Annotated in this window: 202 protein-coding genes, 5 tRNA genes and 1 pseudogene (2 of these 208 cut by a window edge); 163 read left to right on the plus strand and 45 right to left on the minus strand. The window is 72.9% G+C overall.

What is annotated here, in order from left to right:
- On the plus strand, positions 1-473 hold the 3' portion of the coding sequence (locus tag ACFU9E_RS04695) for a L,D-transpeptidase family protein (protein ID WP_380714773.1). It extends 712 nt beyond the left edge of the window; 473 of the gene's 1,185 nt are visible here — the last part of the coding sequence; its start codon lies off the left edge, out of view; it ends in the stop codon at positions 471-473.
- A gap of 182 nt (positions 474-655) precedes the next feature.
- Positions 656-1,600, plus strand: a complete 945-nt coding sequence (locus ACFU9E_RS04700) for a beta-ketoacyl-ACP synthase III (protein WP_380690181.1) — start codon at positions 656-658, stop codon at positions 1,598-1,600.
- A 187-nt stretch (positions 1,601-1,787) separates the two neighbouring features.
- On the opposite strand, the gene ACFU9E_RS04705 is transcribed toward ACFU9E_RS04700, so the two are convergent.
- A complete protein-coding gene (locus tag ACFU9E_RS04705; protein WP_355358105.1) occupies positions 1,788-2,435 on the minus strand; it encodes a TetR family transcriptional regulator in 648 nt (215 codons plus the stop codon).
- Positions 2,436-2,893: 458 nt separating this feature from the next.
- On the opposite strand from ACFU9E_RS04705, the gene ACFU9E_RS04710 reads away from it, so the two are divergent.
- Positions 2,894-5,269: a PQQ-binding-like beta-propeller repeat protein gene (locus ACFU9E_RS04710; protein WP_380685901.1), complete on the plus strand. Its 2,376-nt coding sequence runs from the start codon at positions 2,894-2,896 to the stop codon at positions 5,267-5,269.
- A 78-nt stretch (positions 5,270-5,347) separates the two neighbouring features.
- On the opposite strand, the gene galE is transcribed toward ACFU9E_RS04710, so the two are convergent.
- On the minus strand, positions 5,348-6,331 hold the full coding sequence (galE, locus tag ACFU9E_RS04715) for a UDP-glucose 4-epimerase GalE (protein ID WP_380685903.1): 984 nt from the start codon (positions 6,329-6,331) through the stop codon (positions 5,348-5,350).
- Positions 6,332-6,409: 78 nt separating this feature from the next.
- Between galE and ACFU9E_RS04720 the strand changes: the two genes are divergently transcribed.
- A complete protein-coding gene (locus ACFU9E_RS04720) occupies positions 6,410-7,591 on the plus strand; it encodes a S1C family serine protease (RefSeq protein WP_380714775.1) in 1,182 nt (393 codons plus the stop codon).
- A gap of 95 nt (positions 7,592-7,686) precedes the next feature.
- Here ACFU9E_RS04720 and ACFU9E_RS04725 read toward each other — a convergent pair whose 3' ends face one another.
- Entirely contained in the window at positions 7,687-8,826 is a 1,140-nt protein-coding gene (locus ACFU9E_RS04725) for a sensor histidine kinase (protein WP_380685911.1), read from the minus strand.
- A 372-nt stretch (positions 8,827-9,198) separates the two neighbouring features.
- Here ACFU9E_RS04725 and ACFU9E_RS04730 point away from each other — a divergent pair, with 372 nt between their 5' ends.
- The 11 genes from ACFU9E_RS04730 (at position 9,199) to htpX (ending at position 20,283) form a co-directional block, all read left to right on the plus strand.
- Positions 9,199-9,615, plus strand: a complete 417-nt coding sequence (locus ACFU9E_RS04730) for an NADH-quinone oxidoreductase subunit A (protein WP_355358117.1) — start codon at positions 9,199-9,201, stop codon at positions 9,613-9,615.
- Complete coding sequence (locus ACFU9E_RS04735) at positions 9,606-10,304, plus strand: NADH-quinone oxidoreductase subunit B (protein WP_380685905.1); 699 nt, start codon at positions 9,606-9,608, stop codon at positions 10,302-10,304. The genes ACFU9E_RS04730 and ACFU9E_RS04735 overlap by 10 nt, the downstream gene beginning before the upstream one ends.
- Entirely contained in the window at positions 10,301-11,398 is a 1,098-nt protein-coding gene (locus ACFU9E_RS04740) for an NADH-quinone oxidoreductase subunit C (protein WP_380714777.1), read from the plus strand. The genes ACFU9E_RS04735 and ACFU9E_RS04740 overlap by 4 nt, the downstream gene beginning before the upstream one ends.
- Positions 11,395-12,354 carry an NADH-quinone oxidoreductase subunit NuoH gene (gene nuoH / locus ACFU9E_RS04745; protein WP_380683577.1) on the plus strand — a complete coding sequence of 320 codons (960 nt, stop codon included), beginning with the start codon at positions 11,395-11,397 and terminating at the stop codon, positions 12,352-12,354. The genes ACFU9E_RS04740 and nuoH overlap by 4 nt, the downstream gene beginning before the upstream one ends.
- The gene (locus ACFU9E_RS04750) at positions 12,351-12,923 is read left to right on the plus strand and encodes a NuoI/complex I 23 kDa subunit family protein (RefSeq protein ID WP_380683579.1); all 573 of its coding nucleotides are present in this window, start codon (positions 12,351-12,353) and stop codon (positions 12,921-12,923) included. The genes nuoH and ACFU9E_RS04750 overlap by 4 nt, the downstream gene beginning before the upstream one ends.
- Positions 12,920-13,645, plus strand: a complete 726-nt coding sequence (locus tag ACFU9E_RS04755) for an NADH-quinone oxidoreductase subunit J (protein ID WP_380683580.1) — start codon at positions 12,920-12,922, stop codon at positions 13,643-13,645. Before ACFU9E_RS04750 ends, ACFU9E_RS04755 begins: the two co-directional genes overlap by 4 nt.
- Positions 13,645-14,022 carry an NADH-quinone oxidoreductase subunit NuoK gene (nuoK, locus tag ACFU9E_RS04760; RefSeq protein ID WP_380683581.1) on the plus strand — a complete coding sequence of 126 codons (378 nt, stop codon included), beginning with the start codon at positions 13,645-13,647 and terminating at the stop codon, positions 14,020-14,022. The genes ACFU9E_RS04755 and nuoK overlap by 1 nt, the downstream gene beginning before the upstream one ends.
- Positions 14,019-16,040 carry an NADH-quinone oxidoreductase subunit L gene (locus ACFU9E_RS04765; RefSeq protein ID WP_380683582.1) on the plus strand — a complete coding sequence of 674 codons (2,022 nt, stop codon included), beginning with the start codon at positions 14,019-14,021 and terminating at the stop codon, positions 16,038-16,040. The genes nuoK and ACFU9E_RS04765 overlap by 4 nt, the downstream gene beginning before the upstream one ends.
- A 56-nt stretch (positions 16,041-16,096) precedes the next feature.
- Positions 16,097-17,653 (plus strand): NuoM family protein, encoded by a 1,557-nt coding sequence (locus ACFU9E_RS04770; protein ID WP_380683583.1) that lies wholly within the window; start codon positions 16,097-16,099, stop codon positions 17,651-17,653.
- Positions 17,654-17,655: 2 nt separating this feature from the next.
- Positions 17,656-19,245, plus strand: coding sequence for an NADH-quinone oxidoreductase subunit N (locus ACFU9E_RS04775; protein WP_380683584.1), 1,590 nt, complete (start codon positions 17,656-17,658; stop codon positions 19,243-19,245).
- A 174-nt stretch (positions 19,246-19,419) separates the two neighbouring features.
- The gene (gene htpX, locus ACFU9E_RS04780) at positions 19,420-20,283 is read left to right on the plus strand and encodes a zinc metalloprotease HtpX (RefSeq protein ID WP_380683585.1); all 864 of its coding nucleotides are present in this window, start codon (positions 19,420-19,422) and stop codon (positions 20,281-20,283) included.
- A 30-nt stretch (positions 20,284-20,313) separates the two neighbouring features.
- On the opposite strand, the gene ACFU9E_RS04785 is transcribed toward htpX, so the two are convergent.
- Positions 20,314-21,768 (minus strand): PLP-dependent aminotransferase family protein, encoded by a 1,455-nt coding sequence (locus ACFU9E_RS04785; protein WP_380683586.1) that lies wholly within the window; start codon positions 21,766-21,768, stop codon positions 20,314-20,316.
- A 96-nt stretch (positions 21,769-21,864) separates the two neighbouring features.
- On the opposite strand from ACFU9E_RS04785, the gene ACFU9E_RS04790 reads away from it, so the two are divergent.
- Complete coding sequence (locus tag ACFU9E_RS04790; RefSeq protein WP_380683591.1) at positions 21,865-22,710, plus strand: DMT family transporter; 846 nt, start codon at positions 21,865-21,867, stop codon at positions 22,708-22,710.
- A 69-nt stretch (positions 22,711-22,779) separates the two neighbouring features.
- Here ACFU9E_RS04790 and ACFU9E_RS04795 read toward each other — a convergent pair whose 3' ends face one another.
- Positions 22,780-23,313: a hypothetical protein gene (locus tag ACFU9E_RS04795; protein ID WP_380683587.1), complete on the minus strand. Its 534-nt coding sequence runs from the start codon at positions 23,311-23,313 to the stop codon at positions 22,780-22,782.
- A gap of 346 nt (positions 23,314-23,659) precedes the next feature.
- On the opposite strand from ACFU9E_RS04795, the gene ctaD reads away from it, so the two are divergent.
- The 4 genes from ctaD (at position 23,660) to ACFU9E_RS04815 (ending at position 27,252) form a co-directional block, all read left to right on the plus strand.
- Positions 23,660-25,273 (plus strand): cytochrome c oxidase subunit I, encoded by a 1,614-nt coding sequence (gene ctaD / locus ACFU9E_RS04800; protein ID WP_380683592.1) that lies wholly within the window; start codon positions 23,660-23,662, stop codon positions 25,271-25,273.
- Positions 25,274-25,309: 36 nt separating this feature from the next.
- Positions 25,310-25,729, plus strand: a complete 420-nt coding sequence (locus tag ACFU9E_RS04805; protein ID WP_380683588.1) for a BlaI/MecI/CopY family transcriptional regulator — start codon at positions 25,310-25,312, stop codon at positions 25,727-25,729.
- Between the two features lie 10 nt (positions 25,730-25,739).
- Entirely contained in the window at positions 25,740-26,690 is a 951-nt protein-coding gene (locus ACFU9E_RS04810) for a M48 family metalloprotease (RefSeq protein WP_380683589.1), read from the plus strand.
- A 160-nt stretch (positions 26,691-26,850) separates the two neighbouring features.
- A complete protein-coding gene (locus ACFU9E_RS04815; protein ID WP_380683590.1) occupies positions 26,851-27,252 on the plus strand; it encodes a YccF domain-containing protein in 402 nt (133 codons plus the stop codon).
- Positions 27,253-27,302: 50 nt separating this feature from the next.
- Here the strand turns inward: ACFU9E_RS04815 and ACFU9E_RS04820 are convergent, their stop codons facing one another.
- Complete coding sequence (locus tag ACFU9E_RS04820) at positions 27,303-27,971, minus strand: FMN-dependent NADH-azoreductase (protein WP_380682225.1); 669 nt, start codon at positions 27,969-27,971, stop codon at positions 27,303-27,305.
- A gap of 75 nt (positions 27,972-28,046) precedes the next feature.
- Here ACFU9E_RS04820 and ACFU9E_RS04825 point away from each other — a divergent pair, with 75 nt between their 5' ends.
- Positions 28,047-28,895, plus strand: coding sequence for a sigma-70 family RNA polymerase sigma factor (locus ACFU9E_RS04825; protein WP_380682226.1), 849 nt, complete (start codon positions 28,047-28,049; stop codon positions 28,893-28,895).
- Here ACFU9E_RS04825 and ACFU9E_RS04830 read toward each other — a convergent pair.
- Complete coding sequence (locus ACFU9E_RS04830) at positions 28,892-29,908, minus strand: NADP-dependent oxidoreductase (RefSeq protein WP_380682227.1); 1,017 nt, start codon at positions 29,906-29,908, stop codon at positions 28,892-28,894. The genes ACFU9E_RS04825 and ACFU9E_RS04830 overlap by 4 nt on opposite strands.
- Positions 29,909-30,046: 138 nt before the next feature.
- Between ACFU9E_RS04830 and ACFU9E_RS04835 the strand changes: the two genes are divergently transcribed.
- On the plus strand, positions 30,047-30,961 hold the full coding sequence (locus ACFU9E_RS04835; RefSeq protein WP_380682228.1) for a LysR family transcriptional regulator: 915 nt from the start codon (positions 30,047-30,049) through the stop codon (positions 30,959-30,961).
- 33 nt (positions 30,962-30,994) lie between these two features.
- Here the strand turns inward: ACFU9E_RS04835 and ACFU9E_RS04840 are convergent, their stop codons facing one another.
- Complete coding sequence (locus ACFU9E_RS04840) at positions 30,995-32,914, minus strand: FtsX-like permease family protein (RefSeq protein WP_380682229.1); 1,920 nt, start codon at positions 32,912-32,914, stop codon at positions 30,995-30,997.
- Between the two features lie 127 nt (positions 32,915-33,041).
- Between ACFU9E_RS04840 and ACFU9E_RS04845 the strand changes: the two genes are divergently transcribed.
- Both ACFU9E_RS04845 and ACFU9E_RS04850 read left to right on the plus strand, forming a co-directional pair.
- Entirely contained in the window at positions 33,042-34,328 is a 1,287-nt protein-coding gene (locus tag ACFU9E_RS04845) for a sensor histidine kinase (protein WP_380682230.1), read from the plus strand.
- Between the two features lie 74 nt (positions 34,329-34,402).
- Positions 34,403-35,035 (plus strand): response regulator, encoded by a 633-nt coding sequence (locus tag ACFU9E_RS04850; RefSeq protein ID WP_380682243.1) that lies wholly within the window; start codon positions 34,403-34,405, stop codon positions 35,033-35,035.
- Here ACFU9E_RS04850 and mug read toward each other — a convergent pair.
- From mug to ACFU9E_RS04885, 7 genes are all read right to left on the minus strand, one after another.
- Entirely contained in the window at positions 35,032-35,598 is a 567-nt protein-coding gene (gene mug / locus ACFU9E_RS04855) for a G/U mismatch-specific DNA glycosylase (RefSeq protein WP_380682231.1), read from the minus strand. The two genes, ACFU9E_RS04850 and mug, sit on opposite strands and share 4 nt — an antisense overlap.
- Positions 35,595-36,710, minus strand: coding sequence for a phosphatase PAP2 family protein (locus ACFU9E_RS04860; RefSeq protein WP_380682232.1), 1,116 nt, complete (start codon positions 36,708-36,710; stop codon positions 35,595-35,597). Before ACFU9E_RS04860 ends, mug begins: the two co-directional genes overlap by 4 nt.
- Before the next feature lie 124 nt (positions 36,711-36,834).
- Positions 36,835-37,953 (minus strand): aminopeptidase P family protein, encoded by a 1,119-nt coding sequence (locus ACFU9E_RS04865; protein ID WP_380682233.1) that lies wholly within the window; start codon positions 37,951-37,953, stop codon positions 36,835-36,837.
- 125 nt (positions 37,954-38,078) lie between these two features.
- On the minus strand, positions 38,079-39,431 hold the full coding sequence (locus ACFU9E_RS04870; RefSeq protein WP_380682234.1) for a dipeptidase: 1,353 nt from the start codon (positions 39,429-39,431) through the stop codon (positions 38,079-38,081).
- Positions 39,432-39,459: 28 nt separating this feature from the next.
- Complete coding sequence (locus tag ACFU9E_RS04875; protein WP_380682235.1) at positions 39,460-39,897, minus strand: hypothetical protein; 438 nt, start codon at positions 39,895-39,897, stop codon at positions 39,460-39,462.
- Positions 39,894-41,357 (minus strand): APC family permease, encoded by a 1,464-nt coding sequence (locus ACFU9E_RS04880; protein WP_380682236.1) that lies wholly within the window; start codon positions 41,355-41,357, stop codon positions 39,894-39,896. Before ACFU9E_RS04880 ends, ACFU9E_RS04875 begins: the two co-directional genes overlap by 4 nt.
- Positions 41,358-41,705: 348 nt before the next feature.
- Complete coding sequence (locus ACFU9E_RS04885; RefSeq protein ID WP_380682237.1) at positions 41,706-43,028, minus strand: MFS transporter; 1,323 nt, start codon at positions 43,026-43,028, stop codon at positions 41,706-41,708.
- Positions 43,029-43,215: 187 nt separating this feature from the next.
- Here ACFU9E_RS04885 and ACFU9E_RS04890 point away from each other — a divergent pair, with 187 nt between their 5' ends.
- Entirely contained in the window at positions 43,216-43,896 is a 681-nt protein-coding gene (locus tag ACFU9E_RS04890; RefSeq protein WP_380682238.1) for an ArsR/SmtB family transcription factor, read from the plus strand.
- Between the two features lie 41 nt (positions 43,897-43,937).
- The gene (locus tag ACFU9E_RS04895) at positions 43,938-44,435 is read left to right on the plus strand and encodes a hypothetical protein (protein ID WP_380682239.1); all 498 of its coding nucleotides are present in this window, start codon (positions 43,938-43,940) and stop codon (positions 44,433-44,435) included.
- 83 nt (positions 44,436-44,518) lie between these two features.
- Here the strand turns inward: ACFU9E_RS04895 and ACFU9E_RS04900 are convergent, their stop codons facing one another.
- Positions 44,519-45,007, minus strand: a complete 489-nt coding sequence (locus tag ACFU9E_RS04900) for a YajQ family cyclic di-GMP-binding protein (RefSeq protein ID WP_380682240.1) — start codon at positions 45,005-45,007, stop codon at positions 44,519-44,521.
- 217 nt (positions 45,008-45,224) lie between these two features.
- Between ACFU9E_RS04900 and ACFU9E_RS04905 the strand changes: the two genes are divergently transcribed.
- A tRNA-Tyr gene (locus ACFU9E_RS04905) sits at positions 45,225-45,305 on the plus strand.
- A gap of 66 nt (positions 45,306-45,371) precedes the next feature.
- Here the strand turns inward: ACFU9E_RS04905 and ACFU9E_RS04910 are convergent.
- A complete protein-coding gene (locus ACFU9E_RS04910) occupies positions 45,372-46,067 on the minus strand; it encodes an HAD family hydrolase (RefSeq protein ID WP_380682241.1) in 696 nt (231 codons plus the stop codon).
- A gap of 313 nt (positions 46,068-46,380) precedes the next feature.
- Here ACFU9E_RS04910 and ACFU9E_RS04915 point away from each other — a divergent pair, with 313 nt between their 5' ends.
- The 8 genes from ACFU9E_RS04915 to ACFU9E_RS04950 all read left to right on the plus strand — a co-directional run bounded on the left by ACFU9E_RS04915 (position 46,381) and on the right by ACFU9E_RS04950 (position 58,926).
- A complete protein-coding gene (locus tag ACFU9E_RS04915; RefSeq protein ID WP_380682242.1) occupies positions 46,381-48,225 on the plus strand; it encodes an APC family permease in 1,845 nt (614 codons plus the stop codon).
- A gap of 405 nt (positions 48,226-48,630) precedes the next feature.
- Positions 48,631-50,634: an APC family permease gene (locus tag ACFU9E_RS04920; RefSeq protein WP_380682244.1), complete on the plus strand. Its 2,004-nt coding sequence runs from the start codon at positions 48,631-48,633 to the stop codon at positions 50,632-50,634.
- Between the two features lie 343 nt (positions 50,635-50,977).
- A complete protein-coding gene (kdpF, locus tag ACFU9E_RS04925; protein WP_380688612.1) occupies positions 50,978-51,067 on the plus strand; it encodes a K(+)-transporting ATPase subunit F in 90 nt (29 codons plus the stop codon).
- A 1-nt stretch (position 51,068) separates the two neighbouring features.
- Positions 51,069-52,730, plus strand: a complete 1,662-nt coding sequence (gene kdpA, locus ACFU9E_RS04930; RefSeq protein WP_380688614.1) for a potassium-transporting ATPase subunit KdpA — start codon at positions 51,069-51,071, stop codon at positions 52,728-52,730.
- Positions 52,730-54,868 carry a potassium-transporting ATPase subunit KdpB gene (gene kdpB, locus ACFU9E_RS04935; protein ID WP_380688616.1) on the plus strand — a complete coding sequence of 713 codons (2,139 nt, stop codon included), beginning with the start codon at positions 52,730-52,732 and terminating at the stop codon, positions 54,866-54,868. The genes kdpA and kdpB overlap by 1 nt, the downstream gene beginning before the upstream one ends.
- Before the next feature lie 19 nt (positions 54,869-54,887).
- The gene (gene kdpC / locus ACFU9E_RS04940; protein ID WP_380688618.1) at positions 54,888-55,511 is read left to right on the plus strand and encodes a potassium-transporting ATPase subunit KdpC; all 624 of its coding nucleotides are present in this window, start codon (positions 54,888-54,890) and stop codon (positions 55,509-55,511) included.
- 125 nt (positions 55,512-55,636) lie between these two features.
- Positions 55,637-58,249 carry an ATP-binding protein gene (locus ACFU9E_RS04945; protein ID WP_380689484.1) on the plus strand — a complete coding sequence of 871 codons (2,613 nt, stop codon included), beginning with the start codon at positions 55,637-55,639 and terminating at the stop codon, positions 58,247-58,249.
- On the plus strand, positions 58,246-58,926 hold the full coding sequence (locus ACFU9E_RS04950) for a response regulator (protein WP_380689486.1): 681 nt from the start codon (positions 58,246-58,248) through the stop codon (positions 58,924-58,926). The genes ACFU9E_RS04945 and ACFU9E_RS04950 overlap by 4 nt, the downstream gene beginning before the upstream one ends.
- Before the next feature lie 206 nt (positions 58,927-59,132).
- Here ACFU9E_RS04950 and ACFU9E_RS04955 read toward each other — a convergent pair whose 3' ends face one another.
- Positions 59,133-60,416, minus strand: coding sequence for a hydrolase (locus ACFU9E_RS04955; protein ID WP_380686415.1), 1,284 nt, complete (start codon positions 60,414-60,416; stop codon positions 59,133-59,135).
- 239 nt (positions 60,417-60,655) lie between these two features.
- On the opposite strand from ACFU9E_RS04955, the gene ACFU9E_RS04960 reads away from it, so the two are divergent.
- From ACFU9E_RS04960 to ACFU9E_RS04985, 6 genes are all read left to right on the plus strand, one after another.
- Positions 60,656-60,728 (plus strand) — tRNA-Thr (locus tag ACFU9E_RS04960).
- Between the two features lie 43 nt (positions 60,729-60,771).
- Positions 60,772-60,844: transfer RNA gene (locus ACFU9E_RS04965), tRNA-Met, on the plus strand.
- 84 nt (positions 60,845-60,928) lie between these two features.
- On the plus strand, positions 60,929-61,093 hold the full coding sequence (gene rpmG, locus ACFU9E_RS04970) for a 50S ribosomal protein L33 (protein ID WP_006604855.1): 165 nt from the start codon (positions 60,929-60,931) through the stop codon (positions 61,091-61,093).
- Between the two features lie 118 nt (positions 61,094-61,211).
- Positions 61,212-61,673, plus strand: a complete 462-nt coding sequence (locus ACFU9E_RS04975; RefSeq protein ID WP_380686413.1) for a MaoC family dehydratase N-terminal domain-containing protein — start codon at positions 61,212-61,214, stop codon at positions 61,671-61,673.
- 5 nt (positions 61,674-61,678) lie between these two features.
- Entirely contained in the window at positions 61,679-62,101 is a 423-nt protein-coding gene (locus tag ACFU9E_RS04980) for a MaoC family dehydratase (RefSeq protein ID WP_355358240.1), read from the plus strand.
- A gap of 53 nt (positions 62,102-62,154) precedes the next feature.
- Complete coding sequence (locus ACFU9E_RS04985; protein WP_380714780.1) at positions 62,155-63,201, plus strand: UDP-N-acetylmuramate dehydrogenase; 1,047 nt, start codon at positions 62,155-62,157, stop codon at positions 63,199-63,201.
- A 17-nt stretch (positions 63,202-63,218) separates the two neighbouring features.
- On the opposite strand, the gene ACFU9E_RS04990 is transcribed toward ACFU9E_RS04985, so the two are convergent.
- Positions 63,219-64,247 (minus strand): adenosine deaminase, encoded by a 1,029-nt coding sequence (locus ACFU9E_RS04990; protein ID WP_380686409.1) that lies wholly within the window; start codon positions 64,245-64,247, stop codon positions 63,219-63,221.
- A gap of 114 nt (positions 64,248-64,361) precedes the next feature.
- Positions 64,362-65,609, minus strand: a complete 1,248-nt coding sequence (locus ACFU9E_RS04995) for a pyridoxal phosphate-dependent aminotransferase (protein WP_380686407.1) — start codon at positions 65,607-65,609, stop codon at positions 64,362-64,364.
- Positions 65,610-65,867: 258 nt separating this feature from the next.
- Here ACFU9E_RS04995 and ACFU9E_RS05000 point away from each other — a divergent pair.
- From ACFU9E_RS05000 to ACFU9E_RS05120, 25 genes are all read left to right on the plus strand, one after another.
- A tRNA-Trp gene (locus tag ACFU9E_RS05000) sits at positions 65,868-65,940 on the plus strand.
- A gap of 149 nt (positions 65,941-66,089) precedes the next feature.
- Positions 66,090-66,422, plus strand: a complete 333-nt coding sequence (secE, locus tag ACFU9E_RS05005) for a preprotein translocase subunit SecE (protein WP_380686405.1) — start codon at positions 66,090-66,092, stop codon at positions 66,420-66,422.
- Between the two features lie 210 nt (positions 66,423-66,632).
- Positions 66,633-67,511 (plus strand): transcription termination/antitermination protein NusG, encoded by an 879-nt coding sequence (nusG, locus tag ACFU9E_RS05010; RefSeq protein WP_380686403.1) that lies wholly within the window; start codon positions 66,633-66,635, stop codon positions 67,509-67,511.
- Between the two features lie 166 nt (positions 67,512-67,677).
- Positions 67,678-68,112, plus strand: a complete 435-nt coding sequence (gene rplK, locus ACFU9E_RS05015; RefSeq protein WP_224278191.1) for a 50S ribosomal protein L11 — start codon at positions 67,678-67,680, stop codon at positions 68,110-68,112.
- A 79-nt stretch (positions 68,113-68,191) separates the two neighbouring features.
- A complete protein-coding gene (gene rplA, locus ACFU9E_RS05020) occupies positions 68,192-68,914 on the plus strand; it encodes a 50S ribosomal protein L1 (RefSeq protein WP_355358252.1) in 723 nt (240 codons plus the stop codon).
- A gap of 179 nt (positions 68,915-69,093) precedes the next feature.
- Entirely contained in the window at positions 69,094-69,912 is an 819-nt protein-coding gene (locus ACFU9E_RS05025) for a hypothetical protein (protein WP_380689551.1), read from the plus strand.
- Between the two features lie 139 nt (positions 69,913-70,051).
- Entirely contained in the window at positions 70,052-70,930 is an 879-nt protein-coding gene (locus tag ACFU9E_RS05030; RefSeq protein ID WP_380689549.1) for a hypothetical protein, read from the plus strand.
- Between the two features lie 404 nt (positions 70,931-71,334).
- Entirely contained in the window at positions 71,335-71,898 is a 564-nt protein-coding gene (gene rplJ / locus ACFU9E_RS05035; protein ID WP_344342466.1) for a 50S ribosomal protein L10, read from the plus strand.
- 90 nt (positions 71,899-71,988) lie between these two features.
- Positions 71,989-72,375 (plus strand): 50S ribosomal protein L7/L12, encoded by a 387-nt coding sequence (gene rplL, locus ACFU9E_RS05040; RefSeq protein ID WP_380689547.1) that lies wholly within the window; start codon positions 71,989-71,991, stop codon positions 72,373-72,375.
- A 720-nt stretch (positions 72,376-73,095) separates the two neighbouring features.
- On the plus strand, positions 73,096-76,572 hold the full coding sequence (rpoB, locus tag ACFU9E_RS05045; protein ID WP_380686468.1) for a DNA-directed RNA polymerase subunit beta: 3,477 nt from the start codon (positions 73,096-73,098) through the stop codon (positions 76,570-76,572).
- Positions 76,573-76,673: 101 nt separating this feature from the next.
- On the plus strand, positions 76,674-80,567 hold the full coding sequence (locus ACFU9E_RS05050) for a DNA-directed RNA polymerase subunit beta' (RefSeq protein ID WP_380686467.1): 3,894 nt from the start codon (positions 76,674-76,676) through the stop codon (positions 80,565-80,567).
- Positions 80,568-80,691: 124 nt separating this feature from the next.
- Positions 80,692-80,765: transfer RNA gene (locus tag ACFU9E_RS05055), tRNA-Met, on the plus strand.
- Positions 80,766-80,934: 169 nt separating this feature from the next.
- Positions 80,935-81,633: a hypothetical protein gene (locus ACFU9E_RS05060; protein ID WP_380690356.1), complete on the plus strand. Its 699-nt coding sequence runs from the start codon at positions 80,935-80,937 to the stop codon at positions 81,631-81,633.
- A gap of 91 nt (positions 81,634-81,724) precedes the next feature.
- On the plus strand, positions 81,725-82,918 hold the full coding sequence (locus tag ACFU9E_RS05065; RefSeq protein ID WP_380714782.1) for a sensor histidine kinase: 1,194 nt from the start codon (positions 81,725-81,727) through the stop codon (positions 82,916-82,918).
- A complete protein-coding gene (locus ACFU9E_RS05070) occupies positions 82,915-83,595 on the plus strand; it encodes a response regulator transcription factor (protein ID WP_355358277.1) in 681 nt (226 codons plus the stop codon). Before ACFU9E_RS05065 ends, ACFU9E_RS05070 begins: the two co-directional genes overlap by 4 nt.
- A gap of 118 nt (positions 83,596-83,713) precedes the next feature.
- Positions 83,714-84,298, plus strand: coding sequence for a hypothetical protein (locus ACFU9E_RS05075; protein ID WP_380687838.1), 585 nt, complete (start codon positions 83,714-83,716; stop codon positions 84,296-84,298).
- Positions 84,299-84,419: 121 nt separating this feature from the next.
- A complete protein-coding gene (locus ACFU9E_RS05080; protein WP_380687836.1) occupies positions 84,420-85,160 on the plus strand; it encodes an NAD-dependent deacetylase in 741 nt (246 codons plus the stop codon).
- Positions 85,161-85,372: 212 nt separating this feature from the next.
- Positions 85,373-86,761 (plus strand): methyl-accepting chemotaxis protein, encoded by a 1,389-nt coding sequence (locus ACFU9E_RS05085; protein ID WP_380687834.1) that lies wholly within the window; start codon positions 85,373-85,375, stop codon positions 86,759-86,761.
- Positions 86,758-87,276, plus strand: coding sequence for a hypothetical protein (locus ACFU9E_RS05090; protein WP_380687832.1), 519 nt, complete (start codon positions 86,758-86,760; stop codon positions 87,274-87,276). The genes ACFU9E_RS05085 and ACFU9E_RS05090 overlap by 4 nt, the downstream gene beginning before the upstream one ends.
- A 34-nt stretch (positions 87,277-87,310) precedes the next feature.
- A complete protein-coding gene (locus ACFU9E_RS05095) occupies positions 87,311-87,970 on the plus strand; it encodes a VWA domain-containing protein (protein ID WP_355358291.1) in 660 nt (219 codons plus the stop codon).
- A gap of 14 nt (positions 87,971-87,984) precedes the next feature.
- Positions 87,985-89,253 carry a protein phosphatase 2C domain-containing protein gene (locus ACFU9E_RS05100; protein WP_380714784.1) on the plus strand — a complete coding sequence of 423 codons (1,269 nt, stop codon included), beginning with the start codon at positions 87,985-87,987 and terminating at the stop codon, positions 89,251-89,253.
- Complete coding sequence (locus tag ACFU9E_RS05105; RefSeq protein WP_380686251.1) at positions 89,250-90,236, plus strand: hypothetical protein; 987 nt, start codon at positions 89,250-89,252, stop codon at positions 90,234-90,236. The genes ACFU9E_RS05100 and ACFU9E_RS05105 overlap by 4 nt, the downstream gene beginning before the upstream one ends.
- Before the next feature lie 133 nt (positions 90,237-90,369).
- Positions 90,370-91,584 (plus strand): cytochrome P450, encoded by a 1,215-nt coding sequence (locus tag ACFU9E_RS05110; RefSeq protein WP_380686249.1) that lies wholly within the window; start codon positions 90,370-90,372, stop codon positions 91,582-91,584.
- Positions 91,585-91,627: 43 nt separating this feature from the next.
- Positions 91,628-92,605 carry an ADP-ribosylglycohydrolase family protein gene (locus tag ACFU9E_RS05115; RefSeq protein ID WP_380686257.1) on the plus strand — a complete coding sequence of 326 codons (978 nt, stop codon included), beginning with the start codon at positions 91,628-91,630 and terminating at the stop codon, positions 92,603-92,605.
- Positions 92,606-92,723: 118 nt separating this feature from the next.
- On the plus strand, positions 92,724-94,043 hold the full coding sequence (locus tag ACFU9E_RS05120) for a serpin family protein (protein ID WP_380686247.1): 1,320 nt from the start codon (positions 92,724-92,726) through the stop codon (positions 94,041-94,043).
- Between the two features lie 37 nt (positions 94,044-94,080).
- On the opposite strand, the gene ACFU9E_RS05125 is transcribed toward ACFU9E_RS05120, so the two are convergent.
- The 4 genes from ACFU9E_RS05125 to ACFU9E_RS05140 all read right to left on the minus strand — a co-directional run bounded on the left by ACFU9E_RS05125 (position 94,081) and on the right by ACFU9E_RS05140 (position 99,778).
- A complete protein-coding gene (locus ACFU9E_RS05125; RefSeq protein ID WP_380686245.1) occupies positions 94,081-95,184 on the minus strand; it encodes an ADP-ribosylglycohydrolase family protein in 1,104 nt (367 codons plus the stop codon).
- A 148-nt stretch (positions 95,185-95,332) separates the two neighbouring features.
- Positions 95,333-96,583: a DUF2786 domain-containing protein gene (locus ACFU9E_RS05130; RefSeq protein WP_380686255.1), complete on the minus strand. Its 1,251-nt coding sequence runs from the start codon at positions 96,581-96,583 to the stop codon at positions 95,333-95,335.
- 694 nt (positions 96,584-97,277) lie between these two features.
- On the minus strand, positions 97,278-98,960 hold the full coding sequence (locus ACFU9E_RS05135) for a transporter (RefSeq protein WP_380684323.1): 1,683 nt from the start codon (positions 98,958-98,960) through the stop codon (positions 97,278-97,280).
- Positions 98,957-99,778, minus strand: coding sequence for an ABC transporter ATP-binding protein (locus tag ACFU9E_RS05140; protein ID WP_380684324.1), 822 nt, complete (start codon positions 99,776-99,778; stop codon positions 98,957-98,959). The genes ACFU9E_RS05135 and ACFU9E_RS05140 overlap by 4 nt, the downstream gene beginning before the upstream one ends.
- A gap of 313 nt (positions 99,779-100,091) precedes the next feature.
- Between ACFU9E_RS05140 and ACFU9E_RS05145 the strand changes: the two genes are divergently transcribed.
- The 10 genes from ACFU9E_RS05145 to ACFU9E_RS05190 all read left to right on the plus strand — a co-directional run bounded on the left by ACFU9E_RS05145 (position 100,092) and on the right by ACFU9E_RS05190 (position 113,162).
- A complete protein-coding gene (locus ACFU9E_RS05145) occupies positions 100,092-100,721 on the plus strand; it encodes a DUF1707 and DUF4190 domain-containing protein (protein WP_380684325.1) in 630 nt (209 codons plus the stop codon).
- 424 nt (positions 100,722-101,145) lie between these two features.
- Entirely contained in the window at positions 101,146-101,517 is a 372-nt protein-coding gene (rpsL, locus tag ACFU9E_RS05150; protein ID WP_014144289.1) for a 30S ribosomal protein S12, read from the plus strand.
- 2 nt (positions 101,518-101,519) lie between these two features.
- Complete coding sequence (gene rpsG / locus ACFU9E_RS05155; RefSeq protein WP_030055803.1) at positions 101,520-101,990, plus strand: 30S ribosomal protein S7; 471 nt, start codon at positions 101,520-101,522, stop codon at positions 101,988-101,990.
- 39 nt (positions 101,991-102,029) lie between these two features.
- Positions 102,030-104,135: an elongation factor G gene (fusA, locus tag ACFU9E_RS05160; protein WP_380684326.1), complete on the plus strand. Its 2,106-nt coding sequence runs from the start codon at positions 102,030-102,032 to the stop codon at positions 104,133-104,135.
- Between the two features lie 199 nt (positions 104,136-104,334).
- Positions 104,335-105,528, plus strand: coding sequence for an elongation factor Tu (gene tuf / locus ACFU9E_RS05165; RefSeq protein WP_030280743.1), 1,194 nt, complete (start codon positions 104,335-104,337; stop codon positions 105,526-105,528).
- A gap of 184 nt (positions 105,529-105,712) precedes the next feature.
- Entirely contained in the window at positions 105,713-107,782 is a 2,070-nt protein-coding gene (locus tag ACFU9E_RS05170) for a hypothetical protein (RefSeq protein ID WP_380684327.1), read from the plus strand.
- Positions 107,783-107,905: 123 nt separating this feature from the next.
- Positions 107,906-109,111 carry an acyltransferase family protein gene (locus ACFU9E_RS05175; RefSeq protein ID WP_380684328.1) on the plus strand — a complete coding sequence of 402 codons (1,206 nt, stop codon included), beginning with the start codon at positions 107,906-107,908 and terminating at the stop codon, positions 109,109-109,111.
- 59 nt (positions 109,112-109,170) lie between these two features.
- Positions 109,171-110,184 carry a glycosyltransferase gene (locus ACFU9E_RS05180; protein WP_380684329.1) on the plus strand — a complete coding sequence of 338 codons (1,014 nt, stop codon included), beginning with the start codon at positions 109,171-109,173 and terminating at the stop codon, positions 110,182-110,184.
- Between the two features lie 96 nt (positions 110,185-110,280).
- On the plus strand, positions 110,281-112,644 hold the full coding sequence (locus tag ACFU9E_RS05185; RefSeq protein WP_380682135.1) for a hypothetical protein: 2,364 nt from the start codon (positions 110,281-110,283) through the stop codon (positions 112,642-112,644).
- Between the two features lie 41 nt (positions 112,645-112,685).
- The gene (locus ACFU9E_RS05190) at positions 112,686-113,162 is read left to right on the plus strand and encodes a GtrA family protein (protein ID WP_380682134.1); all 477 of its coding nucleotides are present in this window, start codon (positions 112,686-112,688) and stop codon (positions 113,160-113,162) included.
- 114 nt (positions 113,163-113,276) lie between these two features.
- On the opposite strand, the gene ACFU9E_RS05195 is transcribed toward ACFU9E_RS05190, so the two are convergent.
- From ACFU9E_RS05195 to rfbA, 4 genes are read right to left on the minus strand one after another with little or no spacing between them, the layout of a single operon-like run.
- Positions 113,277-114,242 (minus strand): NAD-dependent epimerase/dehydratase family protein, encoded by a 966-nt coding sequence (locus tag ACFU9E_RS05195; RefSeq protein ID WP_380682133.1) that lies wholly within the window; start codon positions 114,240-114,242, stop codon positions 113,277-113,279.
- 48 nt (positions 114,243-114,290) lie between these two features.
- On the minus strand, positions 114,291-115,187 hold the full coding sequence (locus ACFU9E_RS05200) for a glycosyltransferase family 2 protein (RefSeq protein WP_380682132.1): 897 nt from the start codon (positions 115,185-115,187) through the stop codon (positions 114,291-114,293).
- A gap of 47 nt (positions 115,188-115,234) precedes the next feature.
- Complete coding sequence (locus ACFU9E_RS05205) at positions 115,235-115,834, minus strand: dTDP-4-dehydrorhamnose 3,5-epimerase family protein (protein WP_380682131.1); 600 nt, start codon at positions 115,832-115,834, stop codon at positions 115,235-115,237.
- Positions 115,831-116,706 (minus strand): glucose-1-phosphate thymidylyltransferase RfbA, encoded by an 876-nt coding sequence (gene rfbA, locus ACFU9E_RS05210; RefSeq protein ID WP_355358351.1) that lies wholly within the window; start codon positions 116,704-116,706, stop codon positions 115,831-115,833. The genes ACFU9E_RS05205 and rfbA overlap by 4 nt, the downstream gene beginning before the upstream one ends.
- Before the next feature lie 118 nt (positions 116,707-116,824).
- On the opposite strand from rfbA, the gene rfbB reads away from it, so the two are divergent.
- The 41 genes from rfbB (at position 116,825) to glmM (ending at position 145,109) form a co-directional block, all read left to right on the plus strand.
- On the plus strand, positions 116,825-117,802 hold the full coding sequence (rfbB, locus tag ACFU9E_RS05215) for a dTDP-glucose 4,6-dehydratase (protein WP_355358354.1): 978 nt from the start codon (positions 116,825-116,827) through the stop codon (positions 117,800-117,802).
- On the plus strand, positions 117,799-119,148 hold the full coding sequence (locus ACFU9E_RS05220) for a lipopolysaccharide biosynthesis protein (RefSeq protein ID WP_380682130.1): 1,350 nt from the start codon (positions 117,799-117,801) through the stop codon (positions 119,146-119,148). Before rfbB ends, ACFU9E_RS05220 begins: the two co-directional genes overlap by 4 nt.
- 72 nt (positions 119,149-119,220) lie before the next feature.
- Positions 119,221-119,910 carry a glycosyltransferase family 2 protein gene (locus ACFU9E_RS05225; protein WP_350561908.1) on the plus strand — a complete coding sequence of 230 codons (690 nt, stop codon included), beginning with the start codon at positions 119,221-119,223 and terminating at the stop codon, positions 119,908-119,910.
- On the plus strand, positions 119,907-120,299 hold the full coding sequence (locus ACFU9E_RS05230) for a DUF2304 domain-containing protein (protein ID WP_380682129.1): 393 nt from the start codon (positions 119,907-119,909) through the stop codon (positions 120,297-120,299). Before ACFU9E_RS05225 ends, ACFU9E_RS05230 begins: the two co-directional genes overlap by 4 nt.
- 57 nt (positions 120,300-120,356) lie before the next feature.
- A complete protein-coding gene (locus ACFU9E_RS05235; RefSeq protein WP_380682128.1) occupies positions 120,357-122,162 on the plus strand; it encodes a hypothetical protein in 1,806 nt (601 codons plus the stop codon).
- A 389-nt stretch (positions 122,163-122,551) separates the two neighbouring features.
- Positions 122,552-122,860, plus strand: coding sequence for a 30S ribosomal protein S10 (gene rpsJ, locus ACFU9E_RS05240; protein WP_012785157.1), 309 nt, complete (start codon positions 122,552-122,554; stop codon positions 122,858-122,860).
- A 14-nt stretch (positions 122,861-122,874) separates the two neighbouring features.
- Complete coding sequence (gene rplC, locus ACFU9E_RS05245; protein WP_189916064.1) at positions 122,875-123,522, plus strand: 50S ribosomal protein L3; 648 nt, start codon at positions 122,875-122,877, stop codon at positions 123,520-123,522.
- Positions 123,523-123,527: 5 nt separating this feature from the next.
- Complete coding sequence (rplD, locus tag ACFU9E_RS05250; protein ID WP_380682127.1) at positions 123,528-124,205, plus strand: 50S ribosomal protein L4; 678 nt, start codon at positions 123,528-123,530, stop codon at positions 124,203-124,205.
- On the plus strand, positions 124,205-124,522 hold the full coding sequence (gene rplW, locus ACFU9E_RS05255) for a 50S ribosomal protein L23 (RefSeq protein ID WP_355358367.1): 318 nt from the start codon (positions 124,205-124,207) through the stop codon (positions 124,520-124,522). Before rplD ends, rplW begins: the two co-directional genes overlap by 1 nt.
- Positions 124,523-124,558: 36 nt before the next feature.
- Positions 124,559-125,395, plus strand: coding sequence for a 50S ribosomal protein L2 (rplB, locus tag ACFU9E_RS05260; RefSeq protein ID WP_355358370.1), 837 nt, complete (start codon positions 124,559-124,561; stop codon positions 125,393-125,395).
- A gap of 11 nt (positions 125,396-125,406) precedes the next feature.
- Complete coding sequence (rpsS, locus tag ACFU9E_RS05265) at positions 125,407-125,688, plus strand: 30S ribosomal protein S19 (RefSeq protein WP_030055821.1); 282 nt, start codon at positions 125,407-125,409, stop codon at positions 125,686-125,688.
- A gap of 50 nt (positions 125,689-125,738) precedes the next feature.
- Entirely contained in the window at positions 125,739-126,086 is a 348-nt protein-coding gene (gene rplV / locus ACFU9E_RS05270) for a 50S ribosomal protein L22 (RefSeq protein WP_045304593.1), read from the plus strand.
- Positions 126,086-126,910, plus strand: coding sequence for a 30S ribosomal protein S3 (rpsC, locus tag ACFU9E_RS05275; protein WP_380682126.1), 825 nt, complete (start codon positions 126,086-126,088; stop codon positions 126,908-126,910). Before rplV ends, rpsC begins: the two co-directional genes overlap by 1 nt.
- Before the next feature lie 5 nt (positions 126,911-126,915).
- Positions 126,916-127,335 (plus strand): 50S ribosomal protein L16, encoded by a 420-nt coding sequence (gene rplP / locus ACFU9E_RS05280; protein WP_030232476.1) that lies wholly within the window; start codon positions 126,916-126,918, stop codon positions 127,333-127,335.
- Positions 127,335-127,559, plus strand: coding sequence for a 50S ribosomal protein L29 (gene rpmC, locus ACFU9E_RS05285; RefSeq protein ID WP_030300387.1), 225 nt, complete (start codon positions 127,335-127,337; stop codon positions 127,557-127,559). Before rplP ends, rpmC begins: the two co-directional genes overlap by 1 nt.
- Positions 127,559-127,831: a 30S ribosomal protein S17 gene (rpsQ, locus tag ACFU9E_RS05290; RefSeq protein WP_030055826.1), complete on the plus strand. Its 273-nt coding sequence runs from the start codon at positions 127,559-127,561 to the stop codon at positions 127,829-127,831. Before rpmC ends, rpsQ begins: the two co-directional genes overlap by 1 nt.
- Before the next feature lie 102 nt (positions 127,832-127,933).
- The gene (gene rplN, locus ACFU9E_RS05295; protein ID WP_030393301.1) at positions 127,934-128,305 is read left to right on the plus strand and encodes a 50S ribosomal protein L14; all 372 of its coding nucleotides are present in this window, start codon (positions 127,934-127,936) and stop codon (positions 128,303-128,305) included.
- A gap of 15 nt (positions 128,306-128,320) precedes the next feature.
- The gene (rplX, locus tag ACFU9E_RS05300; RefSeq protein WP_100892787.1) at positions 128,321-128,632 is read left to right on the plus strand and encodes a 50S ribosomal protein L24; all 312 of its coding nucleotides are present in this window, start codon (positions 128,321-128,323) and stop codon (positions 128,630-128,632) included.
- Entirely contained in the window at positions 128,632-129,201 is a 570-nt protein-coding gene (gene rplE, locus ACFU9E_RS05305; RefSeq protein WP_030300393.1) for a 50S ribosomal protein L5, read from the plus strand. Before rplX ends, rplE begins: the two co-directional genes overlap by 1 nt.
- A gap of 4 nt (positions 129,202-129,205) precedes the next feature.
- Positions 129,206-129,391: a type Z 30S ribosomal protein S14 gene (locus ACFU9E_RS05310; RefSeq protein WP_030393303.1), complete on the plus strand. Its 186-nt coding sequence runs from the start codon at positions 129,206-129,208 to the stop codon at positions 129,389-129,391.
- A 268-nt stretch (positions 129,392-129,659) separates the two neighbouring features.
- On the plus strand, positions 129,660-130,067 hold the full coding sequence (gene rpsH, locus ACFU9E_RS05315; RefSeq protein WP_355358379.1) for a 30S ribosomal protein S8: 408 nt from the start codon (positions 129,660-129,662) through the stop codon (positions 130,065-130,067).
- Between the two features lie 22 nt (positions 130,068-130,089).
- Positions 130,090-130,629 (plus strand): 50S ribosomal protein L6, encoded by a 540-nt coding sequence (gene rplF, locus ACFU9E_RS05320; protein WP_030393304.1) that lies wholly within the window; start codon positions 130,090-130,092, stop codon positions 130,627-130,629.
- Positions 130,630-130,632: 3 nt separating this feature from the next.
- The gene (rplR, locus tag ACFU9E_RS05325; protein WP_344338019.1) at positions 130,633-131,016 is read left to right on the plus strand and encodes a 50S ribosomal protein L18; all 384 of its coding nucleotides are present in this window, start codon (positions 130,633-130,635) and stop codon (positions 131,014-131,016) included.
- Between the two features lie 48 nt (positions 131,017-131,064).
- Positions 131,065-131,688, plus strand: coding sequence for a 30S ribosomal protein S5 (gene rpsE, locus ACFU9E_RS05330; protein ID WP_344338017.1), 624 nt, complete (start codon positions 131,065-131,067; stop codon positions 131,686-131,688).
- The gene (gene rpmD / locus ACFU9E_RS05335; protein WP_030251557.1) at positions 131,688-131,870 is read left to right on the plus strand and encodes a 50S ribosomal protein L30; all 183 of its coding nucleotides are present in this window, start codon (positions 131,688-131,690) and stop codon (positions 131,868-131,870) included. The genes rpsE and rpmD overlap by 1 nt, the downstream gene beginning before the upstream one ends.
- A gap of 2 nt (positions 131,871-131,872) precedes the next feature.
- Positions 131,873-132,325: a 50S ribosomal protein L15 gene (gene rplO, locus ACFU9E_RS05340; protein WP_376086152.1), complete on the plus strand. Its 453-nt coding sequence runs from the start codon at positions 131,873-131,875 to the stop codon at positions 132,323-132,325.
- A gap of 326 nt (positions 132,326-132,651) precedes the next feature.
- Positions 132,652-133,962 carry a preprotein translocase subunit SecY gene (gene secY, locus ACFU9E_RS05345; RefSeq protein WP_355358385.1) on the plus strand — a complete coding sequence of 437 codons (1,311 nt, stop codon included), beginning with the start codon at positions 132,652-132,654 and terminating at the stop codon, positions 133,960-133,962.
- Positions 133,962-134,615, plus strand: a complete 654-nt coding sequence (locus tag ACFU9E_RS05350) for an adenylate kinase (protein WP_380278775.1) — start codon at positions 133,962-133,964, stop codon at positions 134,613-134,615. The genes secY and ACFU9E_RS05350 overlap by 1 nt, the downstream gene beginning before the upstream one ends.
- 130 nt (positions 134,616-134,745) lie before the next feature.
- Positions 134,746-135,585 (plus strand): type I methionyl aminopeptidase, encoded by an 840-nt coding sequence (map, locus tag ACFU9E_RS05355; RefSeq protein WP_380681611.1) that lies wholly within the window; start codon positions 134,746-134,748, stop codon positions 135,583-135,585.
- 131 nt (positions 135,586-135,716) lie between these two features.
- A complete protein-coding gene (gene mscL, locus ACFU9E_RS05360) occupies positions 135,717-136,142 on the plus strand; it encodes a large conductance mechanosensitive channel protein MscL (protein WP_355358394.1) in 426 nt (141 codons plus the stop codon).
- A gap of 172 nt (positions 136,143-136,314) precedes the next feature.
- Positions 136,315-136,536, plus strand: coding sequence for a translation initiation factor IF-1 (gene infA / locus ACFU9E_RS05365; protein WP_003956442.1), 222 nt, complete (start codon positions 136,315-136,317; stop codon positions 136,534-136,536).
- A 32-nt stretch (positions 136,537-136,568) separates the two neighbouring features.
- Positions 136,569-136,682 (plus strand): 50S ribosomal protein L36, encoded by a 114-nt coding sequence (gene rpmJ / locus ACFU9E_RS05370; protein ID WP_003956441.1) that lies wholly within the window; start codon positions 136,569-136,571, stop codon positions 136,680-136,682.
- Positions 136,683-136,855: 173 nt separating this feature from the next.
- On the plus strand, positions 136,856-137,236 hold the full coding sequence (gene rpsM, locus ACFU9E_RS05375) for a 30S ribosomal protein S13 (RefSeq protein WP_380681609.1): 381 nt from the start codon (positions 136,856-136,858) through the stop codon (positions 137,234-137,236).
- Between the two features lie 72 nt (positions 137,237-137,308).
- Positions 137,309-137,716 (plus strand): 30S ribosomal protein S11, encoded by a 408-nt coding sequence (gene rpsK / locus ACFU9E_RS05380; RefSeq protein WP_014136257.1) that lies wholly within the window; start codon positions 137,309-137,311, stop codon positions 137,714-137,716.
- A gap of 246 nt (positions 137,717-137,962) precedes the next feature.
- Positions 137,963-138,985, plus strand: coding sequence for a DNA-directed RNA polymerase subunit alpha (locus ACFU9E_RS05385; RefSeq protein WP_030055844.1), 1,023 nt, complete (start codon positions 137,963-137,965; stop codon positions 138,983-138,985).
- Between the two features lie 127 nt (positions 138,986-139,112).
- Positions 139,113-139,595 (plus strand): 50S ribosomal protein L17, encoded by a 483-nt coding sequence (gene rplQ, locus ACFU9E_RS05390; protein ID WP_344338005.1) that lies wholly within the window; start codon positions 139,113-139,115, stop codon positions 139,593-139,595.
- 81 nt (positions 139,596-139,676) lie between these two features.
- Complete coding sequence (gene truA / locus ACFU9E_RS05395; protein ID WP_380681607.1) at positions 139,677-140,612, plus strand: tRNA pseudouridine(38-40) synthase TruA; 936 nt, start codon at positions 139,677-139,679, stop codon at positions 140,610-140,612.
- 41 nt (positions 140,613-140,653) lie between these two features.
- Positions 140,654-142,330: an ABC-F family ATP-binding cassette domain-containing protein gene (locus tag ACFU9E_RS05400; protein WP_380681605.1), complete on the plus strand. Its 1,677-nt coding sequence runs from the start codon at positions 140,654-140,656 to the stop codon at positions 142,328-142,330.
- Between the two features lie 249 nt (positions 142,331-142,579).
- Positions 142,580-143,023: a 50S ribosomal protein L13 gene (rplM, locus tag ACFU9E_RS05405; RefSeq protein WP_030055846.1), complete on the plus strand. Its 444-nt coding sequence runs from the start codon at positions 142,580-142,582 to the stop codon at positions 143,021-143,023.
- Positions 143,024-143,069: 46 nt separating this feature from the next.
- Positions 143,070-143,573 carry a 30S ribosomal protein S9 gene (gene rpsI / locus ACFU9E_RS05410; RefSeq protein WP_350542287.1) on the plus strand — a complete coding sequence of 168 codons (504 nt, stop codon included), beginning with the start codon at positions 143,070-143,072 and terminating at the stop codon, positions 143,571-143,573.
- Positions 143,574-143,744: 171 nt separating this feature from the next.
- A complete protein-coding gene (glmM, locus tag ACFU9E_RS05415) occupies positions 143,745-145,109 on the plus strand; it encodes a phosphoglucosamine mutase (protein ID WP_380681602.1) in 1,365 nt (454 codons plus the stop codon).
- A gap of 85 nt (positions 145,110-145,194) precedes the next feature.
- On the opposite strand, the gene coaA is transcribed toward glmM, so the two are convergent.
- Positions 145,195-146,190, minus strand: a complete 996-nt coding sequence (gene coaA / locus ACFU9E_RS05420) for a type I pantothenate kinase (protein ID WP_380681600.1) — start codon at positions 146,188-146,190, stop codon at positions 145,195-145,197.
- Between the two features lie 99 nt (positions 146,191-146,289).
- Here coaA and glmS point away from each other — a divergent pair, with 99 nt between their 5' ends.
- Positions 146,290-148,146, plus strand: coding sequence for a glutamine--fructose-6-phosphate transaminase (isomerizing) (gene glmS / locus ACFU9E_RS05425; protein ID WP_380681598.1), 1,857 nt, complete (start codon positions 146,290-146,292; stop codon positions 148,144-148,146).
- A gap of 31 nt (positions 148,147-148,177) precedes the next feature.
- Here glmS and ACFU9E_RS05430 read toward each other — a convergent pair whose 3' ends face one another.
- Positions 148,178-148,735, minus strand: a complete 558-nt coding sequence (locus ACFU9E_RS05430; protein WP_380681596.1) for a Uma2 family endonuclease — start codon at positions 148,733-148,735, stop codon at positions 148,178-148,180.
- Between the two features lie 171 nt (positions 148,736-148,906).
- Between ACFU9E_RS05430 and ACFU9E_RS05435 the strand changes: the two genes are divergently transcribed.
- The 5 genes from ACFU9E_RS05435 (at position 148,907) to ACFU9E_RS05455 (ending at position 154,016) form a co-directional block, all read left to right on the plus strand.
- Entirely contained in the window at positions 148,907-150,496 is a 1,590-nt protein-coding gene (locus ACFU9E_RS05435) for an NAD(P)H-hydrate dehydratase (RefSeq protein ID WP_380681594.1), read from the plus strand.
- 174 nt (positions 150,497-150,670) lie between these two features.
- A complete protein-coding gene (gene alr / locus ACFU9E_RS05440; protein ID WP_380681592.1) occupies positions 150,671-151,843 on the plus strand; it encodes an alanine racemase in 1,173 nt (390 codons plus the stop codon).
- The gene (locus ACFU9E_RS05445; RefSeq protein WP_380681590.1) at positions 151,840-153,039 is read left to right on the plus strand and encodes an alpha/beta fold hydrolase; all 1,200 of its coding nucleotides are present in this window, start codon (positions 151,840-151,842) and stop codon (positions 153,037-153,039) included. Before alr ends, ACFU9E_RS05445 begins: the two co-directional genes overlap by 4 nt.
- Before the next feature lie 143 nt (positions 153,040-153,182).
- Entirely contained in the window at positions 153,183-153,680 is a 498-nt protein-coding gene (tsaE, locus tag ACFU9E_RS05450; RefSeq protein WP_380681588.1) for a tRNA (adenosine(37)-N6)-threonylcarbamoyltransferase complex ATPase subunit type 1 TsaE, read from the plus strand.
- 117 nt (positions 153,681-153,797) lie between these two features.
- Positions 153,798-154,016 carry a hypothetical protein gene (locus ACFU9E_RS05455; protein ID WP_380681586.1) on the plus strand — a complete coding sequence of 73 codons (219 nt, stop codon included), beginning with the start codon at positions 153,798-153,800 and terminating at the stop codon, positions 154,014-154,016.
- Positions 154,017-154,028: 12 nt separating this feature from the next.
- Here the strand turns inward: ACFU9E_RS05455 and ACFU9E_RS05460 are convergent, their stop codons facing one another.
- Complete coding sequence (locus ACFU9E_RS05460; protein ID WP_380681615.1) at positions 154,029-154,670, minus strand: hypothetical protein; 642 nt, start codon at positions 154,668-154,670, stop codon at positions 154,029-154,031.
- A gap of 227 nt (positions 154,671-154,897) precedes the next feature.
- On the opposite strand from ACFU9E_RS05460, the gene tsaB reads away from it, so the two are divergent.
- The 5 genes from tsaB to ACFU9E_RS05485 all read left to right on the plus strand — a co-directional run bounded on the left by tsaB (position 154,898) and on the right by ACFU9E_RS05485 (position 158,522).
- Entirely contained in the window at positions 154,898-155,554 is a 657-nt protein-coding gene (tsaB, locus tag ACFU9E_RS05465) for a tRNA (adenosine(37)-N6)-threonylcarbamoyltransferase complex dimerization subunit type 1 TsaB (RefSeq protein ID WP_380681584.1), read from the plus strand.
- 59 nt (positions 155,555-155,613) lie between these two features.
- Positions 155,614-156,147: a ribosomal protein S18-alanine N-acetyltransferase gene (rimI, locus tag ACFU9E_RS05470; protein ID WP_380681613.1), complete on the plus strand. Its 534-nt coding sequence runs from the start codon at positions 155,614-155,616 to the stop codon at positions 156,145-156,147.
- Positions 156,140-157,228, plus strand: coding sequence for a tRNA (adenosine(37)-N6)-threonylcarbamoyltransferase complex transferase subunit TsaD (tsaD, locus tag ACFU9E_RS05475; protein ID WP_380681582.1), 1,089 nt, complete (start codon positions 156,140-156,142; stop codon positions 157,226-157,228). Before rimI ends, tsaD begins: the two co-directional genes overlap by 8 nt.
- Positions 157,225-157,488: a hypothetical protein gene (locus ACFU9E_RS05480; protein WP_380681580.1), complete on the plus strand. Its 264-nt coding sequence runs from the start codon at positions 157,225-157,227 to the stop codon at positions 157,486-157,488. Before tsaD ends, ACFU9E_RS05480 begins: the two co-directional genes overlap by 4 nt.
- A 113-nt stretch (positions 157,489-157,601) precedes the next feature.
- A complete protein-coding gene (locus tag ACFU9E_RS05485) occupies positions 157,602-158,522 on the plus strand; it encodes a polysaccharide deacetylase family protein (protein ID WP_380681578.1) in 921 nt (306 codons plus the stop codon).
- On the opposite strand, the gene ACFU9E_RS05490 is transcribed toward ACFU9E_RS05485, so the two are convergent.
- A complete protein-coding gene (locus ACFU9E_RS05490; RefSeq protein WP_380681576.1) occupies positions 158,498-159,706 on the minus strand; it encodes a methyltransferase domain-containing protein in 1,209 nt (402 codons plus the stop codon). The two genes, ACFU9E_RS05485 and ACFU9E_RS05490, sit on opposite strands and share 25 nt — an antisense overlap.
- Positions 159,707-160,009: 303 nt before the next feature.
- On the opposite strand from ACFU9E_RS05490, the gene groES reads away from it, so the two are divergent.
- From groES to ACFU9E_RS05505, 3 genes are all read left to right on the plus strand, one after another.
- Entirely contained in the window at positions 160,010-160,315 is a 306-nt protein-coding gene (gene groES, locus ACFU9E_RS05495) for a co-chaperone GroES (protein WP_014136232.1), read from the plus strand.
- Positions 160,316-160,432: 117 nt separating this feature from the next.
- A complete protein-coding gene (groL, locus tag ACFU9E_RS05500) occupies positions 160,433-162,061 on the plus strand; it encodes a chaperonin GroEL (protein ID WP_355358448.1) in 1,629 nt (542 codons plus the stop codon).
- 167 nt (positions 162,062-162,228) lie between these two features.
- Entirely contained in the window at positions 162,229-163,245 is a 1,017-nt protein-coding gene (locus tag ACFU9E_RS05505) for a LysR family transcriptional regulator (RefSeq protein WP_380681574.1), read from the plus strand.
- 98 nt (positions 163,246-163,343) lie between these two features.
- On the opposite strand, the gene ACFU9E_RS05510 is transcribed toward ACFU9E_RS05505, so the two are convergent.
- Complete coding sequence (locus ACFU9E_RS05510) at positions 163,344-163,670, minus strand: WhiB family transcriptional regulator (protein WP_380681572.1); 327 nt, start codon at positions 163,668-163,670, stop codon at positions 163,344-163,346.
- 570 nt (positions 163,671-164,240) lie between these two features.
- Between ACFU9E_RS05510 and ACFU9E_RS05515 the strand changes: the two genes are divergently transcribed.
- From ACFU9E_RS05515 to ACFU9E_RS05530, 4 genes are all read left to right on the plus strand, one after another.
- A complete protein-coding gene (locus ACFU9E_RS05515; RefSeq protein ID WP_014136228.1) occupies positions 164,241-164,852 on the plus strand; it encodes a response regulator transcription factor in 612 nt (203 codons plus the stop codon).
- Positions 164,853-165,169: 317 nt separating this feature from the next.
- Positions 165,170-165,838, plus strand: a complete 669-nt coding sequence (shbA, locus tag ACFU9E_RS05520; protein WP_380681570.1) for an RNA polymerase sigma factor ShbA — start codon at positions 165,170-165,172, stop codon at positions 165,836-165,838.
- A 249-nt stretch (positions 165,839-166,087) separates the two neighbouring features.
- Entirely contained in the window at positions 166,088-167,593 is a 1,506-nt protein-coding gene (gene guaB, locus ACFU9E_RS05525; RefSeq protein ID WP_380681568.1) for an IMP dehydrogenase, read from the plus strand.
- Positions 167,594-167,775: 182 nt separating this feature from the next.
- On the plus strand, positions 167,776-168,903 hold the full coding sequence (locus tag ACFU9E_RS05530) for a GuaB3 family IMP dehydrogenase-related protein (protein ID WP_355358463.1): 1,128 nt from the start codon (positions 167,776-167,778) through the stop codon (positions 168,901-168,903).
- 64 nt (positions 168,904-168,967) lie between these two features.
- Here the strand turns inward: ACFU9E_RS05530 and ACFU9E_RS05535 are convergent, their stop codons facing one another.
- Positions 168,968-169,579: a hypothetical protein gene (locus tag ACFU9E_RS05535; RefSeq protein ID WP_380684252.1), complete on the minus strand. Its 612-nt coding sequence runs from the start codon at positions 169,577-169,579 to the stop codon at positions 168,968-168,970.
- Between the two features lie 253 nt (positions 169,580-169,832).
- On the opposite strand from ACFU9E_RS05535, the gene ACFU9E_RS05540 reads away from it, so the two are divergent.
- A complete protein-coding gene (locus ACFU9E_RS05540) occupies positions 169,833-171,728 on the plus strand; it encodes a serine/threonine-protein kinase (RefSeq protein ID WP_380684251.1) in 1,896 nt (631 codons plus the stop codon).
- A gap of 54 nt (positions 171,729-171,782) precedes the next feature.
- On the opposite strand, the gene ACFU9E_RS05545 is transcribed toward ACFU9E_RS05540, so the two are convergent.
- Positions 171,783-172,319, minus strand: coding sequence for an SHOCT domain-containing protein (locus ACFU9E_RS05545; protein ID WP_380684250.1), 537 nt, complete (start codon positions 172,317-172,319; stop codon positions 171,783-171,785).
- 86 nt (positions 172,320-172,405) lie between these two features.
- Here ACFU9E_RS05545 and ACFU9E_RS05550 point away from each other — a divergent pair, with 86 nt between their 5' ends.
- The 8 genes and pseudogenes from ACFU9E_RS05550 to ACFU9E_RS05585 all read left to right on the plus strand — a co-directional run bounded on the left by ACFU9E_RS05550 (position 172,406) and on the right by ACFU9E_RS05585 (position 184,884).
- Positions 172,406-173,545 (plus strand): protein kinase, encoded by a 1,140-nt coding sequence (locus tag ACFU9E_RS05550; protein ID WP_380684249.1) that lies wholly within the window; start codon positions 172,406-172,408, stop codon positions 173,543-173,545.
- 173 nt (positions 173,546-173,718) lie between these two features.
- Positions 173,719-175,530 (plus strand): protein kinase, encoded by a 1,812-nt coding sequence (locus ACFU9E_RS05555; RefSeq protein WP_380684248.1) that lies wholly within the window; start codon positions 173,719-173,721, stop codon positions 175,528-175,530.
- 120 nt (positions 175,531-175,650) lie between these two features.
- The gene (locus ACFU9E_RS05560) at positions 175,651-177,294 is read left to right on the plus strand and encodes a succinic semialdehyde dehydrogenase (RefSeq protein WP_380684247.1); all 1,644 of its coding nucleotides are present in this window, start codon (positions 175,651-175,653) and stop codon (positions 177,292-177,294) included.
- Between the two features lie 60 nt (positions 177,295-177,354).
- Positions 177,355-179,145, plus strand: coding sequence for a GMC oxidoreductase (locus ACFU9E_RS05565; RefSeq protein ID WP_380684246.1), 1,791 nt, complete (start codon positions 177,355-177,357; stop codon positions 179,143-179,145).
- Positions 179,146-179,543: 398 nt separating this feature from the next.
- The gene (locus ACFU9E_RS05570) at positions 179,544-180,977 is read left to right on the plus strand and encodes a hypothetical protein (protein ID WP_380684245.1); all 1,434 of its coding nucleotides are present in this window, start codon (positions 179,544-179,546) and stop codon (positions 180,975-180,977) included.
- A gap of 1,041 nt (positions 180,978-182,018) precedes the next feature.
- Positions 182,019-183,614, plus strand: a complete 1,596-nt coding sequence (guaA, locus tag ACFU9E_RS05575) for a glutamine-hydrolyzing GMP synthase (protein ID WP_355358489.1) — start codon at positions 182,019-182,021, stop codon at positions 183,612-183,614.
- 208 nt (positions 183,615-183,822) lie between these two features.
- Positions 183,823-184,395 (plus strand): annotated as a pseudogene (locus ACFU9E_RS05580) (DoxX family protein); the annotation flags it as partial.
- 48 nt (positions 184,396-184,443) lie between these two features.
- Positions 184,444-184,884, plus strand: coding sequence for a ubiquinol-cytochrome c reductase iron-sulfur subunit (locus tag ACFU9E_RS05585; protein ID WP_380685644.1), 441 nt, complete (start codon positions 184,444-184,446; stop codon positions 184,882-184,884).
- Here ACFU9E_RS05585 and ACFU9E_RS05590 read toward each other — a convergent pair.
- Both ACFU9E_RS05590 and ACFU9E_RS05595 read right to left on the minus strand, forming a co-directional pair.
- On the minus strand, positions 184,881-185,123 hold the full coding sequence (locus ACFU9E_RS05590) for a hypothetical protein (RefSeq protein WP_380685639.1): 243 nt from the start codon (positions 185,121-185,123) through the stop codon (positions 184,881-184,883). The genes ACFU9E_RS05585 and ACFU9E_RS05590 overlap by 4 nt on opposite strands.
- On the minus strand, positions 185,120-186,661 hold the full coding sequence (locus ACFU9E_RS05595) for a PspC domain-containing protein (RefSeq protein WP_380685637.1): 1,542 nt from the start codon (positions 186,659-186,661) through the stop codon (positions 185,120-185,122). The genes ACFU9E_RS05590 and ACFU9E_RS05595 overlap by 4 nt, the downstream gene beginning before the upstream one ends.
- 274 nt (positions 186,662-186,935) lie before the next feature.
- Here ACFU9E_RS05595 and ACFU9E_RS05600 point away from each other — a divergent pair, with 274 nt between their 5' ends.
- From ACFU9E_RS05600 to pcrA, 3 genes are all read left to right on the plus strand, one after another.
- The gene (locus ACFU9E_RS05600; RefSeq protein WP_380685641.1) at positions 186,936-188,276 is read left to right on the plus strand and encodes a PspC domain-containing protein; all 1,341 of its coding nucleotides are present in this window, start codon (positions 186,936-186,938) and stop codon (positions 188,274-188,276) included.
- Positions 188,269-188,946, plus strand: a complete 678-nt coding sequence (locus tag ACFU9E_RS05605) for a response regulator transcription factor (RefSeq protein ID WP_355358501.1) — start codon at positions 188,269-188,271, stop codon at positions 188,944-188,946. Before ACFU9E_RS05600 ends, ACFU9E_RS05605 begins: the two co-directional genes overlap by 8 nt.
- Positions 188,947-189,027: 81 nt before the next feature.
- On the plus strand, positions 189,028-191,727 hold the full coding sequence (pcrA, locus tag ACFU9E_RS05610) for a DNA helicase PcrA (protein ID WP_380685635.1): 2,700 nt from the start codon (positions 189,028-189,030) through the stop codon (positions 191,725-191,727).
- Positions 191,728-191,765: 38 nt separating this feature from the next.
- Here the strand turns inward: pcrA and ACFU9E_RS05615 are convergent, their stop codons facing one another.
- Positions 191,766-192,635: a M23 family metallopeptidase gene (locus ACFU9E_RS05615; protein ID WP_380685633.1), complete on the minus strand. Its 870-nt coding sequence runs from the start codon at positions 192,633-192,635 to the stop codon at positions 191,766-191,768.
- A 302-nt stretch (positions 192,636-192,937) separates the two neighbouring features.
- On the opposite strand from ACFU9E_RS05615, the gene ACFU9E_RS05620 reads away from it, so the two are divergent.
- Positions 192,938-193,345 (plus strand): cobalamin B12-binding domain-containing protein, encoded by a 408-nt coding sequence (locus ACFU9E_RS05620; protein ID WP_355358936.1) that lies wholly within the window; start codon positions 192,938-192,940, stop codon positions 193,343-193,345.
- Between the two features lie 99 nt (positions 193,346-193,444).
- Here ACFU9E_RS05620 and ACFU9E_RS05625 read toward each other — a convergent pair whose 3' ends face one another.
- Positions 193,445-195,061 (minus strand): DUF5691 domain-containing protein, encoded by a 1,617-nt coding sequence (locus ACFU9E_RS05625; protein WP_380714786.1) that lies wholly within the window; start codon positions 195,059-195,061, stop codon positions 193,445-193,447.
- Between the two features lie 112 nt (positions 195,062-195,173).
- Positions 195,174-196,499, minus strand: coding sequence for an SWIM zinc finger family protein (locus ACFU9E_RS05630; protein ID WP_380685958.1), 1,326 nt, complete (start codon positions 196,497-196,499; stop codon positions 195,174-195,176).
- A 189-nt stretch (positions 196,500-196,688) separates the two neighbouring features.
- On the opposite strand from ACFU9E_RS05630, the gene ACFU9E_RS05635 reads away from it, so the two are divergent.
- From ACFU9E_RS05635 to sucD, 5 genes are all read left to right on the plus strand, one after another.
- Positions 196,689-197,783, plus strand: a complete 1,095-nt coding sequence (locus ACFU9E_RS05635) for an AAA family ATPase (RefSeq protein ID WP_380685956.1) — start codon at positions 196,689-196,691, stop codon at positions 197,781-197,783.
- A 73-nt stretch (positions 197,784-197,856) separates the two neighbouring features.
- A complete protein-coding gene (locus ACFU9E_RS05640) occupies positions 197,857-200,196 on the plus strand; it encodes a DUF5682 family protein (protein WP_380685954.1) in 2,340 nt (779 codons plus the stop codon).
- Between the two features lie 49 nt (positions 200,197-200,245).
- Positions 200,246-201,451 carry a VWA domain-containing protein gene (locus tag ACFU9E_RS05645; protein WP_380685952.1) on the plus strand — a complete coding sequence of 402 codons (1,206 nt, stop codon included), beginning with the start codon at positions 200,246-200,248 and terminating at the stop codon, positions 201,449-201,451.
- A gap of 353 nt (positions 201,452-201,804) precedes the next feature.
- Positions 201,805-202,977, plus strand: coding sequence for an ADP-forming succinate--CoA ligase subunit beta (gene sucC, locus ACFU9E_RS05650; protein ID WP_380685949.1), 1,173 nt, complete (start codon positions 201,805-201,807; stop codon positions 202,975-202,977).
- A 19-nt stretch (positions 202,978-202,996) separates the two neighbouring features.
- A complete protein-coding gene (gene sucD, locus ACFU9E_RS05655) occupies positions 202,997-203,881 on the plus strand; it encodes a succinate--CoA ligase subunit alpha (RefSeq protein WP_355358528.1) in 885 nt (294 codons plus the stop codon).
- A 92-nt stretch (positions 203,882-203,973) separates the two neighbouring features.
- On the opposite strand, the gene ACFU9E_RS05660 is transcribed toward sucD, so the two are convergent.
- Complete coding sequence (locus ACFU9E_RS05660; RefSeq protein ID WP_380685407.1) at positions 203,974-206,154, minus strand: LuxR C-terminal-related transcriptional regulator; 2,181 nt, start codon at positions 206,152-206,154, stop codon at positions 203,974-203,976.
- A 135-nt stretch (positions 206,155-206,289) separates the two neighbouring features.
- Between ACFU9E_RS05660 and ACFU9E_RS05665 the strand changes: the two genes are divergently transcribed.
- The gene (locus ACFU9E_RS05665; protein WP_380685409.1) at positions 206,290-207,798 is read left to right on the plus strand and encodes a DUF6350 family protein; all 1,509 of its coding nucleotides are present in this window, start codon (positions 206,290-206,292) and stop codon (positions 207,796-207,798) included.
- Between the two features lie 6 nt (positions 207,799-207,804).
- Here ACFU9E_RS05665 and ACFU9E_RS05670 read toward each other — a convergent pair whose 3' ends face one another.
- Positions 207,805-208,479 (minus strand): hypothetical protein, encoded by a 675-nt coding sequence (locus tag ACFU9E_RS05670; protein ID WP_380685411.1) that lies wholly within the window; start codon positions 208,477-208,479, stop codon positions 207,805-207,807.
- A 390-nt stretch (positions 208,480-208,869) separates the two neighbouring features.
- Here ACFU9E_RS05670 and purN point away from each other — a divergent pair, with 390 nt between their 5' ends.
- A complete protein-coding gene (gene purN / locus ACFU9E_RS05675; RefSeq protein WP_380685413.1) occupies positions 208,870-209,529 on the plus strand; it encodes a phosphoribosylglycinamide formyltransferase in 660 nt (219 codons plus the stop codon).
- Positions 209,526-211,106, plus strand: a complete 1,581-nt coding sequence (gene purH / locus ACFU9E_RS05680; protein ID WP_380685415.1) for a bifunctional phosphoribosylaminoimidazolecarboxamide formyltransferase/IMP cyclohydrolase — start codon at positions 209,526-209,528, stop codon at positions 211,104-211,106. Before purN ends, purH begins: the two co-directional genes overlap by 4 nt.
- 80 nt (positions 211,107-211,186) lie before the next feature.
- Here the strand turns inward: purH and ACFU9E_RS05685 are convergent, their stop codons facing one another.
- Positions 211,187-211,942 carry an RDD family protein gene (locus ACFU9E_RS05685; protein WP_380685417.1) on the minus strand — a complete coding sequence of 252 codons (756 nt, stop codon included), beginning with the start codon at positions 211,940-211,942 and terminating at the stop codon, positions 211,187-211,189.
- Positions 211,943-212,537: 595 nt separating this feature from the next.
- On the opposite strand from ACFU9E_RS05685, the gene ACFU9E_RS05690 reads away from it, so the two are divergent.
- The 6 genes from ACFU9E_RS05690 to ACFU9E_RS05715 all read left to right on the plus strand — a co-directional run bounded on the left by ACFU9E_RS05690 (position 212,538) and on the right by ACFU9E_RS05715 (position 218,077).
- Positions 212,538-213,392, plus strand: a complete 855-nt coding sequence (locus ACFU9E_RS05690; protein ID WP_355358548.1) for a bifunctional methylenetetrahydrofolate dehydrogenase/methenyltetrahydrofolate cyclohydrolase — start codon at positions 212,538-212,540, stop codon at positions 213,390-213,392.
- Between the two features lie 43 nt (positions 213,393-213,435).
- Positions 213,436-213,855 carry a DUF3017 domain-containing protein gene (locus tag ACFU9E_RS05695; RefSeq protein WP_380685419.1) on the plus strand — a complete coding sequence of 140 codons (420 nt, stop codon included), beginning with the start codon at positions 213,436-213,438 and terminating at the stop codon, positions 213,853-213,855.
- 203 nt (positions 213,856-214,058) lie between these two features.
- Positions 214,059-215,051, plus strand: coding sequence for a malate dehydrogenase (locus ACFU9E_RS05700; protein ID WP_380687462.1), 993 nt, complete (start codon positions 214,059-214,061; stop codon positions 215,049-215,051).
- A gap of 81 nt (positions 215,052-215,132) precedes the next feature.
- Positions 215,133-216,458, plus strand: a complete 1,326-nt coding sequence (locus tag ACFU9E_RS05705; RefSeq protein ID WP_380687464.1) for a hemolysin family protein — start codon at positions 215,133-215,135, stop codon at positions 216,456-216,458.
- Positions 216,459-216,488: 30 nt separating this feature from the next.
- Positions 216,489-217,529, plus strand: coding sequence for a tryptophan--tRNA ligase (gene trpS, locus ACFU9E_RS05710; RefSeq protein WP_380687466.1), 1,041 nt, complete (start codon positions 216,489-216,491; stop codon positions 217,527-217,529).
- Between the two features lie 56 nt (positions 217,530-217,585).
- Complete coding sequence (locus ACFU9E_RS05715) at positions 217,586-218,077, plus strand: 2'-5' RNA ligase family protein (RefSeq protein ID WP_355358563.1); 492 nt, start codon at positions 217,586-217,588, stop codon at positions 218,075-218,077.
- Here ACFU9E_RS05715 and ACFU9E_RS05720 read toward each other — a convergent pair.
- Positions 218,065-220,602 carry a CDP-glycerol glycerophosphotransferase family protein gene (locus tag ACFU9E_RS05720; RefSeq protein ID WP_380687468.1) on the minus strand — a complete coding sequence of 846 codons (2,538 nt, stop codon included), beginning with the start codon at positions 220,600-220,602 and terminating at the stop codon, positions 218,065-218,067. The two genes, ACFU9E_RS05715 and ACFU9E_RS05720, sit on opposite strands and share 13 nt — an antisense overlap.
- A gap of 200 nt (positions 220,603-220,802) precedes the next feature.
- The gene (locus ACFU9E_RS05725) at positions 220,803-224,378 is read right to left on the minus strand and encodes a CDP-glycerol glycerophosphotransferase family protein (RefSeq protein ID WP_380687119.1); all 3,576 of its coding nucleotides are present in this window, start codon (positions 224,376-224,378) and stop codon (positions 220,803-220,805) included.
- A gap of 150 nt (positions 224,379-224,528) precedes the next feature.
- Here ACFU9E_RS05725 and ACFU9E_RS05730 point away from each other — a divergent pair, with 150 nt between their 5' ends.
- Positions 224,529-225,351 carry the 5' portion of a glycosyltransferase family 2 protein gene (locus ACFU9E_RS05730; RefSeq protein WP_380687121.1) on the plus strand. The gene runs 176 nt beyond the window's last position, so 823 of the gene's 999 nt are visible here — the first part of the coding sequence; its start codon is at positions 224,529-224,531; the stop codon falls past the right edge of the window.

The raw sequence follows: 225,351 nt of genomic DNA on the forward strand, positions 1-225,351 counted from the left end.
GGAGCCGCACCGCCGAGGGCCGCTGGCTGGGCGGCGAGAACTGGCAGGGCCACAACGCCTTCAAGGGCTGGACCACCGACCACAACGAGGGCGACCTGCGCAGCCCGATCGGCGTCTTCTCGCTCACCGACGCCGGCGGCCGCAAGGCCGACCCGGGCAGCAGGCTGCCCTACGACAAGGACCCGAACTTCGTGGTCTCCGGCACGGGCTTCGCCGGCGAGCAGCTGGCCGGCTCCTTCGACTACGTCGTCGCGATCAACTACAACCGGGTGCCCGGCAACTCCCCGCTCGACCCGCGCCGCCCGAGCGGCTCGACCAAGGGCGGCGGGATCTGGATCCACGTCGACCACGGCGGTCCGACGCACGGCTGCGTCTCCATACCGGAGGAGAAGATGACGCAGCTGATCCGCACCCTCGACCCGGCCGCCCGGCCGGTGATCGTGATGGGCGACGCCGCCTCGCTGGCGGTCTGAGCGGCGGTTTCCGGCCGTTCCCGGCGGTTCCCGGCCGAATCCGCCGCCCCGCGCCGCGCGTGCGCGGGGCCCGCCGCCCGTCTGCCGCAACGGTCCTTGTCGGCCTCCTACACTTTCCCGGCGCGGATCCTGTAGCCGGTCGCGCCCCGCTGACCAGTGGGTAACCGGGTTGAGTGGGCAGTATGAGCGGTTCGCGCATCGTGGCACTCGGCCACTACCAGCCCCCCAAGGTCCTCACCAACGACGACCTGGCCAAGCTGGTCGACACCGACGACGAGTGGATCCGCAGCCGGGTGGGCATCCGGACGCGGCACATCGCGGAGGGCGAGACCGTCGTCGACCTCGCCACCGAGGCGGCGCAGAAGGCGCTGGCCAACAGCGGCCGGTCGGCGTCCGAGGTCGACCTGGTCGTGGTCGCCACCTGCACCGCGGTGGAGCGCAGCCCCAACACGGCCGCCGCCGTCGCCGCCCGGCTGGGGGTGCGCGCGCCGGCCGCCTACGACATCAACACGGTCTGCTCGGGCTTCTCCTACGCGCTGGCCACCGCCGACCACGCGATCCGCGCCGGGGCGGCCCGGACGGCCCTGGTGATCGGCGCGGAGCGGATGTCGGACACCCTCGACTGGACCGACCGCTCCACCTGCGTGATCTTCGGCGACGGCGCCGGCGCGGCGCTGGTCGAGGCCCAGGAGGAGGGCGCCGAGCCGGGGATCGGCCCGGTGGTCTGGGGCTCGGAGCCGGAGAAGGGCGACGCCGTGGTGATCACCGGCTGGGACCCGGTGATCAGCCAGCAGGGCCAGTCGGTGTTCCGCTGGGCGACCACCCAGATCGCCCCGCTGGCCCGGCAGGCCTGCGAGCGGGCCGGGATCGACCCCTCCGAGCTGAAGGGCTTCGTGCCGCACCAGGCCAACCTGCGGATCATCGACGCCATCGCCAACCGGCTCGGGGTCACCGACGCCGTGGTGGCCCGGGACGTGGTGGAGTCCGGCAACACCTCGGCGGCCTCCGTCCCGCTGGCCTTCTCCAAGCTGGTCGAGCGCGGCGAGCTGTCGCCCGGCGACCCGGTGCTGCTGTTCGGCTTCGGCGGCGGCCTCGCCTACGCGGGGCAGGTCGTCCGCTGCCCCTGAGGCCGCTCCGGCAGCCGCTGACACGCCTGTGGGCGGTCACCCGTCCAGGGTGACCGCCCACAGGCGTGTCGTGGCGCGCTGCGGACCGCCGGCGGACCTCCCCCGAGGACACGGCCGCCGTCCGTCGTACCCCGGACAGGAGGCCGGGGCGCGCGCGAAGCGGAAGGTGGGGTCGAGACGGATCGGTCTACTTGGGCGCCTTCTTGCCGGTGACGCCCAGGTACACCAGGGGAGCGAGGTTGGGCTTGAGGTCCTTGACCTTGACGCCCCACGAGGTGAAGGCCTTCTGGTGCTCGGCCGCCGAGGCGAGCAGCGAGACCAGCGATCCGGCGACGGCGGCCGGGTCCAACGACTTGTCGGACTGCCCCTTCGCCTGGAGTTCCTTGACGGCCTCCGTGAGCGGCTTGGCGACCGCGTTGAGGACGGTCATGCGGATCTTGAAGAACCGCTTGTCCCCTTCGGCGGCACCGAGCGTGACCACTCGGAGAATGGCGTCGTTCTTGCGCCAGAAGGCGAGGAATCCGTCGACCAGTTCTTCCGAAGTGGCCGTGCCGGACTTCCCTGCCCAGGACTTTCCGGCCACCAGCTCTTTGAGCGTGTCGGCGTCCTTGGCCATTTCCTCGGCGATTTCGAGGACGGCGCCCTCGACATCCGGGAAGTACTGGTAGAAGGTCGCGGGGGAGGTACCCGCCATACGGGCGACGTCGATGACCTTGACGTCCCGATAGGGCGACGTGCTGAGCATCTCGCGGAGGCAGTCGAGCAGCTTCTGCCGCGTCTCCTGTCCGCGTCGCCCGGCGACGCGACCGTCGACGGTGCGAACTTGTCCTGTCATGCCGTCAGCTTACCGTGGCCCGATCTTGGCGCGATTCGGTGATGTGACAATTACTCCGCACGGGGGTTGGTATAGCCGCTCGGAGCCCTTCGGACGGATATTCATCGCCCTCCGTGGCCCTCCTTGACGCCCCCCCGTGCACCGGCGACGCCGCAGGGTGACGAACCCTTCGCTGAGGGGTTATCGAGTAACGCAGAGTGACGATCAGATCGGCGATGTGACCTGCCCCTCGCCACACTCCCGGGCGTGTCGGGTGCAAGCCGATGCCGGAGCGGACGTCAGGATCCGGCCGTTTCGAAGTCGCTGACCGGGCGGTGGGGCCTCCCGGTGGCCGCACGGCGCTCTGGGCGGGGGAGGTTGGAGATGGGCCGGGCGGCATTGGAGAATCGGGACCGGCACCACGCGGCGGGTGCTCGGCACCACGCGGGCGGTGCTACAAGACGGGGAGGTGGCAGCGGGTGGACCAGCTGACGGCGCACGATCCGAGGCGGATCGGGCCCTTCGAGGTGCTGGGGCGGCTCGGGGCGGGCGGCATGGGCCTGGTCTACCTGGCGCGGTCGGCGTCCGGCCGGCGGGTGGCGATCAAGACCGTCCGGGGGGAGCTGGCCGAGGACGAGCTGTTCCGGGTCCGCTTCGCCCGGGAGATCGCGGCCGCCAAGACGGTGGGCGGCTTCTACACGGCGGCCGTGGTCGACGCCGACGCGGACGCCCGGGTGCCCTGGCTGGCCACCGCGTACGTCCCGGCGCCGTCCCTGGAGGACCTGGTCACCGACTGCGGGCCGCTGCCGGTCGGGGCGGTGCGCTGGCTGGTGGCCGGCATCGCCGAGGCCCTGCAGTCCATCCACGCCGCCGGGCTGGTCCACCGCGACCTCAAGCCGTCCAACGTGCTGGTCGTCGAGGACGGTCCCCGGGTGATCGACTTCGGCATCGCCGCCGGGGTCTCCAGCACCCGGCTCACCATGACCAACGTCGCGGTCGGCACCCCGGCGTACATGTCGCCGGAGCAGGCCCGGGACAGCCGGGGCGTCACCGGCGCCAGCGATGTCTTCTCGCTCGGCTCGCTGCTGGTCTTCTGTGCCACCGGCCACCCGCCGTACCGGGGCGCCAACCCGGTGGAGACGGTCTTCCAGCTGCTGCGCGACCAGCCCGACCTCTCCGGCCTGCCGGTGGAGCTGGTGGACCTGGTGCGCGCCTGCATGCGCCCGGCCCCCGAGCACCGGCCGACCCCGGAGCAGATCCAGGCCGAGCTGGCCCCGCACCTGTTCTCCCGGGACGACGCCTCCGGCGAGGCCGGGGACTGGCTGCCGCCCGACGCGCTCGCCCTGATCGAGCACAAGCGGGGCCGCCGCACACCGCCGCCGGCCGTCGCGCCGCAGCAGGCCCCGCACCAGCCGCCGCACCCGGCCGCGCCGCCGTCGCTGCCGGCGCAGCCCCCGGCGTCGCACCCGGGCCAGGAGGACCCCCGCACCCGGGCGGTCGCCGGGCACGCGGGGCCGCACGCGGGGCCGCCCGCCGGGCCGGTGCGCAGCGGGCCGCCCGGGCCGGACACCGAGGCCGCCACCGAGAAGCTGGCCGCCCCCAGCCGGCACCGCCGGCCGGCCGCCGCGGAGGGCGACGAGGTGCGGCTGCCCGGTGCCTCGGTCCGGATAGGGCCGGGGCCGCGCGCCGAGCAGGCCGGCCCCGGCGCGCCGCCCGCCGAGACCGACTGGGTCCGCCGGATCACCCCGCCCCCGGCCCGCGCCGCCCGCTGGCGCCCCTGGCGGTTCCGGATGTCCAACGAGGTCTGGGGCACCCCTGTGGTGGCCGACGGCACCCTGTTCGTCTCCAGCTTCGAGGTGCACGCCCTGGACATCGCGTCCGGCCAGCGCCGCTACAAGACCCGGGACGTCGCCTGGGCGCTCGCCGTGGACGCCGGGCGGGTGCACGCGGCCGACGGCCCGCACCTGTACACGGTCGACGTCACGGACGGCACCGAGCGCTGGCGGCACTCGCTGGACGGCTGGGTGTACTCGCTGGACGCGGCCGAGGGCGTGCTCTGCTGCGGCGTACGGGGCGGGGGCGTCCAGCTGCGCTCGGCGGCCACCGGCGCCGAGCTGTGGCGCGCCGACGACGCCCAGCAGGACTTCGAGAACCCGCAGTCCGGCCCGGCCCTGGTGGGCGGCTCGGCGTACTACTACGGGGGCGGGCGGCTGCGCTGCGTGGATCCGCGCGGTTCGGGCCTGCGCTGGTCGGTCCCGGTCGGCGAGGACGTGCCCTCCCGCCCGGTCGAGCGCTCCGGCGTGCTGTACGTGACGGCCGGCACCCGGGTGTACGCGCTGGACGCGGCGAGCGGCGCCGAGCGCTGGCGGTTCGAGGCCCCGGTGGTGCTGTTCACCCCGCCGGCGCTGGACGCCGACGCGGTCTACGTCGCGGACTACCTGGGCACCGTGTACGCGCTGGACGCGGCCACCGGCCGGGACCGCTGGCGCGCGGTCACCGGCACCCGGCAGGGCGCCGAGCCGGTGGTGGTCGGGGAGGGCATGGTGCTGGTCGGCAGCGGCGAGGTGCTCTACGCCTTCGAGGCGGGCAGCGGCCGGGAGCGCTGGCGGTACACCGCGCGCGGCGAGATCGTCGGCTCGCCGGCGGTCGCGGACGGGCTGGTCCACCTCGGCAGCCGGGACCACTCGCTGCACACCGTGGACCTGGCCAGCGGCCAGCTGCGCTGGGAGCTGGGCACCAAGGGGGAGCTGACCGGCTCGCCGGTGGCGATCGGGGGCAGGGTCTTCGTCGGCAGCAAGGACCGCTGCGTCTACGCGCTGGACGCCTTCTACGGCACGGCAGTGCCCTCGCACTGACGCGGGGGCGCGCCGCCCGGGGCGTACGGTCCCGGGGCGCGGGACGGCGGGAGCCCTCGGGCCCCCGCCGTGGCTGCGCTACTTCCGGGCCTCCGGGTGGCGGCTGCACCAGCCTTCCCAGGCCGAGGCGACCATGGACTCGACCCCGTGCCCGGCGGTCCAGCCCAGCTCGCGCCGGATCAGCTCGGCCGAGGCGACCACCCGGGCCGGGTCGCCGGCGCGACGCGGGGTGATCTCGGGGGTGGTGTCGTACCCGGTGACCTTGCCGATCACGTCCAGCATCTCGCGGACGCTGACGCCCTCGCCGCGTCCGATGTTGAGGACCAGCGCGGTCTCCCCGGCCGGGTCGGCCGCCAGCCGCTTCGCCGCCGCCACGTGGGCCGAGGCGATGTCGGAGACGTGGATGAAGTCACGGACGCAGGTGCCGTCCGGGGTGGGGTAGTCGGCGCCGAAGACCCGGGGGGCCTGACCGGCGGTGAGGCGCTCGAAGACCATCGGGATCAGGTTGAACACACCGGCGTCGGAGAGCTCCGGCGAGGCGGCGCCGGCCACGTTGAAGTAGCGCAGCGCGACGGTGGACATCCCGTACGCCTTGCCGGCCGCGGCCACCAGCCACTCGCCGGCGAGCTTGGTCTCGCCGTACGGGCTCATCGGCGCGCAGGGGGTCGACTCGGTCACCAGGTCGACGTCCGGCATGCCGTAGACGGCGGCGGAGGAGGAGAACAGGAAGCGCTTGACGCCGCCCTCGGCCGCGGCCTCCAGGACGGTCTGCAGGCCGATCATGTTCTCGCGGTAGTACAGGAAGGGCTGCTCGACCGACTCGCCGACCTGCTTCTTGGCGGCGAAGTGGAGGATGCCCTCCACCTGGTGCTCGCGGATGGCCGCGTCCAGGGCGGTCCGGTCCAGGGTCGACCCCTCGACCAGGGCGACCCCCTCGGGCAGCCGGGTCCGGTCGCCGGTGCTGAGGTCGTCCAGGACGGCCACGCGCTCGCCCGCGTCGAGGAGCTGCTGCACGACGTGCCCGCCGATGTATCCGGCGCCGCCGGTGATCAACCAAGTCATGGCCGAATCCTAGGGCGTGAGGATTTCGCGACGGTGCTGTGGGCGCGTCGGAGCCGGAGATTCGGACATTTCGCTGAAATGCTGACAAAGATCTCTGTCACGCCGAGGAGTCCGGAGGCCGTCACGGTGAACCGCAAGAAGGAGCCCACCCGTCCGATTCCCGCCGGACCCCGTCCGGCCGGGCCCGGGGCCTTCGCGGCGCTGACCGCGCTCGCGCTGGCGCTGGCGGGGTGCAGCAGCGGCACGTCCTCGGACGCCTCCTCCCCGCCGGAGAGCGGCTCCCCGAGTGTCACCGCCGGGGCCACCGGCAGCGCCCAGCCGGGCGGCGCCAACCAGCTCCAGACCGACTACCAGCGGGTGATCAAGGACGTGCTGCCCTCGGTGGTGCAGATCACCACCGGGAGCGGCCTCGGCTCCGGGATCGTCTACGACGACAAGGGCGACATCGTCACCAACGCCCACGTGGTCGGCACCGCCACCACCTTCGCCGTCACCCTGGCCGGCAGCACCAAGCCGCTGGACGCCACGCTGGTCGCCAGCTACCCGGACTCCGACCTCGCGGTGATCAAGCTGAGCAGCCCGCCGGGCGGTCTCAAGCCGGCCTCCTTCGGGGACTCCACCAAGGTCGAGCTGGGCCAGATCACCCTCGCCATGGGCAGCCCGCTCGGACTCTCCAGCAGCGTCACCCAGGGCATCGTCTCGGCCACCGGCCGCACCGTCTCCGAGCCGTCCAGCGCGGGCTCTCCGGGCGCCGTCATCGGCAACATGGTGCAGACCTCGGCCGCGATCAATCCCGGCAACAGCGGCGGCGCGCTGGTCAACCTGGACAGCCAGGTGATCGGCATCAACACGCTCGCCGCCACCGAGCCGGAGTCCAACGGGGCCGCCGCCCCGGGCATCGGCTTCGCCATCCCGGCGTCCACCGTGACCAGCATCGCCGACCAGCTGATCAAGGAGGGCAAGGTCACCAACTCCGGGCGGGCCGCCCTCGGCATCACCGCCCGGACCTTCTTCGACCAGAACTTCCGCCCGGCCGGCGCCGTGGTGGTCGCCGTCGCGCCGAACGGCCCGGCCGACTCCGCGGGCCTCCAGGTCGGCGACGTGATCACCAGGATCGGCGACACCGCGGTGGACTCGCTCACCTCGCTCACCACCGCACTGGCCTCGCTGGCGCCGGACACCAAGGTGACCGTCACCTACACCCGGGACGGCCAGAGCAAGACCGCCGAGGTCACCCTCGGCACCCTGCCGACGCCCTAGGGCGTCCCGACAGCCCCCGGACGGCGGCGGCCCGCACGACCGCGCAAGGGTTCCGCGCGGCCGTCCGCCGTCCGGGCCGAGGGCTGTCGCTCCGGTCAGCGGCGGACGGTGCGGGTCCGCCAGGGGAGTTCGACGGTCACCGTGGTCGGTCCGCCGTCCGGGCTCTCCACCAGGAACACGCCGTCCACCGCGCGGATCCGCTCGGCCAGTCCGGCCAGGCCGCTGCCGGGGTAGGGGGCCGCGCCGCCCTTGCCGTCGTCCTGGACCAGCACCATCAGCTGGTCGTCGGCCCGCCAGACGTCCACCGTGGCGGAGCGGGCACCGGAGTGCTTGGAGATGTTGGTCAGCAGCTCGCTGACCGTGAAGTAGGCGATGCCCTCCACCGCCGAGTCCGGCCGCTCGGTGCCGCCGTCCCGGGCCTTCAGGTCGACGTTCACCCGGACGCCCCCCGGCACCGTGCAGCGTGCCGCCACCGAGGAGAGCGCCGCGTCCAGACCGCGGTCGGTGAGCACCGCCGGGTGGATGCCCCGGGCCAGGTCGCGCAGCTCCTGCAGGGCCAGCTTCACCTCGCCGTGGGCGTTGTCCACCATCTTCGCGGCGGCCGCCACGTCGTCCGGCGTCTCGGTCTCCCGCAGCCGCTCCTTGGCCATGCCGAGGTCCATCGCCAGCGCCACCAGGCGGGCCTGGGCGCCGTCGTGCAGGTCGCGCTCGATCCGGCGCAGGTCGGCGGCGGCGGTGTCGACCACGGTGCCGCGGTCGTCCTCCAGCTCGCGGACCCGCTCGGAGAGGGCGCCGGGGTAGAGCAGGGTCTCCACCAGCATCCGGTCCACCGCCGACTGGGCGCGGATCGCCCACGGCAGGGCCGGCCAGCCGACCAGGACGAAGACCAGGGTCAGCGCGAAGCTCAGCACGCCCCAGGGCAGCATCAGCACGTTGTAGAGGGCCGAGCGCCAGGAGAGGCCGTCGGTGAGGTGGGCGATGGCGTAGCCGGTGATGCCCGGCCGGCGGCGCGGCACCGGCTCCGGTTCGTGCACCTCGGAGCCGTACAGCGCCCGGGCCCGGCGGCGGGCGAAGCCGCTCATCGAGCGGCAGCCGGCCAGTCCGGCGGCGAGCAGCGGCAGGCCGATCACGGTGACCGACAGGGCCAGGCCGACCGACAGCGTCACGATCGTGAAGACGAAGCCGCCGATCCCCAGCGGCAGGTTCAGCAGCAGCCGCCCGACCTGCCGCCACATCCGCGCGCCGTACAGCGGGGTGCGCTCGGTGCCGGCCGGCGGCTCCTGGCCGAAGACCTCGGCCGTGCCGTCCATTCGCTTCATCTCGGTCTACCGTCCTTTTCCGGTCGAGCTGTGCCCCTAGCTTGGCCGGTCGGGGGTAGGTGGTGCCATGGGGGTGATACGTCTCCCGGGACGGGGGTTATCCCCACCCCGGCGGTGGGCGCACGGGGTGTCCACCGGTTGTCCATCGGGTGTCTTGCGGATCGGGCAGGGTGCGGGGTACCCGTGCCGTGCACTTAGACTCACGCACTGGCGATGGTTATGAGCGTGTAAAGGAACGTCGTAGAACCGCCCCGAGGGCGGGTTCCGCGGCCGATGTGGAGGCGAGGCATGGTGGGGCAGCGGGCGGCTTCGGTCGCGGCCGACCCGGCGGCCGGCGGCGGCTACTTCGACGCGTACGCCGCGATCGGCCTGCTCGCCGTCGTCGGCGTGGTCTTCGTGACGGTGGCGTTCACCGCCAACCGCCTGCTGCGGCCGGTGGTGTACTCGCCGGAGAAGCTGCTCGCCTACGAGTGCGGTGTGGACCCGGTGGGGGAGGACTGGGCGCACACCCAGATCCGCTACTACGTCTACGCCTTCCTGTACGTGATCTTCGCGGTCGACGCGATCTACCTGTTCCCGTGGGCGACCGTCTTCGCCTCCGCCGGATACGGCGCCGGGACGCTGGTCGAGATGTTCGTCTTCATCGGCTTCCTCGCGGTCGGACTGCTCTACGCCTGGAAGAAGGGCGTTCTGGAATGGACGTGACGCACACCCACTCGCACGGGCACGACGCCTCCGGCGGCCCGGTTCCGCTGGGCGTGCCGGACCCGTCGCGCCCCGGTGGCACCGTCGAGCGGCGGTCCATCGGCCCGCTGGCCCGGCTGGCTCCGGACCCGGTGAAGGTCGTCCTCAACTGGGGACGGCGCTACAGCCTCTGGTGCTTCAACTTCGGTCTGGCCTGCTGCGCGATCGAGTTCATCGCGGCCTCGATGGCCAAACACGACTTCATCCGGATGGGCGTCATCCCGTTCGCGCCGGGCCCCCGGCAGGCCGATCTGATGATCGTCTCGGGGACGGTGACCGACAAGATGGCGCCCGCCGTCAAGCGGCTCTACGAGCAGATGCCCGAGCCGAAGTACGTCATCTCCTTCGGCGCCTGCTCCAACTCCGGCGGGCCCTACTGGGACTCCTACTCGGTGACCAAGGGCGTCGACCAGATCATCCCGGTCGACGTCTACGTGCCCGGGTGCCCGCCCCGGCCGGAGGCGCTGCTCCAGGGCATTCTCAAGCTCCAGGAGAAGATCGCCGCCGAGTCGCTGCCCGGCCGCTACACCGCGCCCGCGCCCGCGGCGGCGCTGCGGCGTCCGCCGGTGGCCGGGCCCGGTGCCGCCGGTGCCGGGGCGGCCGGTGCCGGGGCGGCCGGTTCGGGTTCCGCTGAGGGAGGGGTCTCGTGACCACGGCCGAGCAGTACGCGGCGTCGGTCGGGGAGTGGGCGACCGGCGCCGAGGCGTACGGGCTGATCACCGTCGACGTGCCGGCCGAGCACTGGATCGAGGCGCTCACCGCCGCCCGGGACACCCTGGGCCTCGGCTTCTTCGACTGGCTCAGCGCCGTCGACGAGCTCGCCGAGGGCTTCTCGGTGGTCGCCCACCTCGCCGCCGTCGACGCCCCGGGCGTGCGCCACCTGGCGCTGCGCACCCGGGTGCCGCGCGACGCGGCCGCGCTGCCGACCGCCGTCCCGGTGTACGCCGGGGCCGCCTGGCACGAGCGCGAGACGCACGAGATGTTCGGCATCGACTTCCCCGGGCACCCCCATCTGATCACCCTGCTGCTGCCGGACGGCTTCGAGGGGCACCCGCTGCGCAAGGAGTTCGTGCTCGCGGCCCGGGTCGCCAAGGCCTGGCCGGGCGCCAAGGAGCCGGGCGAGTCCGACCACGGCGACGGGCCGGCGCGGCGCAAGATGCAGCCGGCCGGTGTGCCGGACCCGAACGAGTGGGGCCCGCTCAAGGGCACCTTGCCGCCGGTCGCCGAGCGGCCGGCGCGCGGTGCCCGGGCGGCCGGTGCGGCCCGGACGCCGCGTGCGGCGGCGGGTGCCGCGGGCGCCGAGGGCGCCGAGGGCGCCGCCGCGGTGCGGGCCGACCGGCCGCGGCGCACGCGTTCGGTCTCCGAGGGGTCGGCGAGCCAGACGGTCGGCGAGGCCCCTGCCACGCAGGAGGCACCCCCGCCCCCGGTGCGGGCGGACCGGCCGCGGCGCACGCGTTCGGTCTCCGACGGATCGGTGAGCCAGGCGCCCGCCGGCCCGGCCGAGGCCGCCGCGCCGCCGCCCGCCCGGACGCAGTCCTCCGACGCGCCGTGGCACAACCCGGTGCCGGCGCACGACGAGCCCGGGAAGCCGGCCGCCGGGGAACCCGCCGGCGAGGCGAAGGCGGCGGACGCCGGGAACGGTGCGGACGCCGGGAACGGTGCGGACGCCGAGAACGTCGAGAGCGCGGAGAAGACGAAGAAGCCGCCGGTCGAGTCGGCCGGCCAGGACGGAGACGGCGCGTGAACCTGTTCGACACGGTGCTGCGCTGCGTCGCCACGCTGGTCGTCTTCCTCGTCCTGCCCCTGGTCATCGGCCAGACCGAGCACAAGGTGATGGCGCACATGCAGGGCCGGCTCGGCCCGATGTACGCCGGCGGTTTCCACGGCTGGGCGCAGCTGATCGCGGACGGTGTGAAGTTCGCCCAGAAGGAGGACATCGTCCCCTCCGGCGCCGACCGGCGGATCTTCCAGCTGGCGCCCGCCGTCTCGCTGCTGCCGTACCTGCTGGTGCTGCTGGTGATCCCGGTCGGACCTGGCGGCTTCGTCGGGCAGGCGGTGGACGCCGGTCTGTTCTTCGTGCTCGCCGTCATGGGCGTCGGCGTGATCGGCAAGCTGATGGCCGGCTGGGCCTCGGCCAACAAGTTCTCGCTGCTCGGCGGTCTGCGGACGGCCGCGCAGCTGATGTCCTACGAGCTGCCGATGGTGCTCGCCGCCGCCTCCGTGGCGATGGCCGCCGGGACGCTCTCGCTGCCCGGGATCATGGACGCCTGGGAGTGGTACTGGATCCCGTGGCAGCTGATCGGCGGCTTCGTGTTCTTCACGGCCGGTCTGGCCGAGCTGCAGCGTCCGCCCTTCGACATGCCGGTCGCCGACTCCGAGATCATCTTCGGCGCGTACACCGAGTACACCGGTCTGCGCTTCGCGCTGTTCCTGCTCTCCGAGTACGCGGGCATCCTGGTGGTCTCCGCGCTGACCGCGGTGCTCTTCCTGGGCGGCTGGCACGGCCCGCTGCCGGACCAGCTCGGCTGGCTGTGGACCCTGCTGAAGACCTTCGCGCTGGCCTTCGTGGTGATCTGGCTCCGGGTCACCTACCCCCGGCTGCGCGAGGACCAGCTGATGCGCTTCGCGTGGACGGTGCTGATCCCGCTCGCCCTCGTCCAGCTGGCCCTCACCGGCATCATCAAGGTGGCGATCTCATGAGTTTCCCCGGTGCGGGCCTGGCCAAGGGCCTGGCCGTCACCCTGCGGACGATGACGAAGAAGAGCATCACCGCGCAGTACCCGGACGTGCAGCCGGTCCTTCCGCCGCGCTCGCGCGGCGTGATCGCCCTGCTGGAGGAGAACTGCACGGTCTGCATGCTCTGCGCCCGTGAGTGCCCGGACTGGTGCATCTACATCGACTCCCACAAGGAGACGCTGCCGGCCGCCGACCCGAACGCGCGCGCCCGCACCCGCAACGTGCTGGACCGCTTCGCCATCGACTTCTCGCTCTGCATGTACTGCGGGATCTGCATCGAGGTGTGCCCCTTCGACGCGCTGTTCTGGTCGCCCGAGTTCGAGTACGCGGAGACCGACATCCTGGAGCTGACCCACGAGCGGGACCGGCTGCGGGAGTGGATGTGGACGGTGCCGGTGCCGCCGGCGCTGGATCCGGCGGCCGAGGAGCCCAAGGAGATCGCCACCGCGCGCAAGGCCGCCAACAAGCTGGCGGCGGCCGCCGCCAAGGCGGCGGAGGAAGCGGAGACGGCGCAGGACGGTGGTGACGCGTGATCGGGGCCGCCACCCTGCTCGCCGCGACCGGGTCGCTGGACCCGGCCGCGCGCTCGTTCCTCTCCCCGACCGGGGCGGAGATCGTCTTCCTGCTGGTCGGCATCGCCGTGCTCGGCTCGGCCCTGGTCGCCGTCACCACCAAGCAGCTGGTGCACGCCGCGCTCTGGCTGGTGGCCGCGCTCGGCGGACTGGCCGTGGAGTTCCTGCTGCTCACCGCCGAGTTCATCGCCTGGGTGCAGGTGCTGATCTACCTCGGCTCGGTGGTCGTCCTGGTGCTGTTCGGGCTGATGCTCACCAAGGCGCCGATCGGACGCTCGCCGGACGCCGACTCCAAGAACCGCTGGGTCGCCCTGGTGGTCGCGCTGGCCTCGGCCGGGACGCTGGTGACGCTGGTCGTGGACGCCTTCCGGACGTCCTGGATCGACCTCGGCGCGGGTGGCGGCTCGACGACGGTGACCGGCGCGAGCCTGTTCCGGACCTGGGTGCTGCCCTTCGAGGCGCTCTCGGTGCTGCTGCTGGCCGCGCTGGTCGGCGCGATCGTGCTGTCGCGCGGCAACGGCCGGCGGGTGCCGGCGCCCCGGGCCGGGCGGATCCGGGCCGGCCGGCCGGTGGGCTCCAACGGGCCGGTCGCGAGGACCGCGCCCGCGCCCTCGGTCGAGCCCGTGCCTGCGTCCGAGGTTTCGGCGGAGCCCGCGCCGACCACCACCGAGCAGGAGGGCTGATGCACCTCGCCTACCCCGTCGTCCTCGCCGCGCTGCTGTTCAGCATCGGCGTCTACGGCGTGCTCGCCCGGCGCAACGTCATCCTGGTGCTGATGTCCGTCGAGCTGATGCTCAACGCCGTCAACCTCAACCTCGTCGCCTTCGACGCCTGGCTGCGCGACTCGCTGCACGCCGGGCAGGCGCTGACCCTGTTCACCATCACCGTCGCCGCCGCCGAGATCGGCCTCGGGCTCGCCATCGTCCTGCTGCTGTTCCGGGCCCGGGGCACCGCGGACATCGACCGGGCCACCGCGCTCGGCGACCCGGCCGAGTCCACCGCCGACGTCGACGGGGCGACGGCCGGAGCCGAGGCGCTGAAGGGCCGGGCCGCCGCATGAACCTCGCCCTGCCCGCCCTCGTCCCCGCGCTGCCCGCGCTCGGTGCGGCGGCCACCCTGGCCGTCGGCAAGCGCGCGCCCGGCCTCGCCCGGCCGCTGGCGATCGTGCCGGTCGCCGTCTCGGCGGTGCTCGCGCTGGTCGTCGCGCTCCAGCTCGGCAGCGGCCAGGTGCTGGACGCCGGCACCCGGCTCACCCCGACCGGCGGACCGGACATCGCGCTCGCGATCCACCTGGACGGCTTCAGCTCGCTGATCTCGGTGCTGGTCGGCCTGGTCGCCACCTGTGTGCAGGTCTACTCGACCGCGTACCTCAAGGACGACCCGCGCTACCCCTCCTACGCGGCGCTGGTCTCGCTGTTCACGGCGGCGATGTTCCTGGTCGTCTACTCCGGCGACCTGGTCGTGCTGCTGGTCGGCTGGGAGGTCATGGGCATCTGCTCGTACTTCCTGATCGGCCACCACTGGGAGACCGAGGACGCCCGCTCCGCCTCGCTCAAGGCCTTCCTGGTCACCAAGCTCGGCGACGTGCCGTTCCTGTTCGGCATCTTCCTGCTCGGCGCCGACGCCGGGAGCTTCCGGATCGAGGACGTGCTGCGGGCCGCCACCGAGGGGCGGCTCGGCCACCCGACGCTGGTCGCGCTGCTGCTGCTGGCCGGGGTGGCCGGCAAGAGCGCGCAGTTCCCGCTGCACACCTGGCTCCCGGACGCGATGGCCGGCCCGACGCCGGTCTCCGCGCTGATCCACGCCGCCACCATGGTCGCGGCCGGCATCTACCTGGTGGCCCGGCTGCTGCCGGTCTTCCTGCTCTCCGGCGCGGCGCTGGTCGTGCTGGCGGTGATGGCCGCCGTGACGATGATCGGCTCGGCGCTCAGCGCGCTCGCCCAGGACGACCTCAAACGGGTGCTCGCCTACTCGACCGTGGGCCAGCTCGGCTACATGGCCGGCGCGCTGGCCAGCGGCGACCGCCAGGCCTCGGTGTTCCACCTGGTCAGCCACGGCGCGTTCAAGGCACTGCTGTTCCTCGCGGCCGGTGTGGTGATCCACGCCGCGCACACCAACTCGATCTCCGCGATGTCCCGGATCCCCGGGCTGCGCAAGCGCGTCCCGGACGCCTACTGGACGATGGGCATCGCGCTGGTCGCCCTGGTCGGCCTGCCGCCGTTCGCCGGCTTCTTCAGCAAGGAGGCGGTGCTGACCGCCGCCGAGCACGCCGCCAACGGCGAGGCGCTGACCAACGGCCTCGGCCCCGCCTCGGCGGTGCCGCAGGCGGCCGGCTGGATCGTGCTGATCTCGGCCGGACTCACCGCGCTGCTCACGGCGGCCTACGCGGCCCGGCTGTTCCTGGTCGCCTTCCACAGCCCGGTCGGCGCGGCCGCGGCGGCGCCCGCGGTGCTGCCCGCCGCCGACCGGGGCACGGTCGTCGGCGACCACGAGGCCGGCGCGCCGTACTCGCCCGAGCTCGACGAGGCCGACCCGGCCGTCGCCGAGCCGCCCGCGATGCGCTGGCCGCTCTGGGTGCTCGCCGTGCCGACCATGGGCTTCGGCGTCGCCGGCCTGCGCTCGGACTGGCTGCCCGCGCTGCTGGACGGCGGCTCGCTGCGGCCCTCCGCGGTCACCGCCGTGATCGGCACCGGCCTCGCCGTGGTCGGCGCGCTGCTGGCCTACGGGGCCTGGCGCTCGGCCACCGCCCGGGTGCCCGAGCAGGACGGAGCCCCGGCCGCCGACGTGGTCGTCGCCGACCCCGGGCGCGCCCTGCTCGGCCCGCTGTTCGGCCCGGCCCGGCACGGCTTCGGCGTCGACCGGCTCTACAGCGCGCTGTTCGTCCGCCCGGTCGAGGCCGCCGCCCGGCTCGTCCGCTTCCTCGACCGCGAGGTCGTGGAGACGTACGTGCGCGGCGCCGGCGCCGGGGCGGGCCTGCTCGGCCGCGCCGTGCGGCTCGCCCAGACCGGCAACGCGCAGACCTACCTCAGCGCGCTGCTCGCCGGCGTCGTCCTGCTGGCCGTCCTGGTGGCGGTGTAGCCGATGCCGTACCTCCCTTCCCCGTCCGCCGTCGTGGTTGTTGCTAGGAGCCCCCGATGAACGCGGTCCTCATCGCCCTCCTGGTGCTGCCGCTGCTCGGCGCCGCGCTCACCCTGGCCCCGGCGTTCGGCGCGGACCCGGCCGCCGCCGACCGCCGCGCGCTGCGCTTCAGCACCGTGGTGACCGGCGCCGTCCTGGTGCTCACCGTCGTCCTGGCGGCCGGCTTCGACCACGACGAGCCCGCCCGGATGCAGGCCACCACCGACGTGTCCTGGATCCCGGCCATCGGCGTGCGCTTCCACCTCGGCGTGGACGGCGTCTCGCTGCCGCTGATCGTCCTGACCTCGCTGCTCACCTTCCTCTGCGCGCTGTACTCGGAGCGGCGGCTGCCCTCCGGGGAGGGAGTCCCGTCCGCGCGGGCCTTCGTCGGGCTGTTCCTCCTCCTCGAAGTCGGCATGCTCGCCACCTTCGCGGTGCTGGACCTCCTGCTCTTCTTCCTGGCCTTCGAGATCGTGCTGATCCCGATGTACTTCCTGATCGCCCGCTGGGGCAGCGGGGCGAAGGTGCCGGCCGCCAACCGCTTCATCCTGTACACGCTGCTCGGCTCGGCCGTGATGCTGCTCGGCTTCCTGCTGGTCGGCGGCAAGGCGGGCACCTTCGACATGCAGGCCCTCGCCGCCGCCCACGGCTCCGGCCTGAGCCACTCCACCCAGGTGATCGCCGCGCTGGCGATCATGGTCGGGCTCGCGGTCAAGGCCCCCGCCTGGCCGCTGCACAGCTGGCTCCCGGACGCGCACACGGCGGCCCCGACCGTCGGCTCCGTGCTGCTCGCCGGCGTGCTGCTGAAGATGGGCACCTACGGCCTGGTCCGCGTCCTCCTCCCGGTCGTCCCCGACGGCACCACGACGCTCGCCCCCTACCTGGGCGCGTTCGCCGCCGTCGGCATCGTCTACGGCTCGCTGGCCTGCCTCGCGCTCGCGCGGCGCGGGGCCAAGGGCGACCTCAAGCGCCTGATCGCCTATTCCTCCGTCGGTCACATGGGCTTCGTCCTGCTGGGCATCGCCTCCCTCACCCCGGTCGGCGTCAACGGCGCGCTGTTCGCCAACATCGCGCACGGTCTGATCACCGGCCTGCTGTTCTTCGTCGTCGGGGCGCTCAAGGACCGCTACGGCACGGCGGACCTCGACACCCTCTCCGGCACCACCGGCGCCGCCCTCTACGGACGGGCGCCCCGGCTGGGCGCGCTGCTCGCCTTCGCCGCCGTCGCCAGCCTCGGCCTGCCCGGGCTGGCCGGCTTCTGGGGCGAGCTGCTCGCGATGTTCGGCGCGTTCGACCCGGCCGACGGCCTCTCGCGCCCCGCGTTCGTCACTTACATGGTCCTGGCCGGTCTCGGCACCCTCCTCACCGCCGCGTACCTGCTGATCGTGGTCAGGCGCGTCTGCATGGGCGACCCGAAGCAGCCCGCCCCGGTGGCCGAGCTCGCCGATCTGCGCCCGTACGAGGCCGTCAGCTGGACTCCGCTGGCCGCCCTCACCCTGCTCGCCGGTCTCTGGCCCGCGCTGCTGCTCGGCCTCTCCGACCCCGCCGTCAAACACCTCCTCGGGGGTGGCTGATCATGCTCGGCACCGCACTCGGACCTCACTCCACGGGGCAGACCACTGTGACCTCCCTCGCCGTCGCCAACCCGGGCAGCCTGATCCAGTCCGTGGACTGGGTGGCGATCGCGCCCCCGCTGATCGCCGCCGCGGCCGCCCTCGCCGTACTGGTCACCGACCTCTTCCTGCCCGCGCGGCACAAGAAGTGGCTGGGCCGGCTCACCGCCGCCGGACTCGCCCTCGCGCTCATCTCGCTCCTCCCGCTCACCGGGGGATCACCCCGGGCCACGTTCTGTGCACAGAACGTAACAGGAGCCACTGACAACGCCGGCTGCTCCTACGTCGCCGACCACTTCGCGCTGGTCTTCCAGCTGCTCGCGCTCGGCGGCGCGTTGATCGCCGCGCTGCTGTCCGCGCACACCGTGGAGGACGAGAAGCTGCCCGGCGGCGAGTACTGGTTCCTGCTGCTCTCCAGCGCCACCGGTGCCGCCCTGCTGCCCGCCTCCCGCGACCTCGCCACCCTGGTGATCGCCCTGGAGGTCGCCTCGCTGCCCGCCTTCGCCCTGGTCGCGCTGCGCCGGGACGGCCGGGGTGCCGAGGCCGCGCTGAAGTTCTTCGTCTCCTCCGTCACCGCGACCGCCGTGATGCTGCTCGGCGTCGGCTTCGTCTACGCGGCGAGCGGCAGCCTGCACCTGGGCGCCGTCGCCACCGGCCTGGAGCAGGCGCCCGCGCAGCTGAAGCCGCTGGCCGAGGCGGGCGCCGTGCTCACCCTGGTCGGCTTCGCCTTCAAGGTTGCCGCCGTCCCGTTCCACTTCTGGGTCCCGGACACCTACACCGGCGCCCCGCTGCCGGTGGCCGGCTACCTCTCGGTGGTCGGCAAGGCGGCCGGTCTGGCCGGTCTGGCGCTGGCCACCACGATCGCCTTCCGCCCCTACGCCCACACCTGGGGCCTGACGCTCGCGGTGCTGGCCGCCGTCACCATGACGGTCGGCAACGTGGGCGCGCTGCGCCAGCGCTTCGACACCCGTCACAGCGCGGTCCGGCTGCTCGCCTGGTCCTCGGTGGGCCAGGCCGGCTACCTGCTGGTGCCGCTGGCCGCGGCCGGCTACGCGCCCACCGTGACCGACCCGCTGGGCGCCACCGCCGCGTACGCGCTGATCTACGGCGTGGTCAACCTCGGCGCCTTCGGCGTGGTGGCGGCGGTCGGCCGCAGGGCCGGGACCAGCGTGGACGACTTCCGCGGTCTGTTCGCCCGCAACCGCTGGACGGCACTGGCGCTGGCCTTCTTCCTGCTCTGCCTGGCCGGACTGCCCCCGGGCGTGATCGGCCTGTTCGGCAAGGTGGTGGTGTTCCGCGCCGCCGTCGACGCCGGGCTGGGCTGGCTGGCCGTGGTGATGGCCGTCAATGTGGTCGTCGCCCTGTACTACTACCTGCTCTGGACCGCCCGGCTGTTCGCCCCGGCGGAGGGGGCCGCGGTCGGGACCCCGGCCCACGAGCGACGCCTGCCGGTGTCGCTGAGCGCCACCCTGGGGCTCACCGCCTCGGCGGCCGTGGTGCTCTCGGTGGCCCCGCAACTGGTGCTCCAGGTGGTGGGCGGCTCGCTGTTCTGACCCCCCTCCCGCCCCCCGCCCCGGACGTGTGCCGAGGTGGCGGGCGGTGCGGGTGCGTCACCCGGTCGGGTGTCGCGCTGGTCACAAGGGAACAAGGCCCCCGGCCCCGCCCGTTGAGCGGGCAGGAGGGACGAGGCAGAAAGGGCTTCCCCACGCACCATTGGAGGGCCGGCCGTGCACCGCCCGCACAACGGACTGAGGACCGCCGCCCTGCTCGGCGGCCTCTCGGCGCTGATCCTGGTGATCGGCAGCTTCTTCGGCCGCACGGGCTTCGTGATCGCCCTGCTGGTCGCCCTCGGCACCAACGCCTACGCCTACTGGAACAGCGACAAGCTCGCGCTGCGCGCCATGCGCGCCCGCCCGGTGAGCGAGATCGAGGCCCCGCAGCTCTACCGGATCGTCCGCGAGCTCTCGACCGCGGCCCGCCAGCCGATGCCCCGGCTCTACATCTCGCCGACCCCGGCCCCGAACGCCTTCGCCACCGGCCGCAACCCGCGCAACGCCGCGGTCTGCTGTACCGACGGCATCCTGCAGCTGCTCGACGAGCGGGAGCTGCGCGGCGTCCTGGGCCACGAGCTGAGCCACGTCTACAACCGCGACATCCTGATCTCCTCGGTGGCGGGGGCGCTCGCCTCGGTGGTGATGTTCCTGGTCAACTTCGCCTGGCTGATCCCGTTCGGCCGCAGCGAGGACGACGACGGCCCCGGCCTGTTCGGGATGCTCGCGATCATGATCCTCGGCCCGGTCGCTGCCTCGCTGATCCAGCTGGCCGTCAGCCGCTCCCGCGAGTACCAGGCCGACGCCGACGGCGCCCGGATCACCGGCGACCCGCTCGCCCTGGCGAGCGCGCTGCGCAAGCTGGACGCCGGCACCCGGCAGCTGCCGCTGCCGCCGGAGCCGCAGATCCAGACCGCCAGCCACATGATGATCGCCAGCCCGTTCCGGCCGGGCGAGGCCGGTACGAAGCTCTTCTCCACCCATCCGCCGATGGCCGAGCGGATCGCCCGGCTGGAGCGGATGGCCGGTTACCGGGGTTAGGCCCCGCCCCTGGGAGCGCGGGGCCCGTCGTCAGCCCGCGACCTCCTCGAAGGCCAGTCGCAGGCGGTGCACGCCCTCCGCCACCTGGGCGGAGCTCTCCGCGGCCGCGTAGCTCAGCCGCAGGTGCGGGGCCGGTGGCTCGGCGGCGTGGTACGGGCGGCCCGGGGTCACCTGGACGCCGGCCCGCAGGGCGGCCTCGGTGAGGGCGCCGTCGTCGACGCCGTCCGGGAGCCGCAGCCACAGGTGGTAGCCCCCGGGCCGGTAGTCGCCGAGCAGGCCCGGCAGCTCGCGGTGCAGGGCGGTGACGGCGGCGGTGCGGCGGTCGCGCAGCTCGCTGCCGAGGGTGCGCAGATGGCGGGCCCAGCCGGGGTCGGCGACCAGCTCCAGCGTCGCCTCCTGCAGTGGCCTGGGCACGAAGAAGGTGTCCACCACCTGGGTCGCCCGCAGCCGGGCGAGCGCCGGCCCGCGCGCGGTGAGCGCGCCGACCCGCAGGTTGGGGGAGGCGGCCTTGGTCAGCGAGCGCAGGTGCACCACCACCCCGTCGCGGTCCTCGGCGGCGAGCGGGCGCGGCAGCGCGGGGGCGTCCGCGTGGACCAGCAGCCGGGAGAAGTCGTCCTCGACCACGAACGCGCCCGCCGCCCGGGCGATCCGCAGCACCTCGCCCCGGCGTTCGGGGGAGAGCACCGCGCCGGTCGGGTTCTGGAACAGCGGCTGGCAGACGAAGACCCGTGCCCGGGTGGCCGCGAAGGCGTCCGCCAGCAGGTCGGTGCGCACCCCGTCGGCGTCCACCGGCACCGGGACGGGCCGCAGCCCGGCTGCCCGGACGACCGCCAGGATCCCCGAGTACGTCGGCGACTCCACCAGGACCGGCGCGCCGGGCGCGGCGAGCGAGCGCATCGCCACGGTGAGGCCGCCCTGCCCGCCGGAGGTGATCAGCACGTCCCCGGTGGCGATCGGCCCGCCGGGGCCGCCGATGTCGCGGGCGAACCAGCCGCGCAGCTCGGTGAGGCCGTCGGTGGGCGGGCGTTCCCAGGCGCCCGGCCGCCGCCCGGCCCGGCCGAGGGCGGCGGCGAGCAGACGCTCGGGCAGCAGCGAGGCGTGCGGGTAGCCGCTGTTGAGGTCGACGACGTCGGGCGGCGGCACGCGCAGGGTGGCGAACACCGGGGCGGCCAGCAGATCGCGCGGGCCGCTGTCGGTGCTGAGCGCGATCTCCTGCCAGGAGAGGTCGCCGGGACGGGCGGCGGCGGGCGTTCCGATGCCCGGACCGCCCGCGAAGGCCGCCGCCCGGAACACGCCGGCGCCCGGGCGGGAGACCACCAGGCCCTCGGCGGCCAGCACGGCGATGGCGCGCGACACCGTTCCCGGGCTGACCTGGTGGCGTTCCATCAGCGCCCGGCTCGACGGCAGCTTCCGTCCTTCAGGGTAGCGCTCGACCTCGCGACGCAGGCTGTCGGCAAGTTCGGCCACACTGCTACGCTCGTTCATGAGAGCACAAGATAGCGCTACCCCCTCTCCGGCGGTAGCGGTACGACCCGCCACGGCGCCCGCCGCCTCGGGGGGCCGGGCGCCGCACTGGCCGCCCTGGGCGTCCTCTCCTTCTCCTTCAGCTTCCCCGCCACCGCCTGGGCGCTGACCGGCTTCGGCCCCTGGACGGCCACCGGGCTGCGCGGCGCGCTGGCCGGCCTGCTCGCCGCGCTCTGCCTCGCCGCCGCCCGCGTCCCGCTGCCCGAGCGCCGCCACTGGCCCGGTCTGCTGGTGGTCTCGGCCGGCTGCGTGCTCGGCTTCCCGCTGCTCAGCACGCTGGCCCTGCGCACCTCCACGACCGCGCACTCGGCCGTCGTCATCGGTCTGCTGCCGTTGGCCACCGCCGCCGTCGCGGCCCTGCGCTCCCGCCGCGACGGCCGCCGCCCGTCCCGGCTGTTCTGGGGCGCGGCGCTGGCCGGGGCGGTCGCGGTGCTCGGGTTCACGCTGCTGCGGAGTCACGGGCGGCCCGGCCTCGCCGAGCTCTACCTGTTCGCGGCGCTGCTGGTCTGCGCGGCCGGGTACGCGGAGGGCGGGCGGATCTCCCGGGAGCTGCCCGGCTGGCAGGTGATCGGCTGGGCGGTGGTCGCCGCGCTGCCGGTGACCGCGCTGACCGCGGCCGTGGCGCTGGCTTCCGAGCCGCTGCCGTCCGGTGGCCCCGGGGCGAAGGCGGTGGCCGGGCTGCTGTACACGGCCGCGGTCTCGCAGTTCGGCGGGTTCGTGGTCTGGTACCGGGGGATGGCGCTGATCGGGGTCCCGCGGGCGAGTCAGCTCCAGCTGGCCCAGCCGCTGGTCACGCTCGTCTGGTCGGTGCTGCTGCTCGGCGAGGAGCTGCCGGCCGCCGCCCCGGTAACGGCGGTGGTGGTGCTGCTCTGCATCGCGCTCACCCAGCGGGACCGGGCCTGACGCGGCGCCTCCGTACGCGGCGCCGCCCGGTCCCGTACGCGGTACGGGGCCGGACGGCGACGGCGGGGATCAGTGGCCGGCCTCCCTGGGCCGGTAGACGCAGAGGGCCCAGATGATGAAGACGTCCAGCGCGATCGCCACGATCGACCAGCCCGGGTAGTACGGCATCGACAGGAACGCGTCGATGGCGCTCACCGCGGTGAGGACGATACCGGCGTACCGCGCCCAGGCGGCGCCCTTGAGGAGGAAGGCGCCGACCAGCGCGACCAGCGCGCCGACGACGATGTGGATCCAGCCCCAGCCGGTGAGGTCGAAGCGGAAGACGTAGCGGTTGGTGGTCAGGAAGACCTCGTCCTCGTGGACCGCCATGATGCCCCGCAGCACCTCCATGACGCCGTTGATCAGCATCAGGACACCCGCGAACACCACGAAGCCGGGCGCCCACTCGCGGAAGCGGTGGTGCGAGGGAGGCGGTGGCGGCTGGCCGGTGCCGTGGCGCCAGGGCGGGGGCTGGTCCACCCGGGGCTGGTCCACCCCGGGCTGGTCCACCCGGGGCTGTTCCGGGGGCGGTTGGCCGGGCGGCGGGGGCGACGTGCTGCTCATGGGTTCCTCCAGGACCGGACGCCGGGGCCGGACAGGCACTCCCGGACAGGTGTGCGGAGAGACGTGCGGACTTCGACCGTCCGATCCCGGCCGGGGCCGGGCAACCGGGCCGCGCCTGTTCGGGTGATCGCCCGCTGTTCGGGTGAGCCGCCGCGCGCGCCCCCGCGTGCCCCCGTCCGCCGCGCCCGTCGGGCCGGTACAGGTGGTCCGACCCCTGCCCCGGACCCGGAAGGCGCAGCGCGTGACTTTCCTGCCGCAGGACACCGTGGAGCAGCCGCCCCCGTACCCGTCACGCCCGACCTGGTCGCAACGCCGCCGCGCCGCCCGCCGTCGGCGGGGCGGGGCCCTGGTCGGCTGGCTCACCACCACCGACCACAAGCGGATCGGCACCCTCTACATCACCACCTCCTTCGTGTTCTTCCTGTTCGGAGGGCTGATGGCGATGCTGATGCGGATCGAGCTGGCCCGCCCCGGGCTGCAACTGCTCTCCAACGAGCAGTTCAACCAGCTCTTCACCATGCACGGCACGATCATGCTGCTGATGTTCGCGACCCCGCTGTTCGCCGGCTTCGCCAACTGGATCATGCCGCTGCAGCTCGGCGCCCCCGACGTCGCCTTCCCCCGGCTGAACGCGCTCGCCTACTGGCTGTACCTGTTCGGCTCGCTGATCGTCGTCTTCGGCTTCCTCACCCCGGACGGCGCGGCCGACTTCGGCTGGTTCGCCTATGCGCCGCTGAACGGCCCGGACCACTCGCCGGGCCTCGGCGCCGACCTGTGGATCATGGGCCTGGCCCTCTCCGGCTTCGGCACCATCATGGGCTCGGTCAACTTCATCACCACGATCGTCTGCTTCCGGGCTCCCGGGATGACGCTCTTCCGGATGCCGATCTTCGTCTGGAACATCCTGCTGACCGCCGTCCTGGTGCTCTTCGCCTTCCCGGTGCTGGCGGCCGCGCTGCTCTGCCTGGAGTCGGACCGCCGCTTCGGCTCGCACGTCTTCGACGCGGCCAACGGCGGGGCGCTGCTCTGGCAGCACCTGTTCTGGTTCTTCGGGCACCCGGAGGTCTACATCATCGCGCTGCCGTTCTTCGGCATCGTCACCGAGATCATCCCGGTGTTCAGCCGCAAGCCGATCTTCGGTTACACCGGCCTGATCGGCGCGACCATCGGCATCACCGGCCTGTCGATCACCGTCTGGGCGCACCACATGTTCGTCACGGGGCAGGTGCTGCTGCCGTTCTTCTCGATCATGACGATGATGATCGCGGTGCCCACCGGGGTGAAGTTCTTCAACTGGATCGGCACCATGTGGCGGGGCTCGCTCAGCTTCGAGACGCCGATGCTGTGGGCCGTCGGCTTCCTGGTCACCTTCCTGTTCGGCGGCCTCACCGGGGTGCTGCTCGCCGCGCCGCCGATCGACTTCCACGTCTCCGACTCGTACTTCGTCGTCGCGCACTTCCACTACGTGGTGTTCGGGACGGTGGTCTTCGCGATGTTCGCCGGCTTCCACTTCTGGTGGCCCAAGTTCACCGGCCGGATGCTCGACGAGCGGCTGGGCCGGATCCACTTCTGGACCCTCTTCGTCGGCTTCCACACCACCTTCCTCGTCCAGCACTGGCTCGGCGCCGAGGGCATGCCCCGCCGCTACGCCGACTACCTCGCCTCGGACGGCTTCACCACGCTCAACACCGTCTCCAGCATCGGCTCGTTCCTGCTCGGGATCTCCACCCTGCCGTTCCTCTACAACGTCTGGCACACCGCCCGGTACGGGCGGCGGGTCACCGTCGACGACCCGTGGGGCTACGGCCGCTCCCTGGAGTGGGCCACCTCCTGCCCGCCGCCCCGGCACAACTTCGTCACGCTGCCCAGGGTCCGGTCCGAGTCGCCCGCCTTCGACCTCCACCACCCCGAGATCACCGAGATCGACCGGCGGCAGAACGCCCGCGCACCACACGTCTGATTCCGGGTCCTTTACCTTCTCGTTAGGATGACCGGCATGGCAGAGGACACCAACGCCCAGCTGGCCGGCGACCCGCGGGCCCGGCGGCGCGGCCAGGGCGAACTGGAGGCGCAGGTGCTGGCCGTGCTCCAGCGGGCGCCCGTCCCCGTCACCGCGGGCTGGGTCCAGGAACGCCTCGACGGCGACCTCGCCTACACCACCGTGATGACCATCCTCTCCCGGCTGCACGCCAAGGACGCCGTCACCCGCACCCGCTCCGGCCGCTCCTACCTCTGGCAGGCCTCCTCGGACGCGGCCGGCCTCGCCGCCCTGCGGATGCGCCGCGTCCTCGACGGCGAACCCGACCGGGACGCCGTGCTCGCCAGCTTCGTGACCGCGCTCCTCCCGCACGACGAGGAGCTGCTGCGCACCCTGCTCGACGGCGCCTGCGCCCCGGCCGCCGACCGCGAAGGCTGACCCCCTCACCGTGGGCGTCTTCGTCTTCCTTCCCCTCTTCCTGCCGCTGACGGCGCTGCCCATCGCCCGCCTCACCGAGCAGCACCTCCACCCGCGCGGCGCCGCCCGGCTGCTCACCGCGATCAGCATCGTGATGGCCCTGTGCAGCGCGGTCTGCCTGGCGCTGATCGGCGTCGTCGGCACCGCGCAGATCCCCGGCAACCCGCTGCCCGACAGCTGGTCCGACCCCGAGGTCCGGGCCGCTCTGCCGTACCACGAGACCGTCGGCACGGCGGCGCTGCTCGCCCTCGGCGCCGTCCTGTTCGCGGTCGGCCGCACCCTCGTCCGCCACCTGCGGATCCGTGCCCGCGCCCGGCGCGCCCTCGGCCGCGCGCTGCCCGGCTCGTCCGACGTCGTCCTGCTGCCCGACCCGGCCCCGTACGCCTACGCGCTCCCCGGCTCGTTGCGCTCGCCCGGCCGGGTCGTCGTCTCCACCGGCATGCTGGCCGGCCTCGCCGAGGACGAGCGCGCCGCTCTGCTCGCCCACGAACGCGCCCACCTCACCCACCGGCACCACCGCCACCTGCTGGCCACCCAGCTCGCGGGCTGCGTCAACCCGTTCCTGCGCCCGCTGGAGCGCGCCGTCGCCTACAGCGCGGAGCGCTGGGCGGACGAGGAGTCCGCGCAGGCCGTCGGCGACCGGCGGGTCACCGCCCGCGCGGTCGCCCGCGCCGCGCTCGCCTCCCACCGCCCGCCCGCCGCCTACGCGGCCTTCCCCGCCTTCGCCGCCCCGGGCCCCGTCCCCCGCCGCGTCGCCGCCCTCCTCGGCCCCGTCCCCACCACCCGCAACTGGCCCCCCGCCCACACCCCCGCCGGCCTCGCCGCCCTCGTCGCCGCCCTCGGCACCGCCGCCTCCGCCCTCTCCGCCCTCAACGCCGCCGTGGCCCTCCTCCTCGTCCTCAAGGCCGTCACGCCGCTCTGACTCCCGCTGCTTCCTCCGTTCAGCGGAAGGCCCTCCTCCGTAAGGATGGGAGGGACCCGGAGCGGTCCCTGAACCCGGTCGCCCAGGGGAGTGGACACATGGACCGGCGGGAATCGGCTGGTCGTAGGGGTGAACCGTCGTACGTGAGAAGGTGCCAGGCATGAAGGTGATCGGGTTCGTACTGAATGTGCTCTGGCTGGTCTTCTGCGGGTTCTGGATGGCGATCGGTTATGTGGTCGCCGGCATCATCTGCTGCGTTCTGATCATCACCATCCCCTTCGGCATCGCGTCCTTCCGGCTGGCGGGGTTCGTGATCTGGCCGTTCGGGCGGACGGCCGTCGAGCGGCCGGATGCCGGGGCGCCGTCGTGCGTCGGGAATGTGATCTGGCTGATCTTCGCGGGGTGGTGGCTGGCGCTGATGCACCTGATCACCAGCATTCCGCTGTTCCTGTCGATCATCGGGATCCCGTTCGGGTGGGCGAACCTCAAGCTCATCCCGGTGTCGCTGACGCCGCTGGGGCGGGAGATCGTGCCGACGGACGAGCCGTGGGGCGGCCGGTAGGGGGAAGTGGAGAAGGGCCGACGGGTGTTCCCGTCGGCCCTTCGGCGTGCTCAGGCGGTGGCGAGGTCGGTCAGGGTGGTGCGGGCGGTGGTGAGGGAGGTGGTGGCGAGGTCGCGGTAGGGGGTGAGGGCGGGGATGTCGGCGGCGCGGGTGAGTTCGGCGTGGATGAAGCGGAGGTTGGCGTCCGGGATGCCGAGGTGTTCGGTGAACCAGGCGCGCAGGTACGGGGTCTGGAAGTCGAAGGGCTCGCGCGGGGTGCCGGGGCCGTAGCCGCCGCCGCGGGCGGTGACGACGATGACGCGGGTGGCGGTGAGGCGGCCGGTGTGGGCGCCGGGGAAGGTGATGCGGTCGATCCAGGCCTTGAGGGCGGCGGGGACCGTGAAGTTGTACATCGGGACGCCGAGGAGGAGCGTGTCGGCCGAGTGGAGCTCGGTGATCAGGGGGTGGGTGAGGGACCACTCCTGGTGCTCGGAAGGGGTCGTGGCGAAGGAAAGGACGTCGGTGAGGGGGACCGGGGCGCCCTGGCGCTCGACGCGCACGCCGAGGGAGGCGTAGCCGGCGCCGATGAGGGGCACCGGGTCGGCGGCGAGGTCGTGGTAGCGGTAGTGGGCGTCGGGGTGGCGGGCCCGCCAGGCGTGGGCGAAGCGGGCGGTCAGGCGGCGGCTGACGGAGTGGTCGGTCGGACTCGCGCTGGAGTCCAGGTGGAGCAGGGTGGGCATGAGGGGTCTCCCGGTCACCTTCGAGGGGTGGGCATCGTCAATCCCGTGACGCGGGTGCGGACGGAAAGGTGACCGATGGACGGGCGCGAGGAACTGGCGGTGCGGTTCGAGGCCGAGCGGGCGCGGCTGGGGGCGGTGGCGCGGCGGATGCTGGGGTCGACGGCGGAGGCGGAGGACGCCGTGCAGGAGGCCTGGTTGCGGCTGGAGCGGGTGGACGCGGCGGAGGTCGAGAACCTGCCGGGGTGGCTGACCACCGTCGTGTCGCGGATCTGCCTGGACGTGCTGCGGGCGCGGCGGACCGAGCCGGTGCTGGTCGAGCGGGTGGTGGACGGGCCCGAGGCGGAGGCCGAGCTGGTCGACGAGGTGGGCCGGGCGATGCTGGTCGTACTGGACCGGCTGGGCCCGGCCGAGCGGGTCGCGTTTGTGCTGCACGACGGGTTCGCGGTGCCGTTCGAGGAGATCGGGCCGATCGTCGGGCGGAACACGGTGGCCGCCAAGAAGCTGGCGAGCCGGGCCAGGCAGCGGGTCAGGGGCGCCGGGGAGGAGCGGGGGACGGGGGACCGGGTGGTGGTGGAGGCGTTCCTGGCCGCCGCGCGCGGGGGTGACCTGGACGCCCTGCTCGCCGTGCTCGCGCCGGACGTGGTGCGCCGGGCCGACCCGGCCGCGCTGCCCGCCGGTGGCACCGCCGTGCTGCGCGGCGCCGGGGCGGTGGCTCGGGAGACCCGGGTGATCGGGCGGCGGGCGCGGTTCGGGGTGCCGGTGCTGGTGGACGGCGCGGTCGGGGCGGCGATCGCCCCGGACGGGCGGCTGCGGCTGCTGCTGCGGTTCACCGTCGCGGACGGCCGGGTGGCCGCCTTCGAGGTGGTCGCGGACCCGGCCCGGCTGGCCGCGGCGGACGTCACGCTCGCGGACGAGGCCCGCTAGCGCGGCTCGTCGGCGAGCTGGACGATCATCTTGCCGGTGTTGGCGCCGCGGAGCATGCCGAGGAAGGCGTCCACGACGTTCTCGAAGCCCCGGACGACCGTCTCGTCCGAGGCGACGGCGCCGGACCGCAGGTGCGGGACGAGGAAGTCGTACAGCTCGGGGCGGGCGTCGAGGTGGTTGCGGACCAGGAAGCCCTCCAGCCGCAGGCTCTTGCCGACCACGTCGAACAGGTTGCGCGGCGCGGGCGGCGGCGACTGCAGGTGGTTGTACTGGGCGACCGCGCCGCACCAGGCGATCCGGCCGTGGTCGCGCAGCGCGCCGATGGCGGCCTCCAGGTGGTCGCCGCCGACGTTGTCGAGGTAGACGTGCAGGCCGTCCGGGGCGGCCTCGCGCAGGCGGTCGGCGAGCGGGGCGTCGTGGTGGTCGAAGGCGGCGTCGAAGCCGAGGCGCTCGGTGAGGTGGGCGACCTTGGCGGCGGATCCGGCGCTGCCGACGATCCGGCCGGCTCCGAGCAGGCGGGCGATCCGGCCGGCCGCGGTGCCGACGCCGCCCGCGGCCGCCGAGATGAAGATCGTCTCGTCGGCCCGCAGCCGGGCGATCCGGGTCAGGCCGACCCAGGCGGAGAGCCCGGTGCCGCCGAGGATGCCGAGGTGGGCGCTGAGCGGCACGCCCGCGAAGTCCGGCAGGACGGTGGCCTCGTCCGGGGTGACCACGGACAGGGTGCGCCAGGCCCGGCGGTGGTGGACCAGGGTGCCGACGGGCAGGGCGGGCGTCCGGGACTCCACGATCCGGCCCAGGGTGCGGCCCTCCAGCGGGGCGTGCAGCTGCCAGCCGCCGGACTCGTCCATATCCTCGCGCATGTACGGGTCGACGGACTGGTGGATGTTCTCGACCAGTGCCTCACCGGCGGCCGGCGGCGGGACGGTCTCGTCGAGGAAGGCGAAGTTGTCGGGCGTGGGCTCGCCGGTGGGGCGGGAGACCAGGTGGACGACGCGGGCGGTGGGGCGGGACACGGGGGCTCCAGACGGTGTCGGGTGTCGGTGGACGGTGATGATCACCGTAGGGAGCGGGGCCCGGCCCGGGCAGGGGGCGGCGTCGATGGGTGGGGACGTTCCATGAAGGGGATCGATGGATCCGGTAGCGTCACCCGCATGACCGATCTCGCCCCGCACGAGCTGCGGGTTCTGGTCGCGGTGGCGGAGGAGCGGGGGTTCACGGCGGCCGCCGCGCGCCTGGACAGCAGTCAGTCCGCCGTCTCGCACGCCGTGCGCGCCTGCGAACGGAAGCTCGGCGCGGTGCTGTTCGAGCGCGGGCGCCACGGCGCGCGCCCCACCGAGGCGGGCGAGCGGGCTGTCGCGTACGCCCGGCGGGTCCTGCGGCTGTTGGCGGCGATGGGCCCGGAGGTCCGGGCGGCCGGGGCGGGGGACGCGGCCGGGGAGGTGACCGGCGTGCTGCGGATCGCCGCGTTCCGCAGCGTCGCCGCCCACCTGCTGCCGCCCGTCCTGGCCCGGCTGACCGCCCGTCACCCGGGGCTCACCCCACAGGTGCGGATCGTCCGCGAGCTCGGCCGGGGCACCGCCGGTGAGGTCGCCGACGGCCGGGCCGACCTGGGCCTCGCCACCCTCGACCCGGACGCGCCGCCGCCCGTCCCCGGTCTGGTCGCGGCCCGCCTGTTCGAGGAGACGTACGCGCTCGCGCACCCGGCCGGCCACCCGGTGCCGCGCGGGCTGCCGCTGGTCGACTGGGACGAGAACTGCGGCTCGTACACCCGGGACTGGTGGGACCGGCAGGACTGGATCCCGCCGTCGACCATCGACGTCGAGGACGACACGGTGGCCGTCTCCCTGGTGTCCCAGGGCCTGGGGATGGCGATCATGCCCCGGACGGCGCTGCTCGGCGCGCCCGCCGGGCTGGCGGTCACCGACCTCGGGCCGCGGCCGCCGAGCCGGTACGTCGGGTACGTGACCACGCCGGAGCTGGCGGGGACGGCCGCAGTCCGGGCGCTGATCCGGGAGCTGCGGGAGCTGCGCGCACAGGTGCTGCCGGAGGGCCTGGCGGCGGTCTGACGCGGGAAGCGGCGGCGGCCTCAGCGCGCGGCCTCAGCGCGCGGCGGCGGTGACCGGCCGGGAGCGCAGCGCCCAGGCGGCGGCCGGGGCGGCGCACCCGGCGGCGAGCAGCAGCGCGCCGCCGGCCACCACGGCGACCGGACGCCAGGGGAGAACGAGCGGCGCGGGCACCCGGAGCACCGCCAGCGCGGCGTATGTCGAGCCGAGCTGGACGGCCGTGACCGCGCAGCCGAGCACCGCGCCGACCGCCGTCACCAGCACCGATTCGGCCGTCACCAGGCGCACCACCTGGGCGCGGGTCGCTCCGGCCAGGCGGAGCAGGGCGAGTTCGCGGCGGCGGTCGGCGGTGGCCATGAGCAGGGTGCCGGCGAGCGCGATGCCGGTGTAGACGAGGGCCAGTCCGAGCACCAGGGCGATCCGCAGCCAGGCCGTCCCGGTGGGTGCCCCGGCGGTGAGCCACTCCTCCCGGGTCAGCACGGTGGCGCCGTACGGCCGGGCGGCGGCGCGCACATCGGCGACCCGGGCGGTCACCCGGCCGGCGTCGGCGTCGCCGGTGGCGAAGGAAGAGAACCGGACCTCGATGCGGTCGACGCGGGCGCCCGGGGCGTTGGCGGCGGTCACGTACAGGCCGTTGTCGCCGAGCCCGTCGCGCAGCACGGCGGCCACCCGCAGGGTCGTCCGGCTGCCGTCGGCGCGCACCACCGGGACGCGCTCGCCGACACGCGTGCGCCCCCACTCGGCGGGCAGCACCAGCGAGCCGTCGTCGAGCGCGGCCGTCGAGCCGGCCAGCAGCGGCAGTCGGGCGAGGGCGGCCAGACCCGCCGGGTCGGCGGTCATCCGGGCCTCGGCGCGGACGGTCACCCCGTCCGGCTCGACCAGGCCGAGCGCGGTCGGCGCGGTGGCGGAGAGCGCGGCCACGCCCCGGACGGCGCGCAGCGCGCCGAGCAGCGCGTCCCCGGACCCGGGCGCCGGTACGACGACCAGGTCGGCGGCGGTGCGGGCCCGCGTCTCGGCGGCGCGGGCGGCGGCCACCGTGTCCAGCGCGCCCGCCAGCGAACCGGTCAGCGCGACCGAGACCAGCACCGGTGCGGCGACCGCGCCCGTCCGGCGGACCGCCGCGGCGGCGCCGGCGGGCACCAGACGGCCCGCGGAGCCGGTGAGCCGCAGGGGCACGACGCGGCCCAGGAGGCGGACCAGCGGCGGGGCGAGCAGCGGTGAGAGCAGGCCGACCGCCGAGATCAGCCACATCGGCTGGGTGGTGTACGTCTTGCGGTGCAGCAGGTCGACCGGGTCGGTGGCGAGCGCGGTGCCGGCCAGGACGGCGGCGGTGAGCAGCAGCCCGAGCCCGGTGAGCAGGCGGCCCGCGGTCAGCACGCCGGTGTCGAGGTCGGCCGTGCGCAGGGCGTCCAGCGGTCCGACCCGCCCGGCCCGGCGGGCGGCGACGGCGACACCGGCGAGGGCGACCAGCAGACCGGTGCCGAACGCGGCGGGCAGCGGCCAGCCGGCGGGGGCGAGGGGGAAGCCGGGCGGGGCCATCCCGACGTCGGACAGCCACCGGACGAACGCGGGCGCACCGAGCCGGCCGAGCAGACAGCCCGCGGCGGAGGCGGCCGCGCCGAGCAGCAGCGCCTCGGCGAGCACGGAACGGCGGACCTGCGCGCGGGTGGCGCCGGCGAGGCGGAGCAGGCCGAGTTCGCGGCGGCGCCGGGCGACGGCGTAGGAGTAGGTGGAGGCGACGACGAACGCCGAGACGAACGCGCTCACCCCGCCCGCCGTGCCGAGCGCGGCGACCAGCGAGACCAGCTCCTCCCCGCCGGGGGCACCCGCGGCGGAGGCGAGACCGAGCAGCATGACGGCGGTCATCGCGACGCCGAGCGCGAGCGCGACGAAGGCGCCGAGCAGCGAGACCTGGCGGGCCTTCAGTGATGTGAGCGCGATCCGCAGCATTCCCATGGCCACCAGCGAACCGCCGGGGCGAGGGTCGGCGCGGCAGGCCGGGGGCCACTCCGGAAGGTAGGGCAGGCCCTACCGCCGGGCCGCCGCCGCGACCCTAGGCTGGCCGGGACGGGGGAGGGGCGCGATGGACGACGGCGGCTGGTGGGGTCCGGTGCTGCGGCCGGGGTTCCTGCGCTCGGCGGCCCCGTGGCGGGCGGCCGGGTACCTGCTGGTGACCGGGCTGACCGGGCTGGTGCTCTGTGCCGGGCTGCTGCTGTCGGTGGCAGCCGGCGGGGCGCTCGCGATGCTGCTGGTCGGGCTGCCGCTGCTGGCCGCGCTCGCCCTGGTCGGACTGCCGGTCGCGGCCTGGGAGCGGCGGCTGGCCCGGTTCCTGGACGGCGGACGGGTGCCGGACCCGCACCGCGTCCCCGACCGCCCCGGCCTCGCCGCCTGGCTGCGGCTGCGCTACCGCGAGCGGGTGACCTGGCGGGAGCTGGGCTTCACCGCGCTCGCCGCGTTCGTGCTCTGGCCGGTCGACCTGGCCGTGGCCGGCTGCGCGCTGGCCGTCCCCGGTTACCTGCTGGCCGCCCTCCCGCTGCTCCTGCTGGACGGCGAGCAGGTCAACGTCCTCAAGCTCTGGGAGGTCCACTCGCCGTGGACGGCGGCCCTGTGCGGGCTGGCCGGCCTCGTCCTGCTGCCGCTGGCCGGCTACCCGCCGGCGCTGGTGGCGGCCGCCCGGGCGGGACTGGTCCGGCTGCTGCTCGGGCCGGACCGGCAGGAGCGGCGGATCGGTGAACTCGTGCGCTCCCGGGCCCGGTTGGTGGACGCCTTCGAGGCGGAGCGGCGCCGGATCGAGCGCGATCTGCACGACGGCGCCCAACAGCGCCTGGTCGCCCTGCGGATGACGCTCGGTCTGGCCCGGCTGGACGTGCCGCCGGACGGGCCGCTGGCCGCCCGGCTCGCCGAAGCGCACCGCGAGGCGGGCGACGTGCTGGCCGGGCTGCGGGAGTTGATCAACGGCATCCACCCCCAGGTGCTCACCGACCGCGGCCTGCCGGAGGCCTGCGCGGACGCCGCCGACCGCTCGCCGGTCCCGGTCGCCACCCGCTTCGCGCTGCCCGCCCGGCTCCCGGCACCGGTCGAGTCGGCCGGCTACTTCGCCGTCACCGAGGCCCTCGCGAATGTCGCCAAGCACAGCGGCGCGAGCGCGGCGAGCGTCGAAGGCCGGTACGCGGACGGGCGGTTGACGATCGAGGTGACCGACGACGGCCGCGGCGGCGCCGACCCGGGGCGCGGCACCGGGCTGACCGGGCTGGCCGACCGGGTCGCGGTCGTGGACGGCACACTGACGGTCAGCAGTCCGCCCGGCGGACCGACCCTGGTGCGGGTGGAGATCCCCTGCGCCCCGGCCGGCGGAGGAGCCCCCCGATGAACCCGTGGACCGCCCCGGCGGACCAGCAGGCCGCCCCGACGGACCCGCGGACCGCCCCGGCGAACCTGAGGATCGTGCTCGCCGAGGACGGCGTGCTGCTCCGCGAGGGGCTGGTCGGCCTGCTGGCCCGGTTCGGGCACCGGGTGGTGGCCGCCGTCGGCGACGCCGGGGCACTGCGGGCGGCGGCCGAGGAGCACGAGCCGGACCTCGTCGTCACCGACGTCCGGATGCCGCCGGGCCAGACCGACGAGGGGCTGCGCACGGCCGTCGCCCTGCGCGAGCGGCGCCCGGGCCTGCCGGTCCTCGTACTCAGCCAGTACGTGCAGCGCTCGTACGCGGCGGAGCTGCTGGACTCCGGGGACGGCTCCGGCGTCGGCTACCTGCTGAAGGACCGGATCGGCCAGATCGAGGAGTTCACGGCGGCGGTCGCCGAGGTGGCGGCCGGCGGGACGGTGGTCGACCCGGAGGTGGTCCGCCAGTTGCTGCGCCGCCGCCGGGACCCGCTGGAGCGGCTGACCCCGCGCGAGCGCGAGGTGCTGGCGCTGATGGCCGAGGGCCGGTCGAACGCGGCGATCTGCCGGGAGCTGGTGGTGTCGGAGGCGGCGGTGGGCAAGCACATCGGCAACATCCTGATGAAGCTGGACCTGCCCCCGGCCGAGCAGACGCACCGCCGGGTGCTGGCGGTGCTGGAGTTCCTCCGTGCTTAGTCGCCGACCGCCGCGCGGAGCCCGGCGAACTCCGCCGCCAGCGCGTCAAGGGTGTAGTGGGCGTTGAGGCCGCTGGGGTTGGGCAGCACCCAGACCTCGGTGTCCCCGACGGTCTGCTCCTGGCGCCCGGTCGACGCCGTGCGCCGGCCGAAGGCCGTGCGGTAGGCGCCGATGCCGAGCACCGCCAGCACCCGGGGGCGCAGCCGCAGCACCCGTTCGGTGAGGGCGGCGCCGCCCGCGCGCAGCTCGTCGGCGGTCAGCTCGTCGGCCTTGGCCGTGGCGCGCGGGGCGACGTTGGTGATGCCGAGGCCGAGGTCCAGCAGTTGCCGCTGCTCGTCCGGGCGGAACTGGCGGGGCGTGAAGCCGGAGCGGTGCAGGGCGGGCCAGAACCGGTTGCCCGGGCGCGCGAAGTGATGGCCGGTGGCCCCGGACCAGAGCCCGGGGTTGATGCCGCAGAACAGGACGCGCAGACCGGGGGCGGTGACGTCCTCGATCGTGGTGTCGCGGGCGGCGAGCAACTGCTCGGCGGTCGGCCTGGGTGCCGTGGTCGGCTTCTCGGTCACCGGTCCAGTGTGCCGCCGGACGCCGTCGCCCCCGCGGTCACCCCCGCCTCCGGGGCCGCGGCCGCCGGGGCCCCGGCGACCACCGGGGCGGCCGTCGGCACGGCCACCGCCGCCGGGCTCGCCGCCAGCGACCTGGTCCGCCGCCGCTCCCGCAGCCACCGCACGCCGTACACCGCCGCCGCCGCGTACGCCCAGCCGACGAAGACGTCCACCAGGAAGTGCTCCGCGCCGTACACCAGCGCGAAGGTCATCGCCAGCGGGTACGCGACCAGCAGCACCCGCACCCACCGCGAGGCCGTCGGCCAGAAGAAGAACAGCAGCATCGCCGGGTACGCCGAGTGCAGCGAGGGCATCGCGGCGACGTCGTTGGCGAACTGGCTGCCGTTCTCGAACACCGAAGCGGCCCGCGGCAGCCCGCTCTCGGTGAGCACGTCCGAGACGACCCGGGTCAGTTCCGGCAGGTGGCCCTCCTGGGAGGACAGCCACGGCGGCACCGCCGGGTAGAGGATGTACGTCGCGAAGCCGGCGAAGGTCAGCACCAGGTAGCAGGTGAGCAGGTGCCGGAACCGGTCGTGCCGGCGGCGCCACAGCACCGCGAGGATCATGAAGACCGCGAAGAAGTGCGACATGTAGACGGTGACCGCCGCGTAGTCCCACCACTGCGGCGAGCCGGGCGTGTAGAGCCCGTGCTGGAGCCGGACGGTCAGCGTCTCGCCGAAGCCGATGATCTCGTCGGCGCGCTGCTGCGGCCACAGGTACGGGCCCCAGGGGGTGTGCGCGCCGTAGCCGCGCAGCAGCGAGTACGTCCAGACGACGGCCATCACCGGCACCCAGTCGCGCAGCACCAGCAGGAAGCCGCGCAGGCCGTGCCCGCTGTGCACACCGGCGGCCACCAGGGCGCCCATCAGCCACAGGAAGACCAGGTCATTGGTGTACGGCAGACCGTAGGTGCGCAGGTACCACAGCAGGGCGGCGAGGTAGAGCGGCCACGCCAGCAGCCGGAGCCGGGCCAGGGCGCCGGTGCGCGCGCCGGTCCGGGAGCCGGTCGCCGGACGCAGCCGCCCGGCGCTCGCGGGCGGGGTGGGCGGCGCCGGGCGGAGCATTCTGGTCATGCCGGTCGAAGCTAGCAAGGCATTCTTGGAGAACTCTCGGTGTGGACGGCGGTCCGTTCAGGAAGGGCTCAGAATTGCCCCGGCCGGCGCAGCGAACACGGGCCGGGGCGGTGCGGAGGGTGACTCAGGACACGATGCCCAGCTCGTGCGGGGTGTTGTTGAACCGCCGTCCGCCCTGCTCGGTGACGGTCACGATGTCCTCGATCCGCACCCCGAAGCGGCCCGGCAGGTAGATGCCCGGCTCGATCGAGAAGCACATGCCCGGCACCAGCGGCCGCTCCTCGCCCTCGACCAGGTACGGCGGCTCGTGCGTGGTGATGCCGATGCCGTGGCCGGTGCGGTGGATGAAGTACGCGCCGTACCCGGCCTCGGTGATGACCCGTCGGGCGATCCGGTCGATCTCCTGGCAGCTCACCCCGGGCCGGACGGCCTCGAACGCGGTCTGCTGGGCCTGCCGGACGATGTCGTGGACCTTCTGCACCTCGGCCGGGACGTCGGTGCCGACGTGGACGGTGCGGGTGGTGTCCGAGCCGTAGCCGTCCTTGAGGCCGCCGAAGTCGAGCACGACGGTGTCGCCGGGCTCGATGACCCGGTCGCCGGCCTCGTGGTGCGGGTTGGCGCCGTTGGGACCGGAGCCGACCACGGTGAAGTCGACCTGGCTGTGGCCGTACTGGATGAGCAGGGCGGCGAGGTCGGCGGCGACGTCGGTCTCCCGGCGTCCGGCGAAGGAGACCTCCAGGATGCCCCGGTAGGCGGCGTCGGCGGCGCCGCCGGCCGCGGCGAGGCGCTCCAGCTCGTCCGGTCCCTTGACCGCGCGCAGCATCGGCAGGGTCGCGGTGAGCGAGGTCCAGCCGATGCCCGGCAGGGCGGACTGGAGGCCGAGCAGGTGCATCGCCCAGGCGCTGTCGGAGATGCCGTAGCGGCCGGAGCCGTCGATCAGCGGGACGGCCGCTGCGTACGGGTCCTGGCCGTCGGTCCAGTCGACCAGCCGGACGGCGGGGGCGCCGACGGCCTTCTCGGCGTCGGGGCGTTCCAGGACGGGGACGATCAGCGCGGGCTCGCGTCCGGCGGTGAGGACGAGGGCGGTGAGCCGTTCGGTGATCGCGGTGGGCTGGTAGCCGGTCAGGTGGACGAGGTCGGGGCCGGGGGCGACGACCAGGCCGGACAGTCCGGCGTCCGTGGCGGCGGCGGTGGCCCGCTCCAGGCGGGCGCGGTAGTCCTCGGTGGTGAACGGTCGGGGCATGTCGGGGTCTCCTGGTGCGCGGGAGCTCGGCGGAGGCAATGGCGGTGGCGGAGGCGGTGGCGGTGGCGGAGGCAATGGCGGCGGTGGCGGTGGCGGAGGCGTTGGCCGGGTGCGCGTCAACTGCATCACGGATGGCGCGAGTTGGCGTAGTGCCGGAGGAACAGCGCCTCGACGTGGGCCATCTGCTCGATCTCGCCGGGGTCCACGCTCTCGTTGGGCGCGTGGATGAGGCAGCGCGGCTCCTCGACGCCCATCAGGATGATCTCGGACTCGGGGAAGGTCGCGGCGAACACGTTGCAGAGCGGGATCGATCCGCCCTGGCCGAGGAAGGACAGCGGCCGGCCGTAGACCTCCTGTGCGGCCTTGTCGAGCGCCGCGTAGGCCGGCCCTCCGGTGGCCGCGCGGAACGGCGAGCCGACGCTCTCCGGCGTCACCTCGACGCGCACGCCCCACGGCGCGGCGGCCTTCAGGTGGGCGGTGAGCGCGGCCTGGGCGGTGCGCGCGTCGGTGCCGGGCGGGACGCGCAGCGAGACCCGGGCCCGGGCGGTGGCCGGGACGGCGGCGGCGGAGCCGATCACCGGCGGGCAGTCGATGCCGAGCACGGTGACGGCGGGCCGGGCCCAGAGCCGGTCGGCGACGGTGCCGGAGCCGGTCAGCCGGACGCCGTCCAGGACGCCCGCGTCGGCGCGGAACTGCTGCTCGTCGTAGCCGACGCCGCTCCAGGTGCCGTCGTTGTCCAGGCCGTCGATCCGGGTGCCGCCGTCGGCGTCGCGCAGCGCGTCGAGGGCCCGGATCAGCGCGGCCAGCGCGTCCGGGGCGGGGCCGCCGAACATGCCGGAGTGCATGTCGCCCTTGAGCGCGGAGACGGTGACCACGACGTTGGTGACGCCGCGCAGCGAGGTGGTGGCGGTGGGGACGCCGACCGCCGCGTTGCCGGTGTCGCAGACCAGCAGCGCGTCCGCGTGCAGCTCGCCGGCGTGCGGCGGCACATAGGCCTCCAGGCCGCCGGTGCCCTGTTCCTCCGAGCCCTCGACGACCAGCTTGAGGCCGACCGGCAGGTCCTCGCCGAGCGCCCGCAGCGCGGTGAGGTGCATGACGATGTTGCCCTTGCAGTCGGCGGCGCCGCGCCCGTACCAGCGGCCGTCGCGCTCGGTGAGCTCGAACGGCGGAGAGGTCCAGGCGTTGTCGTCGAGCGGGGGCTGAACGTCGTAGTGGGCGTAGAGCAGGACGGTCGGCGCGCCGGGCGGGGGCGGGCGGTGGCCGACCACGGCGTGGCTGCCGTCCGGGGTCTCCTCCAGGTGGACGTCGCGCAGTCCGGTGTCGGCGAAGGCGGCGGCGACCCACTCGGCGGCCCGGCGGCACTCCTCCGGCGGGTACTGGCGCGGGTCGGCGACGGAGGGGATGGCGACCAGCTCGGCCAGGTCGGCCCTGGCGCGCGGCATCAGGGCGGCGATCCGGCGGGCGAGTTCGTCGGTCATGGGGTGGGGCTCCCTTCCCGGGTCGGCGTCAGTTGCGGACGGTGTCCTCGAGCTTGAGCTGGTCGATCTTGTCCTTGACGGCGGCGAGTTTCTCCGGGCAGTACACCGAGAGCACGATCGTCTCCGCGAGGATCACCTCGCGGTCGGAGAGCACCGGGCGCTGGCCGGGTCCGTCCGCCCCGGTGGACATGCCGTACTTCCACTGCGCCTGCTGCAGCGCGCCGGCCGGATCGGCGCAGACCGCGCCGCCGTCCTCGCCCAGGGTGTGCACGATCTGGTTCTGCGAGGGCACCGGGTAGCCGGCGGCGGTCAGCGCCTCGGAGAGCTGCTTGGCCTTGCGGTTGGCCTCGTTGGTGTCGTGCAGCTGGGTGTAGGTGAGCAGACCGGTGATCAGCATGCCGACCAGCAGGACGATCGCGCCGAGGTAGATCCAGCGGTGCCGGGAGGCCATCAGGTTGCGGGTCATGACGCACCGCCCTCGGCCGGACCCTCGGCCGGACCCTCGGCCGGGCCCTCGGCGCGGTGCAGCTCGGCGGCCTCCTGCGCGGCGAGCTCGGCCCGTGCGTCGGGTGAGCGCCACTCCGGCTTGCGCAGCCGCAGGAACAGGTACGGGATCAGCAGCCCCAGGATCACCAGGCCGCCGCCGACGATCGCCACGTACGACCAGGCCGAGCCGCTGCCGAACTGCGAGGAGGGCACGAACCCGATCGCCATCGCCGCCGCCGAGGCCACCAGACCGGTCACCGAGATCGGCACCAGCGCGGGTGCCCGGTAGCCGCGCGGGTGGTCGGGCCGGGTGCGGCGCAAGCGGATCGCGGCGGCGAACATCAGCAGGTAGACGATCAGGTACACCTGCGTGGTGATCACCGAGAAGATCCAGTAGGCGCTGGAGACGTTGGGGATCAGGGCGTAGGCGAGGGCGATGACCGTGGTGATCACGCCCTGGGTGACCAGCAGGTTCTGCTGGACGCCCTCCTTGTTGAGGTGCTGCAGGAACGGCGGGAGGTAGCCCTCCTGGCGGGAGATCATCAGCAGGCCCTTGGACGGCCCGGCGAGCCAGGTGAGCATGCCGCCGAGCGAGGCGGAGACCAGGGCCACCGCGATCACCGGGGTGAGCCAGCCGATGTGGAAGTACTGGAAGAAGGCGTCGAAGGCCTGCATCACGCCGGCCGTCAGGCTCAGCTCGCTGGACGGCACCACCCAGCTGATCGCCAGCGCGGGCAGGATGAAGATCGCGAGCACCATCCCGGAGGCGGTGAACATCGAGCGCGGGAACTCCCGGGCCGGGTCGCGCAGCGAGGAGACGTGCACCGCGTTCATCTCCATGCCGGAGTAGCTGAGGAAGTTGTTGACGATCAGCACCAGGCTGGCCAGGCCGGCCCACTCCGGGAACAGGTGCGCGGCGTTCATCGGGGCGGCGGAGCCGTTGCCCTGGCCGAGGAAGACGAAGCCGAGCACGACCAGCAGCGTGCCGGGGATCAGCGTGCCGATGACCAGGCCCGCCGAGGAGAGGCCGGCCACCGCCTTGGTGCCCCGGGAGGAGACCCAGACGCCGGTCCAGTACAGCACCATGATCACCAGCGCGGTGTACGGGCCGTTGTTCGCCAGGGAGGGGTTGACCACGTAGGCGATGGTGGAGGCCACGTAGGCGAGCAGGGACGGGTAGTAGAAGATCGTCATCGCGAACTGGCACCAGACGGCCAGGAAGCCCAGCGGCTTCGACAGGCCCTCGGACACCCAGCGGTAGACGCCGCCCTCCCAACCGGACGCCAGCTCCGCGGAGACCAGCGCGGTCGGCAGCAGGAAGACGACGGCCGGGAGCAGGTAGAGGAAGACGCAGGCGAGGCCGTAGACCGCCATGGTCGGGGCGGAGCGGAGGCTGGCCACCGAGGCGGTGGTCATGAAGGCGAGCGTCAGCCAGGACATCCGGGGGGCGTTCGCCAGCCGGGTGGCCGCCGCGCCGGTGTGTTCCCGGGTGGCCGCCTCCGGCCCTCCGCCTCCGCCTCCGCCGTCCGGGCCTGTGCCTGGGCCTGTGCCTGGGCCTGTGCCTGGGCCTGTGCCTGGGCCCGTGCCTGGGCCCGTGCCTGGGCCTGAGCCGCCAGGACTGCCCTGGCCGGACGACGGTATGTCCATGGAACTCATGCGTCCTCCTGGGGTGGCCCGTCGGCGCTGGGCCGTACCCGGCCAGTTCACCCGGTTGGCGCGGGAGCCGCATGCGGCGTGCACCCGCACGGGTGAGCGGGCGTCAGGAGGGCGGGTCGGCCGCGGGTCGGCTCAGGGGGTGGGTGTTCCCACGGGCGCCGCCGTCTGCTCGGGCCAGGCGGAGCGGCGCAGCGACCGCCCGGCCGTCGCCGCGGCCAGGCCCGCCGTGAGCAGCGCGGCCACCGCGCCGAGCGCCGTCGCGGGGGAGAAGTGGTCGAGCAGCAGTCCGCTGCCGACCATCCCGGCCGGCATGCCGACCGTGAACAGCGTCAGCGTCGCGGAGATCACCCGGCCGCGCAGCGCGTCCGGGACCCGGCTGAACACCAGCAGGTCGATCATCACCCGCAGTGTCGGGATCCCCAGGCCCACCACGAACAGCGCCGTGAAGACGGTGACCGGCCCGCCGGGCAGCAGCGGCGCGAGCATCGTCGGGACGGTCAGCCAGGACACCGCGAGCAGCAGCACCCCGGGTCCGGCCAGCCGGTGCAGCCGGCTCACCAGCAGCGCGCCGGCCAGCGCCCCGACGGCTTCGCCGGCCAGCGCCAGGCCGATGCCGGCGCTGGAGGTGCCCTGGCCGCGCAGGATCACCATCACCGGCAGCAGCATCGCGGCGCCCGCGACGTTGATCAGCAGGACGACGGCGAGGATCGGGCGCAGCAGGGCGTTGCCGGCCAGGTAGCGGTAGCCGGCCAGGGCGCTGCCGGTGGTCCCGTCCGTCCCGGTGGCCCCGTCCGTCCCCGTGGTCCCCTTCATCCCCTTCGTCCCGGACTCCGGCCCGCCCGGGAACTTGACCACCAGCGCGGCGGTGAGCGCGAGCAGCGAGGCGACCGCCGTGCCGATGAACGGCGCGCTCCGGCCGAGGCCGAACAGCGCGCCCGCCAGCGGCGGCCCGACCAGGCCCGCCCCGCTCATCCGCGCCTCGTCCTGTGCGAGTGCCTGCCGCAGCTGCTCGGGCGGCACCACCGAGCGCACCGCGATCAGCCGGACCGGGCCGGTGTACGCGATGGTCGCGCCGATCACCACGGCCACCAGCAGGGTGTGCGCGACGGTCAGCCGGTCCAGCGCCATGGCGAGCGGGACGCTGGCGCAGGCGGCCAGTCGGACGGAGTCGCCGACGATCAGCAGCCGGCGCCGGTTGTAGCGGTCGGCCGCCGCGCCGCCGTGGATGCCGAAGAGGACGGCGGCGCCGATCTGCACGGCCCCGAACGCTCCGGCGAGTGTGGAGGAGCCGGTGAGCGCGAGCAGCAGCAGCGGGTACGCGGTGTCGGCGATCTGCAGGCCGAGGGTGGCGCCGGCCTGGCCGGCCCAGAGTGCCTGGAAGCGCCAGTTGCGCCGCAGCGGGACGGGCGGCGCCGCGTCCGGGGCCGCGTGCGGGGTCGCGGTGTCGGTCTTCATCGGTGGCCTCCCCCTCGTCGCCACTCACCATGGCGTCATCATTCACGAATGCGTGAATGATGACGGGAATGTGACCGCTTGCGCAAGGGTGAACGCGCGATTGCCCGGGTCCACGGCCATCTGCGAGGGTGGGCCCGTGGTCGAGAACGTCGAGAACCCCGAGAACGCCGAAAGTGCTGTGAGCGCTGTGAGCACCGACGGAGCGATGGTCGCCGCCCCCGCGGTCCTGAAGGAGCGCCGGGTGGAGGACGCCGCCACCCTCAAGGCCCTGGCCGACCCGCTCCGCCTGGCGATCCTCGACGTCCTGATGGCGGCGGGCGACTCCGGCCCGCTCACCGCCAAGGAGATCGCCGCCGCGCTCGACGAGCCGCAGACCAAGCTCTACCGGCACATCAAGCAGCTGGAGAAGGTCGGCCTGATCGGCGTCGCCGGCACCCGGCTGGTCTCCGGCATCGTGGAGAGCCGCTACGCCCCGGCGCAGGCGTCACTGCGGGTCGCCCCGGAGATCTTCGCGCCCGGCTCGCCGACCCGGGTCGACGCCTACGACGCCCTGCTCGCCGCGATGGACCGCGTCCGCATCGACTTCCGCGCTCACGCGGTGGCCGACCGCATCGACTTCGGCACCTCGCGGGAGGCTGACGCGACCGGTCTGCCGGGCATGTTCTCGCACTTCACCTACCGGCTCACCCCCGAGCGGATGCGCCGGTTGCGTCGTCAGCTCGACGCGATCTTCGACGAGTTGGGCGCCGAGGGGGAGAGCGACGCCGAGGACGCGGTGGAGGCGACCCTGTTCACCCTGCTCTACGGCGTCCGCCCCGAGCAGGGGACCGACTCTCGGACTGATACCCGACCGGGCACGGAATCGTAAACGTCGGGCGGACTGTCGGTGCCATGGTTCACGATGACTTAATGTCATACGAACTTCAGGCGCTGATCGGCCCGGCGGAGCTGGTCGCGGTGGCGGCCGCCGAGGTTTCGGCGGCCCGCTCGCGACCGCTCGCCCAGGGCCTGGCGCTGATCCCGGCCACCCCCGAGTTCCTGGCGGCCCTCCGGTTCGGCGACGAGGAGCCCGCTCACCCGGGCGCCGCCGGCTTCCACTGGTTCTCCGTCGGCCTCGAACGCCGGCTCGCCGCCTGGTCCAAGGCCGGCCCGATCGCCTGCGTGGAGGCCGACTTCTTCGGCGGCACCGGCACCCAGCGCGCCGCCCTCTGGGCCGACGGCCGCCTCGCGCTGGGCCCGTTCACCAGCGGCGAGCCCGGCCCCTTCCCGCCCGAGGGCAGCCCGATCTCCCGCGTCCTGCGCCACCTCGGCGTCCACCTCCCGGCCGGCACCGCCGACCGCGACGAGTTCGACGCCGTCGGCCTCGCCGCCCACCGCACCACCGCCGCCTGGGCCACCCCTGACTGACCCCCGGCGAACGCCCCCCGCGAACGACGGCGGCCCCGGTCGGAAGCCCTTTCCAGAGCTCCCGGCCGGGGCCGCCGCTCGGCTCAGCGGTAGTTCACGTACTGGATCGCGAAGTCCAGGTCCTTGCCCTTGAGCAGTGCCTGGACGGCCTGCAGGTCGTCACGGCTCTTCGAGCTCACCCGGAGCTCGTCGCCCTGGACCTGGGCCTTCACGCCCTTGGGGCCCTCGTCACGGATGATCTTCGCGATCTTCTTGGCATCGTCCTGGGAGATGCCCTCCTTCACGTCCGCGAAGATCTTGTACTCCTTGCCGGACAGCTGAGGGTCCTTGGCGTCCAGCGCCTTCAGCGACAGACCGCGCTTGATGAACTTGCTCTGCAGCACGTCCAGGATGGCCTTGACGCGCTCCTCGCCGTTGGCCTTCATCTCGATCGTCTCGCCGGAGCGCTTGATGTCGGCGCCGACGTTCTTGAAGTCGAAGCGCGTGGAGATCTCGCGGGAGGTCTGGTTGATCGCGTTGTCGACCTCCTGCCACTCGACCTTCGAGACGATGTCGAAACTGGAGTCGGCCATGGGTGTTGGTCTCCTTGATGTTCTGGCTGCACTGAGGCGGCCCGCCCCACCGGGCGCCCGCCGCCCCAAGCCTATCCAGCCCACCCCCGCCCCCGCCCGGGACAGCCACGCCACACCCGTCGATCCCGCCCCACGGAACCGGGTGGCGAACCACCCCCCGGCATCGGGTAAGGTTTACCCAGTCGAACGGGGCAAGCCCCCGGGAGGCAAAAATCCTGGCTGGTTGCCCGAGCGGCCAAAGGGAGCAGACTGTAAATCTGTCGCGCAAGCTACGCAGGTTCGAACCCTGCACCAGCCACAGGATGGATGGACGGCCCCCGATTCACGGAGACGTGAGTCGGGGGCCTTTCGTCGTTTTCGGGGCTCATCGGGGGAGGGTGAGGAGGAGGGCGGCGGCGGTGGGGGTGTCGGGGGCGGTGTGGGTGGGGGTGGGGTGGGACGGGGGGAGGGGCGGGGGCGGGGTGGGGGTGATCCAGATGGAGCGGAGGCCGGCGGCGTGGGCGCCGGCGAGGTCGGTGTCGGGGTTGTTGCCGACCATCCAGTCGGCGGAGGTGAGGGTGCGGCCGAGGCGGGCGGCGGCGAGGTGGAAGATCCCGGGGTCGGGTTTGCGGGCGCCGGCCTCCTCGGAGACGCAGACGACGTCGACGGCGGGGAGCAGGCCGGTGCGGGCGAGTTTGGCGCGCTGGATGTCGGTGGAGCCGTTGGTGACGACGGCGATGGTCCAGCCGGCCGCGCGGAGTGCGGCGAGGGCTTCGGGGACGCCGGGGATCAGGCGGGTGCGGGCGGCCTCGTGGGTGACGTGCTGCTTCCAGAGGGTGGCTCCCGAGTAGGGGAGGCGGTAGCGGGCGCCGATGCGGCCGAAGCCGGACGGGGAGCGGTCGGCGCGGAAGAGGGCGTAGACGACGGGGGCGGCCTCGGGGGGCAGGTCGTGGGCGGCGCAGAAGGCGGGGGTCCAGGCCTCGGGGCCGCCGTCGCGTTCGACCAGGGTGTGGTCCAGGTCGATCAGGAGGAGGGGTGAGGAGGACAGGACGGAAGGAAAGAGCTGAGGGTGAGGTGGCATGTGCGGAGGGTAGCGGATGAAGGGGGGTGGGGGTTATTGCGAATGGCTTGCAATTACATGGATGAGGCAGCACAGTGGTGGGGCAGGGTGGGGTCGGACCGTTCAGCTCGGCCGCCGGGAGTCCTTCCCAGGAGCCGATCGTCTTCCCAACCGGCGCCCGCCGGGACAAGCGGTCCGCCCATCCTGCCCAGCCGCCGTCAGAGGCCCGTCAAGGGCGGGCGGCGGCGCGTCAGGAACGCGTAGGGGCCGTGGGGTGGGACCGGCCGCCGCCCGCAGGATCGGAGCAACCGATCGACCGCGGAGGTTCCGTCCGATGTCCAGCCCCCTCGCCCCGGCCGCCGCCGCGACCCCCGCGGCCGAGCCCGAGCCGCCGGATACCGGCGCGAGCGCGGCGGACCGGCACCGGCTGACCGCGCTCGGCGGTCTGGCGGCGCTCTCCCTGGACGCGATGGCCTCGGTGGCGTACGGGCCGGAGTCCGTGGTGCTGGTGCTCGCCGCGGCGGGGGCGTACGGCCTGGGGTTCACGCTGCCGGTCACGGCGGCGATCGCGGTGCTGCTGGTGGTGCTGGTGGCCTCCTACCGGCAGGTGATCGCGGCCTTCCCGGACGGCGGCGGCTCGTACGCCGTGGCCAAGGCGCACCTGGGCCGGCGGACGGCGCTGACCGCCGCGGCCTCGCTGGTGATCGACTACATCCTGAACGTGGCGGTCTCGGTGACGGCCGGCGTGGCGGCGCTCACCTCCGCGGTGCCGGGCCTGTACGACGACCGGGTCTGGCTCTGCCTGGGCGTGCTGGCGCTGGTGACGGCGGTGAACCTGCGCGGGATCGCCGAGTCGGCCCGCTGGTTCATGGCGCCGACGGCCGTCTTCGTGCTGTCGATCCTGACGATCGTGGTGGTCGGCCTGTTCCGGGACGCGCCGGTGAGCACCGCGGCGGCCGACGGCCACGCCTCCGTGCTGGCCGACAACGCGACGGCGGTGGGCGCGTTGCTGCTGCTCAAGGCCTTCGCGGCCGGGTGCTCGGCGCTGACCGGCGTGGAAGCGGTGGCGAACGCCGTCCCGTCCTTCCGCGTGCCGGGCGTGAAGCGCGCGCAGCGCACCGAGGTCGCGCTCGGCGCGCTGCTCGGCGTGATGCTGATCGGACTGGCCCTGCTGATCGGCCGCTTCCACCTCCAGCCGGTCGAGGGCGTCACCGTGCTCGCCCAGCTGGCCGACGCCTCGCTCGGGCACGGGGCCGCCTTCTACCTGGTGCAGTTCGCCACCGTGGTCCTGCTCGGGCTGGCCGCCAACACCTCCTTCGGCGGCCTGCCGGTCCTGCTCCACCTGCTGGCCCGCGACAACCACCTGCCGCACGTCTTCGCGCTGCGCGCCGACCGCCAGGTGCACCGGCACGGCGTGCTCTTCCTGGCCGCCGTCTCCGCGCTGCTACTGGTCGGCTCGGGCGGTGACGTCAACAGCCTGGTCCCGCTCTTCGCGATCGGCGTGTTCGTCGGCTTCACCGTCTGCCAGGTCGGCATGGTCCGCCACTGGTGCCTGCTGAAGCCGGCCGGCTGGCGGTGGAAGGCGGCGCTGAACGGGTTCGGCGCGCTGCTCACCGGCACCGCCGCCCTCGTCGTCACCGGCACCAGGTTCACCGAGGGCGCCTGGGGCATCTGCCTGGCCCTGCCGCTGCTGGTGCTGCTGTTCGAGGCGGTGCACCGCGGCTACGCCCGGATCGGCGAGCGGCTGGAGCTCGGGCGCGTCCCCGGACCGCTCACCCCGCAGCGCAGCCTGGTCGTGGTCCCGGTCACCGCCATCACCCGGCTCACCCGCGACGGCCTGTCCGCCGCGCTCTCGCTCGGCGACGAGGTCGTCGCCGTCACGGTCGTCCACGAGCCCGCCGAGGCCGAGGCGCTGCGCCGGGACTGGGAGCTGTGGCGGCCCGGCGTTCCGCTGGTCGAGATCGCCGACGGCCACCGCCGCCTGGGGCAGCCGATCGCCGCCTTCGTCAACGACCTCGCCGCCGAACACGTCTACGACCGCCTCACCGTCCTCATCCCCGAGGTCGAGCCGGTCCGCCCCTGGCAGCGGGCGCTGCAGAACCGCCGCGGCGCGGTGATCGACCGGGCGCTGCGCCGGCACACCGACGCAGTGGTCTGCCGGCTCCGGCTGCGGATGTGAACGGCCCGGGGAGGTGAACGGCCCGGGGAGGTGAACGGCCCGGGGAGGCGAGCGGTGCGGGGAGGTGAACGGCCCGGGGAGGCGGGCGGTGCGCGGAGGTGAACGGCGCACGAATGCGAACAGCCCCCCCTGATGGAATTGCGCCGATATGCCCCATATAAATGGAGCGATCGTCATATCTTGACGATGTCTTAACGGCCCTCCTCGGCGCCCTCGAAACGCCCCCGACCCGCCGGGAAAGCCCGTCCATAGCGGCTTCGACCAGCGGAAACATCCCGCCCGTCCGTCCCGCCGGACGCCGTCGGCACGCCGGAACGGCCCATTGCGCGCCTGTCGCACGCGCTTACGCTCGCCGATGTGTTCAACGTGCCCCAGGCGCTCAAGCGCCTCGTGATCGGCAAGGCCATGCGCAGCGAGGAGCTCGGCGAGACGCTGCTCCCCAAGCGCCTGGCCCTGCCGATCTTCGCCTCCGACCCGCTCTCCTCGGTCGCCTACGCGACCCAGGAGATCCTGCTGGTGCTCACCGTCGGCGGCACCGCCTTCCTCTACCTGACCCCGTGGGTCGCGGCCGGCGTGGTCGCGCTGATGGCGGTCGTGGTGATGTCCTACCGCCAGGTCGTGCACGCCTACCCGAGCGGCGGCGGCTCCTACGAGGTGGTCTCCCGCAACCTGGGCGCCAACTCGGGCCTGGTGGTGGCCGCTTCGCTGCTGGTCGACTACGTGATGACGGTCGCCGTCTCGGTGGCCTCCGGCGTGGACAACATCATCTCGGCGCTGCCCTCGCTGGCGGACCACCGGGTGGAGCTGGCGCTCGGCTTCGTCCTGCTGCTGATGGCGATGAACCTGCGCGGCGTGCGCGAGTCCGGCAAGGCCTTCGCCGCGCCGACCTACCTCTTCATCGGCGCGATCCTGCTGATGGTGGTCACCGGTCTGATCCGGGTGGCGTTCGGCCACGCGCCGGTGGCGTCCAGCGCCGGGTACGGGATCGTTCCGGAGGACGGCAAGGACAGCCTGGCGGGGCTGGGGCTGCTGATGCTGGGCCTGCGGGCCTTCGCCTCCGGCTGCACGGCGCTGACCGGGGTGGAGGCGATCTCCAACGGTGTGCCGGCGTTCCGGGCACCGAAGTCGCGCAACGCCGCCGCCACGATGGCCGTGATGGGCACCACGGCCGTGGTCATGTTCGTCGGCATCACCTCCCTGGCGCTGATCTCCAAGGTCCACATCACCGACGACACCTGCCACCTCACCGGCTTCCCCGGGGACTGCGCGAGCGCGCCGCAGCAGACCGTGATCGCCCAGCTGGCGGCGGCGATCTTCGGCGGCGACCACAGCGTCCTCTTCTACGCCGTGCAGGCGGTCACCGCGCTGGTGCTGATCCTCGCGGCCAACACGGCGTTCAACGGCTTCCCGCTGCTCGCCTCGATCCTGGCCGAGCACCGCTACCTGCCCCGCCAGATGCACACCCGCGGCGACCGGCTGGCCTTCTCCAACGGCATCATCGCGCTCGCGGTGGTGGCCGGCGGGCTGCTCTGGCTGTACGACGCGGACGTCACCAGCCTCATCCACCTCTACATCCTGGGCGTCTTCACCTCGTTCACGCTGTCGCAGATCGGCATGGTGCGGCACTGGAACCGGGCCCTGGCCGGGGAGACCGACCCGTCGGTGCGCGGCGCCGCCCAGCGCTCCCGGGCGATCAACTTCTTCGGCGCGGTCACCACGGCGCTGGTGCTGGTCATCGTGCTGCTGACCAAGTTCACCCAGGGCGCCTGGCTGGCGGTGGTCGCGGCGGTGGTGCTGTGGCTGATGATGCGCGGCATCCGCCGGCACTACGACGGCGTCGCCGAGGAGCTGGCGGTGGACGACGTGCGGGCCGCGTCGGTGCGGCCGTCCAAGGTGCACGGCATCGTGCTGGTCTCCCAGGTGCACAAGCCGACCCTGCGGGCGCTCGGTTACGCGCAGGCGTTCGCGCCGGACTCGCTGGAGGCGCTCACCGTCGCGGTGGAGCAGGACGCCACCGGGGAGCTGGAGCGCCGGTGGCGGGAGCTGGACGTCCAGGTGCCGCTGAAGGTGCTGGACTCGCCGTACCGGGAGATCACCAAGCCGGTGGTGCAGTACGTGCGGGACCGGCGGCGCAGCAGCCCGCAGGACGCGGTGGCGGTGTTCATCCCCGAGTACGTGGTCGGCCGCTGGTGGGAGCACCTGCTGCACAACCAGTCGGCGCTCTGGCTGAAGAGCCGGCTGCTGTTCACACCGGGGGTGATGGTGATCAGCGTGCCGTGGCAGCTGACCTCCTCCAGCCGGGCGAACCGGCCCTCGCGGCGCGCCCCCGGCGCGGTCCGGCGCGGCGAGCCGGCGTCCCGCCCGGAGCACGGGGAGCCGGAGCGCGAGAGGTCGCCCGAGCGCGCGTAGCCACCGCGCGGGGGAGGAGCAGGGCCCCGGACGGCACCCGCCGTCCGGGGCCTTCGCGTACCCGGTCACGGTCGGGACAAGCCGCCGTATGGAGCCCGTCAACAATCGAACGGGCGCCGTATGGAGGGCGTCAAGAGATCCGTTGACGCTCCGTGAGCGCGGTTGGCTGGCATGGCCGGCCCGCCGCCGGCGCCGTGCCCCGCAGGTCCGTGGTTCGCCCCGGACGCGGGCAGCGGCCACCTCCGAGCCACCGTGGTGGAGCCATGTCCGATCTCATCTACGTCGCCGTCACGCTCGCCGTGTTCGGCGTCATCGCCCTGATCGCGCGGGGGGTGGAGAAGCTGTGAGCGCGGAGAACGTCGTGGGTCTCATCGTGGCCGTCGCGCTCGTCGGCTATCTCGTCCTGGCGCTGATCTACCCGGAGAAGTTCTGACATGGGCTCGACTCTCGCGGGCTGGCTGCAGGTCCTCGCCCTGGTGGGCGCGCTGGCCCTGTGCTACCGGCCGCTGGGCGACTACATCGCCCGCATCCTCACCACCTCCAAGCACCTGAGAGCCGAGAAGGCGCTCTACCGGGTGATCGGCGTGGACGCCGACGCCGACCAGCGCTGGCCGGTCTACCTGCGCTCGGTGCTGGCCTTCTCGGCCGTCTCCGTGCTCTTCCTCTACGGTCTGATCCGCCTCCAGCAGTGGCTGCCGCTGGGCCTGGGCGTCGAGCAGATGCCGGGCCACCAGGCCTGGAACACCGCGATCTCCTTCGTCGCCAATACCAACTGGCAGTCCTACAGCGGCGAGGCCGCGATGGGGCACCTGGCCCAGATGGCCGGCCTGGCGGTGCAGAACTTCGTCTCCGCGGCCGTCGGCATCGCCGTGGTCGCGACCCTGATCCGCGGCTTCACGCGCAACCGCACCGACCGGGTCGGCAACTTCTGGGTCGACCTGACCCGGATCAGCGTGCGGCTGCTGCTGCCGGTCGCGGTCGTCTTCGCGCTCGTCCTGGTGGCGAGCGGCGTGGTGCAGAACTTCCACGGCTTCCACGAGGTGGCCGGCCTGGCGGGCGACCCGCAGGCGGTCCCGGGCGGCCCGGTGGCCTCCCAGGAGGTCATCAAGCTGCTGGGCACCAACGGCGGCGGCTTCTACAACGCCAACTCGGCGCACCCGTTCGAGAACCCGAGCGGCTTCTCCAACCTGGTCGAGGTCTTCCTGATCCTGCTGATCCCGTTCGCGCTGCCCCGCGCCTTCGGCCGGATGGTGGGCGACCACCGCCAGGGCTACGCGATCGTCTCGGTGATGGCGCTGTTCTGGATCGCCTCGACGGCGCTGATCACCCTCTCCGAGTCGCAGCACGCGGGCAGCGCCCTGCAGGCGGCCGGCGGGGCGATGGAGGGCAAGGAGCAGCGCTTCGGCATCGCGGCGTCCAGCCTGTTCGCGGCGTCGACGACGCTCACCTCGACCGGTGCGGTGAACTCCTTCCACGACTCGTACACGCCGTTCGGCGGCGGTCTGACGATGTTCAACATGATGCTGGGCGAGATCGCGCCCGGCGGGGTGGGCTCGGGCCTGTACGGGATGCTGGTGCTGGCGGTCGTGGCGGTCTTCGTGGCCGGTCTGATGGTCGGGCGCACCCCGGAGTACCTGGGCAAGAAGCTGGGCGGGCGGGAGATGAAGTTCGCCTCGCTGTACATCCTGACCACGCCGACGCTCGTGCTGGTCGGCACGGGTGTGGCGATGTCGCTGCCGGGTGAGCGGGCCGGGATGCTGAACTCCGGTGCCCACGGCTTCTCCGAGGTGCTGTACGCGTTCACCTCGGGCGCGAACAACAACGGTTCGGCGTTCGGCGGCATCACCGTGAACACCGACTGGTACGACACCGCGATCGGTCTGGCCATGGTGTTCGGCCGGTTCCTGCCGATGGTCTTCGTCCTCGCCCTGGCCGGCGCGCTCGCGCAGCAGCAGCCGGTCCCCGCCACCCCGGGCACCCTGCCCACCCACAAGCCGCTGTTCGTGGGCCTGCTGTCGGGCGTCGTCCTGATCGTCGTCGGCCTCACCTACTTCCCGGCCCTGGCTCTCGGGCCGATCGCGGAAGGTCTCTCCTGATGTCCTCCACCCTGACCGAAGAATCCGAGCAGGCCGGGAAGCCGGCCGCGCAGCCGCCGACGGCGTCCGCCGGGGCGCCGCACCGCGTGGCGAGCGGGCTGCTGGACCCCAGGCTGATCCTGGCGTCCCTCCCGGACGCGGTGAAGAAGCTCGACCCCCGGGTGATGGTCAAGAACCCGGTGATGTTCGTGGTCGAGGTCGGCTCGGTCGTCACCACCGTCTCCGCGATAGCCGACCCGTCGGTGTTCGCCTGGTCGATCACCGTCTGGCTCTGGCTGACCACCGTGTTCGCCAACCTGGCCGAGGCCGTCGCCGAGGGCCGCGGCAAGGCGCAGGCGGACACCCTGCGCCGCACCAAGACCGACACCCTGGCCCGCCGCCTCACCGACTGGCCGGCGACGCGGGCCGAGGAGGAGGTGGCCGGCACCGCGCTGCGGCTCGGCGACCACGTGGTGGTCGAGGCCGGCCAGGTCATCCCCGGTGACGGCGACGTCGTCGAGGGCGTCGCCTCCGTCGACGAGTCCGCGATCACCGGCGAGTCCGCGCCGGTGATCCGGGAGTCGGGCGGCGACCGCTCGGCGGTGACCGGCGGCACCAAGGTGCTGTCCGACCGGATCGTGGTGAGGATCTCCTCCGAGCCCGGCAAGACCTTCATCGACCGGATGATCGCCCTGGTCGAGGGCGCCGCCCGGCAGAAGACGCCCAACGAGATCGCGCTCAACATCCTGCTGGCCTCGCTGACCATCGTCTTCCTGGTCGCGGTCGTCACCCTGCAGCCGATGGCCACCTACGCGGGCGCCCCGCAGTCGATGATCGTGCTGGTCGCGCTGATCGTGGCGCTGATCCCGACCACCATCGGCGCGCTGCTCTCGGCGATCGGCATCGCCGGCATGGACCGGCTGGTCCAGCGCAACGTGCTGGCGATGTCCGGGCGCGCCGTCGAGGCCGCCGGCGACGTCAACACCCTGCTGCTCGACAAGACCGGCACCATCACCCTCGGCAACCGCCAGGCCGCCGAGTTCCTCGCGGTGACCGGCGTGGCCACCGACGAACTGGCCGACGCCGCCCAGCTCTCCTCCCTCGCGGACGAGACGCCGGAGGGCCGCTCGATCGTCGTCCTGGCGAAGACCGGCTACGGCCTGCGGGCCCGCGCCCAGGGCGAGCTGGACCACGCCACCTGGGTGCCGTTCACCGCGCAGACCCGGATGTCCGGCGTCGACCTCGACGAACCGGAAGGGCTCCAGCAGGTCCGCAAGGGCGCGGCCGCGGCCGTGTCCAACTGGGTCGGCGCCAACGGCGGCACCGTCACCGACGAGGTGTCCGCCCTGGTCGACGGCATCTCCGCGGCCGGCGGCACCCCGCTGGTCGTCGCCACCCGGGTCGGTGAGGCGCCCGCCCGGGTCCTGGGTGTCATCCACCTCAAGGACGTGGTGAAGGAGGGCATGCGGGAGCGGTTCGACGAGCTGCGCCGGATGGGCATCAAGACCGTCATGATCACCGGCGACAACCCGCTGACCGCCCGGGCCATCGCGGAGGAGGCGGGCGTGGACGACTTCCTCGCCGAGGCCACCCCCGAGGACAAGATGGCCCTGATCAAGAAGGAGCAGGCCGGCGGCAAGCTGGTCGCGATGACGGGCGACGGCACCAACGACGCCCCCGCCCTCGCCCAGGCCGACGTCGGGGTCGCGATGAACACCGGCACCATGGCGGCCAAGGAGGCCGGCAACATGGTCGACCTGGACTCCAACCCCACCAAGCTGATCGAGATCGTCGAGATCGGCAAGCAGCTCCTGATCACCCGCGGCGCCCTGACCACCTTCTCCATCGCCAACGACGTCGCGAAGTACTTCGCGATCATCCCGGCGATGTTCGCGGCGGTCTACCCGGGCCTGGAGAAGCTCAACATCATGCACCTGCACAGCCCGCAGTCCGCGATCACCTCGGCCATCGTCTTCAACGCCCTGGTCATCATCGGCCTCATCCCGCTGGCCCTGCGCGGTGTGAAGTACCGCCCCTCCGACGCCGGTTCGCTGCTGCGCCGCAACATCGGCCTCTACGGCTTCGGCGGCCTCGTCGTCCCCTTCGTCGGCATCAAACTGATCGACCTCGTCGTCCAGTTCATCCCCGGCCTCAACTAACAAGAGAGGAGAGCGTTTCATGTCCAAGCCCCTGCCCACCGCCGTGCGCACCCACCTCACCGCGCTGCGCGCCCTGCTGGTCCTGACGGTGCTCCTCGGCATCGCCTACCCGCTGCTGGTCACCGGCATCTCCCAACTGGCCTTCGCCGACAAGGCGAACGGCTCGATCGTGAAGGTCGACGGCAAGGAGGCCGGCTCCAGCCTGCTGGGCCAGAACTTCAACCTGCCCAAGCAGAACCCGGACGACCCGGACGAGGCCCCCCGGCCGGACCCGCGGTGGTTCCAGCCGCGGCCCGGCGCCTACGACCCCAAGGCCTCCGGCGCCTCCAACCTGGGCCCCAACAGCGAGGACCTCACCAAGACCGTCGAGGAGCGCCGCCAGGCCGTCGCCGCGTTCGACGGCGTCAGCCCGGCGAGCGTCCCCGCGGACGCGGTCACCGCCTCCGGCTCCGGCCTCGACCCGCACATCTCCACCGCCTACGCCCGGGAACAGGTCGACCGGGTCGCCAAGGCCCGCGACCTGCCGGTGGACACCGTCCGCGAGCTGGTCGACCGGTACACCGACGGACGCCCACTCGGCTTCCTCGGACAGCCGGGCGTCAACGTCGTGCTGCTGAACAAGGCGCTGGCGGAACAGAAGTGACGACCATTCACCGAGAAGTCGAATGACCGGGCCGGCCCGGGCGAGCGGAACACCCGCCGCCCGGGCCGGCCGCCCGTGTCCGCGCACCACCGACCTGCCAGCCACGCAAGGAAAGAGCAGCGCCCATGGCCCGCGACCTCACCCCCGGCACCGGTCACCGACGCGGCCGGCTGAGGGTGTACCTCGGCTCCGCCCCCGGTGTCGGCAAGACCTACCGGATGCTGGACGAGGCACGGCGCAGACACGACCGCGGCGCGGACGTCGTCGTCGGCTGGATCGAGTGCCACGGCCGCCGCCACACCGAGGCGATGCTCGACGGCCTGGAGGTCCTGCCGAGGGCCCACCGCTCCTACCGGGACGCCGACTTCGAGGAGATGGACCTCGACGCGGTGCTGGCCCGCCGGCCGGCCGTCGCCCTGGTCGACGAGCTCGCCCACACCAACGTCCCCGGCGGGCGCAACGGCAAGCGCTGGCAGGACGTCGAGGACCTGCTCGACGCCGGGATCGACGTCATCACCACCGTCAACGTCCAGCACCTGGAGTCGCTCAACGACGTCGTCCGCAAGATCACCGGCATCCCGCAGCGCGAGACCGTCCCGGACGAGGTGGTCCGCCGGGCCGACCAGATCGAACTCGTCGACATGGCCCCCCAGGCGCTGCGCCGCCGGATGGCCCACGGCAACGTCTACCGGGCGGAGAAGGTGGACGCCGCGCTCTCCCACTACTTCCGGGTCGGCAACCTCACCGCCCTGCGCGAACTCGCCCTGCTCTGGGTGGCCGGGCGGGTGGACGAGGGCCTGCGCGACTACCGGGCCAGCCACAACATCGACCGCGTCTGGGAGACCCGCGAGCGCGTCGTGGTCGCCCTCACCGGCGGTCCCGAGGGCGAGACCCTGATCCGCCGCGCCGCCCGCATCTCGGACCGCACCGCCGGCGGCGACCTGCTCGCCGTCCACGTCACCCGCAGCGACGGCCTGGCCGGCGCCTCCTCCGGCGCCCTCGCCCAGCAACGGCAGCTGGCGGAGAGCCTCGGCGGCAGCTACCACGTGGTCGTCGGCGACGACATCCCCACCGCGCTGCTCGCTTTCGCCCGCGCCCACGACGCCACCCAGCTCGTGCTCGGCACCAGCCGGCGCGGCCGGATCGCCCGTTTCCTCACCGGTCCCGGCATCGGCGAGACCACCGTGGACGCCTCCGAGGACATCGACGTCCACATGGTCACCCACGCGTTCACCGGCCGCGGCCGGCTGCCCGCGCTCGGCCGCCGCCACTCCCGGCGGCGCACCGTCGCCGGCTTCCTCTCCGGCCTGGTGGTGCCCTGGCTGCTGACCGCGCTGCTCTCGCAGTTCCACGAGACGGTCAACCTCACCACCGACGCGCTGATCTTCCAGCTCGGCGTGGTGGCGGTGGCCCTGCTCGGCGGCGCGACCTCGGCCCTGGTGGCCTCGCTGGTCGCCTCGGTGCTGCTCAACTACTTCTTCATCCCGCCGGTCCACAACTTCACCATCGGCGAGACCAACAACATCATCGCCCTGGTGGTCTTCGCCGCCGTCGCGCTGACCGTCTCCACCGTGGTCGACCACGCCACCCGGCTCACCGCCCGGGCCGCCCGGGCCACCGCCGAGGCCGAGACCCTCTCCACCCTGGCCGGCAGCGTGCTGCGCGGGGCCGACGCGCTGCCGGCCCTGCTGGAGAAGTCCCGCACCGCCTTCGGGATGCGCACCGTCGCCCTGCTGGAGCGCACCGGCGGCGAGGTGCTGGCCTCCTGCGACGGCGACGGCGGCAGCGGCGGTGGTGGCGGCGGTGGTGGCGGCGAACCCGACCCCGGGCAGGCCGACGGGACCACCGAGGTCCCGGTCGGCGCCGACGCCGTCCTCGTCCTCACCGGCCGTCGGCTGCCCGCCGCCGACCAGCGGGTGCTCACCGCCTTCGCCGCGCACGTCGCCGCCGCCCTGGAACGCGACCGGCTCGCCGTGGTCGCCGCCGAGGTCGAACCGATCAGGGCCGCCGACCGGATGCGCACCGCCCTGCTCGCCGCCGTCAGCCACGACCTGCGCACCCCGCTCGCCGCAGCCCTCGCCTCGGTCGGCTCGCTGCGCAGCCCCGACGTCGAGTTCTCCCCGGAGGACCAGGCCGAACTCCTCGCCACCGCCGACGAGTCGCTGGTCAAACTCACCCGTCTGGTGGACAACCTGCTCGACATGAGCCGCCTCCAGGCCGGCGCGCTCACCCTCCACCTCGCCGAGACCCACCTCGACGAGATCCTGCCGCGCGCCCTGGACTCGCTCGCCGACCCCTACGCGCCCGTCCAGCCGCTCGACCTGGAGAGCGTGCCGCCCGTGCTCGCCGACCCGCCGCTGCTGGAACGCGTGCTCGCCAACGTGATCACCAACGCCCTGCGGTACAACGCCCCCGGCGCGCCCGTCCTGGTCGCCGCCAGCCACCACGCCGGTCAGGTCGAACTGCGGGTGATCGACCGCGGCCCCGGCATCGCCCCCGAGGACCGCGACCGGGTCTTCCTGCCCTTCCAGCGCCTCGGCGACACCGACAACACCCAGGGCGTCGGCCTCGGCCTCGCCCTCTCCCGCGGTCTGGCCGAGGCCATGGGCGGCAGCCTGGAGGTCGAGGACACCCCGGGTGGCGGCACCACCATGCTGCTCACCCTGCCCGCCGTGAAGCCGCCCACCGCGAAACCGCCCACCGCGAAGCTGCCCTCCGAGGGGGAGGTCCCCGTATGAGCGAGATCCTCGTCGTCGACGACGAGCCCGCGCTGCTGCGCACCCTGCGGATCAACCTCGGCGCCCGGCAGTACGCCGTCCGCACCGCCACCACCGGCGGCGAGGCCCTGGACCGCGCCGCGCACCGCGCCCCCGACGCCGTCCTGCTCGACCTCGGCCTGCCCGACCTGGACGGCATGGACGTGCTGCGCGGCCTGCGGCGCCGCAGCGCGGTGCCGATCATCGTGCTGTCCGGCCGCTCCGGCGCCGCCGACCGGATCGGCGCACTGGACGCGGGCGCCGACGACTACCTCACCAAGCCCTTCCTGATGGAGGAACTGCTGGCCCGGCTGCGCGCGGTGCTGCGCCGTCCGCCGGCCGCCGACGGTCCGGCCGCGCCCGCACCGGTGATCGGCGACCACACCGTGGACCTCGCCGCGACCACCGTGACCGGCCCGGACGGCCCGGTGCGGCTCACCCCGACCGAGTGGCGGATCCTCGCCCTGCTGTTGGCCAACCCGGGCCGGCTGGTGCCGGGGCGGCAGATCCTGCGCGAGGTCTGGGGACCGGCCCAGGAGCAGCGCGGCAACTACCTGCGGGTCTACCTGGCCGGGCTGCGGCGGAAGCTGGAGCGCGACCCGGCCCGGCCGCGCCATCTGATCACCGAGCCGGGGATCGGCTACCGCTACGAGCCCTGAGGCCCGCCCGGGCGTCAACAAGCCGTCAAGGACGGCGGCCCCGCCGCCAACAGGCCGTCAAGAGGCGCCGGAACCACCCGTTCGCGGGCGTAGCGTCAGCGGTGAGGAAGCGGCCCCGCTCCATGTGGGGGATGTCCGGGGCCGCTTCGCCGCTCAGGCGGCCAGCAGTGGGGTAGGGGCGCGCGGCACAGGGCCGCGCGCCCCGATCACTCGTTCGGCCCGCGCCCGTCCGTGCCGTCCGACTGCCGGGGCAGCGCCAGGACCACCGTGTCGGCGAACTCGCGCACCGCGCTGGTCCGGCTGACCACCCGTCCGCTGTGCACCACCAGCCGGCTGTGTCCGCCCGCCAGCGCCCCGGCCAGGCTGTCCCCGCGCACCGCCAGCAGTTCGGCCGGGAAACCGGCGTCCACCCGGACCGGCGGCAGCCCGAGCGCCACCCGCGCCTGGTTGGAGACTGCGTCGTACGCCGCCTCCACGTCCATGACGCCGCCCGCCACCAGCAGGTACGCGGCCTCCAGCGGATCGGCCCGCCCGACCGGGTTGGCGCCGTCCCGCAGCGATCCGCTGCCGGCCGCCAGTGGCACCCGGGCCTTCACCAGTTCGCGCAGCAGGGCCGGCCGCTGCCCGGCGGCCAGGCCTTCCAGCCCCGCGCAGCCGCCGCTCTGCGGCAGGCAGACCACCCGGATGCCGGCACTGGCCAGCACCGTCGAGGCGCCCGGTGCCAGCGACCCGCACGGCCCGACCACCACCCGCGGCCGCAGCGGCGCGAGCGCCCCGGCCAGCCGGGCCAGCCGGCCCGGGTCGGCGGCGGTGGTGTGCAGGTCCACCGGGCAGTCCGCCTCCCGGGCGGCCTCCAGCAGCAGCTCGACGTAGCCCGCCGGGTCCGGGTCCAGCTCGGGGCAGCCGCCGGCCGCGGTGGCGCCGAGCTTGAGCGCCTCCCGCAGCTGGGCCCGGCCGTCCGCCCCGGCCCGGCCGGTGAGCAGCCGGGGCATCGCCACGGCCTGCAGCTCGGCGAGGCCGCGCAGCGCCTGCTGGGCGGTGAGCACCGCCTCCAGCCGGCGCAGCCCGTGCACGTCGCCGATCCGGACGTGGGTGCGCTGGGCGGTCGAGCCGTAGCCGAGCGAGGTCAGCGCGGCCTCGGTGACCCGGCGGGTGAGGTCGGTGGAGGTCTCCGGCGGCGGCGCGGACAGGGCGGCGGAGAAGGCCACGTCGTAGTGGGCGTGCGCCTCGGCCGGGGCCGGCAGCAGCAGGTAGCCGCGCAGGTCGATCCGGGCGCCGGTGGTGACGGTGGGGGCGCCGGGCAGCGCGGGCAGCGGCCCGAGCCCGCCGGCGGTGCCGACGGCCTGGATCCGGTCGCCGCTGATCCGTACGTCCACCACCCGGCCGTCCGCCAGCCTGGCCCCGGTGAGCAGCAGGACGGGTCCGTGCCCGAGCGGGTTGGCGGCCGGGCCGGATCCGGGCTGCGGTCCGTCGGCGGCTGCGCTGTCCATCGCCCGGCTCCTTGCTCGCGTCCGGCTCCTGCTCGCGTCAATGAGCGCCGAGCCTACGGGCGGCGGGCCCGGGGTGCCGGGAGGCGGGCAATAGTCGTATCGGGTCGGGCCGCCGCCGGGGAGGCCGGTCGAACGCCAGGCCTTCGATCGATCGGCCGTGCGTGCCGTGGACCTGCGGACTTCGCCGCCGGATACGGATTTCACCTCTGGGCGCGGAACGTGTAATCTCTTCCTCGTTCGCCCCTATAGCTCAGTCGGTAGAGCGTCTCCATGGTAAGGAGAAGGTCTGCGGTTCGATTCCGCATGGGGGCTCTGGTGAGAAGGAGTCAGCTTCGGCTGTGCTCCGGATCACTGTGGCGGTGTAGCTCAGTTGGTAGAGCAAGCGGCTCATAATCGCTGTGTCACCGGTTCAAGTCCGGTCACCGCTACCCCGCGTAGTCGGTCGGGAGATCGCACTCCCGGTCGGCTACTCTTGTCTGTGTTCTTATTCATTGTCCAAGGAAGGCACTCCCGTGGCTGCCACCGACGTCCGCCCGAAGATCACGCTGGCCTGCGTGGAGTGCAAGGAGCGGAACTACATCACCAAGAAGAACCGGCGTAACGACCCGGACCGTCTTGAGATGAAGAAGCACTGCCCCCGCTGCAACTCGCACACCGCGCACCGCGAGACCCGCTGACCCTGTCGTAGGGCATCGGGCCTGTGTGAATCAGGTCTTTGACTCCGGGCCGCATCCCTCACTGGGTTGCGGTCCGGAGTTTTTTCGTTTGTCCACCGCGTTTCCGAGGAGCTTGCCGATGGCACTCGACCCCTCCTTCATCGGGCGGACGTATCCGCCCACCGAGCCGTACGAGGTCGGTCGCGAGAAGATCCGTGAGTTCGCCGCCGCGGTGGGTGACGCCAACCCGGCGTACACCGACCCGGAGGCGGCCAAGGCGCTGGGTCACCCGGACGTGATCGCCCCGCCGACCTTCCCGATCCTGCTCAGCATGCGGGCCTCCGCCCAGGTGGTGCAGGACCCGGAGCTCGGTCTGGACTACAGCCGGGTGGTGCACGGCGACCAGAAGTTCGTCCACACCCGCCCGGTGCGGGCCGGTGACCGGCTGACCGTGGCGGTCACCGTGGACAACATCAAGTCGCTGGCCGGCAACGACGTGCTCACCGTGCGTGGTGAGATCGCGGACGAGTCCGGCGAGCACGTGGTGACGTCCGTCATGACCCTGGTGGCCCGGGCCGCCGACGAGACGACGGGGGAGTGAGCCCGATGACGGTCCGCTACGACGAGGTCGAGGCCGGCACGGAGCTGCCGGCGCAGTCCTTCCCGGTGACCCGCGCCACTCTGGTGCAGTACGCGGGGGCCTCCGGCGACTTCAACCCGATCCACTGGAACGAGAAGTTCGCCCTGGAGGTCGGCCTGCCCGACGTCATCGCGCACGGCATGTTCACCATGGCCGAGGCGATCCGGGTGGTCACCGACTGGGTCGGCGACCCCTCCGCGGTTCTTGAGTACGGCGTCCGGTTCACCCGTCCGGTGCCGGTGCCCAACGACGGGGTCGGCTCGGTGATCGAGGTCTCCGGCAAGGTGGCCAAGCTGCTCGACGACCACAAGGTCCAGGTCGACCTGCTGGCGACCTACGGGGGCCAGAAGGTGCTCGGCATGTCCCGGGCGGTCGTCCGGCTGGCCTGAGCGCGCCCCGGCCGGGGCGGGGCGGCGTACGGGACCCCCGTACGCTGGGGGGCGTGCTGGAAGAACTCGACGCCCCCCTCGCCCCGCTGACCACCCTGCGGCTCGGCGGTCCGGCCCGCCGCCTGGTGACCGCGCACACCGATGACGAGGTGATCGCCGCCGTCCGCGCCGCGGACGCGGCGGGGGAGCCGCTGCTGGTGATCGGCGGCGGCTCCAACCTGGTGATCGGCGACGCCGGCTTCCCCGGCACCGTGCTGCGGATCGCCACCACCGGTTTCGTCCTCGACGGCACCGAGCTGGAGCTGGCGGCCGGTGAGGTGTGGGCCGACGCGGTGGCCCGCACCGTCGACGCGGGCCTGGCCGGCATCGAGTTCCTGGCCGGCATCCCCGGCTCGGCCGGCGCCACCCCGGTGCAGAACGTCGGCGCCTACGGCCAGGAGGTCGCCCAGTCGGTCACCGAGGTGGTCGCCTACGACCGCCGCTCCGGCGAGACCGTCACCCTCGGCAACGAGGCCTGCGCCTTCTCCTACCGGCACAGCCGCTTCAAGGCGGACCCGGACCGCTACGTGGTGCTGCGGGTCCGCTTCGCGCTGGAGGACGCCGCCGGGCGCTCCACCCCGGTCCGCTACGCCGAGGTCGCCAAGCACTTCGGGGTGGCCCAGGACGAGCGGGTCGGCCTGCGCGAGGCGCACGACGCGGTGCTCGGCCTGCGGGCCGGCAAGGGCATGGTGCTGGACGCGGCCGATCACGACACCTGGTCGGCGGGCTCCTTCTTCACCAACCCGGTGCTGAGCGCCGAGCAGTACGCCGCCTTCCTGACGGTGGCCACCGGGCGCGAGCTGACCGCCCCCGCCTACCCGGCGCCGGACGGGCGCACCAAGACCTCGGCCGCCTGGCTGATCGACAAGGCCGGGTTCGGCAAGGGCTACGGCAGCGGTCCGGCGACCCTCTCCACCAAGCACACCCTGGCGCTCACCAACCGCGGCGCCGCCACCACCGAGGACCTGCTGGCGCTGGCCCGCGAGATCCGCGACGGCGTGCGGGCCGCCTTCGGGGTGGAGCTGGTCAACGAGCCGGTGATGGTGGGCGTCAGCCTCTAGCTCTCGAGCGGGGCCGCTCAGGCGGTCAGCCAGGTGTCGATGTCGGCCAGCAGCTCCTTCTTCACGCTGTCGGGCGCGCAGGAGCCGCGCACCGACTGGCGGGCCAGCTCGGCCAGCTCCTGGTCGGAGAAGCCCAGGACGTCGCGGGTCAGGTCGTACTGGGCGGCGAGCCGGGTGCCGAACAGCAGCGGGTCGTCCGCGCCGAGCGCGAGCGGCACCCCGGCGTCGAACAGCCGTCGCAGCGGGACCTCCTCGGGGTGCTCGTAGACGCCGAGCGAGACGTTGGAGGAGGGGCAGACCTCGCAGGTGATCTGACGGTCGGCCAGCCGCTGCATCAGCCGCTCGTCCTCGGCGGCCCGCACGCCGTGGCCGATCCGGCCGGCGCCGAGGTCGTCCAGGCAGTCCCGGACGGACTCCGGGCCGGCCAGCTCGCCGCCGTGCGGGGCGGCCAGCAGCCCGCCCTTGCGGGCGATGTCGAAGGCCCGGTCGAAGTCGCGGGCCAGGCCGCGCCGCTCGTCGTTGGAGAGGCCGAAGCCGACCACGCCCCGGTCGGCGTACCGGACGGCGAGCCGGGCGAGCGTCCGGGCGTCCATCGGGGACTTCATCCGGTTGGCGGCGACCAGGACCCGGATGCCGACCCCGGTGGCCGCGGCGGCGTCGTCCACCGCGTCCAGGATCAGTTCCAGGGCGGGGATCAGGCCGCCCAGCCGGGGCGCGTAGGAGGTCGGGTCGACCTGGATCTCCAGCCAGCGGGAGCCGTCCCGGCGCTCGTCCTCGGCGGTCTCCCGGACCAGCCGGCGGATGTCGCTCTCGTCGCGCAGGCAGGAGCGGGCGGTGTCGTAGAGGCGCTGGAAGCGGAACCAGCCGCGTTCGTCGGTGGCCCGCAGCTTGGGCGGCTCGCCGGAGCTGAGCGCCTCCGGCAGCCGGATCCCGTGCTTGTCGGCCAGTTCGAGCAGGGTGGCCGGGCGCATCGAGCCGGTGAAGTGCAGGTGCAGGTGGGCCTTCGGAAGGTCCCTGACGTCTCGCGGGTTCAGCAGGCGTTCCATTCACGAATCCTGCCGCATCAGGGGGGCCTACGGGAACCGCCCTCTTCCCGTCCCCCGAAGGGGTGGAAAGAGGGCGGTTCGGTCAAGCGATGTTGACGAGCCGGGCCCGAGAAATCAGTCCCGGGCCTCGGCCAGCAGCTTCTGGACGCGCTCGACGCCCTCGGCGAGGTCGGCGTCGCCCAGCGCGTAGGAGAGCCGCAGGTAGCCGGGGGTGCCGAAGGCCTCGCCGGGGACGACCGCGACCTCGGCCTCGTCCAGGATCAGCGAGGCCAGCTCGGCGGAGGTCTGCGGGCGGTGGCCGCGGATCTCCTTGCCCAGCAGGGCCTTGACGGACGGGTAGACGTAGAAGGCGCCCTCGGGCTCGGGGCAGACCACGCCGTCGATCTCGTTGAGCATCTTCACGATGGTGCGGCGGCGCCGGTCGAAGGCGGTGCGCATCTCGTGGACGGCGGACAGGTCGCCGGCGACGGCGGCCAGGGCGGCGCGCTGGGCCACGTTGGAGACGTTCGAGGTGGCGTGCGACTGCAGGTTGGTCGCGGCCTTGATCACGTCCTTGGGGCCGATCACCCAGCCCACCCGCCAGCCGGTCATCGCGTAGGTCTTGGCGACGCCGTTGACCACGATGGTCTTGTCGGCCAGCTCGGGCAGCAGGGCCGGCAGCGAGGTGAACTCCGCGTCGCCGTAGACCAGGTGCTCGTAGATCTCGTCGGTGAGCACCCACAGCCCGTGCTCCAGGGCCCAGCGGCCGATCGCCTCGGCCTCGGCCCGGGTGTACACCGCGCCGGTCGGGTTGGACGGCGAGACGAACAGCACCACCTTGGTGTTCTCGGTGCGGGCGGCCTCCAGCTGCTCGACCGAGACCTTGTAGCCGGTGGTCTCGTCGGTCACGACCTCCACCGGCACGCCGCCGGCCAGCTGGATCGACTCGGGGTAGGTGGTCCAGTACGGGGCCGGGACGATGACCTCGTCGCCCGGGTCGAGGATCGCCGCGAACGCCTCGTAGATCGCCTGCTTGCCGCCGTTGGTCACCAGGACCTGGGAGGCGTCCACCGCGTAGCCGGAGTCGCGCAGCGTCTTGGCCGCGATCGCCTCCTTGAGCTCCGGCAGGCCGCCGGCCGGGGTGTAGCGGTGGTTCTTCGGGTCACGGCAGGCCTCGACGGCCGCCTCGACGATGTAGTCCGGGGTGGGGAAGTCCGGCTCGCCGGCGCCGAAGCCGATGACCGGCCGGCCGGCCGCCTTGAGGGCCTTGGCCTTGGCGTCCACGGCGAGGGTGGCGGACTCGGCGATCGCGCCGATCCGGGCGGACACGCGGCGGTCGGCGGGGCGGACGGAACTGTCGGGCTGCGGGGTGGAAGCGCTCATGCCTGCATGGTCGCAGACCGCACACGGCCCGGGCATGGCGGTTTCACGATATGTACGGGGCGGTCCACATGGCGGCCCGCCGGGACCCGGGTGACAGCCGGAAAAGAAGAGGTTCGACCAAACGCCCTCCGACCACGTACACTCACTGCTCGACGGCCACCGAACGAACCGGAGCCTCCGCCGCCGTACAGAGCCTGTACGGAGATCGGCGGAAGATGCGGTAGGTTGGTGGTCGCTACTGGGGCCGCGAGGTTCCGTAGGGCAATAGCTCAATTGGTAGAGCACCGGTCTCCAAAACCGGCGGTTGGGGGTTCAAGTCCCTCTTGCCCTGCTGCTTGATCCGTACTCAGCCCGTTCGCTCCGCAGAGCGAGCGGGCTTGATGCGGAGAGGGCGCCGATCAGCACCGTTAGCCGGCCGCTCGTGCCCTTTTCGGGGTACGCAGTCGACGTCCGGCAGGACCCGGATTCAGGTGAGGACGAGTGACGGAGACCACGGGCTCCACCGCAACGCCTGAGAGCGGCAACCCCGAGGGGACCGACGGCGCTGCCGAGACCACGCCCGCGGAGGGCGAGTCGCGTCGCAAGCGCTCTGGCGACAAGAAGTCCGGCAAGCGCGGCAAGAAGGGCGCTTTCGCCCGCCTCGCGCTGTTCTACCGGCAGATCATCGCCGAACTCCGCAAGGTCGTCTGGCCGACCCGCAACCAGCTGATGAGCTACACCAGCGTCGTCGTGGTGTTCGTCGTGGTCGTGATGGCCTTCGTCTGGGGCCTCGACTACGGCTTCTCCAAGGCCGCCCTCTGGATCTTCGGCTGACGCAGCCGTCCACCTTCGAAACAGCTTCCCCGACCCGGGCCGGTCCTCGGCCCGGGTCGAGCTGTCTGCGTCGGCGGGATGAGGCCGCTACCGTTGACTCGGTACTGTTGAAGTCTCCGAGGCGAACTTCCGGCGACCGCGTGAGCGGAGCGTCGCCGGTCCGTCGCGGAGCGCGCCACCTTCACCATCTCCAGGAAAGAAGCAGCCACCGTGTCTGAGTCCCCCCTGTACGACGCCGACGAGACCGTCCGCGAGGCGGATGTCGCCGCCGAGGACGCGGCCGAGCTGGCTGACGACGTCGAGACCGACGAGCAGCAGATCGTGGACGCCGTCGACGCCGACGAGGACGAGGCCGAGGCGTACGACGAGGCCGAGGCCGGGGAGTCGGCCGAGGAGGCCGCGCTGCACGTGGAGTCCGACGAGGCCGCCGAGGACGAGGGCGAGGCCGTCGCCGAGGAGACCGCGGAGGAGCCGGCCGAGGAGGTCGACCCGGTCGCCAAGTTCCGCGAGGACCTGCGGTTCATGCCGGGCGAGTGGTACGTGATCCACACCTACGCCGGCTACGAGAACCGGGTGAAGCAGAACCTGGAGCAGCGCGCCGTCTCCCTCAACGTCGAGGAGTACATCTTCCAGGCCGAGGTGCCGCAGGAGGAGGTCGTCCAGATCAAGAACGGCGACCGCAAGACCATCCGCCAGAACAAGCTCCCCGGCTACGTCCTGGTGCGCATGGACCTCACCCCCGAGTCCTGGGGCGTCGTGCGCAACACCCCCGGTGTCACCGGCTTCGTCGGCAACGCCTACGACCCGTACCCGCTGACGCTGGACGAGGTCGTCAAGATGCTCGCCCCCGACGTCGAGCGCCAGGCGGCCAAGGAGGCCGGCAAGCCCTCGCCGGTCAAGCCCAGCGAGATCCAGGTGCTCGACTTCGAGGTCGGCGACTCGGTCACCGTCACCGACGGTCCGTTCGCCACCCTCCAGGCGACCATCAACGAGATCAACCCGGACTCGAAGAAGGTCAAGGGCCTGGTCGAGATCTTCGGCCGGGAGACCCCGGTCGAGCTCTCCTTCGACCAGATCCAGAAGAACTAGTCCCACACTCTTCGGATGCGGGGCGGGGGCCGAGGCCCCCGCCCCGCATCCGTTTTGGTCCAGCGACGCCGAGGCGTTAGCCTGGTCCGATGTGTGTGCTGGCGACCGGGTGTCGCCCCGGTTCCGCGCACACCAGCAATCACCTCTCGGAAGGACCCGGAGAGACATGCCTCCCAAGAAGAAGAAGGTCACGGGGCTTATCAAGCTCCAGATCAACGCCGGTGCGGCCAACCCGGCCCCGCCGGTCGGCCCCGCGCTGGGTCAGCACGGCGTCAACATCATGGAGTTCTGCAAGGCCTACAACGCCGCGACCGAGTCGCAGCGCGGCATGATCGTGCCGGTGGAGATCACGGTCTACGAGGACCGTTCCTTCACCTTCATCACGAAGACGCCGCCGGCCGCGCGCCTCATCCTGAAGGCCGCCGGCATCGAGAAGGGCTCCAGCGAGCCGCACAAGACCAAGGTCGCGAAGCTCACCAGCGCCCAGGTCCGCGAGATCGCCACCACCAAGATGCCCGACCTGAACGCCAACGACCTGGACGCGGCGGAGAAGATCATCGCCGGCACCGCCCGGTCGATGGGCATCACCGTCGAGGGCTGATCACCCCTTCTCGTCCCCCGTGGTAGGGCCTGCGCTGGCCCGTGACTACCACAACTCCCATCACCATTCAGGAGCAGCTATGAAGCGCAGCAAGGCCCTGAAGGCCGCGGACGCCCAGGTCGACCGCGAGCGCCTTTACGCCCCCCTCGAGGCCATCCGCCTCGCCAAGGCGACCAGCACCAGCAAGTTCGACGGCACCGTCGAGGTCGCCATGCGTCTGGGTGTCGACCCGCGCAAGGCCGACCAGATGGTCCGCAGCACCGTGATCCTCCCGCACGGCACCGGTAAGACCGCTCGGGTCCTGGTCTTCGCGACCGGCGAGCGTGCCGAGGCCGCGCGTGCTGCGGGTGCCGACATCGTCGGTGCCGACGAGCTCATCGACGAGGTCGCCAAGGGCAAGCTGGACTTCGACGCCGTCGTCGCCACCCCGGACCTCATGGGCAAGGTCGGCCGCCTCGGCCGCGTGCTCGGTCCCCGTGGCCTGATGCCGAACCCGAAGACCGGCACCGTCACCCCCGATGTCGCCAAGGCTGTCAACGACATCAAGGGCGGCAAGATCGAGTTCCGCGTCGACAAGCACTCGAACCTGCACTTCATCATCGGTAAGGCCTCCTTCACCGACGAGCAGCTGGTCGAGAACTACGCCGCCGCGCTGGACGAGGTGCTCCGCGCCAAGCCGTCCGCCGCCAAGGGCCGCTACATCAAGAAGACCGCGTTCTCGACCACCATCGGCCCCGGCATCCAGGTGGACCCGAACCGCACCCGTAACCTCCTCGTCGAGGAGGACCCGGCCGCGGTCTGATCGCAGCCGTAGTCCGTACGGCGGGCCCGTACCCCCTTCGCCGGGGGTGCGGGCCCGCCGTCGTTTCCCGATCGATACCCCCGGTGGGGGGAACCGGGGCGCGGTCCGTCGTACGCTCGCCCGGTCCGCCCGCGTGCTCCCGTCCCGGGGCCGCCGCCGTCCGACCGCCGGAGAGTGCCGTGCCCGCCCTTCGCCCCGCCGCCAAGGGGGCGGCCCTGCTGCTGCTCGCCGCCGGCCTGACCGCGTGCAGCGTGCTGGCCGTGTCCGGCGACCGGACCCCGATCAGCGACCGCCCCACCGTGCGTCCGCCCCGGCAGGTGCTGCTCTCCGCCGCCCAGCGGCTGGACGACTCCGGCGGGGCCCGGGTGCAGGTGGTCCAGGAGGGGCCGGGCGGGCGGCGCAGCGCCGACGGCACGCTCACCTGGGGCGCCCGGGACGCGGCCGAGCTGTCGGTCACCGACGAGCTGGGCACCGGGCGGCTGCACCGGCAGGACGGCGTGCTGGAACTCGGCTACCCGGGGGCCGCGCCCAGGACGGCGGACCGGGACCGGGCGGAGTCGCTGGACCCGCGGGCCTCCGCCGGGGCCGCCGGGGCGGCGGGGACGACCGGCTGGGCCGGCGGCTGGATCACCGGGCTGCTGTCCAACCCGGGCGCCCCGGCGCACACGATGGCGCTGGCCGGCCGGCTCACCCCGCTCGGCGGCGAGCAGCTGAACGGCGGGACGGTCGCGCACTACCGGGGCACCGCGTCGGTGGCGGACTACTTCGGCGCCGAGGAGGGGCTGAGCCCCGCGCGGCTGACCGAGGTGCTCGGCTACTACGAGCGGAACGGGGTCGAGACGCTCGACTACGAGTTCTGGGTGGCGCCCGGCGACCGGCTGCTGCGGGTGCGGTCCACCGTCCGCGGCACGGCCGGCGCGGTGGTGACCACCACGGACGTGACCGAGCCCGCCGAGCCCGCCGAGTCGGTCGCGCCCGCCGAACCGGTCGCGTCCTAGGACTCCCGTGGCGGGTCGTGCGGCCGAGTGGCGGGGGGTGCCACCGGGTCGCGTGGGCCCGGGTGGCAAGGTGGGCAGGAACGGACGTCCCGGCCCGAGCGGTCGTCCGGCCGGATCAGTGGCAGTTGGGGAGGCGTGGATGGCGGTGCGGCAGCGGCTGGCGGCGGTGGTCGCCGTCGCGGTGCTGGCGGCCGGCCCGGCCGGGTGCAGCTCGGCCGGCGGCCCGGAGCCGTCCGCCTCGACGAGCGCGCCCGGCGAGGCGACGCCGACGCCGAGCAGCGCCTCGCCGACCTGGCCGGCCAAGCCGACCGACCGTTCGCCGCACGGGGTGCTGCTCTCGTCCCAGCTGGCCATGCAGACCGCCCGCCGGGCCAAGGTGAGCTACCGGCTGGGCGCGGACGCCGGCAGCGGGCCGCTGTTCTGGCAGCCGAAGACCGCGCTCCAGGTCAAACGTTCCACCCCGGCCGCCGCCGAGCAGCTGATCGTCGTGGACACCGTCGCCTACGAGGGCGGCGACGCGGCCACCGCGGCCAGGCTGGGTGGCAAGCACTGGGAGCGGTTCGCCGGCGCGGCGGGCCCGGACGGGCACCGGGAGATCCCCTACGCCGGGCTGATCGACCTGCTCAACCCGGTGGTGGCGCTGGCCGCCGCGACCGCCGACGGGATCACCGCCCAGTACGTCGGCGAGGACAAGTTCGAGGACTCGACGGTCGAGCACTACCGGGTGGCCACCGACGCGGCCCGCTACGCGGCGGCGCAGACCCAGCTCACCCCGGCCCGCCGGGACGGCCTGCGGGCCGCGCTGGCACCCGGCGGCTCGGCCTCGCTCACCCTGGACCTCTGGCTGAACGACAAGGACCAGCTGGTCCGGATGGAGCGGACCGGGTCGGGGGAGGGCGGCCGGCTGGACGACTCGGTGGTCTACACCGAGCCCGGCGGCGCGCTCTCGGCACAGGCCCCGGCGGAGGCGGACACCGTGGACACCGGCACCCGCAGCGTCTCCCCGCTGGCCCGCTGAGTCCGGCCTGCTGAACCCGGCCCGCTGAGTCCGGCCCGTCGGGCCCGGCCCATTGCCCCTGGTCGGGCCGCCGCCGGGGGCGATTTGCCCCGGAGGGCGGCGTCCGGCTACTGTGGCGGAAGCCAAAGACCGCTGGTTGTCGCCGTGCGTCCGTGAGGAAGCTCGCGACCGAAGGATCTGCGCTTCACGCGCAGGCAGCCCGCGCAGGACTGTTTGGAGCTTTGACCTCCGGGTCGCGTGCCCCGCACGTGGATCCGTCGAGTTCACGCCGAGCCCCGTGCGCCTGCGCACCGGGGCTCATCTGCTTTTCCGCAGGGGCTTTCCTTCGTCCGGTGGTCCGAGGCGCGAATGGTCGACTCTCGCGGTCGGCCGGACTTCGACATCACGGAAGGAGGCGTAAGCCTATGGCTAGGCCCGACAAGGCTGCTGCCGTCGCCGAGATCACGGAGCTTTTCCGTGGCTCGAACGCGGCCGTGCTGACCGAGTACCGCGGTCTCACGGTGAAGCAGGTCAAGACCCTGCGTCGCTCCCTGGGTGACAACGCCCAGTACGCCGTGGTGAAGAACACGCTGACCAAGATCGCGGCCAATGAGGTCGGGATCACGGAGCTCGACGACCTGTTCGCCGGTCCGACGGCTGTCGCCTTCGTCACCGGTGACCCGGTGGAGTCGGCGAAGGCTCTGCGTGACTTCGCCAAGGAGAACCCCGCTCTCGTCATCAAGGGCGGTGTCCTTGACGGCAAGGCGCTGTCCGCCGACGAGATCAAGAAGCTCGCGGACCTCGAGTCCCGCGAGGTGCTGCTCGCCAAGCTGGCGGGTGCCCTGAAGGCCAAGCAGTCCCAGGCTGCCGCGCTCTTCCAGGCCCTGCCGTCGAAGCTCGTCCGCACTGTGGACGCGCTGCGCGACAAGGTCGAGCAGGGCGGTGCCGGTACGCCGGCTCCCGCCGCCGAGGAGACCGCGGCCGAGTAATCGGCCGGGGCCATGCCTCGCTGCGGGCCCGTACGCCCGCCAACCCGTACATCCGGCACCACCTGCCGATTTAGTGGAAGGACGCCAATCATGGCGAAGCTGACCCAGGACGAGCTGCTCGCGCAGTTCGAGGAGCTCACCCTCATCGAGCTGGCCGCCTTCGTGAAGGCCTTCGAGGAGAAGTTCGACGTCACCGCTGCCGCTCCGGTCGCCGTTGCCGCCGTTGCCGGCGGTGCCGGTGGCGCCGAGGCCGCTGTCGAGGAGCAGGACGAGTTCGACGTCATCCTCGACGGTGCGGGCGACAAGAAGATCCAGGTCATCAAGGAGGTGCGCACCCTGACCTCCCTCGGCCTGAAGGAGGCCAAGGACCTCGTTGACACCGCCGGTGCCAAGGTCCTGGAGAAGGTTGCCAAGGACGTTGCCGAGAAGGCCAAGGCCGCCCTCGAGGCCGCCGGCGCCAAGGTCACCGTCAAGTGACTTCTCGCCCCCTCTGAGGGGGCCGCGGGCCGGGCCGATCACCCTTGTGGTGGTCGGCCCGGCCTTTTCTGTTCTCCGCCCCCGGCGGCCCCGTTCCAGGGCCCCGGCGGCCACCTCGTCCGTGGACACACCGGTGTGGCCGAACGCTCACTCGGCACTGTCGGTGCGGGCGGGTATGGTGATCGCTGTCATCGGGTGAGGCCCCGACCACGGCTTCTGTAACGCCGGGGTGGTCCGGCGCGATGAAGGGGTCGAGGTCCGCGCCGGAGGCGGGCCCTTGACGAACCCGGCAGGGCGCGCGATTCTCAAGGCGCGAGTCGGCCCGGTTGGTCCTCCGTCGGATGCATAACCGGCGGCTCCGGCGGGAAGTGACTCCACGTGAGTCGTGGGGCCCGGCAAGTCCGGGCCGGTGCAGTACCCGGCGGGCGTTCGCGCCCGACGGCTACCGGGAGGAGTCTCCGATTCGGTCTCCGAATCAGAGCTGGACAGCAGTGTCGCCTTTGGCTACACTGTCCCTTTGCGCTGCCTGTTAGCTTCTCCGTGACTCGTCGCCCGGAGTTTGCGTTGCCCCGAAGGGGTCTGGCACCACCTCCGCAAAGCGGCTCTGACCTGGGGTTTCGACCCCGGCAGAGGCCAGTGGCGAGGGAGGCGGGACCAAGCCCGTGAAGGCCCGGCTGGTACGCGCGTAGTGAGCTCCGAGCCCTCGGAAGGACCCCCCTCTTGGCCGCGCCGCGCAACGCCTCGAACAATTCCGCCGCATCCACCGCCCCGCTCCGCGTCTCCTTCGCGAAGATCAAGGAGCCCCTCGAGGTCCCGAACCTCCTGGCCCTGCAGACCGAGAGCTTTGACTGGCTGCTCGGCAACGCGGCCTGGAAGACCCGGGTCGAGCAGGCGCTGGACAACGGTCTGGACGTCCCCACCAAGTCCGGTCTGGAGGAGATCTTCGAGGAGATCTCGCCGATCGAGGACTTCAGCGGGTCGATGTCCCTGACCTTCCGCGACCACCGTTTCGAGCCGCCGAAGAACTCCATTGACGAGTGCAAGGACCGCGACTTCACGTTCGCCGCCCCGCTCTTCGTCACGGCCGAGTTCACCAACAACGAGACCGGTGAGATCAAGTCTCAGACGGTCTTCATGGGCGATTTCCCGCTCATGACCCACAAGGGCACGTTCGTGATCAACGGCACCGAGCGTGTCGTCGTGTCGCAGCTCGTCCGCTCCCCGGGTGTGTACTTCGACTCCACCCTGGACAAGGTGTCCGACAAGGACATCTACTCCTGCAAGGTCATCCCCTCGCGTGGTGCCTGGCTGGAGATGGAGATCGACAAGCGCGACATGGTCGGCGTCCGCATCGACCGCAAGCGCAAGCAGTCCGTCACCGTGCTGCTCAAGGCGCTCGGCTGGACCAACGAGATGATTCTCGAGGAGTTCGGCGAGTACGAGTCGATGCGCGCCACCCTGGAGAAGGACCACACCCAGGGCCAGGACGACGCGCTGCTGGACATCTACCGCAAGCTGCGTCCGGGCGAGCCGCCGACGCGCGAGGCCGCGCAGACGCTGCTGGAGAACCTGTACTTCAACCCGAAGCGCTACGACCTCGCCAAGGTCGGCCGCTACAAGGTGAACCGCAAGCTCGGCAACGCCGAGTCGCTGGACTCCGGTGTGCTCACCGAGCCCGACATCATCAACGCGATCAAGTACCTGGTCAAGCTGCACGCCGGCGAGGTCGACTGGCGTGACGAGACCGGCCGCGACATCGTGGTCGAGGTCGACGACATCGACCACTTCGGCAACCGCCGCCTGCGCAACGTGGGCGAGCTCATCCAGAACCAGGTCCGTACGGGTCTCGCCCGTATGGAGCGCGTCGTGCGCGAGCGCATGACCACCCAGGACGTCGAGGCGATCACGCCGCAGACCCTGATCAACATCCGGCCGGTCGTCGCCTCCATCAAGGAGTTCTTCGGCACCAGCCAGCTGTCGCAGTTCATGGACCAGACGAACCCGCTGTCGGGCCTGACCCACAAGCGCCGTCTGTCCGCCCTCGGCCCCGGCGGTCTCTCCCGTGAGCGCGCCGGCTTCGAGGTCCGTGACGTGCACCCCTCGCACTACGGCCGCATGTGTCCGATCGAGACCCCGGAAGGCCCGAACATCGGTCTGATCGGGTCGCTGGCCTCGTACGGCCGGGTCAACGCCTTCGGCTTCATCGAGACCCCGTACCGCAAGGTCGTCGAGGGCGTGGTCACCGAGCAGGTCGACTACCTGACCGCCGACGAGGAGGACCGCTACGTCATCGCCCAGGCGAACGCCCCGCTGACCGCGGACCTGCACTTCGCCGAGCCCCGCGTCCTGGTCCGCCGCCGCGGCGGCGAGATCGACTACATCCCGGGCACCGAGATCGACTACATGGACGTCTCGCCGCGCCAGATGGTGTCGGTCGCGACCGCCATGATCCCGTTCCTCGAGCACGACGACGCCAACCGCGCGCTCATGGGCTCGAACATGATGCGCCAGGCGGTGCCGCTGCTGAAGAGCGAGGCCCCGCTGGTCGGCACCGGCATGGAGTACCGCTGCGCCGTCGACGCCGCGGACGTCATCACCGCCGAGAAGCCGGGTGTCGTCCAGGAGGTCTCGGCCGACTACGTCACCGTGGCCAACGACGACGGCACGTACACCACGTACCGCGCCGCCAAGTTCACCCGCTCCAACCAGGGCACCGCCTTCAACCAGAAGGTGCTCGTGGACGAGGGCACCCGGGTGGAGGTCAACCAGGTGCTGGCCGACGGCCCCTGCACCGACGAGGGCGAGATGGCCCTCGGCAAGAACCTCCTCGTGGCGTTCATGTCGTGGGAGGGTCACAACTACGAGGACGCGATCATCCTGTCGCAGCGCCTCGTCCAGGACGACGTCCTCTCCTCGATCCACATCGAGGAGCACGAGGTCGACGCCCGTGACACCAAGCTCGGCCCCGAGGAGATCACCCGGGACATCCCGAACGTCTCCGAGGAGGTCCTCGCCGACCTCGACGAGCGCGGCATCATCCGCATCGGCGCCGACGTCGTCACCGGCGACATCCTGGTCGGCAAGGTCACCCCGAAGGGTGAGACCGAGCTGACCCCGGAGGAGCGCCTGCTCCGCGCGATCTTCGGCGAGAAGGCCCGTGAGGTCCGCGACACCTCGCTGAAGGTCCCGCACGGTGAGTCCGGCAAGGTCATCGGCGTGCGCGTGTTCGACCGCGAGGAGGGCGACGAGCTTCCCCCGGGTGTCAACCAGCTGGTCCGCGTCTACGTGGCCCAGAAGCGCAAGATCACCAACGGTGACAAGCTCGCCGGCCGTCACGGCAACAAGGGCGTCATCTCCAAGATCCTGCCGGTCGAGGACATGCCGTTCCTGGAGGACGGCACCCCGGTCGACATCATCCTCAACCCGCTGGGCGTCCCGTCCCGAATGAACCCGGGACAGGTCCTGGAGATCCACCTCGGCTGGCTCTCCAAGCAGGGCTGGGACGTCTCCGGCCTCGCCGACGAGTGGGCCAAGCGCCTGCAGGCGATCGGCGCCGACAAGGTCGAGGGCGGCACCAACCTCGCCACCCCGGTGTTCGACGGCGCCCGCGAGGACGAGATCACCGGTCTGCTCGACCACACCACCCTCACCCGTGACGGTGAGCGCCTGGTGAACTCCACCGGCAAGGCGCGGCTGTTCGACGGCCGCTCCGGCGAGCCGTTCCCGATGCCCGTCTCGGTCGGCTACATGTACATCCTCAAGCTGCACCACCTGGTCGACGACAAGCTGCACGCCCGCTCGACCGGCCCGTACTCGATGATCACCCAGCAGCCGCTCGGTGGTAAGGCGCAGTTCGGTGGTCAGCGCTTCGGTGAGATGGAGGTGTGGGCCCTTGAGGCATACGGCGCCGCGTACGCGCTGCAGGAGCTGCTCACCATCAAGTCCGACGACGTCCTCGGCCGTGTGAAGGTCTACGAGGCCATCGTCAAGGGCGAGAACATCCCCGAGCCCGGCATTCCCGAGTCCTTCAAGGTCCTCATCAAGGAAATGCAGTCGCTCTGCCTCAACGTGGAGGTGCTGTCCTCGGACGGCCAGTCCATCGAGATGCGGGACTCCGACGAGGACGTCTTCCGCGCCGCCGAGGAGCTCGGCATCGACCTGTCCCGGCGCGAGCCGAGCAGCGTCGAAGAGGTCTGACGGAGGTGGGGCCGGCCCGGTAGCCCCGGGCCGGCCCGCCCCCAGGCCCCCCTCAGACCACACGAACGACTCTCGACTTACGAAAGAGGGCTTGACGACCAGTGCTTGACGTCAACTTCTTCGACGAGCTCCGCATCGGCCTGGCCACCGCCGACGACATCCGCCAGTGGTCCCACGGCGAGGTCAAGAAGCCGGAGACCATCAACTACCGCACCCTGAAGCCCGAAAAGGACGGCCTCTTCTGCGAGAAGATCTTCGGCCCCACCCGGGACTGGGAGTGCTACTGCGGTAAGTACAAGCGCGTCCGCTTCAAGGGCATCATCTGCGAGCGCTGCGGCGTCGAGGTGACCCGCGCCAAGGTGCGTCGTGAGCGGATGGGCCACATCGAGCTGGCCGCCCCGGTCACCCACATCTGGTACTTCAAGGGTGTGCCGTCCCGCCTCGGCTACCTGCTCGACCTGGCGCCGAAGGACCTCGAGAAGGTCATCTACTTCGCCGCCTACATGATCACCTGGGTCGACGACGAGCGCCGCCAGCGCGACCTGCCGTCCCTGGAGGCGCACGTCTCGGTCGAGCGCCAGCAGATCGAGAACCGCCGCGACTCCGACCTCGAGGCCCGTGCCAAGAAGGCCGAGACCGACCTGGCCGAGCTGGAGGCCGAGGGCGCCAAGGCCGACGTGCGCCGCAAGGTGCGCGAGGGTGCCGAGCGCGAGATGAAGCAGCTGCGCGACCGCGCGCAGCGCGAGCTCGACCGCCTCGACGAGGTGTGGGCCCGCTTCAAGAACCTCAAGGTCCAGGACCTCGAGGGCGACGAGCTGCTCTACCGCGAGCTGCGCGACCGCTTCGGCACCTACTTCTCCGGCTCGATGGGCGCGGCGGCCCTCAAGGACCGCCTGGAGACCTTCGACCTGGCGGAGGAGTCCGAGCGCCTGCGCGAGATCATCCGCACCGGCAAGGGCCAGAAGAAGACCCGTGCGCTGAAGCGCCTCAAGGTCGTCTCCGCGTTCCTGCAGACCACCAACAAGCCCAACGGCATGGTGCTGGACTGCGTCCCGGTCATCCCGCCGGACCTGCGTCCGATGGTGCAGCTGGACGGTGGCCGCTTCGCGACCTCCGACCTGAACGACCTGTACCGCCGTGTCATCAACCGCAACAACCGCCTGAAGCGGCTTCTCGACCTCGGCGCGCCCGAGATCATCGTGAACAACGAGAAGCGCATGCTCCAGGAGGCCGTCGACGCGCTGTTCGACAACGGCCGCCGCGGCCGTCCGGTCACCGGCCCGGGCAACCGCCCGCTGAAGTCCCTGAGCGACATGCTCAAGGGCAAGCAGGGTCGTTTCCGTCAGAACCTGCTCGGCAAGCGCGTCGACTACTCGGCCCGTTCGGTCATCGTCGTCGGCCCGCAGCTCAAGCTGCACCAGTGCGGTCTGCCCAAGGCCATGGCGCTGGAGCTCTTCAAGCCGTTCGTGATGAAGCGCCTGGTCGACCTGAACCACGCGCAGAACATCAAGTCGGCCAAGCGCATGGTCGAGCGCGCCCGTCCGGTCGTGTGGGACGTCCTCGAAGAGGTCATCGCCGAGCACCCGGTCCTGCTGAACCGTGCGCCCACCCTGCACCGCCTCGGCATCCAGGCCTTCGAGCCGCAGCTGGTCGAGGGCAAGGCCATCCAGATCCACCCGCTCGTCTGCACCGCGTTCAACGCGGACTTCGACGGTGACCAGATGGCCGTCCACCTGCCGCTCTCCGCGGAGGCGCAGGCCGAGGCCCGCATCCTGATGCTGTCCTCGAACAACATCCTGAAGCCGGCCGACGGTCGCCCCGTCACCATGCCGACCCAGGACATGGTGCTCGGTCTGTTCTTCCTGACCTCGGACCGCGAGAACGTGAAGGGCGCCGGCCGCACCTTCTCGTCGACCGCCGAGGCGATCATGGCCTTCGACGCCCGCGAGCTGGACGTCCAGGCCCCGATCGAGCTGCGCCTGCCCATCGGCACCGTCCCGCCCCGTGGCTGGACCCCGCCGCTGGACGAGGACGGCCAGTCGAACTGGTTCGAGGGCGAGTCCTTCCGCCTGCGGACCACCCTGGGCCGCGCGCTCTTCAACGAGCTGCTGCCCGAGGACTACCCGTTCGTCGACTACGAGGTGGGCAAGAAGCAGCTCTCCGCGATCGTCAACGACCTGGCCGAGCGCTACCCCAAGGTCACCGTCGCGGCGACCCTGGACAACCTGAAGGCGGCCGGCTTCCACTGGTCGACCCGTTCGGGTGTCACCGTCTCGATCTCGGACGTCATCGTCCCGCCGAGCAAGCCCCAGATCCTGGAGGGCTTCGAGGCGAAGGCGGAGAAGGTCCAGAAGCAGTACGAGCGCGGTCTGATCACCAACGACGAGCGCAAGCAGGAGCTCGTCGGCATCTGGACCCAGGCGACCAACGAGGTCGCGGACGCCATGTCCGCGAACTTCCCGAAGACCAACCCGATCTTCATGATGGTCGACTCGGGCGCCCGTGGAAACATGATGCAGATGCGCCAGATCGCCGGTATGCGTGGTCTGGTGTCCAACGCGAAGAACGAGACCATCCCGCGACCCATCAAGGCGTCGTTCCGTGAGGGTCTCTCCGTGCTGGAGTACTTCATCTCCACCCACGGTGCCCGTAAGGGTCTCGCGGACACCGCTCTGCGTACCGCCGACTCCGGTTACCTCACCCGTCGTCTGGTCGACGTCTCCCAGGACGTCATCATTCGCGAGGAGGACTGCGGCACCGAGCGCGGCCTGAAGCTGGCGATCGGCTCCGTGGGCGCCGACGGCGTGCTGCGCAAGGCCGACGACGTCGAGACCAGCGTCTACGCCCGCATGCTCGCCGAGGACATCACCGTCGACGGCAAGCTGCTGGCCACGGCCAACACCGACCTCGGTGACGTGCTGATCGACGAGCTGATCCGCCACGGCATCAGCGAGGTCAAGACCCGCTCGATCCTGACCTGTGAGTCGGCCGTCGGCACCTGTGCCTTCTGCTACGGCCGCTCGCTGGCCACCGGCAAGCTGGTCGACATCGGTGAGGCGGTCGGCATCATCGCCGCCCAGTCCATCGGTGAGCCCGGTACCCAGCTGACCATGCGTACCTTCCACACCGGTGGTGTGGCCGGTGACGACATCACCCAGGGTCTGCCCCGTGTCGTCGAGCTCTTCGAGGCCCGTACCCCCAAGGGTGTGGCCCCGATCTCGGAGGCCCAGGGCCGGGTCCGCATCGAGGACACCGAGAAGACCCGCAAGCTGGTCGTCACCCCGGACGACGGCACCGACGAGATCGCCTACCCGGTCTCCAAGCGTGTCAAGCTCCTGGTGAGCGAGGGCGAGGCGGTCGAGGTCGGCCAGAAGCTGACCATGGGTGCCACCAACCCGCACGACGTCCTGCGCATCATGGGCCAGCGCGCCGTCCAGATCCACCTGGTCGCCGAGGTCCAGAAGGTCTACAACTCGCAGGGTGTGTCGATCCACGACAAGCACATCGAGATCATCATCCGGCAGATGCTCCGCCGCGTGACGATCATCGAGTCGGGCGACGCCGAGCTGCTCCCGGGCGAGCTCGTCGAGCGCGGCCGCTTCGAGCAGGAGAACCGTCGCGTGGTCTCCGAGGGCGGTCACCCCGCCTCCGGCCGTCCGCAGCTGATGGGTATCACCAAGGCCTCGCTGGCCACCGAGTCCTGGCTGTCGGCCGCCTCCTTCCAGGAGACGACCCGGGTCCTCACCGACGCGGCGATCCACGCCAAGTCGGACCCGCTGCTGGGCCTCAAGGAGAACGTCATCCTCGGTAAGCTCATCCCGGCCGGTACGGGTCTGCCCCGCTACCGCAACATCCGGGTCGAGCCGACCGAGGAGGCCAAGGCCGCCATGTACTCGGCCGTCGGCTACGACGACTACGACCTGTCGCCCTTCGGCGCCGGCTCCGGCCAGGCGGTCCCGCTGGACGACTACGACTACGGCCCGTACACCGGCTGAGTCGAAGGTTGCTGATCGCTGGGCGGTCACCCCGTGCGGGGTGGCCGCCCAGCGGCGTTCCCGGGGGCGGGCGGAAGGCGATTTGGGGTTCTGGGCCGAAGTCGCGTAGAGTCGTGTTCACCGACGCGGGGTGGAGCAGCTCGGTAGCTCGCTGGGCTCATAACCCAGAGGTCGCAGGTTCAAATCCTGTCCCCGCTACTGCATCGAAGGGCCCGGAGGCTTCAAGCCTCCGGGCCCTTCGGCGTTCCCGGGGTCCGTCGTGCGGGGGAGGGCGGGAAACCGCTCCGGCGGGGGAGGCCGGGGAGGGGGAGAGCGGGACAGGCTCGGGGCGTCGGATCGTGGCGCGGACGGGCGGAGGAACACGGGGATGGCTGTGCGACGGGTGCTGGGGGCGGTGGCGATCACCGCGGCGGTGGGGCTCGGTTCGGCGGGGTACCTGTGGGAGGCGGGGTACCTGGGGTCGGGTGGCGGGTCCGAGCGGCTGACGGTGTCCTACGGGGTGGCGGAGCCGGTGCGGGAGCTGGTGGTCGAGGGGCTGACCGGCGGCATCGAGGTCCGGGCCGGGGACGCGGTGCGGGTGGTGGAGCAGCAGTCCTTCCGCGGCGAGCCGCCGCGGACCCGGCACGAGGTGAGCGACGGCACACTGCGGCTCACGTACGACTGCTCGGACTGCGGGGTCGGCTACCGGGTGACCGTCCCGGCCGGGACGAAGGTCCGGCTGAGCAGTGGGACCGGCGGGATCCGGCTGGCCGGGCTGGCGGGGGAGGTGCGGGCGGAGGCCGGCGCCGGCGGGGTGACGGCGAGCGGGCTGACCTCGTCGGCGGTGCGGGTGAGCGTGGCGACCGGCGGCATCGACCTGGCCTTCGCGACGAGCCCGACCACGGTGGAGGCGCGGGCGGACGCCGGCGGGGTGCGGGTCGCGGTGCCCGGCGGCGAGGAGCCGTACGCGGTGGACGCCGAGTCGGGCGCCGGCGGCGTCGAGGTGACCGTGCCGCGGCGGGCCGGCGCGCCGCGCGGCATCACGGCGCGCACCGGGGCCGGCGCCGTGGCGGTCACGGGTGGCTGAGGCCGGCGCCGGCCGGGAGGTGCCCACCGTGCTGCCGGTCGGGCATGATCTTCTCCGCGGGGGCGGCTTCCCCGGGTACGGGGGAGGGGTCATGGCCGGACGGGCGGCGGCGCGGTGGCGGGCACGGGTGGCGGGGGTCGACCCGTACGTGCTGGACGGCCTGCTGGCGGCGGCCTCGGCGGCGGTCTCGCTCTGGTCGGTGTACCAGGACGTCACCGCCAGGCCCTGGTGGGTCTACCTGCTGGCGCTGGGGACGGCCCTGCCGCTGCCCTGGCGGCGGCGCGCGCCGGTCACCGTGATGGCGGTCAGCGGCGCGGTGTCGGCGGTGCTCTCGGTGGTCGCCCACTCGGCGATGCCGCAGCTGCCGCTGTTCGTGGTGGTCACCCTGTACACGGTGGCCGAACGGGCCCGGGACTGGCAGCGCTGGGGCGTGCTGGCGGTGACCGTGACCGCCAACGTGGTGGGCACCCACTCGCCGAACGGCGCGCTGTTCTCGCTGCTCACCACGGTGGGCGCGTTCGTCTTCGGCTGCCTGGTGCGGGAGCTGCGCCGGCTGGCGGCGGTGGAGGCGGAGCGGGCCCGGGAGGCCGGCCGTCGGGCGGCCAGCGACGCGGCCCGGGCGGTCGCCGAGGAACGGGCCCGGATCGCCCGGGAGATGCACGACATCCTGGCGCACGCCGTCGCGCTGATGGTGATCCAGGCGGAGGCGGGGCCGCTGGTGGTGCGCGGCGACCCGGACCGGGCGGTCAAGGCGTTCGACACCATCGCCGACTCCGGACGGGACGCGATGGCCCAGCTGCGGCGCCTGCTGGGGGTGCTCAAGGAGGAGGGCAGCGGGCCGGAGCTGGCTCCGCAGCCCCGGCTGGCCGAGCTGCCGGCGCTGGCCGAGCGGGTGCGCCGGACCGGGGTGCGGGTCGAGCTGGAGGTGGACGAGCGGGCCGGGCCGTTGCCCGCCGACGTCGAGGCGGCCGGCTACCGGATCGTGCAGGAGGCGCTGACCAACACGGTCAAGCACGCGGAGGCGAGCCGGATCTCGGTCCGGGTGGTCCGCGAGGGGGCGGAGCTGGCGGTGCTGGTGTCCGACGACGGCCGCGGGGTGCGGCGGCGGCAGGGCGGGGCGGCCTTCGCGGGGAGCGGCCTCTCCGGCGGCCGCGGGCTGGTCGGCATCCGGGAGCGCGCGGCGGCCTGCGGCGGCCGGGCCGAGGCCGGTCCCGGGCCGCGGGGGCGGGGATTCCTGGTGAGCGCCCGGCTGCCGCTGGGCACGGAACGGAGGGTGGCGTCATGACGCCGATCCGGGTGGTCGTCGCGGACGACCAGGAGCTGGTGCGCGTCGGGTTCGGGATGATCCTGGACGCGCAGCCGGACATCGAGGTGGTCGCCGAGGCGGCGAACGGCGCGGAGGCGGTCGAGGCGGTCCGGGTGCACGGGCCGGACGTGCTGCTGCTGGACGTCCGGATGCCGGTGATGGACGGCCTGGAGGCGGCCCGCCGGGTCTGCGCCGAGTACCCCGGCACCAGGGTGATCATGCTGACCACCTTCGACGCCGACGACTACGTGTTCGACGCGCTGTACGCGGGGGCGAGCGGCTTCCTGCTCAAGGACGTCCGCCGCGACGACCTGGCGCACGGGGTGCGGATGGTGGCCTCCGGCGAGGCGCTGCTGGCGCCGTCGGTGACCCGCCGGCTGATCGGTGAGTTCGCCGCCCGCCGGCCGGGCTCCGCCGAGCGGGCGGTGCGGGCGCCGTCGCGGCTGCTGGAGCAGCTGTCCCCGCGCGAGCGGGAGACCCTGGTGCTGCTGGCCCGCGGGCTGTCCAACGCGGAGATCGCCGCCGCGCTGGTGGTCAGCGAGCACACCGTGAAGACCCATGTCAGCAATGTGCTCGCCAAGCTGGGGCTGCGCGACCGGGTGCACGCGGTGGTCTTCGCGTACGAGGCGGGCGCGGTGGTGGCGGGGGAGGGCTGACGCTCTCCCCCGCGCGGGGGAGCGGCCGGGTTCGCCGGTACGGGTGATCCCCGACGAGGGGCACGGCGGACAGGATCCGGGGTGTCGGAACAGCGGACCCTTCGTCAGGAGCGCACCCATGGACACCTCTCGGCGCAGCAGCGTCACCTCGTTCGCCGTCGTCGCGGCCCCCGTGCTGATGGCGCTGTACGGCGGCATCCGGCTGCTGGAGGGCTCGCGCGAGCCGGGCCCGGGCTGGCTGGTCGGGCACGCTCTGATGCTGCTGGGGCTGCTGCTGTTCGGCCCCGTGCTGGCCGCGCTGGGGCGCGGGCGCGGGGGGCTGGGCCGGGCGGCGGCGGGGGTGGCGTTCACCGGGCTGGCCGCCTCGCTGGGGCAGATCGGGATCGACCTGTACGTCGGGGCGGTGGCGGTGGACACGGCCGACCAGCACCGGCTGTTCGACGTGGTCCAGAGCCGGCCGGGCGTGCTGCCGGCCTTCTACTCGGTGGGCCCGATGCTGTTCTACGTCGGTCTGCTGGCGCTGCTGGTGATCGCCGCGACCGGTGCCGGTCGGGTGCTGCGCTGGTGGAGCCCGGTGCTGATGCCGGCCGGGACCGTGCTGACGGCGGCCGACCTGGCGTTCATCCCGGTCGCCGCGGGCTGCTACCTGGTGGCGCTGGCCCCGCTGGGCGGCTTCGGCGCCGCCCGCCCCGCCACCGTCTGACCGGTGCTCCCGGGCGTGGCGATCGGGGCTCACGGGGCTCATGGGGCGATCGCGGCGGGGCGATCGCGGCCGGTCGAATTATCGGTGGCGGGCGGCCCGTGCGGGCCGTACCGTCCGGGGCATGAACGCGAAGCGCCCGCTGATCGCCGTACTCACCGGCGCCGGGATCTCCACGGACTCCGGCATCCCCGACTACCGCGGTCCGAACGGACTCTGGCAGCGCGACCCGCAAGCACAGCGACTGGTCACCATCGGCCCGTACCTGGAGGACCCGGAGGTCCGCCGCAAGGCCTGGCGGATGCGCGCCGAGGCGGGTGCGCTCGCCGCCGAGCCGAACGCCGGGCACCGGGCACTGGTCGGGCTGGAGCGCTCCGGGCTGCCGGTGCGGGTGCTCACCCAGAACGTCGACGGGCTGCACCAGCGGGCCGGGCAGACACCCCGCAAGGTGCTCGAACTCCACGGCACCGCACGGGAGGTGCAGTGCGTGGACTGCCGGGCGGTGGGCCCGATGGAGCAGGCCCTGGAGCGGGTCGCCGCGGGTGAGCCGGATCCGCGGTGCCGGGACTGCGGGGGGATCCTGCGCCCGCGCACCGTGATGTTCGGCGAGCAGCTGGACCCGGAGGTGCTGCGGCAGGCGGACGCGATCAGCAAGGCCTGCGAGCTGTTCATCGCCGTCGGCACCAGCCTGCAGGTCTTCCCGGTGGCCGCGCTGCCGTACAACGCGGTGAAGACCGGCTCCCGGCTGGTCATCGTCAACGCCGAGCCGACGCCGTTCGACGAGGCCGCCGAGGAGGTCGTCCGCGAGCCGATCTCCACCGCCCTGCCGGCCCTGGTCCGCCGGCTGGTCGCCCAGTACGTCTGACGGCGCCCCGCGGGGGCGGCGGGTTCGGTGACGAATCGGTTGCCGCGTTCCGAACTGGCCGCTCCCGGCCGCTCGTTCTGCGCTACGCTGCCGCGCGGAGCGGTGTGGTCGGTTTCCGGCCACCGGGGGAGGCCGCACGGGCGCCCGCGCCTGCGTGCCGCACCGGCCGGAGGCGTCCCCCGCTCCGCGGCGGCGCGTACGAAGGAGCCCTCATGACCTCAGGCCCACTGCTGGACCGCCACGCGATCGGGGGCGAGCTGCGGACCCTGGCGGACCGGCCCGGCCTGGCGCACCGTCAGGAGGAGCTCAGGGAGCTTGGCTTGGCGCTCTCGGGCGCCGGCGACCTGGACCGGTGGGCCGAACTCGACCTGGTGCACAGCTTCGTCCGGCCGGAGAGCGTGCGCTCCGCGGTGCGGCCGCGCCCCGAACCGAGGTTCTGGGCCTGGGCCGAAGTCGCCCTGGGCGCCCTGGTGTTCGTCCCGCTGCTGGTCACCTGGGCCGGGCTGATGCAGGCCACCAGCGCCTACCGGGCGCTGATCGGCGCCGACGCCGGGCAGGCCGCGCGCCCGTTCCTCCAGCTCTGGCAGACCGGCTTCGAGGGCCGGCTGCCCGGCTGGGCCACCTTCGGCGACGTCGCCCTGTCCGCCACCCTGTTCATCGCGCTGCTGCTGGCGCTCTCCGTCGCGCACGGTGTGCGCCGGGCCGGCACCGAGCGCCGTGAGGCGGCGGCCGAGGGCGAGGCGGAGGACCTGCTGGCGGAGCTGGCGCCGGTGCTCACCCGCGCCCAGCTGGTGCTGAACGAGCGCCGCCGTTCCACGCCGCAGCGCTTCGCGGCCGAGCTGACCGGCGCGGCGGAGACCCTGGAGCGGCTCGGCCGGCAGGCCGCCGACACCCAGCGCGAGTTGAGCGAGGCGGCACTGGCCGTCGAGCGCTCGGTCGCCGGGGCCGAACAGCGCCTCGCCGACGCGGGAGAGGCGGTCGAGCCGCTGCGCCGGGCCGTCGACGGCGTCGAGAAGGCGGTCGGCGGGATCGGCAAGTCCGTCGACGGGGTCGGCCTGGCGGTGCGGGACAGCGGGGACCGGCTGGCCGAGTCGGTCCGGGACGGCGCGGCGGCCACCGACGAGCTCGTCCAGCGGGGCGGGCGGCAGCTCGCCGACGCGGCCGAGCTGGTCCGGCGGGCCACCGACCGGGTGGGCACCGAACTCGCCGACGCCGGTGAGCGGGTGGAGGAGGCGGTGCGCGACCTCGCGGTCGCCCAGCGCGGTTTCACCACCGGCGCGGAGACCGTGGCGGACGTCAACGGGCAGGTGCTGGAGCGGCTCGACGGGCTGGCCCGGGAGGTCGCGATGCTGGCCGACCGGGTCGCGGCGGCGGCCTCGGCGGCCACCGCGGCGGCGGCGCGGCTGGACGCCTCCGGGCCGGAGGGGCCGCGCGGCGAGGCGGGCATCGTCATGGTGAAGACGGTGTCCGGACCGGGGCCCGACACGGGCGCCGCCCGGTCCCGGGGCACCGGCACGGCGGCCTCCGCCGGGGCCGCCGAGGTGGACGACCGGACGCTGCTGGAGCTGGACGAGGTGCCGGTGCACGGGCAGGGCCGATGAGGGGCCGGTTCCGGCCGGCCCGGCCGCGGGCCCGGGGCGTGCACCTGGCCGGCTGGCTGTTCGCCGACATGCTGCTCGTGCTCGCCCTGGTGGCGATGGGCGACCAGGGCGATCCGGTGGCCGCCGAGCGGGCCGCCGCCGGGCCCTCCGCCAGCCCGAGCGCGAGCGCCACCGCCGACGCCACGCCCAGTGCCGCGCCCACCCCGACCGGGCCGCGCGGCGTCGAGCACGACCCGGTCACCGTCGACGTCAGCGGCGACGCCTCGGACGCGGCCGGCCTGGCCGCGCAGGTCCGCGCGGCCACCGAGCGCTACGCCGGACGGCAGGCGGCCGTGGTCCTCACGTTCGGCAGCAACCGCGATCCCGGCGTCGGCCAGGCCTACGCCCACACCGTCAACGGCCTGCTCGCCCAGGCCCGTCCGGAGATGTTCCGGGGCACCACCACCCGGGACTTCATCTCGCTCGCGGACAACCCCCGGCACGCCTCGCTGGAGATCTACTTCTACACCGGCTGACGTCCACCGACCTGCCAATCGAAGGAGAAGTGCAGTGCAGATCCTCCCGTTCTACGCCGTGTGCGACGAGTCGGGGTCGATGAGCGCCGACATCGACACCCTCAACAAGGCCCTGTTCGACCTCCACCAGGAGATCAGCACCAACCCGACCATCGCCGACAAGACCCGGTTCGGGCTGATCGGCTTCTCCACCGACGCCCACGAGCTGCAGCCGCTGGTCGACCTGAGCGACCTCGACGAGCTGCCCGCCCTGGAGGCCTCCGGCCTCACCTCCTTCGGCAACGCCTTCGGCCTGCTCCGCCAGGCGATCGAACGGGACGTGCAGGCGCTGAAGGCGGACGGCCACGACGTCTACCGCCCGGTGGTCTTCTTCCTCTCCGACGGCGTGCCGACCGACTCCGACTGGGACCAGCCCTACCAGGACCTGCTGGCCGCCGCGTTCCGGCCGCACATCATCGCCTTCGGCATCGGCCAGGCCGACCGGAGCGTGATCGCGCGGGTCGCGACCTTCAAGGCGTTCATGCAGGAGGACGGGAAGGCCGACGTGGCGCCCGCGCTGCGGGAGTTCGCCGGCAGCCTGACCCGCTCGATCGTCCGCTCGGTGAGCGGGGCGACCGAGGCCGGCCAGGGCATGAGCCTGCAGGTCGACGACAACGTGCCCGGGTTCACCTCCGTCTCGCTCGACAAGCTCTGAGGCCGGGCCGCCGGATGAACGCGTACGACAACCAGCTGCCGGCCGGGCGCGTGCCGGAGCCGGGGCCGGAGCACGCGCCGAGCCGCAAGGAAGACCCGATCGACCTCGCCGCCTCGGTGTACGAGTACGGCTGGGAGGGGCCGGCGGCCCCGGCGGCGCCGTCCGTCGTCTCCGGGCCGGTGGTCCCGGACGGGTTCCTGCCGCGTCCGATCGGGCCGGGGCCGTCGGCGGTCCGCGGGCCGTCGAGCACCGACGGCCCGGGAGCCGTCGGGCCCGCCGCCCCCGTCATCGCCTACGCCTCCGCCGTCGCTTCCGCCGTCGCTTCCGCCACCTCCGCCTCCGTCGGGCCCGAGTCCGAGTCCGGGCCCGTCGTCCGGCCGGCCTCGTTCCGGGAGCCCGGCCCGCTGCACCACGTCGGCCGCAAGGCTCCCGCGTACCCCGCCGAGCCGACCGACATCCCCGCCCTCTCGGCCGGTGACCTCTTCGGCGCCCTGCTGCCCGACACCGTGGTGGACGGCGGACGGTTCGGCCCGGTCACCGTCCGCGCCGCCTCCGTCCGCGGCGACGGGCACCGCTACGCGGCCGAGTGCCGCCAGGACGCCGTCCTGGTCGTACGGACCGGTGAGCTGCTGCTGGTCGCGGTGGCCGACGGCGTCGGCTCCCAGTCGCACTCCCACCACGGCTCCCACGGGATCCTCCGGAAGCTGACCGGCCAGGTCGCCCGGAAGGAGGAGACCCTGCTGGCCTTCCTGCGCACCGGCGCCGAACCCGACTTCGCCAGCATGATGAGCCGGCTCATCGGGGCGGCGGCCGACGAACTCGCCGAGGAGGCCAGGAAGGAGGGCCGCCCGCCGAAGGCCTACTCGACGACCCTGCGGGCGCTGCTGGTGCCGGCCGACCCGACGGTCCCGTTCCGCGGCTTCGTCTCGGTCGGCGACGGCGGCCTGCTGCGGCTGCGCGAGGGCGGCTGGCAGGACCTCGAAGCGGCCGAGGCCGACCGGGGCGGCGGGCCGATCAGCACCCGGACCGACTGCCTGCCCGAGGCGTACGAGCACGCCCGGGCCCGGCTGATCACCGACTCCCGCCCCGGCGACGTGCTGGTGCTCTGCACCGACGGGCTCGCGCTCCCGCTGCTCAAGGAGCCCGAACTGCAGGGGTTCCTCGGCGAGCGCTGGGGCAGCGAGGTGCCCGGCCTCGCCGAGTTCCTCTGGCAGACCCAGGTCCGGGTGCGCAGCTACGACGACGACCGCTCGGTCGTCTGCCTCTGGGAGGCCACGCCGTGAGCGCCTCCGACATCGCCACCGCGCTGGCCGGCGGCGGGGACGCCGTCCTGGCACTGCTGCCGGTCGGCGCCGAGGCCGGCCGGGGCGGGCAGGGCAAGGTGCAGCGCCTCGACGGTTACCCCGGCCTGCTGTTCAAGCGTTACCTGGAGGCCGGGCGGGTCAACGGCGCGGCGCTGGCCGAGCTGGTCGCGCTGCGGCTCGCGCTGCCGCAGGCCGACCGGGAGCGGCTGGACGCCCAGGCCGCCTGGCCGCTCTGCCGGGTGGTGGACGGCCCGCGCTGCGTCGGCTTCCTGATGCGGGAGGCCCCGTCGGCGATGACCTGGCAGACGGCCACCGGAGCCCGCAAGCTCACCGAGGCGCAGTACCTGCTGTACCCGGAGAAGCCCGCCACCCAGGGCATCGTCCGCCCCGACCCGGAGCAGCGGCTGGCGCTGCTGCTGGAGCTGGTCGGGCTGATCGACCGGCTGCACCGCTGGGGGCTGGTGATCGGGGACCTCTCGCACGCCAACGTGCTCTGGACGGTGCTGCCCGAGCCGGCGGTGCACCTGCTGGACTGCGACGGCATCCGCCGGGTCGGGGCCTCCCCGGTGCTGGAGCAGGCCGACACGCCCAACTGGGCGGACCCGCACTCCCCGCACGGCAGCGGCGCCTCCGTGGACAGCGACCGCTACAAGGCGGCGCTGCTGATCGGCCGGACGCTGGCGCAGGACCCGTACGTGGCGCCCGGCGCGCCGCTGGACCCGCTGCCACAGGTGCTGACGGACCGGCAGCTGGCGATGGTGCGGCGGGTCTGGGAACAGGCCGCCGGCCCGTACGGGAGCCGGCCGGACCTGACCGCCTGGCTGCTGGCGCTGGGCGGCCGGGGCAGCATCCCGCTCGCGCCGGGCTTCACCCCGCCGCCGCGCCAGGCCCGGCCGGCGGACGAGCGGCTGTTCGACGGCCGGGCGGCCCGGGGGAGCATCCGGTTGCAGCGGCCCGGCTGACGGGGGCGGGCCGACGGGGCCGGACCGACGGGGTCGCGGGCCGGGCCGGGCCGACGGGGCCGGGGGGCCGGACGGAGCGCATGCGTACGATGATCCTTCCGGCTCCCCCCTCATGGCCTGGAGTGATCGACCGATGACGACGACGGCGAAGTTCGACCCCTGGTCGGCGGCGTTCGTGGCCCACCCCTACGACGCCTACGCCACCCTGCGCGAGCAGGCCCCCGTGACGTACTTCGAACCCACCGACCAGTGGCTGGTCTCGCGCTTCGAGGACGTCAGCGCGCTGCTCCGCGACCGCCGGCTCGGCCGCACCTACACCCACCGGTTCAGCCACCAGGAGTTCGGCCGCCCCGAGCCCGACCCGGCGCACGAGCCGTTCCACACCCTCAACGACAACGGCCTGCTCGACCTGGAGGCCCCGGACCACACCCGGATCCGCCGGCTGGTCTCCAAGGCCTTCACCCCGCGCATGGTCGAGGGCCTGCGCCCCACCGTCCAGCGGCTGGCCGGCGAACTCGTCGACGGACTGCTCGCGGACGGCGGCGGCGACCTGATCGCCGCCGTCGCCGAGCCGCTGCCGGTCGCGGTGATCGCCGAGATGCTCGGCGTCCCGGAGCCCGACCGGCACCTGCTGCGCCCGTGGTCGGCCGACATCACCGGGATGTTCGAACTCAACCCGTCCGAGGAGGTCGCCCGCCGGGCCGTCACCGCGAGCACCGAGTTCTCCGACTACCTGCGCGCCCTGATCCGCGAGCGCCGGTCCGCCCCCGGCGGGGACCTGATCAGTGCGCTCATCCAGGCCCAGGAGGGCTCGGACGCGCTCAGCGAGCAGGAGATGATCTCCACCTGCGTGCTGCTGCTCAACGCCGGCCACGAGGCGACCGTCAACACCACCGGCAACGGCTGGTGGGCGCTGTTCCGCCACCCCGAGGAGCTGGCCCGGCTGCGCGCCGACGTCGACGGGCTGCTGCCCACCGCCGTCGAGGAGCTGATGCGCTGGGACACCCCGCTGCAGATGTTCGAGCGCTGGGTGCTGGAGGACATCGAGGTCCGCGGGGTCACCATCCCGCGCGGCTCCGAGGTCGCCCTGCTCTTCGGCTCCGCCAACCGCGACCCGGAGCGCTTCACCGACCCCGACCGCCTGGACCTCGGCCGCACCGACAACCCGCACATCACCTTCGGCGCCGGAATCCACTTCTGTCTCGGTGCTCCGCTCGCCAGACTGGAGCTCACCGAGTCCTACGGCACCCTGCTCCGCCGGGCCCCGGGCCTGCGGCTGGTCCGCGAGCCCGAGTGGCAGCCGGGCTACGTGATCCGGGGGCTGAAGGAACTGCTGGTCGAGATGTAGCGGAAGAGGGGGAGCGGCCGTGGGCGGCAAGGCGACAGGGGCGATGCTGGGGCTGGCGATCGGCGACGCGCTCGGCAAGCACACCGAGTTCGACGACGTGGAGACGATCGCCCGGCAGTGGCCGGACTGGCGGCAACTGCCGCTGCCGAAGCGGGCACTGGTCACCGACGACACCCAGATGACGCTCGCCCTCGCCCGCGGTCTGCGCACCGCGCTGGCCCGCGGGCCGCTCACCCCGCTGCGCCTGGAGCGGCCGCTGCGCGAGGAGTTCGTCGACTGGTGGCGCTCCCCGCAGAACACCCGCGCCCCCGGGATGACCTGCCTGCGCTCCTGCCAACGGCTCAGCATGCCCGAGCGCCGTTGGCAGACGGCGAGCGACGTCGGCTCCAAGGGCTGCGGCGCCAATATGCGGGTCGCCCCGATCGGCCTGGTGCGGGAACTGACCCCGGCCCAGGCCGCCGGCGCCGCCCAGCTCCAGTCCGGGCTCACCCACGGCCACCCGACCGCGCTCGCCGCCTCCGACCTCACCGCCCACGCCGTCCGCAGGCTCGCCGAGGGCCTGCCGCCGGCCGGTCTGACCGCCGCGCTGCGGGCCCACGCGCTCGAAAGCCGCGGCCGCTACGACGCGTTCTGGCTCGGGGACCTCGCCGACCACGCCCAGGACCGTACGGCCGAGGCGTTCATCACCCGGGGCTGGGACGAGTGCCTGGCGGTGCTCGACCGGCTGGACGCCGCGCTCGCGGCGCCGGACGTCGAGGCCGACCCCTGCCTGGCCACCGGCGAGGGCTGGATCGCCGAGGAGGCGCTCGCCACCGGGCTGCTCTGCTTCCTGCTGCTGCCGGACGACCCGGTGGCCGCCGTCCGCCGGGCCGCGTACTCCTCCGGAGACTCCGACTCGATCGCCTGCCTGACCGGCGCCTTCGCCGGTGCCCATCTGGGCGCCGGCGCCTGGCCGGCCGAGTGGGTGGAGCGGATCGAGCACCGGGACGAACTGCTGGAGTTCGGCGCGCTCTGGGACTGACCGGTCCGCCCGGGCATCGGCTCGGCGGACCGGGGAACCGGGTGCGGGCCGGTCGCGTCCAACCGGCACCCAGGCGCGGGCACCGGCCCGCACCGTGACCCGGGAGGCGAGGCCGGCCATGCCCGCGACGTCCGCCCGCACCCGCCGTCCGGCGGTGCTCCTGCTCTGCTGCGCGGCCCTGCTCACCGCCTGCGGCTCCTCCGGCGGCGGCACGGCCGTGGTCCGGGTCGAGCCCGTGACGCTGCCGCCCGCCGACCCCGGGCAGGTCGCCGCCACCGCCGCGGCCACCGGCGCCTTCGGCCTCGACCTGCTGCACACCCTCACCGCCGACCCCGCCGCGGGCGGCGGCAACCTGGTGCTCTCGCCGTCCGGCCTGGCCACCGCCCTCGCCATGGTGCTGCCCGGCGCCCGCGGCGCCACCGCCGACGAACTCGCCGCGGCGCTGCACACCGGGCTCACCTCCGAGCAGTACGCGCTCGCCGTCGGCGCCCTGAACCGCCCCGCGACGCCGTCCGGCAAGGGCGGGACCGTCCTGCGGGAGTCGGACGACCTCTGGTCCCAGCGCGACGAGCCGCTCGACCGGCACTACCTCGGCGTGCTGGCCGCCGCCTTCGGTACCGGCGTGCACACCGCCGACTTCCGCAAGGACCCGGAGGGCGCGCGCAAGGCCGTCAACGGCGTCGTCGAGAAGGCCACCGAGGGCCGGATCAAGAACCTCTTCGCCCAGGGGCAGATCAACCCGGACACCCGGCTCGCCCTCACCGACGCGCTCTACCTCAAGGCCGACTGGGCCGAGCCCTTCAAGGCCGGGAGGACCACCGACCGGCCGTTCCACCGCCTCGACGGCACCGAGGCGGCCGTCCGCACCATGGCCCGGACCGCCGGCCTGCGCTACGCCGAGGGCTCCGGCGGCATCCTCGGCGAACCCTGGCAGGCCGTCGAACTCCCCTATGCGGGAAGCACCTTGGCGATGGACCTGGTGGTGCCCGGGCAGGGCGGCTTCGCGGCCTTCCGCAAGGGCCTGGACCAGCCGGAGCTGGACCGGATCCTCGGTGCGCTCGCCCCGCGGACCGTCGACCTCACCCTGCCGAAGTTCCACTTCGACACCGCGAACGAGCTCACGCCCACCCTGCGGGCCCTCGGTGTCCGGGCCGCCTTCGGGCCGGACGCCGACCTCTCCGGCATCCGGGGGCCGGGCGGCGACGGGCGGCTCGCGATCGGCACCGTCGTCCAGAAGGCCACCGTGCAGGTCGACGAGCAGGGCACGGTCGCGGCGGCCGGCAGCGGCGTCGGGGTGGACGTGATGGCCGCGCCCGTGCCGACCGGCCCCGTCGAGCTGCACATCGACCGGCCGTTCCTCTTCCTGGTCCGGGACACCGCCAACGGGCGGCCGCTCTTCCTCGGACAGGTCACCGACCCGTCCGCCGCCGTGAAGTGAGGCCGCCGGAGCCGGGAGGTGCCGGAGTGAGGGAGCGCTACCCGGCCGGGTAGCGGTCCCCGAGCGCCGGGTGGCCCGGCTCGCGGCTGCCGAACAGCACCAGCAGGTCGTCCGCCGTCCGCAGCAGCGTCTCCCGGCCCTCCACGGCCTGCGCCCAGTCGGCCGGCAGCGCGCTCGCGCCGTACGCCGCGCCGACCAGATTGCCGCAGACCGCACCGGTCGAGTCGCTGTCCCCCGAGTGGTTCACCGACAGCAGCAGCGCCGACCGGACCGGATCCGGCCCGCCGGCCGCCGCGAGCAGGCAGTACACCGCGATCGCCAGGCACTCCTCGGCGATCCAGCCCAGCCCCACCCGCTCCACCGCCTCCGCCGACGGCTCCGACTCCTCGGCCACCCGCACCGCCCGGGCCAGCGCCTGCACGGTCTCCTTCGAGGCCGGCCACTCCCGGGTCTGCTCCACCGTCTGGCCGACCGCCGCCCAGGGCTCCGCCCCGGCCGCCAGCCGCTCCACCAGCGCCGCGAACGCGCCCGCCGCCAGGTAGCCGGTCGGATGCCCGTGGGTCAGCTGCGCGCACTGCGCGGCCAGCCCGAACGACTGCTCCACCCCCAGCCGGCCCAGCCCGAACGGCGCCGAGCGCATCACCGTGCCGCAGCCCTTGGAGTGCGCGTTGATCGGTCCCGGCTGTCCCAGCGCCACCGGCGGCTCGAACACCGGGTGGTACTGCACCCCGGTCAGACAGGCGTTGCCCGGTGCCCGCCGCGCGTAGAGGAACGGCTCGCGCAACAGCCAGCCGTCGTACGGGTGGGCCAGCGGCTCGCGGTCCGGCGCGCCCTGCTCCTGGGTGAGCAGCCACCGCCGGTACGCGCCGTGCACCGCCTCCGGCACCGAACCGCCGCCGCCCGACCAGCCGCGCACGAAGCCGCGGATCAGGCCCTCGGCGGTGAACAGCGTCATCTGGGTGTCGTCGGTGACCTCGGCGACCCGGCCGCCGCCCGGCAGGCCCGTCACGCCGTCCGGGCCGAAGCGCTCGCGGATCTGGTACAGCTGCTGGAACTCCACCGGCCAGCCCAGTGCGTCCCCGATCGCCCCGCCGAGCAGCGCCCCGCGCACCCGGTCCCGGAACCCCGTCTCCGTACTCACCGTCTCGGTACCCACTCTGCCCGCCCGCCCCTCGTCGGTTGCCCGGGACCTGTTGTACCAGGCGCCCGGGTTCCTGCCGCGGATCCCGGTCACGGATCCCGGCCGCGGATCCGGCCGCGGATCCGGCCCCGGACCTCCGCGGCCGACCTCAGCCGCGGATCTCCCCGGAGTGTCCGCTCAGGGACGCCCGGTCCGCGGCCGCGCGGCCCGCCGCCCAGCCCTCGCCGTCGCTCACCCGCACGCGCTGCGACACCAGCTTGGGGAACATCCGGTCCACCTCCTGGTCCACCGCCTCGGTGCGGGCCTTCAGGGCCGGCAGCAGCCGCTCGTCCGGCACCAGCTGCTCCGCCGTGCCGTCCTCGCGCAGGTGCCGGCCGGCGGCGGCGTCGCTGGTCGTCCGCTCGGTCGCCTCGGCCAGCCGCTCGCGGATCCGGGCGGCGTACGCCACCAGGAAGGACTGCCGGTACGCCTTGGTGCGGGAGGCGCCGTCCAGGTGCTGGCGGGCGCCGGCCTGCTGCATCGCGTGCGTCGCCTGGACGAGGAGCGAGGTGTAGAGCAGCTCGACGCCGTCCAGGTCGGCGTCGAAGCCGATCACGGTGCAGAAGCCGAACTCCTTCGCCCAGATCACGCGGCAGCGGTTGGCGGCCGCGACCGCGTCCAGCAGCATCGTCTTCGGGCCCTCGTACGGGTTGTCCACACCGATGCGCAGCGCGCCCGGCGCGTGCGGGTCGGCGCCGTCGACGGCGAGCAGGGCCTCGTCGATGCTGTGCTGGGCCATCAGCTGCTGGGCCTTGGCGGTCAGCGCCTCGGCCTCCTCGGGGAAGTCGGTGGACTCCGCCTTCGCCAGCAGCGCCCGGATCCGCGACAGCATCCGCGGCTCGTCGGTCACCGGGCCGCGTGGCCTGCGGTCCGGGCGTCCGGGCTGTGCCGTCTGCCCGGGGGCCGGACCCACCGGGGCGATCGGGGGCAGCCGGCCCCAGCTGCGCAGCAGCTCCAGCAGGGCGGTGGCCAGCGCGAAGCGGTCGAGGCGGTGCCGCTGGGCGAACGCGGGCAGGTAGCCCTCGTCGGACGGCCACCAGACCTCGGCCTCCAGCTCGCGCAGCTGCTCCTGCCAACGCCGGTCCACCGCGGCGGCCGGGTGGCGGCGGCCCTCGGCGGCGATCAGGTCCACGGCGAGCGCCAGGTGCGCCGGCTTCAGCTCGCGCCGCACCACCCGCACCAGGTCCGCCGGCCGCCACCCGGCCGACCAGCACCGCCCCACCGCCGTGTCCGCGTACCCCAGCACCGCCCGGCTCACCGCCGGCCACTGCCCGGCGGAGGCCGCCAGCAGCGAGGCCCCGGTGTCCAGCGCGAGGTCCAGCCCTTCCTCCGGAGCCGTCACCACGCCCCGCACCGCCATCTCCAGCAGCGCCCCGGCCTCCCCGCCGCCACCACCGCCCTGCTGCTTCCGCCTACCCACGCCGCCTACCTCCGGGTCCCATACCTCCCACCCATGATGCCGGAACCCCCCGACCTCCCCCGCAGACCCAGCAACCCCACCATCACGCACAGTCCCGCCGCGGACGGCGGCGTGGAGTGGGAAGTCGACGTGGCCGACTTCCCACTCCGCCGAAGCCGCACGAGCTTCCTGCCGGTGGCCCCTTGCAGGAGCAAGGGGCCACCGGAAATGACAGCGGCGGCTTCGGCTGCGCTTCGCCGCTTCCTTCCTTGGTCGCGGAAAGCCCGGTGTGGAGCAGGAAGTCGGCCCCTCCGACTTCCTGCTCCACACCTGTAGACCCCACCGCTAGCCGCAGCGGTCCTCGCCCGATCCGAGCGAGGACCGCTGTCCGCACCGCGCGCTCGTCGCAGGCGGATCGGACGGGCCGCAGTGGGAAGTCGGAGGGGCCGACTTTCCACTCCGATGGTCGGCGGTGGTGAAACGTTTCTCTATCGCTGGGGTGCCTCGCTTCGGCGGCGGCGATCCGATGGTGCTTCACCAGCGTGCGTGGGAAGTCGACGTGGCCGACTTCCTGCTCCGGTGGCCGGCGGCGGCGGAACGTTCTTCTGCCGTCGTGGTGCCTTCGCTGGTGAACAGGAAGTCGGTGGGGCTGGGGTCAGCGTTCGACGGCCTTGGCGAGGATCTCGGGGAGGCGCTCCAGCAGGCGGCCGGCGGCGAGGCGCAGGCCGAGGGTGGCGACGACGGCGCCGTAGAGGGGGCCGGCGAGCAGGAGGGGCCAGGTGGGGGCGTCGGTGGCGAGGGCCCAGCCGAGGTAGCCGATGGCGGGGGAGGCGAGGAGGACGCTGCCGAACATCGAGCCGAAGCTGTTGAGCATCACCAGGCCGCCCTGGCCGGGCGCGGCGTTGCGCATCGGGTTGTTGTCGGCGGGCATGGTGTACGGCGCGAGCACGCTGAGCACCGCGCCGATGGCGATGCCGCTGCCCAGCAGGGCGAAGGCGGCGCCGACGGCCGAGGGCAGGCCGGACCAGTCGCCGGTGGCGACGGCGAGGACGACGGCGAGCACCAGGGTGACCGGGACGGCGTAGGACAGCAGGGCGAGCGCGCGGCCGCGCAGTTCGTCGCGGGCGTCGGCGGGGGTCAGCAGGGTGGCGGCGACCATCCAGAAGGCGGAGCCGTCCATGCCGAACAGGTTGAGCATCTGCAGGCCGAGGAACATCCCGGTGATCGCCACCAGGTAGACCGTGGACCAGCCCTGGACGATCGACAGCACGCAGATCACCAGCGTCATGCCGATGCTGGTGAAGACGGCGGCCTTGGCCCGCGGTTCGCGCCAGGCGTACCGCAGGTGGCGCTGCATCACGGCGCCGACCCGGCCGTCCGGCAGGAAGCGCCGGCCGCGCCGCGACGCGTGGACGCCGCGCACCACCTCCACCGTCGAGGCGTCGGCGGTGACCATCAGCTGCTGCAGGCTGGCCCGCCACCAGCGCAGCAGCAGGACGAGCAGCGCGGCGGTGGCGGCGAGCTGGAGCAGCGCGAGCGCGTACCGGCCCTCGCCCGCGGTGCGGACGGCGTCGACGGCGGAGACCGGCGGGATCCAGCGCAGCACGGCGGCGATCGGGGCGAGCGGTTCGAGGTCGAGGCCGTCGGCGCCGGGCTTGCCGAAGACGCTCTGCGAGCCGACGTTGGCGATCTGGACCAGCAGTGCGAAGAGCAGGCCGCCGAAGACGGCGAAGTCCTTGCCGCGCCGGCTGGAGAGCAGGCGGGCGTTGCCGGCGGCGACCGCGCGGGAGAGCACGACGACGGTGAGCACGGCGAGCGGCACGCCGATCACCCCGGCGGCCGCCGAGGCGCCGCCGGCGGCGCCGGAGAGCGCGGCACCGGTGAGCAGGACCAGGCTGACCAGTGGTCCGGGTCCGATCAGGGCGGCCAGCATCGAGCCGCGCAGCAGCGGTCCGGGCCGCAGCGGCAGCATGGTGAGCCGGGTCGGGTCGGCGCTCTCGTCGCTGGAGAAGAGGAACAGCGGTATCGCGGCCCAGCCGAGGGCCAGCGCGCCGGTGAGGACGACGCCCGCGTCGCCGGCGGAGCCGCTGTCGACGGCGTGCGACAGCATGGCCAGGGCGAGCGCGATCCCGGCGGCGAACAGCAGGCCGAGGGCGGTGCCGAGCGCGTAGAGGGCGGCGCGGCCGCGGTTGCGGCGCAGGCCGTTGCGCAGCAGCCGGAGCTTGAGCGAGACGAGGGTGCGCACGACCGTGCGGTCGGCGGGCACCCCGCTGTGCGCGGCGGCGGCCGGCGCGGCGGGGGCGGGCGTCGCGGGGGTCGGCGTGGCGGGGGAGTTCACCGGTCGCCCCCGCCGAGCCAGCCGAGCGCCTGGCCGTCGTCCTCGCGGACGCCGATCAGCTCCAGGAACGCCTCGTGCAGGCTGCGCCCGCCGCGGACGGCGTCGAGCGGGCCCTGGGCGATGACCCGGCCGGTGCTGACGACGGCGACCCAGTCGCAGAGCTGCTCGACGAGTTCCATGACGTGGCTGGAGAAGACGACGGTGGAGCCGGCCGCCGCGTAGCGCTTGAGCACGCCGCGGATGGTCTGGGCGGAAACCGGGTCGACGCCCTCGAAGGGCTCGTCGAGGAACAGCACGTCCGGGTTGTGCAGCAGGGCCGCGGCGAGACCGATCTTCTTGCGCATGCCGGTGGAGTAGTCGGCGACCAGCTTGTCGGCGTGGCCGGCGAGGTCGAGGACGGCGAGCAGTTCCTCGGCGCGGCGGTCGGTCTCGGCACCGGGCAGGCCGCGCAGCCGGCCGTTGTACTGGAGCAGCTCGCGGCCGCTGAGCCGCTCGAACATGCGCAGGCCCTCGGGGAGGATGCCGATCCGGGACTTGGCGGCGACCGGGTCGGCCCAGACGTCGGCGCCGTGGATGAGCACGGTGCCCTGGTCGGGCCGGAGCAGGCCGGTGACCATCGACAGGGTGGTGGTCTTGCCGGCGCCGTTGGGGCCGACCAGCCCGACGAACGCCCCGGCCGGCAGCTCCAGGCTGAGCCCGGCCACGGCGGCCTGGGTGCCGAAGTGCTTCCACAGCCCCTGGATGGACACGGCCGAGGGTGCGGCCGGGGGCACGGGGGAGGCGGGGACGGGGGACGGCGGCGGCACTGACGCCTGCATGGCGGCTCTTTCCACTGGTGGTCGGACCGGTCGGGGCCGGCGGAGGTTCCAAGATCGACACGGGCCCGACGACAGCCTGCCACCGTCCGGCCGGGCCTGTCTCCTGTGGCGATGCCCCGGGTGTGTCTGACCCAAACGGGTGAGACGGGCGGCCGGCGGGGCCGCGCGGAGGCCGGGTCGTCGCGGATTTTCGGGAAACCGCCGTCCGATGCGCGGAATTGGCAACTACTCAGGACGCCCGTTCGTCCTGCACTATGAGAGACGAGTGAACGGGGAGGGACCGTGGTCGCGCGGGGGTACCGGGAGGTGGCGGATGGCCGTTCAGCCGTGGGGTGAGCAGGGCCACGGGATGGCCAAGCCGCCCGCGTCCACTCCGTCCGCACCGGCGATGCCCCCGGCGCCGCCGATGCACGCGCCGCAGCACGGCGCGGTGCCGCACGGCGTGATGCCGCAGTCGGCGATGCGCGCGGCGACCGCGGACCGCGAGCGGACGGTGGACGTGCTGAAGGCCGCGTTCGCCGAGGGCCGGCTGAGCGCCGCCGAGTACGGCGACCGCTTCGACGCGGCGAGCACCGCGCAGACCTACGGCCAGCTGGCCCGGCTGGTCGCCGACCTGCCGTCCGGGCCGATGGTGGCCCCGCAGATGATGGCGCCCACGATGGCCGGTCCCGTCGCCGCCCCGGTGCCGCCGACCTTCCTGGCCCCGCCGCCGGTGCGCCGGACCAACGCCGTCGCGGTGACCTCGCTGGTGCTCGGCCTGCTCTGCCTGCCGACCGGCGGCCTGCTGGGGGTGCCGGCCGTGATCACCGGCCACATCGGCCGCAAGCAGGCGGCGGAGCGCAACGAGGAGGGCGACGGCATGGCCGTCACCGGTCTCGTCTTCGGCTGGCTGTCGATCGCCTTCTGGCTTCTGATCATGACCACGGTGGTCCTGTTCGGCTGACCGTGGGACGCCCGGGCGGTGGCCGCCCCGGGTGGCAGTCGCCTTCCCGGTGTGGTAGAGCGGCAGGAGGACGGTCCGACACCGGGCGGCCGTGCGCGGGACACCCGTGCGACATCCGGTCGACGGCCGCCACCTGCGGCGTTGCATTTGTTTTGACCGCGCCCGATGCGCTAGGTACGCTCTGACCTTGTGCCTGGGGTGTCCCCGGGTCCTTGTGCGTGCATGCACACCGGTCGCCGCGCCGAGCCGGAGCGCCTCCCAGCGCGCCGCGCGTAGAGCGCCGTCGCTGTACATCAGCTCACGGGATTCCGTGCCGGAAAAAACCCAACACACCCGACCGCGTGGGTCGACCACGGGGCCGTGTGCGAGGGAATCACCGCAGGTTAGTTCCACCAAGCCTTGGCACACAGAAAACGGAGAAACGGTGCCTACGATCCAGCAGCTGGTCCGAAAGGGCCGGCAGGACAAGGTCGAGAAGAACAAGACTCCCGCGCTGAAGGGCTCCCCGCAGCGCCGTGGGGTCTGCACGCGTGTGTACACGACCACCCCGAAGAAGCCGAACTCGGCCCTTCGTAAGGTCGCCCGTGTGCGCCTCACCAGCGGGATCGAGGTCACCGCTTACATCCCGGGCGAGGGCCACAACCTGCAGGAGCACTCCATCGTGCTGGTTCGCGGTGGTCGTGTGAAGGACCTTCCTGGTGTCCGCTACAAGATCATCCGCGGTTCGCTCGACACCCAGGGTGTCAAGAACCGCAAGCAGGCCCGCAGCCGCTACGGCGCCAAGAAGGAGAAGTAAGAATGCCTCGTAAGGGCCCCGCCCCGAAGCGCCCGGTCATCATCGACCCGGTCTACGGCTCCCCGGTCGTCACCCAGCTGGTCAACAAGATCCTGCTGCACGGCAAGCGCTCCACCGCCGAGCGGATCGTCTATGGCGCCCTCGAGGGCGTCCGTGAGAAGACCGGCTCGGACCCGGTCGTCACGCTGAAGCGCGCGCTGGAGAACGTCAAGCCGGCCCTCGAGGTCAAGTCCCGCCGTGTCGGTGGCGCGACCTACCAGGTTCCGGTCGAGGTCCGTCCGGGCCGCGCCAGCACCCTGGCGCTGCGCTGGATGGTCGGTTACTCGCGCGCCCGTCGCGAGAAGACCATGACCGAGCGCCTGATGAACGAGATCCTCGACGCCAGCAACGGCCTGGGCGCTTCCGTGAAGCGTCGCGAGGACACCCACAAGATGGCCGAGTCCAACAAGGCCTTCGCGCACTACCGCTGGTAGTCCGTACCCCGTCACTAGACAGAGAGAGAACGAGCCACCATGGCTGCAACCTCCCTTGACCTCGCCAAGGTCCGCAACATCGGGATCATGGCGCACATCGACGCGGGCAAGACCACCACCACCGAGCGGATCCTGTTCTACACCGGTGTGTCGTACAAGATCGGTGAGGTCCACGATGGCGCTGCCACCATGGACTGGATGGAGCAGGAGCAGGAGCGCGGCATCACGATCACGTCGGCCGCGACGACCTGTCACTGGACCGTCGACGATGCCGACCACACCATCAACATCATCGACACCCCGGGTCACGTCGACTTCACCGTCGAGGTGGAGCGTTCGCTGCGCGTCCTCGACGGTGCCGTGACGGTGTTCGACGGTGTCGCCGGTGTCGAGCCCCAGTCCGAGACCGTGTGGCGGCAGGCTGACCGCTACGGCGTCCCGCGCATCTGCTTCATCAACAAGCTGGACCGCACGGGCGCCAACTTCTTCTTCTGCGTCCAGACCATCGTGGACCGCCTCGGCGCGACCCCGCTGGTCATGCAGCTGCCGATCGGTGCCGAGTCGGACTTCCAGGGCGTTGTCGACCTGGTCCGCATGAAGGCGCTGGTCTGGTCGGCCGACGCCGCCAAGGGCGAGATGTACGACATCGTCGACATCCCGGCCGACCTGCAGGAGCAGGCGGACGAGTACCGCGAGGCGCTGATCGACACCGTGTCGAACGTCAGCGACGAGATCATGGAGCTCGCCCTGGAGGGCGAGGACATCCCGGTCGAGCTGCTGCAGACGGCGATCCGCAAGGGCACGCTGAACTCGGACTTCACCCCGATCTTCTGCGGCACCGCGTTCAAGAACAAGGGCGTCCAGCCCCTGCTCGACGCCGTCGTCAAGTACCTGCCGTCCCCGCTGGACATCGAGTCCATCGAGGGCACCAAGCCGGGCGACGACACCGTCAAGATCTCCCGCAAGGCCTCGGACGACGAGCCGCTCGCCGCGCTCGCGTTCAAGATCATGTCGGACCCGCACCTCGGCAAGCTCACCTTCGTCCGGGTCTACTCGGGCCGCCTGGAGTCCGGCACCTCGGTGCTGAACGCCGTCAAGGGCAAGAAGGAGCGCATCGGCAAGATCTACCGCATGCACGCGAACAAGCGTGAGGAGATCGAGTCGGTGGGCGCCGGCGACATCATCGCCGTCATGGGCCTGAAGCAGACCACCACCGGTGAGACGCTGTCCGACGAGAAGAACCCGGTCATCCTGGAGTCCATGGACTTCCCGGCCCCGGTCATCCGCGTCGCGATCGAGCCCAAGTCCAAGGGTGACCAGGAGAAGCTGGGTGTTGCCATCCAGCGTCTCGCCGAGGAGGACCCGTCCTTCCAGGTCAACACGGACGAGGAGACCGGCCAGACCATCATCGCGGGTATGGGCGAGCTGCACCTCGAGGTGCTGGTCGACCGTATGCGCCGTGAGTTCAAGGTCGAGGCCAACGTCGGCAAGCCGCAGGTCGCGTACCGCGAGACCATCCGCCAGGCGGTCGAGCGCATCGACTACACCCACAAGAAGCAGACCGGTGGTTCCGGTCAGTTCGCCAAGGTGCAGATCGCGATCGAGCCGCTCGAGCAGGCCGAGGGCTACGAGTTCGTCAACCTGGTCACCGGTGGCCGCGTTCCGCGCGAGTACATCCCGTCGGTCGACGCCGGCTGCCAGGAGGCCATGGAGTTCGGCATCCTCGCCGGCTACCCGCTGCAGGGTGTCCGCGTGAAGCTGCTCGACGGTGCCGCGCACGACGTCGACTCCTCCGAGCTCGCGTTCAAGATCGCCGGCTCGATGGCCTTCAAGGAAGGCGCGAGGAAGGCCAAGCCGGTCCTCCTCGAGCCGATGATGGCCGTCGAGGTCACCACGCCCGAGGACTACATGGGCGACGTGATCGGCGACATCAACTCTCGCCGTGGCCAGATCCGGTCCATGGACGAGCGTCACGGTGCCCGCGTCGTCACGGCGCTGGTGCCCCTCTCCGAGATGTTCGGCTACGTCGGTGACCTGCGCAGCAAGACCTCCGGTCGCGCGAGCTACTCGATGCAGTTCGACTCGTACGCCGAGGTTCCGAGGAACGTCGCGGACGACATCATCGCGAAGGCCAAGGGCGAGTGACGTCCCGACTTTCGGGACGATAACCACCCCTTAGGCTATTAGGAGGCAACCCGGGAGGATCCGGTCGGATCCTCCCGGGGCCTCCGGCCCCCCCACCAGCGGGACGGCACGGGGTGTCCTCCGGACAACCCGCACCAAAACCGATCAAAGACCAACTGGCGTCAGCACGGCGTACAGGAACTGTCCTCAGGAGGACTCAGTGGCGAAGGCGAAGTTCGAGCGGACGAAGCCCCACGTCAACATCGGCACCATCGGTCACATCGACCACGGTAAGACCACGCTGACCGCGGCCATCACCAAGGTGCTGCACGACGCGTACCCGGAGATCAACCCCTTCACGCCGTTCGACCAGATCGACAAGGCGCCGGAGGAGCGGCAGCGCGGTATCACCATCTCCATCGCGCACGTCGAGTACCAGACCGAGGCGCGCCACTACGCCCACGTCGACTGCCCGGGTCACGCCGACTACATCAAGAACATGATCACCGGTGCCGCCCAGATGGACGGCGCCATCCTGGTGGTCGCCGCCACCGACGGCCCGATGCCGCAGACCAAGGAGCACGTCCTCCTGGCCCGCCAGGTCGGCGTTCCGTACATCGTCGTCGCCCTGAACAAGGCCGACATGGTGGACGACGAGGAGATCCTGGAGCTCGTCGAGCTCGAGGTCCGCGAGCTGCTCTCCGAGTACGAGTTCCCGGGCGACGACCTGCCGGTCGTCCGCGTCTCCGCGCTGAAGGCGCTGGAGGGCGACAAGGAGTGGGGCGAGAAGCTCCTCGGCCTGATGCACGCGGTCGACGAGAACATCCCGACCCCGGCCCGCGCCGTGGACCAGCCGTTCCTGATGCCGATCGAGGACGTCTTCACGATCACCGGTCGTGGCACCGTCGTCACCGGTCGTATCGAGCGCGGTATCCTCAAGGTCAACGAGACCGTCGACATCATCGGCATCAAGACCGAGAAGACCACCACCACGGTCACCGGCATCGAGATGTTCCGCAAGCTGCTCGACGAGGGCCAGGCCGGTGAGAACGTCGGTCTGCTGCTCCGTGGCATCAAGCGCGAGGACGTCGAGCGCGGCCAGGTCATCATCAAGCCGGGTTCGGTCACCCCGCACACCGACTTCGAGGCCCAGGCCTACATCCTGTCGAAGGACGAGGGTGGCCGCCACACCCCGTTCTTCAACAACTACCGCCCGCAGTTCTACTTCCGTACCACGGACGTGACCGGCGTCGTGACCCTCCCCGAGGGCACCGAGATGGTCATGCCGGGCGACAACACCGCCATGACCGTCGCGCTGATCCAGCCCGTCGCCATGGAGGAGGGCCTGAAGTTCGCCATCCGTGAGGGTGGCCGCACCGTCGGCGCCGGCCAGGTCACCAAGATCGTCAAGTAGTTTCGACGCTCTGACCGTTCGGCTCTCGGGTCGAAGAGGGCCCGGTGGACTCACGTCTGCCGGGCCCTCGGTCTTTCCATGTTTGTGGCTGTTCTATGATCGGCCAGTGTTGCCGGGGGGCACTGGCATCAGTCAGTACTCGGACAACCACTGTGCTGTCCAGGTCGATCGAAGGGCAACGTTCGTGGCAACCACATTCCCCACGCCGGAGGGGGTACGGCCGGGCCGTGCCGCCGACGAGGGGCCGTCGGCGCCGGCCGGGGCGCCGGGGCGACGTAGTCTGCCGGTGCTGGCGGCCGTCGTGGCAGCCGCCTGGCTGGTGCCCGCCGCGCTCGTCCCGCTCGGGCTCGGCATCGTGGTGCTCCCGATCCTGCTGCTCGCCGTCGCCTCCGTCATCCGGGTCGGCGGGGGCCTCCTCGACCGCCTGGTGGTGGCCGGCCTGATAGTGGTCGGCTCGGTGCTGGTGTCCGGTCTGCTCTTCTCGCTCTGGCCGTGGGGCCTCTCGCCCGTCGCGACCTCGGGCACCCTGCTCACCGCCGTCGCGGTGACCGGCTGGCTCGCCCGCCGCCGGCCCCGGATCCCGCTGCGGGTGCGTCCGTCCGACCTGCTCGTGCTCGGCACCGCCGCCGTCTTCTGGCGCTACCTGCACCACCCGCTGGCCGGGAAGTCCGCCGCGGAGCGGCTGTCCTTCTTCAGCACCGCCGAGGACCGGCTGAACCACTTCTCGTACTTCTCCGGGATCCAGCACGTCGGCGGCTACAACTTCCTCCACCAGGAGGCGGCCAAGGCGTACATGATGTCCCCGGCCGAGGTGACCTACCCGCAGGGCACCCACTTCCTGCTGGCCTGGGTGGACTCGCTGGTGCACTCCTCGGCCGACCCGGGCGCCATGCTCGGCGTGATGAACCGGTACCTGCTGTACGTCCTGGCGGCGTACACCCTGCTGGCCACCGTGCTGGTCTGGGCGGCCCGCTGGATCGGCGGACCGCGACTGCGCGGCTGGCGCACCGCCGCGGTCTGCGGCACGGTCATGGCGCTGATGCTCGCCAGCAACTACACCTACCTGGTCATCCACGGCTTCGACTCGACGATCATCGGCCTGCTGATGTTCGCCGTGACGCTGGCCCTGCTGATCCGTCCGGCCATGGGCCGGGCGGAGTACGCGGTGGTCGCGCTGGCGGGCCTGATCACCGTCACCTACGTCTACAACCTGTTCGGCGCCGCGGTCGGCGTCGCCGTCGTGCTCTCCGTGCTGGTGCACCGCCGCAGGTTCGCCGGCGGCCCCCGCCGGTGGCTGCGCTACGCGCTGATGGGCGCGGTCGGCCTCGGCCTGGCCGGTCTGCCCAGCGCGGTGTCCGTGCTGTCCGAGCTGGACGTCGCGAGCACCGCGAGCCTCGGCGGCCCGAGCGTCGAGGCGGACCGCACGCTGCTGGTCGGCGGCATGCTGCTGGCCCTGTTCGCGGCCCTCGCCCCGACCAACCGCCGGACCGGCTCGGGGCAGGCGCACCTCGCCGTGGTGCTCGGCACCGGCGTCGTGGTGTTCGGCTTCGGCTGGTACCAGATCAACACCCTGGGCGAGTACTCCTACTACTTCGAGAAGCTGGCCGGCTGCGCGATCGTGGTCGCCCTCATCTCGCTGGGCGCAGTCGGCTCGCTGCTGCGGACCCCGGCTCCGGTCCGCTCCTCCCGGGTCCGCCGGCTGGCGACCGACGGCGTGCTCTCCGGGCTCGCCGTGGCGACCGCGCTGAGCCTCTTCGCGGGCATGCAGTGGAACGTCCACTCCTTCAAGGGCGGCCCGGTGGCCTGGCACACCAACTCGCTGATCGGGTGGAGCCGGGGCGACGCCTGGAGCGACATCGGCCCCCGCGACGGCGCGACCGTCCTGGCCGACCTGAAGGACATCCAGGGCCCGGTCATGGCCCTGTACTCGAACGACGACTACAAGAACCTGAAGTCGACCTGGCTCGCGGCGCTGCTGCGCGAGCGCGGCGGCGAGATGCTCCCGCTGTACGAGACCCACTGGATCAACATCGGTGCGGCCCCGCGTCCGGAGGCGGAGTACCAGGCGGCGATGGAGCACGTCCGGCTGGCCATCACGAAGGTGGGGCAGCCGCTGACCATCGTCGTCGTGGACCGCGGGCTGGCCGACCGGATGAGCCGCGACATCGCCGACGCCGGTCTGAAGGCCACCGTCGTCGCCATGCCGGACAACCAGTGGATCCACCCGTGGAACAAGAGCTTCCCCGGCGACTGAGCCGCCGCCCCCGTCCAAGGGGGCTATCATTCCGCCCCGCTAGACTGACGCCCTGTCGTGCTCGCGCCCTTCGCGAGCACCGGTTCGGAGCCGAGCCCCCCCACTCGCGAAAGCGACTCCCGTATGACTGATGCCCCTGCCCTGACGCAGCCTTCGCGTCCCGGGCACAGTGGTGCCGCAGCGCCCTCCGCCGGCGGCGGAGGGCACTCCGCGACCCGGCCGCGCCGGCCCCGGCTCTACGCCCTGGACGGCATGCGCCTGATCGCGGCGCTCACCGTGGTGTCGTTCCACTGGACCGCCTACGTCGGGATCCCCGGGGTGTGGCCGGGCAAGACCCCGCGGGAGGTCCTGCCCACGCTCAACCACATCGCGTCGTACGGCTGGCTCGGGGTCGAGCTGTTCTTCGTGATCAGCGGCTTCGTGATCTGCATGAGCTGCTGGGGCAAGCGGCCCGGTGACTTCTTCGTCTCGCGAGTGATCCGGCTCTACCCCGCCTACTGGACCGGCGTCGCGCTCACCACCGTCGTCCTGCTGACGGCCACCGAGTACGCCCGGTCCGGTGCGGCGGACGGGCTGGACGCCTCGCGGGTGCTCGCCAACCTCACCATGCTGCAGGAGCCCTTCGGGGTCCACCACGTCGACGGCGTGTACTGGACCCTCTGGGCGGAGATGAAGTTCTACCTGTTGTTCTCCGTCGTGGTGGTCAGGGGCCTGACCTACCGTCGGGTGGTGGCGTTCTGCGGGATCTGGGCGGTGGCCGGCGCACTGTCCGTCCCGGCCCAGATACCGCTGCTGACCACCCTGGCGATGCCGGACCAGGCGCCGTTCTTCATCGCCGGCATCGCGATGTTCCTGATGTACCGCTTCGGTCCGAACCTGCTGCTCTGGGGGATCGTGGGCTTCAGCTGGATGCTGGCCCTGTCCCGGATCAACTCGATCAAGGTCCTCTACGAGAGCGTCCTCGGTTACCCCCTGTCCTGGAACGTCATCGCGGGCGTGATGACCCTGGCGTTCGCGCTGGTGCTCGCCGCCGCCCTGGGCTGGTTCAATTGGGCCTCGTGGAAGTGGCTCACCATCGCCGGTGCGCTCACCTATCCCGTCTACCTGATCCACCAGGAAATCGGCTGGACGATCATCCACTTCGCGCAGACCAAGGGGCTCGGGGTCCGGGGGGCCCTGGCCGTGGCGCTGGTGATCGTCCTGGCCACCGCGTGGCTCATCCATCGCTTGGTCGAGCGGCCGCTCTCCGGCGCCCTCAAGAAGGGGCTGGACCGCTCGATGCTCACCCTGCGCCAGGTCTCCGACGAGCCCGGGCGCACCCGGAGCTGACCGGCCCCCCAGCCGGTGCCCGGTCGACCGCACAGATCTTCATGAATAGGCGAACAACGATGGACAATGCAGTAGTTGCGCCGGGCTGGTCCGGCGATTCGGCCCCTCCGCTGCTGTCGGTGGTCATCCCGATCTACAACGAGCAGGAGGCCCTGCCGCTGACCGTGCAGCGGCTCCGTCCGATCCTGGACGGGCTGTCCGTCAGCTACGAGGTCGTCGGCATCGACGACGGCAGCACCGACGCCACCCCGGCGATCATGCAGAAGATCCACCAGGACTGGCCCGAGTTCCGGATCGTCCGGTTCGCCCGCAACTCCGGCCACCAGGCGGCGCTCACCGCCGGCATCCACCGCGCCTTCGGCGACTACGTCGTGTCCATCGACGCCGACCTGCAGGACCCGCCGGAGAAGATCCCGGAGATGCTGGCGCTGGCCCGGTCGCAGAACCTCGACATCGTCTACGGCGTGCGCGGCGACCGCGGCACCGACACCTTCTTCAAGCGGCGCACCGCCGGGGCCTACTACTGGCTGATGCGCAAGCTGGTCGGCAAGAAGATGCCGAACCAGGCCGGTGACTACCGCCTGCTCAGCCGCGCCGCCGTCGACGCGCTCAAGTCGCTGCCCGAGCACCAGCCGGTCTACCGCCTGCTGGTGCCGTGGCTCGGCTTCCCGAGCGGCGAGGTCGTCTACGTCCGCGAGGAGCGGGTGGCCGGCAGCACCCACTACCCGCTCTCCAAGATGGTGCGGCTGGCCATCGACAGCATCACCAACTTCTCCGCCAGCCCGCTGCGGCTCGCGACCTGGCTCGGCCTGCTGAGCTTCGTGCTCTGCTTCGGCCTGGGCGTCTACACCACGGTCGAGTACGCCCTCGGCAAGACCGTCCCCGGCTGGTCGTCGCTGTTCATCGGCATGCTCTTCCTCGGCGCGGTCCAGCTGATCTGCATCGGCCTGCTGGGCGAGTACGTCGGCCGGATCTACTCGGCCAGCCAGTCGCGGCCGGCCTACTTCGTCGGCTACGACTCGGCCGAGGACGGCCGCACGAGGACCTCGAAGGTCTCCGAGTACGTGGCGTGAGCCCCCGCCGTCCCGTGGCGCACCGCCGCCACGGGACGGCCCCCGGGCACTGCGGCCGGCCGGCGGCAGACGCGAGGTCCCAGGAAGAGAAGAGCGATGGGTACCACTGACAGCACCGCCTCCGCACCGCTCCGCAGCCCGGAGCGGTCCGCCGACGGCGCCGGGCCGGCCGTGCGGCGACTGCCCGCAGCCGGGCGCTTCCTGCCCGCCGCGGCCGCCTACCTGGTACTGGTGGCGGTCCTGCTGAAGACCGGTACCGCTCCGCTCGACGTCGCCAAGTACACCGGCTACGCGGCCTGGGCGGTCGTACTGCCGGGCACCCTGGTGTTCCGCGCGCTCCGCCGCCGGCCGCACACCCTGGTCGAGGACCTCGCGTTCGGCGCCGTCGTCGGCCTGGTGCTGGAGCTGGCGGCCTGGGCGGTGCTGGTCTCGTCCGGCCTGCAGTCGCTGGCCCCGGCCTGGCCGCTCGCCGTGGTGGTGCCCTTCGTGGCCGTTCCGTCGCTGCGCCGGCACTGGCGGCCCACCGGCTACCGGACGCCCTCGGCGGCGTGGTCCTGGGCCGTGGCGGCGACGGTCGCCTTCACCGCCCTCTACCTGTACGTGGTCGCGCTGCGGACCAACCCGATCCTCCCCGACAGCGAGACCACGCGGCAGTACATCGACCTGCCGTACCTGCTGTCGCTGGCGGGCAACGCCAAGCACCACGTCCCGCTGACCTTCCCGCAGGCCGCCGGCGAGCCGCTGAACTACCACTGGTTCACCTTCGCCCACATGGCGATGACCAGCATGGTCGGCGACATCGACCTCGCCGTGGTGCAGATGCGGCTGATGGTGCCGGCGCTCTCGGCGCTCGCCATGGTCGTCGCCGCCGTCGTCGCCTGGCGGATCACCGCCCGGCCGTGGACCGGGCCGGTGGCCGCCACGCTGGTCTTCGCGGTCGGCGAGTTCACCGTCAACTACCCGGCGGACGTCAACAGCTGGGTCTTCGGCGCGCTCTCGGTGCCGCTGATGTCCTGGGCCAGCCTCTCGCTCACCTACGCCCTGCCGCTGCTGCTGGCACTGATCGGCGCGGTGGGGGACCGGTTGCGCGGACCGGAGGAGGCCGGGGCGGTTCCGGCGTTCGGCCGCGGCGCCTTCGTCCTGGCCGGCCTGTTCGCCCTGGCGTCCAGCGCGGCCAAGGCCAGCTCGCTGCCGGTGACCCTGGCCGGTCTGGCCTTCGCCGGTGCGGTGGTGCTGCTGGTCGAGCGGCGGATCCCGTGGAACATCGTGGGCCTCGGCGCGATCCTGGGCGCCGCCCAGGTGTTCACCACCGCGGTGATCTTCCGGTTCGAGAGCTACGGCCTGGAGATCGTGCCCCTCGGCAACATCAAGGGCTACTGGGCGGACCCGGAGCACCTGCGCTCGACCCCGGTCCAGGCCGGGCTGGCGCTGCTGACCCTGCTCGCGTTCGTGCTCAACCACCAGCTGCGGGTGGCCGGCATGGTGCCGCTGATGTGGCGGCGCCGGCTGGCCCTGCAGCCGGTGCAGTGGTTCCTGCTCGGCGGCGCGCTGGCCGGTCCGGCGCTCTACTTCGTGGTGAACGGCTTCAACGCGAGCTACTTCACCCTGGCCGGACTGCCGTTCGGCATCCTGCTCTCCGCCTGGGGCTACTGCGAGAGCGTCGAGCGCGCCCGGCTGTCGCGGCGGGCCGCGGCCGCACTGGCCGCCGGTGCGGTGCTCTTTGTCGCCCTGCTCACCTGGGGCATCCAGCGGTACGCGGGCGACTGGGCCGGGTTCGTGCTCCGGCGGGCCGGTTCCGCCACCGAGTGGCACACCTACGACGCGCTGCTGCCGGCCGTGGCCGCCGCCGCCGCGCTGGCCGGGATCGCGCTGGTCGTCGGCCTGCTCTGGTGGGCGCTCGGACGCCGCGCGGTGCCCGGGCTGCGGCGTCGCGGCGGCGTGGTGCTGCTCACCGGGGTGCTGCTGGCCGGGGCGCCGACCCTGCTGCTGGACGGCCTGCAGACCCGCGAGCACGTCTGGGAGAGCGCCTGGCCGCTGCCGGCCAGCCAGGTCGAGGCGGCCCGCTGGGTCCGCGACCACAGCGAGCCGGACGACGTGCTGGCCACCAACACCCACTGCCGGCGCCCGGACGACTACGCCGACCCCAACGCCGGCTGCGGCAACTCGCTGTCCTTCTGGCTCAGCGGCTACTCCGAGCGCTCGGTGCTCGTCGAGGGCTGGGCGTACTCGCCGCGGGTGATGGCCGAGGGCAACGGCGCGTTCTGGGACCAGGACCTGCTGCGGCTCAACGACGAGACGTTCCAGCGGCCGACCGCCGAGAACGTCGGCAGGCTGCGGGAGCAGCACCACGTCCGTTACCTGGTGGCCGACCGCAAGGCCGGGGCCGACGTCGCCAGGCTGGGCCAGCTGGCCAGGCCCGCGTACGACAACGGCCGCGTGGCCGTGTTCGAGTTGACCTGAGTCGACCCGGGCTGATCCGAACCGATCCGACTGTCCTGCCGATGAACGAGACCAGGGGGGCCCAGATGCCGCCGACCGCCGAACCCACCGTGGCGCCGGAGACCGCGAACGGCGGCCCGGGGGCGCCCGCCGCCAAGCGCCAGATCCCGTCCTTCCTGATCATCGGGGTCCTGAGCACGCTCTTCTACCTCGGGCTCTACGTGGTCGCCCGCCGCTTCGTCGACCCGCAGATCGCCAACCTGATCGCGCTGGCGGTCAGCGCCGTCGCGAACACCGCCGCCAACCGGCGGTTCACCTTCGGGATCACCGGCTCCGACGGGGCCCTGCGCCACCAGCTCCAGGGCGCCGTGGCCTTCCTCATCGGCCTCGGCCTGAGCGCCGGTGTGCTCGCGCTGCTCGACGTGGCCCTGCCGGACGCCTCCAAGGTGGTCGAGGTGGGCGGACTGATCGTCGCCAACGGCCTGGCCACCGTGGTGCGGTTCCTGCTGATGAAGGTCTGGGTGTTCAAGGAGAAGTAACCCCCGGGACACCCCGGGACACCCCGGGACATCCGGAACGCCCCGGGTGCCTCCCGGAAACGCCGATCGCCCCCGGCCCGCCGAAGCGGACCTGGGGCGATCGCCGTTCGCGCATCAGCCGAGTGCGGGCGTGCGCCGCACCTCGTCCTCCCAGAGGGTGCGGACCGCCTCGCGCAGCGGGCGGCGCGGGGCCCAGCCGAGCGCCCGCCCGATCGCGGTGACGTCCAGCTGCTGCCACTCGGTCTCCGGACCGGAGCCGTCCGGCGCCGGCAGCTCGGTGATCTTCGTCGGCACCTCGCTGACCTCGATCAGCAGCTCGACCAGCTCGCGGGCCGAACTCGCCCGGCCGAGGCCGACGTTGAGCACGGCCGGGGCCTGCGGGGCGGCCGGCAGGGCGGCGACGATCGCGTCGACGGTGTCCTGCAGGTCCACGAAGTCCCGCTGGGCGGTGAGCGGCTGCAGCGACAGCTCGGCCGCGGTCCCGGCGGCCCGGGCGGCGGCCAGCTTGCCCGCCATGACGCCGAGCAGGCTGTGCGAGGGCTGGCCCGCGCCGACCACGTTGCCGAGCCGCAGGACGACGGCGTCCAGGCCGTCCTGGCGCACGGCGTCCGCGATCAGCTCGGTGGCCCGCAGCTTGAGCTGCCCGTACACCATCGAGGGGTGCGGCTCGGAGTCCTCGGCGAGGCTGACGCCGATCGGGCAGAGGCCGTACTCGTGCACCGTGCCGAGGTGGACCAGGCGCGGGGGAGCGGTCATCGACCGCAGCGCCTCCAACAGCGAGGAGACCATGCCGACGTTGGCGCCGACCATCTGCTCGTCGGTCAGGCCCCACATCCCGCCGGCCGCGTTGACCACCACGTCGATCCGGTGCTCGGCCAGCAGGGCGGCCAGCTCCGCCGGCGGGTCGTTGGTGAGGTCCAGCCGGGCGAAGTCGCCGGGCAGGGCGTCGGCCGGCTCCTTGCGGGCGATGGTGAGCAGGTGGTGACCCCGCTCCGCGAGCGTCGCGAGGATGGTGCGCCCGATGAAGCCGGTGCCGCCGAGAACGGCGACCCGGGGGAGAGCTGTGCTGCTAGCGGCCATGGCCTCTGGTTCCGGTAGGTCGGGTACGGATGGGGCGGTGGACGTTGCTCAGTAGCGGTCGGTGCCGGCGACGTGCCGCAGCAGGGTCTTGGCGCCCTCGCTGTGCCGGCTCTTGACCGCGCCCGGGACCATGGTGAGCGCGTGGATCCGGGAGGACAGGTGCAGCCGGGAGGCCTTGGCGGCCCGGGACCAGCCGTGCGCGTCCAGGCGGTCGGCGACGTCCCGGAAGAAGCGGTTGGCCTCCTCGAAGCGGACGCCGGTGAAGGCCTGCGCGGAGGAGATGCTGACGGCGTGCCGACGGTACTGGAAGGTGACCTTGTCGGTGATCATCATCTGCTCACCGGTCTGCAGCAGGTCGATGACCAGCGCCAGGTCCTGGGTGACCTCCAGGTTGTCCCGGAAGCCGACCGCCTTCACGGCCTCGGTGCGCCAGCAGATGGAGGGGAAGAACAGCCAGTTGCCGCGGAGCAGGCTGATGGCCAGCTCCTCCCCGCTCATCTGCTTGCGGCCCTGCACCTTGGGCGCGTAGATCCGCTTCTTCGCCTGGTCCGCCAGCCCCTCGGTGGGCTTGCCCTCGCCGTCGATGACCTGCACACCCGGCTGGACCATGCCGATGTCCGGGTTGTCCTTGAGGACGGCCCGGGCGGTCTCGACGTAGTTCGGCAGCATGATGTCGTCGGTGCCCATCATGACGAAGTGCTGTTCGCGCACCAGGCTGAGGCACTTGCGGTAGTTGCCGGTGACGCCGAGGTTCCGCTCGTTGCGCTGGTACGAGATCCGGTCGTCGCCGAGTCCGGCGAACCAGCCCGGGACGTCCGGTTCCTTCCCGTCGTCCACCACGGTGAGGCGCCAGTTCGGGTCGCTCTGGGCCAGGATGCTGCGGACGGCCGCCTGCATGAGGGCGACGTTGCCGTAGTAGGGCAGCATGATGTCAAGAGTTGTCATGAGCGGCGCACCAGGTGTTTTCCGGGTAGGAGGGGACGGCGAGAAGGCTACTGGCCGCTGAGGGAACGCCGGTAGCGCAGGCACTCCTCGTAGTCCGGCAGCAGGCCGGTCTCGATGGCCTCGGCCAGCGTCGGGGCGGCGGCGTCCCGGGCGGACAGCTGCGGGGTGCCGGCCGGCCACTCGATCGCCAGGTCCGGGTCCAGCGGGTGCACCGCGTGCTCGCCGGTCGGGTTGTAGGTCTCCGAGCAGACGTAGGAGAGCGTCGCGTCGTCGGAGAGCGCGCAGAAGCCGTGGCCCAGGCCCTCGGAGATGTAGACCGAGCGGCGGTCCACGTCGTCGAGGCGGACGAACTCCCAGCGGCCGAAGGTCGGCGAGCCGACCCGCAGGTCGACGATCACGTCGAGCACGGCGCCGCGCACGCAGCTGACGTACTTGGCCTGGCCCGGCGCGACGTCGGCGAAGTGGATGCCGCGGACGACGTCCTTGGCGGAGACCGAGAGGTTGCCCTGGGCCATCCGCAGCGGGTGGCCGACCACCTCGGACAGCCGGTCGAAGCGGTACCACTCCATGAACAGGCCGCGCGGGTCGCCGTGCTGCTGCGGGGTGATCTCCCAGGCGCCCTCGATGGAGAGCTCGCGGAACTTCATCGGGCGTTCTCCTCGTCCAGCAGGTTCACCAGGTACTGGCCGTAGCCGCTCTTCAGCAGCGGCTGCGCCAGCTCGCGCAGCTGCTCGGAGGTCAGGAAGCCGGCCCGCCAGGCCGCCTCCTCGACGCAGCCGATCTTGAAGCCCTGGCGCTCCTCGATGACCCGGACGAACTCCGAGGCCTGCACCATCGAGACGAAGGTGCCGGTGTCCAGCCAGGCGGTGCCGCGGTCCAGGACGGTCACCTGGAGCTCGCCGCGCTGCAGGTAGGCGTCGTTGACGGCGGTGATCTCCAGCTCGCCGCGGGCGCTCGGGGTGATCGTGCGGGCGATCTCCACCACGCGGTTGTCGTAGAAGTACAGGCCGGGCACCGCGTAGCGGGACTTCGGCCGGGTGGGCTTCTCCTCGATCGAGATGACCTGGCCGCTCTCGTCGAACTCCACCACGCCGTACGCGGTCGGGTCGGCCACCGGGTAGGCGAAGACCATGCCGCCCTTGGGGTCGGTGCGCTGCGCGAGCCGGGTGCCGAGGCCGCTGCCGTGGAAGATGTTGTCGCCCAGGATCAGCGCGACCGGCTCGTCGCCGATGAAGTCGGCGCCCAGCACGAAGGCCTGGGCGATGCCCTCGGGGCGCTCCTGGACGGCGTACTGGAGGTCCAGGCCGAACTGCGAGCCGTCGCCGAGCAGGCGCTCGAACTGCTCCCGGTCCTGGGGCGTGGTGATGATCAGAATCTCGCGGATCCCGGCCATGATCAGCGTCGAGAGCGGGTAGTAGATCATCGGCTTGTCGAAGACCGGAAGAAGCTGCTTCGAGACTGCCCGGGTGAGGGGCCAGAGGCGGGAACCGGTGCCGCCCGCAAGAAGAATGCCGCGCATGGCGCACACCTTACGTGGCCTGCCGTACCCGGCCGCAACCAGCCTTCGGACGCCCACGGATCGTCCTCCCGGACCCCGGCGGGAGGGCCTGCGGGCGCGCACTATACTCAGCCGCACTATGCGTATCCTCGTCACCGGCGGCGCCGGATTCATCGGGTCCCAGTACGTCCGCGCGCTGCTGTCGGCGGATCCCGCGGCCCGCGTCACAGTCTTCGACAAGCTGACCTACTCCGGCGTCGAGGAGAACCTCGCGCCCGTCGCGGACCACCCCGGCTACTCCTTCGTCCGCGGTGACATCTGCGACGTCGACGCCGTCGACCAGGTGATGCCCGGCCACGACGCGGTCGTCCACTTCGCCGCCGAGTCGCACGTCGACCGCTCCATCGCCGGTGCCGGTCCGTTCGTCATGACCAACGTGGTCGGCACCCAGGTGCTGCTGGACGCCGCGCGCAAGCACAAGGTCGGCCGCTTCGTGCACGTCTCCACCGACGAGGTGTACGGCTCGATCACCGAGGGCTCCTGGACCGAGGAGTGGCCGCTCGCGCCGAACTCCCCGTACTCCTCCTCGAAGGCCGGCTCGGACCTGCTGGCGCTGGCCTACCACCGCACCCACGGCATGGACGTGGTGGTCACCCGCTGCTCCAACAACTACGGGCCGTACCAGTTCCCCGAGAAGGTCATCCCGCTCTTCACCACCAACCTGATCGACGGCAAGCGCGTCCCGCTGTACGGCGACGGCGGCAACATCCGCGACTGGCTGCACGTCTCGGACCACTGCCGCGGCATCGACCTCGCGCTGCGCAAGGGCCGGGCCGGCCAGGTCTACAACATCGGCGGCGGCGTCGAGCTCACCAACAAGGAGCTCACCGGCCTGCTGCTGGAGGCCGCCGGCCAGGGCTGGGACATGGTCGACCGGGTCGAGGACCGCAAGGGCCACGACCTGCGCTACTCGCTGGACATCACCAAGATCCGCGAGGAGCTCGGCTACGAGCCGCAGGTCACCTTCGAGGAGGGCCTCGCCTCGACCATCGCCTGGTACCGCGAGAACCGCGCCTGGTGGGAGCCGCTCAAGGTGAAGGCCGCGCAGCAGTCGTGAACCAACAGGGCAGCACGGCGCAGGAGCGCCGTTCCCCGCTGGCCAAGGTCGTCAGCGCGCTTCCCCCGGGCACCCAGCTGGTGATCGGGGGAACGGTGCTGCTCGGCGCCGCCTCCTACATCCACCTCATGGCGGCGGGCTACAGCCTCGGCAAGCCGGAGATGGCCTCGGTCTCGCTGCTCTGGACGATCCTGATGTCCGTCGGCTTGGGACTCTTCTTCCCCGTCGAGCAGGAACTCACCCGGATCGTGGCCGCCCGGGTGGTCGGCGGGCAGGGCGCCGCACCGGTGGTCCGCCGGATCCTGCTGATCACCGTCGGGATGCTGGCGGTGCTGACCGTCGGCATGGCGGTGGCGGCCCGCCCGCTGGCGGACACCTTCTTCGAGGGCCACCGCAGCATGGTCGTGGCGCTCGCCGCCTCCTTCGCCGCGATGGCGGCCGGCAACGTCAGCCGCGGCGTGCTCGCCGGCCTCAACCGCTTCGGCGCGTACGGCACCCAGCTCGCCGTGGACGGCGGTCTGCGCATCGCGCTGGCCGTCGGCTGCGCGGTCGCCGGCGTCCGCTCGCCGCTGGTGTTCGCGCTCATCCTGGCCGTCGCCCCGCTGCTGGCGGTGCTGGCCACCGTCCGGCCGCTGCGCTCCGGGATCTCGGCCGGCCCGGCCGTCGGCTGGGGCTCGCTCACCGGCGGCCTGGCCCCGCTGGTCGCCTCCACCCTGCTCTCGCAGGTGGTCGTGAACGCGGCCGTGATCTCCACCCGGCTGCTGGCCCCGGACAACGCGCCCCTGGTGGCCGGCCTGCTGAACGCGGTCGTCCTCGCCCGGGTGCCGCTGTTCGTCTTCGGTTCGCTCCAGGCCTCGCTGCTGGCCGGACTGTCCAGTACCGCGGCCGCCGGCGACCGCTCCGGCTTCTCCAAGCTGCTGATGCGCACCTGCGGCGTGGTCACCGTGCTCGGCGTGGCGGGCGGCATCCCGGCCACCATCCTCGGGCCGTGGCTGATCCAGGTGCTCTTCAAGGCCGACGACGTGCTCGGGTCGCTCGACTTCCTGCTGATGTCGGCGGGCACCCTGTTCTACATGCTCGCGATGGTCCTCGGGCAGGCGCTGCTGGTCCTGCACCGCCATCGTCTCCAGCTGCTGGGCTGGGCGACCGGAACTGTTGCCCTGATGGTCACCACGCTTGCTCCCGGGGCGATCGCGACCCGGGTCTGCCTCGCCTACACTATGGGTTCGCTGGCCGCGGTCGGATGCATGCTCGCCGCGCTCTGGCTGACCTTCCTGCGGGAACCGCCCGGTGCCGCGGCCGATGTGCAGGGTTCGTCCCGGCGCTCCCTCGTGGACTCGGCATGACCGGCTCCGCGTCCACCCCCACCACTCGATTTCGCCGCGACCCGCGGCCGCACGATGCGGCATGGAGCCATGATGTCCGACTATGACGATGTGTGGCTGGTGATTCCCGCGTACAACGAGGGAACCGTCATCGCCGACGTGATCGAGAACGCGCGCAAGACGTTCCCCAACATCGTCGTCATCGACGACGGCTCGACCGACAACTCGGCCGAGACCATCATGACCACCGGTGCGCACCTGGTGCAGCATCCGGTCAACCTCGGTCAGGGCGCGGCCCTGCAGACCGGTTTCAACTACGCGCTCAAGCAGCCCGGCGCCAAGTACTTCGCCACCTTCGACGCGGACGGCCAGCACCAGACGCACGACGTCGAGAAGATGGTCGCCCTGCTCCGGGCCGACGAGGCCGACGTGGTCCTCGGCTCCCGCTTCATCGAGCAGACCGGCGAGGTGCCGTGGATCAAGCGGGTGGTCCTGCGGACCGCCGCGACGATCAGCCCCACCGCACGCAAGCTCAACCTGACGGACTCCCACAACGGCCTGCGGGTGATCAACCGCAAGGCCGCGTCCGCGCTTCGCATCACCATGAACGGCATGGCTCACGCCTCCGAGATCGTGGCCACCCTGGCCTCCTCGGACCTGCGCGTCATGGAGGTCCCGGTGGACATCCTGTACACCGAGTACTCCCGCTCCAAGGGCCAGTCGCTGATCAACGGCGTCAACATCCTCTTCGACATCTCGCTCAGGGAGCGTGGCCGCAAGTGAAGTACCTCTGGATCCAGCTGCTGCTCATGGTCGGCACGGGTGTCCTCGTGCTCGCCTTCATCCGCCGCTGGGACGCCGCGCACACCCGCGCGTGGAAGCGGATGGCGTTCTTCGCGTTCGTCATCGCCAACGTGTACGCCGTGCTGCGCCCGCAGGACGTGACCTGGATCGCCAACAAGCTCGGTGTCGGCCGCGGCACCGACCTGGTGCTCTACCTGCTCGTCGTGGCGATGGCCTTCATGACGCTGAACACCTTCATGCGCTTCCGTTCGCTGGAGAAGAAGCTGACCGACCTGGCCCGCACCGTCGCCGTCAACGACGGACAGCGCGTCAACAAGGAGCGCTTCGCCGAGGACGAGCCCGCCCTCCCGGTCGGCTCCGAGCGGTAGTCCGATCCCGAGCAAGAGGCCACGCCCGTACCACCGTCCGACGGAAAAGGGACTGAGATGACGAACCTGGCCGCCGGAACGGTCGGCACCGAGACGCCGGAGGCCGAACCCTCCGGTGCGGCCGCCCCGGTCGCACCGGCCGGGTCGGCCGCACCCGGCCTGCTGAGCAGGCGCTGGGCCCAGATAACGGCCGAGGTCCTGGTCAGCGTCGTCGCGGCGGTCGGGTTCACGCTGCTCTGCACCCGGATCGACGTCAACCCGCTGAACCGGATCGGCCAGGTCAGCGGGCTGGCGAAGATCCAGCAGTACGTCGCGGTCGTCGGTCTGCCGCTGCTCGCGGTGCTGGTCTTCACCGCCTACCGGGGCACCCTGCGCCGGCACCGGCTGACCCAGCGGCTGGTCTGCGCCGCCCTGGCCGGCCTGTCCACCGGTGTGATCGCCGGCGGTGTGGTGGTCGCCCTCAACGGCACGCCCTGGCCGCTCGGCGGCCAGGAGGGCGACCCGAGCGTCCTGGTCCACATGGCCACCGGGATGCTGGACGACAAGGGCCTGCCCGGGGTCTACCCGCCCGGCTTCCCGGCGCTGATCGCGCTCTGGGCGAAGATCCGCTACCACGGCATCGGCGGCGAGGGCTTCGCCCTGCACGACCTGCAGATCCTCTTCAGCGCGCTGGTCGGGCCGATGAGCTACCTGTCCTGGCGGCTGCTGCTGCGGCCGTTCTGGGCGCTGCTGATCGCGGTGCCGGCCGCGGTGGTCTTCCTGGACCCGATCCGCCCGTACAGCCACGTCGTGATGATCATGCTGGTCCCGCTGCTGACCGCGGTGCTGCGCGAGGTCCGCCGGGCCGGCGAGCTGTCGACGCGCTCGGCGCTGCTGCGGGGCCTGGGCTTCGGCGTGGTCTTCGGCCTGCTGTTCCTCTGGTACTCCGGCTGGTACCTGTGGTCGGCTCCCGGCATCGCCGTGCTGACGCTCTTCGTCTTCCCCTGGCGCGGGGGCCGTACGGCCGTGCGCAACGGGCTCGCGCTCATCGGCACCACCGTGGTGAGCGCCGGGCTCGTCGGTTCGCCGCTGCTGTACCAGCTGGCCACGATCGGGGCGGACGTCCCGGACCGCTACGGCTACATCATGGTGTACACCGACCCGACCTACATCATGGGCTGGATGTCCGACCGGGTCGGCCAGACCACCTACCACGACTACCCGGCCTCGGGTGAGCTGGCCGGCCAGAGCGGCTTCGCGATCCTGCTGGTCGCCGGTGTCGGGCTGGGCATCGGGCTGGGGCTGCGCAACCTCGCGGTGCGCACGGCCGCCGCCGTGCTGGCCGGGGCCTGGCTGATGCGCTTCACCTTCGCCGGGAAGATGGCGCAGACCGGCACCGTCGCGCTGTACCCCCGGACCACCTGGATCATCCTGTACTGCCTGATGATCCTGGCCGTGCTGGGTCTGATGGCCGCCTTCCACCGCGGCAGCGGCTGGCTGGAGCGGGTGCTGCGCAAGGACGACGCGCCGGCCGGCAGCTCGGTGCTCTCCGGCCGGATGCTGCGCCAGCTCGCCGCCGGCCTGGTCTGCGCCCTCTCCCTGTTCGGCACCATGGGCGCCTCCTGGTCGGTCAACCGGTACATGCCGGAGCACGAGAAGGCCGGGACGATGGGGCTCGACGCCTGGCGCGCGCACACCATCAAGAAGGCCGACGGCAGCTGCCCGCGGTTCGCGCCGGTCTCCACCTGCGCGGACATCATCGTCAAGGACTGGACGCCGGACAAGGACGACAAGAAGTTCGTCTGGTGTGCGGGCGTCGCGACCGAGGACTGGCAGGCGGTCTGCGGTCGCCGGGCCCCGTGGGACAACGGTCCGGCGAAGTAGCCGGGCGGAACGCGTCGGGGTCGGTGAGGTGCTCCTCACCGGCCCCGATTGGCTTTCCGGCGCACGCCTGTGGCAGTATGTCCAAGTTGCTCGGTTGAGTTGCCGATGCTGCGCGCCTCCCGCCGGGAGGACTGGAAGCGAGTCCCATGTACTCGTCGTTCCCGTGATGGCCGTCAAGCGTGAGTGTTACGCCACGGCAGCTGCGGGGCGGACGTACGGGAATCTTCCGGGAAGCGTATGCGGGGCCTCGACCCGGCCTCCCCACCCCGACAGTTCGAAACCGACGAGTTGATCGCCGGTTTTTTGCAAGCGCGAGTGCGACACGCCCGAGCGCGGGGGTCGGAGCGGGGGTCGTGCAGTGACTAGGACAGAAGGACTACAAGGTAGCCATGGCGGGACAGAAGATCCGCATCCGGCTCAAGGCCTACGACCACGAGGTCATCGACTCCTCGGCGAAGAAGATCGTCGAGACGGTGATCCGTACTGGTGCGCAGGTCGCGGGCCCGGTGCCGCTGCCCACTGAGAAGAACGTGTACTGCGTCATCCGCTCGCCGCACAAGTACAAGGACTCGCGCGAGCACTTCGAGATGCGCACTCACAAGCGTCTGATCGACATCCTCGACCCCACGCCGAAGACGGTTGACTCGCTGATGCGTCTCGACCTGCCGGCGGGCGTCGACATCGAGATCAAGCTCTGAGAGGCGCACCGAAGATGGCTAAGCAGATTAAGGGCATCCTGGGCGAGAAGCTCGGCATGACCCAGGTCTGGGACGAGAACAACCGGGTCGTTCCGGTGACCGTCGTCAAGGCCGGGCCGAATGTCGTGACCCAGGTCCACACCGCTGACAGCCCGGCCGGCTACGACGCCGTCCAGATCGGCTTCGGCGAGATCGACCCCCGCAAGGTGAACAAGCCCCTCGCGGGCCACTTCGCCAAGGCCGGTGTCACCCCGCGTCGCCACCTGGTCGAGCTCCGGACCTCGGACGCGTCCGAGTACACCCTGGGCCAGGAGATCACCGCCGAGCTGTTCGAGGCGGGTGTCAAGGTCGACGTGACCGGCACCTCCAAGGGCAAGGGCTTCGCCGGTGTCATGAAGCGCCACAACTTCCGGGGCCTCGGCGCCGGTCACGGCGTGCAGCGCAAGCACCGTTCGCCCGGTTCCATCGGTGGCTGCGCCACCCCGGGCCGCGTGTTCAAGGGCCTGAAGATGGCCGGCCGGATGGGTCACGAGCGTGTGACCACCCAGAACCTGACCGTGCACGCGGTTGACGCGGAGAAGGGTCTGCTCCTGATCAAGGGCGCGATCCCGGGCCCGAACGGCGGCCTCGTCCTCGTCCGCACCGCGGCGAAGGGGCTGTGAAGGATATGAGCACCATTGACATCCTGTCGCCCTCGGGTGACAAGACCGGCAGCCTCGAGCTGCCGGCCGAGATCTTCGACGCCAAGGTCAGCGTTCCGCTGATGCACCAGGTCGTCGTGGCGCAGCTCGCTGCGGCCCGTCAGGGCACCCACAAGACCAAGACGCGCGGCGAGGTTCGTGGTGGCGGCAAGAAGCCGTACCGCCAGAAGGGCACCGGCCGCGCCCGTCAGGGCTCGACCCGCGCGCCGCAGTTCGCCGGTGGTGGCGTCGTGCACGGTCCCGTGCCGCGCGACTACTCGCAGCGGACCCCGAAGAAGATGATCGCCGCCGCCCTGCGCGGTGCGCTCACCGACCGGGCCCGCCACAACCGCATTCACGTCGTCACCGGCGTGACCGCGACCGAGGCGCCGTCGACCAAGGCTGCCAAGAGCCTGTTCGGCAAGATCACCGAGCGCAAGAACGTCCTCCTGGTCGTCGAGCGTGCGGACGAGCTGGGCCTCAAGTCCGCTCGCAACCTGCCGAACGTCCACATCCTGGACGCCGGTCAGCTGAACACCTACGACGTGCTCGTCTCCGACGATGTGGTCTTCACCCAGGCCGCCTTCGAGCGTTTCGTGGCCGGTCCGGCCGCGTCCGCCAAGGCCGTTGCCGCTGAGGGCGAGCTCGAAGGGAGCGCCGCCTGATGAGCGACGTTACGAGCAAGACGTTCACGGACCCCCGTGACGTCCTGGTGAAGCCGGTTATCTCCGAGAAGAGCTACAGCCTTCTCGACGAGAACAAGTACACGTTCATCGTGTCGCCGGGCGCCAACAAGACCCAGATCAAGCAGGCCGTCGAGGCCGTCTTCTCGGTCAAGGTCGAGGCTGTCAACACGATCAACCGTCAGGGCAAGCGCAAGCGCTCCAAGACGGGCTTCGGCAAGCGCAAGGACACCAAGCGCGCCATCGTGAAGCTGGCCGAGGGCAACCGCATCGACATCTTCGGTGGTCCGACCTCCTGACGGAGGCCGTGATCGTCGATCAAGACGAGGACGAAAATGGGTATCCGCAAGTACAAGCCGACTACGCCGGGCCGTCGTGGCTCCAGCGTGGCCGACTTCGTCGAAATCACGCGGTCCACGCCGGAGAAGTCGCTGGTTCGCCCCCTGCACAGCAAGGGCGGCCGTAACAACGCCGGTCGGATCACCGTTCGCCACCAGGGTGGCGGTCACAAGCGCGCCTACCGCGTGATCGACTTCCGTCGTCACGACAAGGACGGCGTGCCGGCCAAGGTCGCGCACATCGAGTACGACCCGAACCGCACCGCGCGCATCGCGCTCCTGCACTACGTGGACGGCGAGAAGCGCTACATCATCGCGCCGCGCGGCATCGCGCAGGGCGACCGGGTGGAGAACGGCCCTGGCGCCGACATCAAGCCCGGCAACAACCTGCCGCTGCGCAACATCCCGGTCGGTACGACCATCCACGCGGTGGAGCTGCGTCCCGGTGGCGGTGCCAAGCTGGCCCGCTCGGCCGGTTCCGGCATCCAGCTGCTGGCGCGTGAGGGCAAGATGGCGCACCTGCGCATGCCCTCCGGCGAGATCCGCCTGGTGGACGCGCGCTGCCGCGCGACCGTCGGCGAGGTCGGCAACGCCGAGCAGTCGAACATCAACTGGGGCAAGGCCGGCCGTATGCGCTGGAAGGGCGTCCGCCCGACCGTGCGTGGTGTGGCCATGAACCCGATCGACCACCCGCACGGTGGTGGTGAGGGTAAGACCTCCGGTGGTCGCCACCCGGTTTCGCCGTGGGGCCAGAAGGAGGGTCGCACTCGTAGCCCGAAGAAGGCTTCGAACGCCCTCATCGTGCGCCGCCGCAAGACCAACAAGAAGCGCTAGGAGCAGGTCAGATGCCGCGCAGTCTCAAGAAGGGCCCCTTCATTGACGGCCACCTTCTCAAGAAGGTGGACGCGCAGAACGAGGCGGGTACCCAGAACGTCATCAAGACCTGGTCCCGTCGCTCCGTGATCTTCCCGGCCATGCTCGGCCACACGATCGCGGTGCACGATGGCCGCAAGCACGTCCCGGTGTTCGTCACCGAGTCGATGGTCGGCCACAAGCTCGGCGAGTTCGCGCCGACGCGTACCTTCCGCGGTCACGTCAAGGACGACCGCAAGTCGAAGCGTCGCTAGTCGCCAGCGAGATTACCGACTCAATGACTTACACCAGCAAGGGGACAACCATGGAAGCCAGGGCCCAGGCGCGGTACATCCGCGTCACGCCCATGAAGGCCCGCCGCGTGGTGGACCTCATCCGTGGCCTGAACGCCACGGAGGCCCAGGCGGTCCTGCGTTTCGCTCCGCAGGCCGCGACCGTGCCGGTCGGCAAGGTGCTCGACAGCGCCATTGCCAACGCCGCGCACAACTACAACCACTCCAACGTGGACGACCTCGTCATCAGCGAGGCGTACGTTGACGAGGGCCCGACCCTGAAGCGGTTCCGTCCGCGCGCCCAGGGCCGTGCCTACCGGATCCGCAAGCGGACCAGCCACATCACCGTGGTCGTCAGCAGCAAGGAAGGGACCCGGTAATGGGCCAGAAGGTTAACCCGCACGGGTTCCGCCTCGGCATCAGCACGGACTTCAAGTCCCGCTGGTACGCCGACAAGCTGTACAAGGACTACGTCAAGGAAGACGTTGCCATTCGTCGCATGATGACGAAGGGCATGGAGCGCGCCGGCATCTCCAAGGTCGAGATCGAGCGCACCCGCGACCGCGTCCGTGTGGACATCCACACCGCTCGCCCCGGCATCGTGATCGGCCGGCGCGGCACCGAGGCCGACCGCATCCGCGGCGACCTCGAGAAGCTGACCGGCAAGCAGGTCCAGCTGAACATCCTCGAGGTCAAGAACCCCGAGCTGGACGCCCAGCTCGTGGCTCAGGGCGTCGCGGAGCAGCTGTCCTCCCGCGTCTCCTTCCGCCGTGCCATGCGCAAGTCGATGCAGGGCACCATGAAGTCCGGCGCCAAGGGCATCAAGGTCCAGTGCTCCGGTCGTCTCGGCGGCGCCGAGATGAGCCGTTCGGAGTTCTACCGCGAGGGCCGTGTGCCGCTGCACACCCTGCGCGCGAACGTCGACTACGGCTTCTTCGAGGCCAAGACGACCTTCGGCCGCATCGGCGTGAAGGTCTGGATCTACAAGGGCGACGTCAAGAACATCGCCGAGGTCCGCGCTGAGAACGCCGCTGCCCGCTCGGGCAACCGCCCGGCCCGCCCCGAGGGTGGTCGTCCCGCCCGCGGTGGCGAGCGCCGTGGTGGCGAGCGCGGTGGCCGCGGCCGTCGTCCCGCCGCTGCCGAGGCTCAGGCCCCGGTCGCCGTCGAGGCTCCGGCTGCCGAGAACACCGGAACGGAGGCCTGACCGCAATGCTGATCCCCCGTCGGGTCAAGCACCGCAAGCAGCACCACCCCAAGCGCCGTGGCGCTGCCAAGGGTGGCACCGAGCTGGCGTTCGGCCAGTTCGGCATCCAGGCCGTGACCCCGGCCTACGTGACGAACCGTCAGATCGAGTCCGCTCGTATCGCGATCACCCGTCACATCCGCCGTGGCGGCAAGGTCTGGATCAACATCTACCCGGACCGTCCGCTGACCAAGAAGCCGGCCGAGACCCGCATGGGTTCCGGTAAGGGTTCGCCGGAGTGGTGGATCGCGAACGTGCACCCGGGTCGGGTCATGTTCGAGCTGTCGTACCCGAACGAGAAGGTTGCTCGTGAGGCGCTCACCCGCGCTGCTCACAAGCTGCCGATGAAGTGCCGGATCGTCCGGCGCGAGGACGGTGAGAGCTGATGTCGGCCGCTACCAAGGCTGCTGACCTCCGCCAGCTGGACAACGAGGGTCTCGTTGCCAAGCTGCGCGAGGCCAAGGAGGAGCTGTTCAACCTCCGCTTCCAGGCGGCGACCGGGCAGCTCGACAACCACGGACGGCTCAAGCTCGTCCGTAAGGACATCGCGCGGATCTACACCCTGATGCGCGAGCGCGAGCTGGGCATCGAGACGGTGGAGAACGCCTGATGACTGAGAACACCAACGAGACGCGCGGTTTCCGCAAGACCCGTGAGGGTCTCGTCGTCAGCGACAAGATGGACAAGACCGTCGTCGTCGCCGTCGAGGACCGCGTCAAGCACGCGCTGTACGGCAAGGTCATCCGCCGTACGAACAAGCTGAAGGCGCACGACGAGGCGAACGCCTGCGGCATCGGCGACCGGGTCCTCCTCGCGGAGACCCGCCCGCTGTCCGCGACGAAGCGCTGGCGCGTCGTCGAGATCCTCGAGAAGGCCAAGTAACGAAGTCGATGTGGTACGGCCGTATGTGCACCAGGCCCCTCGCGGGCGCTGGTGTGAGCAGCGGCCGGCCCGTCAGCTCTCGTTGACGATCAGGAGAAAGCTGTGATCCAGCAGGAGTCGCGACTGCGTGTCGCCGACAACACGGGCGCGAAGGAAATCCTTTGCATCCGCGTTCTCGGTGGTTCCGGTCGCCGCTACGCCGGTATCGGGGACGTCATCGTCGCCACCGTCAAGGACGCGATCCCCGGTGGTTCGGTGAAGAAGGGTGACGTCGTCAAGTGCGTCGTCGTCCGTACCGTGAAGTCGCGCCGTCGTCCCGACGGTTCGTACATCCGGTTCGACGAGAACGCCGCTGTCGTTCTCAAGAACACGGACGGTGACCCCCGTGGTACCCGCATCTTCGGCCCGGTGGGCCGCGAGCTGCGTGACAAGAAGTTCATGAAGATCATCTCGCTGGCGCCGGAGGTGCTCTGACCCATGGCGAACAGCATGAAGATCAAGAAGGGCGACCTGGTTCAGGTCATCACCGGCAAGGACAAGGGCAAGCAGGGCAAGGTCATCCAGGCCCTGCCGGCTGAGAACAAGGTCCTGGTCGAGGGTGTGAACCGGGTCAAGAAGCACACCAAGCCGGGTCCGGGCACTCAGGGTGGCATTGTCACCGTCGAGGCCCCGGTGCACGTCTCCAACGTCCAGCTGGTCGTGGAGAAGGACGGCAAGAAGGTCGTCACCCGCGTTGGCTACCGCTTCGACGACGAGGGCAACAAGATCCGCGTTGCCAAGCGAACCGGTGAGGACATCTGATGTCTGAGACGTCTGTTGAGAAGGTGACCCCCCGCCTCAAGGAGCGTTACAACTCCGAGATCAAGGGGCAGCTGCAGGAGCAGTTCTCGTACGAGAACGTCATGCTGACGCCGGGCCTGGTCAAGGTCGTCGTCAACATGGGTGTCGGCGAGGCCGCCCGTGACAGCAAGCTGATCGAGGGCGCGATCCGCGACCTGACCGCGATCACCGGTCAGAAGCCGGCCGTGACCAAGGCCCGCAAGTCCATCGCGCAGTTCAAGCTGCGCGAGGGCCAGCCGATCGGCACCCACGTCACCCTCCGTGGTGACCGCATGTGGGAGTTCCTGGACCGTCTGGTGTCGCTGGCCCTGCCGCGCATCCGTGACTTCCGCGGTCTCTCCCCCAAGCAGTTCGACGGCCGTGGCAACTACACCTTCGGTCTGACCGAGCAGGTTATGTTCCACGAGATCGACCAGGACAAGGTCGACCGTCAGCGCGGTATGGACATCACCGTCGTGACCACCGCGCAGACCGACGACGAGGGCCGGGCGCTCCTGCGTGCTCTGGGCTTCCCGTTCAAGGAGGCGTGAGCCAATGGCGAAGAAGTCCCTCATCGCGAAGGCCGAGCGGAAGCCGAAGTTCGGCGTCCGGGCCTACACCCGGTGCCAGCGGTGCGGCCGTCCGCACTCGGTGTACCGCAAGTTCGGCCTCTGCCGTGTGTGCCTCCGTGAGATGGCGCACCGTGGCGAGCTGCCGGGCGTGACCAAGAGCTCCTGGTAGTCCAGGCGCTTTAGGCACACAGCGACGCAGAGGTGCCCGATCCCACACCGGCCCGTTTTGGGCCTGCCGTACGGGTTCCCGTAAGGTAGTGGGGTCGGGCCCCCTGCCACGGCGTCCCCATGGACGCCCGTGGCCCTCTTGCGAGAGGGCTCGCACCCAGTCTTACGACGTCGCAGGTCCCCTGCGCTTGTGCCCCTGACGAACTCGAAAGAGTGCGGAAGGGGGACCTGGCGCGGAGAAACCGCGGCGAGAGAGGCCTGAGGCCATCATGACCATGACCGACCCCATCGCAGACATGCTCACGCGTCTGCGTAACGCGAACTCGGCGTACCACGACTCCGTGGCGATGCCGGCCAGCAAGATCAAGGCGCACGTCGCCGAGATCCTGCAGCAGGAGGGTTACATCACCTCCTACAAGGTTGAGGAGCCCGTCGAGGGCGAGGTCGGCAAGAAGCTGACCATCGAGCTCAAGTTCGGCCCCAACCGTGAGCGCTCCATCGCCGGCATCAAGCGCATCAGCAAGCCGGGTCTGCGCGTTTACGCAAAGTCCACCAACCTGCCGAAGGTTCTCGGCGGCCTGGGCGTGGCGATCATCTCCACGTCGTCCGGCCTCCTGACCGACAAGCAGGCCGCCAAGAAGGGCGTAGGCGGAGAAGTTCTCGCCTACGTCTGGTAATTCGGGAAACGGAGGTACAGCAATGTCGCGCATTGGACGGCTGCCCATCCAGGTCCCCGCTGGCGTGGACGTCACCATCGATGGCCAGACGGTCTCGGTGAAGGGCCCGAAGGGCTCCCTCACCCACGTCGTCGCCGCGCCGATCGAGATCGGCAAGGGCGAGGACGGTATTCTGGCTGTCACCCGCCCCAACGACGAGCGTCAGTCGAAGGCCCTGCACGGCCTGACCCGCACGCTGGTGGCGAACATGATCACCGGTGTGACCGCGGGCTACCGCAAGTCGCTGGAGATCAGCGGTGTCGGCTACCGAGTTCTGGCGAAGGGCTCCGACATGGAGTTCCAGCTGGGCTACAGCCACCCGATCCTCGTCGAGGCGCCGGAGGGCATCTCCTTCGTCGTCGAGTCGGCCACCAAGTTCCACGTGGACGGCATCGACAAGCAGAAGGTCGGCGAGGTCGCCGCGAAGATCCGCAAGCTGCGCAAGCCCGACCCGTACAAGGCCAAGGGCGTCAAGTACGCGGGCGAGGTTATCCGCCGCAAGGTCGGAAAGAGTGGTAAGTAAGCGATGAGTGTCTCTGTCAAGATCGGCAAGGGCAACGCCTACAAGAGCGCCGCTCGCAAGCGCCGCGCGATCCGCGTTCGCAAGCGCATCGTCGGCAGCGAGGTGCGTCCGCGCCTCGTCGTGACGCGCTCGAACCGTCACATGGTCGCCCAGGTCATCGACGACGCCAAGGGTCACACCCTGGCGTCGGCGTCCACCCTCGACGTGTCCATCAAGGGCGCCGAGGGCGACAAGACCGAGCTGGCCAAGAAGGTCGGGAGCCTGGTCGCCGAGCGCGCCAAGGCCGCCGGCATCGAGTCGGTCGTCTTCGACCGCGCGGGCAACCGGTACGCCGGCCGCATCGCCGCTCTGGCGGACGCGGCCCGCGAGGCCGGGCTCGACTTCTAAGCCGCTCGTCGACTCTGTCGGCGGACGTAATCGAGAGAGGTAATTCCAATGGCTGGACCCCAGCGCCGCGGTAGCGGCGCCGGCGGCGGCACCGGTGGCGAGCGGCGCGACCGTAAGCGTGACGACCGGGGCAACGCCCCCGCCGTCGAGAAGACCGCTTACGTCGAGCGCGTCGTCGCGATCAACCGCGTCGCCAAGGTTGTCAAGGGTGGTCGTCGTTTCAGCTTCACCGCGCTGGTCGTGGTGGGCGACGGTGACGGCACCGTGGGTGTCGGTTACGGGAAGGCGAAGGAGGTTCCGGCCGCCATCGCCAAGGGCGTTGAGGAGGCCAAGAAGAACTTCTTCAAGGTCCCCCGTATCCAGGGCACCATCGCGCACCCCGTTCAGGGCGAGAAGGCCGCCGGCGTCGTGCTGCTTAAGCCCGCCGCCCCCGGTACCGGTGTTATCGCCGGTGGCCCGGTGCGTGCCGTCCTGGAGTGCGCCGGCGTTCACGACATCCTGTCGAAGTCGCTCGGCTCGGACAACGCGATCAACATCGTGCACGCCACGGTTGCCGCGCTGAAGCAGATCCAGCGTCCCGAGGAGGTCGCGGCCCGCCGTGGCCTGCCGCTCGAGGACGTGGCTCCGGCCGGTCTGCTGCGGGCTCGGGCTGCTGCCGGGGTGAGTGCCTGATGGCTCGCCTGAAGATCACGCAGACCAAGTCGTACATCGGCAGCAAGCAGAACCACCGCGACACCCTGCGCTCGCTTGGCCTCAAGCGCATGCACGACGTCGTGGTGAAGGAGGACCGTCCCGAGATCCGCGGGATGGCCCAGACGGTCCGTCACCTGGTGACGGTTGAGGAGGTGGACTGATCATGGGCGACAACCCGATCAAGATCCACAACCTGCGTCCCGCCCCGGGTGCCAAGACCGACAAGATCCGTGTGGGTCGTGGTGAGGCGTCCAAGGGTAAGACCGCTGGTCGTGGCACCAAGGGCACCAAGGCCCGCTACCAGGTTCCGCAGCGCTTCGAGGGTGGCCAGATGCCGCTCCACATGCGTCTGCCGAAGCTGAAGGGCTTCAAGAACCCGTTCAAGATCACGTTCCAGGTCGTCAACCTCGACAAGCTGGCCGAGCTCTACCCGCAGGGTGGCGAGGTCACGGTCGAGGACCTGGTCGCCAAGGGCGCGGTTCGCAAGAACTCCCTCGTCAAGGTGCTCGGCACCGGCGAGATCTCGGTCGCGCTGCAGGTGACGGTGGACGCCGTCTCCGGCTCGGCCGCCGAGAAGATCACCGCCGCCGGCGGTACCGTCACCGAGCTCGTCTGAGCCCGCTGACTTCCGCGAGCCCCGCACTTCCCTTCGGGAGGTGCGGGGCTCGCGCCTTTTCCGGCCCTTTCCGCGCGCGGATGTCGACGCGGCGGGATCCCGCCCTCGTTCTTTTGTGTGGCAAAACCGGGCATCCCGTACCCCATGAGTGGGGGAGGGGCCGTACGCGCTTCTTTCGAGCGGCCGTGCACTGTTAGAGTCCGTGGAGTTCCCTTGTAGGCTGCGCATAGGCTCGCCTGTGCCGTCTGTAACGGAGCCCGAACCGCAAACTCCCCATTCAGGACCGACCCTCCCGCCGACGACGCGCGGGAGGCGCAGGAGGCACCGTGCTCAGTGCGTTCGCGCGGGCGTTCCAGACGCCCGACCTGCGCAAGAAGCTGCTGTTCACGCTGGGCATCATGGTGCTGTTCCGGCTGGGCTCGCACGTTCCCGTACCAGGGGTCGACTTCGAGGCGGTTCACGCCTGCATCAAGGAGACCAAGAACAACGGCCTCTTCGGCCTGGTCAACTTGTTCTCCGGCGGGGCGCTGCTGCAGCTGACGATCTTCGCCCTCGGCATCATGCCGTACATCACGGCGAGCATCATCCTCCAGCTCCTCACCGTCGTGATTCCGCGACTGGAGGCGCTGAAGAAGGAGGGCCAGGCCGGCCAGGCGAAGATCACCCAGTACACCCGGTACCTGACCATCGCGCTGGCGGTGCTCCAGGGCACCGGCATCGTGGCGACCGCGTCCAGCGGCGCGCTGTTCTCGGGCTGCGTCTACGCGAACCAGATCGTGCCGGACACCGGCGTGTTCCGGATCGCCGTCATGGTCCTGACCATGACCGCCGGCACCACGGTGATCATGTGGCTCGGTGAGCTGATCACCGACCGCGGCATCGGCAACGGCATGTCGCTGCTGATCTTCACCTCGATCGCGGCCCAGTTCCCCACCTCGATGTGGGCGATCAAGCAGTCCGGCACCATCGGCGGCGGCTGGGTCGAGTTCTTCTCGGTCATCGCGATCGGCGTCATCGTTGTGATGCTCGTCATCTTCGTCGAGCAGGCCCAGCGGCGGATCCCGGTCCAGTACGCGAAGCGGATGATCGGTCGCCGGGCCTTCGGCGGAACCTCGACGTACATCCCGCTCAAGGTGAACCAGGCCGGTGTCATCCCGGTCATCTTCGCCTCGTCGCTGCTGTACATCCCGGCCCTCGTGGTCCAGCTGACCAACAGCCAGGCCGGCTGGGCGGTGTGGATCAACCAGCACTTCGTGCGCGGTGACCACCCGATCTACATGGCCACCTACTTCCTGCTGATCGTCTTCTTCGCCTTCTTCTACGTCGCCATCTCCTTCAACCCCGAAGAAGTTGCCGACAACATGAAGAAGTATGGTGGGTTCATCCCGGGTATCCGGGCCGGCCGCCCGACGGCCGAGTACCTGAACTACGTGCTCACCCGTATCACGTGGCCGGGTTCGCTCTACCTGGGCCTGATCGCGTTGATCCCGATGATCGCCCTGGTCGCCTTCGGACAGCAGACCAACTTCCCGTTCGGCGGCACCAGCGTGCTCATCGTCGTCGGCGTCGGACTCGAAACTGTGAAGCAGATCGAGAGCCAGCTCCAGCAGCGCAATTACGAAGGGTTCCTCCGCTGATGCGTATCGTCCTCGTCGGACCCCCCGGGGCCGGGAAGGGTACTCAGGCGCACCTCCTCGCCAAGACCCTGTCCATCCCCCACATCTCCACCGGCGACCTGTTCCGCGCCAACATCGGTCAGGGCACCCCGCTGGGTGTCGAGGCCAAGAGCTACATGGACGCGGGCCGCCTGGTGCCCGACGAGGTCACGATCGGGATGGCCAAGGACCGCATGCTCCAGGAGGACGCCGCCAACGGCTTCCTGCTGGACGGCTTCCCGCGGAACCTGGGCCAGGCGAAGGCGCTGGACGAGTTCCTCGCCGAGCAGGGCATCAAGCTCGACGGCGTGCTCGACCTGGAGGTCCCCGAGGACGAGGTCGTCCGCCGGATCGCCGGCCGTCGGCTGTGCCGCAACGACGGCGGCCACGTGTTCCACGTGGACTACAACGCGCCGAAGGTCGAGGGCGTCTGCGACGAGTGCGGCGGCGAGCTGTACCAGCGCTCGGACGACACCGAGGAAGCCGTGCGGACCCGGCTGGAGGTCTACCACACGGAGACCGAGCCGATCATCGACTACTACCGCCAGCAGGGCCTGATCGCCACGATCCCGGCCCTCGGCAAGGTCGACGAGGTCACCCGGCGCGCGATCGAGGCGCTGAAGCAGGACAGCTGAGTTTTCAAGCGACGTACCCACGGCCGCGCTGCCCGACCCGGGGCAGCGCGGCCGTGCGGCGTCGTACGGTGGAACGAGTGCACGGCCGCGCGGCAAGGACCGGGCGGGAACCCAAGGAAGGCGTGACCAGATGGTGGAGATCAAGACCCCCGAGCAGATCGCGAAGATGCGAGCGGCCGGGCTGGTCGTCGCCGAGGCGCTCAAGGCGGCCCGCGAGGCGGTCGCCCCGGGAATCACCACCCAGGAGCTCAACGACATCGCCGACAAGGTCATCACCGACCACGGCGCCACCTCGAACTTCCGGGCCCATCACGGCGGCCTCTGGTTCCCGGGCGTGATCTGCGCCTCGGTGAACAACGAGGTCGTGCACGGCATCCCCGGTGAGCGGGTGCTGCAGGAGGGCGACCTCATCTCGATCGACTGCGGCGCGATCCTGGACGGCTGGCACGGCGACGCGGCGATCACCGTCGCGGTCGGCGAGGTCGCCCCCGAGGTGGAGATGCTGAGCCGGGTCACCGAGGGCTCGATGTGGGCCGGCATCGCCCAGATGAAGAAGAGCAACCGCCTGGTCGACGTCTCCAAGGCGATCGAGGGCTTCATCCGGCGCCAGCCGCTGCCGCCCAAGGGCAAGTGGGGCATCACCGAGGGCTACGGCGGCCACGGCATCGGCACCGCGATGCACATGGAGCCGCACGTGCTGAACTACGTCGAGCGCGGTCGCGGCAAGGGCCCGAAGCTGGTCCCCGGCACCGTGCTGGCGATCGAGCCGATGGTGTCGCTCGGCACCCCGCACACCACCGTGCTGGAGGACGACTGGACCGTCGTCACCAACGACGGCACCTGGGCCTCGCACTGGGAGCACTCGGTGGCCGTCACCGAGCAGGGCCCGGTGGTGCTGACCGCCTTCGACGGCGGCCGCGAGATGCTCGCCAAGCTGGGTGTGACGGCCGCGCCGGACCCGCTGGCGTGATCCCGCCACAACCGCTCGGAGCAGCCAACTTCCGCTGCTGACAAGGGATCAGGGCCCTGGAGGTTTGGACTTCCAGGGCTTTTGTCCTATTTTTATGCGCCGGTAGTGGCTTCGAGCAGCAGGAGAGAGCAGTGCTCAAGGGATTCCGCGACTTCATGATGCGCGGCAACGTGGTCGACATGGCGGTCGGTGTGGTGATCGGCGCCGCGTTCACCGCGGTGGTCACCGGCTTCGTCTCCGCCTTCCTCACCCCGCTGGTGGGCGTGGTGGTCGGTGCCGCGGGCGACTTCGGCTCCTACAAGGCGACGATCGCCGGCGTGACCTTCCCGTACGGGCAGTTCCTCAACGTGCTGATCGCGTTCCTGATGACCGCGGCCGTGCTGTACTTCTGCGTCGTCCTGCCGGTGACCAAGGCCACCGCGCGCTACATGCCGAAGAAGCCGAAGACCCCGAAGCGCCCCTGCCCCGAGTGCCTGACCGAGATCCCCGAGGCCGCCCGCCGCTGCTCGGCCTGCACCGCCCACGTCGAGCCGCTGGCGGCTCCGGCGGCCCGCTGATCGGGTACCCCCGTTTTGGTCCATCCTGCGCGCTGGCGTAGGATGGACCGTCGGCTCACTCGTAGCGTGCTCCAGCACGCCCTCTTCCCCCTCGTCGGGGTCGGGGTGGACCCAGGTTCGCACGAGCGTTCCGCATACGGTAGCCGGTCCCGGAAGGTGGATCTCGCAGTTCATGGCTAAGAAGCAAGGCGCCATTGAGATCGAGGGCACCGTGATCGAGTCTCTTCCGAACGCGATGTTCAAGGTCGAGCTGCAGAACGGTCACAAGGTCCTCGCGCACATCAGTGGCAAGATGCGCATGCACTACATCCGCATCCTGCCGGACGACCGGGTCGTGGTGGAGCTCAGCCCCTACGACCTCACGCGCGGCCGGATCGTCTACCGCTACAAGTAAGAACGTCAGATCTAGACCCGGAGAACCTGAACATGAAGGTCAAGCCGAGCGTCAAGAAGATCTGCGACAAGTGCAAGGTGATCCGCCGTCACGGCCGGGTCATGGTGATCTGCGACAACCTGCGCCACAAGCAGCGCCAGGGCTGATCTCTCCCCAGCATTTCTCGTAGTACTTCGCGCGACGCGAAAACGTCATCAGTGGGCCACCCGATCCGTCCCAGGGACGGACTGCCGCCCCCGGTCAGAGGCCGGGGCTCCCTCACCGTGAGGTGTCGGAGTAGGTGGCACGCCAGACCTCTGAAGAACCACAGGAGCCTTGAATGGCACGCCTCGCCGGCGTTGATCTCCCCCGTGAGAAGCGGATCGAGATCGCCCTCACCTACGTGTACGGCATCGGCCGTACCCGCGCCCAGCAGACCCTCGCCGAGACCGGCGTCAACCCGGACATTCGCGTTCGCGACATCGCCGAGGACGACCTGGTCAAGCTGAGCCAGTACATCGACGCCAACTTCACGGTCGAGGGTGACCTCCGCCGCGAGGTGGCCGCCGACATCCGCCGCAAGGTCGAGATCGGCTGCTACGAGGGTCTGCGTCACCGCCGCGGCCTGCCGGTCCGCGGCCAGCGCACCCACACCAACGCGCGTACCCGCAAGGGCCCGCGTCGCGCGATCGCCGGTAAGAAGAAGCCGGGCAAGAAGTAGTCCGTCCCGTAACCGGACATCCCTCCGGCCCGCGGGTCAGCGGACCGACCACCTCAGTAGGAGAACAGACTTATGCCCCCCAAGGGTCGTCAGGCTGCCGGCGCGAAGAAGATCCGCCGCAAGGAAAAGAAGAACGTCGCTCACGGCCACGCGCACATCAAGAGCACGTTCAACAACACCATCGTTTCGATCACCGACCCCTCGGGCAACGTGATCTCCTGGGCCTCCGCCGGCCACGTCGGCTTCAAGGGCTCGCGCAAGTCCACCCCGTTCGCCGCGCAGATGGCCGCCGAGGCCGCTGCCCGTCGCGCGCAGGAGCACGGCATGCGCAAGGTCGACGTCTTCGTGAAGGGTCCGGGCTCCGGCCGCGAGACCGCGATCCGTTCGCTCCAGGCCACCGGCCTGGAGGTCGGCTCGATCCAGGACGTCACCCCCACCCCGCACAACGGCTGCCGCCCGCCGAAGCGCCGCCGCGTCTGACCCGTGACCTCCCCCTCGTCTCGGGGCGCTCTTGACCCGGAGCCGACGTTCCGCACTCCGGCGCTCCTGCGTCGCTTGTCGTTCGTCTCTTTCGGCTTCGGTGCGCCCTTCGACTCGGGGAGCCTTCGGGCACGCTGGGTACTGCTTTGAACCTCGTACGGGGTCCCGTTTCCTGCGGGACCCCGTACGCTGGTTCTGTTCGGCATCAAATAGTGGGTGCCGAAGATCACTGGAGGATTTGAAAACATGCTGATCGCTCAGCGTCCCTCGCTGACCGAAGAGGTCGTCGACGAGTTCCGCTCGCGGTTCGTGATCGAGCCGCTGGAGCCGGGCTTCGGCTACACCCTCGGCAACTCTCTGCGTCGCACGCTCCTGTCGTCGATCCCGGGTGCCGCTGTCACCAGCATCCGCATCGACGGCGTCCTGCACGAGTTCACCACCGTGCCGGGCGTCAAGGAGGACGTCACCGACCTCATCCTCAACATCAAGCAGCTGGTCGTCTCCTCGGAGCACGACGAGCCGGTCGTGATGTATCTGCGCAAGCAGGGCCCGGGTGTGGTCACCGCCGCCGACATCGCGCCGCCGGCCGGTGTCGAGGTGCACAACCCCGAGCTGGTCCTCGCCACCCTGAACGGCAAGGGCAAGCTGGAGATGGAGCTGACCGTCGAGCGCGGTCGCGGCTACGTCTCCGCCGTCCAGAACAAGGCCTCCGGCCAGGAGATCGGCCGCATCCCGGTCGACTCGATCTACAGCCCCGTGCTGAAGGTCACCTACAAGGTCGAGGCCACCCGTGTCGAGCAGCGGACCGACTTCGACAAGCTGATCGTCGACGTCGAGACCAAGCCCGCCATGCGTCCGCGCGACGCCATGGCCTCGGCCGGCAAGACCCTGGTGGAGCTGTTCGGCCTCGCCCGCGAGCTGAACATCGACGCCGAGGGCATCGACATGGGCCCGTCCCCGACGGACGCCGCCCTGGCCGCCGACCTGGCGCTGCCGATCGAGGAGCTGGAGCTCACCGTCCGCTCCTACAACTGCCTCAAGCGCGAGGGCATCCACACCGTGGGTGAGCTCGTGGCCCGCTCCGAGGCCGACCTGCTCGACATCCGCAACTTTGGTGCGAAGTCGATCGACGAGGTCAAGGCGAAGCTGGCCGGCATGGGCCTGGCCCTCAAGGACAGCCCGCCCGGGTTCGACCCGACCGCCGCCGCCGACGCCTTCGGCGCCGACGACCTGGACGACGCGGGTTACGCGGAGACCGAGCAGTACTGAGAGACTTGACCACGGGGGCGGTTCCCCGGAACCGCCCCCGTTGTCGTGAAAGCCGTACGGGCACAGTGCCCGTACGCCCGCTGCGGTACCTGGTACGGCCGCAGTCGGAGATTCGAGGAGTAATTCCATGCCGCGTCCCACCAAGGGTGCCCGCCTCGGCGGCGGCCCGCACCACGAGCCCCTGCTGCTCGCCGGTCTGGCCCGTGAGCTGTTCCAGTACGGCCGCATCACCACCACCGAGGCCAAGGCCCGCCGCCTGCGCCCGCTGGCGGAGAAGCTGATCACCAAGGCGAAGAAGGGCGACATCCACAACCGTCGCCTGGTGCGCAAGACCATCACCGACATCTCGGTGCTGCACACCCTCTTCACCGAGATCGCGCCGCGCTACGAGAACCGCCCGGGTGGCTACACCCGCATCACCAAGATCGGTCCCCGTCGTGGCGACAACGCCCCGATGGCCGTGATCGAGCTGGTCGAGGCGCTGACCGTTGCGCAGACCGCCGTCGGCGAGGCCGAGGCCGCCACCAAGCGTGCCGTCAAGGAGGCCGACGCCAAGGTCGAGGCCACCGAGACCAAGGCCGACGAGGCCGAGGCCGCCGAGCAGGCCTGACACCTTCAGGTGTTGTCGCGGGCCCGCTTCCCCATCCGTGGGGGAGCGGGCCCGTTCCTCATGTCCAGGGAGTGAAGAGCAGTGCTCAACGATTGCGCCGAGCGGCCTCCGGTCAAGGACGGCCCGGCGGACGGGTACCTCCGGATCCGGCTCGACCTCGCCTACCACGGCGCCGACTTCTCGGGCTGGGCCCGCCAGAAGGGCGGCCGCCGGACGGTCCAGGAGGAGATCGAGACCGCTCTGCAGGTCGTCACCCGCAGCTCCGAGCTCTTCCCGCTCACCGTCGCCGGCCGCACCGACGCCGGTGTGCACGCCCGCGGCCAGGTCGCCCACGTCGACCTGCCGGAGGGGCTGTGGGCCCAGCACGGCGAGAAGCTGCTGCGCCGGCTGGCCGGGCGGCTGCCCGGCGACGTCCGGATCTACCGCGCGGCCGAGGCCCCGGCCGGCTTCGACGCGCGCTTCTCGGCGATCTGGCGCCGGTACGCCTACCGGGTCGCCGACCACCCCGGTGGCGTCGACCCGCTGCTGCGCGGCCATGTGCTCTGGCACGACCGGCCGCTCGACCTGGAGAAGATGAACGCCGCCGCCCGACTGCTGCTCGGCGAGCACGACTTCGCCGCGTACTGCAAGAAGCGCGAGGGCGCGACCACCATCCGCACCCTGCTGGAGCTGCGCTGGGACCGCGTCCCGGTCGACGCCTACGCCGCCCAGGAGGGCTCGCTCGCGGTCGCCACCGTCCGGGCCGACGCCTTCTGCCACAACATGGTGCGGGCGCTGGTCGGCGCGATGCTGCTGGTCGGCGACGGACACCGGCCGGTGGAGTTCCCCGGCGAGGTGCTGGCCGGCGGCGTGCGCAACTCGGCCGTCAACGTGATCCGGCCGTACGGCCTGACGCTGGAGGAGGTGGGCTACCCGGCGGACGAGCAGCTCGCCGAGCGCAGCCGGGCCGCCCGCCGGATGCGCACCCTGCCGGGTGCCACGAGCCCCGCCGGGGGCGCGGAGCGGGCGGCCGGTTAATCGGTTTTGGTCCGGGGCGGTGGCTTGGGACAATCGGCCCCATGGGACACGTCGAGATTTCGCACCTGGAGTACTACCTGCCGGACGGGCGGGTGCTGTTCGACGACGCGTCCTTCCGGGTGGGGGAGGGCGCGGCCGTCGCGCTGGTCGGCGCCAACGGAGCCGGCAAGACCACGCTGCTGCGCATGATCGCCGGCGACCTCCAGCCGCACGGCGGCTCGGTGACGATCAGCGGCGGGCTCGGCGTGATGCGCCAGTTCGTCGGCACCACCGGCCGCGAGGAGCAGCGCAAGCCCGGCGACGAGCAGGCCGGCCCCGGCCCGCTGCCCGCCGACGCCTCGGTGCGCGACCTGCTGGTCTCGGTCGCCCCCGAGCGGATCGCCGAGGCCGCCCGCGCGGTCGACGCCGCCGAGCTGGCGATGATCGCCCAGGACGACGAGAAGACCCAGATGGCCTACGCCCAGGCGCTCTCCGACTGGGCCGACGTCGGCGGCTACGACTACGAGACCGACTGGGACGTCTGCACCATGGCCGCCCTCGGCGTGCCCTTCGACAAGGCCCAGTGGCGCGGCCTGAACACGCTCTCCGGCGGCGAGCAGAAGCGGCTCGTCCTGGAGGCGCTGCTGCGCGGCCCGGAGGAGGTGCTGCTCCTCGACGAGCCGGACAACTACCTGGACGTCCCGGGCAAGCGCTGGCTGGAGGAGGCCATCAAGGCCACCCCGAAGACCGTGCTGTTCATCTCGCACGACCGCGAACTGCTCTCCCGGACCGCCGAGAAGATCATCAGCGTGGAGTCCGGCGCGGCCGGCTCCAGCGTCTGGGTGCACGGCGGCGGCTTCGACACCTTCCACGAGGCCCGCAAGGCCCGCTTCGAGCGGTTCGAGGAGCTGCGCCGCCGCTGGGACGAGGAGCACGCCAAGCTCAAGAAGCTGGTCGTCACCCTGCGCCAGGCCGCCGCGGTCAGCCACGAGATGGCCTCCCGGTACGCGGCCGCGCAGACCAGGCTCAAGAAGTTCGAGGACGCCGGCCCGCCGGAGGCGCCGCCGCGCGAGCAGAACATCACCATGCGGCTCAAGGGCGGGCGCACCGGTGTACGCGCCTTCACCATGGAGCGGCTGGAGCTCACCGGCCTCATGCAGCCCTTCGACCTGGAGGTCTTCTACGGCGAGCGGATCGGTGTGCTCGGGGCCAACGGCGCCGGCAAGTCGCACCTGCTGCGGCTGCTCGCGGGCGACGAGACGGTCGCCCACACCGGCGGCTGGAAGCTCGGCGCCCGGGTGGTGCCCGGCCACTTCCGACAGACCCACGCCCATCCGGAGCTGCTCGGCCGCACCGTCCGCTCGATCGTCGAGGAGGAGCACGCGCTCAGTCGCGGCGCCGCGATGGGCGCGCTGCGCCGCTACGAGCTGGACCGCCAGGAGGAGCAGAAGTTCGAGTCGCTCTCCGGCGGACAGCAGGCCCGGCTGATGATCCTCAAACTGGAGCTGTCCGGCGTCACCGCGCTGCTGCTCGACGAGCCGACCGACAACCTGGACCTGGAGAGCGCCGAGGCGCTGCAGGCCGGTCTGGAGGCCTTCGACGGCACGGTGATGTGCGTGACGCACGACCGCTGGTTCGCGAAGACCTTCGACCGCTTCCTGGTGTTCGGCGCCGACGGGCGGGTCTACGAGTCGGCCGAGCCGGTCTGGGACGTCACCCGGGTCGAGCGGGACCGCTGAGGACCGGGGCGGGGGAGGGGTCCGGGGACCGGATCCCCGGGCAATTTTGACCCTCCCCTCGCCTGCCGGTAACCTGGGCGCTTGATGTGCGTATTGGCTCGCTCTATCTCACGTGAGAGGTCGGTACGCCGGAGACATCAGGTCGACGACCAGCGGCTCCCCCTTGAATTGCGTCCAAGGCGGCCAGGCTGATCCCTCCTCCAGGTGCTCCTGTCAGGACTCACTCACTGAAAAGCGAAGGCTACGACCGTGCGTACGTACAGCCCCAAGCCCGGCGACGTCCAGCGTCAGTGGCACGTCATCGACGCGACCGACGTCGTGCTCGGCCGCCTGGCCTCCCAGGCCGCCAACCTCCTCCGGGGCAAGCACAAGGCGATCTACGCGCCGCACGTTGACACTGGTGACTTCGTCATCATCATCAACGCGGACAAGGTGCACCTGTCGGGTAACAAGAAGACCCAGAAGCTGGCGTACCGCCACAGCGGTTTCCCGGGCGGTCTCCGCTCGGTCCGCTACGACGACCTCCTGGCCAACAACCCGGAGAAGGCCGTCGAGAAGGCCATCAAGGGCATGATCCCCAAGAACAGCCTGGGCCGCCAGATGCTCTCCAAGCTGAAGGTCTACTCGGGCGACCAGCACCCGCACGCTGCCCAGCAGCCGGTGCCGTTCGAGATCACCCAGGTCGCGCAGTAATTCCGGCCACCAAGCCCCCCATCACTGAAAAGAGCTGAGGAACACCGTGGCCGAGACCACCGAAACCCTTGAGGTCGACTTCGACGAGACCGTCGTCGAGGGCGAGTACACCTCCGAGGAGAGCTACACCTCCGAGTCCCTGGCCGGCCGCTTCGGCGAGGCCGTCCCCGGCGCCGGCCTCGGCCGTCGCAAGGAGGCGATCGCCCGCGTGCGCATCGTCCCCGGCACCGGGCAGTGGAAGATCAACGGTCGCACCCTGGAGAACTACTTCCCCAACAAGGTGCACCAGCAGACCGTCAACGAGCCCTTCAAGCTCCTGGAGCTCGACGGCCGTTACGACGTCGTCGCCCGCATCTCCGGCGGCGGCGTGTCCGGCCAGGCCTACGCGCTGCGCCTCGGCGTGGCCCGTGCCCTGAACGAGGCCGACGTGGACAACAACCGCGGCGCCCTCAAGAAGGCCGGCTTCCTGACCCGTGACGCCCGCGCCGTCGAGCGCAAGAAGGCCGGTCTCAAGAAGGCCCGCAAGGCGCCGCAGTACAGCAAGCGCTAATCGCGCCCTCCGGGGGTGCGTACCGCCCTGGTGGTGCACGCCCCTGGATGCGCTCTACACGCCCCGGAGTACCCCGCGTACTCCGGGGCGTCGTGCTCCCCGGCCATTGTGCGGAGCCCGGGGATTCGATCGGATTCACTGCAAGGCATTGCGGCGATGGAGGACGGGACAGTGGGACGACTCTTCGGTACGGACGGCGTACGCGGTGTGGCCAACGAGGGACTGACGGCGGAGCTGGCGCTCGGCCTGTCGGTCGCGGCGGCGCACGTGCTCGGCGAGGCGGGGGCCTTCGAGGGCCACCGGCCGGTCGCGGTGGTCGGCCGCGATCCGCGCGCCTCGGGCGAGTTCCTGGAGGCCGCGGTCATCGCCGGCCTGGCCAGCGCGGGCGTCGACGTCCTGCGGGTCGGCGTGCTGCCCACCCCGGCGGTGGCGTACCTCACCGGCGCGCTCGGCGCCGACTTCGGCGTGATGCTCTCCGCCAGCCACAACGCCATGCCGGACAACGGCATCAAGTTCCTCGCCCGCGGCGGCCACAAGCTGGACGACCGCATCGAGGACGCCATCGAGGCCCACTACAGCAAGCACGCGGCGGGCGGCGAGGAGTGGAACCGCCCGACCGGCGCCGCGGTAGGCCGGGTCCGCGAGTACACCGAGGGCTTCGACAAGTACGTCGCCCACCTCATCGGCGTGCTGCCCAACCGCCTGGACGGCATCCGGGTCGTCATCGACGGCGCGCACGGCGCGGCCGCGTACGTCGCCCCCGAGGCCTTCGCCCGGGCCGGCGCCGAGGTCGTGCACACCCTGGGCGCCGAGCCCACCGGCCTCAACATCAACGACGGCGTCGGCTCCACCCACCTGGACCGGCTGCGCGCCGCCATGCGCGAGCACTCCGCCGACCTCGGCATCGCCCTGGACGGCGACGCCGACCGCTGCCTGGCCGCCGACGCGGACGGCAACGAGGTCGACGGCGACCAGATCATCGCGATCCTGGCCGTCGCGATGAAGGAGGCCGGCACGCTGCGCCGCAACACCGCGGTCGCCACCGTGATGTCCAACCTGGGCTTCAAGCTGGCCATGCAGCGCGAGGGCGTCGACCTGGTCGAGACCGCCGTCGGCGACCGGTACGTGCTGGAGGCGATGAAGGACCGGGGCTACGCGCTGGGCGGCGAGCAGTCCGGCCACGTCATCCTGCTGGACCACGCGACCACCGGTGACGGCACGCTGACCGGTCTGATGCTGGGCGCCCGGCTGGCGGCCACCAAGCAGCCGCTGGCCGACCTGGCCGCCGTGATGACCCGGCTTCCGCAGGTGCTGATCAACGTCAAGGGCGTGGACAAGGCCCGGGTCGGCACCTGCGAGGAGCTGACCGCGGCGGTCGCCGCGGCCGAGGCCGAGCTGGGCGCCACCGGCCGGGTGCTGCTGCGCCCGTCGGGCACCGAGCCGCTGGTCCGGGTGATGGTGGAGGCGGCCGACGAGGTGCAGGCGCACGCCGTCGCGGAGACGCTGGCGGGCGCGGTCCGCAGCTACCTGGGCTGACCGCCCCCGCGGACGCCGAGGGCCCCCGTCGCGCGTGGCGCGGCGGGGGCCTGTCCGTACGTCGGAACCCGTGTCGGAAGCCGCGTCAGAGCTTGCGCAGCAGGGCCCGGCGGACCTTGTGGTCCGCGCCCTTCTGCAGGATCAGGGTGGCCCGGCCGCGGGTCGGCAGCACGTTCTCCAGCAGGTTGGGCCGGTTGATGGTGCGCCAGACCTGGCGGCCGTACTCCATCGCCTCCTCCTCCGGCACCTCGGTGAAGCGGCGGAAGTAGGAGTTCGGGTCCTGGAAGGCGGTCTGCCGCAGCTTGCGGAACCGGTCCAGGTACCAGCTCTCGATGTCGTCGGTGCGGGCGTCGACGTAGATGGAGAAGTCGAAGTAGTCCGCCACCGCCAGCCGGGTGCGGCCGTCGGTGCCGGGCAGGGCCGGCTGGAGCACGTTCAGGCCCTCGACGATGAGGATGTCCGGGCGCTCCACGGTGAGCCGCTGCTCCGGCACGATGTCGTACACCAGGTGCGAGTAGACCGGCGCGGTGACCCGCTCCCTGCCGGCCTTCACGTCCGCGACGAAGCGCGTCAGCGCCCGGCGGTCGTAGGACTCCGGGAAGCCCTTGCGGGCCATCAGGCCGCGCCGGCGCAGCTCGGCGTTGGGCAGCAGGAAGCCGTCGGTGGTGACCAGTTCGACCCGGGGGTGCTCCGGCCAGCGGGCCAGCAGGGCCTGCAGCAGCCGGGCCGTGGTGGACTTGCCGACCGCGACCGAGCCGGCCACGCCGATGATGAACGGGGTGCGGGTGCGCTCGGTGTCCGGGGTGTCCAGGAAGGTGCCCAGCGTGCCGCGCAGCTCGTGCGTGGCGTGGATGTAGAGGTTGAGCAGCCGGGACAGCGGCAGGTAGACGTCCCGGACCTCGTCCAGGTCGAGGGCGGTGCCGAGACCGCGCAGCCGTTCCACCTCCTCGGCGGTCAGCGGAAGCGGCGTACGCTCGCGCAGCGCGCTCCACTCGGCCCGGCTGAGGTCCACGTAGGGGGACGGTGACGGGCCGGGCGTGGTGTCGCCCCGCGTACAGAGTTCGGTCAGCACATGCTCCATTGTGAGCCGTAGCGCCGTTCGGGGTGGTTGTGGTGTCGGTCACGGCCCGTGGGCGAACCGTGCGAATGGGGCGTTCGGAGCGCCCTTATGCTGGCACGCATGTGCGGAATTGTTGGATACGTGGGCTCCCAGCCCGCCCTTGACGTAGTAATCGCAGGCCTGCAGCGACTGGAGTACCGGGGTTACGACTCGGCCGGTGTCGCCGTGCAGGTGCAGGGCTCCGACGGGCAGTGGAGCCTCGCCACCGACAAGCGGGCCGGAAAGCTCGCCAACCTGGAGAAGTCGCTCGCCGAGACCCCTCTTCCCGGCGGCACCACCGGCATCGGCCACACCCGCTGGGCCACCCACGGCGGCCCGACGGACGCCAACGCCCACCCCCATCTGGACGACGCCGCCCGGGTGGCGGTCGTCCACAACGGCATCATCGAGAACTTCGCCCAGCTCCGGGCGGAGCTGGCCGAGCGCGGCCACACGCTGCGCTCCGAGACCGACACCGAGGTCGTCGCGCACCTGCTCGGCGAGGAGTACCGGGGCGACCTGGCGGAGGCCATGCGGGCGGTCTGCCGCCGGCTGGAGGGCGCCTTCACCCTGGTGGCGGTGCACGCCGACGCCCCTGACGTGGTGGTCGGCGCCCGTCGCAACTCGCCGCTGGTGGTCGGGCGCGGCGAGGGCGAGAACTTCCTCGCCTCCGACGTGGCCGCGTTCATCGCGCACACCCGCGAGGCGATCGAGCTGGGCCAGGACCAGGTCGTCGAGCTGCGCCGCGGCGGCGTGACGGTGACGAACTTCGACGGCACCCCCGCCGACGTGCGCGAGTACCACGTCGACTGGGACGCCTCGGCCGCCGAGAAGGGCGGCTACGACTACTTCATGCTCAAGGAGATCGCCGAGCAGCCGAAGGCCGTCGCCGACACCCTGCTCGGCCGGATCGGCACCGACGGCCGGCTCACCCTCGACGAGCTGCGGATGTCCGACGCCGACCTGCGCTCGGTCGACAAGGTCGTCATCGTCGCCTGCGGCACCGCCTTCCACGCGGGCATGATCGCCAAGTACGCGATCGAGCACTGGACCCGGATCCCGTGCGAGGTGGAGGTCGCCTCGGAGTTCCGCTACCGCGACCCGATCATGGGGCCGGGCACGCTGGTCATCGCCATCTCGCAGTCCGGCGAGACCATGGACACCCTGATGGCGCTGCGGCACGCGCGCGAGCAGGGCGCCAAGGTGCTGGCGATCTGCAACACCAACGGCTCGACCATCCCGCGCGAGTCGGACGCGGTGCTGTACACCCACGCCGGTCCCGAGGTGGCCGTCGCCTCCACCAAGGCGTTCCTGACCCAGCTGGTCGCCTGCTACCTGGTGGCGCTGTACCTGGGCCAGGTGCGCGGCACCAAGTGGGGCGACGAGATCCTCGCCGTCATCAAGGAGCTCGGCGACGCGCCGAAGCAGGTCGAGCAGGTGCTGGAGACCATGGAGCCGGTGCGCGAGCTGGCCCGCTCCCTGGCGGGCGCGCGCTCGGTGCTGTTCCTGGGCCGGCACGTCGGCTTCCCGGTGGCCCTGGAGGGCGCGCTCAAGCTCAAGGAGCTCGCCTACATGCACGCCGAGGGCTTCGCGGCCGGCGAGCTGAAGCACGGGCCGATCGCGCTGATCGAGGAGGGCCTGCCGGTCGTGGTGGTCGTGCCGTCGCCGCGCGGGCGCTCGATCCTGCACGACAAGATCGTCTCCAACATCCAGGAGATCCGGGCCCGCGGCGCGCGCACCATCGTGATCGCGGAGGAGGGCGACGAGGCGGTCGTCCCGTACGCCGACCACCTGATCCGGATCCCGGTCACGCCGACCCTGCTCCAGCCGCTGGTCTCCACCGTGCCGCTGCAGGTCTTCGCCTGCGAGCTCGCCACGGCCAAGGGCCACGAGGTCGACCAGCCCCGCAACCTCGCGAAGTCGGTCACCGTCGAGTAGTCCGGCCGGGCGCCCCTGCGGTGGCTGCGTCCTACCGCAGGGGCGCCGTGTCGAGCGTGAACGAGAACGGCGCGGGCAGCTTGATCCGCCGGCCGAACTCCGTCTCGTGGATGGTGGTGTAGTCGCCGTCCTTGGGATCGGAGAAGAGGGTCACCCTGCCCTCGCTGCGGTCGACGAGGAGGTAGCACGGGATCCCGGCGGCGGCGTAGCCCAGGCGCTTGGGCTCACGGTCCTCGACCGGGTTGGTCGACGTCACTCCGAGGACGAGTTCGACGCCCACCGCGGACGACCACGATTCCTGGGCGCGGAAGTGGCCGACGGGGGCGACCGTGGCATCGGGGACGAACCGGCCGTTCGGGGTGATCAATCCTTTCCCGCCGCTGACGTACAACTCCTCGGCGGCCTCGCGCGCGACGGCTCGGGCGAACCGGGCGATGGCGTCCTCGTGGTCTCCGTCCGGTGGCGGTGTCACGACGATCTCCCCTTCGATCAGTTCGGCTTTGAACCCCGGCGGCGTGTCCAGCTCCAGGAATGCCTGGAGGACGTCGTCCTGGTCCAGCGGGTGCTCGACTGCCGGCATGGCGACCATGGCCCTTCCTCCCTCCTGCGGGTCCGTGCCGAGCCACACGGTAGGCATCCGGACCGACACCGGCGGGGGATCGAAGTGGTTGTCACTCGAAAGTGTGCCGCAGGCCAGGCCCCCGCGGGGCGGTGGCACGGGCTAGCGTCGCCGGTAGCCGACCGCTGAAGGAGTCCCCGCATGCGCCACGCCCATCGCGTCGAAGTCGTCCGTGCCGCCGAGGGGGAGCTGATGGCCCGGCTTCCGGAGGGGACGCTGATGCAGCGGGCCGCCGTCGGGCTCGCCGCGACCTGTGCGCGGCTGCTGGTCCGCCGGCGGGGTCGGGTGTACGGCGGCCGGGTGGTGGTGCTGGCGGGCAGCGGGGACAACGGGGGTGACGCGCTGTACGCCGGTGCGGTGCTGGCGCGGCGCGGGGCGCGGGTGTCGGCGGTGCTGCTCACCCCCGCGCGGGCGCATGCCGCGGGGCTCGCGGCGCTGCGGGCGGCCGGTGGGCGGGTGGTGCTGGATCAGGAAGTCGGCCTGGCCGACTTCTCGCGCGCGGACCTGGTGCTGGACGGCATCGTCGGGATCGGCGGCAGGGGCGGACTGCGGCCGGAGGCGCAGCCCTACGCGCGCGCCGGGCGGGCGGGCGTGGTGGTGGCCGTCGACGTGCCCAGCGGGGTGGACGCGGACACCGGCGAGGTCGCGGGCGTGGCGCTGCGGGCGGATGTGACGGTCTGCTTCGGCACGTACAAGCCCGGGCTGCTGATCGACCCGGGTGCCTCGTACGCCGGGGCGGTGCAGTTGGTCGGGATCGGCCTCGACCTGCCGCCGGCCGGGGTGACGGCGCTGCAGCACGCGGACGTGGCCGGGCTGCTGCCGGTGCCGGGGGCGGAGAGCGACAAGTACCGGCGCGGGGTGGTCGGGGTGGCGGCCGGGTCGGCCCGGTACCCGGGGGCGGCGCTGCTCGCGGTCGCCGGGGCGCTGCGCGGCGGCGCGGGCGCGGTGCGGTACGTGGGGACGGCGGCCGAGGAGGTGGTGCGGCGGTTCCCGGAGGCGCTGGTCACCGAGGGCGGGCCGGCCGGTGCCGGGCGGGTGCAGGCCTGGGTGGTCGGGCCGGGCGGCGGCGAGGGGGCGGAGCGGGCGCTCGCGGAGGCGCTGGCCGCCGACGTGCCGGTGCTGGTCGACGCGGACGGGCTGACCGAGTTGGCCCGGCTCGGGCCGGACGCGCTGGCCGGACGGACGGCGCCGACGCTGCTGACCCCGCACACGGGGGAGGCGGCCCGGCTGCTCGCCGGGGCGGCGGGCAGCGGCGCGGGCGACCCGGCCGCCCGGCCGCCGGCCGCCGACGAGCTGGCGGCCGCCCGGCTGGCCACGGCGCGGCGGCTCGCGGCGGCGTACCGGGCGACGGTGCTGCTGAAGGGTTCGACCACGGTGGTCGCCGATCCGGGCGGCGCCGTGCGGGTGAACCCGACCGGCACCTCGTGGCTGGCGACGGCCGGCAGCGGGGACGTCCTGGCCGGCCTGGCCGGCTCGCTGCTCGCCGCGGGCCTCTCCCCGCTGGACGCCGCCTCGGTGGCCGCCTACCTGCACGGCCTCGCCGCCCGCCACGCCGCCGCGGCCCCCGGCGCCCCGGTCACGGCCCTGGAGGTGGCCGGGGCCGTCTCCGCCGCCTGGAACGACGTCCGCTCGACGGAAGGGGCGGACGGGGCGACCGACCGGCCACCGCGGGAGCGGGAAGTCGGCCCGGCCGACCTTCCGCTCCGGAGCGCGGTCGGGAGGGTGTGGTAGGCAGGCCGGTCTGCACCTGCGGGCCGGTGCGGGGGCGGGAGGGAACCGGGCGCGATTCGTGCGCGTCCGGACCGGATGGCGGGTTGCGCCGGGGCGGCGTGCCGAGGGCCGTTCGGCGAGGACCCCGGGATGTCTGGGAGACTGACCCTGATGACAACTGCGAAGACGACCGTTATGGCCACTCTCACCGAAGGCGCGCGAGCCGAGGCGGCCATCGATCTCGCCGCCCTGCGCGGCAACCTCGACGCGCTGCGCGAGCGGATCGGCGGGGCCGCCGTGATGGCCGCGGTCAAGGCGGACGCCTACGGGCACGGTGCCGTCCGGTGCGCCCGCGAGGCGGTCGCCGCAGGGGTCCGCTGGCTGGGCACCGCGACGCCCGACGAGGCGCTCGCGCTGCGCGCCGCCGGCATCCGGCCGGACCAGGCCCGCATCCTCTGCTGGCTGTGGACGCCGGGCGGCCCGTGGCGCGAGGCCCTCTTCGCCGATCTCGACGTCTCGGTGAGCGGCCAGTGGGCGCTCACCGAACTGCTCGCCGCCGTCCGCGCCACCGGCATCCCGGCCCGGGTCCACCTCAAGGCCGACACCGGCCTCGGCCGCAACGGCTGCCAGCCGCACGACTGGCCCGAGCTGGTCGCCGCCGCCCGCCGCGCCGAGCTGGACGGCCTGCTGACCGTGGTCGGCGTCTGGTCGCACTTCGCCGCCGCCGACGAGCCCGGCCACCCCTCCATCCAGGCCCAGCTGGACGCCTACCGCGCCGCCCTGGCCACCGCCGAGGCGGCCGGCCTGCGCCCCGAGGTGCGGCACCTGGCCAACTCGCCGGCCGCCCTGCTGCTCCCGCAGTCGCACTTCGACATGGTCCGCACGGGCCTCGCGATGTACGGGCTCTCGCCGGTCCCGGACGTCGGCTCGCCGGAGGACTTCGGCCTGCGCCCGGTGATGTCGCTGACCGCCCGGCTGGCCCTGGTCAAGCACGTCCCCGGCGGACACGGCGTCAGCTACGGTCACCACTACACCACTCCCGGCCCGACCACGCTGGGCCTGGTCCCGCTCGGCTACGGCGACGGCATCCCGCGGCACGCCAGCGGCATCGCCCCGGTGCAGATCGACGGCAAGTGGCGCACCGTGGCCGGCCGGGTGGCGATGGACCAGTTCGTCGTCGACCTCGGCGGCGACACCCCGCCGATCGGCGACGAGGTGCTGCTCTTCGGCAACGGCGAGCGCGGCGAGCCGACCGCCGAGGACTGGGGCCGCGCCTGCGGAACCATCTCCTACGAGATCGTGACCCGGATCGGCTCCCGGGTGCCGCGCCGCTACGTCGGCGGCCTGGACGAGGACCCGCGCGGATGAGCGAGCAGCCCGGCGCCGACCCGGTCGGGGCGGTCAGCGGCGTGGCCCGCGCCGTCAAGGCGGCCGAGGCGGCCACCGGGGTGAGCCGGGCCGGGCTGATCGGCATCTCGGTCGGCGTGCTCGCGGCCGGCGCCGCCGCGGGCGTGGCGATCGAGCGGCTGACGGTCGGCCGGACGATGCGCCGCCGGGCCCGTGCCGAACTGGACGCCAAGGCCCCGTACGGCTCGCTGCGCGGTCGCCCCCGCACGGTGGCCGCCGCCGACGGCACCGAGCTGTACGTCGAGCTGGACGGCACCGGTGAGCCGGACGGGTCGCCCGAGCCGCTGACCGTGGTCTTCTGCCACGGCTACTGCCTCAACCAGGACAGCTGGCACTTCCAGCGCGCAGCGTTCCGCGACAGCCTGCGCCTGGTCTTCTGGGACCAGCGCAGCCACGGCCGCTCCGAGCGCTCCCGCTCCTTCCTGGCCGGCGAGCCCGCCAGCATCGACCAGCTCGGCGGCGACCTCAAGGCCGTGATCGACGCCGTCGCGCCGACCGGCCCGCTGGTCCTGGTCGGTCACTCGATGGGCGGCATGACGGTGATGGCGCTGGCCGACCAGCACCCCGAGCTGTTCCGCGAGCGGGTTGCCGGCGTGGCGCTGATCGGCACCCTGGCCGGGAACTGGGACGCCGTCACCTTCGGCCTGCCGCAGGCGGGCGCCAAGCTGTTCCGCCGGGTCGCGCCGGGCATGATGAAGCTGCTCGGCCGTCAGGTGGACCTGGTGGAGGCGACCCGCCGGCTGGGCGCGGACGTCAGCGCCGTCCTCTACCGGCGGTTCTCCTTCGGCGGGAAGGACGTCGACCCGGGTGTGGCCCGGTTCGCCGAGCAGATGCTGGACGCCACCCCGATCGACGTGGTGGCCGAGTTCTACCCGGTGTTCTCCGCGCACGAGAAGACCGAGGCGCTCGCCGCCCTGCGCGGCATGCCCGTCCTGGTGCTGACCGGTACCAAGGATCTGATGACCCCGCCGGGCCACGGCGAGGTGATGGCCGAACAACTGCCGGGCGCCGAGCTGGTCCTGGTCGAGGACGCCGGGCACCTGGTGATGCTGGAGCGGCCCGACGCGGTCGACCGCCGGCTGGCCGCGCTGTTCGAGCGGGCCGCCCGCTTCCGCGGCGCCGCCCCGCCGGCGCCCCCGGTCGGCGAACGCGTGTAGCGAGCCCGGGAGCACCCTCGCCGGACCTCGCCGGACCGGGTCCCGCGGACGCCCGGCGCGGGCGCCGCTGTCGATGTGGCACGGTAGCGGGGGCGCCCGAGAGCCGGTGCGCCGCCGTACGGACCGAAGGGCTTGATTCGCGCATGGGCTCGCACGCCACTCTCACCGCCGCCACCCCCGACCGGATGGGCCGGCTCGGCCGGGAGCTGGCCGCGCTGCTGCGGCCGGGGGACCTGGTGCTGCTCTCCGGCGAGCTGGGGGCGGGGAAGACCACGCTGACCCGCGGCCTCGGCGAGGGGCTCGGGGTGCGCGGTGCCGTCACCTCGCCGACCTTCGTGATCGCCCGGGTGCACCCGTCGCTGACCGGCGGCCCGGCGCTGGTGCACGTCGACGCGTACCGGCTGGGCGGGGACCTCGACGAGATGGAGGACCTCGACCTGGACGTCTCGCTGCCCGAGTCGGTGGTGGTGGTCGAGTGGGGCGAGGGCAAGGTGGAGCGGCTGTCGGAGGACCGCCTGGAGGTCCGGATCGAGCGGGCTGTCGGCGACGAGGCGGCGGGCGGCGACCTGGACCCGCGCCGGGTGGAGCTGACCGGGATCGGCCCCCGCTGGGACGGCGTCGACCTGTCCGTGCTGGCCTGACCTCGCCGTCCGCCCCCGTCACGGTTTCCCGACAGACTGTCGGGAAGATGTTGCGGTCGGGGTCCCGGGCGTGGTGGGATGGGTTTTGAGGTTAGGTCTGCCTAACTAGGAGGCGCCATGCCGAGCACCACGCCCGCCCCGGAGCGCGCACCGCGCGGGACCGGGGCCGAGGGGCCCGACCGCCGTGCCGCGGGGGAGCCGATGCGGGCCCTGCTGGCCGCCTGCGCGGCGGCGGAAGCGGTCTGCACCCCGCCCGGACGCCGTCCGGCGGAGGAACCGCGGGCCGAGGAGCCGTCGGCCGACGGCGGTGCGCACGAGGCCCGCCGCGCCGCGTAGCCCACCGCCCGGTCAGGCGATCACGACCACCTTGGTGTCCTTCGGCGCGAAGTCCCACAGCAGCTGGCCGTCGGCCCGGCTGCTGCGGATGCCGCCGGTCTTGCCGCTCGCGCTGCTCGTACCGCCGGTGCCGCTCCCGATCGAGGAGGGCGTCCCGGACGCGGAGGTCGCCGGGGCGGCGGGCGTGCCGGTGGCGCCGTCGACGGCCGCGCTGAAGCCGAACACCACGCCGTTCTGCTGGGCGAACCGCACCACGTGCTCGATCGCCTTGCCGTCGGTGCCCGTGCCGGACTGGGTGCGGCTGTACACCGGGTAGCTGCCCGGGGCCGGCTCGACCGTGCCCGGGGTGACCGGGAAGGCGGCGACCACCTGCGGGGTCTTCTTCGGGTCGATCAGCCAGACGTAGTGCGTGCCGACCGAGTAGACGACCCGCAGACCGGTGCCGGTGCCCGCGGTGGGCAGCGCCGGGACGGTCGGCGTCGGGGTGGCGCTCGGGGTGGCCGGGGCGGCCGGCCCGCTGGACGCCGCGGTGGTGCTCGTGCCGGGATTGGCGGCGACCGCGCGGTCCTGCGCGCCGTTGGCCTGGAAGGCCAGCAGGCTCACCACCGCCAGGGCCCCCAGGGTCAGCCCCGTGACCACCACTCCAGGACCCATCTTCGCCACGTGTGCTCCCACCGCCGTCCCAAAACCGTCGGCCCCATCGTGCCAGGTCCGTCCGTCCGGTCCGCATCGCGTCGGACGTGTGTTCCGCCGTGGGGCGGGTTTTCGATCGTGCGGCGCACTCCCGCCGGACGCACTCCCACCGGTGCGGCGCACGCCCCCGGCGGCGGGACGGAGCCGGGGCCCGACGGGTCACCGCCCGACCGGTCTAACCTTGACCCGTGCTGCTGCTCGCGTTCGACACCGCTACCCCCGCCGTCACCGCCGCCGTCCACGACGGTTCGGCCGTCCTCGCCGAGACCGACCAGGTCGACGCCAGGCGCCACGGCGAACTCCTGCTGCCCGCGATCGACCAGGTGCTGCGGGCGGCCGGTGTCGACAAGCACCGGCTGACCGACATCGCCGTGGGCGTCGGCCCGGGACCGTACACCGGCCTGCGGGTCGGCCTGGTGACCGCCGCCGCGCTGGGGCACGCCCTGGGCCTGCCGGTGCACGGTGTCTGCACCCTGGACGCCATCGCCCACCGGGCCCGCGCGCGGGGCCTGGCCGGTGAGCCGTTCACGGTGGCCACCGACGCCCGCCGCAAGGAGGTCTACTGGGCCTCCTACGACGCCGAGGGCAACCGGACCGAGGGCCCGTCGGTGGACCGCCCCGGCGAGCTGACGCCCCCCGCCCGCTCGGTCGGCGCCGGCGCGCTGCTCTACCCGGACGCCTTCCCCGGCGCGCACGGCCCCGAGCACGTCTCGGCCGGCGCGCTCGCCGACTTCGCCGCCGCCGAGCTGGCCGCCGGCCGGGCCCTGCTGCCCAACGCCCCGCTCTACCTGCGCCGCCCGGACGCCCAGGTGCCGGCCGGCTACAAGGCGGTGCTCCCGGCGTGACCGGCCCGAGCACCGACGGGGCCGTGCGCACCGCCGCCCCCGTCGCCACGCTGCGCCCGATGCGCTGGTGGGACATCGCCCCGGTGCTGGCGCTGGAGCTGGAGCTGTTCCCCGAGGACGCCTGGTCCGCCGGCATGTTCTGGTCCGAGCTGGCCGAGGCCCGCCCCGGCGGCACCCGCCACTACACCGTCGCCGAGGCCCCGGACGGCACGATCGTCGGCTATGCCGGGCTGATGGCGGTGGCCGACGAGGGCGACGTGCAGACCATCGCCGTCGACGGCCGCCACCAGGGCGCCGGCCTCGGCGCGGCGCTGCTCGCCGACCTGGTCCGGGAGGCCGCCCGGCGCGGCTGCGCGGACCTGCTGCTGGAGGTGCGGGTGGACAACACCCGCGCGCAGCGGCTCTACGAGCGCTCGGGTTTCGAGCCGGTCGGCATCCGGCGCGGCTACTACCAGCCCGCCAACGTCGACGCGCTGGTGATGCGCCTCGACCTCGCGGCCGTCGCCGTCGACGGCGCCGCCGGCCCCGAAGACCTCGACGAACCCGCGGACCACCCGCGACCGGACGTGAAGAAGGACACCCCCCATGGCTGACGAACCGCTCGTCCTCGGCATCGAGACCTCCTGCGACGAGACCGGCGTCGGCATCGTGCGCGGCACCACCCTGCTCGCCGACGCGGTGGCCTCCAGCGTCAACGACCACGCCCGGTTCGGCGGCGTCGTCCCCGAGATCGCCAGCCGCGCGCACCTGGAGGCGATGGTCCCCACCATCCAGCGCGCCCTGGACACCGCGGGCGTCAAGGCGAGCGACCTGGACGGCATCGCCGTCACCGCGGGCCCGGGCCTGGCCGGCGCGCTGCTGGTCGGCGTGAGCGCCGCCAAGGCGTACGCGTGGGCCCTCGACAAGCCGCTGTACGGCGTCAACCACCTCGCCTCGCACATCTGCGTGGACCAGCTGGAGCACGGCCGCCTGCCGTCCCCGACGATGGCCCTGCTGGTCTCCGGCGGGCACTCCTCGCTGCTGCTCAGCGAGGACATCACCAGCGACGTGCGCCCGCTCGGCGCGACCATCGACGACGCGGCCGGCGAGGCCTTCGACAAGGTGGCCCGGGTGCTCGGGCTCGGCTTCCCCGGGGGCCCGGTGGTGGACCGCACCGCCCGGGAGGGCGACCGGAAGGCGATCGCCTTCCCGCGCGGCCTGACCGGCCCCAGGGACCCGGAGTACGACTTCTCCTTCTCCGGTCTGAAGACCGCCGTCGCCCGCTGGGTGGAGGCGAAGCGCCGGGCCGGCGAGGAGGTGCCGGTCGCCGACGTCGCGGCGTCCTTCCAGGAGGCGGTCACCGACGTGCTGACCCGCAAGGCGGTCAAGGCCTGCAAGGACAACGGCGTCGACCACCTGATGATCGGCGGCGGCGTCGCGGCCAACTCGCGGCTGCGCGAGATGGCCCAGCAGCGCTGCGACAAGGCCGGCATCCAGCTGCGGGTGCCCCGCCCGGGCCTGTGCACCGACAACGGCGCGATGGTCGCCGCGCTGGGCTCCGAGATGGTCTGGCGGGACCGCGCGCCGTCCTCCTTCGACCTGTCGGCGGACTCCTCGCTGCCCGTCACCGAGGTCCACGTCCCGCACACGGACTTCCACGGCCAGGCCTATCAGGCCCTGGGCGGGCAGGCGTGAGCACCACCGCCGCGATGTGGGAGGCCCGGGCCGCCGACGGACGCGGCGCCGAGCTCTCCGCCTGGGTCCGGGAGACCGCGCTGCCCGCGCTGCGCGGCCGCGCCGGGCTGCAACGCGCCGAGCTGTTCGCCGCCCCCGGCGAGCGCGTGCTGCTGATCACCTGGTGGTCCGGCGAGCCGGTCCCGGTGGCCGAGCCGCCCGCCGGCCTGCTGGGCCGCCCGGTGCACCGCTGGTCCTTCATCAGCGAGCACGTGGAGTAGGCCGTGCAAGGCTGATCCCGGCGCCCGTTCGCACGTCCGATCGGGAACCGAACGCCGTGGCGTTACCGTGCTAGCGAGTGGGATCGCTGAACGGGAACGGGGAGCACGGCGCGGTGAACAGGCACGGGTGGAGCAGGACGACGGTGTACGCGGTGGGGGCCATGGCCCTGCTGGCCACCGCCACCGGGTGTTCGGGCGGGGACGACAGCGGCGCCGCGTCCGCCGCGCTGGTGGCGCCGGGCGGCACCACCGCCCCGGCCGGGTCCGCCGCGCCGCAACAGGGCGCGGCCACCCCGCCGCCGAGCGCTTCCCCCGCCCCGGCCGAGGGGGACGCCGCCGCCTGGGCGAAGTGGCACCTCACCCCGCTGCCGCCCGCGCCCCCGGCCCCCGCCGACAAGCCGGTGAAGCTCCAGCGGACCGGCCAGGTCCCGGTGTTCAGCGAGGTGCGGACCGCCGACAAGGTCGTCTTCGTCACCATCGACGACGGCGCCGAGAAGGACCCGAAGTTCGTCGAGATGCTGACCGACCTCAAGGTGCCGGTCTCGATGTTCCTGACCCGCGACATCGTCAAGGACGACTACGGCTACTTCAAGCGGCTCCAGGCGCTCGGCAACCACGTCCACAACCACACCGTGGACCACGCGCAGCTGAGCAAGGTGACGCCGGAGAAGCAGAAGTCCGAGGTCTGCGACGCCCAGGCCGCGCTCACCCAGCAGTACGGCACCCCGCCGCTGCTGTTCCGCCCGCCCTACGGCGACGGCGCCAACACGCCGGCGCTCAACACCGCGGTGCAGCAGTGCGGGCCGCGGGCGATCGTGCTGTGGCGGGAGTCGATGCAGATCCACGACATGCAGTACCAGGCGGCGGACAAGAAGCTGCGGCCCGGCGACATCGTGCTCGCCCACTTCCGGGGCCCGAAGGACCTCAAGGGCGAGACGATGACGCAGATGTTCGGGGAACTGCTGGCCAGGATCCAGGAGCAGGGCTTCGCGGTGGCCCGTCTTGAGGACTACATCGCGGCGCCGGCCGGCTGAACGGCCGCGGCCGGGCCGGTCACCGGCCGGCCGAGCATCATCAGCGGGCCGTGGTCGGTGCGGCTGAGGATCACCGTGACCTCGTTCGGGCCGGCGGGCTTCAGCTGGCGGCGCAGCTCCTCCGGGGTGATCGCCATGCCGCGCTTCTTGATCACCACGGTGCCGACGCCCCGCTCGCGCAGCAGCGCCTTGAGCCTCTTGATGTGGAACGGCAGCACGTCGGTCAGCTCGAAGCCGTGCGCGTACGGGGTGTCGACCAGCTCGTCCGAGGTGACGTAGGCGATCTTCGGGTCGATCAGCCGCCCGTTCACCCGCTGCGCCACCTCCGCGACCAGGTGGGCCCGGATCACCGCGCCGTCCGGCTCGTAGAGGTAGCGGCCGACCGGGCCGGCCGGCGGGTCGGGCAGGTCGCCGCCGGTGAGGCTGGCCCGCTGCGGCAGCAGGGTGGCGCGGTGCGGGCGCTCGGCGCGGGTGCCGAACCAGAGCACCGCCTCCTTGACGTCGCCGTGGTCGGAGACCCACTCGGCCTCCGCGTCGGCCGGCACCGCCTCGTGCGGGATGCCGGGCGCCACCTTGAGCGCCCCGACCGGGGTGCGCCGGCCGGCCTCGATCGCCCAGGACAGCGGCGGCGCGTACGCCTCGGGGTCGAAGACCCGGCCGCGCGAGGTGCGCCGGGCCGGGTCGGTGAAGACCGCGTCGAAGCCGGTGACGTCGACGTCGGCGACGTCCGCGCAGCGCACCTCGACCCGGTCGGCCAGGCCCAGCGCGGCCGCGTTGGCGGCGGTGGCGGCGCAGGCGGCCGGGTCCTTGTCGACGGCGAGCACCTCGACACCGGCCCGGGCCAGCGCCAGCACGTCGCCGCCGATCCCGCAGCAGAGGTCGGCCAGCCGCTTCACCCCGAGGTCCGCGAAGCGGCGCGCCCGCCACTCGGCGACCTCGCGCCGGGTGGACTGCTCGACGCCGTTGGGCGTGAAGTACATGAGGTCGGCGTCGGCGCCGAACTTGGCCCGGGCCCGTTGCCGCAGCCGGGCCTGCCCGAAGGCGGCCGAGACCAGCTCGGCGGGGTGCTCCTTGCGCAGCCGGGTGGCCAGCGCCAGCTCCTCCCCGGGCGCGAAGTCGCGCAGTTCGGCGAGCAGGGCCTGGCCCCGGTCGGTCAGCAGGGGCCGCAGGTCGTCGTTCTCCACCCCGCCATTCTCGCCGGTCGGACCTGGCCGAAGGCGACAGGAGGACGGCCGGGTGTGCGGGCCGGGACCGCCCCGCACATGAGTACGGCCACCCGTCGCCCACTCATTCGGATCGTGGGACCGCCGGGCGCGTCGTTGGCACTCTGGTTGACTGAGTGCTAACCGCGGCCTATGGTCATCACTAGCACTCCCCACCGGGGGAGTGCTAACGCGACAGTGCGTGTCTGACCCCCGCGACGGCAGATGCGCGAGTTCGCCCCTACCCGTTAGAAAACCCCGTAATCTCCGAAGGGGAGCTCGGACGTGACCACCAGCAGCAAGGTTGCCATCAAGCCGCTCGAGGACCGCATCGTGGTCCAGCCGCTCGACGCCGAGACCACCACGGCCTCCGGCCTGGTTATCCCGGACACCGCCAAGGAGAAGCCCCAGGAGGGCGTCGTCCTGGCCGTCGGCCCGGGCCGCTTCGAGGACGGCCAGCGTCTGCCGCTCGACGTCGCCGTCGGTGACATCGTCCTGTACTCGAAGTACGGCGGCACCGAGGTGAAGTACCAGGGCGAGGAGTACCTGGTGCTCTCCGCCCGCGACGTTCTCGCCATCATCGAGAAGTAAGACGTCAGAGCCACGCCCCGGATCCGTGTCCCTAGTGACAGGGGACCGGGGCGTGGCTGTTGGTTCACGTAGTCGAGCGGCCGCCGTGAAGGCCGCACCCCCGAGGGAATAGGGAACATGGCGAAGATCCTGCAGTTCGACGAGGACGCCCGCCGCTCGCTGGAGCGCGGTGTCAACAAGCTGGCCGACACCGTCAAGGTGACCATCGGCCCCAAGGGCCGCAACGTCGTCATCGACAAGAAGTTCGGCGCCCCGACCATCACCAACGACGGCGTCACCATCGCCCGTGAGGTCGAGCTCGACGACCCGTACGAGAACCTTGGCGCGCAGCTCGTCAAGGAGGTCGCCACCAAGACCAACGACGTCGCGGGCGACGGCACCACCACCGCCACCGTGCTGGCCCAGGCCCTGGTCAACGAGGGTCTGCGCAACGTCGCCGCCGGCGCCGGCCCGGCCGCCCTGAAGAAGGGCATCGACAAGGCCGTCGCCGCCGTCTCCGAGCACCTGCTGTCGGTCGCCCGTGAGATCGAGGGCAAGGACGACGTCGCCGCCGTCGCCACCCTGTCCGCCCAGGACGCCCAGGTCGGCGAGCTGATCGCCGAGGCGATCGACAAGGTCGGCAAGGACGGTGTCATCACCGTCGAGGAGTCGAACACCTTCGGCGTGGAGCTGGACTTCACCGAGGGCATGCAGTTCGACAAGGGCTACCTGTCGCCGTACTTCGTCACCGACGCGGAGCGGCAGGAGGCGGTCCTGGAGGACCCGTACATCCTGATCAACCAGGGCAAGATCTCCTCCATCCAGGAGCTGCTGCCGCTGCTGGAGAAGATCCTGCAGGGCGGTTCCTCCCGCCCGCTGCTGATCATCGCCGAGGACGTCGACGGCGAGGCGCTGTCCACCCTCGTGGTGAACAAGATCCGCGGCACCTTCAACGCGGTGGCCGTCAAGGCCCCGGGCTTCGGCGACCGCCGCAAGGCGATCCTCGGCGACCTGGCCGTCCTGACCGGTGGCACCGTGATCTCCGAGGAGGTCGGCCTCAAGCTCGACCAGGCCGGTCTGGACGTGCTGGGCTCGGCCCGCCGCGTGACCGTCACCAAGGACGAGACGATCGTCGTCGACGGTGCCGGCGAGAGCGAGGCCGTGGCCGGCCGCGTCGCCCAGATCAAGGGCGAGATCGCCAACACCGACTCGGACTGGGACCGCGAGAAGCTGCAGGAGCGCCTGGCCAAGCTGGCCGGCGGCGTCTGCGTCATCCGCGTCGGTGCCGCCACCGAGGTGGAGCTCAAGGAGCGCAAGCACCGCCTGGAGGACGCCATCTCGGCGACCCGCGCCGCGGTCGAGGAGGGCATCGTCGCCGGTGGTGGCGCCTCCCTGGTCCACGCCGCCAAGGTGCTGAACGACGGCCTGGGCCTGTCCGGCGACGAGGCCACCGGTGTCGCGGTCGTCCGCAAGGCGCTGCACGAGCCGCTGCGCTGGATCGCCCAGAACGCCGGCCTGGAGGGCTACGTCATCACCTCCAAGGTCTCCGAGCTGGAGCAGGGCCAGGGCTACAACGCCGCCACCGGCGAGTACGGCGACCTGGTCAAGGCCGGCGTCATCGACCCGGTCAAGGTCACCCGCTCCGCCCTGGAGAACGCCGCCTCGATCGCCTCCCTGCTGCTCACCACCGAGACCCTCGTGGTGGAGAAGAAGGAGGAGGAGGCCGACAACGGTCACTCGCACGGCGGTCACGGCCACTCGCACTGAGGCCGTAGCCACCGAGGCCGCAGCCGCTGAGCGCGGCCACTGACGCAGGCCCGGTCCGCGCCCCGAGAGGGGTGGCGGGCCGGGCCTGCGGCCGTTCAGGGCTGCTTCAGTCTTCAACTATCAGTTGAATTTTGCGTAATGCAAAGAATCCCTTATATCTTGGTGGCATGATCGAGGCCCGCCACCTGCGCGTCCTGCGTGCCGTAGCCCGCACCGGCTCCTTCTCCGCCGCCGCCCGCGAGCTGGGCTGCACCCAGCCCGCCATCAGTCAGCAGATGAAGGCCCTGGAGAAGTCCGTGGACACCCCGCTGGTGGTCCGCTCGGGCCGAGGGATGCAGCTGAGCGAGGCCGGGCGGGTCCTGCTCAAGCATGCCACCGGGATCCTCGCCGGGCTCTCCGCCGCGGAGGAGGAGGTCGCCGCGATCGCCGGGCTGCGGGCCGGACGGGTGCGGCTGGTGTCCTTCCCGACCGCAAGCTCGACCCTGGTGCCGCCGGCCGTCGCCCGGCTGCGGGACAGCCATCCGGGCGTGCGCGTGTCGCTGGTCGAGGCCGAGCCGCCGGAGTCGCTGGCGATGCTGCGCGGCGGCGAGTGCGAGGTCGCGCTCGCCTTCCGCTACCCGCAGGCCCCCGGATCCACCCTCGCGCCGGCGCCCGCGCCCGCGCACGGAACGCCCCGGGAGGCGCGCGCCGAGGCCAATCTGGAGGCCCAGCAGCTGAGCGCCGGGGCCGACTGGTCCGATCTGGTGGTCACCCCGCTGCTGGACGACCCGCTGGTGGGCCTGCTGCCCGCGGGGCACCGGCTGGCCGGGCGCGGCGGGCCGGTGGGGCTGGCCGAACTGGCGGGGGAGCAGTGGATCGCCGGCTGTCCGCAGTGCCGGGGGCACCTGGTGGAGCTGTGCGCGGGCGCCGGCTTCGAGCCGCGGATCGACTTCGCGACCGACGACTACCCGGCGGTGGTCGGGCTGGTGGCGGCCGGACTCGGGGTGGCGGTGCTGCCCGGACTGGCGCTGGAGTCGGTACGGCCGGACGGGGTGGTGCCGGTGGCGGTGCACGCCGTCTCGGGGGCGCCGGCGGTGCGGCAGGTGGTCGCGCTGACCCTGCCGGACCTCGCCGAGGTGCCGGCGGTGGCGCTGATGCTGGAGCGGCTGGCGGGGGCGGCGGCGGGGGCGACGGCGGGGCGCTGACCCGCCGGCGTGCCGGGCCCGTGTCGACCGGGCGGGCCCCGAACAGGTGTCACTCCGGGAAGTAACGTTTCTTCCCGGTCGGGCGGAGCCTGGCGTTTCTACTGCTGGGCCGCACTCGGCGCCACGAGCGGTACCTCCACCAGCCGGTTGCGCGAGCGGCCCATCATCTCCTCGCGCTCGTCCTCGGTCAGGCCTCCCCAGACGCCGTACGGCTCGCGCACCGCCAGCGCGTGCGCGGCGCACTCGGTGCGCACCGGGCAGCGCATGCAGACCTCCTTGGCGCTCGCCTCGCGCGAGCTGCGGGCCGCGCCGCGCTCCCCCTCGGGGTGGAAGAAGAGCGAGCTGTCCACGCCGCGGCAGGCCGCGGAGAGCTGCCAGTCCCAGAGGTCCGCGTTGGGGCCGGGGAGTCGGGAGAAATCTGCCATGGCTCATTCCCTTCAGAGGTCGTCGACCGCGGGCCGGTCGCCGGCGGCTTGCGTCGGCGACGGCACGGCGGGCGTCCGGCGCGGTGTGGACACCTGGAAATATGACTTACGGCAACTCCATGGACAAGTCACCCACAGAGTGGCACAACAGTCAATGACCATACGAAAGCTATAAAACCGGGCAAAGTGGGCAGGCCTGCCGGGCCGGCGACCGCCGGGCGCGAATGTGGCAATCGGGTGGCCGACCGGCGCACGAGGACCCGCGCGGGTGTGCGGGTTGTACGCCGACCGCGCGCGAGCTGCGCAAAAGTGCGGCGTGTGCACCGCGATGCGGCTGATCGGTAACGGGTCGGCCACGTACAGTGGTGGAGGTGGCCCCGAAGGCCGTAACTCATTCGAGTGATGGTCGTTGGAAGTGCGGAGGCGGTTAGCGGGCGCCGGACGTCGGGAACGATCGCGGGGAATCTCAGGCGATCAGCACGGAGTCTGACGCCGATCGGCCGTGTCGAAGAGGTTCGTACCAGCCAGGAGGCTCAACGTGACGCGGATCAGCTGCGGAGGACGACGGTCATGACTTCCGTTCTCGTTTGCGACGATTCCCCGCTCGCCCGCGAGGCGCTTCGCCGCGCGGTCGCGACCGTACCCGGTGTCGACCGGGTCACCACCGCGACGAACGGGGAGGAGGTCCTCCGCCGCTGGGTGGCCGACCGCTCCGACCTCGTCCTGATGGACGTCCGGATGCCCGGCCTCGGTGGGGTGGAGACGGTCCGGCGGCTGCTGTCCGCCGATCCGGGCGCCCGGATCATCATGCTCACCGTCGCCGAGGACCTCGACGGGGTCGCCCTCGCGGTCGCCGCCGGCGCCCGCGGGTACCTGCACAAGGACGCCTCGCGCGCCGAACTGCGGGCCACCGTCACCCAGGCGCTCGCCGACCCGACCTGGCGGCTCGCCCCCCGCCGGCTGCGCAGCCCGGACATGGGCGCGGCGCCGACCCTGACGGCGCGTGAGATCCAGGTGCTCGAAGGCATGAGCCACGGACGCAGCAACGCCGAGATCGGCCGCGAGCTGTTCCTCTCCGAGGACACCGTCAAGACCCATGCCCGGCGGCTGTTCAAGAAGCTCGGCGCCTCGGACCGCGCGCACGCGGTGGCGCTGGGCTTCCGCTGGGGCCTGGTCCGCTGACCGCCGCCGGCGCCGCCGGGTCCGGCACGCTCCGCGCGATTGTCCGCGCGGGGGCGTGTGACGTGACGGTCCCGAGGTTGCACCATGGAGGAGTGGAGCACCTCGGGGACCAGCGGGCAGGAACTGCGGCGAACCACAGGGCCGCGGGAGACTCGGCGGACGGCGCCGCGGACGGGAGCGCCCGGGGCGGCGGGGCGGGAGGCGGGACGGTGCAGGAGGGGCCGGTGGTGCGGACCGGTGCGGCACCGCATAACGTTCCGGTGCACAACTCCGGACGCGGTGCCGCGTTTTCCCGCGCGACCAGGCACCATGGACCGATGCGTGACGACGTGACCGGGGCTCCCGGTGAGGCGGACCCGGTGGAGGCCGAGCCCTCCGCGCCCGGGCCCGGCCCGGCGTACGCGGAACCGGGCGACGGTCCCGGTGCGCTCTCCGCACTGGTCGCGGCCGCCGTCCGCGGCGAGGGTCCGGCGATCGACGCGCTGCTCGCCCACGTCCACCCGTTGGCCCTGCGGTACTGCCGCGGCCGGCTGGTGCGGCTGCCCGGCGGTGCCCGGCACCACGTGGACGACATCGCGCAGGAGGTCTGCGTCGCGGTGCTCTGCGCGCTGCCCCGGTACCGGGACCAGGGGCGCCCGTTCGAGGCCTTCGTCTACGGGATCGCCGCGCACAAGATCGCCGATCTGCAGCGGGCCGCGATGCGCGGGCCCGGCTCGACGGTGATCCCGCAGGACGACCTGCCGGAGGTGCCGGACGACGCGCTCGGCCCGGAGGAGCGGGCGCTGCTCAGCAGCGACGCGGCCTGGGCGAAGGAGCTGCTCTCCAACCTGCCGGCCCGGCAGCGCGAGCTGGTGCTGCTGCGGGTGGCCGCCGGGCTCTCGGCGGAGGAGACCGGGGAGGTGCTCGGGATGTCCCCGGGGGCCGTCCGGGTCGCCCAGCACCGTGCGCTCAGCCGGCTGCGGGCGCTCGCGGAGGAGTCCTCCTAGAAGCGGAATGGCCCATGGCCGGGCTGTGTTGTCAAGGGCACACGAGAGCGCATTCGCGGTGCCAGTACCATGGGGTATCGGCGCCTGGGCGGGTCGCCAAAGTTTCGACGGTGTGCACGGGGTTTCCCTGGAGGATCCTCCAACGGTCACGGCCACCGGGCTTTCGGCGTCCGAGCGAGTGAGCTGATGACAGCGCCCCCACCTGCAGGGCGCGAGCTGATCGAGCCGGCCACGGAAGGTACCCCCGAAATGTCTTACAACGCCGCAGGCGTACCCGAGAAGTTCGCGATGCTCGGACTCACGTACGACGACGTCCTGCTGCTGCCGGGGGCGTCCGAGGTGCTGCCGAACGAGGTCGACACCTCCTCGCGGGTCTCCCGCAACGTGCGCGTCAACATTCCGCTGCTCTCCGCGGCGATGGACAAGGTCACCGAGTCGCGGATGGCGATCGCGATGGCCCGTCAGGGCGGCGTCGGCGTCCTGCACCGCAACCTGTCGGTCGAGGACCAGGCCAACCAGGTCGACCTGGTGAAGCGCTCCGAGTCGGGCATGGTCACCGACCCGATCACGGTCGGCCCGGAGACCACGCTGGCCGAGGCCGACGCGCTCTGTGCCAAGTTCCGGATCTCCGGTGTGCCGATCGCCGACGGGAGCGGCAAGCTGCTCGGCATCGTCACCAACCGCGACATGGCCTTCGAGACCGACCGCACCCGCCAGGTCCGCGAGATCATGACCCCGATGCCGCTGATCACCGGCAAGGTCGGTATCTCCGGCGTCGACGCGATGGCGCTGCTGCGCCGCCACAAGATCGAGAAGCTGCCGCTGGTCGACGACGACGGCCGGATCAAGGGCCTCATCACGGTCAAGGACTTCGTCAAGGCCGAGCAGTACCCCAACGCCGCCAAGGACTCCGAGGGCCGGCTGCTGGTCGGTGCCGCCGTCGGCGCGAGCGCCGAGGCCTTCGACCGGGCCCAGGCCCTGGTCGAGGCGGGCGTGGACTTCCTGGTCGTCGACACCTCGCACGGCCACAGCCACAACGCGCTGGCCTGGATCGCGAAGATCAAGTCGGCCGTCAAGGTCGACGTGGTCGGCGGCAACGTCGCCACCCGCGACGGCGCCCAGGCGCTGATCGACGCCGGCGTGGACGGCGTCAAGGTCGGCGTCGGCCCGGGCTCCATCTGCACCACCCGCGTGGTCGCCGGCATCGGCGTCCCGCAGGTCACCGCGATCTACGAGGCCGCGCTGGCCTGCCAGGCGGCCGGCGTGCCGGTCATCGGCGACGGCGGTCTGCAGTACTCCGGCGACATCGGCAAGGCGCTGGCCGCCGGCGCCGACACCGTGATGCTGGGCTCGCTGCTGGCCGGCTGCGAGGAGTCCCCGGGCGAGCTGCTGTTCATCAACGGCAAGCAGTACAAGTCCTACCGCGGCATGGGCTCGCTGGGCGCCATGCAGTCCCGCGGCCAGGGCCGCTCCTACTCCAAGGACCGCTACTTCCAGGCCGAGGTGGCCTCGGACGACAAGCTCGTCCCCGAGGGCATCGAGGGCCAGGTGCCCTACCGCGGCCCGCTCGGCGCGGTGCTGCACCAGCTGGTCGGCGGTCTGCGCCAGACCATGGGCTACGTGGGCGCCGCCAACGTCGCCGAGATGGAGAGCAAGGGCCGGTTCGTCCGGATCACCTCGGCGGGCCTCAAGGAGAGCCACCCGCACGACATCCAGATGACCGTCGAGGCGCCGAACTACAGCGCCCGCCGCTGATCGGGGCACCCGGCCGCGGGGCCCGCCACCGAGGGGTGGCGGGCCCCGCGGGCTGTCCCGGGGACCGCCTGCCGGGGGACCGGGGGCCGGGCGGGGCCGTGCGAGGGCGGACGGGTGCGGGATACTGGGGGGCGGCCGGGGTGACCCGGCGGGCATGAGCAACACCACCAGAAGGGCTCGAAGTGACTGAGATCGAGATCGGGCGAGGCAAGCGCGGCCGCCGGGCGTACTCCTTCGACGACATCGCCGTCGTCCCCAGCCGCCGTACGCGTGACCCGAAGGAGGTCTCGATCGCCTGGCAGATCGACGCCTACCGCTTCGAGCTGCCGTTCCTGGCCGCTCCCATGGACAGCGTGGTCTCCCCGCAGCAGGCCATCGCCATCGGCCGCCTCGGCGGCCTCGGCGTGCTGAACCTGGAAGGCCTCTGGACCCGCTACGAGGACCCGCAGCCGCTGCTCGACGAGATCGCCGCGATCACCGACGAGTCCGCCGCGACCCGCCGCCTGCAGGAGATCTACGCCGAGCCGATCAAGGCCGAGCTGATCAAGCAGCGGATCCAGGAGGTCCGCGACTCCGGCGTGGTCACCGCCGCCGCGCTCTCGCCGCAGCGCACCGCCGAGTTCTCCAAGGCCGTCGTGGACGCCGGGGTCGACGTCTTCGTCATCCGCGGCACCACCGTCTCCGCCGAGCACGTCTCCGGCGCGGCCGAGCCGCTCAACCTGAAGCAGTTCATCTACGAGCTGGACGTCCCGGTCATCGTCGGCGGCTGCGCCACCTACACCGCCGCGCTGCACCTGATGCGCACCGGCGCGGCCGGCGTGCTGGTCGGCTTCGGCGGCGGCGCCGCGCACACCACCCGCAACGTGCTCGGCATCCAGGTGCCGATGGCCACCGCCGTCGCCGACGTCGCCGCCGCGCGCCGCGACTACATGGACGAGTCCGGCGGCCGCTACGTGCACGTCATCGCGGACGGCGGCGTCGGCTACAGCGGCGACATCCCGAAGGCGGTCGCCTGCGGCGCCGACGCGGTGATGATCGGTGCCGCGCTGGCCCGCGCCACCGACGCGCCCGGCAAGGGCTACCACTGGGGCATGGAGGCCGTCCACGAGGAGCTGCCGCGCGGCAAGCGGGTCGACCTCGGCACGGTCGGCAGCACCGAGGAGATCCTCACCGGCCCGTCGCACACCCCGGACGGCACCATGAACCTGTTCGGCGCGCTGCGCCGGGCGATGGCGACCACCGGGTACACCGAGCTCAAGGAGTTCCAGCGGGTCGAGGTGACCGTCAACCCGGCGCTCAACCACCGCTGAGCCCGTTCTCCCGGGGCCTCCGTCGCGCACCGCGGCGGGGGCCCCGCGCCGTGTCGGCGCGGGTTCACTGGCGGGTGGCGGCGCGGCGGGTGAGCAGGAAGCCGCCGATCACGGCGATGCCGAAGAAGACCAGGTCCAGCGGGCGGCGGCCGTCGCGCCAGAGCGGGAGGGCGTCGTGCAGCAGCTCGCCGTAGCCGGTGCCCGCCAGCTCGTGCAGCCGGCGGGTCTGCCCGAGCAACTGGCCGAGGAACAGCGCGCCGGACGCCAGCAGGGCGCCCAGCGGCGGCAGTAACCGGCCGGGGCCGCCGAGCCGGCCCAGCGGCCAGGCGACCGCCGCCGCCGGGGCGATGGCCAGCCAGCCGACGGTGGCCTCCGCGCGGGCCGGGGCGCAGCCGAACGCCGCGGCGCCGGCCAGCATCGCGAGGACGGCCAGCGCCACGGCCGGGCCCGTCCGGTGCCGGCGGCGACGGTGCTCCGGGGCGCCGCCGGTGCCGTCGGCCGTACCGGTCCCGGCCGGGTCGGCCGGTTCGACGGGGCGGTAACCGGCCACCGGGGCACCGGGCATCCCGGGGGCCACGTAGCCCTCGGGGGTCTCCGGTTCCGGTGCGACCGAGAAGTGCGGGGCCGTGGGCGGCCGGACCGACTGGCCGTCAGCGCCCGGTTCGGATGCGGTCATGGACGTCGTGTTCCCCCCGGAAAGACGGTGAGCTGCCGAACGGTAGCAGGGCCCGGAGCGGGGTCGACAGAGTTTTCGATCACGGATCGGGCACGGAGCGCCGCCCCGGCCCGGGCGCGCGCCAGGGTGGCCGGGGGCCGGGTGGTCGGGGGCGTGCGTGACAGGGGATGATGGAGGCTTGGGCGCTCGGGCCTGACGCCGGTCCGACACGCCGTCACCACGACCGCCGGCAGCACATGGGGGAACGTTCCGAATGACCCAGGCGCAGGGTTCCAACGGCCGCCTCCTGGCCGGACGCTACCGGCTGAACGACGTCCTCGGGCGTGGCGGCATGGGCACCGTCTGGCGCGCCGAGGACGAAATGCTGGGCCGGACGGTCGCGGTCAAGGAACTGCGGATGAACGCCAGCGTGGAGGAGGACGAGAAGCACCGGCTGATCGTCCGCACCCTGCGCGAGGCCAAGGCGACGGCGCGGATCCGGCACAACTCGGCGGTCACCGTCTTCGACGTGGTCGAGGAGGACGACCGGCCGTGGATCGTCATGGAGCTGGTCGAGTCCCGCTCGCTGGCGGACGTGGTCCGGGAGGACGGTCCGCTGGCGCCGGCCCGGGCGGCGGAGATCGCGCTGGACGTGCTCGGCGTGCTGAGTGCCGCCCACGCGCTCGGCATCCTGCACCGGGACGTCAAGCCGTCCAACGTGCTGATCGGCGAGGACGGCCGGGTGGTGCTCACCGACTTCGGCATCGCCAGCGTGGAGGGCGACAGCTCGGTGACCTCCACCGGGATGCTGGTCGGCGCGCCCTCGTACATATCCCCGGAGCGGGCCCAGGGGCAGAAGCCCGGACCGCCGGCCGACCTGTGGTCGCTGGGCGGCACGTTGTACGCGATGGTCGAGGGCCGGCCCCCGTACGACCGGGGCTCGGCGCTGGCGACCCTGACCGCGGTGATGACGGAGGAGCTGGCCGCCCCGGCGAACGCCGGGCCGCTGCTGCCGGTGATCGAGGGGCTGCTGGCCAAGGACCCGGCGAAGCGGCTGACCGCCTCGCAGACCCGGGCGATGCTCAAGCGGGTGGTCGCCGAGGCGACCGCGCGGGCCGAGTCGACCACCGAGCAGGCGGTTCCGGTCGCGGACGGCGGCGCGAAGCGGCCGATCGGCGGGCTGCTCGGGACGGTGCGGGTGGGCAGCCGGGCCGGGGACGCCGGGAAGGGGGAGTCGGCGGCGCCGGTGGTGCCTGTGGTGTCCGGCGAGCCTTCGGGCGCGGCGGGCGGGTCGGGGCCGTCGGGTCCTTCCGGTTCGTCGGGTCCGTCGGATTCGGAGACGGATGCGGTCCGGCCGGTCACCAGTGAGTGGACGCTGGGCGCGACCCAGGCGGCCGGGGCCGACCCGCGCACCGGCCGGCGGCGGCTGGCCGTGGCGACGGTCGTGGTGGTGCTGCTGCTGATCGCGGGCGTGGTCGCGCTGGTGCAGGCGCTCGGCGGCTCCGACGACGGCTCGGCGAACGGCGCGCGCGGCACCGCGGCGGCGGACGTCACGCCGGGCAGCGCGGCGCCGGTGACGGTGTCGGAGAGCTCCGGTCCGGCGCAGGACGCGGTGCCCGAGCCCGCCCCCACGCCGAGCGCGGACCCGACGCCGAGCGATACGCCCACCCCGACGCCCACTCCGACTCCGACGCCGACGCCCACTCCGACGGCGACCGGGGCGGCGGTGCCGGCCGGGTACCACGAGTACAAGGACCCGTCCGGCTTCTCCGTCGTGCTGCCCGACTGGCTGCAGCCGTCGGGCTCGGAGTCGATCCGCCGCACCTTCAAGGGCAACGGGAGCACCCTGCGGATCGAGTGGACGACCAGCCCGGGGCCGAGCGCGCTCGCCGACTGGCAGGACGCCGAGCCGGGGCTGCGCGGCCAGGTGACCAACTACCAGCGGGTGCAGCTGCAGTCCGTCGCCTACCGGGAGTGGACCAACGCGGCCGACTGGGAGTGGACCAGCGGCAGCCCGCGCACGCACTCGCTGAACCGCGGCTTCGTCACCGGCTCCCCGGCCAAGTACGGCTACGCGATCTACTGGACGACGCCGGACGCGGACTGGGCCGCCCCGCAGAACGCGCAGGCCCGCCAGACCGCCTTCGACACCTTCCAGCCGGCGCAGTGATTCGCGCCGCTCGCCTCCCGGCGCTCCGACCCGGGGCGGCCGTGCGGCGGTGGGTCAGCCGATCAGGCGGTGCTTCGCGCGCGTGAACTCCTCCTCGGTGAGGGCGCCGGCGGTGCGCAGGGCGGCCAGTCGTTCCAGCTGCTCCAGCAACTCGGCGCCGGAGGCGGCGGCCGCGGGGGCCGGGGCACCGAGGGTCTTCCGGGAGGCCTGGCGGGCGTTCAGGGCGGTGGTGCGGATCTGCTCGGCGAAGATCTCCGCCTTGACCACGTCCTCGAAGCGGTGCGAGCCGGTCAGCGCGACCACCAGCAGCACCTCGCCGTTGATCCGGGTCCTGGTGACGGTCGCGTCGGTGACCGCCTCCAGCGGAACCGGGACCGGGGGCTTGCCGTCCTTGAGGAAGAGCAGCCGGTGGGTGGTCAGGACCAGGACGCCCTTGCGGAAGTGGTCGGGGTGGCGCCCGGCCGTGGAGGCGACCGGCTTCTCGTCGGGGGCGACGTTCGCCTCGACGGTGCGCAGGGCCTCGGCCCGGGTGCCGTTGTTGCTGCTGCCGGCCATGTCGAAGGCCGCGTCGATCAGATCGGTCCAGTCCATGGACCGAGGGTAATCCGGGGTGCCCGCGCGGTGCCTGCCGCGGCCGGACTGGGCCTAGGCTTGGCGGTGAGCGGAGAGGAACACGCATGCGAGCGGGCCCGGGGCAGGTGCTGGCGGGGCGTTACCGGCTGACGGACCGGCCGGAGGCGCTGAGCGCGTTCGCCGTGGACGAGGGGAGCGGCGACGTCGTCCGGCTGCGCGCGTGGGAGCTTCCCGCGTCGCTGATCGGCGATCAGGAGCCGGACGGCTCCGGGTCGGTCGAGGGCGAGCGGCTGGTGCGCCGGGTGGCGGCGGTCGGTTCCGCCGCGCCGCGGCATCCGCGGTTGCTGCAGGGCGCCGGGGCGTTCGTCGAGGGCGACCGGCTCTGGACCGTCGAGGAGCGGCAGGCCGGGCGGCCGTTGGCCGCGCTGCTCGCGGACGGCCCGCTGCCGCCGTACCGGGCGGCGGAGGTCGCCGCGGACCTCGCCGCGGCGCTGCGGGCGCTGCACGACGCGGGCCTGGCGCACGGGAACCTGACCGCCGGTTCGGTGCTGGTCTGCGAGGACGGCGCGGCGCTGCTGGGCGGACTGCTCCCGGGGGTGGCCGAGGAGGTGCTGGCCGAGGAGCTGGGCGGACCGGGCGGGCGGCGCCGCTACGAGGTGCGGGCCGAGCTGGTCGGGTCGGTGGCGGAGCGCTGGCCGTTGGACGGTGGTCCGGCCGGTGACTGCTGGGCGCTCGGGGTGCTGCTGCACCGGATGGTGACCGGCCGCGCGCCGTACCCGGAGAGCGGGGTGCCGGAGCTGGTGACGGCGGTGCGGGAGGGCCGGCGGGTGCCGTCGGAGGCGTGCGGGCCGCTGGGGCCGCTGGTCGAGCGGCTGCTGCAGCCCGATCCGGCGCGGCGGCCGACGGCCGCGGAGGTCCGGCTGGAGCTGGCGGAGCTGCTGGCGGGCGCGCCGGAGCCGGCGGCCGGCGACCGGGTGGCGCCGCCGCTGCCGGAGCGGCGTCGCGCGCCCGGGCGGCGCGGCTCGGTGAAAAGCGGCGGCTCGGTGAAAAGCGGCGGCTCGGTGAAGCGTGACGGTGCGGTGAAGCGTGACGGTGCGGCGGGTGCCGAGCGGCCGCGGGCGGAGGCGTCCGGACCGGACCGGCCGCCGCGGATCCCGCCGGCGCTGCTGGGCCCGGTCCTGGTGGGCGGGGTGTTCCTGTTGCTGCTGCTCGGCGTGGTGGCCGTGGTGCTGTTCGCAGGCTGACGGGGCCGGTGGGAAGGTGGTCGCCGGGGTGGCGGGTGGGGGAGATTACCGGGGGAGGAGCGGGGCGCTTAATGTGTCCGTGGGATTTGTTCGATTCAGCGGTCTGCACCGAGTGGTCTGCGCCGGGCCCTCCGTCGCGGTGACGGCAGGTGGATGAGGGGGAGCGGTCGCGGATGGGCGCGCAGGACCGGCCGGAGTCGGCCGAGGCGGAGCGGCTGCTGGCCGGGCGCTACGAGTTGGGCGAGCGGCTGGGCCGCGGCGGGATGGGCACGGTGTGGCGGGCCCGGGACCGGATGCTGGACCGTGAGGTCGCGGTCAAGGAGCTGACCGTCAACCACCTCCCCGAGGAGGAGCTGCAGATCCTGCACGCCCGGATGAAGCGGGAGGCCGCCGCGGCCGCCCGGATCAAGCACCCCGGCGTGATCACCGTGCACGACGTGCTGGAGCAGGACGGCCGGCCGTGGATCGTCATGGAGCTGGTCGACGGCCGCTCGTTGGCCGACGTGATCAGCCAGGACGGCACGCTGCCGCCGCGCGCCGCCGCCGAGGTGGGCGGCCAGGTGCTGGCCGCGCTGCACCGGGGCCACCAGCTGGGCGTGCTGCACCGGGACGTGAAGCCGGCCAACGTGCTGCTGGAGCACGGGACCGGGCGGGCGGTGCTGCTGGACTTCGGCATCGCGACCTACGAGGGCTCGGCCGAGCTGACCCGGCCGGGCGACCTGGTCGGCTCGCCGGACTACCTGGCGCCGGAGCGGGCGCAGGGCGAGCGGCCGGGCCCGGCCTCCGACCTGTGGGGGCTCGGCGCGACGCTGTACGCGGCGGTGGAGGGCGACTCGCCGTTCCGCCGCACCTCGCCGCTGACCACGCTGGCCGCGGTGGTCGGGGACCCGCTGCCGGAGCCGCGCCGGGCCGGGCCGCTGGGGCCGGTGCTGGCCGCGCTGATGGCCAAGGACCCGGAGGACCGGCCGACCGCGGACGAGGCGGCCCGGATGCTGGCGGAGGTGCAGGCCGGGCACACCATCGGGTTCAAGCCGGTCACGCCGGTGCGGATACCCACCCAGACGGTGCCGGTGGTGGACCGGTCGGGCGAAGCGGGCCAGCCGGGCGAGCCGGGCGGGCCGGGCGGGCCGGAGCGGCCGGACGGGTCGGGCGAGGTGGCCGGGCGGCCCGCCGAGGGGCCGGAGGCGGTCACCGTGCCGCGGACGGCGGCCGCCGTGGCCGAGGAGTCGCCGGCGGTGCCGCCCGCGGTGCCGTCCGTCGGGGTGGACCCGGTGCGGGAGCCCGTCGAAGGGGCGCCTGCCGGCCCGGTCGCGCCGGTGGTGTACCCCGATGCGCCGGTGCGCGGGCCGGCCAGGCGCCGGCGAGTGCTACTGGTCCTGGCGGTCGCGTTGGCGGTGCTGGCCGCCGGGGTCGTCGCCGGGGTGTTCTACCTGAGGGGACGGCACGGCGGGCCGGACGCGGACGTGGTCAAGCCGGCCCCGACCGTGGCCGAGCCTCAGCCGACCGGACCCGGCGACGGCACGCCCGCGCCGCCCGTCGGCTACCGCTGGGTGGACGACCCGGCCGGCTTCCGCTTCCCGCTGCCCGCGACCACCCCGGTCTGGCAGCGCAGCAGCACGTCCGACAACCAGATCTACTACAGCCCCGACAACAAGGTGCACTACCTGCAGTTCGCGGTCACCGTGGGCCAGTCGGTCCGGCCGCTGGAGCACATGCGGCAGATGGAGAGCACCGTCTCCTCGCTCAAGGACTACAAGCAGCACAAGCTGACCAGCGTCGCGGTGAACGGCCACGAGGCGGCGGTCTGGGAGTTCAGCTACCTGGCCAAGGAGGGCGGTCGCCGGCGGGCGATCGAGGCCGAGTTCATCGACAAGGACGGCACCAGCTACGCGATCTACTCGTCCAGCCCGGAGCGGGGCACCGAGTGGAACGAGGCCGAGCAGCGCTTCAACGCGGTGCTGCACTACTTCACGCCGACCCGCTGATCCGCTGATCCGCTGATCCGCTGACCGGCCGACCAGCCGGATCCGACGGGGCCGCCGGCCGTCCGTTTTGTTGTTACCGACGGGTACCGAACCGGGCGCCGAGCGCCTAGGCTGCGCCCTATGACGGACCTCACAGCAGCTGCCACGGCCAACGACCCCGCCGGCACCGGCGCGCCGGGCCGCAATCCCGCCGCGCCCGGCGGCGGGCGCACCGTCGCCTCGGCCGTGCCGCCGTCCCTGGTCGCCCGCCTCGCCGCCGGGATCACCGCCACCGGCGAGCCCAGCGTGGTGGAGACGGTCGCCCCGCTGACCGGCGAGCGGCTGGCCGGCCTGCCGCAGTCCACCCCGGCGGACGTCGAGGTCGCCTTCGAGCTGGCCCGGCGCGCCCAGCCGGCCTGGGCCGCGCTGCCGGTCCGCCGTCGCGCCGCCGTCCTGCTGCGCTTCCACGACCTGCTGCTCAAGCGGCAGGACGAGGTGCTCGACCTCGTCCAGGCGGAGACCGGCAAGGCCCGGCTGCACGCCTTCGAGGAGGTCATGGCCGTCGCCATCGCCGCCCGTCACTACGGCCGCCGCGCCCCCGTGTACCTGCGCGACAAGCGGCACCTCGGCGCGGTGCCGCTGCTCACCCAGGCCGTCGAGGCCCGCCGCCCCAAGGGCGTGGTCGGCCACATCTCGCCGTGGAACTACCCGCTGGAGCTGTCGGTCGGCGACGCCCTGCCGGCCTTCGTGGCCGGCAACGCGGTGGTCAACAAGCCGGACACGCAGACCGCGCTGACCGCGCTCTGGGCCCGCGAGCTGCTGATCGAGGCCGGGCTGCCGGCCGACCTGTGGCAGATCGTGATCGGCGACGGCCCGGTGATCGGCCCGGCCGTGGTCGAGCACGGCGACTACGTCTCGTTCACCGGCTCCACCCGCACCGGCCGCGACGTCGCCCGGCGCGCCGCCGGGCGGCTGGTCGGCGCCTCGCTCGAACTCGGCGGCAAGAACGCCATGCTGGTGCTCGCCGACGCCGACCTCGACCGGGCCGCCGAGGGCGCCGTCCGGGCCTGCTTCTCCTCGGCCGGCCAGCTCTGCATCTCGATCGAGCGGCTGCTGGTGCACCGCTCGGTGGCCGACGAGTTCCTCGCCAAGTTCGCCGCCCGCACCCGCGCGCTGCGGCTCGGCGGCGGCCTCGCGTACGGGGCCGACATGGGCTCGCTGGTCTCCTCCCGGCAGCTGGAGACCACCACCCGGCACGTGGAGGAGGCGGTCAAGGCCGGTGCCACCGTGGTGGCCGGCGGCCGGGCCCGGCCGGACCTCGGCCCGTTCTTCTTCGAGCCGACCATCCTGGACGGCGTCACCCCGGACATGGCGGTGTGCGGCGAGGAGACCTTCGGACCGGTGGTCTCCGTCTACCGCTTCGACACCGAGGAGGAGGCGGTCGCCGCCGCCAACTCCACCCCGTACGGCCTCAACTCCAGCGTCTGGACCGGGGACGTCCGGCGCGGCCGGGCGGTCGCGGCCCGGCTGCGCACCGGCACGGTCAACGTCAACGAGGCCTACGGCGCGGCGTACGGCTCGGCCGGCTCGCCGATGGGCGGCATGGGCGACTCCGGGCTCGGCCGGCGGCACGGCGCCGAGGGCATCCTGCGGTTCACCGAGGCGCAGACGATCGCGAGCCAGCGGCTGCTGCCGCTCGCGCCGGCGCTCGGCCAGGACGACCGGCAGTACGCGGCGATGATGACCGCCGGGCTGCGGATGCTGAAGGCCCTGCGCGTCAGGTAGCCCGCCCGGCGGCAGCCGGTTACCCCGTTTCGTGGACGACTTCCGAAGGAGCAGTGGCAGATGGTGGGTTCGGCTGAGGACCGGGAGTTCGACTACGACGTGGTGGTGGTCGGCTCCGGTTTCGGCGGCTCGGTCTCGGCGCTGCGGCTGACCGAGAAGGGCTACCGGGTCGCCGTCCTGGAGGCCGGGCGCCGCTTCGACCGCGACGAGCTGCCCAGGAACTCGTGGGACGTGGCCAACTACCTGTGGGCGCCGAAGCTCGGCCTCTACGGCATCCAGCGCATCCACCTGCTGGCCAATGTGATGATCCTGGCCGGTGCGGGGGTCGGCGGCGGCTCGCTGAACTACGCCAACACCCTGTACGTGCCGCCGAAGGCGTTCTTCGAGGACCGTCAGTGGCGCCACATCACCGACTGGCAGGAGGAGCTGGCGCCGTTCTACGACCAGGCGCGGCGGATGCTCGGGGTGCGGCTCAACCCGACCGTCACCCCGTCCGACGTCCACCTGCGGGCCGCCGCCGAGCGGATGGGCGTCGGCGACACCTTCCACATGGCGCCGGTCGGGGTCTTCTTCGGCGACGGCCAGGACGGCGACGGCACGGCGAAGGCGGCGCCCGGCGCCGAGGTGGCGGACCCGTACTTCGGCGGCGCGGGCCCGGCCCGCCGGGCCTGCGTCGAGTGCGGCGAGTGCATGACCGGCTGCCGGCACGGCGCCAAGAACATGCTCACCGAGAACTACCTGTACCTGGCCGAGCGGGGCGGCGCCGAGATCCACCCGCTCACCACGGTGGCCCGGATCCGCGAGCGGGACGGCGGCTTCGCGGTGGACGTCCGGCGCACCGACGGCCGCTCGACCACCGACCCGGTGAAGGCCGGGGCGCGGACCATCACCGCCGCCCGGGTGGTGGTCGCGGCCGGCACCTACGGCACCCAGACCCTGCTGCACCGGATGCGCGCGGCCGGTCACCTGCCCCGGATCTCCGCCCGGCTCGGCGAGCTGACCCGGACCAACTCCGAGGCGCTGGTGGGCGCGCAGACCACCGACCGGCGGTACGGCGCCCGCGCGGACTTCACCAAGGGCGTGGCGATCACCTCCTCGATCCACCCGGACGAGAACACCCACATCGAGCCGGTCCGCTACGGCAAGGGCTCCAACGCGATGGGCGCGCTGTCGATCGCCCAGGTCCGGGGCGGCGGACGGGTCCCGCGCTGGCTGCGCTACCTCGGCAACTCGGTCAAGCACCCGGTGAACTTCGCCCGCTCGATGAACCAGCACCGCTGGTCCGAGAAGACGATCATCGGCCTGGTGATGCAGTCGCTGGACAACTCGATCACCGTCTCGCTGAAGGAGAAGGGCCTCGGGAAGGGAGCGCTGACCTCCAGCCAGGGCCACGGCACCCCCAACCCGACCTGGATCCCGGCCGCCGAGCGCGGGGCCCAGGCGCTCGCCGACGAGATCAACGGCTTCCCCGGCGGCAGCGTCGGCGAGATCTTCGACATCCCGATGACCGCGCACTTCCTCGGCGGCTGCCCGATCGGCGACTCCCCGCTGACCGGCGTGGTCGACCCCTACCACCGGCTCCACGGGCACCCCGGGATCAGTGTGGTGGACGGTGCGGCGGTCTCCGCCAACCTCGGCGTCAACCCCTCGCTGACCATCACGGCGCAGGCCGAACGGGCCATGTCGATGTGGCCCAACAAGGGCGAGCCGGACACCCGCCCGGTGCCCGGCGAGCAGTACCGCCGGGTCGCCCCGGTCCGGCCCGCCGCCCCGGCGGTGCCGGCCGACGCGTTCGGCGCGCTGCGGCTGCCGCTGCTGGCGGTGCCGGAGGTGCCGAAGAAGCAGGCCTGACCCCGCGCCGCCGGGGCGCCGCCCGGATCCGGGAATGTCCCGGGTGTGTCCCGAGAACGCCCGGCGGCGCGTGAGCGGTTGACAGCCGTCCGTACCCGGTGGGAGAAAGGGGCGCCCTGGGGGACCAGGAGATCGTTCGTTCGGACGGGGGGACGCGGTCCATGGCCATCTGCGCATCCTGCGGCGCGGCGTCGGCACAGGGAGCGCTCGGCTGCGCGTCCTGCGGGCGGCCGTTGGTGCCGCCACCCGCCCTGCCGCCGCCTCCGCCGTCGTCGGCGCCGCCGCCCCCGCCGTCCGTGCCGCCCGCGGTGCCACCGTTCCCGGGGACGCCGGGGACGGGACCCGCGGGCCCCTGGGGCGCCGGCCGGCGGTACGACCCGGCCGCGCACCGGCCTGCCGTGCTCCTCTGGCTGACCGGTGCCGACTGGCGCCCGGCGCTGCGCGCGGTGGTCGCGCCCACCGCCGTGCTGCTGCTGGCCGCGCTGGTGGTCGCGATCCCGGGGGAGTTCTTCCCCTACACCTCCGTCCTCGACCACCCCTCCTACGGCACGCGCTTCGGCACCGCGCTGGCGATCGTCCTCGGCGCGCTCGGCGCGCCGTTCCGCCTGGACGCGAGCCCCGGCGGCCCGGTCGAACTCGTGCGGGGCAGCGCGGTACTGGTGCGTGCCGTCCCGCTGACCGTCACCGGGCTGTGGCTGCTCGCGCTCTGGCTCGGCCTGCGGATCGGGGCGCGCCGCGGGCAGGAGCTCACCGGCGAGCAGCAGACCCGCCGGCAGGCGACCGGCGAGGCCGTGCGCACCGCCGTGGTCGCGGCCGCGGTGACCGTGCTGCTCGGCCTGGTCGGCGGCGCCGGCTGGCAACCGGGCGGTCGCTTCGACGTGGACGCGGACTTCGGGACGCTCAGGCAAGTCAGCTACGAGTCCTCGGCCGGCTGGGTCGAGGCGGCCGGCTGGACGGCGCTGCTCGCCGGGCTGCTCGCCTTCGCGGTGTACGGCACGGACGCGCTGCGCTGGGCGGCCTGGCGCAACCGGGCGGTGCGCGGCTGGGCGGTCGCCGGGCTGGCGGCCGGCCGTGCGCTGGCGGTCTCGGTCGGCCTGGCGTCGGTGGCCGGTCTCGTGGTGGTCGCGGTGCTGAGCGGCGACGAGGGCGTCGGCGGCGAACCGACCGCCACCGCGACGGCCTTCCTGCCCAACGTCGGCCTGATGCTGCTCGGGCTGGGCTCCGGGGCGACCTTCCGGACCAGCAGCGAGGTGCCGGACGCCGGCGATTCGGACTGGTACCCGGACCGCAGTGACGTCGACGAGTACTCCTTCTTCGACCTGCACGGCGCGAGCGGCGACTGGCGCTGGACCGGGCTGCTCGCGCTGGCCGCCGCCGCGGTGCTCGGCTGGACGGCGTACCGGCGGCGGCTGGACGCCGCGGACCGGCTCCGGCTGGCGCTGGTGTACGGGGTGGGGCTCAGCCTGCTGATGGTGGTGTCCGGGATGCTGAGCTCGTCGAGGGCCACCGCCCGCGACCTCGGCCTCGGCGAGGGCGCCGAGTTCGAGACCGCGATCTCCCTGGTGCCCTGGACGCTGCTGGTGGCCAATCTGGTCTGGGCGGCGGTCGGCGCGCTGGCGGTGCCGCGGCTGCTGGCGGCCCGCGACGGCCGGACGGAGGGGGCGTCGGCGAAGGTGCCGGCGCAGTCCGAGCGGGACCTGCCCGACTTCCCCGACGGCGCACCGGTCGTCTCGGAGGTGATCGGCTCGGGCGACACCCAGTGGGCCGCCGCGCGGCGCCCGGAGGACGACGGGCCGGTGGACCCCAGCGTCTGGAGCCGTCGGCCGGAGTAGCGGTCCGGATCAGCCGTCCGGCCCCGGACAGGGCAAAGGGCCCCGCGGGGGAACGGGGCCCTTTGTCGCTCAGCACTCGGCGTCAGGGCCGCGCCGGTGCTGGATGACGGCGCCGGGGGAGGAGCGCCGTCCGGACGGTTGGCTCGACGTGCCGTACGCCACCGCTCCGGCGGGGATGGGCCGGCGCGCGCGGGCGCACAGTGCCGCGGCGGCGGTCCGGCGCGCAGGCCGGCATCGGACCATCGCTCACGGAGCGTGAGGTGATAATCGTTGCCACCGTGGGTCTCGGCGGCACCGGGACGGGACTCCACAGGTAGCCCGTCGGCCACCGGGAGAACCTCTTCCATGCAGCATCGTCCTGGACGAAGGGCTTGCTCTGCAACCGATTCGGCATGATTCGGTACAGGGCGTTTCCGGCCGGGCCGATGGCCGGCCCGGGTCGGGCCCGCCGTGCGGGGGTGCCGCGGGGGTCGGCGCCGGGGCGGCGCTGGGACGGCGACGATGATCACGGTGCGTAATGATGCTGGCCGGAGCGCACAAGGACGTGCGCAGCGGCGCGGGGACGGCGGGCGGGGTGCGCCGGTCCCGCGGCGGGTGCGGCGGCCGGCCCCGGGCGTCCCCGGCGGCCGGCCGCCCACCTCCTGCCCCGGTCGCGGCCGGGTTCGCTGTCCCCTGCTGGCCGGCCGCAGCACCCGCGCGCGGTCCCACGGCGCGCCGCTCCCCGGCCGGGGCCGGTTCTCCGCGACGGCGCCACGCGCGCCGGTGGACTGGGGGTGAGCTCCACGCGTGGTCCTGCAGTGCCCGTACGGAGGCGCCCTGGCCGGGGCGGGGCGACGCGTCTGGTGGGCGCGGCGCGGTCGTACGGTCCGCCCGGAGCAACGAACCGGCGCCCGTGCCGGTCACGGTCCCCGGGGCGGGCAGACGAGTGAAACCGGCCAGCCCGGTAGACTCGATGGCAGACCCCCGCCCGTCGCACTCCGCGCACCCTCCGTAGGGCGTGCCACGCGCGACACCTTTCGTACCGCTGCCGGAAGGCCGTCTGTGTCCTCTGCTACTCCCGTCCAGTCCGTACCTGAGACCGACACCGTCCTGGTCGTCGACTTCGGTGCCCAGTACGCCCAGCTCATCGCCCGTCGGGTGCGTGAGGCCCGGGTCTACAGCGAGATCGTGCCGAGCAGCATGCCGGTCGCCGAGATGCTCGCCAAGAACCCGAAGGCGATCATCCTCTCCGGCGGTCCCTCGTCGGTCTACGAGGAGGGCGCGCCGCAGCTCGACCGTGCGATCTTCGAGGCCGGCGTGCCGGTCTTCGGCATGTGCTACGGCTTCCAGCTGATGGCCACCGTGCTCGGCGGCACCGTCGACAACACCGGCGCCCGGGAGTACGGCCGCACCCCGCTGACCGTCTCGCGCACCGGCTCGACCCTGTTCGAGGGCGTCCCGGCGCAGCACTCGGTGTGGATGTCGCACGGCGACGCCTGCTCCGCGGCCCCCGAGGGCTTCACCGTCACCGCCTCCACCGACGTGGTGCCGGTCGCGGCCTTCGAGAACGACGAGGCCCGCCTCTACGGCGTCCAGTACCACCCCGAGGTGCTGCACTCCGACCACGGCCAGCAGGTCCTGGAGCACTTCCTCTACCGCGGCGCCGGCCTGGCCCCCACCTGGACCACCGGCAGCGTGGTCGAGGAGCAGGTCGCGGCGATCCGCGCCCAGGTCGGCAACAAGCGCGCCATCTGCGGCCTGTCCGGCGGCGTGGACTCGGCGGTCGCCGCCGCCCTGGTCAACAAGGCCATCGGCGACCGGCTCACCTGCGTCTACGTCGACCACGGCCTGATGCGCAAGGGCGAGACCGAGCAGGTCGAGAAGGACTTCGTGGCCGCCACCGGCGTGCAGCTGAAGGTCGTCGACGCGCAGGAGCGCTTCCTCGACGCGCTGAAGGGCGTCAGCGACCCGGAGGAGAAGCGCAAGATCATCGGCCGGGAGTTCATCCGGGTCTTCGAGCAGGCGCAGGCCGAGATCATCGCCGAGGCCGGCGAGCACGGCGAGTCGGTCGACTTCCTCGTCCAGGGCACCCTGTACCCGGACGTGGTGGAGTCCGGCGGCGGTGAGGGCACCGCCAACATCAAGTCCCACCACAACGTCGGCGGCCTGCCCGAGGACCTCCAGTTCGCGCTGGTCGAGCCGCTGCGCAAGCTGTTCAAGGACGAGGTCCGGATGGTCGGCCAGGAGCTCGGCCTGCCGGAGGAGATCGTCCAGCGCCAGCCGTTCCCGGGCCCGGGCCTGGGCATCCGGATCGTCGGCGAGGTCACCAAGGAGCGCCTGGACCTGCTGCGCGACGCCGACGCGATCGCCCGCGAGGAGCTGACCGCGGCCGGCCTGGACCGTGAGATCTGGCAGTGCCCGGTGGTCCTGCTCGCGGACGTCCGCAGCGTCGGTGTCCAGGGCGACGGCCGCACCTACGGTCACCCGATCGTGCTGCGCCCGGTGTCCTCCGAGGACGCCATGACCGCCGACTGGTCGCGCCTGCCGTACGACGTGCTGGCCCGCATCTCCACCCGCATCACCAACGAGGTCCGCGACGTCAACCGCGTCGTGCTGGACTGCACCAGCAAGCCGCCGGGCACCATCGAGTGGGAGTGAGCACTCCCCGCCCCGGCCGGCCCTGACCGGTTCCGAACACCCGCGCCGCCGCCCCCGTACCAGGGGTCGGCGGCGCGGGTGTTCGCCGTCGGCCCACCAGCGGACTCCGCGCCCCCGGGTGGGCCCTCCCACCGAAAGCGGCCACGAGCGGGCAGAATGCGTCCGGACCTGTCAGGCGGTGACGGGCCGGTGAGGGAAGGTGTGGGGAATGGCGGAGGCCAGCAGCTCCGTGGCGGCCGGGACCGTCGGCGACGGCACGGCAGGACCGCCTCCGGGCACCCAGGACGGACCGGGCCCGACGGGCACCACCGGACGGATCGCCGGGTGGAAGGCGGCCGGCTCACGCCTGGCGCTGCTGCCGCTGCGGATCTTCCTCGGCGTCACCTTCGTCCACGCCTCGCTCGACAAGCTCTCCGACAGCCACTACCTGGCCGGGGCCGGCGACCCCGCCTCGTTCGTCTCGCAGACCCGGGCCGTCAAGGGCTCCAGCCCGATCGACTTCCTGCTCGGCCCGGCGCTGTCCCACCCCACCCCGTTCGCCCTGCTGGTCGCCTTCGGCGAACTCGCGGTGGGCCTGGGCACCCTGATCGGCCTCTGGGGCCGGCTCGCCGCCGCCGGCGGGGCGCTGATCAGCCTCACCCTCTGGCTCACCGTCAGCTGGAGCGTCACGCCGTACTACCTCGGCAACGACCTCGCCTACCTGATGGCCTGGACGCCACTGGTGCTGGCCGGCACCCCGTACCTCTCGGTGGACGGCTACCTCGCCCGGCGCTCCGCCCGGGACCGCCTGCGCGGCCTGCACGAGGACCACGTCCGGCGCCGGGCCCTGATGGACGGCGGCCTCGCGGCCGTCGCCCTGGGCGGCGCCGGACTGCTCACCGGCTCGCTGACCGCCACCTTCGGGCGGGACAAGCCCACCGCGAAGGCCCAGCGGCCGACCGCCCCGGCACCGGCCGGCGCACCGGTGACGGTGGACGCGGCGAGCGTCCCGGTCGGCGGCTCGGCCCAGGTCAAGGACCCGGCCAGCGGCGACGCGGTCTACCTGGTGCAGCCCAAGGCCGGTCAGTACTGCGGATTCTCCTCGGTCTGCACGCACTCCGGCTGCGCGGTCGACGCGCCGAAGAACGGTCAGCTGTACTGCCCCTGCCACGGCTCCCGGTTCGACGCGGCCACCGGCGCGGTGGTGAACGGCCCGGCCACCAAGCCGCTGCCGAAGTACCGGGTCACCAAGGAGGGCGACAAGCTGCACCTGGGCCCGCTGGAGAGCTAGCGTCCTGAGTGGAGCTGGTGTCCCGGGTCCTGCCCGGGTTCCTCCGGCCGGGAGCGGCGTACCGCCGCCGCCACCGCCCCGGCCAGGCCGCCCAGGCCCAGCACGATGAAGGTCACCGGGATGATGATCCGGCCGTTGACCGAGACGTCGTTCACCGCCGCCACCAGGTAGAGCACCGCGATCGCGGTGAACAGCCCCCCGGCGATCAGCGAGAACAGGTCGAGCTGGTGCTTCCTCACTGCTGGACCACCTTGATGTTGCCGAGCCCGACCCTCAGCGTGAGGTCGAGCGTGCCCTTGGATTCCTGTCCGTTCACCGGGAGCAGCTGGTAGGTGCGGTTCCCCGGGCCGTCGTCGTAGCCCTCGCGGCCCGTGACGCGGACCTCGACCAGGCCGATCTCGCTGCGCACGTTGACCGTCACGTCCGTCGGCACCGTCACGGTCAGATCGCCGGCGCCCAGCTCGGCCGTGGTGGCCAGGGTCGTGCCGGCCGGGTCGACCCCGCTGAGGTTCAGGCGCAGCGTGCCGACCCCCAGCGTGTACTTCGGCTGCAGCTCGGCGGCCGTGGCGACGGTCCAGGTGCGGTCGCCGGCCACGTTCCGGGTGGTGACCGAGGAGCCGCCGATCGCCGTCAGCGCGACGGTGAGCAGCAGACCGGGGACGACCAGCCGGCGGGCCCGGCCGAACTTGGCGCCGAGCACCAGGGTCAGCCCGATCACCAGCAGCGCGGTGGCCAGCACGCTGCCGGCCCGTACGGTGGCCCCGCCGTTGTTCGAGGCCGACCAGACGGCGCTGGCCGCGCCCACCGCCAGCAGCAGGCCGATCAGGCCGAGCGGGGAGCGCTCGCGCCGGTGCACCACCACGGGCGGGCGCGGCGGGGCCGGCGGGACCGGGCCGGCCTCCTTGCGCAGCGGGTCGCCCTGCGGCAGGTCGGTCCGCTGCCACCACGGCTGGGCCGGGGCGCCGGGCGGCGGGGTCGGGGTGCCGTAGGGCGGGGTCGGCGCGGTGCCGCCGTACGGGTTGCGCTCGGGGTGGCGCGGGTCCCACAGGTAGCCGGACGGGCCGGCGTGCGGGGTGTCGGCGGGGACGGTGCCGGCCTCGCGCGCGGCGGCGTGCCGGGCGCGCGCCTCCTCGGCCGCGGCCGGCTCCTCGGGCGGCCAGCGGTAGCCGCTCGTGGCGGCCGTGGCGGGGTCGGCGGCGGGTCCGGCCTCCGGGAAGTAGCGGTCGTACGGGCCGCCCGGCCGCCCGCCGTCCCCGTAGCCGTGGCCGTGACCGTGGCCGTGGTGCCGGCGGCGGCCGCGGATCCGGCCGCCGCGCCGGCGCTCCGGGTCGTAGCGGACGGCCAGGAAGACCAGCCCGGCGAGCAGCAGCAGCGGGAACAGCTGGCCGCCGTCGCCCATCGAGGAGAAGAAGACGCCCGTGCCGATCACCGTCAGCAGCACCGCGCCGACCGACTGGCCGTCGACCCGGCCGGTGAGCACCCGCTGGAGCTCGGTGCGGCCGGAGCGGGTGCCGCCCTTGCCGTCCGCGCCCGGCTCGGTCGGCACGATCAGCCAGGCGAGGCCGTACAGGAACAGTCCGAGGCCGCCGGAGAGGCAGAGCACCACCGTCACGACGCGGAACACCACCGGGTCGATGTCCAGGTGCCGGCCGAGGCCGCCGCAGACGCCGGCCACCACGCGGTGGTGCTCGGCCCGGGTCAGCGGCGGTCGGTCCGGCGCAGGCGGGGCGCTCGTCCCGGCCTCGTGGAGCTCCTCTGCGCGGTGGTCTTCGGTCATGCCCACCATCCTGGTGGCTGTCGGACCCCCCGCCCAACCGGTCCCGCCCCTGCTCGGACCCTGACTTGTCCCTGATAAGCGTCAGGGTCCCTGCGGGGCCACACCCTGATGCGTCCGGGCCCGCCCGCGTGGAACCATCGGTGCCGTGGCAGCACCCGGTTCCGACTCCCGTCCCCTCGCCCCCGAGCCCGCACCGCCCGGGGGCGGCGACCCGTCCGCGCCCGGCGGCGCGAAGCCGCCCTACCGCCGGCTGTACCGCAGCCCGCAGGGGCGGATGCTCGGCGGTGTGGCGCACGGGCTCGCCGTGCACCTCGGACTGCCCGTCAGCTGGGTGCGGATCGCCTTCGTGGTGCTGTTCTTCGCGCAGGGGCTCGGCGGGCTGCTCTACGCGGCCTTCTGGTTCGTGGTGCCGATCGGCATCGGCGAGCCGCGGGTCGGCGCGCACTGGGTGTACGTCAACGGCTCCTTCGTCCCGGTCGGCTCCTGGCAGGTGGGCGGCGGCGGGGAGCTGAGCAAGGGCGCAGGCCGGCGCGGCGGGTGGATCGGCCGGCTGCGCGAGGTGCTGCAGCACGCCCTGCGGGGCGAGCCGGTCGAGGCCGGTGAGGGGGCCGGCGCGTCGGGCACCGCGGCCTCCGGCCAGCGGCCGGGCGGGCTGGGCCAGCTGGCCGCGCTGGTGATGCTGGTGATCGGCGTGATCGCCCTGCTCAACGCGTTCAACGTGCAGACCGCCAAGCCGTACAGCTGGCCGCTGCTGGCGATCGGCGTCGGCGTGGCGCTGGTCTGGCGGCAGGCCGACGACTCGCGCTGGCAGCGCTGGTTCGGCCTGGAGGAGGGCGAGAAGCGGCGCGGCGCCTACACCCGGGTCGGCGCGGGCGTGCTGCTGGTGGTGGCGGGCATCATCGCCTTCCTCGCCACCCAGGGCGGCGGCTCGACGATCGGCTCGGTGATCGAGGCCTCGCTCGCGGTGCTCGCCGGTGTGCTGGTGCTGGTCGGGCCGTACGCGCTGCGGATGTGGCAGGACCTCGGCGCCGAGCGCACCGCCCGCATCCGCGCCCAGGAGCGCGCCGAGATCGCCGCCCACGTGCACGACTCGGTGCTGCACACGCTGACCCTCATTCAGCGCCGAGCCGAGGACCCCAAGGAGGTGCTGCGCCTCGCCCGGGCCCAGGAGCGCGAACTGCGGCTGTGGCTCTACCGCCCGGAGGCGGTCGCCGAGCAGGCGCCGGACACCATGGCGGAGAGCCTGCGCGCGGTGGTCGCCGAGGTCGAGGACCGGCACGGCGTCCCGGTCGAGGTGGTGATCGTCGGCGACTGCCCGATGGACGAGCGGATCGCGGCCCAGATGCAGGCCGCGAGGGAGGCGACCGTCAACGCGGCCAAGTACGGTGGCGGGGGACCGGTCCAGGTCTACGCCGAGGTCGAGGGGAGGACCGTGATGGTGTTCGTCCGCGACCACGGCCCGGGCTTCGACCCGGACACGGTGCCCGAGGACCGGATGGGCGTACGCGAGTCGATCCTCGGCCGCATGAAGCGCAACGGCGGCACCGCACGGGTGCGGCCCGCGCCGGACGGCGGGACCGAGGTCGAGCTGGAGATGGAGAGAGCGAATGACTGAGGCAGCGCCGGAGCGCCGCGCGCGGGTCGTCCTGGTCGACGACCACCGGATGTTCCGGACGGGGGTACGGGCGGAGATCGGGCGCACCGAGGCGACCGGCATCGACGTGGTCGGCGAGGCCGACGACGTGGAGTCGGCGGTCCGGGTGGTCGCCGAGACGCGGCCCGACGTGGTGTTGCTGGACGTCCACCTGCCCGGTGGCGGTGGCGTCGAGGTGCTGCGCCGCTCGGCCGGGCTGATGGGCGACCCCGGGGGAGTGCGCTTCCTGGCGCTCTCGGTGTCCGACGCGGCGGAGGACGTGATCGGCGTGATCCGCGGCGGTGCCCGCGGCTACGTCACCAAGACGATCACCGGGACCGACCTGGTCGACGCGATCTTCCGGATCTCCGACGGGGACGCCGTCTTCTCGCCCCGGCTGGCCGGCTTCGTGCTGGACGCCTTCGCGGCCACCGACACCCCGCCGGTGGACGAGGACCTGGACCGGCTCACCCAGCGCGAGCGCGAGGTGCTGCGGCTGATCGCCCGCGGCTACGCGTACAAGGAGATCGCCAAGCAGCTGTTCATCTCGGTCAAGACGGTGGAGAGCCACGTCTCGGCGGTGCTGCGCAAGCTCCAGCTGAGCAACCGGCACGAGCTGACCAGGTGGGCCACCGCACGCCGGCTGGTCTGACCCGGGTGTCCCGCGGGTCCGCCCGGTTCCGTCAAGGGCCGGGCGGGCTTGTCGGCGGGTGGCCATAGACTCGTCAGTGCCATGAGTAGCCTCTTTGACGACCTCCCGCTCCCCGGTTTCGAGGCCCCCGCCGCCGGGTCGAAGCAGCCCGCGCCGCCGATCGACGAGGAGCCGCCGCCGTACGGGGACGACGACGTCCCGTACGACGCCTACGAGGAGGCGATCCCGGACGGGCTCTTCCAGACCGACCACGCGGCCGAGGCCGCGCGGGACGCCTGGTACCGCAACGGCGCCGCCCGCCCGGTGATCGACCCGGCCGCGCTGCTGGAGGGCATGAACGACCCGCAGCGCGAGGCCGTGCTGCACGCCGGCTCGCCGCTGCTGATCGTGGCCGGCGCCGGCTCCGGCAAGACCAGGGTGCTGACCCACCGGATCGCCCATCTGCTGGGCGCGCGCGGGGTGCAGCCGGGCGAGATCCTGGCGATCACCTTCACCAACAAGGCCGCCGGCGAGATGCGCGAGCGCGTCGAGCAGCTGGTCGGCCCGCGCGCCCGGGCGATGTGGGTCTCCACCTTCCACAGCGCCTGCGTGCGGATCCTGCGGCGCGAGTCCAAGCTGCTCGGCTTCACCTCGTCGTTCTCGATCTACGACTCGGCCGACTCGCAGCGGCTGATGGCGCTGGTCTGCCGCGACCTCGACCTGGACCCGAAGCAGTTCCCGCCGAAGTCCTTCACCGCAAAGGTCAGCAACCTCAAGAACGAGCTGATCGACGAGGAGACCTACGCCGACCAGGCGGCCAACCCGACGGAGAAGAAGCTCGCCGAGGCGTACTTCCTCTACCAGCGGCGGCTGCGCGAGGCCAACGCCCTCGACTTCGACGACATCATCATGACGACGGTGAACCTGCTCCAGGCCTTCCCCGACGTCGCGGAGCACTACCGGCGGCGGTTCCGGCACATCCTGGTCGACGAGTACCAGGACACCAACCACGCCCAGTACACGCTGGTCCGCGAGCTGAGCGGCGGCGCGGCGGCGCACGCCCCGAAGCGCACCGTCGACGGCGACTACGTCGACCCGGCGGCCGGCCGGCTCGCCGAGGTGCCGCCCGCCGAGCTGTGCGTGGTCGGTGACGCGGACCAGTCGATCTACGCCTTCCGCGGCGCGACGATCCGCAACATCCTCCAGTTCGAGGAGGACTACCCGAACGCCACCACGATCCTGCTGGAGCAGAACTACCGCTCCACCCAGACCATCCTGAGCGCGGCCAACGCCGTCATCGAGCGCAACGCCAACCGGCGCGAGAAGAAGCTCTGGACGGCCGGCGAGGACGGCGAGAAGGTCGTCGGCTACGTCGCGGACGACGAGCACGGCGAGGCCCAGTTCATCGCCGACGAGATCGACCGGCTCACCGACGCGGGTGCGGCCAGGCCCGGCGACGTCGCGATCTTCTACCGCACCAACGCGCAGTCCCGTGTCTTCGAGGAGGTGTTCATCCGGGTCGGCCTGCCGTACAAGGTGGTCGGCGGGGTGCGCTTCTACGAGCGCAAGGAGGTCAAGGACGTCCTGGCCTACCTGCGGGTGCTGTCCAACCCGGAGGACACCGTGCCGCTGCGCCGGATCCTCAACGTGCCCAAGCGCGGCATCGGCGAGCGGGCCGAGGCGATGATCGACGCGCTGGCCGCGCGCGAGCGGATCTCCTTCGCGCAGGCGCTGCGGCGGGTCGACGAGGCGTACGGTATGGCCGCGCGCTCGGCGAACGCGGTGAAGAAGTTCAACGCGCTGATGGCCGGGCTGCGCCAGGTCGTCGAGTCCGGCGCGGGCCCGGCCGCGGTGCTGGAGGCGGTGCTGGAGGAGACCGGCTACCTGGGCGAGCTCCAGGCGTCGACCGACCCGCAGGACGAGACCCGGGTGGAGAACCTCCAGGAGCTGGCCTCGGTCGCCCTGGAGTACGAGCAGGACCCGGGCGAGCGGCCGGACGCGGGCGAGGACGGCGCGCCGCCGGTCGGCTCGCTGGCCGACTTCCTGGAGCGGGTGGCGCTGGTCGCCGACTCCGACCAGCTCCCGGATGCGAAGCAGTACGGGACCGAGGGAGGAAGCCCGGACGAGGACGAGGAGGGGCAGGGCGTCATCACGATGATGACCCTGCACACCGCCAAGGGCCTGGAGTTCCCGGTGGTCTTCCTGACCGGCATGGAGGACGGCATCTTCCCGCACATGCGGGCGCTCAACCAGGTCAAGGAGCTGGAGGAGGAGCGGCGCCTCGCGTACGTCGGGCTGACCCGGGCGCGGCAGCGGCTCTACCTGACCAGGTCGGTGCTGCGCAGTGCCTGGGGTCAGCCGTCGTACAACCCGGCCTCGCGGTTCCTGGAGGAGATCCCGGAGCCGCTGGTGGAGTGGAAGCGCACGGGGGCGGCTTCGGCGCCGGCCTCGCGCGGGTTCGGCTCGGGGTCCTCCTGGGGCGGACGGTCCTCGGGCGGTTCGGGCGGCTCCGGCGGCTCGTCGTTCGGCGGCGGGTCCTCGCGGGGCGGATCCTCGCGCGGTTCGTCGGCCGCGGCCTCGCCGAAGGCGGGCTGGGGGCAGTCGGCGCGGCGCTCGGGCGCGGCGGTGGAGCGCGAGGTGGTCGCGCTGGCGGTCGGTGACCGGGTCACCCACGACACCTTCGGGCTGGGCACCGTGGTGGCCACCACGGGGGCCGGCGACAAGGCGCAGGCCACGGTGGACTTCGGCTCGGAGGGGCGCAAGCAGCTGCTGCTGCGCTACGCGCCGGTGGAGAAGCTGTAGGGGCGTGTCTCGTGGTGGTTCGGCCCGCGCCGGCTGTGTCAGCGCGGGTCGAGCCCCTGGGCGAGGAACCAGGGCAGCGGGTCGACCGGGGCGCCGCCGTCGGCCGGGCGGATCTCCAGGTGCAGGTGCGGGCCGGTGCTGTTGCCGCTGCTGCCCACGAAGGCGATGAGGTCGCCGGCCTTCACCGTGCCCTTGCGGATCTTGTACGAGCGCAGGTGGCAGTACCAGACCTCGGTGCCGTCGGCGGTCTTGAGGATGGTCATGTAGCCGTACGACGGGTTCCACTGGGTGCGGATGGTGCCGTCGGCCACGGCCATCACCTGGGTACCGCCGTCCACCGGGAAGTCGACGCCGGTGTGGCGCTTGGCCCAGTGGGTGCCGGCCGCGCCGAACACCTCGCCGAGGCCGTGCTGGGCGACCGGCATCGCGATCGCGGGGCGCGCCGGCGCCGGGGCCTGGTCGGGGGTCGTGGTGTTCGCCTGCGCGACCGGCTGGCCGGTCTGGCCGCCCTGCCCGTTCTGCCCGTTCTGCCCGGCGTCGGGTGTGCCCTGGGTGCCGGCGAGCGGCTGACGGGCGTCGCCGCGGGAGGCCTGGGCGGTCTCCCCGGCGGCCAGTGCCTGCTGGGCGGCCTGGGCGGCCTCGCTGTGTGCGGCGTCGGGGGAGTCGGCGGCGGTGGCCTGCTCGGGGACCCGCCCGGCGGCCTGGGCGCGCTGCTGGTCCGCCTCGCCCTGGACGGTGACGGCCGCCGCGGCGGCGACGCCGAGCGCGGCCACCGAGGGCAGCGCGACCCGCAGCAGCGCCGTGCGGGTGGCGGCCTTGGCGGCGTCGCGGCGCTGGGACCGGGACTGCTCGCGGGCGGCGAGGCGCAGTTCCGCACGGGTCGGACGGGCGGCTGCTTCGGGAGCCATCGCGGCTGCCTCCTCAGGTGGCCTCGGGCGCGTCGTCGGGCGGGGGCTAAACGAACGAGACTGTAGCCGGAAGCCGGACGTCCGGACAAAAGTCCGTATGTCAAGGGGCTGGGGGCGTGCGGTTGCGGGGTAGAACAGGGGAGGGGCGACGGGCGGTCTGTGATTTTGCCCTCGTCTTGAGGGGTGGGGCCGCCAACCAGGGCGGGTGGCGCTACCCTCCCCTCAATTGGTTATTGCTCGTTAACCTCGCCCGTGCCCACAAGGTCCGGTGGGGGATGGACGACGAGGTCCGGGAGGCAGTGATGGGTGTGTCAGGGCCGATCCGCGTGGTGGTCGCCAAGCCGGGGCTGGACGGTCACGACCGCGGCGCCAAGGTCATCGCGCGCGCCCTGCGCGACGCCGGTATGGAGGTCATCTACACCGGCCTGCACCAGACGCCGGAGCAGGTGGTCGACACCGCGATCCAGGAGGACGCGGACGGCATCGGGCTGTCGATCCTGTCCGGGGCGCACATGACGCTCTGCGCGCGGGTGCTGGAGCTGCTGAAGGAGCGTGACGCCGAGGACATCAAGGTCTTCTGCGGCGGGATCATCCCGGACGAGGACATCGTCGAGCTGAAGGCGATGGGCGTCGCCGACATCTTCACCCCGGGCACGCCGACCACCGAGGTGGTCGCCTGGGTCGAGGCCAACCTGCGGGCCGCCGGCTGACGGCTGCCGAACGCACGGCCGCCGAACGCACGGCCGCCGACGGGGCCGGTGCCGGACGACGTGTCCGGCACCGGCCCCGTCGGCGTTCCGGGCCGCCGCTCAGGCCGCCAGTTCGGCGAGCATCGCCGCACGGAAGCGCAGCGTCCCGGCCAGCCGGGTGAAGGTCTCGCCCCAGGCGGTGGCGGTCGCGGCCCCGGCGGCCAGCTCCTCGACCGCCCCGGCGCTGTCCGGGGAGAGCGCGCGCTCGGTCATGCCGAGCACCCCGCTGTGGCTCCACGGGTAGGCACCGGAGGAGGCGGCCCGGGCCAGGGCCTCGACCACCGCGGTGGACAGCGGCGGCGTCCACGGGTTGGCGCAGGCGCCGAGCAGTTGGAAGGCGTCGCCGAGGCCGTGCGCCTCGATGAAGGCGGCCGTCCAGGCGGCCCGTTCGGCGGGCGGGAGCACCGCGAGCAGCTTGGCGGGGGCGCCCGTGGCGCGGGCGGCGCGCCCGGGGCCGGGGACGGGCGCGGGGCCGAGCAGGGCGCGCGCCCAGGCGGCGTCGTGCTGGCGGACGGCGGCCCGGGCCCAGGCCTCGCGCAGATCGTCGGCCCAGGTGCTGCTGGTCTCGTCGATGGCGTCGCCGACCCGCAGGGCGAGCAGCTGTTCGGGCGTCAGGCCGGTGTGCTCGGACCAGAGCGGGAGCGGGGCGGCGGCGATCACCTCGCCGAACCACCAGGCCCGCTCGCCGCGCCCGGTGGGCGACTTGGGCGGTATGCCGTCGCGCTGCATCGCGGGGTCGCAGGCGGTGGGCGGGGTGACCAGCAGATGCGTGCCATGGGTGGAGAGGCGTACGGCCGCGCGGGCGCGCTCGGCCATTCGAGTGGCGAGCGCGGAGCCGGGCAGGGTGGAGAGCAGTTCGGCGGCGGTGGTCCGGACGTTCTTGCTGCGGTCGCCGAGCGCCGCTTCCAGGAAGGGTTCGTCGGCGAGCGAGAGGCCCTCCTGGAGGGCGTCCAGGAACAGCAGCCGGTCCTCGGCGCGCTCGGTGGGCCAGGTGCCGCGCAGCAGGGCCAGGCCGGCCGCCGGGTCGCGGCGGCGGAGCAGGGTGAGATGGGTGACCCGTTCGGCGAACAGGCCCTCGTGCCACAGGTGGTCGCCCTCGGCGGGCGCGCTGCCGGGGGCGGTCGGTGCCTCCGGAACGGTCGGCGGCTCGGGCACGGCCGACGGCTCCGGGGCGGCGCGCTGCACGAACCGCCAGTCCGCGTTGCGCTCGGCGAGCCAGCGGCCGAGCGGGCCGGCCAGCGCGACCGCGTCGGGGCGCAGCTCGCTGCGGGCGCGGGCGGCGTCCAGCAGGGCCGGGACGCTGGCGGCGGGTGCGCGGTAGCCGCGCTCGCGGGCGGTCGCGAGCCACTGCGGGAGCAGTTCGGCGACGTTGGCGAGCGTGCCGCTGCCGCCGCCGCGGGTGGAGAGCAGCAGCGAGAGCCGGCGGGCGGCGGCGGCCGGCAGCTCGGGGCGGGGGTCCTCGGCGGCCGGTCGGCCGGCCGCGGCGGGGGCCGGGGCGGGCAGCGCGCCGGCCCGGCGGCGGACCGTCTCCAGCGCGGCGAGTTCGAGCAGCGCGGTGGCCGGGTCGGCGCGGTCGACGGCGCCGTCGTACGGGGCGGCCGGGCCGGGCGCGGGGAGCGGGCGGCGGTCGGTGCCCAGCAGGGCGGTGGTCTGCAGGGACTCCCAGGGGTCGGGCACGGGGGCCTCCTCCTCCGGTGGAACGGGTGCGGGTGGATGTCGGGGTGGCGGGCGCGCGGGGCTCGTCAGGGGCTCGCCGCGGCCCGCCCGGGGCGTGGTTCGGCGGGCCCGCTCAGGCCGTGGTGAGGCCGATCGGGCGGCCGTCCCGCCCCCAGGCGGTGACCGGCGCGAAGCCGCGGTGGCCGTACTCGCCGAAGACGGTGAGCGGGCGGCCGGTGGAGACGGCGGTGAGCCGCCAGAGCGCGGTCTCCGGGACGGCGGCGCGGTGCACCGGGACGGTGTGCCGGCCGTCGGTGAGGTGCCAGCCCTCCTCGGAGAGCACCGGGACGACCTCGGTGAGCACCGTCGGCCAGGCGTCCAGCCACGGGTCGTCGGCCACCGCGGTGCCGTAGCCGGCCACCGCCTCGGCGACGGCCAGGCCGGGCGGCGGGCCGTCGGGCGCGGCCGCGGGGGCGCCGTAGCGGGTGCCGAGCACGGCCCGCAGCGGGCGGGCGCCGGGGTGGTAGGCCAGCTCGGCCTCGACCACTTGGCCGGTGGGCAGGGCGAGTTCGGGAGCCTGCCCGGGCCGGCCGAAGGCGATCAGCAGGGCCGGCCGGCCGGTCTTGGCGCCGCGCAGCCAGAGCCGACGGGTGGTCAGCCGCTCGTCGCCGCCGCCGTCCATGGGCGAGATCCGGCTGCCGAGCACCTGCCAGCGGTCCCGGACGGTCGGGCCGGCCAGCAGCTCGGCGGTCTCGGTGGTGTAGCCGACCCGGGCGCGGACGGTCGCGGCGAGCGGTGCGGGCAGCTCGTCGAGCCGGGTCGCGGCGGTGGCGAGCAGGTGGAGCATCGCGTACTCCGCCAGCAGGCCCTGCTGCGGCACCGCGTCGAGCTCGCGGACCCGGGTGGCCAGACCTGGGGCCTGGGCGTCGACCATGCGGGCCGCGACGTCCTCCCAGGGGCCGGCGGTGGACTGGTCGGCGAGGCCGTGCCGGACCCGGTCGGCGAGCCGCAGCCGCAGCTCGGCGGCGCCGGCCGCGACCCGGGCGGAGCGCTTCTCGGCGCGGCGTCGGGCGGCGGCCGGATCGGCCGGCGCCTCCGCCCGCACCGCCCTCTGCTCGGCCCGCTCCTGGCGGCCCTTCAGCCACTCGGCGGCCCAGTCGACGGGTTCGGCGCCGTCGGGCACCGAGGCGGGCGAGCCGCTCCAGAGCAGCAGCAGCCCCAGGGCGTGCTTGCAGGGGAACTTCCGGCTCGGGCAGCTGCACTGGTAGGCGGGCGTGGCGAGCTCGACGACCGTGCGGTACGGCGTGCTGCCGCTGCCCCTGCACTCGCCCCAGACCGCCGCGCCGTCGGTGCCCGCGGCGGACCAGGGGGCGGGCGCGGAGAGCTTGCCCGCGGCCTTCTGCGAGGCGGCGTCGGGCGCCAGGGACAGGATGTGTTCGGTGCTCCAGCGTTCCTCCATGACCACGACGGTAGGCGGCGGCACTGACATTCGACCCGGCGCCCGGACGGCCCGAACTGAGCGCCGGTCAGGATTGTCAGTGCTCCGGTGCATGGTGGTTTCCGCAGGCCGGGACGCCGACCTGGCTCCCCCCGATCACCCCGTCGCCCGGGCATCCGTGTGCCCGGCGGCCGACCCGAAGGAGCCCCGATGACCGACGTCGCGACCGAGGTCCTGCGGCAGCACGCCGAGGAGGCGTTCGCCGCCGAGCTGTCCGCGCTGGCCGCCCAGGACGACCGCCCGCGCCCGGAGCGCTGGAAGCTCTCCCCGTGGGCCGTCGCCACCTACCTGCTGGGCGGCGAGCTGCCCGACGGCACCGTGATCACCCCCAAGTACATCGGCCCGCGCCGGGTGGTGGAGGTCGCCGTCACCACGCTCGCCACCGACCGGGCGCTGCTGCTGCTCGGCGTGCCCGGCACCGCCAAGACCTGGGTCTCCGAGCACCTCGCCGCGGCGATCAGCGGCGACTCCACGCTGCTGGTGCAGGGCACCGCCGGCACCCCGGAGGAGGCCGTCCGGTACGGCTGGAACTACGCGCAGCTGCTCACCAACGGGCCGAGCCGGGAGGCGCTGGTCCCCTCGCCGCTGATGCGGGCGATGGCGGACGGCCGGATCGCCCGGGTCGAGGAACTGACCCGCATCCCGGCGGACGTGCAGGACAGTCTGATCACCATCCTGTCCGAGAAGACCCTTCCGATCCCGGAGCTGGGCACCGAGACCCAGGCCGTGCGCGGCTTCAACCTCATCGCCACCGCCAACGACCGCGACCGCGGAGTCAACGAGCTGTCCAGCGCGCTGCGCCGCCGCTTCAACACCGTGGTGCTGCCGCTGCCCGGCTCGCTGGAGGAGGAGGTCGAGATCGTCAGCCGTCGGGTCGAACAGCTCGGCCGCTCCCTCCAGCTGCCCGAACTGCCCGGCGGCGCCGAGGAGATCAGGCGCGTGGTGACCGTCTTCCGGGAGCTGCGGGCCGGCATCACCACCGACGGCCGGACCAAGGTGAAGAGCCCCAGCGGCACCCTGTCCACCGCCGAGGCCATCTCGGTGGTCACCAACGGCCTGGCGCTCGCCGCCCACTTCGGCGACGGCGTGCTGCGGGCCGGCGACGTCGCGGCCGGCGTGATCGGCGCGGTGGTCCGCGACCCGGCCGCCGACCAGCAGGTGTGGCGCGAGTACGTCGAGGGCGTGGTGCGCGAGCGCGACGGCTGGAAGGACTTCTACCGCGCCGCCCGTGAGAACGCCCGCTGAACGGCACGGCCGTGCGCCGCACGACGCCGCGCCACATGACCACAAGCTCGCAACACTCGGGAGGGACGGCGCGATGAGCGCAGAGGTGACGCTGCTCGGCGTCCGGCACCACGGCCCCGGCTCGGCCCGCTCGGTGGCCGCCGCGCTGGAGCAGCTGCGACCGGACGCCGTCCTGGTGGAGGGCCCGCCGGAGGCGGACCCGATCCTCGCACTGGCCGCGGAGAAGGACATGGTGCCGCCGGTCGCCCTGCTGGCCCACGCGGCCGACGACCCGGCCCGCGCCGCGTTCTGGCCGTACGCCGAGTTCTCGCCGGAGTGGGTGGCGATCCGCTACGCCACCGGACTCGGCCTCCCGCTCCGCTTCATCGACCTGCCGGCCGGCTACGCCTTCGCCGACGCCGGGGAGGCGGAGGAGCCGGGCGGCGACGACGGCGACGAGGAGGACGCGGACCTGCCGCGCGACCCGATCGCCCGGCTCGCCGAGGCGGCCGGCCACGACGACCCGGAACGCTGGTGGGAGGACGTCGTCGAGCACCGCCGCCCCGGCGACGACGAGGACGCGCTCGCGCCCTTCGCGGCCGTCGCCGAGGCGATGACGGCACTGCGCGAGGACGGCGCCGCCGGCCGGCGCGACGAGCGGCGCGAGGCGTACATGCGCCAGCAGATCCGCGCCGCCCGCCGGGCCGGCCACCGGCGGATCGCCGTGGTCTGCGGCGCCTTCCACGTCCCCGCCCTGGCCGCCATGCCGACCGTCGCGCACGACCGCGCGCTGCTCGCCGAACTGCCCAGGAAGGTGCGCACCGAGATCACCTGGGTGCCCTGGACGCACCGCCGGCTCTCCCAGCTCACCGGCTACGGCGCCGGGATCGTCTCCCCGGGCTGGTACCACCACCTGCACCGCACGGACGGCGACCCGCTGCCCGGCTGGCTCACCCGGGCCGCCGACCTGCTGCGCGCCGAGGACCACCCGGTCTCCTCCGCGCACGTCATCGAGGCCGTCCGGCTCGCCCGCACCCTCGCCGTCATGCGCGGCCGCCCGCTGGCCGGACTCACCGAGACGCTGGACGCCGTCCGCGCGGTGATGTGCGACGGCTCGGACGTCGCCCTCGCGCTCGTCCAGGACCGGCTGGTGATCGGCGACGCGCTCGGCGAGGCGCCCGAGGCCGCGCCCGCCGTCCCGCTGCAGCGCGACCTCGCCCGGCTCCAGCGCGCCCTGCGGCTCAAGCCCGACCCCGCCCCGCGCGAGCTGGACCTCGACCTGCGCAAGGACACCGACGCGGCCCGCTCCCGACTGCTGCACCGGCTGCGCCTGCTCGGCGTCGACTGGGGCGTGCCGGTCCGCTCCTCGGTCGCCTCCACCGGCACCTTCCGGGAGAGCTGGCGGCTGTGCTGGCAGCCCGAGTTCGCCGTCCGGATCGCCGAGGCCGCCCAGTGGGGCACCACGGTCGAGCGGGCCGCCGTCGGCAAGGCGGTCGGCACCGCCCGGGCCGCCGTCGAACTCGCCGAGCTCACCGGGCTGGTGGAGACCTGCCTGGTGGCCGGGCTGGCCGAGGCACTGCCCGCCGTGATGCGGGTGCTCGCCGACTGCGCCGCCCTGGACACCGACGTCGCCCACCTGGCCGGCGCGCTGCCCGCCCTGGTGCGCGCGCTGCGCTACGGCGACGTCCGGGGCACCGACCACGGCGCCCTCGGCGAGGTCGCCGCGGGCCTCGCCGACCGGATCTGCGTCGGCCTGCCGCCCGCCTGCACCGGTCTGGACGCCGCCGGCGCCGCCGTGATGCGCGGTCACCTCGACGAGGTGCACGGCGCGATCGGCCTGCTGGACCAGGCGGACGGCCCCGCCGCCGGACTCGCCGACCGCTGGGCCGCCACCCTGCGGGCGCTCGCCCGGCGCGAGCCGTCCGGCGGCCCGGCCACCGGCGTGCCCGGCCTGCTGCGCGGGCGCGCCGTGCGGCTGCTGCTGGACGACGGCCGGCTCGACTCCGCGGAGGCCGGGCGGCGGCTCGGCCTGGTGCTGTCCGCCGCCAACAGCCCGGCGGACGCGGCCGGTTGGATCGAGGGGTTCCTGACCGGGGGCGGCGCGCTGCTGCTCCACGACCCCCGGTTGCTCGGCCTGCTCGACGGCTGGCTGACCGGCGTCCCGGCGGAGGTCTTCACCGATGTGCTGCCGCTGCTGCGGCGGACCTTCGCCACCCTGGAGGCCGGGGTCCGGCACACCGTCGGCGGCCGGGTGGCGGCCGGTCCGCTGGGCCCGGGGAACGCCGAACCCGCCGGGGAGGAGGCCGAGTTGGACCGGGCCCGGGCCGAGGCCGCGCTGCCCGTGGTGGCCCTGCTGCTCGGACTGCCGACCGGTGACGAGGAGCCCGGAGACCGCCCGCGGATCCCCCGGCAGGCCGAGGCCCGCGACACCTGACGGCCCCGCCGTCCCCCCAGACCGCCGACCACCCGCAGAGGAGCCCCCGATGGCAGTCACCACCCCCGCCACCGCGTCCGCCGCCGATCCCGGCGCCCCCGCCGACGAGCGGCTGCGCCGCTGGCGGCTGGTCCTCGGCGGTGAGGCGGACGGCACCGGCCGCACCCTGCACGGCCGGGACGCCGCGATGGACGGCGCGCTCGCCGCGCTCTACCGGGGGGCCGCCGAGGACGGCCGGGCCGGGCAGCCGCGCTCCGGGCGCCGCAGCGCCGGCCTCGGCGGCTCGGCCCCGCAGGTGGCCCGCTGGCTGGGCGACATCCGCAGCTACTTCCCGTCCACCGTGGTCCAGCTGATGCAGCAGGACGCCATCACCCGGCTCGGGCTGGAGCAGCTGCTGCTGGAGCCGGAGATGCTGGAGGCCGTCGAGCCGGACGTCCACCTGGTCGGCACCCTGCTCTCGCTCAAGCACGCGCTGCCCGAGACCACCCGGGAGAGCGCCCGCGCGGTCGTCGGCCGGGTGGTCGCCGACCTGGAGCGCCGGCTCGCCGACCGCACCCGGGCCACCCTGGGCGGCGCGCTGGACCGCAGCGCCCGGGTCAACCGCCCGCGCCACCGCGACATCGACTGGGACCGCACCATCCGGGCCAACCTGAAGAACTTCCTGCCCGAGCACGGCACGGTCGTCCCCGAGCGGCTGGTCGGCTACGCCCGCGCCCAGCGCGCGGTGAAGAAGGACGTCATCCTCTGCATCGACCAGTCCGGCTCGATGGCGCCGTCGGTGGTGCACTCGGCGGTGTTCGGCGCGGTGCTCGCCTCGATGAAGAGCCTGGACACCCGGCTGGTCGTCTTCGACACCTCGGTGGTCGACCTCACCGAGCAGCTCACCGATCCGGTCGACGTGCTCTTCGCGACCCAGCTCGGCGGCGGCACCGACATCAACCGGGCGCTCGCCTACTGCCAGTCCCGGATCACCCGGCCGGCCGAGACGATCGTCGTCCTGATCAGCGACCTCTACGAGGGCGGCATCCGTGACGAGATGCTCAAGCGGGTGGCCGCGATGAAGGCGGCCGGCGTGCAGTTCATCGCCCTGCTGGCGCTCTCCGACGAGGGCGCGCCCGCCTACGACCACGCGCACGCCGCCGCGCTGGCCGCGCTCGGCGCCCCGGCCTTCGCCTGCACCCCCGACGCCTTCCCGGAGATCATGGCGGCGGCGATCGAGAAGCGCCCGATCCCGGTGCCGGAGCAGGGGGTGTGAACGGATCCGCCGGCCCGGTCGTCAAGGTGCCGGCGCCGGGGTTCACTCGAACGGCGGAACCCGTGGCGGGTCCGACCTGGGCTGCCGGTCCGGGCGCCCGGCGTACGCCCCCTGGGCTTTCTGTGACGGTTCTCACCAAAGACGGGCAGGCCCCGGGCGAAACACGCCCGTCGTCCGGGGATAACCTGCCAGACGGACGTGACGCGCGTGTTGATTGACGTGTGCGCCCGTGGCTGTGTGGGCCGCAAGGCCGTACTTCTGCGTACCCGCACCGCCCCGACGACCCGCAGCGAAGATCCTGCCGTGGCACGCTCGTAGAGACACAATCCGCGACCACGAACAAGGACAAACACGTGGACCTGTTCGAGTACCAGGCGAGGGACCTCTTCGCCAAGCACGGGGTGCCCGTGCTTGACGGCGATGTCATCGAGACCGCCGCAGACGCTGCCGCCATCGCGGAGCGCTTCGGCGGCCGCGCCGTCGTCAAGGCTCAGGTGAAGGTGGGCGGCCGAGGCAAGGCCGGCGGCGTCAAGCTCGCCGCCGACCCGGCGGACGCCGTCGCCAAGGCCGAGCAGATCCTCGGCATGGACATCAAGGGCCACACCGTGCACAAGGTGATGCTGGCCCAGACCGCGGACATCAAGGACGAGTACTACGTCTCGTTCCTGCTGGACCGCACCAACCGCACCTTCCTGGCCATGGCCAGCGTCGAGGGCGGTGTGGAGATCGAGGTCGTCGCGGAGGAGAACCCCGACGCGCTCGCCAAGATCCCGGTCGACGCCAACGAGGGTGTGACCCCGGAGAAGGCCGCCGAGATCGTCGCCGCCGCGAAGTTCCCGGCCGAGGTCGCCGACCAGGTCGCCGAGGTCCTGCAGAAGCTGTGGACCGTCTTCATCAAGGAGGACGCCCTCCTCGTCGAGGTCAACCCGCTGATCAAGTCCGGTGAGGGCAAGATCATCGCGCTCGACGGCAAGGTCTCCCTGGACGAGAACGCCGAGTTCCGCCAGCCGGAGCACGAGGCCCTTGAGGACAAGGCCGCCGCCAACCCGCTGGAGGCCGCCGCCAAGGCCAAGGGCCTCAACTACGTCAAGCTCGACGGCGAGGTCGGCATCATCGGCAACGGCGCGGGTCTCGTCATGAGCACCCTCGACGTGGTCGCGTACGCCGGTGAGAAGCACGGCAACGTCAAGCCCGCCAACTTCCTCGACATCGGTGGCGGCGCCTCCGCCGAGGTCATGGCGAACGGCCTGGAGATCATCCTCGGCGACACCGACGTCAAGTCGGTCTTCGTCAACGTCTTCGGCGGCATCACCGCGTGCGACGCGGTCGCCAACGGCATCGTGCAGGCGCTCGCCCTGCTGGCGGGGAAGGGCGAGGCGGTCACCAAGCCGCTGGTCGTCCGCCTCGACGGCAACAACGCCGAGCTGGGTCGTCAGATCCTGACCGACGCCAACCACCCGCTCGTCGAGCAGGTGGACACCATGGACGGTGCGGCCGACCGCGCCGCCGAGCTGGCCAACAAGTAAGGAAGGGGACTTTCACACCATGGCTATCTTCCTTACCAAGGACAGCAAGGTCATCGTCCAGGGCATGACCGGCTCCGAGGGCATGAAGCACACTCGCCGCATGCTCGCCTCCGGCACCCAGATCGTCGGCGGTGTCAACCCGCGCAAGGCCGGCACCACCGTGGACGTCGACGGCACCGAGGTGCCCGTCTTCGGCACCGTCGCCGAGGCCATCGAGAAGACCGGTGCCGATGTCACCGTCATCTTCGTCCCGCCGGCGCACACCAAGAGCGCCGTCGTCGAGGCCATCGACGCCGAGATCGGCCTGGCCGTCGTCATCACCGAGGGCGTCCCGGTGCACGACACCGCCGCCTTCTGGGCCCACGCCGGCGCCAAGGGCAACAAGACCCGGATCATCGGCCCGAACTGCCCCGGCCTGATCAGCCCCGGACAGTCGAACGCCGGCATCATCCCGGCCGACATCACCAAGGCCGGCAAGATCGGCCTGGTCTCGAAGTCCGGCACCCTGACCTACCAGCTCATGTACGAGCTGCGGGACATCGGCTTCACCTCGGCCGTGGGCATCGGCGGTGACCCGGTCATCGGCACCACCCACATCGACGCCCTCAAGGCGTTCCAGGAGGACCCGGAGACCGAGCTCATCGTCATGATCGGTGAGATCGGCGGCGACGCCGAGGAGCGGGCCGCGGCCTTCATCAAGGAGAACGTGACCAAGCCGGTCGTCGGCTACGTCGCGGGCTTCACCGCCCCCGAGGGCAAGACCATGGGCCACGCCGGCGCCATCGTCTCCGGCTCCTCGGGCACCGCGCAGGCCAAGAAGGAGGCCCTTGAGGCCGCCGGTGTCAAGGTCGGCAAGACGCCGTCCGAGACCGCCCGCCTGGCCCGTGAGCTGTTCAAGGGCTGACGCCCACCGCTCGCAGCACGGCGCCCCCGCCCGGACCTCCGGGCGGGGGCGCCGTGCTGTTCGCCGCCCCGGCTGTTGCGCTGTTGCGCTGTTCAGCGGACCGGTGCGCACTGGTGCAGCGCCCAGGGGGCGCAGCCGCGCGGGGGTTCGGCGGCCACCGCGCCCGGCGGAGGCAGCGCCTCGGCGGCCCGCCCGCCCGCCGGCGGCCGGTACGGCCCGTCCTCGCGGGGCGGCGGAGGGTCCAGTACGACCGGCTCCAGCCCCGGCGTCGGCGAGCACCAGAGGCTCTGGATCCCCGACGGCGGCCCGTCCGGCAGCAGCGGCAGCGGTGCGTCCGGATCGCTCGCCGAGGTCGGGAACGCCGCGCAGAGCGAGGGCGGCGGCGGATCCGGCAGCCGGAACAGCTCGCCCGGCCCGCCACCCGCCAGCGTCGCCAGCACCGCACCGCCGACCGCCGCCGTCAGCAGCGCCGCCGCCCCCGTCCGGCCCGCGTTCGCCAGCCCGTGCCGGGCCCGCAGCAGCGGCACCGGCGGCCGGGACGGCTCCGGCGCCCCGCGCACCGCCGCCCGGTGCATCAGCTCGCACAGCCGGTCGGCGAACCCGTCCGCCGCCGGATCCGGCCCGACCAGCTCCGGCACCCAGTGCGCCAGCGCCACCCGCGCCGCCCACACCCGCGCCTCGGCGGCCGTCACCGTCGACTCCACCTCCACCGCCACCGCGGCGGCCGGCATCCCCAGGCCGTCGTGCAGCACCAGCGCCCGGCGCTGCGGACGCGACAGCCGTCGGAGCGCCTTGAGTAGCGCGCGGTCCCGGTCGGTCAGCCGGTCGTGGTCCGGCAGGACCGCCTGGGCCTCGTCCGCCGGACGCACCTTGATCCGCCGGTGCGGCAGCCGCCACGCGTGGGCACGGCGCGGGCCACCCCGGTGCCAGGGCGACAGCGCCGACTCGAACGCCCGCGCCCGCACCCACGCCTCCGGCTCGCCCCCCGCGACCACCTCCGCCCACCTCCGCCGCGCCTCGTCGAACGCCCGCCCCACACAGCGCACGGCCCGGTACTTGCAGGCGGTGAGCAGGAACACCTGCTGCACCAAGCGCGTGTGCGCCCCCGCGTACACCTCCTCGAACCCCACCGCCCCCACCCACTCGGCACGCCCCCCGGCCCCCTCCGTCGCCCGGCCCCGGGTGGGCTGCCGCCGGTCGGCTTCCGCCTCGGGCCGGCCGGCGCCGCGTCCGGCCGCCTCCATCGCCGCCGCCCGGCTGCCGTCCTGCCCGGCGTCCGCCGCCCAGCCGCCGCCGGCCTCGACCGCTCGGCCCCCCGCTGTCGGCGGACCGGCGCTCCTCGCGGGCTGTCCTTCTCCCGCCGGCGGGGCATCGACGTCGGCTGCGACAGCCTGCTCCGCCGCCGACCGGCCGGCGTTGCGCCCGGCCTGCGCGGCCGCTCGGCCGGCGCGTACGCCCTGCGGGCGGTTCGTGTCGGTGGCGTCCGCCACTGGGTGCGGGGCGCGCGTGTCGAGCGGGGCTGCCGCTTCGGCGCGCGTGGGGCGCTGCTGCCTGTCGGCCGGGGACGCATCGACGTGATCAGTGAGGGTCTGCCCGTCGCCGCCTTGGAGGGGCGGCGGGGTTTCCGTGATGTTCCGTGTGTGGTTGGTGCGCTGCCTCTCGGCCGGGGGTGTCTCGGCAGGGGTCTGCCGGTTGTCGGCCTGGAGGGTCGACGCGGCCTCCGTGGTGTTCCGCCTGTGCTCGCCGCTGTCGGCCGGGGCACCCTGCCCCGACCCGCCGCCGGGCGAGTCGGGCCGTGGCGGCCGGTCGTCGGCCCGGTGGGGTGCGGGGGGTGTCGCCGGGGTGGTCCCGGTGCGGTCGGGCTTCGGGCCGCGTCGTGGTTTTCCGCCGGCGGGCTTCGGGCGGCGGTTGGGCGCGGAGGTGGGGGTGGCGTCCGGGGTGGGGAGCAGGGCGGCGAGTGCGGTGATCTCCTCCTGGGTGCGGGTGCCGAGTTTGCGCAGGGCCCGGTGCTGGTAGCTGCGGGCGGTGGTGGGGGTGACGCCGAGGGCGACGGCGGTCTCGGCGAGGTCCCGGCCGGCCGCGAGGTGGGCGAAGGCCTGCGCCTCACGTGCCGTCAGCCGGCGCAGCAGCCCGGCGGCCTCGTCCTTCCCGGCTTCGTTCCCGGAGGTCGGCGCGGTCGGTGCGGCCTTGGCGCGGCGCCCCTTCCCGTTGCGGCGCTGCGTCGCGGGCGCGGGCTGGTTGCCGGGGTGCTCGGCGGTCGGGGGCCTGGTCATCAGACACTCCGGGCCGGGTCGGTCGCGGTGGCGAGCAGGCATGGTCTGAAAATGCGCATAAGCCAATAATCTGGGACACCCCGGCCGTTTGCCGCTTCACGGAGCATGGCGAGTCGCCTTGGCACGATGTGGCCCATGACGCAGCTGACGGGTCGTCCGATTCTGGGAGCGCCGGGCGAACTGGGGGCCAGGCCCGTCCTGTCCGCCCTGCTGGCCGGGGTCCGGACGGCACTGATCGGGCTCTGCGTGGTCACCGTCCCGGTGCTCGGGCTCTGGGTGGTGACGCCGTACGCCGACGGGGGTGCGGACGGGACGTTGCGGCTGGTGGCGGCGGTGTGGCTGCTCGGGCACGGGGCGCCGGTGCTTCGCGGGGCGGCGGAGGCGCCGTTGTCGGTGACCCCGTTGCTGCTCGGTCTGCTGGCGGTGGGCCAGTTGGTCCGGGTGGCGGGCCGGGTGACGGCGCGGGGTGCGGGGCGACCGGGGCGCGGCGGCGCTTCGGCGGTCTGGGCGGGGTACACCGCGGTGGCGTGCGGGGTGGTGGCGCAGTGTGCGGGCGAGGGGGAGTTCCGGGCCAGGGTGCTGCCGGACCTCGTGGTGGTCGCGCTGGTGGCCGGGGCGGCGGTGGCGGTCGGCGCCCGGCCGCGCGGGGTGGTTCCGCTGGTGACGGGGGTGCTGGAGCGGTGGTTGGCGCGGTTGCCGGAGACGGTCCGGCCGACGGGCGGGGCGGTGGCGGTCCGGGCGGCCGCGCTGGCGGCGGGGGGAGGGCTGCTGGCGGCGGGCGGGCTGGTGGTGGCGGGGGCGGCGGTGGCGGCGCTGCTGGGTGCGGTGTCCACGAGCGGTTCGTCGGAGGTGCTCGCGGGTGGGCCGGCGGCGGTGGCTGGGGTGCTGCTGGTGAGCCTGGTGCTGCTGCCGAACGCGGTGCTGTGGGGCGCGGCGTACGCGCTCGGGCCGGGGTTCGCGGCGGGGGAGGGGACGGTGGTGTCGCCGGTGCGGACGGTGCTGGGGCCGGTGCCGGACTTCCCGTTGTTCGCGCTGTTCCCGGAGCCGGGGGCGGGCGGCTGGCGGCTGGTGGTGTGCGTGCTGCCGGCGCTGGCGGGCGTGGCGCCGGGGCTGTTGCTGGGCCGGGCGGCGGCCGTCGGCGGCGGCCGAACCGGCGGGCGGGCCCAGGCCCGGATCGACGCCAGGATCGCGGGCCGGCCCAGCGGCCGGCCCGGGGCGCGCGGCCCGTGGTCGGTTCCGGCGACCGCGGTGGCGGCGCTGGTGGCCGGGTTGCTGGTCGGGGCGGCGGCGGCGGGGCTCGGCGGGCTCTCGGGCGGGGCGCTGGCGGCGGGCCGGATGGCCTGGCTGGGGCCGGTGCCGTGGTGGACGGGCCTGGCCGCGGCGGCCTGGGTGGCGACGGTGGCCGCCCCGACCGCCGTGCTGGCCCGCGCCCGGGTGCTGCGCGCGGCCGGCGGGCGTGCGCCGCTCCTCCCTGGAGCGCTCACCGTGGCCGCACGCCGGAGCGCACTCCTCCTACGCGCCCGCGCGCACGCCACGGTCACCCGTCTGTCGGATATCCGGAGCAGCGACCCCGACCCCCGCGTGTCCGACGCCGACGCCGACACGGGCGCGGCCGATCGGGGCGCGGCCGACCCGGCCCCGTGACCGGACCTACTCGCGCTGCTTGGTGATGTCCACGTACCACTGCGGCGCGAGCCGCTCGCAGCCGTCGGCGGCGCTGGCGGTCAGGGAGTCCCGCACGCAGGTGACGTAGTCGTTGTAGCGCAGGGCCAGGCCGAGGACGGAGGAGACGAAGACCACCGTCACGGCACCGGTGAGGATGCCCGCCAGGGCGGCCGGGGTGAGCGGGTTCGGGGCGACGGGCCCGGCGGCGGTCACCGCGCCACCGGTCGGGGCGCCGGTCGGGGCACCGGCCGAGGGGTCGGTGGGAGCCGGCTTGGGGGTGCGCATCGCGGAGACGCCCCAGGCGATGGCGAGCGCGCCGAGGAACAGGGCGACGTAGTGGAGCGTGGCGAACGCGCAGACCAGCGCGCCCATGCCGGCCAGCGCGGCGTTGCGGGCCTTGCGCTGGGCGGGGTCGCTCGGGTCGAGCCGGGGCGGCTGCGGCGCGGGCGGGCGGGGGTGCCAGCCGCCGCCCTGGTAGCCGGGGCTCCACGGGTGCGGCGGGGGGACGAGCGGGCGCTCGTCCGGATCGCCGTCCTGGCCCTCGGGGCGCTCGGAGCCCCCGGCGGAGTGGGGAGCGCGTGGCCGCCACGGCTGGTCGGGGGCATCCGCCGGCGGCGGCGCGAAGGGGTTGCGCTCGCCGGTGTCGTCACCGCTGCTCATGGTTCAGCCATTCCTTCTCGGTCGGTGGGGCGGGTGCCCGCGCCACCCTATGATCCCGCAGGCCCCGGTGGGGGCTCCGGTCGCGTCCCGGATAACCGGTCGCGGGTGTCGCACCGCGGCCCGGTCGGGGTCCGGCGGGGACGGTGGGGACGGTGGGGACGACCCGGCGAGATCCCCGTCTCAGCTACGCGCGTAGCCCTCGACGGTGTTTCGGGGGCCGTCCGACCAGCCGTTATGGTGGTGACGGTCAGCAGCTCCCACGGGTTCCCCGGGCGCCCGCGTCGCGGCGGGTTCTCCAGGAGTTCCCCCTCGCTCGACCTGCCGTTCGTAGTGGCCCCACCGCCGGTGGAAGTACCAGCGCACGGCGCCCGACCTACGGAGAATCGCGCAGTGGCCGCCGCCCCCGCTCAGCTCTTCCCGCCCCGCACGCCCGGACCGGCCCGCCTGGTGGTGCTGGTCTCCGGCTCCGGCACCAACCTCCAGGCACTGCTCGACGCCGCCGCCGACCCCGCGTACGGCGTGGAGATCCTGGCCGTCGGCGCGGACCGCGACGGCATCGCCGGCCTGGAGCGCGCCGAGCGCGCCGGTGTGCCGGTGTTCGTGCACCGGGTGAAGGACCACCCGGACCGGGCGGAGTGGGACCGCGCGCTGACCGCCTCCGTGGCCGGGTACCGGCCGGACCTGGTCGTCACGGCCGGCTTCATGAAGATCCTCGGCCCCGAGTTCATCGCGGCCTTCGCCGGACGGATCGTCAACACCCACCCCGCGCTGCTGCCCTCCTTCCCCGGCGCCCACGGCGTCACCGACGCGCTGGCGTACGGGGTGCGGGTCACCGGCTGCACCGTCCACCTCGTCGACGCCGGCGTCGACACCGGGCCGATCATCGCGCAGGGCGTCGTGGAGGTCCTCGACGCCGATCACGCCGATGGCGGCGAGGCGCTGCACGAGCGCATCAAGACAGTCGAGCGCAAGCTGCTCGTCGACGTCGTGGGCCGGCTGGCCCGCGAGGGTCACCGCATCGAGGACCGAAAGGTATGGATTCCGGCATGAGCGCCGCCCCCACCACCACTCCCGTCTCCGAGAACGTCCGGCCGATCCGGCGCGCCCTGATCAGCGTGTACGACAAGACCGGTCTGGAGGAGCTGGCCCAGGGCCTGCACGCCGCCGGGGTCGCGATCGTCTCCACCGGTTCCACCGCCGGCCGGATCGCCGCCGCGGGCGTCCCGGTGACCGAGGTCTCCGAGCTGACCGGCTTCCCCGAGTGCCTGGACGGGCGCGTCAAGACGCTGCACCCCCGCGTGCACGCCGGCGTGCTCGCCGACCTGCGCCTGGAGTCGCACCGCGCGCAGCTGGCCGAGCTGGGCGTCGAGCCCTTCGACCTGGTCGTGGTGAACCTCTACCCGTTCAAGGCCACCGTCGCCTCCGGCGCCACCCCGGACGAGTGCGTCGAGCAGATCGACATCGGCGGCCCGAGCATGGTCCGCGCCGCTGCCAAGAACCACCCCTCGGTGGCCGTCGTGGTCGACCCGGCCCGCTACCAGGACGTGCTCGCCGCCGCCCAGGCCGGCGGCTTCGACCTGCTGACCCGCAAGCGGCTCGCCGCCCAGGCCTTCGCGCACACCGCCGCCTACGACGTCGCGGTGGCCAACTGGTTCGAGGAGTCCGGCTACACCGAGACCGAGGACGCCTTCCCGGCCTTCCTCGGCTCCGCCTTCGAGCGCCAGAACGTGCTGCGCTACGGCGAGAACCCGCACCAGGGCGCCGCGCTGTACACCGACGGCAGTGGCGGCCTGGCCGGTGCGCGGCAGCTGCACGGCAAGGAGATGTCGTACAACAACTACGTCGACACCGACGCCGCCCGCCGCGCCGCCTACGACCACGCCGGCCCGGCCGTCGCGATCATCAAGCACGCCAACCCGTGCGGCATCGCGACCGGCGCCGACGTCGCCGAGGCGCACCGCAAGGCGCACGAGTGCGACCCGGTCTCCGCGTACGGCGGCGTGATCGCCGTCAACCGCCCGGTCACCGTGGCGCTGGCGGAGCAGATCGCCCCGATCTTCACCGAGGTCGTGGTGGCCCCCGGTTACGAGGACGGCGCCGTCGAGGTGCTGGCCCGCAAGAAGAACCTGCGGGTGCTGCTCGCCCCCGAGGCGCCGGCCAACCGCCAGGAGGTGCGCCCGATCTCCGGCGGCGTGCTGCTCCAGGACGCCGACCGGGTGCACGCCGAGGGCGACGACCCGGCGACCTGGACGCTGGCGACCGGTGAGGCGCTGTCCGAGGCCGAGCTGGCCGAGCTGGCCTTCGCCTGGCGGGCCTGCCGGGCCGTCAAGTCCAACGCGATCCTGCTGGCCAAGGACGGTGCCTCGGTGGGCGTCGGCATGGGCCAGGTCAACCGGGTCGACTCCTGCAAGCTCGCGGTCGAGCGGGCCGGCGAGCGGGCCAAGGGCGCGTACGCGGCCTCCGACGCCTTCTTCCCGTTCGCCGACGGCCCGGCGATCCTGATCGCCGCCGGGGTCCGGGCGATCGTCCAGCCGGGCGGCTCGATCCGCGACGAAGAGGTGATCGCGGCCGCCGCCGAGGCCGGGGTGACCATGTACTTCACCGGCACCCGTCACTTCTTCCACTGATCGACCGACGGAACGCCGGAACGACCGAGCGGCCCGGCTCCCTCCACCGAGGGGGCCGGGCCGCTCCGTCGTGCGCGGTGTTACTTCTTGATCACCAGGGTGCCGGCGGCACGGTCGTGCCAGCCCTGCAGCTTCCCGGAGTTGTCGAAGAACGGCGACAGGTAGACCAGCACCGCGCCGATGTAGCAGAGGAACCCGCCGACGACCGGGATGATGAAGCGGATGAAGCCGCCGCCCAGGCCCGGGGTCCGGCCGGTGTTCTCCTTGACCACGCGCAGGCCCATGGCCATCTTGCCGAGGGTGGCGCCGACGAAGGAGACCATCAGCCACTCGTAGAGCAGGTTGAACAGCGACAGCACGACGATCATGATCAGCATGGTGCCGACGAGGCCGGCCGCGGCGTCGTTCTGCTGCTGGATGCAGTCGTCGTAGCTGACGGTCCCGTAGGAGTACGTGCTGCAGTCCTCGGTGTCCTTGACGATGCCGAGCGAGCCGGCCAGGCCGAGCGCCATGACCAGGGCGATGACCGCGCCGACCGCCAGGAAGTCGATCAGCCGGGCCACGAAGCGCTGGCCCATGGAGGCTATCTTCACCGTGCCGAGCTGGGCGATGTTGATGTAGCCGTTGTTCGCCTGGATGGTGCCCGGCATCGGCTGGTACCCGTACGCCTGCTGCTGCGGCGGCACGCCGTAGGCCGGCGGCTGCTGCTGCGGGTAGCCGTACCCGGCGGCCGGCGGGGCCTGCTGCGGGTAGCCGTACCCGGGCTGCGGCTGCGGGGGCTGCTGCGGCTGCTGGGGCTGGTTGTACGGGTTGTTGGGGTCGGGCGGATAGCTCATCGATGCCTCCGGGCAGATGGGGACAAGTGGGGACGGGACAGCGGAGGACCCGGAACGGACCGGCGGGTCGGGTGGCCGGTCGGACGGGACGTTAGCGGAGCGCACTGACACCGGGGGCGTGCGGGACCGGGCGTGCGCTCCCGCTCAGGGCCGTGGGAAGCGGGCGAACGGGAGCCTGGACGGCCTGCCGGTGAGGGGCGTGCCGCGGCGGCGGTCGGTCGTCGGCGCGGTGCGGTCTGGTCGGCTCACTTCGTTCTTCCCCCGGGTACGCCCCCGCCGGGTCTGTCCGTCGGCCCGTCACCGGGCCGGATGCGGCGGGGAATGCCCGCATATCGTCGACCGGGCGGCCGGGCCCTGTCCAGCCGGGCTCGCGTGTGGGGCCGGACTGTGGCGCAACCGCAATACGACCCGAACGTTCCGTACCCGTTCGTCCACCTCCCGTACTGCTCCGCCACCGCCCGGGCGCCGTCCCCGCCCCGGTCCCGCCGCCGTCCCGCCCCGGTCCGGCGGCCGTCCCGGGGCCGTCCCGCCGCCGGCTCCCCCCGGTCCGGGACCGGTGGCACGGACGCTTGCCCGGATCCGGGAGAATGGGGTCATGACTGCCCAGATTCTCGATGGCAAGGCCACCGCGGCCGCGATCAAGTCCGAACTCGCCGCCCGCGTGGCGGCCCTCCAGGCGAAGGGCGTCGTGCCCGGCCTCGGCACCGTCCTGGTCGGCGACGACCCGGGCAGCCGCTGGTACGTCAACGGCAAGCACCGGGACTGCGCCGAGATCGGCATCGCCTCGATCCAGCGCGAGCTGCCCGCCACCGCCACCCAGGAGGACGTCGAGAACGTCGTCCGCGAGCTCAACGCCGACCCGACCTGCACCGGCTACATCGTCCAGCTGCCGCTGCCCAAGGGCCTCGACCAGAACCCGGTCCTGGAGCTGATGGACCCGGACAAGGACGCGGACGGCCTGCACCCGACCTCGCTCGGCCGCCTCGCGCTGGGCATCGACGGCCCGCTGCCCTGCACCCCGCTCGGCATCGTCGAGCTGCTGCGCCGCCACGACGTGCCGATCGACGGCGCCGAGGTGGTCGTGGTCGGCCGCGGCGTCACCGTCGGCCGCTCGATCGGGCTGCTGCTCACCCGCCGCAGCGAGAACGCCACCGTCACGCTCTGCCACACCGGCACCCGTGACCTCGCCCACCACCTGCGCCAGGCCGACATCATCGTGGCCGCCGCCGGTGTGCCGCACCTGGTCAAGCCGGAGGACGTCAAGCCGGGCGCGGCCGTGCTGGACGTCGGCGTCAGCCGCAGCGAGGGCAAGATCGTCGGCGACGTCCACCCGGGCGTGGCCGAGGTGGCCGGCTGGATCTCCCCGAACCCCGGCGGCGTCGGCCCGATGACCCGCGCCATGCTGCTGAACAACATCGTGGTGGCGGCCGAGCGCCGCGCCGGCATCTGACCCGCCCCGACCGACGAACGACGATCCCGAAGGACGGGAAGCCATGACCGAACCGCGGCGGACCCGGCGCAGGCCGGTCAAGACCACCGGCACGCTGCCCCCCGAGGGCTCGGCGGCGGCGCTCGGGCGCGACCACGCGCTGCCGGTCCGGCAGTGGCCGATAACGCTGGTCCTGCTGGTGGTCGGCGCCGGTCTCGCGGTCACCTGGTTCGCCGACTTCCAGGACGGCTTCAAGTACGGGCTGCTGATCATCGGCGGCGGGGTGCTGCTCGGCGCGGTGCTGCGGCTGGTGCTGCCGGAGGTCGGCATGCTGGCGGTGCGCAGCCGGTTCACCGATGTGATCGTGCTGACCTTCCTCGGCGTGTCGATCGTGCTGCTGACCCTGATGGCCCAGCCCAACCCGTGGGTGGAGTTCCCGGTGCTGGACAACATCGGCCAGCTGATCGGGCGTCCCCGGCGGTAGTCCGGCCGGTCGTGCACGGCCCCCGCCCGGAACCCGGGCGGGGGCCGTCATCGTCTGTGACCAACCAGTCACGACCTCGCCCGAGGCGTACGCTTCCCTTTGCGATACCCTGACGCCGGTTCTCTCGATGTCGAGAGACCGTCCGCGGCTCCGGCGCGCCGAACGTGCCTGGGGCACCTGGCGATCTGCTGGAGAAGGTAGAAATGACCCGCACCCCCGTCAACGTCACCATCACCGGAGCCGCCGGCCAGATCGGCTACGCGCTGCTCTTCCGCATCGCCTCGGGCCACCTGCTCGGCGCCGACGTCCCGGTGAACCTGCGCCTCCTGGAGATCCCGCAGGGCCTCAAGGCCGCCGAGGGCACCGCCATGGAGCTCGTCGACTGCGCGTTCCCGCTGCTGCGCGACATCACCATCACCGACCAGCCGAACGTGGCCTTCGACGGCGCCAACGTCGCGCTGCTGGTCGGCGCCCGTCCGCGCACCGCCGGCATGGAGCGCGGCGACCTGCTGCAGGCCAACGGCGGCATCTTCGGCCCGCAGGGCAAGGCCATCAACGCCCACGCCGCGGACGACATCAAGGTCCTGGTCGTCGGCAACCCGGCCAACACCAACGCCCTGATCGCCCAGCGCAACGCCCCGGACGTGCCGGCCGAGCGCTTCACCGCGATGACCCGTCTGGACCACAACCGCGCCGTCGGCCAGCTCTCGGCCAAGACCGGCGCCCTGGTCTCCGACATCAAGCGCGTCACCATCTGGGGCAACCACTCCGCCACCCAGTACCCGGACATCTTCCAGGCCGAGGTCGCCGGCAAGCCGGCCTTCGAGGCCGTCGGCAGCGACCTGGCCTGGCTGGAGAGCGACTTCATCCCGACCGTCGCCAAGCGCGGCGCCGCCATCATCGACGCCCGCGGCGCCTCCTCGGCCGCCTCGGCCGCCAACGCCGCCATCGACCACGTCCACACCTGGGTCAACGGCACCGCCGAGGGCGACTGGACCTCCATGGGTGTCGTCTCCGACGGCTCCTACGGCGTCCCGGCCGGCCTGATCTCCTCCTTCCCGGTCACCACCAAGGACGGCGAGTTCGAGATCGTCCAGGGCCTGGAGATCTCCGACTTCTCGCGCACCCGCATCGACGCCTCGGTCAAGGAGCTGACCGAGGAGCGCGACGCGGTCCAGGAGCTCGGCCTCATCTGAGCCGCCGCGCCCCAGCGCCCCACGACGGCCCGTCGTCCCCTTCCCGGGGGACGGCGGGCCGTCGCCCTACACTGACCCGCTGTGAACGAAACCATCGAGGATGCCGCACTCGTCCTCGTCTTCATCGTCCTGGGCGGCCTGTTCAACGTCGCCGAGATCTCGCTGATCTCGCTGCGCGAGGGCCAGATCCGGACGCTGGAGGCACGCGGCACCCGGCGGGCGGCCCGGGCCGCGCACCTCGCGGCCGACCCGAACCGCTTCCTGGCGGCCGTCCAGGTCGGCGTCACCTGCATGGGCTTCCTCTCCGCCGCCTTCGGCGCCGACACGCTGGCCGGCAAGGTCGCCCCGCTGTTCGTGCGGGCCGGGCTCTCCGAGGGCGTCGCCGACGCCACCGCCCTGGTCGGCCTCACCCTGGTGATCAGCTACGTCTCCCTGGTGCTCGGCGAGCTCACCCCCAAGCGGATCGGTCTCCAGCGGGCCGACGCCATCGCCGTGCTGGCCGCCCCGGTGGTCGACGTCATGTCGGTGGCGCTGCGCCCGGCGATCTGGCTGCTCGGCCGTTCCACCGATCTGATGGTCCGGTTGCTCGGCGGCGACCCGAGCGCCGGGCGCGGCTCGATGAGCTCCGAGGAGCTCCGCGGCCTGGTCGCCGCCAACACCGAACTCGGCAGCGACCAGCGGACGTTGATCGCCGACGTGTTCGCCGCCGGGGAGCGCCAGCTGCGCGAGGTGATGGTCCCGCGCACCGAGGTGACCTTCCTGGACGCCGAGCGCCCGCTCGCCGAGGTCCGCGCCCAGGCGGACTCCTCGCCGCACTCCCGCTACCCCGTGATCGAGGGCAGCTACGACGCGGTGACCGGCTTCGTGCACGTCCGCGACCTGTACGGCGCGCGCGGCGAACGGGCCGCCAAGGTCCGCGACCTGGCCCGCCCGGTCAAGCTGCTGCCCGGCACCAAGCAGGTGCTGGAGGCGATGGGCGAGATGCGCCGCGAGGGCCACCACCTGGCGATCGTGGTCGACGAGTACGGCGGCACCGCCGGCATCGTCACCCTGGAGGACCTGGTGGAGGAGGTGATCGGCGAGATCCGCGACGAGTACGACACGCCCGAGCCCGCCCCCACCCGGCGGCTGGCCGGCGGCGGCGTGGAGCTCGACGGCCTGCTCAACCTGGGGGACTTCGCCGAGGAGACCGGCGTCACCCTCCCCGAGGGCCCGTACGAGACGGTGGCCGGCTGCCTGGTCGCCGCGCTCGGCCGGCTGCCCGTCGACGGCGACCGGGTGCGGATCCCGGCCGGCCCGGGCCTGGAGGTGCTGCTGACGGTGGCCAAGCTGGAGGGCCGGCGGATCGCCCGGGTCGGGGTGAGTGCCGTCACACTGGCCGGGCCGCCGGGGGCGGAGGTTTCCTGACCGGTCGGTGGAACTGGAACAATGGCCCGCATGGTCAACGCAGCGGTCACTGGTCCGGTCAAGGACCGTCCCCGGGTGCTCTCCGGCATCCAGCCCACCTCCGGTTCGTTCCACCTCGGCAACTACCTGGGCGCGGTGCGCCAGTGGGTCGACCTGCAGAAGGAGAACGACGCCTTCTACATGGTCGTCGACCTGCACGCGATCACCATCGAGCAGGATCCGGCGACGCTGCGCCAGAACACCCGGGTCTCCGCCGCGCAGCTGCTCGGCGCGGGCCTGGAGCCGGAGCACTGCACCCTGTTCGTCCAGTCGCACGTGCCCGAGCACGCGCAGCTGGGCTGGGTGATGAACTGCCTCACCGGCTTCGGCGAGGCCTCCCGGATGACCCAGTTCAAGGACAAGTCGGCCAAGCAGGGCACCGCCGGGACCTCGGTGGGCCTGTTCACCTACCCGATCCTCCAGGTCGCCGACATCCTGCTGTACCAGGCGGACGCCGTTCCGGTCGGCGAGGACCAGCGCCAGCACGTGGAGCTCACCCGCGACCTCGCGGAGCGCTTCAACACCCGCTACAGCCCGACCTTCACGGTCCCCAGGCCGTACATCCTCAAGGAGACGGCCAAGATCCAGGACCTCCAGGACCCGGCCATCAAGATGAGCAAGTCCGCGTCCTCCGCCAAGGGCCTGGTGAGCCTGCTCGACGACCCGAAGGCCAGCGCCAAGAAGTTCAAGAGCGCCGTCACCGACACCGGCACCGTGGTCTCCTACGACGAGGAGGAGAAGGCCGGCGTCTCCAACCTGCTGCGGATCCACTCCGCCCTGAGCGGGCAGTCGGTCGAGCAGCTGGTGGCGCACTTCGAGGGCAAGATGTACGGGGCCCTGAAGACCGAGCTGGCCGACCTGTTCACCGAGTGGGTGACGCCGTTCCAGGAGCGCACCCGGGGCTTCCTGGACGACCCGGCCGAGCTGGACCGCGTGCTCGCGCTGGGCGCCGAGAAGGCCCGCGCGGTGGCGTCCGAGACGCTGGCCCAGGTGTACGACCGGATCGGCTTCCTCCCGGCCGCCAAGCGGTGACTGTGCCGACGAGCCTGCCCGGTGGTGAGGGTCTCCCGGAGACCCTCACCATCGGCGTGTCCGTCAGCGTCCCGGATCCGTACGGAGCGGCGATCCAGGACGCCCGGGCCGGGCACGGCGATCCGCTGGCCCGGTCGATACCCACGCACGTCACGCTGCTGCCGCCCACCGAGGTGCCGGCCGAGGCGCTGCCGAAGATCGAGGAGCACCTGGCGGCGGTGGCGGCCGCGCACCGGCCGTTCCGGATGGTGCTGCGCGGCAGCGGCAGCTTCCGCCCGGTCTCCCCGGTGGTGTTCGTCCGGGTCGAGGAGGGCGAGCGGGAGTGCCGGCTGCTGGAGGCGGACATCCGCTCCGGCCCGCTGGCCCGGGAGCTGGCCTTCCCGTACCACCCGCACGTGACGGTGGCGCACGGGCTGTCGGACGACGTGCTGGACCAGGCCCACGAGCAGGCCCGGTCCTTCCACGCAGCCTTCCCGGTGCCCGGGTTCGGCCTCTCCCGGTTCGACGCGGACGAGGTCTGGCGCCCCTGGCGGACCTACGGCTTCTGACCGGCGCGCCCGGCCGGGCCGCCGAGTTCGAGCATCCGGTCGACCACCCGGCGGGCGGCGGCGCCGTCGTCCAGCGCGTTGTGCACGTCCTGGAAGCGCCGGTAGCGCTCGGCGAACCCGGCGGGCACCGTGCCCCCGGTGTCGGCGAGTTCGCGCAGCGCGTCGACCAGCGCCGCCGAGTCGTCGACCAGCGGGCCGGGCGCCTGCGCCTCGAAGTCGAAGGCGAAGCCGCGCAGGCTGTCCCGGTAGTGCGCCAGGTCGTAGGTGAAGAAGAGCACCGGGCGGCCGGTGATGGCGAAGTCGAACAGGATCGACGAGTAGTCGGTCACCAGGACGTCGGTGATCAGCAGCAGCTCCTGCACGTCCGGGTAGTCGGCGCAGTCGACGGCGAAGCCGTCCCCGGTGCCGGTCAGCGGCTCGCGGACGTGCGCGTGCGGCCGCAGCAGCAGGACGTGGTCCTCGCCGAGCGCGCGCCGGGCGCGGTCGAGGTCGATCCGCAGGTCGAGCTGGAAGCCGTCGCCGTCGGGGCGCGGCCGGTCCTCGCGCCAGGTCGGCGCGTAGAGCACCACCCGCCGGCCCTCGGGGATGCCGAGCCGGCGGCGGACGGCGGCCGCCCGCCCGGGGTCGGGGCGGGCCAGCACGTCGTTGCGCGGGTAGCCGGACTCCAGGATCTCGCCCCGGTAGCGGAAGGCCCGGCGCAGGATCGGGGTGGCGAAGGGGCTGGGGGAGAGCAGCAGGCTCCAGTGCGGGGTCTCCCGGTCGAGGGCGGCGAGGTAGCCGTGGTCGGCGAGCCAGGGGTTGTCGACGTCGTGGGCGATCCGCTTGAGCAGGGCGCCGTGCCAGGTCTGGACGACGACCTGGCCGGGGCGGCGCTGCAGGAAGTCCGGGAAGTGGGTGTTGCCGACCAGGTAGCGGCTGGTGGCCAGCGCCCGGTACCACTCGGGGCTCCAGACCCGGACCGCGCGGACCCCGGGCGGCAGCTCGGCCTGCGCGTCGTCGACCACCCACAGGTGCTCCAACGGCGTGCGGCGGCGGGCGAGTTCGGCGTGCACGGCGCGCGGTGAGTCGGCGTAGCCGCGGCCGCCGAACACGTCGTACAGCACGGCCTCGCGCAGCGGTTCGCGGCGGGCCGCGGGGTAGCCGGCGGTGCGCTGGCGGGCCTGCGTCCAGGCGCTGCGCTCGGCGGCGCTGAGCACGGGCGTGGAGTCCAGGAACAGGGTGTCGTGCCAGCGGCGCTCCAGCACGATCCGCTTGCCGCCGGCCTGGGTGGCGGCGGGCAGCGCGGCCAGGGCGGCGGGCGCGACGGTCAGCGGGCGGGCCGGGCCCGGCCCGTCGGCCGGGTGCAGCGCGGCCTCCCACAGGCCCTTGCGCAGCGGCAGCGGGGTGCCGTCGGAGCCGGTGCGGGTGGCGGGCAGCCGGACGGTGAACCGCGCGTCGGGGCCGAGCTCGACCGGGTGGCGGACCTCGGTACCGCTGCCGCTGTGCCGCAGCACGAGGTGGAGCGGGCCGGGCGCGGGGCAGCGGCCGGCGAGTTCGAAGCCGCCGGCCCGCGGGGCGAGCCGGTCGACCCAGCCGGCGGCGGGCCGCACGCACAGCTGGAGCCGGCCGTCGGCGAGGTGCTTGAGGTGCAGCGCCCGGTCCTCGGCGCCGGGCATCGGGTGCTGGCCGGAGACCGGCCCGCCGCGTTCGTCCAGGACGAGCGCTTCGACGGCGCCGTCGGGGTCGACCAGGTCGACGTCCCAGTGCTCCAGTTCGTCGGTGCCGCGTCCGTCGGCGGTGAACAGCGCGTACGGCAGGTGCGCGGTGACGGTGCGTCCGGTGCGGGTGGCGGGCTCGGTGAGGACGGTGCCGCTCTCGCGGTGGCGCAGCCGCAGCACGTTGCGGGCCTGGCCGGGGTCGGCGGTGGTGAGGTGCAGGCCGATCCCGTCGGGGGCGGGCAGGGCGCGGTCGAGGCGGACGGCGGGGCGTTCGAGGCGCAGGACGAGCAGGCCGTCGGCGAAGTGCGGCTGGAGGCGGACGTCGTGGTCCACCCAGCGGGCGGGCGGGTACTCGCCGGAGCCGCACCAGTGCGGGGCGAGACCGCCGTACTGGCGGCGCAGCCGGGTGGGGCGGCCGAGGGTGAACAGGGTGGTCTCGACGCTCCAGTCGCCGAGCAGCCAGCCGTCGGCGCCGCGCAGCCGGCGCGGTTCGACGAGGGCGGTGAAGCCGGCCCAGTCGTGGTTGTGCTCGGGCTGGGCGCTGTCGTCGGTGATCTCGGGGAGCCGACGCGGCCGGGTGGGGACGTGGACCGGCTCGTGGTGGTGGCCGAGGCGCAGGGTGAGCCAGCTCCAGGCGGAACCGGGGTGGGCGGTGGGCCGGTCGTCGGGGCGGGCGAACCCGGTGAGTTCGAGGCCGCGGCCGGTCCAGCGGGCGCGCAGCAGTCCGAAGGCGGCGTTCTCCTCCTCGCTCGGCAGCGGGGCGCCGAAGCGGGGGTCGCCGAAGCGCGGCGCGGCGTGCGGGAGGACGAACCGGGTGAGGACAGCCATTTCCACGGACCTTTCTCGGCGAGAATTTCCATCTCACCCGGAAACGGATCCGAGGTCAATTTGAGAATGTCGTTTTAATTAGCTGTTGAGTTCCATTCGGAGACGCCAGTTCGAAATTCCGGAATTGCCGGCCGGAAAACGCCGGAGGCGCCCGGCGCGGTGTTCGCGTCGGGCGCCTCCGGTACCGGCGGTCGGGCCGGTCAGGCCTCGCGGCTCAGCATGGCGTCCACGGCCCGGGCGGCGGCGCGGCCGTCGTCCAGGTCGCAGTACTTCGCGCGGAACGCCGCGTACTTCTCGGCGTACTCGGTGCTGATCTCGTCCACCCGGCCGAGCGCCGCGACCACGTCCTCGGAAGTGGCCAGCAGCGGGCCGGGCGCCTCCGCCTCGAAGTCCAGCGAGAAACCGCGCAGGTTGTCGCGGTAGTGCGCCAGGTCGTAGGTGAAGAACAGCACCGGCTTGCCGGTCGCGGCGAAGTCGAACGTCGACGCCGCGTAGTCGGTCACCAGCACGTCGGCGACCAGCAGCAGCTCCGCCATGTCCGGGTAGCTGCTGACGTCCCAGAGGTAGCCGTTGCCGGCGCCGGGGATCTGCTCACGGACGTTGGAGTGCCGGCGGACCAGCAGCACCTGGTCGTCGGCCAGCGCGGCCCGCGCGGCGTCCAGGTCCAGCTGGAGGTTCAGCTGGTAGCCGCCGTAGTGGCGGCGTCGGTCCTCGCGCCAGGTCGGCGCGTACAGCACGATCTTCTTGCCCTCGGGCAGGCCGAGCCGCTCGCGCACCCGCTCCGCGGTCTTCTCCCGGTCGGCGGAGAAGAACAGGTCGTTGCGCGGCAGGCCGCTCTCCAGGATCTCGCCCTTGAAGTCGAAGGCGCGGCGCAGCACCGGGGCCGCCCAGGTGCTGCCGGCCAGCAGGATGCTCCAGTTCGGAACCTCCTTGGCGAGGCCCTTCAGGTAGTGCGCGTCGGTGAACCAGACCTTCTCGAAGTCGTGGCCGACCTGCTTCAGCGGTGAGCCGTGCCAGGTCTGCAGCACGATCTGGCCGGGCCGGCGGACGAAGAAGTCCGGCAGGTGCGCGCTGGTGACGACGTACTTGGCGGTGGCCAGCGCCTCGAACCACTCCGGGCTCCAGAGCCGGACGGAGCCCGCCGACTGCGGCAGGTCCGCCTGCAGGTCGTCGGTGCCCCACAGGTGCTCCAGCGGCAGGCCGCGGCGCACCAGCTCCTCGTGGATCGCCCGCGGCGAGTCCGCGTAGAGACCGCCGAGCGCGACGTTGTAGAGCACGGTGTCGCGCAGCGGCAGCCGGCGGGCGGCCGGGTAGTCGACCGTGCGCAGCTGGCGCTGGCGCCAGCCGCTGCGCTCCTCCGGAAGCAGTATGTTCTCCGACTCCAGCTGCAGGCCGTCGTGGTGGCGGCGCTCCAGCACGATCCGCTTGCCGCGGGCCTCCACCTCCAGCGGCAGCGAGTTCCAGCACTCGGGCGCGATCAGCGCGTAGGAGGCCATGTCGGGGTGGAAGGTGGCACCGACCGGGCGGAACGAGATGTTCCAACCACCCTGGGCCAGCGGCACGTTGCCCGCGAAGGACGCGGTCGGCACGGCCGGCAGCGCGGTGCGGAAGCGGCCGTCGGCGATCTCCACCGGGTAGATGTGCTGCTCCTCGCCCCAGTGGTGGCGGACCACCAGCTCCCAGCGGTGGGTGCCGGGCAGCGGGAAGGTGCCGCTGAGCAGGAAGCCGTCCGCGCCGCGCGCGGTGACCTCGTGCACTATCGGCTGCAGCAGCTGGTCCAGGAACTGCAGGTAGCCGCCGGGGGAGGGCTTGCTGTAGAGGGCGCGGCGCTGCTCGGGCTCGGCGTCCGCGTTGAGCACCAGGTTGAGCTGCTTCGGCGCGTTGCGGTCGTCCCAGGAGAGCGGCACGGCGGTGCCGTCGGCCAGCACCAGGTGGGCGTCCCAGCGGTCGCGGGCGCGCTCCTCGGCGATCGGGTCCAGCTCGGCCCAGCTCTCGCGGACCTCGGTCAGCTCGGGGATCGCGAAGGAGGCGCGGAACGGCTGCAGGCCGCCGACCTGGGTGCCCGCGGACACCGGGAAGAACAGCTCGCGCTCGGACTCGACGTGGGTGAGCCGCATCCGGGCCCCGGCCAGCCGGACGCCGGAGCGGGCAGCGCCGGCGACCTCGACGGTGTCGTCCTGCGCGGTGATCCCGGTCACCCGGACCCGCACGTTCTCCACCCGCAGGTAGACGCTGCCGTCGCGGACGAACGGCACGATCCGCACGTCCGGCTCGACCCAGTGCGAGGGCTGGTAGAGCGCCGTGTCGGCCCAGCCGGCCCAGATCCGGCCCTTGTAGACGCCGCCCTTGCCCGCGCCGGCGACCAGGACGCGCCAGTTGCCGTCCTTCCACTGGCCGCGGTGCTTGAGCTTCTCCGGGTCGACGGAGACGGTGAAGCCGGCCCAGTCGCAGTTGTAGAGGTCGTGGTGGTTGGTGGCGGTGGCCTCGGGGCTGTACTGGGTCTTCATCGGCACGGCGATGACCCGGCGGCCCTTGGCCTCGCGCAGCACCAGGGTGCGGACCATGTCGTGCTTGTTGGCCGCGCCCAGCTGCTCCGGGTACGCGTGGCCGGTCAGCTGCAGCCGGCCGCCCTCCCAGTGCGCGTCGTAGAGCCGGCTGCGGATGACGGTGGAGTTGCGCAGGCTGAGCAGGCCCGACGGCACGCTCTTGCGGCCGCCGCGCAGGAACGGGTAGTCGGCGTACGGGCGCAGCAGGCCCTTGGCGATGACGCCGCCGTTGCTCTCGCCCTCGTACTTGATCTGCTCGACGAACTCGTCGATCCGGCCCTGCAGGGTCAGGTGGTACTTCAGGCGCAGCGGCGCGCGCAGCTTCTTGACCTGCTCCGGGCCGATCGCGCGCAGCAGCCGGCTGACGCACCGGATGTAGGCGTCCCGGTACTCCTTGTCGCCGTCCACGACGGACCAGAAGAACATCGGGATCTCCTCGACGAGGGTGTTCTCGTCGTAGGACTTCAGGTACTCGGCGAAGCGCGGCTCGGTCTGCTTCTTCAGCCAGCCGCGGACCAGCTCGACCGAGGTGACGCGGTCGATCAGGCCCTTCGGGTTGGTGCGCATCTGGGTGATCGACATCTCGCCGACCTCGCGCTCGCGCCAGTGGTAGATCGGCTCGGAGAGCACGTCCACGCTCTTGGCGAGGTAGTGGTGCGGCACGCTGACCGGGGCGTCCTCGTACAGGATGCCCTCGGGGTAGAGGATGCCGGCCGCGTCGAAGAAGGAGCGGCGGTACACCTTGTTCCACGCGGTGCGGTCGGTGACCAGCGAGGGGATCTCGGTGATGTGCGTCTTGAGCACGGTCTTGGCGAACGGACGGCTGTGGCCGCCGGACTGGTAGTAGCCGATCGCGCGGAACCGCAGCACGTTGCCGGTGGCGAAGTCCGAGCCGGTCTCGTCCAGCGTGTTGATCATCAGCTCGTACGCGCTGGGCGGCATCGAGTCGTCGCTGTCGACGAAGCAGAGGAACTCGGCGTCCGGGTCGATGTGCCGGATGCCGGTGTTGCGGGCCGCGCCGAGGCCCTTGTTGACCTGGCGGACCAGCCGGAACCGGGAGTCCTTGGCGGCGTACGCCTCGGCGAGCGCGGCACTGGTGTCCTTCGAACCGTCGTCGACCATGACGCACTCGAAGTCCGTGAACGTCTGGGCGGCGATCGAGTCGAGGCACTCCACGAGGTAGCGCTCGACGTTGTAGATCGGGACGACGATGGAGAGGCGGGGAGCCATCGGCTACGCAGGCCTTTCTCGGGAAGGAGCGTGGCAGCCCGGTTCGGGGTCTGACCGCACTTTGATCGGTGCGTACGTGCCCGTCGATCCTACCGTCCGGCCCGCGGACCCCCGGGGCCCTGGGTCGAACGCCCCCACTACCCTGGGGCCATGCCCCGCTTCAGTGTGATCGTCCCGGTTTACAAGGTCGAGGAGTACCTCCCCGAGTGCCTCGCCTCGGTGCTCGGCCAGGACGGCCCGGGCTTCGAGCTGATCGCGGTGGACGACCGCTCCCCGGACGGCTGCGGGGCCCTGCTCGACGAGGCCGCCGCCCGCGACCCCCGGGTGCGGGTGCTGCACCTGCCGGAGAACGTCGGCCTCGGCCGGGCCCGCAACGCCGGCCTGGAGGTCGCCACCGGCGACTACGTGCTCTTCCTGGACAGCGACGACACCCTGACCCCCGGTCTGCTCAAGGCGGTGCACGACCGGCTCGCGTCCGGCGGCGACCCGGACGTCCTGGTCTACGACTACGCCCGCACCTACGCCGACGGCCGGGTCGTCCGGGCCGCCTCCGCCAAGGTCTTCGGCGCCCCCTCCCGGGACGTCTTCGACCTCGCAGACCGCCCCGAGCTGCTCGAACTGCTCCAGGTGGTCTGGAACAAGGCCTACCGCCGCGACTTCGTCACCGCCCAGGGCCTGACCTTCCCGGCCGGCTACTACGAGGACACCCCCTGGACCTACCCGGCGCTGCTCGCGGCCCGGAGCATCACCCTGCTCGACCGGGTCGGCGTGCACTACCGCCAGCGCCAGGAGGGCGGCAACATCCTGGCCACCGCGAGCCGCAAGCACTTCGACGTCTTCGGCCAGTACGACCTGGTCTTCGCGTTCCTGGACGGCCGCCCCGACCTGGACCGCTGGCGCCCGGTGGTCTACGGCCGGATGCTGCACCACCTCAACACCGTGGTCTCCCGCCCGGGCCGGGTCCCGCCCGGCG

It is taken from the genome of Kitasatospora sp. NPDC057595 (assembly GCF_042800875.1).
Taxonomy (GTDB): Bacteria; Actinomycetota; Actinomycetes; order Streptomycetales; family Streptomycetaceae; genus Kitasatospora.

Excerpts from the sequence above, each read along its gene's own strand:
- ACFU9E_RS04700 (WP_380690181.1), top strand. The coding sequence starts at position 656 with ATGAGCGGTTCGCGCATCGTGGCACTCGGCCACTACCAGCCCCCCAAG.
- ACFU9E_RS04705 (WP_355358105.1), bottom strand. The coding sequence starts at position 2,435 with ATGACAGGACAAGTTCGCACCGTCGACGGTCGCGTCGCCGGGCGACGC.
- galE (WP_380685903.1), bottom strand. The coding sequence starts at position 6,331 with ATGACTTGGTTGATCACCGGCGGCGCCGGATACATCGGCGGGCACGTC.
- ACFU9E_RS04720 (WP_380714775.1), top strand. The coding sequence starts at position 6,410 with ATGCTGACAAAGATCTCTGTCACGCCGAGGAGTCCGGAGGCCGTCACG.
- ACFU9E_RS04725 (WP_380685911.1), bottom strand. The coding sequence starts at position 8,826 with ATGTGGCGGCAGGTCGGGCGGCTGCTGCTGAACCTGCCGCTGGGGATC.
- ACFU9E_RS04730 (WP_355358117.1), top strand. The coding sequence starts at position 9,199 with ATGGTGGGGCAGCGGGCGGCTTCGGTCGCGGCCGACCCGGCGGCCGGC.
- ACFU9E_RS04735 (WP_380685905.1), top strand. The coding sequence starts at position 9,606 with ATGGACGTGACGCACACCCACTCGCACGGGCACGACGCCTCCGGCGGC.
- ACFU9E_RS04750 (WP_380683579.1), top strand. The coding sequence starts at position 12,351 with ATGAGTTTCCCCGGTGCGGGCCTGGCCAAGGGCCTGGCCGTCACCCTG.
- nuoK (WP_380683581.1), top strand. The coding sequence starts at position 13,645 with ATGCACCTCGCCTACCCCGTCGTCCTCGCCGCGCTGCTGTTCAGCATC.
- ACFU9E_RS04765 (WP_380683582.1), top strand. The coding sequence starts at position 14,019 with ATGAACCTCGCCCTGCCCGCCCTCGTCCCCGCGCTGCCCGCGCTCGGT.
- ACFU9E_RS04770 (WP_380683583.1), top strand. The coding sequence starts at position 16,097 with ATGAACGCGGTCCTCATCGCCCTCCTGGTGCTGCCGCTGCTCGGCGCC.
- ACFU9E_RS04775 (WP_380683584.1), top strand. The coding sequence starts at position 17,656 with ATGCTCGGCACCGCACTCGGACCTCACTCCACGGGGCAGACCACTGTG.
- ACFU9E_RS04785 (WP_380683586.1), bottom strand. The coding sequence starts at position 21,768 with ATGAACGAGCGTAGCAGTGTGGCCGAACTTGCCGACAGCCTGCGTCGC.
- ACFU9E_RS04795 (WP_380683587.1), bottom strand. The coding sequence starts at position 23,313 with ATGAGCAGCACGTCGCCCCCGCCGCCCGGCCAACCGCCCCCGGAACAG.
- ACFU9E_RS04805 (WP_380683588.1), top strand. The coding sequence starts at position 25,310 with ATGGCAGAGGACACCAACGCCCAGCTGGCCGGCGACCCGCGGGCCCGG.
- ACFU9E_RS04815 (WP_380683590.1), top strand. The coding sequence starts at position 26,851 with ATGAAGGTGATCGGGTTCGTACTGAATGTGCTCTGGCTGGTCTTCTGC.
- ACFU9E_RS04820 (WP_380682225.1), bottom strand. The coding sequence starts at position 27,971 with ATGCCCACCCTGCTCCACCTGGACTCCAGCGCGAGTCCGACCGACCAC.
- ACFU9E_RS04825 (WP_380682226.1), top strand. The coding sequence starts at position 28,047 with ATGGACGGGCGCGAGGAACTGGCGGTGCGGTTCGAGGCCGAGCGGGCG.
- ACFU9E_RS04835 (WP_380682228.1), top strand. The coding sequence starts at position 30,047 with ATGACCGATCTCGCCCCGCACGAGCTGCGGGTTCTGGTCGCGGTGGCG.
- ACFU9E_RS04840 (WP_380682229.1), bottom strand. The coding sequence starts at position 32,914 with ATGGGAATGCTGCGGATCGCGCTCACATCACTGAAGGCCCGCCAGGTC.
- ACFU9E_RS04845 (WP_380682230.1), top strand. The coding sequence starts at position 33,042 with ATGGACGACGGCGGCTGGTGGGGTCCGGTGCTGCGGCCGGGGTTCCTG.
- ACFU9E_RS04860 (WP_380682232.1), bottom strand. The coding sequence starts at position 36,710 with ATGACCAGAATGCTCCGCCCGGCGCCGCCCACCCCGCCCGCGAGCGCC.
- ACFU9E_RS04865 (WP_380682233.1), bottom strand. The coding sequence starts at position 37,953 with ATGCCCCGACCGTTCACCACCGAGGACTACCGCGCCCGCCTGGAGCGG.
- ACFU9E_RS04870 (WP_380682234.1), bottom strand. The coding sequence starts at position 39,431 with ATGACCGACGAACTCGCCCGCCGGATCGCCGCCCTGATGCCGCGCGCC.
- ACFU9E_RS04875 (WP_380682235.1), bottom strand. The coding sequence starts at position 39,897 with ATGACCCGCAACCTGATGGCCTCCCGGCACCGCTGGATCTACCTCGGC.
- ACFU9E_RS04880 (WP_380682236.1), bottom strand. The coding sequence starts at position 41,357 with ATGTCCTGGCTGACGCTCGCCTTCATGACCACCGCCTCGGTGGCCAGC.
- ACFU9E_RS04885 (WP_380682237.1), bottom strand. The coding sequence starts at position 43,028 with ATGAAGACCGACACCGCGACCCCGCACGCGGCCCCGGACGCGGCGCCG.
- ACFU9E_RS04895 (WP_380682239.1), top strand. The coding sequence starts at position 43,938 with ATGTCATACGAACTTCAGGCGCTGATCGGCCCGGCGGAGCTGGTCGCG.
- ACFU9E_RS04900 (WP_380682240.1), bottom strand. The coding sequence starts at position 45,007 with ATGGCCGACTCCAGTTTCGACATCGTCTCGAAGGTCGAGTGGCAGGAG.
- ACFU9E_RS04910 (WP_380682241.1), bottom strand. The coding sequence starts at position 46,067 with ATGCCACCTCACCCTCAGCTCTTTCCTTCCGTCCTGTCCTCCTCACCC.
- ACFU9E_RS04915 (WP_380682242.1), top strand. The coding sequence starts at position 46,381 with ATGTCCAGCCCCCTCGCCCCGGCCGCCGCCGCGACCCCCGCGGCCGAG.
- ACFU9E_RS04920 (WP_380682244.1), top strand. The coding sequence starts at position 48,631 with ATGCGCAGCGAGGAGCTCGGCGAGACGCTGCTCCCCAAGCGCCTGGCC.
- kdpA (WP_380688614.1), top strand. The coding sequence starts at position 51,069 with ATGGGCTCGACTCTCGCGGGCTGGCTGCAGGTCCTCGCCCTGGTGGGC.
- kdpB (WP_380688616.1), top strand. The coding sequence starts at position 52,730 with ATGTCCTCCACCCTGACCGAAGAATCCGAGCAGGCCGGGAAGCCGGCC.
- kdpC (WP_380688618.1), top strand. The coding sequence starts at position 54,888 with ATGTCCAAGCCCCTGCCCACCGCCGTGCGCACCCACCTCACCGCGCTG.
- ACFU9E_RS04945 (WP_380689484.1), top strand. The coding sequence starts at position 55,637 with ATGGCCCGCGACCTCACCCCCGGCACCGGTCACCGACGCGGCCGGCTG.
- ACFU9E_RS04950 (WP_380689486.1), top strand. The coding sequence starts at position 58,246 with ATGAGCGAGATCCTCGTCGTCGACGACGAGCCCGCGCTGCTGCGCACC.
- ACFU9E_RS04955 (WP_380686415.1), bottom strand. The coding sequence starts at position 60,416 with ATGGACAGCGCAGCCGCCGACGGACCGCAGCCCGGATCCGGCCCGGCC.
- ACFU9E_RS04975 (WP_380686413.1), top strand. The coding sequence starts at position 61,212 with ATGGCACTCGACCCCTCCTTCATCGGGCGGACGTATCCGCCCACCGAG.
- ACFU9E_RS04980 (WP_355358240.1), top strand. The coding sequence starts at position 61,679 with ATGACGGTCCGCTACGACGAGGTCGAGGCCGGCACGGAGCTGCCGGCG.
- ACFU9E_RS04990 (WP_380686409.1), bottom strand. The coding sequence starts at position 64,247 with ATGGAACGCCTGCTGAACCCGCGAGACGTCAGGGACCTTCCGAAGGCC.
- ACFU9E_RS04995 (WP_380686407.1), bottom strand. The coding sequence starts at position 65,609 with ATGAGCGCTTCCACCCCGCAGCCCGACAGTTCCGTCCGCCCCGCCGAC.
- rplK (WP_224278191.1), top strand. The coding sequence starts at position 67,678 with ATGCCTCCCAAGAAGAAGAAGGTCACGGGGCTTATCAAGCTCCAGATC.
- rplA (WP_355358252.1), top strand. The coding sequence starts at position 68,192 with ATGAAGCGCAGCAAGGCCCTGAAGGCCGCGGACGCCCAGGTCGACCGC.
- ACFU9E_RS05030 (WP_380689549.1), top strand. The coding sequence starts at position 70,052 with ATGGCGGTGCGGCAGCGGCTGGCGGCGGTGGTCGCCGTCGCGGTGCTG.
- rplJ (WP_344342466.1), top strand. The coding sequence starts at position 71,335 with ATGGCTAGGCCCGACAAGGCTGCTGCCGTCGCCGAGATCACGGAGCTT.
- rplL (WP_380689547.1), top strand. The coding sequence starts at position 71,989 with ATGGCGAAGCTGACCCAGGACGAGCTGCTCGCGCAGTTCGAGGAGCTC.
- ACFU9E_RS05060 (WP_380690356.1), top strand. The coding sequence starts at position 80,935 with ATGGCTGTGCGACGGGTGCTGGGGGCGGTGGCGATCACCGCGGCGGTG.
- ACFU9E_RS05065 (WP_380714782.1), top strand. The coding sequence starts at position 81,725 with ATGGCCGGACGGGCGGCGGCGCGGTGGCGGGCACGGGTGGCGGGGGTC.
- ACFU9E_RS05070 (WP_355358277.1), top strand. The coding sequence starts at position 82,915 with ATGACGCCGATCCGGGTGGTCGTCGCGGACGACCAGGAGCTGGTGCGC.
- ACFU9E_RS05075 (WP_380687838.1), top strand. The coding sequence starts at position 83,714 with ATGGACACCTCTCGGCGCAGCAGCGTCACCTCGTTCGCCGTCGTCGCG.
- ACFU9E_RS05080 (WP_380687836.1), top strand. The coding sequence starts at position 84,420 with ATGAACGCGAAGCGCCCGCTGATCGCCGTACTCACCGGCGCCGGGATC.
- ACFU9E_RS05085 (WP_380687834.1), top strand. The coding sequence starts at position 85,373 with ATGACCTCAGGCCCACTGCTGGACCGCCACGCGATCGGGGGCGAGCTG.
- ACFU9E_RS05090 (WP_380687832.1), top strand. The coding sequence starts at position 86,758 with ATGAGGGGCCGGTTCCGGCCGGCCCGGCCGCGGGCCCGGGGCGTGCAC.
- ACFU9E_RS05100 (WP_380714784.1), top strand. The coding sequence starts at position 87,985 with ATGAACGCGTACGACAACCAGCTGCCGGCCGGGCGCGTGCCGGAGCCG.
- ACFU9E_RS05110 (WP_380686249.1), top strand. The coding sequence starts at position 90,370 with ATGACGACGACGGCGAAGTTCGACCCCTGGTCGGCGGCGTTCGTGGCC.
- ACFU9E_RS05115 (WP_380686257.1), top strand. The coding sequence starts at position 91,628 with ATGCTGGGGCTGGCGATCGGCGACGCGCTCGGCAAGCACACCGAGTTC.
- ACFU9E_RS05120 (WP_380686247.1), top strand. The coding sequence starts at position 92,724 with ATGCCCGCGACGTCCGCCCGCACCCGCCGTCCGGCGGTGCTCCTGCTC.
- ACFU9E_RS05130 (WP_380686255.1), bottom strand. The coding sequence starts at position 96,583 with ATGGCGGTGCGGGGCGTGGTGACGGCTCCGGAGGAAGGGCTGGACCTC.
- ACFU9E_RS05140 (WP_380684324.1), bottom strand. The coding sequence starts at position 99,778 with ATGCAGGCGTCAGTGCCGCCGCCGTCCCCCGTCCCCGCCTCCCCCGTG.
- ACFU9E_RS05145 (WP_380684325.1), top strand. The coding sequence starts at position 100,092 with ATGGCCGTTCAGCCGTGGGGTGAGCAGGGCCACGGGATGGCCAAGCCG.
- rpsG (WP_030055803.1), top strand. The coding sequence starts at position 101,520 with ATGCCTCGTAAGGGCCCCGCCCCGAAGCGCCCGGTCATCATCGACCCG.
- fusA (WP_380684326.1), top strand. The coding sequence starts at position 102,030 with ATGGCTGCAACCTCCCTTGACCTCGCCAAGGTCCGCAACATCGGGATC.
- ACFU9E_RS05175 (WP_380684328.1), top strand. The coding sequence starts at position 107,906 with ATGACTGATGCCCCTGCCCTGACGCAGCCTTCGCGTCCCGGGCACAGT.
- ACFU9E_RS05180 (WP_380684329.1), top strand. The coding sequence starts at position 109,171 with ATGGACAATGCAGTAGTTGCGCCGGGCTGGTCCGGCGATTCGGCCCCT.
- ACFU9E_RS05185 (WP_380682135.1), top strand. The coding sequence starts at position 110,281 with ATGGGTACCACTGACAGCACCGCCTCCGCACCGCTCCGCAGCCCGGAG.
- ACFU9E_RS05190 (WP_380682134.1), top strand. The coding sequence starts at position 112,686 with ATGAACGAGACCAGGGGGGCCCAGATGCCGCCGACCGCCGAACCCACC.
- ACFU9E_RS05195 (WP_380682133.1), bottom strand. The coding sequence starts at position 114,242 with ATGGCCGCTAGCAGCACAGCTCTCCCCCGGGTCGCCGTTCTCGGCGGC.
- ACFU9E_RS05200 (WP_380682132.1), bottom strand. The coding sequence starts at position 115,187 with ATGACAACTCTTGACATCATGCTGCCCTACTACGGCAACGTCGCCCTC.
- ACFU9E_RS05205 (WP_380682131.1), bottom strand. The coding sequence starts at position 115,834 with ATGAAGTTCCGCGAGCTCTCCATCGAGGGCGCCTGGGAGATCACCCCG.
- rfbA (WP_355358351.1), bottom strand. The coding sequence starts at position 116,706 with ATGCGCGGCATTCTTCTTGCGGGCGGCACCGGTTCCCGCCTCTGGCCC.
- rfbB (WP_355358354.1), top strand. The coding sequence starts at position 116,825 with ATGCGTATCCTCGTCACCGGCGGCGCCGGATTCATCGGGTCCCAGTAC.
- ACFU9E_RS05225 (WP_350561908.1), top strand. The coding sequence starts at position 119,221 with ATGTCCGACTATGACGATGTGTGGCTGGTGATTCCCGCGTACAACGAG.
- ACFU9E_RS05235 (WP_380682128.1), top strand. The coding sequence starts at position 120,357 with ATGACGAACCTGGCCGCCGGAACGGTCGGCACCGAGACGCCGGAGGCC.
- rpsJ (WP_012785157.1), top strand. The coding sequence starts at position 122,552 with ATGGCGGGACAGAAGATCCGCATCCGGCTCAAGGCCTACGACCACGAG.
- rplC (WP_189916064.1), top strand. The coding sequence starts at position 122,875 with ATGGCTAAGCAGATTAAGGGCATCCTGGGCGAGAAGCTCGGCATGACC.
- rplD (WP_380682127.1), top strand. The coding sequence starts at position 123,528 with ATGAGCACCATTGACATCCTGTCGCCCTCGGGTGACAAGACCGGCAGC.
- rplW (WP_355358367.1), top strand. The coding sequence starts at position 124,205 with ATGAGCGACGTTACGAGCAAGACGTTCACGGACCCCCGTGACGTCCTG.
- rplB (WP_355358370.1), top strand. The coding sequence starts at position 124,559 with ATGGGTATCCGCAAGTACAAGCCGACTACGCCGGGCCGTCGTGGCTCC.
- rpsS (WP_030055821.1), top strand. The coding sequence starts at position 125,407 with ATGCCGCGCAGTCTCAAGAAGGGCCCCTTCATTGACGGCCACCTTCTC.
- rplV (WP_045304593.1), top strand. The coding sequence starts at position 125,739 with ATGGAAGCCAGGGCCCAGGCGCGGTACATCCGCGTCACGCCCATGAAG.
- rpsC (WP_380682126.1), top strand. The coding sequence starts at position 126,086 with ATGGGCCAGAAGGTTAACCCGCACGGGTTCCGCCTCGGCATCAGCACG.
- rplP (WP_030232476.1), top strand. The coding sequence starts at position 126,916 with ATGCTGATCCCCCGTCGGGTCAAGCACCGCAAGCAGCACCACCCCAAG.
- rpmC (WP_030300387.1), top strand. The coding sequence starts at position 127,335 with ATGTCGGCCGCTACCAAGGCTGCTGACCTCCGCCAGCTGGACAACGAG.
- rpsQ (WP_030055826.1), top strand. The coding sequence starts at position 127,559 with ATGACTGAGAACACCAACGAGACGCGCGGTTTCCGCAAGACCCGTGAG.
- rplX (WP_100892787.1), top strand. The coding sequence starts at position 128,321 with ATGAAGATCAAGAAGGGCGACCTGGTTCAGGTCATCACCGGCAAGGAC.
- rplE (WP_030300393.1), top strand. The coding sequence starts at position 128,632 with ATGTCTGAGACGTCTGTTGAGAAGGTGACCCCCCGCCTCAAGGAGCGT.
- ACFU9E_RS05310 (WP_030393303.1), top strand. The coding sequence starts at position 129,206 with ATGGCGAAGAAGTCCCTCATCGCGAAGGCCGAGCGGAAGCCGAAGTTC.
- rpsH (WP_355358379.1), top strand. The coding sequence starts at position 129,660 with ATGACCATGACCGACCCCATCGCAGACATGCTCACGCGTCTGCGTAAC.
- rplF (WP_030393304.1), top strand. The coding sequence starts at position 130,090 with ATGTCGCGCATTGGACGGCTGCCCATCCAGGTCCCCGCTGGCGTGGAC.
- rplR (WP_344338019.1), top strand. The coding sequence starts at position 130,633 with ATGAGTGTCTCTGTCAAGATCGGCAAGGGCAACGCCTACAAGAGCGCC.
- rpsE (WP_344338017.1), top strand. The coding sequence starts at position 131,065 with ATGGCTGGACCCCAGCGCCGCGGTAGCGGCGCCGGCGGCGGCACCGGT.
- rpmD (WP_030251557.1), top strand. The coding sequence starts at position 131,688 with ATGGCTCGCCTGAAGATCACGCAGACCAAGTCGTACATCGGCAGCAAG.
- rplO (WP_376086152.1), top strand. The coding sequence starts at position 131,873 with ATGGGCGACAACCCGATCAAGATCCACAACCTGCGTCCCGCCCCGGGT.
- ACFU9E_RS05350 (WP_380278775.1), top strand. The coding sequence starts at position 133,962 with ATGCGTATCGTCCTCGTCGGACCCCCCGGGGCCGGGAAGGGTACTCAG.
- map (WP_380681611.1), top strand. The coding sequence starts at position 134,746 with ATGGTGGAGATCAAGACCCCCGAGCAGATCGCGAAGATGCGAGCGGCC.
- infA (WP_003956442.1), top strand. The coding sequence starts at position 136,315 with ATGGCTAAGAAGCAAGGCGCCATTGAGATCGAGGGCACCGTGATCGAG.
- rpmJ (WP_003956441.1), top strand. The coding sequence starts at position 136,569 with ATGAAGGTCAAGCCGAGCGTCAAGAAGATCTGCGACAAGTGCAAGGTG.
- rpsM (WP_380681609.1), top strand. The coding sequence starts at position 136,856 with ATGGCACGCCTCGCCGGCGTTGATCTCCCCCGTGAGAAGCGGATCGAG.
- rpsK (WP_014136257.1), top strand. The coding sequence starts at position 137,309 with ATGCCCCCCAAGGGTCGTCAGGCTGCCGGCGCGAAGAAGATCCGCCGC.
- ACFU9E_RS05385 (WP_030055844.1), top strand. The coding sequence starts at position 137,963 with ATGCTGATCGCTCAGCGTCCCTCGCTGACCGAAGAGGTCGTCGACGAG.
- rplQ (WP_344338005.1), top strand. The coding sequence starts at position 139,113 with ATGCCGCGTCCCACCAAGGGTGCCCGCCTCGGCGGCGGCCCGCACCAC.
- ACFU9E_RS05400 (WP_380681605.1), top strand. The coding sequence starts at position 140,654 with ATGGGACACGTCGAGATTTCGCACCTGGAGTACTACCTGCCGGACGGG.
- coaA (WP_380681600.1), bottom strand. The coding sequence starts at position 146,190 with ATGGAGCATGTGCTGACCGAACTCTGTACGCGGGGCGACACCACGCCC.
- glmS (WP_380681598.1), top strand. The coding sequence starts at position 146,290 with ATGTGCGGAATTGTTGGATACGTGGGCTCCCAGCCCGCCCTTGACGTA.
- ACFU9E_RS05430 (WP_380681596.1), bottom strand. The coding sequence starts at position 148,735 with ATGGTCGCCATGCCGGCAGTCGAGCACCCGCTGGACCAGGACGACGTC.
- ACFU9E_RS05435 (WP_380681594.1), top strand. The coding sequence starts at position 148,907 with ATGCGCCACGCCCATCGCGTCGAAGTCGTCCGTGCCGCCGAGGGGGAG.
- alr (WP_380681592.1), top strand. The coding sequence starts at position 150,671 with ATGGCCACTCTCACCGAAGGCGCGCGAGCCGAGGCGGCCATCGATCTC.
- ACFU9E_RS05445 (WP_380681590.1), top strand. The coding sequence starts at position 151,840 with ATGAGCGAGCAGCCCGGCGCCGACCCGGTCGGGGCGGTCAGCGGCGTG.
- tsaE (WP_380681588.1), top strand. The coding sequence starts at position 153,183 with ATGGGCTCGCACGCCACTCTCACCGCCGCCACCCCCGACCGGATGGGC.
- ACFU9E_RS05455 (WP_380681586.1), top strand. The coding sequence starts at position 153,798 with ATGCCGAGCACCACGCCCGCCCCGGAGCGCGCACCGCGCGGGACCGGG.
- ACFU9E_RS05460 (WP_380681615.1), bottom strand. The coding sequence starts at position 154,670 with ATGGGTCCTGGAGTGGTGGTCACGGGGCTGACCCTGGGGGCCCTGGCG.
- rimI (WP_380681613.1), top strand. The coding sequence starts at position 155,614 with ATGCGCTGGTGGGACATCGCCCCGGTGCTGGCGCTGGAGCTGGAGCTG.
- tsaD (WP_380681582.1), top strand. The coding sequence starts at position 156,140 with ATGGCTGACGAACCGCTCGTCCTCGGCATCGAGACCTCCTGCGACGAG.
- groL (WP_355358448.1), top strand. The coding sequence starts at position 160,433 with ATGGCGAAGATCCTGCAGTTCGACGAGGACGCCCGCCGCTCGCTGGAG.
- ACFU9E_RS05505 (WP_380681574.1), top strand. The coding sequence starts at position 162,229 with ATGATCGAGGCCCGCCACCTGCGCGTCCTGCGTGCCGTAGCCCGCACC.
- ACFU9E_RS05510 (WP_380681572.1), bottom strand. The coding sequence starts at position 163,670 with ATGGCAGATTTCTCCCGACTCCCCGGCCCCAACGCGGACCTCTGGGAC.
- ACFU9E_RS05515 (WP_014136228.1), top strand. The coding sequence starts at position 164,241 with ATGACTTCCGTTCTCGTTTGCGACGATTCCCCGCTCGCCCGCGAGGCG.
- shbA (WP_380681570.1), top strand. The coding sequence starts at position 165,170 with ATGCGTGACGACGTGACCGGGGCTCCCGGTGAGGCGGACCCGGTGGAG.
- guaB (WP_380681568.1), top strand. The coding sequence starts at position 166,088 with ATGTCTTACAACGCCGCAGGCGTACCCGAGAAGTTCGCGATGCTCGGA.
- ACFU9E_RS05535 (WP_380684252.1), bottom strand. The coding sequence starts at position 169,579 with ATGACCGCATCCGAACCGGGCGCTGACGGCCAGTCGGTCCGGCCGCCC.
- ACFU9E_RS05540 (WP_380684251.1), top strand. The coding sequence starts at position 169,833 with ATGACCCAGGCGCAGGGTTCCAACGGCCGCCTCCTGGCCGGACGCTAC.
- ACFU9E_RS05545 (WP_380684250.1), bottom strand. The coding sequence starts at position 172,319 with ATGGACTGGACCGATCTGATCGACGCGGCCTTCGACATGGCCGGCAGC.
- ACFU9E_RS05550 (WP_380684249.1), top strand. The coding sequence starts at position 172,406 with ATGCGAGCGGGCCCGGGGCAGGTGCTGGCGGGGCGTTACCGGCTGACG.
- ACFU9E_RS05555 (WP_380684248.1), top strand. The coding sequence starts at position 173,719 with ATGGGCGCGCAGGACCGGCCGGAGTCGGCCGAGGCGGAGCGGCTGCTG.
- ACFU9E_RS05560 (WP_380684247.1), top strand. The coding sequence starts at position 175,651 with ATGACGGACCTCACAGCAGCTGCCACGGCCAACGACCCCGCCGGCACC.
- ACFU9E_RS05565 (WP_380684246.1), top strand. The coding sequence starts at position 177,355 with ATGGTGGGTTCGGCTGAGGACCGGGAGTTCGACTACGACGTGGTGGTG.
- ACFU9E_RS05585 (WP_380685644.1), top strand. The coding sequence starts at position 184,444 with ATGGACGGCGGCCTCGCGGCCGTCGCCCTGGGCGGCGCCGGACTGCTC.
- ACFU9E_RS05595 (WP_380685637.1), bottom strand. The coding sequence starts at position 186,661 with ATGACCGAAGACCACCGCGCAGAGGAGCTCCACGAGGCCGGGACGAGC.
- ACFU9E_RS05600 (WP_380685641.1), top strand. The coding sequence starts at position 186,936 with ATGCTCGGCGGTGTGGCGCACGGGCTCGCCGTGCACCTCGGACTGCCC.
- ACFU9E_RS05605 (WP_355358501.1), top strand. The coding sequence starts at position 188,269 with ATGACTGAGGCAGCGCCGGAGCGCCGCGCGCGGGTCGTCCTGGTCGAC.
- pcrA (WP_380685635.1), top strand. The coding sequence starts at position 189,028 with ATGAGTAGCCTCTTTGACGACCTCCCGCTCCCCGGTTTCGAGGCCCCC.
- ACFU9E_RS05615 (WP_380685633.1), bottom strand. The coding sequence starts at position 192,635 with ATGGCTCCCGAAGCAGCCGCCCGTCCGACCCGTGCGGAACTGCGCCTC.
- ACFU9E_RS05620 (WP_355358936.1), top strand. The coding sequence starts at position 192,938 with ATGGGTGTGTCAGGGCCGATCCGCGTGGTGGTCGCCAAGCCGGGGCTG.
- ACFU9E_RS05630 (WP_380685958.1), bottom strand. The coding sequence starts at position 196,499 with ATGGAGGAACGCTGGAGCACCGAACACATCCTGTCCCTGGCGCCCGAC.
- ACFU9E_RS05635 (WP_380685956.1), top strand. The coding sequence starts at position 196,689 with ATGACCGACGTCGCGACCGAGGTCCTGCGGCAGCACGCCGAGGAGGCG.
- ACFU9E_RS05640 (WP_380685954.1), top strand. The coding sequence starts at position 197,857 with ATGAGCGCAGAGGTGACGCTGCTCGGCGTCCGGCACCACGGCCCCGGC.
- ACFU9E_RS05645 (WP_380685952.1), top strand. The coding sequence starts at position 200,246 with ATGGCAGTCACCACCCCCGCCACCGCGTCCGCCGCCGATCCCGGCGCC.
- sucD (WP_355358528.1), top strand. The coding sequence starts at position 202,997 with ATGGCTATCTTCCTTACCAAGGACAGCAAGGTCATCGTCCAGGGCATG.
- ACFU9E_RS05660 (WP_380685407.1), bottom strand. The coding sequence starts at position 206,154 with ATGACCAGGCCCCCGACCGCCGAGCACCCCGGCAACCAGCCCGCGCCC.
- ACFU9E_RS05665 (WP_380685409.1), top strand. The coding sequence starts at position 206,290 with ATGACGCAGCTGACGGGTCGTCCGATTCTGGGAGCGCCGGGCGAACTG.
- ACFU9E_RS05670 (WP_380685411.1), bottom strand. The coding sequence starts at position 208,479 with ATGAGCAGCGGTGACGACACCGGCGAGCGCAACCCCTTCGCGCCGCCG.
- purH (WP_380685415.1), top strand. The coding sequence starts at position 209,526 with ATGAGCGCCGCCCCCACCACCACTCCCGTCTCCGAGAACGTCCGGCCG.
- ACFU9E_RS05685 (WP_380685417.1), bottom strand. The coding sequence starts at position 211,942 with ATGAGCTATCCGCCCGACCCCAACAACCCGTACAACCAGCCCCAGCAG.
- ACFU9E_RS05690 (WP_355358548.1), top strand. The coding sequence starts at position 212,538 with ATGACTGCCCAGATTCTCGATGGCAAGGCCACCGCGGCCGCGATCAAG.
- ACFU9E_RS05695 (WP_380685419.1), top strand. The coding sequence starts at position 213,436 with ATGACCGAACCGCGGCGGACCCGGCGCAGGCCGGTCAAGACCACCGGC.
- ACFU9E_RS05700 (WP_380687462.1), top strand. The coding sequence starts at position 214,059 with ATGACCCGCACCCCCGTCAACGTCACCATCACCGGAGCCGCCGGCCAG.
- trpS (WP_380687466.1), top strand. The coding sequence starts at position 216,489 with ATGGTCAACGCAGCGGTCACTGGTCCGGTCAAGGACCGTCCCCGGGTG.
- ACFU9E_RS05720 (WP_380687468.1), bottom strand. The coding sequence starts at position 220,602 with ATGGCTGTCCTCACCCGGTTCGTCCTCCCGCACGCCGCGCCGCGCTTC.
- ACFU9E_RS05725 (WP_380687119.1), bottom strand. The coding sequence starts at position 224,378 with ATGGCTCCCCGCCTCTCCATCGTCGTCCCGATCTACAACGTCGAGCGC.